This window comes from Planococcus halotolerans, assembly GCF_003289955.1.
Taxonomy (GTDB): domain Bacteria; phylum Bacillota; class Bacilli; order Bacillales_A; family Planococcaceae; genus Planococcus; species Planococcus halotolerans.
This window is the reverse complement of sequence record NZ_QLZR01000001.1, coordinates 576,714-801,567: the sequence shown is the minus strand read 5'-3', so window position 1 is coordinate 801,567 and position 224,854 is coordinate 576,714. Positions and strand designations below refer to the sequence as shown.

The following is a 224,854-nucleotide window of genomic DNA, read 5'->3' as shown; positions in this document are numbered from 1 at the left end:
TCCACGGCGGCCAGGCGAGTGCTTCATTGAAAAAGAGATAGGGGAGAAAACAATGAGTTATAAAGAGGATTGCCCATACTGCAATTTTGCAGATGATCCAGAACAGCACGTCGTCTTTGAAAACGACACATGCTACTTTTTACAGCATGACCGCCATCAAGGCGTGTTGGAAGGGTCCGGCATCATCATTCCGAAGAACCACCGCGTGAATACATTTGAACTGACGAAGGAAGAGTGGAACGATACTTACGACCTTATGCAGCAGGCGCAGGAATATCTGAAGCAAAAGCATTCACCCGATGGCTTCACGCTCGGCTGGAATGTCGGCGAAGCGTCGAACCAGTCGATTCTGCACAGCCATTTCCATATCGTCCCGCGTTACAACGATGAACCGTATGCCGGAAAAGGCTTGCGCCATTGGATCAAAAAGCCTGAAAATAAGCGGCCGCAGTACCAAGCGTGAATTGGTTCCTAGGTGTGCGGTGATTGCCGCATCAAAAAACTTTCATATAAGAACAAGATAAGACCCTTTGCGACTTCACTGTTGCAAAAGGTCTTTTTTGACGGTTTTAATAACGGCCGGATATGTGTAATCCCTCACTTACCGCTTAAGTAGTAGATGCTCTCTAAGCTTTAAGTAGTACACATCCTGTTCTTTAGGTGAATAGACGGTAATAATAATTGCTGTTTAAATTAACCTAACAAATATTTTAAAAAATCAGAAATCAAAGGAGTCTAAAACATGCCGAAGAAAAAAAGTTTAGCCTTGCTCAGCTCGGTTTTAATTGCCTCTCAAGTTTTAGGTGTATCTGCCGGGACAGCTGTCGCAGTAAACTCTCCAACGGATCAAGACTTGCACGCTCATGTGGAAGAAGCTGCAATAGACACGCGGGATTCCTTGCCGTCTATACTGCCGACCACTCAGCAGCTGGAAGCCGCTCAACAGCTTATAGTCGATGCGGGTGAAGGGCTGAAAATTGAATGGAATCACTTATTCGGCACACCAGCTAGCATTACTAAATCTGAAGGGTACATTTCAGAAGCCCGAACAGGAGATGCTGAATCGATTGCCCGGGACTGGCTGATGGAAAACAAAGCGCTGTTCAGTCTGACAGCAGAGGATATTCAGAATCTCACAGTAATTCGTAACTACAAAGTAGAAGGCACTAACTTGTCTCCAGTAACTTTCCAGCAGACTGTAAATGGAATCGAATCCGTTTTCGGAGGCCGCATTATAGTTGCAGTTAATGAAGAAGGAAAGATTCTATCGGTAGCAAGCAATGCTGGACCAACAGGAGAGTTTGCCGGTGAGTTCAGTCTGTCTCCGGAAGATGCGCTAAGTTCAGTTGTCCGGTCTTTAACTCCAGATCTTGTATATTCACCAACAGCATTAAAAGACGAAAAAGGCTGGAAAGTTTATGACGGTCTGGACGTCTTTCCGACCGAGCAGCGGGTAAAACAAGCTGCTTTCTTTTCGAATGGAGAAATCCGCCCAGCTTATCGTGTATTGTTCATTGAGGAATTAGATAAAGCTTTCGAAGTTGTTGTCGATGCGGAAAACGGAAAAACTTTGTATCAACGCTCATTAGTCGATCACCTGGATCCAGAAGGCTTAATTTTTGAAAACTACCCTGGTGCCCCTGCAGGAGGAAATCAAGTCAGTAAATCTTTCAAAGGTGACCTGGAAGCTTCTCCAAATGGCTGGCTGCTTCCAACGAACGATCTTGGTGTTACAACTTTCGGAAATAACGCGAGTGCATATGCCAACTGGAGCAATTTCCTGGTGCCGGCAGACACTTTGATCCGGCCAGTCAGCCCATTGGGCCAGTTCAATTACCCATTCCTGAATGCGTGGCAGGAAAGTAAAGGTGCCATTGTTCCGCCTTCTTATGCAGAAGACGTAAACAGTGCGACTGCAAACTTGTTTTATCATCATAACTTATTCCATGATTATTTTTATAACCTTGGCTGGACAGAGCCAGCAGGTAATCTTCAAGCCAACAATAATGGCAAAGGAGGACTTGGAGGTGACCCAATTTTAGGACTGGTCCAAGCAGGCGCTGTGACGGGAGGGGAACCGACATATACGGGTCGTGATAACGCGTATATGCTGACATTGCCTGACGGAATCGCCGCTTGGAGCGGTATGTTCCTTTGGGAACCGATAGCCGGAGCCTTTGAAGGGGCTTATGCTGATGGCGACTACGATGCTGGAATCATTTATCATGAATATTCCCATGCCTTATCAAACCGACTGGTAGCCGGTGGAGAAGCACTGGGCAGCCATCAATCTGGATCGATGGGTGAAGGCTGGGGAGATTGGTTCGGAATGCATTATCTTATCAAAAATGGATTGCAGGAGGAACCGGTCGTTGGAGCTTACGTGACTGACAACGATGAACGGGGAATCCGCAGCTGGTCATTGGCTGAAGCACCTTTAAATTACGGTGATATCGGTTACGACATTATCGGGCCTGAAGTCCATGCTGACGGTGATATCTGGGCAGCTATCCTGTGGCATGTCCGGGAAGCGCTTATCCAGAATTATGGAAAAGAAGAAGGAGAGAGAGTGGCCGAACAACTAGTGTTAGATGCTATGCCAATTTCAGTGCCAGACCCTTCTATGGAAGATATGCGCACGGCAATTATCGCCTCAGATCTTGAACGCTATGACGGGAAGTATCGTGATACATTATGGACCGCGTTTTCTCAGCGTGGCCTCGGAGATGATGCCTATTCAGCAGGCGGAGATGATACAGATCCGCAACCGGCATTTAATCATCCGGATGCTGAACATAATGGACAGCTTCTTGGCCGAGTGGTCAATGAACAGACGAATAAGCCGATCGAAGGAGTTAGGATTTTCATTGGACAATACGAAGCCCGTACATCGCCAGTAGTGCAGACTACAGAAAAAGGCGGATTTGCTCTCGATATGGTCGAAGGAACGTACGATATCACAATCCAGGCAAGAGGATATGGCTCACGGACTTTGGAAGATGTTAAGATTACAGCCGGCAGCAAAGAACGCTGGAACTTAAAACTCTCACCTAACGTAGCTTCTTCATTTAATGGAGCATCGATTGCTAGTGTTTCTGATGCTTCTGCAAGCAATCCGGTAAAATTGGCAATAGATGACACAGAAGCAAGTGTTTATGCATCTGAACAAAAAGAGGAAGGTTTCACCGGTTCTGAATTCATTGTGGATCTAGCAGGAGATAAACCGCTCTCTATATCGCAGCTTCACATCAGTGCGATGAAAGATGTAGCCAAAGCACGCTTTGCCACTTTGAAAGATTTTGCTGTCCAGGCATCTGTTGATGGAGAAAATTGGACAACGATTCTGGAAGATAATTTCACAGCAGGCAAGCCGCGCCCGGCAACACCTGATCTTGACTACCAGGAGTATGTGTTGGATACACCTGCACAAGCGACTCAATTGAAGTTTATTGCCAAGTCGGCTCAAGATGACGCACAGGGATATATCCAATTGGCAGAGTTGCAGGCATTTACAGGTGACAAGGCAAAAATAACGCCGTTGGAATTAGAGCCGGAAGAAGCATTCACCGCATCAGGAACGATTCAGGTCGGCAATGCTGGTACTGGAGTTGGTGTTCTGGCGGGAGTTGACGATGCCACTCTTGCAGTCACACAAAATGAGTTTGTGACGACTCAGAATCCTGAACCTGCTTCCCAAGGCGTTGACGGTTACGTAGTAACGCTGCCCGAGCAATATGCAGACGGTATTCACAATGTCTCTATAACTGGAACAAGCGAAAGCGGACATGATATTGATGTATTCTTCTATGATGCAGAATTCAACGTTATCGGCAATATTGCCACTTCGGCAGCCAATGAATCCGGCGTTGTGCCGGGAGGTACGAAATACATTTACGTAGGGCTATACAGCGGGGCTAATACGAGCTTTAACGTAAATGTATCCAGCCCTTACTAAACCAGCAAGGAAACTGATAATGTTATATAAAGAAGTTTTTCGCTCAGCGAAAAGCTTCTTTTTTAGTTTTTAATAAATTATACATGGTAACGTTTTAAGAGAAGTTTAAATTTAAAGGAAAAAAGCTTCTTCTTTAGTTTTATTTTTGGAAATTTCCATTTATGGGAACTTTCTTCCTGTTGAATCGTAGAAGAGAGTGGAAAGTAAAACACGGAGGTGCGCGTCATGTCGAAGCCGGCAATGCAATTGGTGAATTTAAAAAAGACAATTGGCAATAAGCCGATTATCAAAGGATTGGATTTTGAAATCAGAGCAGGTGAAGTGTTCGGATTTTTAGGGCCGAACGGAGCAGGGAAGACGACAACGATTCGGATGATGGTTGGATTGATCGATATCACAGAAGGCGATGTCCTGATTGAAGGAAAAAGCATTAAAACGGATTTCAAAGGGGCTATCCAGCATGTTGGAGCTATCGTTGAAAATCCGGAGATGTATCCATTCCTGAGCGGGTGGAAGAATCTAAAGCAATATGCGCGGATGGTCGAAGGCGTAACAGATGAACGGATCAAAGAAGTGGTGTCCCTTGTCGGACTGGAAAAAGCGATACATGAAAAAGCAGGCCGTTATTCACTTGGTATGCGCCAGCGCCTCGGAATCGCCCAGGCTTTATTGCACGGACCATCGATTTTGATATTGGATGAGCCGACAAACGGGCTGGATCCATCAGGAATCCGTGAAATCCGGAAATACATACGCAATCTTGCGGAAAAGGAAAATGTGGCGGTTATCGTATCCAGCCACTTATTGACGGAAATCGAATTGATGTGCGACCGGATCGGCGTCATCAAGAACGGTGAATTGATTGCCATCGAAGAAGTGCAGACTGTTGAGCATGAAGAAGCGCTGAAAGAAGTCTATATCGAAGTCGAGCCGATGGAAACGGCTAAAGTCTACCTCGACAGCCACTTGGAGAACGGAGTCGGCGTCGGCAGCAAGGAACTTTCCATGTCGGTCAAACGTGAAGAGATTCCGCAAATCCTGAAGAATCTGATGGAGCAAGGCATCAGCATTTATGGGGTGCGCGTCCTGCAGGCGACGCTGGAAGATAAATTCTTTGACCTGATTGGAGAGAATAGCATTGAGTAATTTCATGAAGCTGATCTGGAATGAACAGATCAAATTATATGCGAAAAAAGCGACGTGGGTCATGTTTGCAGTCATCCTCGTGATTGCCATCGGCGGCGGACTTATTACGAAATTTTTCGGAACCGAATCGGACTTCAAGGAATACGGCGACAATTGGCAGACGGAATTACAGGCTGAAAATGAACAATTGATGGCTGAAATGGCGGATGATGAATTTGCAGGATTTACAAATGAATTCATCATTGCTGAAAACAATTACCACCTCGAAAACAATATCAAGCCGCAGCCTTACGATGGCTGGGAATATGTGCTCGACAACAGTTTCCTCACTTCAGTCATCAGCCTGTTTACGATTATCGTGGCAGCGGGAATCATTTCAAACGAATTTAAATGGGGTACCATTAAATTATTGCTGATCCGCCCAATTTCGCGGACGAAGATTTTATTCTCCAAATACGTGTCCGTATTGATATTCGCTCTGACATTGCTCGTATTCCTATTGCTTTCATCCTGGCTCGTCGGCGCATTATTATTCGGGCTGAACGGCTTGAATCCGATGGTCGTGCAGGATATGATGCCGGGCTATGCGCATAATGACGTATTGGGTGAAATCGCGAAATCATACGGCTTCAGCATCGTCACTTTGGTGATGATGGCGACTTTCGCCTTCATGATTTCAGCAATATTCAGAAGCAGCGGCATGGCAATCGGCCTGGCGATCTTCCTGATGATGGCCGGCAACACGATTGTGGCATTCCTGTCGCAATATGAATGGTCGAAATTCATCCTGTTCGCCAACACGAATCTGGAACAATACACAAACGGCATGGAACCGACGATTCCTGGAATGTCGATGACCTTCTCGATCATCGTGCTGCTGGTCTACTTCGCCATCTTCATAGGCGCAGCGTGGGCAGCCTTTACGAAACGGGACGTCGCAGGGAATTAAGTATTAACTTTGAATGAAAAATTAGGGGGAATAATCAATGAAACGTACAGCAGAAATCGTATTAGGAATTATTGGAGCGTTGGGTTATGCATTTATGGCGGCAATTGGAGGTTTCATGCTCTGGATGCAGAACAATAGAGATTTGATCGAAACTGAATTGACAACTGGAACAGGCGATCCGACGACCGATTTCTCAATGGAAGAATTTGAAGCGGCGATGGATATGCTTGGTGCAGGCGGGTGGATAGTACTTATATCAGCCATAGCCGCAATCGTTCTTGGCATCGTTGCCATGGTCTTGTTGAAAGGCAATAAAAAGCCGGTCGTTGCGGGCATCATCTTCATTGCGACTGCAGTCATCATCTCGATTACAACAACGGGTCTCGGTGTCATTGCAGGTATCTTCTATCTGATTGCCGGCATCATGTGCTTAGTGCGCAAACCGCAAACAACGCTTGAAATGTAATTTTGAATTTGGAATGGGAGGCTTTTCGCTCAGCGAAAAGCTTCCTTTTTTGTTTTTGGGGGTTTTGGAGAGGGGATGTGGGTTTGGGGAGCAGATTTGTGGGGTGGAGGTGATTTGCGTGCGGTTAGAGTGAGATGCGTGCGATTAGACGAGGTTATGGGCGATTAGAAAAAAATGTGGGCGATTAATCAGATTTGTGGGCGATTAAAAATTTTTTTGGGCGATTAAACGAAAATGTGGGCGATTAATCGAAATTGCGGGCGATTAAAAAATCTTATGCGCGATTAAAAAAAATATGCGCGATTAAAAATCTTATGCGCGATTAAAAATTAATACGCGCGATTAGCTGGTACTTATGCACGTTCAACAAAACCCCCATGGAAATGCCAATATCCATCCACTCCATTTCCGGTTGTTGAATTCGAATAGCCTTTTATTGAAATAAAACAGGCAAGAACCTCAAGAAGGTCCCTGCCCTTTAGTGTACGCTTGTCATTTTTTCAGTTCAATTTTAACGTCTCCATTGATGTAGTTGGGGTAGGCGGCTAGATCAATTCTTACTGGGTTGACGTAGCCATTGTCAGTGAAACCAAAGTCGATCGACTGCACACCGTCATGTGGTGTGGATATTCCAGTGTGCTGAGTATCCATCGGTTCGCCGTTAGCGTCAGAAATTCTTCTGTCGATTCCATAATGGAGTTCCTGGTCTGTCTCCATTTTTAAATTCATTTGAAATCCGGTTCGACTCGAATCGATAAGCTCAAGTCTGCCATCTTGCGGACTATGGGACAATACATTCTTATCAGTGTCTACAAGGAAATAGGAGTCTTCAATATCCACTGCCTGCATCTTATTGATTCGCAGATAAAGCTCTTTCGGATTTTCAAAATAATTACTTTGAATGAAATAAATAATTTCTCCGTCGTCAATGTCACCTCGAGCAGAGATGCCGTTGGCGATGGAACTCCATACCTCGCCGTCTTCATTTTCCAGGCGGATATCTTCAAATTGCAGAATCTTTTTCGTGTTATCTGGATCGAATGAAATGAGAATTCCAACACGCAGCGGATGAACCTTCACTTCTTCAATGGTAAACTTCTGTCCTTCAACTATAACTTCCTTATTCATCTCATAAACGATGCTCGGTTTCACATTTTCCGGCACAGTAAACGGGACAGAGAAATCGATTTCATTGCCATCCAACTTAACTTGCAGACCTAGTGTGAAATCCAGGTTTTCAAACTTCACTGAGTCCTGGAAAGTAAAGCCAATTATATCGGAATAAATTTTCGGTGAATCCTGCTCGGCTAACGGAGAATGATAAGAGATACTGCCCGGTGGAATCTCTTGCTGATTTTCTAAAACCGGCATATTGATTTTAATATCTTCCAACGTCACTGCCGACTCAACCCTATAGAATATATTCATCCCGGACTCGTCCAAAATAACTCCTTCAATTGTTAAAGTTGTACTGCCGATTGTTTGTGATTCGCCGATTGGTTGGTAATACTCGTTTTCAAAAACAGCACTTAACCCCTTATCATTTTGTATCCGCTCTACAAACTTCTCCATTCCAGGAATCGACGCGACCGCATTAGCGAAAGCTGGCGACACACGAATTGATGTTATTAAAGTAAGTATAATCAACGCTGCCGCCGCCAAACTCCAAATCGTCCGCTTGCGCTTGGCATGCGTCTGCAGCTTTTCACGTTTTGCCCGTTCCAGTCCTTGCATGATTGCGCCATCCGCGCCTTCCAAAGGCAGAGGGACCTGTTCAAGGCGATCTTTGAAATCAGTCAATTTCTGTTCCTCTTTTTCATACATGGTCCATCTCTCCTTTGCCTTCAAAATGGCTGCGCAATGTCCGCAATGTTTTATGTAATCGTGATTTCACAGTGCCTTCGGGAATCTTCTCGAGTGCTGCAATATCTTTGATTTTGACGTCTTGGAAATACTTCATATAGATCAATTGCTGCTCGTTGGCCGACAAGGTGCTCAAGGCTTCCTGCAATTCCAGTTGGGTCAAATCGTCTGATACTGCAGAATCAGCTGACTTTCCATCTCTCACGTAACGTTTGTCTTTCTTCAATTGATCCTGGCAGTAGTTAATAGTGATGCGTATCAGCCAGGTCTTGGCATAGGCAGGTTCTTTCAAGGAACCGATTTTCCTGAATGCCCGGTAAGTGGTTTCTTGCAGGGCTTCGAGCGCGTCATGCTCATTTTTCAGGAAAGCCAAAGCCGTCCGCAACAAGGCTTCTTTATGTATTTGCATCAATGCGACAAAAGCTTCTTCATCACCTTTTATCGCTTTTCGGGCAACTTCAATATCGTCCACAGCCAACACCTCGTTTCTCTCTAGTTACACATTAGACACGGCAACGCCGGAAAAGTTCATTATGAAATGAAATATTTTATTTCCATAAAAAAATCCCGGCACCTGAACCGGGAAATTGCTAATCTTCTGCCCGGAAGCGCCGGGCTCTTTTTAAAATGAACCAATTCACGAACAGATAAATCGGATAAAGGAGAAGCACCAGTCCGTAGCTGAAAACCCAATGGATAGTCTCTTCCGCAGCATTCATGGTCATGGACTGGAACCAACCGAAAATCAGCATCAGGCTGAGCAGGCTGGCGATGAAAATGCTGATAAAACCGATCAAAAGATTCTCGGAAATTCTAGTGATAAACCAGGCAATCACCATACACAGGACAGCTGCAGCGGCAAGAAAGAAAATATATAAGTTCAAAACCGTATCTACATCCACCCGCATTCCTCCTAAAATCATTTTTAGAATCAGCAATTGGAATCAAATCTTTAATAAATCCATTTTACCTCATCTGTCAGTAAATAGGGGGGTGTAATTTCAAGCAAGTCAAAATGTTCCGAATTTCATTGTAATAGAGCAGCTTGAACGGTAATATTTACCTATACAAAGAGATTTGCTCAAGTGAGAGATTGCAACTGCGAGGCGTTTTCAATTTATGCCCAACTTTAGTCCAAATACGCCCAACTTCGAGTGGAATACGCCCAACTTTAGCCGAAATATGCCCAACTTCCACCAAAATACGCCCAACCCACAAAAATCCCAAAGAAAAGCCAACTGAAAACGAAGGAGCGAAACTTTATGAAACAAATTATCGCCATGGGCGGAGGCGGTTTCCTGATGGAACCGGAAAATCCTTTATTGGACCGTTATATCCTCAAGCAGGCAGGAAAAGAAAAGCCGAAAATCTGCTACGTTGGAACGGCAAGCGGCGACGCTGAAAGTTTGATCCAGAATTTCTATAAATTTTTCAATGAGGAATATTGCGAGCCGAGCCATCTGTCTTTATTTAAACCGCCGGTAAGAGATCTGGAAAGTTATGTTCTGGATAAGGACATCATTTATGTGGGCGGAGGCAACACGAAAAACCTGCTGGTCTTATGGAGAGAGTGGGGATTGGATGAAATTTTCCGCAAGGCGCTGGACCAGGGAATTGTATTGGCCGGCATCAGCGCGGGCTCAATCTGCTGGTTCGAGGAAGGCGTGACGGATTCCTACGGTGATAAGCTGGAGCCTTTGAAAGCGCTCGGCTTCCTAAGTGGCAGCAATTGTCCGCATTATGACGGCGAAGCCGAAAGAAGGCCGACGTATCGGAAGCTGGTGGACGATGCCATCCTGCAGCCGGGAATCGCCGCAGATGACGGAGCCGCCATTCACTATATTGATGGGAAAATAAAGAGGATTGTCAGTTCTCGGCCTGATGCAAAAGCGTATTTCGTCTCGCCAGGAAATGAAGAAGAGCTGGTGACTCATTATTTAGGCAATAAATAAGATAATTGACCAGAAAAGCTCCGGTTAACATGGAAGGAAGACAAACTATGCTTGAAGCATTTCCGGTTTACTCAGAAAAATTGAAGAATGAACGATTAATTCGAGTTTATACGCCACCAGCTTATCAGTACGAAAAGAAAAGCTACCCGGTCTTGTATATGCATGACGGCCAGAATGTTTTCAATGATGAAGATGCTATTGACGGCTCATCACTCCAGCTGGAAAAATATTTGAATGAAAATGAACTGGATATAATTGTGGTTGCTATCGATCAAAATAGTCTGGAACGGAAAGATGAATATTGTCCTTGGCCGAATAACGAATGCAGCCGTATATTATTGTCGGATGAATCGCTGTCGTTTGGCGGAATAGGGGACTTGTACAGCAGCTTTGTGGTGGAAGAGCTGAAACCATTGATTGACGGGAAGTACCGTACCCAGAAAAATTGGTCAGCGATGGCCGGTATTTCAATGGGAGGGCAGATCAGTCTCTATATCGCCTGTAAATATCCTCGCGTTTTTAAAGATCTAGTCTTGTTATCAAGCGCTTTTTATGCGAATCAGGAAGATATGGAGAATTTATTGAAATTAGCAGATTTGACCGGTATTAACACTTTTTATATGGACTGTGGAACTGATGAAGCAGGCGCCGGTACTTTCATCAGTAAAGAATTTCTGGCTTCCAACAAAACGATTTACAAGATTGTAAAGCAGAAAATACTACACGCTGCATTCGAAGCAATTGAAGGAAGTGAACATCACTATAAATTTTTTCAACAAAGGGTTCCGGCACTTTTTTCTTTCATGAACAGGGAAGAGGACACAGTGCAATTAAAAAGGAAATATGGTGATCGCAGAGGCTGGGGCAGACTTATTAAAAGAGAGTTTCGGCAAATGGAAATCCAGGATGGGAGTTTCACTGGAGATGTCACGCTGCTGACAATGAACAAAGTTTCAGCACCGGCGATATTCGACTATCCGGATAGAAAAGTATGCGTGGTGGACGATGGATATAGCTGGCTCCAGCATTTTCCGCTAAATGAACGTTTTTCGCTAACGACAGTATTTGATGAAAAGGGCGATGTTGTCCAATGGTATATCGATATTTGTTTGGCAAATGGCAATGAAAATGGCCGTCCCTGGATGGATGATTTGTTTCTGGATATAATTCTTTTGCCTAACGGAGATATTATTCAAAAAGATGCTGAAGAACTTGAAGTGGCCCTCTCAGAAGGAGTTATTACCGAAGAATTTTACCGAATTGCATGGGATGAGGCGAAACGAATAACGCTGCTTCTTGAACAGGATCGATTCGAATTGATTAAGAAAACAAAAGAGCACAGGCTGCTTATACTCGAACAGTAATCCAAAAGAAGGTGCAAACATGAAATTCACTTCAGAACCAATGACCGAAGAAGTCGCCAAGGAAATCCTGAACTGGCGTTATTCCTATCCCTACGACTTCTACAACAATACTGTAAACGACGAATCGATGAGTGAAATTCTCGATGGTACATACCGGGCAGTCCGCAACGAAGAAAGAGAGCTTTTCGGATTTTATTGCACCGGCAATTCCGCGCAGGTGCCTGCCGGCAGAATATCAGGCGTTTATCCGGCGGGCTATATCGACTTCGGGCTTGGCATGAAGCCGGCCGAGACTGGGCTTGGGCTGGGAAGCGAATTTTTCGCTTATATAAAGCGGGAAATTCTCGGACAGCAACCCGAGAAGCCGCTGCGGCTGACTGTGGCCACATTCAATAAACGCGCTATCCGCCTTTACGAAAAGTTCGGGTTCAAAAAGGAAGCTGAATTCAAGACGGACTTTGCCACGTTTTTGACGATGGTGGAAAAAGACTAAAACAAATGAGGCGGGACAGATGAGAATCACATTGCAGGAGGCAACGGAATCAGACACCGTAGCCATACACGAAATACAATTGGCGGCGTTTGCACCCCTGCTGGAAAAATACAGGGATTACGGCACAAGCCCGGCTACAGAGACGCTGGAGAAAACCGTCAACCGAATAAAAAATCCGAACAGCCATTATTATATGATACTAGCTGATGAAGAACTGGCCGGCGCCATTCATATTGTGCGCAAAGAAACGAATGGCAGCTTGTGGATCAGTCCGGTTTTTATTGGAACAGCCCATCAAGGGAAGGGCATCGCACAAACAGCCATGTTGATGGCGGAAGAGAGATTTGTCGACGACAAAGTATGGGAACTGTCGACGCTCGCTGAAGAAAAGGGGAATTGCCTTTTATATGAAAAGCTTGGATATCAGCGGACCGGCAAGGAACAAAAGATTAATGAACGGGCAACATTGGTGTATTACAAAAAGGAGCTGAATTAGATGATTGATTATGTCATTAAAGCGCCGAAAGGCTATCCGGATAAAATCGGTGAACTGGTCTCGATGCTTGAACACGCACGAGCCGTTACGCTTTGGGAAATTGGCGGATTGAATCAACAGCAACTGGATCATTTGGAGACGCGGCACAGCAACTCAATCGGTGCGCTGCTGATGCATATCGCTGCGATAGAAAAAGTGCATCAGGTGATATCGTTCGAGAAACGCGATTTTACCGAAGAGGAAATGGCGTATTGGGGTTCTGCGCTCGGCCTCGGGAACGAGGGACGGCGTGATATCAAGGACCAGCCGCTGGAATACTACCTCGAGGAATTGGCGGAAGTCCGTAAGGAGACATTGAAACAACTGAAGTCGAAGGATGAAGCTTGGCTGTTCGAAGAGAATACCTGGCCGAACGGCGTCGCCTATAATAATTATTACCTGTGGTTTCATGTGCTCGAAGACGAAATCAGCCACCGTGGACAGATTCGGATGCTGAAACGGGAAATGAAACATCGTTGAAATGGTAACAATAACGTATATGTAGTGTTGTGGAAAGAGAGATACAGGGGGAATTGGAATGAAGTTGTTCACGGCTATACTGCTAAGCACGATTCTTGGCTATTTATTATTGTTTTTCGGAGCTTTTGTCGGCGGTCTGCTGGCATTTGGGATTGTATTAGGTGTCTTAATAAGAGGGCTTATGTTGCTGAATGAAATCCATAAAATCGTAACTGGCAAGAAACCTAAAAAATCAGCGCTTGATGAGTACCTGGAAGAAAGAAACAGAAAAGAAAATGCAGCAGATTTTAAAGTGTGAAGAAACTTTTAAAAATGATTTTAGGGCCTGGCGGGATAGGGTAGAGTACCAGTAAAGAGCTGAAACTACTGAAGAGGAAGTGGACTTCAATGATTACGTTACGCTATTTCGAACAGGCTGATTTCAAGCAATTGATCGACTGGGTGGAGACGCCGGAGTTCATGCTCCAATGGGCGGGACCGAGCTTTGTCTTCCCGTTGAATGAATTTCAATTGAAAGAGTATATGAAAGACGCGAATAAGAAGGATTCTTCTTCTTATATTTATAGTGTGATCGACGACGAAACTAAAAAGCTGGTCGGTCATGTATCCTTGTCCCGCATTGACCGGAACAATCGATCGGCACGGATTGGACGTGTCATCTTAGGCGATCCGAACACAAAAGGCAAAGGGCTTTGCTGCCAAATGATCCAGCAAGTGCTGAAAATCGCTTTTGATGACCTTAAGCTGCACCGTGTCACGCTGGGAGTCTTTGATTTCAATAAAGCCGCCATCGCCTGCTATGAAAAAGCCGGTTTCCAGAAAGAAGGCTTAATGCGCGATCACCAAAAGTTTGGCGATGACTATTGGAGCCTTTGGGAAATGGGGATACTGGAAGACGAGTGGCGGAAAATTGCTGAAGACATGTGAAGAGTTATGAAAAAAGACGAAGCCGGGACTGTGGCTTCGTCTTTTTTGCGGCATTATTTAAGAGAATCCGTTACACCAGGATGAACCCAGTTCACCATTCTCCCTAATGGACGTAATTCTTTACAGCATTTTATCTACCAGGCTGATATTCATTTTCAGATAATCGGGCAGCTCCTTATGGACAAGGATTTCATCAGTGGTCATCCATAAAACTTCATCAACTTCATCAACACTTTTGGCAAAAGGCTCGCCAGTCCGGTGACGGCATATGAAGACGATGTCGATGACGTTCACCCCTGAACCCGTTACAAACGAAGAGCTGTTTACATATTTAAGGCCAGAAACTTCACAGCCGACTTCTTCGAAGATTTCCCGTTCCAAGGTTCTTTCAAGGATATCAGAAGAAAAGCCTTCGATATCACATTGGCCGCCGACCAGTGACAGGCTGCCGCCGGCATGTTCCTCTTTTTCACTTCGCCGGATCAACAACCATTTGCCATTTCGATGAATGGCGCCTTCCACATTTACTGCAAACATAAAAATAACCCCTTTTATCTCTAATTATCTAAGCTGAGTCTTCAATAACTCAAACTATTTCCCGGGAAATATTCCTCCGCCAAAAACTTATTTCATTTTTTCATACTCCTGCACCATTATATTATAATTCATAGCGCCGTAAGCGATATAGCTGATTTTCCCTTCGACATCTACCATGTATGACGTTGGGTAAGCCTTTACGTTATAAGCTGAAGAAATATCACCTTCTGTATCCATTAGAACCGGGAAAGTTAAACCCATCTCTTCAACAAAAGATGTCACACCATCTTCGCTTTTTTCCGTATCAGTCAAGTTGATGGCCAGAATTTCGATATCTTCGTTATCGTAAAGTTTTTGCATATCCGGCATTTCAGCGCGGCATGGCGGACACCAGGTAGCCCAGAAATTGACGAAGACGGTTTTGCCGCTGAAATCAGAAAGCCTTGCTTGTTCACCGTCCAGTGTTTCGAGCGTGAAATCGGGGGCAGTCTGGCCGACAGCGAGACCCACGTCAGCCGATTCGTTGGAAGTAACGGAAGAAGCAGTCTCACTTTGCTGGTTCGCGGATTCATTGCCGGACATGGTGAAATCGTAAATGGCCCATGCCAGCATGGCGCCAATTATGGTGAAGAATAAAGCTTTTTTCATGAAGATGCCTCCAAAATTTTAATGTGATTCGGATTCAGGTTGATCTGAAGGGCCATTGATAAGAAGCCCAAAACATGCGGCAAGAAACAGTGCCAGGAACCAAGGTTCCACGATATATCCGAAAATTGAAAGGTACGGCAGCATGAAGTTGATAGTAAAAAAGCCGACAGCCGCTGCCGTGAGCGCGCTGCTGAATTGATTCAGCGGATTCATCCGCCCCTGCAGAACATGGAATAATGCCAATAATAGACCAAAGACGACGAGGTAAGGCAGTGAAAAAGGATTTTCACGCCAAGTCATCTGGATGAATTCGTAAACAAATGAAGCAGCCAAAAATATCTGCAGAAATGTATGCGCCAGACGGCCACCTTCTATTTTTCCCTGTTTAGTTTTAACGTAGACAAGGATACCGGTAAAAATTGCCGCCAGATAAAAAGCTTCCGAATTGCTCGGATAAGCGAGGACTGCAAGCGGATCATGGACAAATAAAGGCAAATTCAAAAGGATTTTCGCGAGCCACAGAAACAGCATGAAGTTGATCAGCTGCGAAGTGATTTCATTGATTTGCTGTTTTCGCTGTTCTTTCGTCAGATTACTCATCAAATAGAAAGCCAGGAAAGCAAGAGCAAAACTGATTGCAATGATTAGAATGATGGTTAATTTACTGATGATAGCCATAAGAACCTCCAAAAATAGCTGCTATTATATACTATACAGGGTATAAGAAAATTTTTAAGTATATCTGCTTGTAAAGAAAAGGGGTTTCGGAAAGACTTCATTCCTACATAAAGCGGGGAATATTGTCAGACTATTGCAGCTTCTGCTATAGTGTGAATGAGGGCGGTATCCAAAGGGAACTGCACCGGCACACCAATCGCAAGTCTATAATTACATTCTGCCTTGATCAATCAATGACAGGGACGGAGGAAACCAGCTGATGAAAATCCTGTCCTTCTGTCCAATTTTGGAACAGAAGGCTTTTTATGTCCGGTTTTCTCCCTGAAAAGGAGAGAAAAATAATGAAGAACACAGCTACATTTACGAAAATGAAAAAAGAAGGCGAGAAAATAGCCATGCTGACGGCGTACGATTACCCGTCCGCTAAAATCGCAGAAGAAGCAGGTATGGATATCATCCTGGTCGGAGATTCGCTCGGGATGGTCGTTCTCGGCTACGACTCAACAGTTAAAGTGACGGTCGAAGATATGATTCATCACGGCAAAGCGGCCCGCCGCGGCGCGCAGGACACTTTTTTGGTGGTCGATATGCCATTCGCTTCATTCCACGGAGACATCGACCGCACATTGCAGACCGCCGTCCGTATTTTCCAGGAGACAGGCGCGGAGGCGCTGAAGCTCGAGGGAGCGGATGAAGTGACTGACGTCACCAGATTGCTGACGCGCACCGGCATTCCCGTTGTGGCGCATCTGGGTTTATTGCCGCAGACAGCCGGTGTGCTCGGTGGATTTAAAGTTCAGGGGAAGACTGCTGACGCGGCCAAAAAGCTGATTGAAGACGCGAAGGCCTGTGAAGCGGCGGGCGCGTTTATGCTGGTGCTGGAATGCATTCCGTATCAATTGGCCAAAGAGGTGACGGAAGCCGTATCGATTCCGGTCATCGGCATTGGTGCCGGCAGCGAAACAGACGGCCAGGTGCTCGTTTACCATGACACCGTCAAATACGGGTCGCATCATCTTCCGAAATTTGTCCGTTCTTATGCGGAAGCCGGGGACGTGATGAAAAATGGCTTGGGCGCTTATGTGGAGGATGTGAAGTCCGGCGCATTTCCGGCCGAAGAACACCGTTTCACGATGAAAGAAGAAGAACTTCAGCAATTATATGGCGGCAAATCCTGAAAAGCGACAAAATCCGGATTCCTGTAAAAGGAATCCGGATTTTTTTTATCAAGGAGGCACTACGGAAGATCAATCGATTATTAATGGTACTTCATGGCAGTATGGGCATTTCGCGTACATTTTTTCCTTTTCCAAGGTATAAATATAGGGTGCAGAATCGGTAAGCTCTCTATGGTCAGCCGGCGTTTGTTCAATGCCGCAGCGTTTTTCCTGATAAGTCAGTTCATGGATGAATTTTTTTGCGTGATCAATGATATAGGTCATAACCGGTCTTCCTTTCTTAGCTGATGGATTCAAGCGGCTCCAGCGCCTGCAGAGCAGCTGACAGGCGAGCAGCAAAATCTTTCGGGCATTCCATTGATTCGAGGTGCAAGCAGACGATATTCGGATTTGTCTCGCAGCGCTGCTTGAAATTGACTGGCAATGGTCTATAGAAACTGGACCAGGCAGCTGTGAATGCCGGCAATTCTTCAGGCAATAAAAGAATTTCCGCTATATTCATGGCATGGCCATTATCTTTCAATTTTTTGAAGGAGATATCCAACTCCAACATACAGGAAAAATTATTTTGGTCGGTATGGATATTCAATTGTCTTTTCTTTTTAACAAGGCAAGTTTCGCCAGTAACTTCCACTTCTGCGTCCAAAAGGGAAGCTACTTCGATTGCTGTTTCTTTTAATTGACTCATATTGTCCACTCCTTTACAGTTTTATCCAATTAAAGTCGCTAAAAAACGCCCAAAAGAATCCAATGATCCTTCCCGGCGTTGTCAACAGCACAAAAGTCTGTGTCATCCTGTCCGAAGTTCGCTGTTATTGAGTTCAATATATGCTAAACGTGAATAGGTAAAATAAGCAGAAACACTATTGGTTTTCTGTTCTATACTTCTATTGCCAACTTTGCTGTCCAAATAAACCTAAGTATAAGAAATAGAGTCTTAAGTCATATTAAAATTTTTACATAGTCAAACCGATTCCTTTAATTCAGGAACCGGTTTGCAGAAGGAAAAATCCTATTCATTTCCCGGCTCTTCCATTCCGGCTTCATCTTCTGTGCGGACAACGAGCACGTCGCATTTTGCATGGCGGACAATGCTCTGTGAGATGCTGCCCATGATGATGCGCTCAGCACCAGTCAGTCCGGTGGCTCCGCAGATGATTAAGTCGGCACCGGTCCGTTCAGCTATTTCCTTCGGTATGACAGATTTGACGACACCATATTCGACAATAACATTTACGGTTTCAACGCCTGCCGCTTCAGCTTCTTGCTTATGCTTTTCTAAAAGATCCCGGGCTTCAATTTTCGCGCGTTTCGCACTATTTTTGTCATACGCTTCGACCATGCCAAAAGAACGATTGTCGATAATATTGACCAAATTCAGCACAGCATTATTGCGCAAAGCGATGCCAACCGCTTTTTTATATGCCCATTCGGCTTGTCGTGAGCCATCCAAGGCTACCAGTATGTGAGAATATTTTAGAGTCATCATGATCTCCTCCTTAAATCTCTAGTCAATAACCAATTCTCTACACTGATTCAATCTTCCTTCTTTTCATGATAAATAGTTAACAAAAGATAAAGCTGATGGTTTTATTTTAATAGGAAATAAATACAAAAATTTTGCGTCAAAAAACTATTATTATGATATTCTTAATTTACGATAATTGAAGGAAAGTTGGAGCAATTTGACTAAGCGCAATACGGAAGTTGACATACATGAAGCCTTGTTGGAAGGCAGTGCCATCCGCCACACCAGCAGGAAATATACCAAAGGCAGCTACCTGTTTCGGGAAGGCGATCCGATCAGAGGGATTTACCTGGTGAAATCCGGGAAAGTCCAAATCGGGAAGGTGACACCTGAAGGCCGGGAATTGACTCTTAAAATTTGCGGAGAAAATCAGATGGTCGGAGAAATTACGGTATTTTCCGGACCCTCCAAGTACCGGCTGGATGCCAAAGCTGTTGAAGATACCGAATGCCTCAAAATCACGATTGAAGATTTGGAAGAGGCTTTGCAGCGGGATCAGCAATTGGCCATGGCATTTATGCGCTGGACGGGAATCGACCAGCAAAAGACCCAGACGAAATTCCGCGATCTTTTGCTGCACGGCAAAAAAGGTGCACTGTACTCGACCCTGATCCGACTCAGCAACAGCTATGGTGAAAGCCATCCGGACGGTGTCCTCATCAATATGGTGCTGACCAACCAGGAGCTGGCCAATTTCTGCGGCATGACGCGCGAAGTGGTGAACCGGATGCTGAGCGATTTGAAAAAAGACGGCGTGGTTTCGATGAAAGACGGCAAACTCATCATCCACCAGATTCCAAGACTGAAAGATGAGATCAATTGTGAAGAATGTCCGATTTATTTATGCAAAATCGATTAAGAAGCTGAACCGGAAACGGGGAAGCTTCTTTTTTTTTGCGGAAAAATTTGGTTGCGTGCGATAAAGAATGGTTTGCGTGCGATTAAAACAGGATGCGTGCGATAAAGGGAACCTTGCGAGCGATTAAATCAAAATGCGCGCGATAAAAAGCAATTTGCGTGCGTTCAGGTACATCGGCCGAATGCTGCGTATTCATCTCCAAGTTTTTGTCCGAAATTTGACAGCTTCATTAAAAAACTGTCCAGGTGTGATATTTATCACAATGCCTCGGCGCGGAAAAGCATAAGCTGACAATATAAAACGAATGACGTAAGAGGTGAAAGTAAATGAGCAAAAATAATGAGCACGATGGACTGGATTTACGGGGGACACTGGCCAGTGTAATGGTTGTGGGTGTCATCATCGTCGTGATGTGGGTTGTTGTTTATATGATGTATTTGGGCAGATAGAGATAGAACTAGAGGGGAGAAAATTTTAATGCATTTTCATAAGTTTGAAAAGATTTGGCTGATTTTCGGAATCATATCTTTAATTGTATTTTTAAGCATTGTTGGCGTTACCGCTTTTTCGCATGATCACCACCCGTCAGGCGGGATGGACACAATTGATCCGGAAAAAATTGAACAGACTGCGCCTTTTGATAATCCGGGTGTGACGCAGATTGATGACGATACTTACCAGGTAGCGATTGTCGCCATGGCTTTCGGTTACACGGCGCCGGAACTCCGGGTGCCGGCAGGAAAAGAAATCATTTTTAAAGTGACAAGCAAGGACGTCGTCCACAGTTTCACAATCGACGACACGAAAGTGAACATGATGGTCGTTCCGGGACAGATTACAACCCGTGCCTACACTTTCGAGAAGCCCGGCAAGTATTTAATTCTCTGCAATGAATACTGTGGAACGGGCCACCATTTTATGTTTACAGAAATTGAGGTGTACTAAACATGATCGCTCTGCAAGATCGTAAATTGGCATTATGGTATATCGCCGTTGCCTACATCGCCTTCCTGATTGGAACGCTGATGGGGCTGCTGCAAGTCTTTATCCGAAACGACAAACTTCAACTGCCTGCATGGCTTGATTATTATCAAATTCTAACGGCACACGGTGTGCTGCTCGCACTTATCTATACAACTTTTTTCATCTTCGCTTTCTTTGTGACGGGCATGAGCAAGAGCATTGGAACATTCGGTCCAAAAGTAAGACTCTTTTCATGGATCGGTTTTTGGGTAACGCTGATCGGTACCGTACTGGCGACTGCCATGATCGTTGCTGGCGAAGCATCGGTCCTCTACACTTTCTACGCGCCGCTTATGGCAAGCGGCTGGTATTACGTCGGCCTTGCGTTATTCGTAGTCGGCACATGGATTTCAAGTTTTGCATTGATCGGCCATTACCGCGTATGGCGCAAGAACAATAAAGGCGAATTGAGCCCGCTATTCGCATTCATGACAATCACGACCATCGTACTTTGGCTGATCGCTTGCCTGGGTGTTGTCGCAACTGTGCTGTTCCAATACATTCCGTGGGCTTTCGGCTGGTCAGATACGATCAATGTTGAATTAAGCCGTTCATTGTTCTGGTTTTTCGGCCATCCACTTGTGTATTTCTGGCTGTTGCCGGCATACATCGCCTGGTATGTCATCGTACCGAAAATCCTGGGTGTCAAAGTTTTCAGTGACTCATTAGCCCGTTTGGCGTTTGTACTGTTCATCCTGTTCTCGATTCCGGTCGGTTTCCACCATCAATTAACAGAACCGGGCATCTCGAACTTCTGGAAATTCCTGCAGGTCGTCTTAACGTTCATGGTCATCATTCCATCACTTATGACAGCCTTCACCATGTTCGCGAACTTTGAAATTTCAGGACGCAAAAAAGGCGCAACCGGCCTGTTCGGCTGGTTCAAGAAATTGCCTTGGAAAGATGTCCGCTTCACATCCATCTTCATCGCGATGGCCTTCTTCATTCCCGGCGGAGCGGGCGGTATCATCAACGCAAGCTTCCAATTGAACGAAGTTGTCCATAACACGCTTTGGATTGTCGGACACTTCCATATCACGGTCGGCACACCGGTCGCGATGACATTCATGGGTCTCACTTTCTGGCTCATTCCATATCTGACGGGCCGTAAATTCACTAAATCAATGCAGATATTAGCTTTTGTCCAAATTATCACCTGGTCGATCGGCATGCTGCTGATGTCGACTGCCCAGCATATTCTCGGCTTGCTCGGTGCACCGCGCCGGACTGCATACTCGAATTACAATAACCATCCGAGCGCCATGGAATGGTTCGACGGAATTCTGACAAGCCACGTAACAATGGCAGTCGGAGGAAGCATCCTGTTCCTGTCCGCCATGATATTGATCTACATTGTCGTCATGTCGATGTTCCTGTCACCGAAAGCAGTGAAAGTGGAAGACCAGGTCGAATTTCCGATGGCCGAAAGCGACAAGACGCATACGCCGAAATGGCTTGAAAACTGGTGGATTTGGATCGGCATCGCTTTTGCCCTGATCATCATCGCCTACGCGATTCCGCTTTCTTCCATGATCATGCACGCACCACCTGGTTCAGAAGGATTCAAAACTTGGTAGGAGTTGAATAATTATGTTCACAATGGTCATTTCCCTGATGCTGATCTTCATCCTCTTCACAGCAATATTGGTCGAAACAAGCGTTTCTGACGAGGAATAAAGAGAAATAGTGGAGTTAAAGAGCCAGCTGTCTGCGGACAGCTGGCTTTTTGGTGTGTGGCTTAGGTTTTGAACGGAAATTTGGGCAAAAGATACGGGTTTTTATAGAAGAATAGCCTGAGGGAAGAGGTTTCTTGCTGCATCTTGGCAGTTATGTGCGGTGAGGAACATTTGTGTGCGGAAAAGAAGTTTTATGTGCGGTGGCAGGAAAATATGTGCGCAGTGCTAATTTTACGAGATTTTCACCATATACATGTGCTCCGATATTCAGCTACTCTCAGATTCCAGATCCACCACACCCAAAACCCAAGAACAACAGCGGATGTTTTTCGCCGCGCGAAAAACTCCAATCCCTTAAAGGAAGGCTTCGCGTCCGCGAAGCCTTTTTCATCTAAAAGGGCTTATGGAGCAAAGAAAATCTCACCCTTAAGAAGTTGGGAGAGGAAGAGCAATTAGTTTTTCCTGGAATTCGACTGATCGCCATCTACTATAGAAGATAAATTCATGAGAATAGTAATGTTTAAGCTGATTTTATTCCTGCAGGCTGAAATTTGAGGTAAGTACGTCTTAAAGGAAGGATATGCGGACGCGAAGCCTCTCCCATCTATTAAATCCTTCACCCAAACAAAAAAGAGCAAACACCCAAAGGTGCTTGCTCTTCTATATTAGTTGATGTAATTCATTGGGTTGACTGCGTTTGTGCGCGAGCCATTCCATGGGCCTACGTGTACTTCAAAGTGAAGGTGAGGACCGCTTGAGCGTCCTGTGCTGCCCATTGCGCCGATACGGCCGCCTTGAGAGACATATGATCCTACTCCAACAGAAATGGAATTCAAGTGAGCATAAACAGTTGAATGTTCTTTGCCGTTGATGGAATGCGTCATCATAACGACATTACCGTAAGATCCCATTGATCCTGCATACGTCACATAACCCGAAGCTGCTGCGCTGATTGTTGTTCCAGTACCGTTGGCGATATCAATACCGTAGTGGAACTCTCTTGCTCCGAAGATTGTACGGTAGCCGTAAGGTGATGAAATACGGCCGGATGCCGGACGGATAAATCCTGAGCTTACTGCTTCTGCAGGTGCTGAAACAACTGGTGCAGGGGCGCTTACTTTTTCTTTCGCAGCTGACTCGCGTTTCGCTGCTGCTTCACGTTCGTTTGCTGCCTGACGCTCAGCTTCGCTTTTCGCTGCTGCGCGTTCTGCTGCTGCACGCTCTTCGGCTGCTTTATCAGCTGCCGCGCGTTCTGCCGCTGCTTTCTCGGCTGCCGCTTTTTCAGCCGCTGCACGTTCTGCCGCTGCTTTTTCAGCTGCCGCACGCTCAGCTGCTAATTTAGCCTGGCGCTCTTCTTCAGCTTTACGTGCCATTTCAGCAAGACGGGCTTGTTCGGCAACGATTTGGTTTTCCAATTCTGCGCTGACTTCAATAACGTCGGCGTATTCTTCAGTCATTTCGCCTTTTTCGCTTTCAAGGCGTTTTTGTTCTGCTTTCAACTCTTCAGCAAGTACTCCCTGCTGTTTTTTCTGGCTGTCAAGATCGGATTTCAAGCTTTTCAGTTCAGCATTGCGAGCTTCCTGCTGCGCAAGTTTTGATTCGACAGAAGCTTTCTGTTCTGCCAGCAATTCTTTATCCGCTGCCTGTTCGCGCATGATTTCGCGGTCAGCATCGATCAATGTGCTGACTGCAGAGAAACGGTCGATAAAATCAACAAAGCTGTTGGCGCCAAGAAGGACGTCGATGTAGTCAACAGATCCGCCGCTCAACTGGATTGCGCGCGCGCGTTCCTGAAGCAATGCAGTGCGTTCTTCAATTTTAATTTTCAATTCTTCGATTGATTTTCTCAACTCTTCGATTTCAGCTTTTGTTTTATCGATATCGGCCTGGACACTGTTGATCTTGCCTTCAGTTTCCTCGACTTTATTGTTCAATTCCTGGATTTTCCCAAGGATTGTTTCCAATGTGGATTTCGTAACTTTGATTTCTTTGTCTTTTTCCTGAATGCCTGAGTTCAATTCTTCTTTTTTCTGCTCAGCTTCCTGTTGTTGCTGTTCAAGCTTGTTTAACGTATTGGCATTAATATCGGCAGTTGGCAATAAAATTGAGATGGCTAGTAATGATGAAATCCCAGACAACATCCATTTCGACTTCAAGTTCAAGTTGTTTTTCCCCTTTCGAATTTCCGGTCTCTTTCTATCGTTTCTATATATACTGTCAAATAGTTTTGTTGGATAAAATTATGATGCTGTATAATTGCAGCAAGTTCAGTATAACAGCTCTAAACCTAATTTATATTACAGTTGTATATCATTTTCAGCGCCACTTTGGTAATTTTTATAGGCAGGAAGGCATAATTCCGTTCTTGTGTAAAATAAAATCAGAATACCCTGTGCCAAAAGTTGCTCATCCTCATTAAATTGGTGAAAAATCTGATAAATCACTTCAGTTAAGGCAGTAATAGTAAGGGTTTGCCGCTTTATTCCAAATAAATGATTTCAGCTGAGCAAATTGAAAGCGGATAGGAATCCCAGTAGAATAAATTCAACTGACTGAGCTGCTAAGGGAAAGCGGTAAAAATAGCGGGTAAATCTTCCTGCATTTAATTGAAATAAAACAGTAATAAAAAAAGAGTGGGACAGATTTAAACTCTTAAAAAATGTCGGGGTAAAACTTATCTGAGGATAATGATTCTAGGAAGTGTTGGGGAACTGACTCGAAATTTCTTGCGCAGCATGGGCTGGACGGTGTGCCAAATGGGCGTCCCCCGTGCTATAATGCAAGGTAGTAATGGAGTGATGGAAATGGCAAAAGAAAAGAAAAAAAGCGGCACCAACCAGGGAACTGGCAAAAAAGGCTGGAATCGCTGGAAAGCGGGATCCAATAAAGCCAAGAGCTTTAAGCCGTACACTAGCAAAAACAACAAGAAATCCAGTGACAATAAATCAGGTGAAAAAACGAGCGCTGATGAACCCGGCTGGATTGATGGTTAATGTTAATAGAAGAAATGCTGAAGCTGTCCTGAAAAGGGCGGCTTTTTCTATTTCTTCTTCTTTTATCTGTAAATCTCCTTCTTTTGTACCAAAAAATGTTGCTTCTATGTAAATCGAATGGAATGATATGGATATATACAGAAACGGCAGGAGGACTAAGAGATGACAAATGAAGAAAAAAATTTGCAGCGTGACAGTCAATTACCCGAAGTGAGGCGTCAGTTGTTGGACCGAATTCGGCAGGATCTCGAGCAGGATTCTGATGTACTTGCAATTTATCTGGCCGGCTCCCTCGCTAAGGGGAATGCGGACAGCTACTCGGACATAGACCTTCATACCGTCGTGAAACCCGAAAAGCTGGAAGGTTTTATTGCCGATAAGTTCGGACGTGCAGGGAAGTGGGGCAATGTGCTGTTTTTTGAAGGAATTGCGGCGTCGCCCGTGATTGTCAGCCATTACGACTGCTTTGTTAAAGTTGATTCCTGGTACCACACCGCCGACGATCTCAAACCGTCGATTTGGATGAAAGGTATGAAGATCCTCTATGATCCGCATAGCATTCTTGAGCCGATCCGTCAGCTGTCGGAAGAGGCCGTCTACAAAATCACGCCTGCGGAAGTGGAATTCTGGCGCACGAAGATGCTGGCGTTCATCCATGAAACTTACCGCGCAGCCAGAAGGGGCGAACCTTATTACGCGCTTGCCAATCTCGACAGCGTCCGCTGGCTCACAGCATACGGCTGGTATATGGAAATGGGACGGCATCTCGACAGTCCCTATCAGGTTTGGTCGAAAATCGAAGGGTCGAGGAGCCGCCTAACTGAAGACCAGCTGGAGCGCTTGGCCAGTTGGGAAGCGGGCCGTCATCCGAGCAGTATATTGACGGCGCTCGAAAGCATATCGACGGAATTCACCCGGCTCAATAAAACAATGAGCGAGCGGGTTGGAATGGATGATAACAGTGAAATAGTGAGCCGGGCACTGGCTTTGGTGCTGTAGAGGAGGAAGGAATATTGGAAATGCGCAAAATGAGTCATGAAGATTTGAAGCTGATGTCAAAATGGCTCAACACGAAGGAAGTCCTTGAATTTTTCGGGGATCCCGACGCGCCGCTGAGTACCATTCAAATACGCGAAAAATATGGTCCCCGAATTGATGGCGCGGTTGCGGTGGAACCCTATATCGCCGAAACAGAGGGTAAGCCGTTCGCGTTTATGCAATGCTACCGGCTAACGGATGAAGATTATAAAAGCTATGGCTATTCTATAGAAGAAACTATTTACGGCATCGACCAGTTTATCGGTGAACCGGCACTTTTCAGCAAAGGTTACGGCACGCAAATGCTCACTGAATTTCTAAGCTTCGTTTTTAATGAAAAAGGAGCTGACGCTGTCACGGTCGACCCCGAATTGACCAATCCGCGTGCCATCCGCTGCTACGAAAAATGCGGCTTTCAAAAGATAAAGAAAATCAACGGAGAGCGGAAATGGCTTATGGAAATTACCCGTGAACGCTAAGCTGGAACCTTTTGGGCATGGAAGTCGACTACTGCAGCAAAGGGGCTGACAAGATGCGGGAGAAGTTTAGAATTATTGTCGGGTTGTTTACCGTTGCGGTGCTGCTTTATGGCTGCGGAACGACTGACAAGCAAGCAGGCGACCAGGCCGATCAGTCGGAGCCCATCCATTCACAGTCCCGAACACCACCGGCTCTTGAACTGAAAATCGGCGACGACACCATCCGGACATTCCGGGGAGTATACAGCTGGAGTTATTACGATTCGGAAGAGGAATCGATGGTCGGGGTCGAGGCGTCATCAGATCCGCCGCACGAAATGATAAGCACGGACAACGCACGGAAAGTCGAGCCTCAGGCAGATGTCACGCTGGAATTCGGCAAACCGCCGCTGTCCTATCAACTGTTCGTCTGGGACGAAGCGGGCAACCGCACTGCATATCCCATTGCATTCGATCTGTCCGAGCATGAGGGTCCGACGCTTTTCGAGATTTTTGCGCATTGGGAGCAGGGGCAGGCGAGTTATGTAGTTGCGTTGGATGTGGAGTAAATGATGTTCCTGCCTGTAGAAGAACAAGCAGCAAAAAGGAGCCGTGGAAAATTGGATAGTATCATTTTCGACTTAGATGGAACTCTCTGGAATTCTGTAGACACTGTGCTGTTGGCTTGGAACAGCATTCTGAAAAAGCAGGAGAAACAGCAATTAAGCAGAGAAGATTTAGAAGCAACGATGGGATTGCAGATGAACGAAATAAGCCGGAAACTCTTTCCTGCATTAAGTGAGAGTGAACGTGGGCAATTAGTAAAAGAATGCAGCGAAGTGGAAAATGTATTCCTGGCAAAACAAGGGGGAAGGCTTTATGAAAATGTAGAGCAAGTTCTTGAAAAGCTATCACAAAGATATCGACTATATATTGTGAGCAATTGCCAGGAAGGTTATATAGAAGCTTTCTACAAGTATCATGACTTGGAGAAGTATTTTGGGGATTTTGAAAATCCGGGGCGAACCGGTCTCTCAAAAGGGGGAAATATCAACTTGGTCATTGAAAGAAATAATTTATCATCTCCGGTTTATGTAGGAGATACAGAAGGGGATTTGAAGGCAGCCAAGTTCGCTGGAATTCCTTTTGTATACGCAAGTTTCGGATTCGGACAAGTAAACGAGTATGATGAAGCCATCGATAGTTTCGAAGATCTTTTAAAAATCTTTCGATAAGGGTATTGTTACTGGGTTCAAACGGAATTGCCTTCAGGACAAGTCCTCGCACATTTATCAAAAACCAAAAGGGATTGCCGCGGCAATCCCTTTTATTTTTATTTCGAGTCAAAAATCCCTTTTCCGGTATCCATGTCGATAGGCAAAGATGAATGCTCATGAACGATGCTCCAGGACTCATTGACCTTTTTCATGCCGAAAGTGAACCGGTTGGTCATTTGCCGCAGTGTCTCATCCGAATCTTCATCGTGGGCAGCAAAAGTACCCGCGCAATGCACGAATGCCGCTTTTTCATCTTCTTCGATTACGACGTCATTAAAATCCACTTGGAGCAAAATGTTTTCCTTGCCCAAACCATTGAACCACTCCGCCACATTTTCTTTCCAAGCCGCAATCCCTCTACTCTCCCACTTATTCCAGCTGTCGAAAATATGGATATCCGGATTGTAGATGGCGAGAAATTTGTCAGCATCCTGTTTGTAGATGGCTGATTTGTAAGTATCCAGTACGTCCTGAACTTTGTGGAATTTCTCTGTCATATACAACTTCCTCCTCTGCCGGCTGTACTTACGTGATTACTTGCTATTGAAGTAATTCGGGATTCAGGAATTTTTCCCCTTCTTTTATATACGTTGAATGAAGAACAGCTATAAAAGTTCTTTTTATACTGATGGAAATTAATGCTAATATTATAAAAAATAAGTTTTTTGTAAAAGGGTGTATTCCGAGAAGATGTTCAGTGAGGTGGATTCAGATTGAATGAAAGACTAAAAGAATGGAAAGATCCGGCGGTATTGCTGACTTCACTTGGAATTGCCGGCATCGGCGACTTCATCTATCTAGTCGCCATCAATATCATCGTTTACCAAATGACCGGTTCCGCTGCAGCTGTGGCAGGTCTTTGGATTATAGGGCCAATCGTCAATATCTTAACGAAGTTCTGGACCGGGAGCTTTATCGATTACCGCAGCAAGAAAGGAGTGATTATTGCAACGTATCTGTTGCGGGCGGGATTCATCGCATTGCTTCCATTTGCGCCAAACATCGTCGGGATTTACACGATTTTGTTATGCCTCAGTGTTGCCAAGTCTTTTTTTGGACCTTCTTCCGTGACCTATACGACAATGCTTGTACCAAAAATGAAGAGAAAAAGATTCAATTCCATCCGTTCCGTCACTTCTTCCGGCGCTTTCATCATTGGCCCTGCCATTGGTGGTACGCTGATTTTGCTAAGCTCCATTCACATGACGCTCTGGATCAACGCAGTATTCTTTGTGATTGCCGCCACCCTGCTTATGAGGCTGCCCGAGAAGGAAGAAATAGACCGGGAGAAAATTCCTTCGCTGACCTTTTCCCAGGTAAAGAGCGACTTCACAGCAGTTAATCAATTCATCTCCAAAAACAAATACATAGCATTTATTTATCTCGGCTTTATTTTAGTCATGGTTTTCTCGTTCGCCATGGATGCCCAGGAAGTAGTTTTTACGCAGCGGGTGATCGGGCTGTCAGAAGTGGATTACAGCCTGTTGATCAGTATCACCGGAATCGGTTCGGTGAGCGGCGGCATTCTGCTTTCTGTCTTTTCCTCTAAATTTTCCCTGAGAATGATGATTGTGCTGGGAGTACTGATGACGGCGGTCGGCTATGTCATTTACGCATTTTCCTGGTCGTTCCTGTCCATCACGATAGGATTTCTGATTTTAGGTTTTTTCAATGTATTCATGAATGCCGGCATCTCCACGTTTTATCAAAACAATATTCCGATTGCGTTGATGGGAAGAGTCACCAGCATTTTTCAGTTGCTTCAAAGCGGCTTGCAGGTGATTTTCATCCTGGGAATCGGGATCTTGGCGGACGTCATTTCCCTGCGAATTACGATTATAGCGCTTGCGGTGATTATGCTGCTCTCGGCCTTTGTCTTTTCATACTTTGTTTTCAAACCGCAACGGGCTGAATTCTACCAGGAAGAAGAAGCTGACAATGAAGTGCTGGTTTAGCATCCGCTTGTACCGGTTTTCGTACATAAAAACTTAAGGAGTCGTTTAAATGAATTTTTCCAAGAAAAAATTCAACTTACGCTTTCCCTTAATACTGCTGCTGATTAATCTCGTTCTCTTTTCTTTCTTGATAGAAGAATTAGTTGATGCGGCTCCTCCCAATTATGGAGGAGGATTGCAATTATTAACTCCATTACTGGGTTTCATTTCTTTTTGGTACATCAAGAAAACAGAAGGAGAAAAGCCTTCTGGCATATGGGTTCTGCAAGCATTAAACTGGCTGTTTATACTGTTTCCGATAGCTGCAATATTGTTCGGCATGTTCACGTTTATTTAAAAGATTAAAAATAGGGATTTTTGGATTTAAGGAACCTTGAACAAAAAGGAGCGGCCCGGAAGTTAACGGAAATGTGATACGAATAGAGGGAAATTTGGAGGAATAGAGAAATGAACATTAATAATCTTCAGCAGTCTATACAAATCGTGCCTGTAACTGAGCAATATGAAGAAGCGGCGAGGCAATTGATCCTCGACGGGCTGGAAGAGCGGTTCGGATTTTTGGATCATTCCTTCAATCCGGATCTAAGGAATATCATTCAAAACTACAGTCGGGATGGCGGCGTATTCCTGATCGGTCTCCAAGACAATAATGTCGTCTGCACAGGAGCATTAACCAAAGAAGGCGCAACTGCCGGAAGAATCCAGCGGATGTCTGTGAAACAGTCTCATAGACGCAGCGGCCTGGCCGAATCGATGCTGCGAAAGCTGGAGGAAACAGCAAGGCAGCTGGGATACAAAGAGCTGGTCTTGGAGACAAACAACGAGTGGCATAGCGCGATTGAATTTTATAAGAAGATGGGCTATCAAGTGGACTGGAAAGATGAAGAGCGAAGTCATTTTTTGAAAGCGTTGGTTTGATTGTATGGAGGGGGAGTTTTATGAAACTGGGCCTTAAACAGGACGAAGTAAGGGTAGTGGACTATACGCCCGAGTGGCATGAAGAATTTATTCGCGTGCAAAAAGAGCTGATTGAAAATACTGGGCTTGAGGAAAAACGTATAGAACATATTGGCAGCACGGCGATCAAAGGTATGCTTGCAAAGCCGATTCTGGATTTAGTCGTTGGAGTTAACGACTTGGGTCAAGTGGATCAAGAGTTGCTGCAGGCGTTTCAGGAAACAGGTTTCCTCCGATTGAAAGTGGAACGACCAGGCGAAATCGTGCTGGCAAAGTTTTCGGATGATACGTATCAGGAAAAGACCCATTTCATCCATCTGGTTGAATATCGTGGAGAACTCTGGGATAACCTGATCTATTTTAGAGATTATCTGAATTTAAATGTGGAAGCCAGAACTCAATATCAGGAGATTAAATTTGCGTACTTGAAAAATGCTGCTAAAGGGATAAAAGAATACACAGATTTTAAGGAAGCATTTGTGAAAGGAATTATTGCAAAGAGAACAGAGTCACTTTAAATAAAGGAAATCGGTTACTGGCAATCAAGAAGGTATAGCGAGGGAGTGTGTTATTCATGAAAAGAACTTTGGTGATCAGTGACATTCACGGAGAGCTTGAACTTTTTGAGGAGCTGTTGCAAAAAGCGGGGTATGATGCTGCCGAAGACCAGCTGATTTTACTTGGAGATTATGTGGACCGCGGTCCGGATTCAAAAGGTGTGTTGGAGCGGGTCATCGAGTTGAAAAAGCTGGGCGCAATTGTGTTGAGCGGCAACCATGACGCGATGATGCTGGCTGCAGCGGACGGTGAACCCGCTGCCTTGGAGAGATGGGCGAGGAATGGTGCTATTCCCACTTTGCAGAGCTACGATCCGTCAATCAAAGATGCCGAGCTACCGACATCAGACTCCTTTTGGGAACATATCGCCTTTATTAAAGAGATGGACTTTTTCCATGAGACAGCCGATTACATTTTTGTGCATGCGGGTGTTCAGCCCGGCATACCGGTTCAGGAGACTGACCCTTATATCTTGATATGGATACGGGAAGAGTTTTATGAAGTCTACGAAGGCGAAAAGACGGTTGTATTCGGCCACACTCCGGCATTTTTGCTGCGGGGAGAAGGCAGTAATGATATCTATTTTGGTGACAATAATATAATCGGCATCGACGGCGGAGCGGCTTATGGCGGGCAGTTAAACTGTCTGGAGTTGCCGAGCCGAAAGAGTTATTTTGTGAAGAAAAGGTAGAATTGTTTCGATAAATCAGCTTAGTGAATAAAAAAGTAAGTGCAATTAGAAAGAGGTACATAATGGAGATTTATAAATTTGATAAGAACAACGGTAAAAAAATCTCGAAATTCGGTTCCGATTTTATTATGTCCCGCGTTATTCAAACAGATAAGGCGGCCAACATAGGCTGTATGTATTTGGAAGAGGGCGGCATCGTCGGATACCACCAGGCAGTTGTGCCGCAGCTGTTGCTGGTTTTAACTGGGGAAGGATCTGTTCGCGGGGAGAGTGAAGAATATATTAACGTTGAGTCTGGAGACGCTGTGTTCTGGGTAAAAGGCGAATGGCATGAAACCAAGTCGAAAAACGGACTGACCGCAATCGTCATTGAAAGTGAAGAATTGGACCCGTCATTGTTTATGGAGACTGAATAATCGCTGTGCCGTTACTGGAAAAGCGAAGTGGACAGAATTATTTTAAGCTGAAATCGGCTGAGTGATCATAGAATCCTAATAAGTGATCATAGAATCCTAATAAGTGATCATAGAATCCTAATAAGTGATCATAGAATGCAATGAGTGATCATAGAACCCAATGAGTGATCATAGAATGCAATGAGTGATCATAGAACCCAATGAGTGATCATAGAATACAAAATACCGCTCATAGAATTGCAGCACTTCAGAAATACACCTGTTTCTTGCCCAATTCCACGTATTTCATTGCCAGTACTGCCTCTTTTATGCGAATAAAGATTTTCTTATGCATTTATGTCTTTAAATAATTGATTACTTCCTGCAAATACGCTTCTAGAGGTTGGTCGGTATTGACGGTCAGGATTTCATATCCGACAGGCTTTTTGCTGTTGGCGATTGTGTAAGTGAAAGCTTCCGACGAAAGGACTTCTCCGATTTGGCTAACCATCCGGTTGCGGGTCTTTAATCTCCGGTTGATTTCGTCCATGTCGTCCAAGTAGCATTCCACATACTTATAAGTAGCATTATATTTTTCGCACAAGAAAATTCCTTTTTCGACAAGTTCATTGTACAAACACGGACTGTCCAATATGACATTGAATCCCTGTGAGAGATGGAATTCGACCAGCGACCAATCGATGTTGTAGGCAATCTTGCCGGCAAGCTTTGAATCGATCGGCGCGTCCTCGATCGATTCCATCAAAGAAGATTTGACGACATCGTGGTCCACAATAACTGCGCCAAACTGTTGTGCGATTTCACGTGAAAGTGCTGATTTTCCAGAGCCGGGAAATCCGGACATTTGAATAAAGAACATAGAAATTCCTCGTTTCTCATAATATTTTATGTGATGCATAATCTATATTTTAGCTTATTTCTTACTTAAATCGAATCTAGAGGTGAAACAGCAATGGACTACTCTTTTCAAACAATGACACAGCAGCAGGCAGAAGATATCGCTGCCCATTGGCGTTACAGCGGGGAGTATTCCTTTTACGATATGGACGCGGATCCGGAAGATTTAGCGGAATTCCTGAATCCCGAGGAACGGAAAAATACATATTTCAGCGTTATTCAAAACAAAGAAGTCGTCGGGTTCTACAGCTTCACTCAAGCGGCTGATGCCACAATCGACGTCGGACTGGGCATGAAACCTGATCTGACCGGCAACGGAAATGGAACTGAATTTTTGAGAGCTGGCATGAAATTTGCAAGAACCACCTACAACCCCGAAAAAATCACGTTATCCGTAGCTGCTTTTAATAAGCGCGCGATAAAAGTGTATGAAAAGATGGACTTCAAGGAAGTGGAACGGTTCCAGCAGGCCACCAATGGCAGCGTTTTTGAATTTGTAAAAATGGTTTATTACTGCAGCAATACAATTTGATTTAGAAAATGAGGTTTTATTGATGAATGAACAAACAGAAAAATTTTGGAATGATTATTGGGCAAACCAAGGGCAACTGAAGCCGGAAAAAGTGGAAGCATTTCAATTCGGGGCGGAAGCGGACTGGCTGGCGGACCTGGTCGTCGAAGGCAAGAAAACAGCGACTTGTTCTGCGCATGTTTATTATGAAATTGAAAATGAGCCTTTGCCGCATGTCGGCCAATACAACATTGTGCTTGATGCGAAAGAGGAGCCGGTTGCCATCATCCGCGTTACTGAAGTTTCGATGATGCCGATGAACGAAGTGCCGGTGGAATTCGCCTTGGCAGAAGGCGAAGGAGATTTTGAATTCTGGTGGAACGCACACAAGAATTTCTTCAAAAGCGAATTGGGGAAATTGGGGCTCGAATACTCGGAATCGATGCAGCTCGTCTGCGAGCGTTTTGAGACGCTCCATACAAAATAGGAGAGAAGAACATGGATGTATCTATTATTAAACCAACTAAAAATCACATAGAAGCTATTTCTGCGATTTGCTCGGCCGGATGGAAGCAAACCGTTGAGGGGAAATTAAGTGAAGAGTATCAGGAACAAAATATAGCTTTCTGGTATAACCACGAGCGCATCCGCAGCGATATGGAAGCCGGATACTATACGCATGTGGCCTTGATCGACTCTAACGTAACGGGAGTGATAGGTGGCGGCATGACCAATTCGGGCGTAAGCGAGGTATTCATGCTTTATGTAGATGAAACTTACCGCTATAAAGGAACCGGAAGACTGTTGCTTGAAGCGCTGACCGAATTGCAGAAGGAGCAAGGCGCGACGGAACAATGGGTTTCCGTGCAGGAAGACAATCAGCATGGCATCCCGTTTTACGAAGCGCGGGGGTTTCAGCTTCAAGGGAAGAAAACGGAAAGAACAGATACCGGTGAAGAGCAGGTTTCGCTGCGGTATTCAAGACAGATATAAGCTTATAAAACAGCAAAAAGAGGAGAAGCTTAAAATCAGCTTCTCCTCTTTTAGTGATTTATTACTTATTCACTCTTTACACCCGTACTTTTAAGGAAACGGATCATTTCTGTATTGAACCTTTCAGGCTCATCGCCGTTCATGCCATGTCCGCTGTAATCGAACGGCACTAATACAGAATTAGGGATTTCTTTTTCAAGGAGTTCACCTAATTCATATGAGCAAATCTAGTCTTTTTTGCCATGGAAAATGGCCGTAGGAACAGTGATGCCCGCAAGTTCCCCGCGTAAATCTTCATCGCGCAAGGCAATTGCTGAATTGATGGTTGAATGGGCACCTGCTTCGAGGCCCAATAACTGGAACCAATGAATGAATTCCGGTGACTTTTTCTGTTCGAAAAACATATCTGCAAAATCTGAGAGGAAAGCCGGGCGGTCTTCTTTAAGTTGTTTGATGATGTCATCGACTTCTTCGGTTTTCAAATTTATCTTGAAGTCCTCCCGTTGTGTGAACAATGGAGCAGCTGCAGCCAATAGCCATAGTTTATTGATATTCTGCTGACCATATTTTGTAATATAGCGGATTGCAATGGGTCCGCCCATCGAAAAGCCGGCAAGCACAAAGTTCTCAAGCCCTAAATGGTCAACAACTGCTTTGACGTCACTTGCTGCAGTATCATAATCATAACCGCTCCAAGGCTTGTCCGATTTTCCGTAGCCACGCAAATCGATGCCGATAAAGCGGAAGCCATTTAATGCTAGTTCACTCACCTGTGCTTCGAAGGCCTTGCTGTTCAGCGGCCAGCCATGCAAAAATACAACCGGTTGCCCTGAACCGATATCTTCAGCATAAATCTTAACATCTTTCTCAACTTGGATATAATGTCCCACTACTTATTCCTCCTCAGTGTCTATTCTTCCTTTAAATGCCCTTCGCATAAGATAAGTAAACTTTATATGGATTTCTTCCACTGCAATGAAGAAATCGAAAGTTTAAAACAAGGGCCGGCACCACAAGAAGAGACTCCGGAACATCGTCATTAAGCCCATAGAAACGGATAAGTGTGAGAGAATGTTAAAAAGTGATTTAAGCTTGGGAGTGAAATTGTGAAAACACAGCTGATGAAAATGGACGGGGAAGAATTTGATCAATACATGGAATATTTTATCCCGGATTACGCAAAAGACTTATCCGACAATTTTATGATTCCAGTGGAAAAGGCTTTGGAAGAATCGAAGAATGTAATGGAGACTTTATTTCCGGACAAGCAAAACTCAGCTGATCAGTACATCTGCAATATTTATTCGCTTGCAGACGAAAAGAATATCGGCGTGATTTGGTACAATATCCAAACTGAAAGCAATAAAGCCTACATCTACCACATCTTGATTCATGAAGCGTTCAGAAAAAGAGGATTCGCAAGCCTGGTACTGAAAGAATTAGAGGAAACTGTGAAAAGTGCCGGCGTCACTTCAATGGGATTGAATGTTTTCGGCAATAATCCTGGTGCCCAAAGAGTTTATGAGAAATTGGGTTACCAGCCATCATCTATTGCGATGGGGAAGCAGATTTAATGCGAAATTAGGTAAAGGAAAAGGACCCTTAAAAAGGTCCTTTTTTGTTTTCAAAATTACTCTGCTAAGTTTTTTACAACGGCCATTTCCTTGCCGAACCGGTCTCCATTATCCACAAAGCCAAGGCTGGCGTACAATTGATGTGCTCCAGTGTTTTCGGGATGATAACCGACCACTATCTTTTGGGCATGCAATGACTTGGTCATTTCAGCCATCATCAATTTGCTTGCTGCTTTTCCAATGCCTCGGCCTTGGAAAGCCCGATCAACCATGATTCTATAAATCCAGTAACCGCCAAGTTCTTCCGGTACAGAGTTATACATCAAAAAACCGACCACTTTGTCGTCTGAGTAAATGGCATATGGTTTCAAGCTGGACTCGAATTTTGACTGAGCAATTGAGACAGCGTTAGGTTCCATGTAATTCTTTTGTTCGTCTGATACACCGAGATTGCAGCAGTCGTACCAGTTTTCTGAGTTCAATTCGATAATTTTCACATTTTCTGTCATCATTTTTTCCCCTTTCGATTGTCGGGGAACGCGAAATAGAAAGTCAATTCGGCGCTGACCCCTTGTATCCATGGATGTTAACGATATTCTTGTTTGTCATAATGAACGCCTCCTTAACTATCTGGTGCCTGGCTGGAAAATCCATCCAATACGACTATAGCACTTACGCTAGCCTTTCCCAAGTACTGCTGAAGTGAAGAGAAGGTATAAATTTTTACTGCAGTTGAACTATACATAAAGAAGGAGGAATTTTTTATGTAAAGCACGCTTTACAAATTAAAATAAGTGAAGTATACTTTACGTAAAGCTAGCTTTACTTGGAGGGGTGAGATATGGAACATCGAATCAAAGAACTAAGAACTTCTTCTGGCTGGACCCAGGAACAGTTCGCAGAAAAACTGGGAGTTTCAAGGCAGACAATTATTTCGATTGAAAACGGGCGGTATAAACCTTCTCTGGAACTTGCTTACAAAATATCCAAACTGTTCGGGCTCACGATTGAAGATGTATTTATTTTTGAAAAGGAGAGTGAATGATGATGGATGTGAATCAACTATTGGGATTTTTAGGTTTGGTGCTAGGTGCTTTAATCGGACTTTTCGGTTTATGGTGGGGACGCAAAAAAGCGGCTGAAAACAGAGGGTTGGATGAAAGATACGAAATCATCACCACCAAATCTTTCGCAAGTGCTTGGAAAATCTCATTGGCAGCCATATATATTTTATTTGCACTGGTGATTTTCGGTTTCCAACTGGGGGCAGCTCAGCTATTGGGCATTCTACTGCTAATCCATATGTTCGGCTGGACGGGTTCAACGTTCTACTATAGCTTAAAATATTAATGAAACATAAAAGGAGAGAAGAACTGTGGCATGCAGTTCTTCTCTCCTTTTTGAAATGGAAAGTATTTGAGCCATTTTGGAAAGTATTCGGGCCCATTTGGAAAGTATTTAAGGTAGAAAAGAAAGTATTTGAGTAGTTTCGGAAAGTATATCCAAATAACTGGGAATTGGGTTTAGAATAACCCATAATATTAATCAAAATCGGCTTCTGGAGACTGCTGAATTTTCTCCTCAAAACGTAATGGACAGTATTTTCGTTCTAATGGACAGTATTTCATGTCTAACGGACAGTATTCGCCTTCCAATGGACAGTATATCCAAGTAACTGGAAATACGACTGGATTCCGCGCTCAAATATCGCTGAATATCATAGAATAACGCAAAAAACATAGAATGATCGGATGGTTTCCGCCCGGCGGAGACCATCCCAGGAACATTCGCCGTGGCGAATGTTTTTCCATTCAGAACTTAAGGTCGGCTCTCCCAGGGACTAAGCGTCCCAACAACGTATTGCGATTTCTCTTCCCGCATCGCTTCTATGACGCCAGCCGAAATCTCATCATGTGTCAGCCAGCGGGAAGTGTCGTTTTCCAGCTTAAATCCGAGCTGGATTTGATGGTAATGGACATTTGCTGGTACTGGAACTCGAGCTTTTATTTCTTCGAGGTTGGAACTGCTGCCGTTGACATGGATTAATTTCCATTCGGAGTTTCGCGGCAGAGAATCGATCAAACACGGGATCACGTCTGGCCCATCTGAGTGGACCCAGGCAAGCACCAAATGAATCGGACCATTCTTTTGCTGAATATGGGATAACTGCTCAGCTAGTTTTTCGGTGTCCTTGTAATCGACCGGCACCGGAATTATTCCTTCCGGATTCTTTTCAATCAGCTGCTGCATCTTTTCGGGATTGCGGCCAATCACCGAAACGCAGTATCCATTTTGCGACAACCAGACAGAAGCCTGGGCAAGCATGCCGGTGCCGCCGATCACTAATGCATGTTTCATAAGAATCAGTCCTTTGCTGAACAGAATAATGAGATTATTTTAAATTTATAGCCAGTAAAAGGGAATTAATGAGGTATGATTAAAGAAAAAAGGAGAATTCAAATGAAACAACTGTTTTTCAAAATCGCGGCATTCTCGATTTTTTCATTTCTGGTCATGGTTTCAGAAACGCCCTCATACCTAAAAATTATCTTTATATCCGCCATGCTGTTCTTTTTTCTGCCATTTGGCAATGATTTATTCACGAAAGAGCGGATGTGGAGAAAGTTCATAGCCGCAGTGAGTGGGACAGTTGTGTTTACAGTGTTGATTCTATTTGTGCCGGTGCTGCTGTCTGGATATTTAACGAATTTTAATGGCTTTTTGGGATCTGGAGACCCGTTTGGATATAGTATACTCGTTTTTTCCATCACACTTTTTTATTTTCTTGTTTACGGGCTGCCGGCTTCACTGTTATCGGATTGGCTCTCGGCGCGTTACCCACACCGCATGGCAGCGGCAGGATTCGTGCATTTTGGATTTGGCGTGCTGCTGATAGGTGAATTGTGGGTTCTTCCGGTTATCAGCGCAATAATTTTTTGGATGATCGATGAACTTCTGCAAAGGAGAACGGCGAAAGAATTGGTGGAAATATAGAGAATCTAGCAACACCCGCAAAAAAAGAAGAAGGAGCTAATACAATCATGACCTTATTAAACCGTTTAAAAAAGGGAGACAAAATCGGCATTTATTCGCCTTCTTCTCCTATAACCCATTCCTCTCCCGTACGTTCCGGACGTGCCAAAATTTTTTTGGAAGCGAAAGGCTTTGAGATAATAGAAGGCAGCCTGACGGGGAAACGCGATTTTTACCGCTCGGGCACGATTCAGGAACGGGCTGAAGAGTTGAACGAGCTCATCAGAAATCCGGAGATTAAATGCATCATGTCGACCATTGGCGGCACGAACTCGAATGCGCTCCTGCCATACATAGATTACGAAGCATTTGCGAGGAATCCAAAAATCATGATCGGCTACTCCGATGCGACAGCGGTATTGCTGGCCATCTACGCAAAGACTGGAGTCCCGACGTTTTACGGGCCGGCCCTGGTGCCTTCATTCGGTGAACATGAGCCGTTTGTCCACCATACATATGATTACTTCTCAAAGATATTAATCGAAGAGCAAGAAACTCCTTTCGATGTTCCGTTGCCGTCTTATTGGTCGGACGAACCGGTGAATTGGGAAGTGAAAACTCAAGAGAAGGAACAGAGGAAGAATAATTGGCTTTGTGTGAATGAAGGAGATGCGACCGGCAGATTGATGGGCGGGAACTTGAATACGATGACCGGATTTTGGGGCAGCCCTTACATGCCGGCAATCGAAACTGGCGACATCCTGTTTCTAGAAGATTCCATGAAAACGGCATCCACAGTTGAAAAGAACTTTAATTTATTGAAGCTGAATGGCGTTTTTGACCGGATAGCTGGAATTCTGTTGGGCAAGCACGAACTGTTTGATGATGAAGGAACCGGACGGAAACCATACGAAATCCTGCTGGAAGTGCTGGGTGATTCGGATATTCCGATCCTCGTCGACTTCGACTGTGCCCATACGCATCCGATGCTGACAATGCCGATCGGGCGGACTGTCAAAATGGATGCAACGAATAAAAAAGTCCAGTTGATGGAGGAGTGGATCGAGTAGAACTGGGGTTTAAAGAGGAGGAAAATCATGTACTGGATAGTCGCTTTATTCGATGAGAAAACGGAACAGCGGATTGAAGAGATTTGGAAAGGGCTGAGCGACAATAATATATCCTTTTACGGGAAAGAAATAAAAGACGGCAGACCGCATCTTACGCTGGGCAGCTACTCGGAATTGGCTGAACATGATTTTATTCGTTTGATGGATGATTTCTATCTAGGCAAACGCAGTTTCGGCATAACATTCAATGCGATTGGTACTTTCCTCAATTATAAAACCCTGTTCTTGTCACCGACATTGACAAAAGAGCTGTCGGATTTTCATACACACCATCATGAACATTTTCATGATTTCAACAGCACTGCCAATACATACTATTTACCGGGGGAATGGATTCCTCACTGTACCTTGGCAAATAAGGTAAGCAATGAAAAACTGTCCCAGGCTTTTAAGTTTTGCTTGGAGAGACAGCAAACTTTGCATGGAAAAGTTACCGAAATTGCATTAATTAAACTGCTCGAAGAAAAGGACGGCATAATAGATGCGCCGATAATTTATTCCAAGCGTTTGAACGGGTAAAATTTTTCGGGAGAAAGGTCTGATTCCAATCGAAACTAAGCTAATTATCCTACGGGGAAATTCCGGAAGCGGCAAAACCACGATAGCCAAAAGCCTGCAGGACCATTTTGGGGACGGCACGCTTTTGGTGTCGCAGGATGTGGTGCGGCGGGATATGCTGGGCGTCCGCGACAGGAAAGGAAATCTATCACTGGAGCTCATCCGGCAGATCACCGAGTACGGCAAAGGCAAATGTGAGGTTGTTATTCTGGAAGGGATTTTGGTGAAAGAACGTTATGGGGAAATGCTGATGGACTTGATCCGGTTTTATGATGGCAATGCTGATGTGTATTATTTCGATTTGCCTTTCGAAAAGACAATCGAGCGCCATCAGTCGCGTCCCCTTGCCGATGCATTTGGGGAAGAATCATTGAGAGCATGGTGGCGGCCAAAAGATTGTCTCGGCATAGCAGGTGAAAAGATGTTGACGGAAGAAATGACAGAGGAAGATATTTTGGATTTGATTTGCAGCGAGGTAAAAGTGTAACGCGCTATTTGCATAGAAGCAGCTGAATTGTAAGAACTTAAACTCAAAGGAGCCGATAACATGTTCAACCAAAAACGGATACGCGATTACGGAGTGGTGATTGGACGGCTTGAAACGGGGCCGCGAAACGCCATCACCGATGTGGAAGGTGTAACAGTCGGGCATGTGACGCTCAGCGAAGGGAACAGCCAGACAGGTGTCACAGCCATCCTGCCGCATCAAGGGAATATCTTCAAAGAGAAACTGATAGCTTCGAGCCATGTCATCAACGGTTTCGGCAAAACGATGGGGACGATTCAAATGAGGGAACTCGGTACATTGGAGACGCCGATTCTTTTGACGAATACGCTGGCTGTCGGAACAGCTGCCGATACGCTGGTCGACTACATGCTGGAGCAGAACCCTGAAATCGGCCGCACGACCGGAACGGTGAACGCGGTTATCGGCGAATGCAATGATATGTTCTTGAATGATATCCGCGCGAAATTCGTGAAACGGGAACATGTTCTCGAGGCACTCCAAAATACTTCATCTGATTTCACAGAAGGAGCAGTCGGAGCGGGGACCGGTATGCTGTGCTATTCACTGAAAGGCGGAATCGGTTCCGCATCCCGGATCATGGAAATGAGCCACGGCAAATATACAATCGGCGTACTTGTACTGTCGAATTTCGGTATTCTCACCGATCTGCTTGTTCAGGGCAAAGCGGTTGGAGAGGAATTGAAGGAAGCTCTTCTCGAATCCTACAAGGAGGAAGATAAAGGCTCCGTCATGGTTATCGTCGCAACCGATTTGCCGGTATCCGAACGCCAATTAAACCGGATACTAAAAAGGGCAGTTACTGGCTTATCCAGAACCGGTTCCATCATCACCGACGGCAGCGGAGAAATCGTCATTGGCTTCTCAAACGCTACCCGCGTACCACATGAAAAACCGGAACAGCTTCTGGCAATTCCGCAACTCCACGAAGAAGATATGGACACCGCTTTTCGCGCGATAGGTGAAGCGACGGAAGAGGCCGTATTGAATTCACTGGTAACCGCAGAGGAAATTATCGGCCGCGATGGCAATAAAAGACCGGCGTTCAAAGACTTGATTGAGAAGATTGACGTATCGTTAGTGTGAGGGAGCGTTTTTATGAAATGGAACCAAAACTTGATCACCACAACCCGCGGTGAATTTGAAGTGTTTACAAAAGGTGAAGGCCGCCCCTTATGCGTCACTCACCATTATTCCGAGTTCAATGAAACCGGCGATTCCTTTGCAGATGCTTTTACGAAGACGAACCAGGTGTTTCTGATCAATTTGAGAGAGGCGGGAAATTCCGCTAAGGCCGTTCATCCCTATCAACTCAGTTTGCTTGAATCGGTGCTTGACCTGGAAGCGATCCGTGAAGCATTGGAATTTGATAAATGGGGCTTTGCCGGGCATTCGACCGGCGGTATGCTGGGCGTTGTATATGGCATTTATTTTTCTGAAAAACTCAGCTTTAATGTAATCGTCGGCGCAGCGGCCAGGGAATACATGACATTTTCAAAGAACTGCATTTATAACGAACAACACCCTCAATTTGAAAAGATGCAGGAGCTGATGGAAAACCTGAAACAACCCGGTTTGTCGGCAGAGGAAAAGAGCAGTCTAAAGATACAGCGGACGAAACTCTCTTTGGCGAATCCGGAGAATTACGATGATTATTTTGCGAATGATATCCGAAAAGAACTGTCAGCTGTGCGGCTCAATTTCTTCAGCAGGGAACTGCATGTGTTTGATGTCACAAGAAAATTGGGGCTGATAACAGCACCGACCTTGATCATGTGCGGAAAGCATGATGTGCAATGCCCGCTCGAATATTCGGTGGAAATGAACGAATTGATACCGGGCTCCACTCTGGCAGTCTTCGATGACAGCAATCATTACCCGTTCCTAGAGGAAGCGGAGCGGTTCAGTGAGATCTATCAATCGTTTACAGCACAGTTATAAACAGAACAAGATTAATGGAATGGCCGCATATAGACGAGCGGCTTTTTTCTATTGCCATAGACTCACCCTTCGAATAGCGACTTGAACATATAAGCATATACTGATATGCTGTTTTTAGTTTCGGTAATAATAGCCATCTATATAAAAAATAACCCTGTAACGAACGAGGTGAAACAGAAGATGGAAGCAACAGTAAAAGAAGTCGAAATCGAGAAAGCCGGTATGGTCCTAAAATTATTGGGCGATAAAACACGGCTTGCCATGATGAAGCTGCTGGAAAAGAACGATTGCTGCGTTTGCGAATTCGTGGAAATCTTCCAGATCAGCCAGTCGGCCATCAGCCAGCATTTGCGGAAACTGCGGGATGTCGGGTTGGTGAAAGAGCAACGGCGCGGCCAGTGGATTTTTTATTCATTGAATAAGGACAGCGAGACGTACGAGATGGTCTTGCATATCCTGGAATTCATCCCGAGCCAGGACGAGCGGCTCAAAGACCTGGAGAAACAGGGGCTGCGCATCAGCTGTAATTAAAGAAGTGGCACGGCAAAAAATCTAAAATACTGAGGAGTTTTTAATATGACGAAAAAAACATTGTACTTTCTATGCACAGGAAATTCATGCCGCAGCCAGATGGCAGAAGGCTGGGGGAAACAGATTCTTGGAGACGAATGGCAAGTATTGAGCGCGGGAATTGAAGCGCACGGCTTGAACCCGAACGCGGTGAAGGCGATGAACGAAGTGGATATCGACATTTCAGAGCAGACTTCGGATATCATCGATACTGAAATCTTGAATAACGCAGATTTCGTCGTGACTTTATGCGGAGACGCTGCCGATAAATGCCCGATGACACCGCCGCAAGTTAAACGAGATCACTGGGGCTTTACCGATCCGGCAAAAGCGGAAGGCACGGAGGAAGAGAAATGGACGGTATTCCAGAACGTCCGTGACGAAATCGGCGCACGCATCCGTGAGTTCGCTGAAACAGGCAAGTAAGAAGTTCCGAATAGAGGAGGAAACAATATGAAGAAAGTAGAAATCTTTGATCCGGCAATGTGCTGCTCCACGGGCGTCTGCGGACCTGTCGTCGACCCGGAACTGACACGCATTGCTTCTGCCGTTTACTCACTGGAGAAAAAAGGTTTTCAAATTGAACGTTTTAACCTCAGCAATGATACGAGTGCGTTTGTGGAAAATCAAACGGTAAACCAGGCATTGGCAGATGGAGGGCCGGATGCGCTTCCGCTCGTCCTGCTTGATGGTGAGATTGTTAAAACAGCCCACTATCCGACAAATGAGGAATTGGCTGAATGGTTCGGCACTGCGCCTTCTGAATTGCAGGAAAAGCCTCGGGTTCGCGTATCAGTAGAGTTTGGCAAATAAAGGAGAGAATTTGATGCATTCATTGTTCAATCCGAAAAAAATGCAATTGACGCCGTTCCTGTTTTTCACCGGTAAAGGTGGTGTCGGCAAAACATCGACGGCCTGCGCAACTGCGGTTGCACTTGCTGACCAGGGGAAAAAAGTGCTGCTTGTCAGTACCGATCCCGCATCCAATTTGCAGGATGTGCTGGAAGTGGAGCTGACGAATGAGCCGAGAGCGATTTCCGCAGTTCCTAACTTGTACGCCTGCAATATCGATCCGGAAGAATCGGCTCGCATCTATAAGGAAAATGTGGTGGGTCCTTACCGAGGAAAATTGCCAGATGCTGTGCTGGCGACGATGGAAGAGCAATTATCTGGTGCCTGCACTGTGGAGATTGCGGCATTCGATGAGTTTTCGCATCTATTGGCTGATGAAAAAATTCTTGATCAATACGATCATGTTTTATTTGATACGGCACCGACCGGCCATACGCTTCGCCTTTTGCAACTGCCGACAGCATGGAGCGGGTTTTTGGAAGAAAGTACACATGGCGCTTCCTGTCTGGGTCCGCTCGCGGGCCTGGAAGGAAAAAAAGAAATGTACGGCAAAGCCGTTGCATCACTGGCTGATCGTGAGAAAACAACATTGTTATTGGTCGCCCGTCCCGATAATTCATCCTTGCTTGAAGCGGACCGTGCTTCTGCAGAATTGAAAGCGATCGGCATCGATAACCAATTGCTCATCATCAATGGGCTGTTGCAGACGCACCGGGCAGAAGACAGAGTGTCCACCGCGTTCTATAATCGCCAGCGAGCCGCTTTGAATAAAACACCTCAAGCTTTAAAGCAGATAATGGCGTATTCATTGCCATTCGTTTCGTACTCGCTGACAGGCATCGGGAATCTCCGCTATCTATTCAGTTCATCGGCTGTTTCAGCATCAGTCATAGAGGAACCATCGGTGAAGATGGATGAACTGCCAGGTTTGAATCAGCTTATCGATGATTTCTCAGAAAAAAATACACGCGTCATTTTTACGATGGGTAAAGGCGGCGTCGGCAAAACGTCTATTGCTTCCGCCATTGCGGTCGGCTTGTCAGAAAAAGGCAATCGCGTCCATTTGACGACGACCGATCCGGCGGCGCACCTGGCATATACATTCCAGGGAAGTGACGCACAGGACAATTTGTCGATCAGCAGCATCAACCCGGAAATTGAAGTGGAACGCTATAAAAAGGCGGTCCTTGAAACTGCAGGGAGCGGGCTGTCGGCAGAAGAGCTGGCTTATTTGCAGGAAGATCTGGAATCGCCATGTACCGAAGAAATTGCGCTGTTTCAGGCATTTGCCGCGGTCGTGGAAAAGTCAGAGAACGAAATCGTCGTAATCGATACAGCGCCGACAGGCCACACGCTCCTATTGCTGGATTCAACGGAAGCCTATCATAAAGAGATGAGCCGTTCGACAGGCGACGTGCCGGAAAATGTCAAAAAACTTCTGCCGCGTTTGCGCAATCCGGAAGAAACCGGCGTTGTCATCGTGACATTGGCTGAAGCGACACCGGTTCTTGAAGCCACGCGCCTTCAGGAAGATCTGAAACGTGCCGGCATCGACCCGAAATGGTGGGTCATCAACCAAAGCCTGGCTGCCACGGATACGACAGATCCTGTCCTCCGAGGACGCGCCAGCTCGGAGACAAAATGGATCGCTGAAGTGAACAACGAATTGGCATCAAAATGCGCAGTCATTCCATGGCTGCATGAAGAGAAAATCGGCTACGAACAATTGAAGGAATTCAGCTTATAAAATTCCAATGTATTATTGACTTTAACCAGCAAAAGGAGAGATGAGACAAATGATGATTACTAATGAAGCAAAACAATATATCGAGTCCATTCTGGAAGAACAGAATGCAGAAAGCCTGCGCATCTATGCTGTAGCAGGCTGCTGCGGACCGCAAATCGGCCTGTCATTGGATGCGCCGGAAGCAGCGGATGAAATGACCGATATCAACGGAATCCGGATGGCCATTGCACCGGAAGCGAAAGATGCGGCAGAGAGCTTGACGTTGGACTTTGAAGAACAAGGCGAACAATCCGGTCTGGTGATGATTGGGGCGCCAGCTGGCTGCTAAAAGTTACAATTTAATTTTTTCACATTAAAAAGAAGCGAAATTGCTCAATCGGAGCAATTCGCTTCTTTTTGTCTGCAGATATAAAACCTTAATTATATTGATCTATACTTCAAGAACATTCAATGCTGTCGAAAGACGGTTTGCAAAGTGTTCAGGGGATTCAGTCGTCTCCAGGCAAATGCTGATGAGATGAGGGTTTACGTTCAGCCACTGGCGGAAATGGGGTGGGAAGGGAATAGAATGATTGCTTAAAGCATAAGTGAATGCCGGGTATTCTTCAGGAAGCAGCATTATTTCCGCTTTATTGAAAGCTGTTCCCGTTGCTGAAAAATCTTCAAACGAAATGTCGTGATCAAGTGTGCAGGTAAAGCAATTGCTGTACATAGAAATTTCCAAGGTTCTGTTTTTCTTAACGATAACTTTTCCGGATTGATAATCAGTTTCTGCATGAAAAAGACTTCCTACTTTTTCGACTTCTGACTTTAGTGCTGCTTCTAAGTTTTCCATATTGCTTCTTTCCTCTCCTCGGAAATTTCCGTTATATGAATTTATTTATTTCAATTTATTTATTTCGATCAAAGATGGAGTGGTTTCAAATTGGGTAAAACGAATTCCAGCATTTCGCCATGAAGTCTTTCGTCAGGGACGAAGAACACATGGCAAGCGGTTCATGCAATTGCTGTAAATTTTCTATCATTCTGTGGCCTATGCCTTCGTTCTGATAAGAAGGGATAACAGAAGCATGGTGAACGGTAAACGTATATTCATCCAGCTCTATTCCGACCATTCCCAGGAAATCGTCCTGCTCTTTCCAAAGATACAATTGCCATTTTGGATCTTCTTCGTACGTTTGGATAATACGCCGCAGATCGTCAATTCCATATTGACTTGCCGTTAAAGACAGGAGTCCCATGGCGACAATTCTATTCGCCTTTTTGTACTTAACTAACATCTGTGAATCCTCCCGACTCTTCTGTATTCTTCCTCGTGTTATGCGACCGGAAGTCAATTTGTATCAGTTGAGAAAATAAAAAAACGCCAAAAAGAATGGAACATTCTTTTTGGCGTTATTGCCAGCTCTATTGTCTGGAATACTCGACCTGATTAATATGAGAGCAGTCAAGAAAAGTTCTGGACTGTCTTTTATAATGGATTGGGTTGATGTAAAAAATTGTTTATTACCTTACAAGTACATAATAAACAGAATGTTAGGCAAAGTAAAATAAAAAGGCTCTATTTTTGCTTGTTAAGATAATTTTATATCATTAAATTACTGTTCTTATTTTTCTAAGGTGTACCCTATATTATTTAATGCCGATTCAATATCAACCACATACTCCGTTTGAAGGTCCGTCAGGTGGTCGCGGACTTCCTGCATTTTGACAAGCCACGGCGGCAGTCCGGTCATCATGACTTTAATGCCCATGATATTCAAGCCGAGCACCAGGTTCCTCAACACATCTGGAAAACGGTTTTCCAGCAGGACAATCTGAGATAAATCAATAATGAAAGATTCGCTGCTGTTTTTTGCCGCATAACTGAGGGTATCTTCCAAAATCTTTTGTGAGCGTTCCTCATTGATATTACCTTGCAGCGAAAGTATTGCCAGCCCTTTTTTTATCGGAATGATTGGTACACTGAGCAAATCGATATCTGCAATCGTGTTGTCCAAATGAATGATATAGGACAGCACCTCGGCCATATTCTTTAAAAAATGAATGTCTTTATCAGTAAAATCTTTTTCTTCCTTGTCCATGACGCACAAAGTGCCGAAAATATTCCCGTAGTAGTCGCGTAATGTCACTCCGAGGTAGCCTTTGACTTTCAGTTGTTCGGTCACTTCCATGTCTTTCGTTAAATTGAACGAACCCAGATTATTTGTATGCATAACTCCCTCATCATTTTGGATGATCAGGCGGCAATGCGATCCATCGTAAGTGACCTGAAAGCCTTCCGGAACGATGAAATGATCTTTATTGAACGAACTGATCACTTTCATAGCCTTCGAACCTTTTTGCGCCACATAAGCGGTATTCACATCCAGCTCATCGCTGATCACTTCAAACAGTTTATAAGAGACCGCCTTCAATGAATCGTGAGTGGATACTCTTTTCGTTTCCTGCATTTATGGATTTCCTCCTCATTAACAATGGCTCTTTGGCAGAACTTTTCGATTTCTCTATCTTTAACCCTATAGGAAATATGTTTTGTCAGTCAAGACTAAGGGTGCACTTTACACTAGAGCCTTCCCGCCAACTGCTATAGACTGGAGATAGAGAAACTTTCTTTTATTGATTGCCTGCACTGAAATGGGACAGGCTTTTCATGATTATAAATAGCAGACGGATTTCGAAAGGGGATATTCCAATGGTGGATTCAAAATATCTGGATTTATTGGCGCAGAAATACGACAGCGAGGAAAAAGTGGCAACTGAAATCATCAATCTTGAAGCAATCCTGGATCTGCCGAAAGGGACAGAGCATTTTGTCAGCGATTTGCACGGCGAGTATCAGGCGTTCCAGCATGTGCTGCGCAACGGTTCCGGCAATGTGAAAGTGAAAATCCGGGATCTTTTCAAGGATGAATTGCAGGAAAAGGAATTGAACGAATTTGCCACGCTGGTTTATTATCCGGAAGAGAAATTGCAATTGATCAAAAGTAACTTCAGCAGCAAACAGGAGCTGCGGGAATGGTACATAGAAATCATCGAGCGCATGCTGAAGCTGGTGGCTTATGCTTCGTCGAAGTACACGCGGTCGAAACTGCGCCGGGCGCTGCCGAAGCAATTTGTCTATATTGTTGAAGAGCTGCTGTACAAGACAGACGAATTCACGAATAAAAAGGACTATTACGCCAAAATGGTCGATCAGGTCATCGCACTTGGACAGGCAGATAAGTTGATTATCGGTCTCGCATATACGACGCAGCGTTTGGTGGTCGACCATCTGCATGTAGTCGGTGATATTTACGACCGGGGACCGGATCCGCATAAAATTGTCGATACGTTAATTGATTACCATTCGGTCGATATTCAGTGGGGCAATCATGACGCATTATGGATCGGTGCGTTTGCCGGCTCGAAAGTATGCTTGGCGAACATCATTCGGATTTGTGCCCGTTACAATAACCTGGACATTATCGAAGACGTTTATGGCATCAATCTTCGTCCGCTGCTGAACCTTGCGGAGAAATATTACGACGACAACCCGGTTTTCCGGCCGAAGCGGATTTCAGATGAAACGCTGACGGAGCAGGAACAGCTGCAAATCACCAAGATTCATCAGGCGATTTCGATGATCCAATTCAAACTGGAAAGTCCGATCATCAAACGGCGTCAGTGCTTTGCAATGGAAGACCGGCTGCTGCTCGAGAAAGTTGATTATAAGAACAAAACTGCGACAATCCACGGCATAACCTATGCTCTTGAGAATACCTGTTTCGCGACGATTGATCCGGAACAGCCGGACCGTTTGCTGGAAGAAGAACAGCAAGTGATGGACAAATTGCTGTTTTCGATTCAGCATTCCGAGAAACTTGCGCGTCATATGAACTTCCTGATGAAAAAAGGCAGCCTTTATTTGCAGTACAACGGCAATCTGCTGATCCACGGCTGCATCCCGCTGGAGGAAAACGGCGACATGAAGAAGATGGAAATCGAAGGCAAAATCTACGCAGGCCGTGACTTGCTGGACGTCTTTGAACATTATCTCCGCCATGCTTTCGCCAACCCTGACGAAACGGATGACTTTGCGACTGACATGGTATGGTACCTGTGGACCGGCGAGAACTCGTCATTATTCGGCAAACGGGAAATGACGACGTTTGAACGTTACTTCATTAAAGAAAAAGAAACGCATAAGGAACGTAAAAATCCTTATTATTATTTGCGGGAAGATGAGGAAATGTGCGGCAAGATGCTCGCTGAATTTGATCTCGATCCCGAACATGGCCGCATCATCAATGGCCATACACCGGTGAAGGAAATCGACGGTGAGAATCCGATCAAAGCCAACGGCAAGATGATTGTCATCGATGGCGGTTTTTCCAAAGCCTATCAATCGACGACAGGCATTGCCGGCTATACGCTGCTATACAATTCCTATGGCATGCAGCTTGTCGCCCATCAAAAATTCAATTCAAAAGAAGAAGTGCTGAGCAATGAAACCGATGTCCTTTCAGTGAAGCGGCTGGTGGATAAGGAACTGGAGCGCCAAATGGTGAGGGAAACGAATATCGGTGAGAAGCTTTCACAGGAAATCTCGAATTTGAACTCGCTACGGAAACACCGGTATATGTAAAAAGAAACAGCCCCCGTACACAGTTGAAGTGTACGGGGGCTGTTTTTATCGCGCCAGGTCATTTGGCGATGACAAGCGATAATTTATAATTTACATGGGTATTCAAATTGATAAGAAATTCGTCCAATACTTCATTGGAAGGGAATTTGCATTCAAGAAGATAGCAGCTGTCTCCACTGATTTTATAGTTGTTGATGACAAAATCAGTTTGTGTTTTCAAAAACGTTAAATAGGGAGCGTGATCTTTGCTGCTGGTCAGAATGCTGATCATGGCATGAATGGGGTAGCCCAAATTCTGTTGATTGACCTTAATCGTATAGCTTTCGATGATTCCGCTGTCTTCCAGCTTTTCAACACGGGCTGAAGCTGCAGGTCCGCTTAAGTGAATTTTTTCACCCAGTTCTTTCATCGATATGCGGCTGTTTTTTGAGAGTTCGTCCAAAATCCGGAGATCTGTGTTATCCAAGATTTTTCAATTCCTTTCATAAATAAAGTGAAATGGCTAAAAGACTTTATCGAAGCTATGTAATTCAGGACCACTGCGGGTATATACTGAATCATAATAAAAAATGGAGGGATTGTTCAAATGAATATTCATCATATCCGAAATGCTACATTAACAGTCAACTATGCAGGGAAAAAGTTTTTAATCGATCCATTCCTGGCGGAAAAAGGAGTATATCCGCCTTTTCCGAATTCCGCACGGCAGGATCAAAATAATCCGCTGTACGATTTGCCGGTTTCCATTGATGATATTGTCGATGCAGATGCCGTGATTGTCACTCATTTACACTTGGATCACTGGGATGATGCTGCAAAAGAGGCTGTGCCGAAAGATGTGAAATTATTTACCCAGAATGAAGAAGATGCACAACAAATACGGAAAGCCGGTTTTTCCAAAGTCGAAGTTCTTCAGAAAGATACTGTGTTTGAAGACATCCGTCTTACGATAACCGACGGGGAACACGGCAGAGGCGAAGTTCTTAAACTTGCCGGATTGGTTTCAGGCGTAGTTTTTGAACATGCGGATGAAAAGACTTTATATGTAGCCGGAGATACAGTTTGGTATGATGCCGTGCAAAAAGTGATTGATGTCCATAATCCTGAAGTGATCGTTGTAAACGCTGGGGACAATCAATTTTTGGAAGGCGGTTCGCTGGTGATGGGGAAAGAGGATGTTTTGGCTGTACATGAAGCTGCACCAAATGCGGAAATCATTGCTGTACATATGGAAGCAGTTAATCACTGGACCTTATCCCGTAAAGAACTGAAAGATTTCGCAGAAGAAAAAGGGTTTTCTGCGAAACTTTCAGTCCCGGATGATGGGGAAAGCTACAGTTTTTAATAGAAAATAACAAGCTTCTATAAATGTAAACCTTGAAATTCAGAGCTCTGAATTTCGAGGTTTTTTATAAGCAATAATATTGACCTCCATTTATGAATCATTTATGATACGGGTATAGGGTATGTTGAATCGGGAGGTTCAAATAATGGAAAAAATAATGAAATCAACAGTACAGCCAAACAAACAGCAGCTTTTGAACCGGTTAAAACGGATTGAAGGGCAGGTTCGCGGAGTCCATCAAATGGTCGAGAACGACCGCTATTGTGTAGACATCCTTCACCAGGTCAGCGCGATCCAATCGGCTATGAACAAAGTGTCGCTGGCTTTATTGGAAGATCATACACATCACTGCGTGGCAAAAGCGATTAAAGACAATAAAGGCGAAGAAGCAATCAACGAATTGATGGATGTCATGAAGACGATGACGAAGTAAAAAAGGAAACAAAAAGGTTGATATACCCTAAGAAGGTATATTAAGCTTAAGAAAATAGCATAAGAGGAGGAATTACAATGAATGAAACATTAAAAGTAGAAGGTATGTCTTGCGCACATTGCGTAAATGCAGTTGAATCGAGTGTAGGCGAACTTCAAGGCGTTTCGACAGTGAAAGTGGATCTTGAGAACGGCCAGGTTGCCGTAAATTACGATGACAGCAAAACATCACTTGGTGAAATCAAAGAAACAATCGAAGACCAAGGATACGACGTAGTATAAGGGTGCTCTTTAGCACTCTTCTCTTTTAAGCGGAATATACCCCCATATAGTATAGGGAGGAGGAGAGAATCATGGCGACAGCAACAAAAGAAACAACCAAAGAAGCGAACTTTCAAATCACAGGGATGACCTGTGCTGCCTGTGCAACCCGCATCGAAAAAGGGCTGAACAAAATGGATGGCGTCGAACAGGCGAGCGTCAACCTTGCGCTTGAAAAGTCATCAATTCAATATGACTCCACTAAACTCAGTGAAGCGGATTTTGAAAAGAAAATCGACGCGCTTGGCTATGGCGTCGTCAAACAGAAAGCAGAATTTGATATTACCGGGATGACGTGTGCGGCTTGCTCGACCCGTGTTGAAAAAGGGTTGAACAAACTGGGTGGTGTCACAGGGGCGAATGTCAATCTGGCGCTCGAAAAAGCGACGATTGAATTTAATCCGTCCGAAGTGACTGTTGGCGACATCATCGCGAAAGTGGAAAAACTGGGTTACGGCGCTCATCAGCACCAGGAAGAAACGGAAAAAGTGGATTACCGTGAAAAAGCCATCCAGGAGCAGAAATGGAAGTTCATTGCGTCAGCCATTCTTTCTCTGCCTTTACTGTGGACGATGGTCGGCCACTTTTCCTTTACATCATTTTTATATGTTCCGGAAATCCTGATGAATCCGTGGGTTCAGATGCTTCTGGCAACGCCGGTTCAATTCATTATCGGGAAACAGTTCTATGTCGGGGCATATAAAGCGCTCCGCAACGGCAGTGCAAATATGGACGTGCTGGTCGCGATGGGTACATCGGCGGCTTATTTCTACAGCGTCTATCAGGCGATTATTCACGCCGGTTCGCCTCACGCAGCGCATCTGTATTTTGAAACCAGTGCGGTTTTGATTACCCTAATCGTATTGGGTAAATTATTCGAAGCGAAAGCGAAAGGCCGTTCATCTGAAGCGATCAAGAAACTGATGGGCCTTCAGGCGAAAACAGCTGTCGTTCTGCGGGACGGAGTCGAAACGGTAGTGCCGCTGGAAGAAGTGGCGATCGGCGACACCATCTTCGTCAAACCCGGTGAAAAAATTCCGGTGGACGGCGAAGTGCTGGAAGGAACTACGGCAGTCGATGAATCCATGCTGACTGGAGAAAGTTTGCCGGTCGACAAAGCGGCAGGCGATCTGCTCTACGGTTCAACGATCAACAGCAATGGTTCGATCCAAATGAAAGCGACGAAAGTGGGACGCGATACAGCGCTCGCGCAAATCATTAAAGTGGTGGAAGACGCGCAGGGAACAAAAGCGCCGATCCAGCGAATGGCTGATAAAATTTCTGGCATCTTCGTTCCGATTGTTGTCGGAATCGCGTTAGTTACGTTCCTCGTGTGGTATTTCCTTGTTGCCCCGGGCAATTTCACACCAGCGCTTGAAGTGCTGATTGCGGTATTGGTCATTGCCTGCCCATGTGCGCTCGGTCTTGCAACACCGACTTCCATTATGGCGGGCTCCGGCCGGTCAGCGGAAATGGGTGTCCTGTTTAAAGGCGGCGAGCATTTGGAGCAGACTCAAAGCATCGATACAGTTGTTGTCGATAAAACGGGTACGGTCACGCACGGCAAACCGGTGTTGACGGATGTTAAGCTGGCTGATGGACAAGACGAAGAACACGTTCTGTCATTGGTCGGCGCAGCTGAGAAGCAATCCGAACATCCACTCGCGCAAGCGATCGTGGAGGGGATCCAGGAAAAAGGCATCGAACTTGGCAAAGTGCAATTTTTCGAAGCGATTCCGGGTTACGGCGTTCAAGCAACAGTCTCAGGGCAAGGTGTTCTGGTTGGAACCCGTAAACTCATGCAGCAATACGGCATCGATGTATCAGCGGTTCTGCCTGAAATGGAAGCATTGGAAAGTGACGGCAAAACAGCAATGCTCGCTGCAGTCAACGGAGAGTATGCCGGATTGGTGGCTGTTGCGGATACGATTAAAGACACTTCGCGTGGAGCGATTGCGCGCCTTCAGAAAATGGGGATCCATGTAATCATGATGACAGGCGACAATGAGCGGACCGCGCAGGCGATCGGCAAAGAAGTCGGCGTCGACGCAGTGATCGCGGAAGTGCTGCCGGAAGGCAAAGCGGACGAAGTGAAGAAACTGCAGCAGCAAGGCAAGAAAGTGGCGATGGTCGGCGACGGCATCAATGACGCGCCGGCACTTGCGACAGCTGATATCGGCATGGCCATCGGTACAGGCACCGACGTGGCGATGGAAGCAGCGGACATCACCTTGATCCGCGGCGATTTAAACAGCATCGCGGATGCCATCATCATGAGCCGCAAAACAATGCGCAATATCAAACAGAATCTGTTCTGGGCATTCGCCTACAATACAGTGGGCATCCCAATTGCTGCAATCGGTTTGCTGGCACCATGGGTAGCGGGAGCCGCGATGGCTTTCAGCTCCGTGTCGGTTGTCCTGAACTCCTTGCGACTGCAAAGAGTGAAGTTTGGGAAGTAGATTATTTCGAAAGTAATAAAATATGGAAGTTTCAAGCGCTTGCCGGGTAGATACGGCGGGCGCTTTTTGTTATTTGGGGAGTGAAGGTTGTGGGGAGTGGGTGCCGGGAGGGTGGGAAAAGCGAGTTGGGCATAAATGGGGCAAAGTTGGGCGTATTTCGGTGGAAGTTGGGCATAAAACAGCCGAAGTTGGGCATATTTCGACCAAAGTTGGGCATAAAAAAATCCGGCTTAAATTCGGGCGTCCACATTACGCGTGAGATAGCATTTTTCATTCATTCTGGATAAAAATAAGAGGTGCCAAATCGCGGAAAAAGCGAGTTGGGAATAAAAGCAGCAAAGTTGGGAGTAAATCGACTGAAGTTGGGAATAAAAGAGGCAAAGTTGGGAGTAAAAATTTCCACACTAAAATCCAGCAGACCAACCCCAAGCCCAAAAGACAAATGGATGCTTTTCGCAGGCGAAAAGCGAAAAACCACTCTCGTTAATATTCCTTTATTGACTATATGGCTGTTGTCATAGGAGCAAAAGGTCGTTTAGCCACCGTTTCCACGATATGTTACAGTAAATGGAAGGGGTGTGATTATGAAAAAAGATTTAAAATCCTTAGCCGGTCTAATATTGGGAGCAATTCTGGGGTATTTTATAATCCGTTTAATATTCGGAGACGATGAATCGACAATCCAAACTACAATTGGTGTCGCATCAGGAATGGTCATTACCTACGCTGCAATTATTGGGATTAAAAAAGTTGCGGGCAAATACGAAAATCAGGAATAGAAGGCAGGAGGCGAAAGATCATTAGTCTTTTCTTGTTTATTATTATTCACATTTCTATCGGGTTGTTCCTCATATACACAAACAGAAAACTGCCGAAAATGGTCACGGTTTTTGGAACGATCTTTTTTGTGGCGAGCTTTTGGTATTGGGGAATTGTTGTAATCGATATAATTAATAAAGGAGCATTGAGTTGAGAAATACATAAATGTCTGTGCTGGGAATGTTGAGTGCGAGCATAGCTATTAGAGTAGCGGAGCTTAACGGCTGAGTAATACAAAGGTTCGTGTAAACATAAAAGAGAGCTTGCCAAGTGAAAGCTCTCTTTTTGAAATACATTCATTTTCATAACTCATAAAAAGGATATCTATTTACTCTTCACGAGTCAGCAGAAAAGATTCTGATTTTCCTTCCCACCTAATGACAGCTTCATTCTCCTGGCTTTCATGAAGTTTCAATCCTGCACCCTGGCTTGTTATTACAAGGGAATTATCTTCATTCAAACTATTATTTGTCCCGCTCGAAGATCCAACTTCATAATCAATAGTTTCAGGTGGGTTTCCTTCTCCGATATAAGTCAAAGTGGCAACATCTTTTTCCCGTTCCCCTTCTTGATACAAGACCACATACTCAATCTCCCAATTCTCTCCCGAACCGGTAAATACCAATTGGTCCTCACCGGCACCACCGCTGGAAATATTTTCGAACATCGCAGAATTAGAAGCGAAAAGTACTAGAAAGACGATGACGGCCACGGCGGCGATTCCAGATGCCAGGCTGGGAATGAAATGCGGCCGTTTGCGGTTGAGTCTTTTTTGTATTCCGGCAAGACTGTCGCGTTTTGCGGAATCGGAAAGTTCAACGCTTTTCATTTCTTCGAAAAGGGGATCGAATTCATTTTGTTGGCTCATTTACAAAACCGTCCTTTCGGTTATATTCCTGCTTCAAAGCCTCGAACGCCCGCGCGGCCTTGGCTTTTACCTTCGCTTCCGTCCAGCCTAGTATATAGGCAGTCTCTTTGATGGAGCATTCGTTTACTTTGCGGAGAATCAGTACGTCCCGGTAATCTTTTTTCAAATGGTCGAATGCCTCATACAATTTGGCAAGCTCTTCATCGCGCAGAATTGAAGATTCCGGGCTCAAAGACGACCTATCCACGTCGTTTTTACTGTCCCATTTCAAAAAACTGATCAACCCTTTTCTGCGGAAATGGTCATAAGTCACATTACGCGCAATCTTCAGCAGCCACGTCGACTCGGAAGACTGCCCTTGAAACTTATGGAGATTCCTGAATGCCTTATAGAAGGTATCCTGCGTCAGATCCTCTGCAGTCTCCTTGTTTTTAACCAGCCAGTATATATAGCGGTACACCTTTTTATTGTGTGCAAGAAACAATCTTTCCACTTCTTCATCCATGTTTTCCCCTCCTTGCCGGTCTAGACGATTGAGATGGATAAAAGTAGCGTTTTGATTTTAAGTCATTTTACGAAAGTCGATGTTATTAAGTGTATTCTATTCCATCGTTAAACGGTTGAGGTCAAGGTAATTAATGCGAATAAATAGAAAAATGTGGGAATATTGAAACTATTTCAGGCGGAAGCCGTAGAATAATCAAAGGGAGTGAACCCCATGCTGAATAAAAGAATGATCCTAATCCTATTAAGCTTTGTTACGCTGCTCGCTGGAATTTTTCTTGCAGGCTGTTCACAAACAGACGCAGGAGATTCCGATAAGGAAGTGATTGAAAAAGTGCTGGAACTGGAATTTAATGGACCGGACGAGGAACTGATGGAATTAATGTGGAACCCAGATAATAAAAAGGTAATTGACGGTGTTGAAGTAAATGAAGAACTCGATGCTTATGTACAAGAAAAATATGGTGAATATTTTACGGAAAATGCACTCGACACCTTTATAAGAACAGGCGGCACTTCTTATCAGAGTTTTGCCCATTTGAATGATTATACGTTGGACTTTAAAGATGCAACGATCGAAGAAGCTGAAAATGCATCGAATAAATATACATTCACAGCACAGGTAGGCTATCAAAAAGAAGGTGGAGAAGAGGAGGTTGCAGATGTGGAAGGGGTGGTCCTCTTTTCTACCGCAGAAAAGAAAATCGGCAAGTTCCAATACGGAAAAGACTCCGGTCTTTCAGATGAACTGAGAAAGTGATTTTACAATAAAGGATTAGTGAACAATGAAAAAGCGGAAGGAGAGAGGATGCTGCCACACGCATCCTCTCTTTTCGTTTCATTTCACACGCCGAAGGGTAACTTTTGAGTAAAGCCCCGCCTTGTGAAACAAACGGAGAGGGAGTGGACAAATATTGGATACGTTATTATTTGATGGATGGAACAGCGTTCTGCGCATTGTAATTATGTCTGCGTTAGCTTATCCCTTCCTCATTGTCCTGCTGCGGATGTCTGGAAAACGGTCCATTACAAATGTGAATATATTTGATTTCATCATAACTGTTACGTATGGTGCGACTTTGGCGAGCATCATCACAAGCGATAAAGTTTCTTTTGCCGATGGCGCAGCCGTGCTGGTAATGCTGACTTTATTGCAATACCTTGTGTCAAAAACGGCTGCAGGATCCAAAAGGTTTTCGGATTTCATAAAAGCTTCACCGGTTTTTTTATATTACGGAGGCAATTTCAATGAAAAACAGATGCAAAAGAACCGGCTCCGGAAACAGGATTTAAGAGAAAAGGTGAGGCAACAAGGCATGAGTTCTTTTGAAAATGTGGAAGCAATCGTCCTTGAAGGGGACGGCTCGGTGTCCATCATTAAAAAGGAAGAGGTAAAATCGAAGGATGCGCTTGAAGGCATAGTGGAAAAATAATAATAAGAAAAGGCAACCGGAATTTTCGATTCCGGCTGCCTTTTACTATGGAATTATTGCTGCGCCGTTCTCCATAACAGAGTCCGCCCCTGATAGGCGACCAAACTGACCAAAGCCAGCAAAATACCCGATAGCATAAAGACACTGCGGATACCGAACACATCTGCCAGAATTCCCATCAACAGCGAAGCGATTCCGAATGTACCGGTTCCAATCGCTCCAAGTGTCGTGTAGACGGTGGGCAATTGATCCGACGGGACGCTGGTCTGCACTACGGTCTGCTGCGGAATATTCTTGATCTGGCTGAACACGCCCACCAGAAATGAAAGGAGCAGCGCCAGCACCGGCAGACTATTTAGGCCAAAGAAGATGGTAACCAGACTGCTGAGAGCGGCTCCCCAGAAAATGAAAGAACTGAGCCGCTGATCAATCCATCCGGAAAACCTTAAACAAAACAGGCTTCCACCGATCAATCCGAGAAAGAACGAACCGTTGATGAATCCCCACCATTTTTCATCCTCAAGAAGTGCATCATTGACAAACACTAAAAGAATGGCGGCAATCCATACGGTGCCGGCAATCGTTTCCATAATATCCATCCATGCAATCCGTATCAGCACGGGCGTTTTCGTTACGGTCTTCCAGCCTTTGCTGATCTGATGCCATTTGCCTTTTGATTTGGAAGGAATAAAAGCGACAGCTTCCAGACGTGTTAACAGGATGCTCGATAACAAGAAGAGCCCAGCTGTAATCCACAGCAATTCAGTCGCCGTCAGCCAAATCAGCAGTGAACTGCCGACAAACCACATGGCTGTCTGGATAAATTGCGTCACAGTTTCAGTCAGGCCGTTCGCTTTCAATAATTGTTCATTCTTCACATAAAGCGGAATCAGCGATTGAGTAACCGGATTTGCACAGCCATCCAGCAGAGCGATCAGGCTGATTACAAGAAACAAGATGACAAAATTGGTTAAAGATAATTGTGGCATAAAGAAAGCCAAAGCAATCAGCAACACCGTTTTGCCCAGCTGAGAACCGGCCAGCAGCCACTTCAGATTCCACCGTTCCATAAGCAGCGGTGTCAGCGTATTCGAAATGAACATTGAACCGGTAATGGTAAAAGGCACAAATGCGGCCGCGGTCGCTGAACCTGTCAATTCAAAAATCAGATAAATAACGCTGACGATATACAGGATATCTCCAATATTGGCCAGAGACTGCCCTGTCAGCAGTAAATTGAAGTTTCTATTCAGTTTCATAATAATAATTCCCCCAAGAATTTAATCTTGGAATAAGATTTTTAAATCCGGGAGAGCGTTAAATTGGACTGATAGTCATGGTCGATGTTCCTTTCGGTTAGCCGATAAATCCTTGGGGTAATTTATCAGGAGTTTTGATTATTTTTATTATACGTTAAATTTTCTGAAAATAAATGGTGGTGGAAGAAAATATTGGATATAGTAAAAGGAGAAGCTTTAGGCTGCTTAAAATGAAATCTTTGAGCTGGAAATAGACAGTACAGAAATCATCGAGTGCTTCATGAAACTTGATAATAGAGAAATAAATCCTGTGAAAATTTTGGTGGGTGGCTGGTAAGAACAACCGGTTAGTTTATCAGTAACGGTTTCAGGAGATGAGTGTCTACTTTTGATTCAGTTAATCAGGCTTTGCAAAATGTTCCTGGACAGCTTCCATGATTTTCTGGTTTCTTTCCATCTTGGTAGTCAAGGCAGTGATTTTTACAGGGAGTAAGAATGCTTTGGGTTCACTGGCCGGAGGGTGTTCAATTAGTACAGCTTCATGAGGTGCTTTTTCGGATTTTGCCGATGAAAGGACATAAACGGAGTACAGATTGGTCTCCATGATTTTATCCCTAATTTCCCGGCTGCTGTCCAGCTCGGCTTTATTTAAAATATCTTCCAACGCATGTTCGCGGCCGTCATCTGAAGAGTGCATCAAGCTCACCTATCTTTCTGGATTAGCGTAGTTGCCATCTCACTTTATAACCAGTATGAGGGATTATTAAAAAGAAAAAAAGTGATTAATAGAAAGAAAGGGGATTGTTTATGGGAAATGAAACTATTGTTCTTACAGAGGAAATAAAAGAATTTCTAGATACCTTAATCGCTGATATCCACCCACTAATTGAATCCCCAATTATCGGCGTCTACCTGCATGGTTCACTTGCCATGGGCGGATTTAACCCGGCCAGGAGCGATATCGACCTATTGGTTGTGACGGAAACACCGATCGGGATAGAGACGAAGAAAAAATTAGCCGCTTTCTTTCTGGAACAGTCGAACAATCCCTATCCTGTTGAAGTCGGTGTTTTTAATCTTGGGCAATTGGAAGAATGGAAGTTCCCAACGCCTTACGATTTTCATTTCAGCGAATATTGGCGGGAGCGGTTTGAGCAGGATGCTGAGCGGGGTACGACTGCCTGTCTGGATACAGAAGGAAAATCTGATATCGACCTCGCTGCTCATTTTACGATTTTGAACCATAGGGGTATTTGTTTGGAGGGCCGGCCGATTCATGAAGTTTTTCCTGCTGTTCCGGAAAGTGATTATCTCGCTTCCATACTCGACGATTACGAAGATTGTCTGCAGAAAATATTTCAAGATCCAATTTACAGCATTCTCAATTTGACTCGGGTCTATTGGTATTTAAAAGAAGGGAAGATTTCTTCGAAGCAGGAAGCGGGTGAATGGGGAGCGCTGAATTTTCACGGGGATTTCGCATTGATAGCCGAGAAAGCATTGAGGGTTTACGAAGGAGAGGAGTTTGAAGACGAATTTAGTGAAAATCAATTGATGGAAATCAGGGATTATATAAATGGTCAGGCACAAATCCTGTTGAAACAGAGATGACAGAAACCCACTTCCGCTAAATTTGGATTTTTCTGTCTATTTAAAGATATAATAAAGTAAATAAAGTTTCCTTAAAAGGAAAGGTGGAACCGCATGACAGCAATCGCCGATTTTTTTATTAGGATTTGGCTCGTTATTTTTAATCGTCCCATCTATTTTGCTTTTCGGACTTGGACTGGCAAAGAACTCGCACCAAATAATTCTTTTCAGTTATTTTGTGTTTTTGCCCATATTCCTCATTCTCATTTTTATCGAGATGAGAGTTTACTTCCTGCCGCTGCTTTTTCTCCCGCCCGCTCAAATCTTTTACTATTTTAAAATCAAAAACCAGCCAGCCTGAGTTGTCGCTGGTGAAACGCAAGGAGCTGAATCTTGTTTGTTCAAAACAGAAAGATGTTCATTATCAACGTTCCAGGAGTCAGATTGCGAGGATGTTTCCAAGCTATTCACAAACCGGCAAGTAAGAAAATATCTCGGCGGCATTCGGGATGCGGATTCTCTCAAAGAAACTCTGGAAGATATGCTTGATCCTCATTCAGATTCTTATTTCTGGGTGGTGAAGGGGAAAAGCACAAAAGAATTTATTGGACTGATTTCCTTGGATCTTCATCACAATGGAATCGACTATGAAGTTTCCTATCAATTGCTGCCGAAATGCTGGGGTAAGGGCTACGCGGTTGAAACGGTATCAGTGATTATCGATTTTGCGTTGAAAAATTTAAAATTGCCGGCGGTGGTAGCGGAAACGCAAAGTGCCAATATTTCTTCGTGCCGGCTGCTGGAGAAAGTGGGAATGGAATTGGAGCGGAAAGTTTTTAGATACGAGGCGGAGCAAAGCTTATATGTGATTCGGTGCTTGAAAAGTGAAGGTATACAAGGGTTATCAAATACTTTTATTGAATAAAATAAGCACCAAGCAAAAGTCAGGATGTGCTGAAAATGCTTAAAACACCGATTCATTTGATTGAACAAGTTGTTTTTTCAAGCGACGACTCACGTTTCAAGGAATATTCGATTCGTGATGCAGACTGGCAGGATCAAAACGGACTGGTACTCTATTTATCAATAAAGGGAAGAAACTGGCTCATCATCAACAGTGAATGGATTCCTTCACCAATTACCGATCCCAATCCTTTCGTCCGTTGGATAGATCAGGACCGGATTGTTCTTGTTCAGCGCAGAAGCGGCAGGTTTGAAAGGAACATCTTCGTCCTGAACCTCGCTGGTGAAATTATTGCTTCGTTTTATGCGGGCGATGCAATCGAAGATATTGTGGTGGGACCCGAAGGATTCTGGCTCAGCTATTATTACGGCGGATTCAGGAAGGGCCTGTCGAGTGAAAAGCTGGTTTTATTCGGATGGAACGGTCTGCCGATTTTTAAATACGAAACCGATTTGCCGGATAAGCCTGATATTCTGGAAATATTGGCGCTCGTCAAAGGTGAGAATTCTGCAATCTGGCTTGTGCCGTTGCTGAAGCCGTTGGTGGAAATCGTTCCTGAATCGAAATCGATAACCATTTATAATGAACCGGACCTGCTGAACAAAGGCACCTTTTCTGTCAGCATCCGCGGCGATTTCGTCTATTTTGTACTGGAAGATACGAAATGGGCCTATGCCTGCCGGATTGGGGAAGACTTGGCGCAGCCTGTCGGCAAGATCGAAGGCGTTTCAAGAGGGCTCGCGCCGACTGAATCATATAATTTCATCAGCCGCTCAGACACATGGGGAGAAGTGAAACTTTACCGTATCGATAATAAGGAAGAGTATTTTTTGGTTTGAAACCGAAGGCTGATGAGGGCATTCGGTTTTTTTGCTTTTCGCCTGCGAAAAGCATGCGTTTTTCTGATGAATTGGGGTTTTGAGTGAGAGTCGATGAAAATGAAGGCTGCTTAGTGTCTGAAACAGGCTTTTCGAAGAGCTGATTTTGTGTAATTGCTTGTTAATCGGCGTTCAGGAAATTATATCAACGCTCAGGAAAATAAATCGGCGTTCAGGAAATTATATCAACGCTCAGGAAAATAAATCGGCGTTCAGGAGATTATATCGGCGCTCAGTGAAATAAATCGGCGTTCAGCGAATTATATCGGCGTTCAGTAAAACGAATCGCACTAAGCCGGTTTCCTAGCCGGTTTTCCGCAATTTTATATTCGCTTCTCAGGGAATACTTCTAAATATGGTAAAATATAGTTAGTAAATTTCGCGAAATTCGAAAGGAGCGGGTCATGTGAAGCAATTGAAGTGGTTAATTGCAACGGCCATTCTTGCCATAACACTTGCAGGCTGTTCGTCAGAAGAAGAGCTGATCAGGGTAGGGGCTCCTTTTCAAGAGGATGAAACGAGTGGGATAAAGTTCCATACTGACATCAAGGCTGCAGAATCGATAACGGATTTGAGAGGCATCATAAGTACAGAAAAAGAAGTGGAGAAACCCGCGGATTTAACCGGTTTAGCGGATACTTTCTTCACTTTGGAAATACCGGAGGAAGGTGTTTCAGAAATTTGGCGCTACGTTTGGTACCAGGAAGATGGCAGCACTATTCTTTCGAATGACAACCTTGCCGGTGATGAAAATGAAGACCAGGACTTTTTTATTTTGACTGCGGATCAGACAGAAGAATTAAAGCGCATACTTGCGGAATAAAAAATTAGCTTCCCTCCAGGGCTAAGAGTGCCGTCGAAAGAGGATGCTTCAAATGGTATCGTACATAAAGAGCAACAATTATCTGATGCTGTTAAGCGGCATAATTTTAGCATTAGTCGCTGCAGATCGGAAAGGGAGCGCACAGCAATGGACTCTCAAACAGTAATGCAGGAACTCGAGATGCTTGGCAAGGAACGCATGAAAAAAATGTATCTTTCAAACGGTGCCCATGAACCGCTTTTTGGCGTGGCGACAGGTACTATGAAACCGATGGCGAAAAAGATAAAAATCAATCAGGACTTGGCGGAAGAGTTATACGCGACGGGCAATTATGATGCGATGTATTTCGCAGGCATCATTGCAGATCCAAAAGCGATGACGGCAGAGGATTACGACCGCTGGCTGGATTCGGCGTATTTCTATATGATTTCTGATTACGTGGTGGCAGTGACTTTGGCAGAATCGGATATTGCGCAGGAAGTTGCAGACAAATGGATTGCGAGCGGAGATGAGCTGCGGATGTCAGCCGGATGGAGCTGCTATTGCTGGCTGCTCGGCAGCCGAAAAGACGAAGAGTTTTCGGAGAGCAAGCTGTCTGAAATGCTGGATCTTGTGAAAGACACGATTCACGATGCTCCGGAACGCACAAAGTCCGCAATGAATAATTTTGTCGGGACCGTTGGCGTATCGTATAAGCCATTGACCGAAAAAGCGCTGAAAACGGCACAGCAGATCGGTCCCGTTGAAATGAAACGTGAAGGGAAAAAAAGCAGTTTTTTGAACTCTGCCGAAACCATCGAGAAAGCGATGCAAAAAGATCGATTGGGCTTTAAGCGGAGATATGTGAGATGTTAAATGGGAAGGAGCGGCTTGGCGACGAGCTGCTTCTTTTTATTTTAATTATGAACAGTGTTGAAGCCGAATGTTCTACTTGACCGTCTAATACACGTATAGCAATAAAAAGGGAGCGAAAATGATGTGCAAAAACTTGTGAAAAAAGCACGAAAGGGCGATAAATTGGCCTTTATGGCACTTATTGAAGAATATGAAGACGCTATATACCGCACGGCTTATGTCTATGTGAAAAACGAAAATGATGCATTGGATGTTGCTCAAGAAACAGCTGCCAGAGCATTCAGTCGAATTAGTTCATTGAAAGAACCGGAGTATTTTAAGACCTGGCTCATCAAAATTACGATAAACGCCTCCATCGACTTACTGAGAAGCAAAAAGAAGATTGTCCAGTTGCAACCCGAATATCATGAATCTATTGAGAGGCAAGACGAAAACATTCCATTGTCTTTAACGCTGAGAAGCTTACTGGACGATTTAACCGAAAGAGAAAAAGGCATTATTCTTTTGAAATATTACCACGGTCATACGTTCACTGAGATTTCAACCATTATGGAGATGCCTGCAGGTTCGATCAAATCCGTCTTATATCGTGCCTTACATAAAATGAGATATCAGATGAAGGAGGAAGATATTTATGAACAATAAAGTGAAAGAAGAAGTCGATCACATAAAAGTGCCCAAAGAAAAACTTCACCAAAGAATTGAATTAGGGGTGGATCAGGCAGAGTTGAAGGACAAGAATAAAAAAAGGAAAGCTCCAAAGTGGATAATAGGATTAGTCGCTTCCGCCATGATTGCCGCGGCGGTATGGTCACTGGGTGGTTCTTCTTTGGCAGATGCAGCTGAGTCTTTATTTACCCAAGTTTTTGTTACCGAAGAAACGCTAAAAGAAGCTTATCCGGAAGAGGAAGTGACTAGCGAAGGAATGACAGCAATAGAAGGGCAGCTACAAATACTGGAACAGAATCTTTCCGAGGAAGATTTTGCGGAATTTTCACGCCTGCTGGAAGAACAGACGGAAATACTAAAAGGGATGGAAGATGAAACCAAAATAAACTTCACTGATGAGGAATCTGAAAAAGTAGAAGAAATACAAGCGAAGATGCAAAAAATTGTAGGAGACTTATTAGATTAAATTTTATATCAGTAGTTATAATCCCGATATTTAAAGTGTTTTAAAAGGTTCAGTCGATTCATGATTGAACCTAGTTTGTTTTTATTACAAATACAGAAGCAACTAACTAAATAATTTGAGATGTAAATTGCTAGTCAAACTAGTGTTTTGTAATAGGAAACGGAACTCATTAGGTGCAGAGCAATTGATATTTGCTGAAGCATATGATAAATTTAATTAAAGACAAATAGAGTCTTTAATATCTGCGAATAAATCTCACAGGAGGTTATCATGAAATATTCAAACGCGACGAACTACGCTTTGCACACGATGGTCCATATCATGCGCCAGTCTGACGGGGAACCGATAGGGGTTCAGGAATTGGCTGCGATGCAGAAGCTGTCACCGACATATCTATCGAAAATTTTGACCAAGCTGACGAAATCCGGGCTGATTGAATCGACTCCCGGTGTTAAAGGCGGTTATAAAATTTCAAGAGGCAAAAAGGAAATTTCATTCCTCGATATCATCAAATCGATTGAAGGAGACACGAATTTATTCGAGTGCTCGATCCATCATGAAGGCTGCCTTATTGAAAACGTGATGCGGCAGGCAGAAGACAATATGAAGCAGGAGCTCGAGAGCAAGCTGCTGATTGATATTGTGAAAATGGCGGAAGACAAGCAGGCCGGTGTCCAGAATTAATTTCAATAAAAAGGAGTGAGTGGAATGATACTCGATTGTGCAGTAATCGGCGGAGGGCCGGCGGGGCTGAATGCCTCGCTCGTGCTGGGGAGATCGCGGCGGAAAACCGTCCTGTTCGATGACAATAAACCACGCAATGCGGTAGTTTCGGAATCGCATGGATTCATCACACGGGATGGCGTCGATCCGCAGGAATTCAAACGGATCGGCCATGAAGAATTGGCGAAGTACCCGGACGTTGAAATTCAGAAACAGCGAGTCGTGCGTGTTAACAAGGAAGATGAGCTGTTCAATCTTGAAGCAGAAGATGGAACGTTATTCCAAGCAAAACGTATCATTCTGGCAATAGGCTTTAAAGAAATTTTGCCAGATGTGAAACGAGTGAAAGAGTTTTACGGAAAAAGCCTGTTCAGCTGCCCGTTCTGCGATGGCTGGGAAATGCGGGACAAGGCACTGGCTGTCATTTCAGATAACGAAGCGGCATCGCATATGGTGAAGGTGGCGTCGAACTGGACAGATGATTTAATTTATTGCACAAATGGGCGGCAGTTGCTTTCAGAAGAGAAAAGTCTGCTGGAAAGCAGGGGCATTCGGGTTTACGAAGAAAAGATCCGCGCGTTAAACGGTGAGAACGGCAAATTGACGGAAATTCTTTTCGAAGATGGAGGAGCGATTTCGCGGGAAGGCGGATTCATAACACCGGAATGGACGCTGGCTTCGGATGTCGCATCATCGCTGGGCTGTAAACTCAATGACCGTGGCGGAGTGGAAAGCGACGAGATGAAACGGACGAATATTGAAGGCGTTTATGCCTGCGGAGATGTTTCATTGGCCGGCGCGTCCCAGTTAATTTTTGCGGCTGCGGAAGGAAGCATGGCCGCCATCAGCATCAATGCCGCGATGATCGAAGAGAAATTCAGCTGAAAAGATCAGTAAGAGGAGGAAACGAAATGCACGAGAAACATTGCAAATCACATAGTAAGCACGGGTCTCATGGGAAAATGACTTATCTGGAGAATCCCGCACGAAAAGATGACTTGTCTCCAGAAAAATTATTGAGCCTGATTCCGATTAAGGAAACGGATACTGTATTGGATTTTGGAGCGGGAACCGGTTATTTTACCATTCCGGCGGCGAAAGCAGTGGCGGCTAACGTATATGCGCTGGATATGGATGCTGAAATGCTGGAGGTCATAAAAACGAAAGCTCTGCACGCGGAAGTTCAAAACATCATTCCTGTTCACACAGATGGTTCGGATATACCGGTGCCTGATGAATCAATCGATTTGGTGATTGCCTCATTGGTATTGCACGAAATCAAGCCATTGGACCAAACGTTAACGCAAATAAAAAATGTGTTGAAAGATGGCGGCCATTTAATCTGTATCGAGCTTGAGCCCAAAGTGGAATCATCCCATAAAGCCCCGAGAATTTCCTTGGCAGGGATGGAACAGGAAATGAAGGACGCCGGTTTCCGTATAGTCGAAAAAGTATTTCCTTCAGAATCATTGTATGTATTGATTGTGCAGAAGAAGTGAAAGAGTATGAGATTCATATTTTTTTGATTTAATTATAGATAATAGGAGTCTGTAAAGTCTTTTTTATAAATCAAATTAGTTTCACCTTTTCTTAAAACGTTCACCTGGATTTATATAAACGAAACCAATCAGTCGCTTTTCCGTAATAAGCAAAGGGTTTTATTTATAACGGGGGATGTGAGAAATTGTATTATTTACTGCTGGCGTTTGGATTGCTGTTTGCTATAGCAGCACCGGGTGGTTTTATCTATATGTACATGACCAGGAAGTTCAAGTTTCTGAGGTCGATTCAGTTGATAGGAATTTTTTTGTTAGGAATTCTTCTTTTAACAATGACTCTTCCCAGCCTTAAATATATGGTTTTGAAGCAATACGATGTGGTCGAAGGTGAATGCAGGATTGAAATTTCGACATCCGGCCGTTCTGCTGATGCGACTTTACATATGGTGGATGCAGATGAATATTTTTCTTTTCCAGACGTTCCCGGTCTAGATGCCTATGGGCTGGACATCCCTTATTATTGTGAAGTAACAGTATCGAAAGATCACGTATTTGAAATTCAATATAAGATTTTTGATGTCGAAACCGGAAATCTTTTGGTGAGCAACGAATGAAAAGAGTTTTTGCTACGAAAAATTAAATGAATCCATAAAAAATATGCCGTTGGAAAACGGCATATTTTTCTATTTTCCAATCTTCAAGGTGCCCATTGAAAACTGTCAGGGCAGTGGTTATTGACTCACAAGACTCTTCGACGAAAGCCGTATAAACTCCTCTACATCCTTCAGGCAAAGAGCCATCCCTTTTTCCCAAAAACTTTCCTGCGTAATATCTTCCCCAAGATGTTTCATTGCCAAATCTTCCACATTCATGCTTCCCGAATCACGCAGCAACGCTAAATAATTCTTCTCAAAATCTTTGCCTTGTTCCTTGGCTTTTGCATAAATACTGACGGCAAAGAGATAGCCGAATGTATAAGGGAAATTGTAGAAAGGAGAAGAAGTGATATAGAAATGAGGCGTTGAAATCCAGGAATGAACAGGTAAATGGCTCATGGAACCGGCATAGGCTTCATTAAGGGCATCTTCCATCATCCGATTCAGGCGATCTGCTGATACCATTCCTTGTTTACGCGCTTCATACAGTCTTTCTTCAAAAAGAAATCTGGAATGCAGATTCATGAAATTCATGACGCTGCGTTTTATTTTTTCATCGAGCAGCTGAAGCTTTTCATTTCGATCTTCCGCTTGCTCAATCGCCGCGTCCAAGACAATCATTTCAGCAAAAGTGGAAGCTGTTTCGGCAGTGCTCATGCCATATTTCTGGTTTAAGGGGGCGACTGATTTCAACGAATGGTTATGGAAGGCGTGGCCTAATTCGTGAGCCAAAGTCAGGAGGCTGGTCATTGAGCCGTCAAATGTCAGGAATACGCGGGATTCCTCCGACAGCGGAAAGCCTGCACAAAAAGCAAGCGCTGATTTTCCTGGTCTGTTTTCCGCTTCGACCCAGCCCTTTTTAAACGCAGTCCGAGCGAAGCCTTCCAATTCCGGTCCGAACTGACGAAATTGCTCCAGAAGAAACTCCGCACCATTCTGATAATCGATGGATGTTTTCTTTTCTGAGTAAGGTGCCCAAAAATCATAGGAAGGCATTTGGTCGTGTCCGTCCAGCTGTGCTTTATGGTCCAGGTAATCGACAAACGCTGGTTTATGGCGGGCGACAACCTGCCACATGGCTCGCAAAGTCGCTTCACTCATCCGATTATCTTTTAATGACTGCTCCAGGCTGTTCGATTTTCCTCGCTTTTGATCAACCTGCAGACGGAAGCCGGTAATATGATTCAATATCCTGGCCATCGTCTCTTGCTGGTTCGTCCAAGTGTTTTCTAAAGCAATAAAAGCGTTTTTTCGGATTGTCTGATCAGTACGTGACCGTAAATTAGTTGCCTGACCAATAGAAAATTCTTGTTCTCTGTCATCGACATCAATCGTTACCCGCAAATTATTAATGATGGATCGGTATAAATCATTCCAGGCATGGTAACCATCAACCATCAGATTGGAAATCAGCTTTTCTTCTTCGACAGATAAACCGGAATTCGCATTTTCCCGCCACTCTTCTAAAATAAAACGATAATCCTGTAAGCTTTCTGTATTTATCAGTGTGTTCCAAAGGGACGGTTCCATTTCTGCAACCTTCTTTTGAAAACGTTGAACCAAAGAACTGTGATCTGCTTTAATTGAGGAAATCTGACCTTGCAGGGAGATCGCTTTTTGATTTGCCGGTTTTTCAGCAAGCAGGCAAACGATAAACGAACTAATTTGTGATACAGCGTTTTGAATGCAGCCCATATCCCGGAGTACGATGGCGATTAATTTCTCGTTGGATTGGCCAGTAGACAAATTCAGCGCAATAATCCTCTCCGTGCATTCCTCAATGCCAAGTTTTGTCTGGGCCATCAATTCAAGCAGCTCCAATGAATCGCCAAAACCTTTGAATAGACTATCCAACTTCCACGTTTCTAAAAAAACATTTTTACTCATCCGGATTCCCCCTTTATGCGTTCAAAAAGAAAACATATGTTCTTATTAAGTGTACACAAAGATACGGTGGAAGTCGAATGGCTTATAAGATTGTAGATGGTTTTATTTTTCCACAATCTGTATATTGTAAGTATGAAGAAATTGAAACATTTGGTGAAAGGGCAGAGTTTAAATAATAGGAAAGATTTTTTCCGTGGAGAAAAACTTTAATCACAAGGAGAATCTTCATAAAAAAAATTCATATGGCCAATCACCTTAAGCGCTTTGTTCATGATAGGTGGTATTTCAGCTATTGTACTTACTACAAGTTACAAAGCAGACGCGAAGTTACTGGATTTTCCGGTTCCTCAAAGCGCCACACTCGTTGAAGAAAACGAATTCGGAAAGAATTACGAGTGGCCGAAAGCTTCCGGTGACAACGGAATTCCCTGGAGTTATCAATTGGCAATGAAGCTGGATGGCTGGGAGCAGGTAGAAGGAGAACTCACGCCAATTTACCAAAAGGACGACAAGAAGATTGATCTGATTGCGACAACAGATCATTTGAGCATCTTAAAAGTGGAGTAATACTAAGTGTAACCTATAGAAAAGCGGAGGAATCCAATGGCTGACAAACTGCAATTATTTTTGGACAAATCTTTTAATGGAATCGAACTTGCGCCAGCTCTGTTTTATGTGTGGGAACCGGGGATTCGCTTCGAGATTTCCAATCCAAAACTATCTTATACTGAACCTGGCTATTTAACGCAGGCTTTCGAGCGGGCCACAGCTTTGTTCGGCGCGGCCTTCGATGAAGACGATGAAATCCTGTTCGTGACAGACCTGATTACATGGCGAAACACTTCTTTTATTCGCAAAAAGCCTTTAAATGTTTATAAGAAATACATCAAGCAACAACAGGCCTTATATAAGTTACAGTTGAAAGGTATCGAACTATCAGAATTCGATGAAGGTGACATCACGACTCACCGCTTCAGCTATGCCTGCCGCAAAAAGGATATTCGCTACCCGCAATTATTGCAGGCTATCTGCTACCAGGATTTTGGTCACCCTTCGAAGATTACTAACTACCAGGGGAGTGACGCCCGGATTTATTTGATTAATGTATCCCAGCAACTGATTTACCATCTCTACGATGATCGGGGATGCGATATCATCGCTGCGGATAAAGAAGGTATCCGTTTTTTATACGAACAATATAACGATTGGATCCTCGATTACGACAGAGAAAAGATTGATGCCATATTCAAATAACGATTTATTCAAATAACGATTTATTCGAATAAATGAGATTGGAGAATCATAAATGAATATAGAATTAACAAGATTTCGTGTAAAAGATGGAAAGTCAGCTGTTGTAGATGAATGGCTGGCCTTTCTGAATGACAATATGAAAGATGTTTTGGTTACCTTAGAGGGCGAAAAAATGTATGTCGAGACGATTTTCCGTGAAACGCTCGACGGCAGTGAGTATCTCTATTGGTATTCAATCCAGGGCGAGGGCGGTCAGGAAGTGGAAACGTCGACTCACTGGATTGACGAAAAGCATATGGCTTACTGGCAGGAGTGCATTGACCCCGGATTTTCGCCGGTTGATCTGTCGACTGCGGTTGTGATGATTCCGGAAAATGTTAAGAAGAGCATGAAGTGATTTCACTTTCAGAATAAAATTCAATGAAAATCAAATTCGAAAATTGGCTTGTTAACAACAACTGCATTTAAAAATGTCCTTAATTTAAAATTGCGGCGGGTAAGGGAGGGGGAAGAATATGAAACCATTACAAGGGAAGATCGCTGTAGTGACTGGTGCATCCCGAGGCGCGGGAAGAGGGATAGCCTTCGAACTGGGCAGTGCAGGAGCAACGGTATATGTCACAGGGCGAAGTGTAAAAGGGTCTACAACCGATAATCGGTCAGAAACGATTGAGGAAACTGCCGAAGGTGTTACTTCAAGAGGAGGTAAAGGCATCGCTTTTCAATGTGATCATACAAGGGAGCACGATGTGAAAAGCTTGTTTGAGCAAATTGAATTGGAACACGGCCGAATCGACATCTTAGTCAATAGTGTATTCGGTGGCTCCGAAGATTCTCTGCCTGCTGGCGATGGCCGGCATTTTTGGGAAAGGCCATCAGAACATTGGGATGCGATGATAGGTGCTGGACCGCAAGCTTATTTGCTTACGACTCGATATGCTGTGCCTTTAATGGAGCAGCATCAAAAAGGGTTAATTGTAAACATCACATTCTTTGTCAAAAACAAAATATCTGGCAATTTATATTACGATTTAGCGATGAATGCCATCAATCGAATGACTCTTGGCATGGCACAGGAATTGAAGGAATTCGGTATTTCTGCAGTTGCTGTTTGTCCAGGATGGATGCGGACGGAGCGGGTTAGAGATGCTGGTTTTGGGCCAAAGGACGGAACTACGGAAACCACAGCTTATGTAGGACGTGCAGTTGTGGCATTGGCGACGGACTCTGAGGTCTCCAATTTCGCTGGCGACGCATTGATGGTGGCTGAACTGGCAAGAAAATATAACTTTATGGATATAGATGGGACGCAGCCTTTGCCGTTCGAAGGATAGTTAACTTTTTTACAGAAGATGAGGGAGTCAAAGGCAATGAAATTTAGCAGATGATAGTGCAGCATATAAGCAGAGACAAAAAAGCGGAATTCCCATCCACTCACATGGTGCAGGAATTCCGCTTTTTATTTTCATATCCTATTCAAAAATCCTTCCATCAATTTGTCTCCGTCCGGAGTCCCAATCGACTCCGGATGAAACTGGATGCCGTAAATCGGATAATTGGTATGTTTTACGGCCATGATCATTCCATCATCTTCGGAAACGGCTTGAACTTCCAGACACGAAGGAAGCGAACCCGCCTCGATCACCAGCGAATGATAGCGCATCGCAGGGAGCGGAGCTGCCATTTCCGAAAACATACCTTGATTGTCGTGCGAAATGGCAGATACTTTTCCGTGGCGGATGACCGGTGCATGCGTAATTGTTCCGCCGAAAGCAGCACCGATCAATTGGTGGCCGAGGCAGATGCCAAGCAGGGGAACCCTGTCGCCGGCAAGCTGGATCAGCCGGATCGATTCCGGGGCTGCATCGGGATGCCCCGGTCCAGGGGACAGAATGATGGCTTCGGGTTCCCGCTCAAGAATTTCCTCAGCCGTCAGCACGCCGTAGCGCACAACTTCAACTTCGCGTCCCAATAGAGAAACGGCCTGATAAATATTATAAGTAAATGAATCGAAATGATCGATCAGGAGAATCATCCGAACACCTCCGTCAGCGAACGGGCTTTGTGCAACGTCTCTTCGAATTCCGCCTGGGGAATTGAGTCGTAAACGATGCCGGCACCTGCCTGGACATGGACTTGGCCGTCTTTGACGACGAACGTTCGGATGGCGAGCGCCATGTCGAGGTTCCCGTTGTTGCCAAGGTAACCGATGGCTCCGCCGTAGACGCCTCTTCGTTCTTCTTCGAATTGCTGGATCAACTGCATGGCGCGGACTTTGGGTGCTCCGGACACCGTTCCCGCCGGCAGACAGGAAACAAGTGCATCGAGTGGATGCATATCACCACCGAGTTCGCCGGTGACTTCCGATACCAGATGCATGACATGCTGGTAACGTTCGATTTTCATATATTTCGGTATTTTCACCGAACCGATGGCAGCTACACGGCCGACGTCATTGCGGCTGAGATCGACCAGCATCTGATGTTCTGCACGTTCTTTTTCATCCTGCTCCAGATCTGCGGCCAGATGCTCGTCTTCCTCTTCGGTCCGTCCGCGTTTTCGTGTGCCGGCAATCGGATTGGTCACCATATGGCCACCCCGCAGGGTCAATAAACTCTCAGGCGACGCCCCGACCACAGCATAATCCGTGAAATCGATGTAAAACTGATATGGAGACGGGTTTTGCTTGCGCAATTTTCGGTAGAGGTTGAAAGAGTCTCCTTTGTAGTCAGCGGACAGTCGCTGCGATAATACAATTTGAAACACATCGCCGTTTTCGATATGTTTTTTGGCCAACTTCACTTTCTGTTTGAAACTGTCGGCATCCGTTGTTGACCGGAAAGCAAGTGGCGACTGCGATTCGGAGCCAGCCGGCTGTTCCGTATCATGTAGTTGTGCTGCGACTTCTTCGGTTTTGCCTTCAGTAGACACTATTGTTACGTCATGCTTTACGTGGTCGAATATTACAATGGTCTGGTAATCGTGCAAATGGATATCCGGCATTTGCAGGCTGTTCACGCGTGCTGCCTCAACAGGCTCGTATGCTGCAATGGCATCGTAGCCGATATATCCAAGCGCGCCGCCGGTAAACGGCAATCCTTCAATCGACTCACGATCGGTCGGCACCAGATTCTTCAATATTTCCAGCGGCTTTCCCTGGTGGAACGTTTCTTCGCCGGTTCTGTGGTTGATTTCCATCAACTGCTCTTTCTCGCCGATAAAAGACTTAACCGGATCGGCGCCGATAAACGAATAGCGGCCGGTAAGCGACGTTTTAAGCGAACTTTCCAGTAAAAACTTTCTCGGGCCCTTCAGCCGGTTAAATACGGCAATCGGCGTCAGTAAATCTCCTTCAATTTTTCTGATCTCCATCTCTGCTCATCTCCTCTGGTCTCGGTTCGGCAACGCCGGCCAATAAAAAAAGCCCTCTGCAAAGAACAGGACTGTTCCTTACAGAGGACGGATTGACCGCGGTGCCACCTCATGTTAAAGCTATTGCAGCTTTCACTTGGCCCCCAGTAACGCGGGGGAAACGGATGTCCCTACTCAATTTTCAGGACATCTCTCACAGGCCCATTCACGCATTAGTCCCACCGGTTTCCACCTGCCACCGGCTCTCTTTGAGAGGCTGCTGTGCGCTACTTTTCCTGTTCGACGATTTACTCTGCTATGCTCAGCTCGGCTGTACTCAGGCGACGCCGCTCCCGGCGCCTTCTCCCATGATCATACAAAAGCTTGTCCTTATTCTATGCAAGCGGTCCCGCTTTGTCAATTCATCGCCCCAGGTTTTATTGTCATCCTGTAAAAACTTGGTCATACGGATATCTGAAATGCTGTTTCTTCTTCTTAAGCAATAAAAAGAACAAGGTGAGCGGACCGACCCGGCCGATGAACATCAGGATACAAAGCATGACTTCGCCGAGATCACTCAGCTGACCCGTTACTCCCATCGATAAGCCGACTGTCCCGAAAGCCGACACCACTTCAAATGCGAGCGGCAGGAAAGGAATGGTTTCGGAAATCGTCAGCAGAAAGATGAACAGCCAGACCGTCAGCACGCTGATGGTGGTGATGGCCAGTGAACGCAATGTGATTTCAAGCCGGATCGAGCGGCCGAAAATCTCCGGTTCCCGCTCAGACCGAAGAAAGGAAACCGTTGCAAGCACGACAACGATGAACGTCGTCAGCTTGATGCCGGATGCCGTAGAAGCGCTGCCGCCTCCGATAAACATCAGAATCATGGTGAACAGGAGCGTCGGATCTTCCATTACACTGTAATCCACTACATTGAAACCGGCTGTCCGCGGAGTCACTCCGGTAAAATAAGACGCAAAAAGCTGTTCGAACAACGACATGCCGCCGATTGTCTCGGGGTTGTCATGTTCCAGGAAAAAAACGATGATTGTCGCAAATAGATTGAGCACCAGTGTCCCGATCACCATCAATTTGGTATGAAGCGACCATTGCCGGAATGTTTTCTTCTGAAACAGATCGACCACAACGGTAAAGCCGATGCCGCCAATGATGAACAATGCAGACAAGAGAAACAGCACCAGCGGATCTGTTTGGTGACTCATCAGGTTATCAGGAAACAGCGAGAAACCGGCGTTATTAAAAGCGGATATGACATGGAATATGCTTAAATGCAGGGATTCTTTTACGCCGTAATCGGGAATCCAGTAAGCCGTCAACAAGACGATGCCGATCGCTTCAACTGAAAAAACGAACAACAGGATGTACTTGACCAGGCGGATAATGCCCCCAAAGGTGTTTTGGGAAAATGCCTCCTGCAGATACAGCCGGTTTTGAATGCCGATTTTCTTTTTGAACATCATCAGGATGGCAACGGCAAACGTCATGAGGCCGATGCCACCAAACTGGATCAGCACCAGCAAAACTCCTTCTCCAAAACCGGTCAAAACGGTGCCGGGGTCGAACACGCTCAACCCTGTTACCGTCGTTGCAGAAGTCGCCACAAACAATGCGTCTGTCCAGGAAATCGGGGCAGTGGTCGCAAGGGGTAATTTCAATAAAATCGTGCCAATTACAATTAATACGAAAAAGCTCCCTGAAATCAAAAGAGGAGGTGAGATCTTAATCCTCTTTTTACTGCCACTGCTCATGCCGTGCACTTCCTCATCTGTGATTTTCACATCAGTAACTGTTATTCGTGAACCTTCTTGTTGCGTTAGGCTTTTTAAGCCAAACAAAAAAGACCATCTTAAATAGAATGGTCTTAGGGGTGAACCTACGGCCTTTCTCTTAATGGAGTCAACGCTTACGAGGTTAGCTGTCGGATTAGGGACTAAGAGTATCCCTTCTTACAAATGTAAGATTCACCCCAGGATAGCGGCTGCTATCCGAATTGGTTCCCCCGCTCATTACTGATTCAGCGAATAAAAGGTATGTGATAAGCTCAAAAATACGCCCGTTTCCATACTTTGTCAACATCTATTTTTATTGCATGTTTACGGGACGGCGAATGACCTGGATACCCCGTAGATGATAGACTTGTAAATGGATAAAAAAGGAGATTTTATTTCCGGCATGCAGCTGGATTTATTGGAATAAATGAAGAATATACAACGGGGGATGGCTTATGAAGAAAAAAGGATGGGTGGCAGCTGGCGTCATTGCATTGATCAGCACAGTGGTTTTAATGATTGCTTTCTTTTCGGACGAACCCGAAATGCAGGTTTCGGACGGCAAACCCGAGGGCACGAATGCCAATTACGATTTGGATCTTGAAATGGACGAGGAGGGGCTGTTCAAGGTTTCGTCTGTGATCGAAGTGACGAATGATTCCGATGATGCCTGGGAGGAAATTGGCTTCTATCTCGTACCGAACGCGATGAATGCAGTGGAAACCTATTCTTATCGGGATCACCAGGCAGAAGTCGAGCTTATTAATGTATTGATCAACGGGGAGCCGGCCGATTTCACATTGGACAATAATGAATTGATGCTTCAATTGGATACAGAGCTGGAAACGGGCGACGCTGTGGAAGTGGTAATCGACTACAGCCTCAAAGTACCGGAAGACGGCATGCGCCTTGCTCAGGTAGATAACAATTTCTATCTCGCGCATTGGTACCCGATGCTCGCCGTTTACGATAACGGCTGGGACATTGAAGATTACGACCCGAAAGGTGAATCCTATGACACCGGCTACGGAAATTACACCGTCAGCTACCAATTGCCTGATGAATATCTGGTGGCCAGTTCGGCGGACGACGGAGCGATCGAGGCTTCTGCATCGGGCGAACTGGAAGGCGTCAATTTTAAAGATTTTTACATCGCCTTTATGGATCCGGAAGAATGGAAAACCGGAACGGCGCAAGCGGGTGACACAGACTTGCGGGTGTTTATGCCGGCAGATGTTGACTTGCTGGAAGAAACGATTGCATTGGCGGAAGAAACATACAGCTATTTCGAAAAGGAAATCGCCGATAATCCATTCGGTGAACTGGATATCATTGCGAACGACGGTTATATGGAATACCCCAACGTCATCGAAGTGGCGACGGAACGGGAAGCGATGGAACCCATACTTGTCCATGAGATTGCGCATCAATGGTTTTATTTCCTGGTGACCAACGATCCGTTCGAAGATGCCTGGCTGGATGAGAGTGTGGCGGAATTCGTCACGGCACTGTTCATCAGCGAACGCAACGGCGATACGGACAGCGGTTTTGGGGATGCATCGTTGAGCCAGGCCAGCCATCCGCCTGAGAAATACGTCAACCTTCCGCTGGATGAATTTGAAGAGTCCGCTTATTACTCGACGGTCTACGGTAAAGGACCCTTGATGCTGAAGGAGTTTTTCGATGCCAATGGCGGTCGCGAAAAAGCATTGGAATTTTTATCGGATTATTACGCGGCATTCCAATTTAAAACGGTGGACAGCGAAGACTTCAGAACGTTCTTCGAAGATTATTTTGACGGGGACCAGAGCGAGTTTTTGGACAGCTGGATAGAGCCGGCAGATGCATAGTAATGGAAATGAAAGCCCGCCGGGAACTTTAGGTTCTTGGCGGGCTGTTTTTATGAAAAGAGTGAGTCATAACGAACTGGAAAGTATTTTAGTCTAATTAGAAAGTATTTATGCCAAACTGGAAAGTATTTCGGGTGAATTGGAAAGTATTTGAGTAAATTTGGAAAGTAAGTCCAAAATATGGAAATGCAGAATTTAAATTCACATCTTATTGACAGTGATTCAAGCTGAATCGCCTTCTACTCCAACTCTTTTAACTGGAAAAGGGCTCTTATTTACATCACAAGTCTCTTCAAAATAAAAAACTCCCACAGCAACGACCAAAACAACGGGTAAAACGCCTCAAAACCTCATCAAGCCGCCGAAACGAGAAAAAGCAAGAGCGGATGTTTTTCGCAGCCGCGAAAAACTCCAGTCTTTTAAAGGAACCTTTGCGTTCGCAAAGGTTTTATCCATCCATCATTCCATCAAGTCAGCAATGACTCGAGGAAATACTGCAGTTCTGCTGTCCAGATGTTCAAATAAAGCATTTTGTCGAAGTAAATCATGACGCCCATCACAACGATGATCGCACCGCCGAATTTCATCAGAGCAGACGAATATTTCAGGATGAAACGCGTCTTGCCGATGAAAAATGCCATGATGATAAAAGGGACGCAGAAGCCAAGCGAATAGGCAGTGACGACCGCAAGCGTGTGTGCGGGATTAACCAGACTGCCGTATGTGAGGATCGCGCCGAAAATCGGTCCGATGCACGGCGTCCAGCCGGCCGAGAAGACGAAGCCGACCACAAAGGAATTCAAATAGCTGGCCGGTTTTTTTTCATGTTTTATGCGCTTTTCCTTAAACATGAACTCAGGCTTGATGATGCCCATTAAAAATAAACCCATGAACACCAGGAAGATTCCGCCAAGCATCTGGATAAGCGTTTCATTTTTGGTGAACAAGCCGCCGATTGTGCTCAAAGAAAAGCCGAGTACGTAATAAATGACAGAAAATCCGAGAGAAAAGAAAATTGAGTGGATTAAAACCTTTTTTCTGAAGGAAGCTTGTTTATTTTCCTTTAATTCATTTACGGAAACACCGGTTATATAAGAAACAAAAGAAGGGTATAAAGGAAGGCAGCAAGGGGATATGAAGGCTAGAAATCCGCCGGCCAGCGCGACCCAAATAGTGATATTTTCCAAAGTCAACACCTCTATGCTATTCTAGCACGAGAGAGTTAACGAATATTCCCATAATTTCCATAGAATTTTACAAATAGATGAACAGAGGCGGACAGCGGATGAATAAGAAAAAGAAACGCATGATCTACAGAGTCTCGGTGTTAGGACTGCTTGCGGCGATGGTCTTTTACGCAGCTTACGAAAGTATGAAGGAAGAAGCGGAAACGGCCATGACTTCGAAGGGGGAACTAGCACCAAATTTTGCCGGTGAGACTGTGGCGGACGATATGCTCGTTTTATCCAACGAGCTGGAAGGAAAAACGCTCATCAATTTCTGGGGTTCCTGGTGTGAACCGTGCAAACGGGAGATGCCGGCACTGGAAAGCGCGCACTCAAAATATAAAGATAATGGATTCAAAGTGATTTCCATCAACTTGGGCCAGTCCGATTTCATAGCCGGCCAATTCATCGACCAATACCAGCTGACATTTCCCGTGATGATCGATCAAGACGGGTCAATCAAAGAAGCCTACAGCGTCGGCAATTTGCCAGCTTCGTTCCTGGTCGATGAAAACGGTGTGATTGAAGAAGTTCACGAAGGTGAGCTGTCGGAAGAGATGCTTGAGGGATGGATTAATTAAAGAAAAAATTAGAAGCAAACCAATTCAGCACAGCACCGGAGAGGTAATATCTTTCTCGGTGCTGTGTTTTTCTTGTCTGCATGTTTCAAAGGGTATTTATAGCAGGTTATAGAATTAATTAAATAGAGATAAAATAAATGGGTTCTTGAGCGGATAGAAATGCAAAAAAGGTAGCATTTTCTAGAACAATACCAGCAGCTGCATGCTGATGAAAAGGGGGGACAAAGAATGGAAATACGCAGAATCCAAAAAGATGAATTTCAAAATGCTGCAATTTTATTAAGGGGAATGGGGAAAGTCGAGGAAGAGGATTTTTACCGGCGTTTTGTTGATATTGTTCAGAACACTGATTACTTATTCATCGGAGCCATCCATAAAGAGCGAGTGATAGGTTATGGGCTGGCTCAAGATTATGGTGTCCACCTGCGGCTTGGTAAAAAGATTTGCCGGCTTCATGATCTCTATGTTTTACCTGAGTATAGACGAACCGGAATTGCCCGCAAGCTAATGGATGTAACTGCCGAATGGTGCAAATCAGTCGGTGCGACCTGGCTTCAATGGAACGCGAGCAAACAGTCTATTGAATTCTATGAGAAGATTGGCAGCGAGCGGTTAACTTATGATGAAGATAAGCCTGAGTTCGAGCTTGAATTTAAAATGTAATTAATTCTCGCAGCAAGATTTCAATTTTAAAAATAGCTTTTTACACTAAGTTAGATTTCATAATAAAACTGGAGGTCGATCCATTGAAAAAACAAACATACTTATTATTTTTATTGCCATTCCTGATTCTCGCTGCCTGTTCGTCAGAAGCATCCCAATCAGTTGAAAATATCGAAGAGCAGGCAGAGCAGGAGCTTGATGCGGAAATTTATATTCCTGAATTTGAAGAGTATCCGATGGTGTCAGCGGAAATCTTCTCTGTTCCGATGGCCAGCTCGAAAAGTCTCATGGTAACGTACTCGCGTGAAAAGGGTTCATTGAAGAGCGATGAACTCATTTCAAATCACGAGGAAACGGTAGGATCGGAAGTCATCTACGGTATTTACGAGGGAGATCCGATCTTATTCAAAATTACTTTCGATAAAAATGAAATAATCAGCGGTGATGGCAGCCATGAACTTAGGACGGTAAGCGGGGAATCTGTTCTTTACCACGAGACCACCAGCGGTGACAACGAGTATTTGACTGCTTTTTTTAATGGAGAACAGGGTTCGTATTCATTCGAGTTTGCGCTGACGGATGAATTGACGGAAGACGAAGCCTATTGGGTGATTTCAACTGTAATTCAAGGCCAGAAATCGAAATGAAATCAACAATTGGAGGATATGAAATGAGAGTCGAAGAGAAAGAATTTATTGTCAACGAGCTGCAGTACTGCATAAGGTCAGTGGCAGCAGCGGATGCGATGGGCTTGTCCGAAGTCAGGTTGCAGGTGGACGGGGAAACCGAAAATCTGGATAGAGAGCCGGGTGAGGCATACATAGATGAAGCGGGTTTTAAACGGATCATCGAAGAAGATGCCGCAAGCAGCAGGAACTTATTTCTGGTGGCTGAAGCGGATGGCCGGATTGTCGGGTTTTCAAGATGCGAGGGCAATTCACTCAAACGAACCGCTCATCAAGCGGAGTTCGGAGTCGGCGTATTGAAAGCCTTTTGGGGTTACGGCATAGGAAAGAATCTATTGAAGGAATCCATCGATTGGGCAGAAGCTAATCACGTTAGAAAAATGACATTGAAGGTTCTTGAAACCAATAAAAAAGCAATTCTCCTGTATGAAAAATGTGGTTTTGAGGTGGAAGGGATCCTTAAGGAAGACAAGTTTTTAAGGGATGGGAAGTATTATAATACGGTTTTGATGGGGAGGATTGGGTGAGGGAATACTTACATTTGGAAGGAGCTTACATAATATGCCAACAATAAACCACGAAATCTACATCGAAGCACCAGTTGAAGTTTGCTTCGATCTTGCAAGAAACGTTGATGTGCATACAGAAACAACCGGCAAGACAAAAGAGCGGGCTGTGGCGGGAGTGACGAGCGGCTTGATGGAAAAAGGGGATTCGGTTACATGGGAAGCTATACACCTTGGAGTAAAGCAAAAACTGACGGGCAAAATAATCGAAATGGAAAAGCCGCATTCGTTTACAGATGCCATGGTGAAAGGAGCTTTTCATTCGTTCACGCATATGCACGAATTTATTGGAAAAGGGAGCGGCACGGTAATGAAAGATCGATTTGTTTACCGGTCACCTCTAGGGGTTCTAGGGAAAATTGCGGATAAGCTGTTCCTTGAGAAGTACATGACAAGGTTTATTACGGAGCGGGCGATTGAATTGAAGAGGATAGCGGAAAGAGATTGAGATGCTCTTTACTACCGTTTTTTGGATTTTAACCAAATTATCCGGGTGAATAAAGTAAAATTACTGGTCGCCTCGCAGCTTATGCGCGGAAACGAAGATTTGTGCACAAGAAAATACTTTCTTGTCTTTTCTGCTATTTTTCCATCACCCCGAAACACACCCTTGGAAGTGAACCAGCCGTCTCCGCCTCATCCAAATTCAAAAGAGCTGAATCGGATGTTTTTCGCTCTGCGAAAAACGAAAAAACCAAATATCAACACAAAAAAAGCAGGACGAACCAAATTCCTGGTTCGCCCTGCAAGCATTCTATCTTTTATTTAAAAACCAACTTCAAAAATCCTTAAGCCAGTTCGGGATCAATGGACTCATCGCTGATCTCTCCAACGATTTCCTCCAGAATGTCTTCCATCGTCACTAATCCGGCAGTGGTTTTGCCGTCAGCTCCGGTCACAATCGCCATATGCGTCCGGTTTTGCTGCATTTTCGTCAGCACTTTCTGGATAGGCGTGGTTTCTGTGAAACTTGGCATTTTGTGTACAAAGGTCTCCGGTTCCGGCTGGCGTCCGGCCGCCATGCTTGTCAGCAATTCCTTCGTGTTGACATAGCCGTATAAACGGTCGATATTGCCGCCTTCCATGACTGGATAGCGCGTGAATTCGACTTCCTCCATGATGGAGAAGAAATCTTCACCGGAAATGCTTTTATCGACAGCCACAATTTGTTCGCGCGGAATCATAATGTTTTTCACCATACGGTCATCGAACGCGAAAATGTTTTTAAGATACGTCAATTCTGTCTGGTTGATTTCTCCACTTTGGAAACTTTCAGCCATGATCAGCTTCAACTCTTCTTCCGAATGGGCTTCCTCATGCCCGGCCGGTTCCACTTTAAACATTTTCAACAATAGGCGGGCCGATCCGTTCATCACCCAGATGAACGGGTTCATGATTTTACCGAACCAATAAAGCGGCGGTGCAAGCAGTAACGTCATGCGCTCTGCATATTGGATCGCCAATGTTTTCGGTGCCAATTCCCCGATGACAACATGAAGGAATGTCACAATTCCGAGTGCAATTGCATAGGAAAGAGCAGTGGCAACTGCTTCAGACAGTGCAAAATATTCGAATACAGGATGCAGCAGCCGTTCAACGGTCGGCTCCCCTAACGCCCCGAGGATCAAGGCGGTTACGGTGATGCCGAGCTGACAGGCTGACAGGTAATAATCGAGGTTATTAGCGACTTCTTTGGCGCGCAATGCCTTTTTATTTCCTTCTGAAATCAATTGGTCGATTCTGGACATGCGCACTTTCAAAATGGCAAATTCAGCTCCGACAAAGAATGCGGTCGCGATGATCATCAGCGCGACGAGCAATAAATTAATGGTTATCTGTACGTCCAATATGGTTCCCTCTTAAAGAGGGATTCACCTCCGAGTAATAATGAATAAGCTTTTATTCTTCTGCAGCTTCCTGATGGAACAAGACCTGTTTGATCTGCTGATGATCCATTTCCATGACTGTCCACGAAGTCTTACCTTGCGTTACAGTATCGCCGGTAAGGACTTCGCCAGCACGTTTATAATGAACCCAGCCGCCGATTGTATCGATATCTTCGCTTTCTTCAAAGCTTAAGCCGAAACGGTCTTCGAGGTCTTTCAGCAGCACACGTCCGTTGATCAGGTAATCGTTATCGTTTACGAGGCTGATATCCGGCACTTCATCATCATCAAACTCATCGCGGATTTCACCAACGATTTCTTCCAGAATATCTTCCATCGTAAGCATACCGGCAGTACCGCCGTATTCATCGGCCACCAAAGCGATATGGACGCGGGACTGCTGCATTTTCAGCAAAGCATCCTGCAAACCGGTCATTTCAAAAGTGGTGGGCATTTCCCGCACGAAGTTCTGCAGCTCCCAAGGACGTCCCGCAACAATATGCGGCAGCATCTTTTTAGCGCTGACAAAACCGATGATGCGGTCTTTGTCGCCGTCTTCCGTGACCGGGTAGCGCGTGTAATTATTTTCATCGAGAATCTCAACAATCTCTTTCAAAGGCATATCTTTATCGAGCGTCACAAGCTCCGTCCGCGGAACCATAATTTCTTTTGCAGCTCGCTCGTCGAAAGTAAAGACATTTTCCATATAGGAAAGCTCTGTTTCATTGATAGCGCCGCCTTCAAAACTTTGCGCCATGACAATTCTCAATTCATCTTCCGAATAGGCCTGCTCGTGGCCCGGCTGCACACCAAATGTACGGAGCAACAGCCGCGCGGCGCCATTCAATGTCCAGATGAAAGGTTTCATTACTTTACCGAACCAATAAAGAGGCGGGGCAAGCAATAATGACATCTTTTCGGCAAATTCAATTGCCAGTGTTTTTGGGGCCATTTCACCCACAACGACGTGAAGATACGTAACAAGAAGGAACGCGATTGCGTAGGAAGCCGTTGCCGCCACCGCATCCGATGCATCGAAGAATTCGAAAACCGGATACATCAAACGTTCGACGGTCGGTTTACCAAGTGCACCAAGACCAAGGGCCGTCACCGTGATGCCGAGCTGGCAGGCAGACAGGTAATAGTCCAGGTCGCCGGCGACTTTTTTCGCCGTAACGGCTTTCTTGTTTCCTTCGGCGATCAACTGATCAAGACGCGACATCCTGATTTTGACCACCGCAAACTCTGATCCGACAAAGAAAGCTGTCAGGCCGAGCAATAGTACCAATAATCCTAAATTCACTATCGTAATTATATCCACTTATGTCCCTGTAAAAGGGATTCACCTCCGGGGTTTATTGGAGCAAAACCAAAAGAGCCGTGATGGCAGCCATCTTTCTCTCAAGTGCTTTGCCCGTTTGTGTCTTCGCATAATACGGTGCATCCTTCAGCTGTTTTTCCAGCCGGACGATTTTTTGCTGCAGCTGATCGAACTCATTGATCACTTCATCAATCAGTTCATCCGTTTCCGGAGTATCGCCTGCACAAATAATTTCACGGATCTCCGCGATCGACATGCGCTGTTTCTTCAATACCTGAATCCGTTCGAGCGTGTGCAGAACATTGGTCGGGTAAAGCCGGTAATTGGCTTCAGAGCGTTCGAATGCCAATAAACCAGCAGTTGTATAATAATCAATGGTTCTTACAGACACACCACTCAGTTTTGCTATTTCACCGATTTTCATTAAGTCCTTCCCAATGGACGCACCTCCAATTTAAATTAAGAATATCCTATCACATCGGGAGTCAAACCATACAGTAGAACGTAATGGTTTATGGTAATAAAAAATCGGTTTATTTTAAATTTGCCACAACTCAGACAAAAATAATGTATTGTTTTTTATTGAAAGATGCTATACTGACGTTACAACTCAATAGACTTTTGACATTCGTCAAAGGGGAGTAGCTATAGGGAAACCTATTTCACAGTCGTCATTACGTGGTTAAGAGCCACCGGTTGTGATAGCAGTTAATTTTGCTTAGCAAGACCTTTGCCTTTAATTAGGCTGGGTCTTTTTTGTTGCAAAAATTAGCTGGGGGTTTGGAAGATGGAAGCAATTTTATTGGAATATGTATGGGTGCTGCTGGTTCTTGTAGCACTTGAAGGGTTACTTGCCGCAGACAATGCGGTGGTTATGGCGGTCATGGTTAAGCACTTGCCGAAAGAGCAGCAGAAAAAAGCGTTGTTCTACGGATTACTGGGGGCGTTCGTGTTCCGTTTCGCAGCGTTGTTCCTGATCACCTTATTGGTCGATGTTTGGCAGATTCAGGCACTTGGAGCGGCTTACCTGTTGTTCATCGCCTTCAAGCACATTTACGACCAGCGAAAACACAAGGAACATTCGCATGAGCCTGAAGCTACAAAAGGTTCAGGTTTCTGGATGACCGTTTTCAAAGTTGAACTGGCGGACATCGCTTTCGCTATCGACTCCATGCTTGCTGCAGTAGCATTGGCGATGACATTGCCTCACTTGGGCAAAATGGAAATCGGCGGCATCAACGGCGGCCAGTTCGGCGTAATGCTTGCCGGTGGTTTGGTCGGTCTCGTCATCATGCGTTTTGCGGCTCATAAATTCGTTAAATTGCTGGCGAACTATCCGCAGCTTGAAACAACTGCGTTCGTCATTGTCGGCTGGGTCGGCGTGAAATTGACTGTCCTGACTTTGGGACATAAAAATCTCGGCATCCTGCCATACGATTTCGTCCACTCGGCAGAATGGAAACTCATCTTCTGGGGAGTATTGCTTGCTATTGTCGCAGTCGGAGCTGTTATCAGTATTAAGAAAAAGAAAGAGTCAGAGAGTTTGGCTTAAGTTTGAAAGGTAGAGTCAGCTAAGGAACAGATTAAAAAGGATGAGGCTCATCATAACAGAGCCTCATCCTTTTTTGCTTTTTTAGGGAAGAGGAGCTTGGTTTGGAGAAAAACCGCTTTTTTGCATAAATAGAATTGCATAAAACTGAAAAGCATTATATGATGTAAATCGTAACTTTTACTATTTGCATTTTGAATTAAAAGTTTTAAACATTGTCTTATACATAACGGCTCGACTAGTCTGCGAACTGCCGCAATCTAAGGTAATGCCGGCTCGTTGCAAAAATTTTTACACTTTTATAAATCGTAATGGTTACTTTTTGCACACTGCTACTTTTAAAAATTATTTTCATCCAAGTTGAAAACAAAAAGAGAAGAGGGATTTCCATGATCAAACTGAGTAAATTAATGATATTGACTGTAATTGCTGCATTGATTTTATCGGCGTGCAACACGAATTCAGCCGGCCAGCAAGAGGAAAAGAAAGAAGTGAATCTTCTTTTTAACTTTGCCACCAGTTCACTGGATCCGAATGTAGACACGAGTTACGTTTCATTAAGAGCGGGAATAACGGAAACTTTGATCCATTTGAATGATGAAACGCTGGAAATCGAACCATGGCTGGCTGAAAGCTGGACCAGTGAAGACGGTCAAACCTGGACGATCAAGTTAAGGGAAGATGTGACTTTCCAGAACGGCAATCCGATGGACGGAGCAGCAGTCAAGGCTTCGCTGGAACGTGCAATGGAAGACAGTGCCGCTATTAAGAATGCCCTGCGCATCGAGTCAATCGAGGCAGATGGTTATACATTAACAGTCAAAACAACCATGCCTTTCCCCGAATTTCCTTCGGAATTGGTTCATCCGAACACTTCGATCATTGATGTGACTCAAACGGATTTCGTCAATAAGCCGATAGGAACCGGGCCTTTTGCAGTTTCATCATTTACACCGGGAACGGCTGTTGACTTGACGCGCTACGATGAATACTGGAATGGTGCCGCAAAATTGGAAGCGGCAAAGTTTTCATTTAATGAAGATGCAAATGCCCGGTCACTTGCACTTGAATCGGGGGGAGCAGATATCGTTTTCAGACCGGAAGTGGAAAGTTTGGAGCAATTGGAGGCGATTGAAGGTGTAACAGTGGAATCGACTTCAACTTTCCGTGTCCATCAGATGACGATGAACCTGGAAAGGGAAGTGCTGCAGGATTTGAATGTCCGAAAAGCGATTGATGCATTGATTGACCGGGAATCGATCGTTGACACAATACTTAAAGGCCATGCGGAAGTGGCTAACGGCCCTTTCCCGTCAACGTTTACATTTGCACCGGACTATCCTGAAAAAGAGACAGGGCTTGAGAGTGCCCGGAAATATCTTGAAGCGGCAGGCTATGAAGTAGTAGACGGCGTCATGGAGAAAGACGGTGAGCCCCTGGCTCTTACGATGCTGACTTACAGTGCCCGCGCCGATTTACCATTGATCGCACAAGTTTTCCAGTCGGATGCGGGTCAACTTGGGATTGAAGTGACTCTTCAGCAAATCGAGATTCCGGAAGAATATATGGCAGCAAACCGGGATTGGGATTTGACTACATACAGTAATCTGACTGCACCACGCGGAGACGCAGGCTATTATTTGAATGCTACTTATCATCCGGATGGCGCGTTAAACTTCAGTGGAGCTGACGACGATAAGGTGACGGCATTGATCGATGAACTGAACATGACCGTCGGCCAGCAGGAGCGCTCTGATATAGCAGAAGAAATTGCGCGTTATGTGGATGAGCAAGTTTACAATTCCTTTATCCTTCACCCGAATACGCTGGTTGCGTACAACTCAGACAAAGTGGAGAATTGGGTAACTTCCCGCAGCGAATACTATATGCTGACCAATGAATTGGATGTGAAGTAAGTGTTTCGGATATTAAGCCGCCGGCTGATAGAAGTGGCAGTGTTTCTGCTGATTATCACGTTCGTCAGTTTCCTGTTTGCAAGGCTGGCACCAGGAGATCCGGTTCTTTCAATCTTAAGAGTCGATGATGTCTCTGTAACCAACGAGCAGGTGGAACAGCTGCGCGAGGAAATGGGCTTTAACGAACCGCTTTTGGTGCAATATGGCCAATGGCTGACGGATTTTGTGAAAATGGATTTTGGTAATTCCTATATCACCAATCAGCCGGTTATGGAAATGCTTTGGAGCGGGTTGCCGGCGACATTGGAGTTGACGGCAGGAGCGCTTTTGGTAATGCTTTTGATCGCAGTTCCACTCGGCTCGCTTGCTGCACTTTACAGAGACAGCTGGATTGACCATGTAAGCCGTTGGGTGTCGTTATTGGGGGCAGCAGTTCCAAGCTTTTGGCTGGGCCTGATAATGATCGATCTCTTTGGCGTTAGATTCGGCATCCTGCCGACAATGGGGAGAGACGGCATTATTTCTGCCGTGCTTCCCTCTATTACATTAGGGCTTGCCATAACAAGTGTATACGTCCGCCTGCTGCGCTCCAGCCTGATCGATTCACTGGGCCATGAGTATATCCGGGCAGCGCAGGCTAGAGGGCTTTCGAAATCTCGGATTTTCTTTTCTCATGCCTTCCGTTCCAGCCTTCCCCCTGTCATTACGGTTTTCGGTGTAAGCCTGGGGAGCCTGATTGGAGGAGTTGTGGTAATCGAAGTGATTTTTGCGTATCCCGGCATCGGCAAAATGGTTGTGGATGCAATCAGGAGCCGTGATTATCCAGTCATACAAGGTTATATCCTGATTATGGCCATACTGATATTCATCGTAAACAGTGCAGTTGATTTGTCTTATCGCTATTTGAATCCTGAACTGCGCTTGAAGGAAAAGAGGGGAAGTTAATGGAAACCAGTGAATCCAACTCATACAGAATGCGCTTTAAAAAGATTTTATTGATCGGTGCATTAGTGGTGATAGCTGGCATTGCAGTTTATACATTTCTGGTTCTGAAATATGACCCCTCTTTTGTCAATTTGGAGGAGCGGCTTCTTCCGGCAAGTCTCGAGCATCCGCTTGGAACGGACCATTTAGGAAGGGATGTCCTGACGCGGATTTTGCTGGGCTCTCAATTGACCGTCGGCTATGGCTTTCTGGCATTGCTGCTGGCGGTCGCAATCGGAGTTCCATTCGGAATTTTTGCTGGTTTTAAAGGAGGCATTGTAGACCGCATCCTCATGCGTATTGCAGATGCTTTTCTTTCTTTTCCGGATACGATCGTCGCCATCGTTCTAAGCGGTCTGCTTGGGGCCGGCATTGAAAATCTGCTGATTGCCATTGTCATTGTGAAATGGGTGAACTATGCACGTTTGGTCCGCAGTACGGTTGTCGTAGAACGGCAGAAAGATTACATAACGATGGCTAAAATTAATGGATTGAGTGAACGCAGAATAATGGTGAAGCATTTATTCCCGCATTTGATTGGCCACGTCCTTGTGCTTGCAAGTCTGGATTTGGGAAAAATCATTCTGTTGATTTCTTCTTTGTCCTATATCGGACTGGGAGCACAGCCGCCGGCACCTGAATGGGGTGCGATGCTCAATGAAGCGCGGCCCTATTTCCAATCGGTTCCTGAATTGATGGTTTTTCCAGGGCTTGCGATTGTGACAGTGGTCCTCTTCTCAAATTTGCTGGGTGACTTTCTGCGGGATAAATTTGATGTGAAAAAGGAAGTGGCATAATGAGTCTTGTATCCGTCAATGGCCTCTCAATCTCGAATAAACAAAAAGATATCGTGAAGGATATTTCATTTCAAATTCTAAAAGGGGAATGGCTCGCAATCGTCGGGCAAAGCGGCAGCGGTAAAAGCCTGACTTCGTCAGCAATCGGTCAATTGCTTGGTCCGAATTTGCGGGCTGCCGGAAATGTTTCTTATGAGGGTATGAATCTGCTGGAATTGCCGCCAAAGAAAATGCGTGCATTGCGAGGAACCCGAATTTCTTATATATTTCAGGATTATCAGGGTTCCTTCACCCCTTTCCACACCATCGGCCGCCATTTCCAGGAATTTTTGAAAACCCATTTGAAGTTATCGAAAGACGTCAGAAAGAAAAAAGCGGAGGAAGCATTGAAAGATGTCGGACTTCAGCCGGAAATTTACAGCCGCTACCCATTCCAACTCAGTGGCGGCCAGCTTCAGCGTGTTTCCATCGCACTCGCGCTCCTGCTCGAGCCGGATATCCTGATTGCGGACGAACCAACCACTGCACTTGACAGCATCACCTCATTTAAAGTGCTGCAATTGCTGGAAAAGCTTCAGCAGGAAAAAGGCTGCGCCATTCTTTTTATCACGCATGACCTGCGCCATGTAAAAAATCATGCAGACCGTATCCTGGTGATGAAAGAAGGGGAGATTGTCGAGCAAGGGGAGAAACGGCAAGTTCTCGACAACCCGGTGCATCCGTACACAAAACTTCTGATCGAAGCTTCTTCTCCTCTACGCAAGCCTGCGACTGAAAAAATCCTTGAGGTGGCCAAATGACTTTACTCAAATTAAAGAATGTAATTAAAAGCTATTCGAATGGTGTTAACGTATTGAAAGACATCAATTTTTCCTTGGAGAAGAAACAATGTTTGGGTCTTGTCGGTGAAAGCGGCTGCGGCAAAAGCACTTTGGCACGCTGTGTTCTCCAATTGGATAACATTGATGGAGGAGAAATCCAATTCAATGGGGTTTCTTTGCAAGACTTGAACGAGCGTGAATTGAAGCCCCATCGGAAAAACCTGCAAGCAGTTCTCCAGAATCCGTCTTCATCTTTGAATCCCAAATTGAAAATCCGTGAATCTTTGATTGATCCTTATTTGCAATTCGGCAATCAAGCGTGCTTGAAACATTTTCATTATACTAATGAGGAAGCGTTTGTCACTCAATTGATGGAAGCGGTGGAGCTTCCTGACGCATTGGCAGACCGCTATCCCCATGAACTGAGCGGCGGCCAGAAGCAGCGGGTGACAATTGCCCGCGCCATCAGCCTCGAACCCTCGCTGATCGTCTTGGATGAACCGACTTCGAGCCTCGATGTTCTTTCACAGGCTTCCATTTTGAAACTGTTGACTGGACTCCGTGAAGAGCTCGACCTTTCCTATCTGTTCATTTCCCATGACCTGTCAGCGGTCAATACCATGAGCCAGCAGATAATGGTGATGAGAGATGGAAGCATCGTCGACCATTTCAGTCAGGAGAATATATTCTCGGAACAGCGCAATGATTATACAAAAGAATTGATTTCACTGTTTGAATGAAAGAATAGGAGCATTTCTACATGAACCATAGAACTTATCTTGCGCTTGCACTCCCACTGACACTTTCTACAGTGACTACTCCTCTATTGGGAGCCGTTGATACGGCCGTCATGGGCCAATTGCCGAACCCTGCCTACATCGGGGGAGTCGCCATCGGTACCATCATTTTCAATACGATGTATTGGCTTTTCGGATTTCTGCGTATCAGCACTTCGGGTTTTGCTGCGCAGGCCTTTGGCGCTAATGACGAATTACAAGGAAAACTGTCTTTTATCCGGCCATTCCTCATCGCGTTGGCGGTGGGCCTATTCTTTTTCCTGCTGCAAAAACCGATTGAATACAGTGCAATGGCATTGTTGAATCCTGCGGCAGACGTTCAAACCTTTGCCTCTGAATACTACGGCATCCGGATCTGGGGAGTGCCACTTACACTGTTGAACTATGTAATCCTCGGCTGGCTGATGGGCATGGCCAAGATCAAATGGGCGGTATTCATCCAAATCATGATGAACGTTCTGAATATCGTACTGGATCTGGTCTTTGTGATGGGACTTTCATGGGGAATTTCTGGAGTCGCTGCAGCCACTTTGATTGCCGAATTTACAGCATTTGCAGTCGGACTGTGGGTCGTCGTGAAAGCAGGCGCAATTTCGTTGAACTTTCTTCCTTTGAAGCAGATTTTGGATTTACCGGCAATGAAGAAAATGTTTATGGTCAATAAGGATTTATTCATCCGGACAATTTGCCTGTTGCTCGTATTCAATCTCTTTACTTATAAAAGCGCCTCATTTGGCACAGAAACTTTGGCAGCAAATGCCGTGCTGCTTCAAATCCATTACCTCATGGCTTATTTCTTTGATGGTTTCTCAAATGCCACTAGTATATTGACCGGGAAAGCGATGGGAGCGAAAGACTATAATCTGTATAAAAGGACGCTGTCGATTTCCGCTCAATGGGCAATCCTCACCTCGGCATTCTTGACACTCATGTACTGGATGTTCAGTGAAACGGTCATTCGGCTTTTTACTACGATAGAAGAAGTTGTGGAAATGGCGATGATTTACAGCGACTGGCTTCTGTTATTCCCGATAGCCACCAGTATCGGCATCATTTTCTATGGGACCTTTACAGGTGCCACTGAAACAGCTCCTGTCAGAAATTCCATGATCGTTTCCCTGCTTTTCTATTTCCTGATGTTCTACTTATCTGTCCCACACCTCGGAAACCATGGCATTTGGCTGTCCTTTATCGCCTTCAGCATCGGCCGTTCGGTATTCCTGTCCCTGTATGTTCCAAAACTGAGCCGGCAATTTCAGGCTTTGTGATGAAATTGATTATGATAGAAGAAAAATAAAAAAGGCTGAATGCGCTCGCATTCAGCCTTTTATAAATTCTTCATCCAGTCTGAGCTTCGGATATCGCAAGTTTGAATTGAACAAAAATCATCTCTTGGAACCAACCATAAGTTTCAATACCGGCTAAGTTTCCAAACCGCATCCCACCTTTTTCACCTATACTTATAAAAACGAAACTATTATCAGAAAACTTGCGTCTATTGGGTGTTCAGGAAGGGATGGAGGCGTATGCCGGTGCATGAATACACGAAACTGAGTGATGAAGAAATGAAAAAGATCATGGACAGCCACGGTGAATACCTGATCCGGCTGGCTTATTTCTACGTGAAGGACTGGGCGACGGCCGAAGACATCATGCAGGAAGTGTTCATCAGCTATTACCGCAAATCCGCCCAGTTCGAAAATCGCGCTTCCCTGAAAACCTATCTGTCGAAAATTACCGTCAATAAATGCCGTGATCATTTACGCAGCTGGAAAAATAAACGTTCGTTATTCTCGAATTCAATCAGCGGTTTGATTTCTTCAGGGAAATCTCCTGAGGAGACGTTGGAACAGCACACTAACCAGAGCAATCTCACGAATAAAATCCTTGAACTTCCGATCAAATATAGGGAAGTGATTCTGCTGTTCTATTATCAGGAATTCACATCGAAGGAAATCAGCGAGCTGCTGAACTGCTCGGAAAACACCGTCAAAACGAGACTGCGGCGGGCAAAGGATTTATTGCGTGAGAAAGCGGACTTGAAAGAATGGGAGGGGATGCAGGATGAATAAATTCAAACGCGACCTGGATGAGTTTGTCGGCGAATCGCCTCGCTTCAAAGAACCGCTGAAGCGGAAAATCCTGAGTGATATGAAAAAGGAGCAGCGCCCGGCGAACCGGTTTGCTGATTTTAAATATGCCGCTGTGCTGATGTTGCTTTTGACGGTCGCCACTACTTTTCTGGTATTGAATATGGACGGGAACAATACGAATCCATCCGGTCCAGCAGGCACGACCGATGAATTGCCGGTGCTGACGGATCCGGATACGGTGGAGGAGATTGAGATTTTTACGGAATTTACAGATTCTCAGGAAATTTTCGATTTTGGTTATGACGGGATGGACCGCGGCAACTATGAATATTATGAACACCCATTATTAATCGACTCTGAAGCTTATCAGGAAAAAGAACCAGACAGGGGAGACGTAGTCATCCATGAAGCAGAATTTTTTGATGGCGAAAGTCGAACAGTGGGCAGGATAGTCGCTTTGCCGGGGGAAACAGTAGAAATCGTGAAAGGCCAAATTTATATCAATGACCGGAAGCTGGATACATTTTATGGGCAGGCGCACCGCAGGGGTTACAGTACAATCGAGGAATACAACGAGGCTATGATAGAGATGAATCAACCACAAAATATCGATGCAATGAAAGAAATTCTGTCTCAGTCAATTGAATCCTTTAAGTTGGGTGAGGATGAAGTTTATGTGATGGGCGATGACTGGTTCAGGAGTCACCAGCTTATTATTAAAGTCGATGAAATCCAAGCGGAAGTATTGGGGTATTATGTGAAATGAATTCAAAGTACTGAGTATAAGAGGGAAATGCTTCTGGGAAGAGAAGCGTTTCTCTCTTATTTATTTTTTAAGTTATAAAGTTCCTTTATTGTTTTAAAAGGGATTTTCAGGAAAAAACAGAATTTAATATAGTGGAAAGATTAATAAGCAAGCTCTATTGAAAAACGAATAGAAGAGGAGAATTAGATTGGAAAAGACAACTATGCAGAACTGGGATCTGGAATCGTTATACGCTGGAGGAAGCCAGTCAACCAAATTGAAGAATTTAATCGCGGAGCTAAAGGCATTGCTTGAAAAAATCAGCAACGATTTGAGTGCCTTCCAAAAGAATAAAGAAGAAGTGGATACACACGCTTTCCTCAAAATCATCAATCAGTTTCAATTTGCGAGAAGCGGCTGGGATGAACTTGACGATTTTGTGATTTGCGTTTATTCACAGGACGTTACAGACAGCGACGCGGTTGTGCTGCTGGATGAAAGTGCCGTGATCAAAGCGAAGCTGGATTCGGTGCAGATCGACTTGGATGAAGCGTTGGCAAACTTTTCGGAAGCCCACTGGAATGGATTTATGGAACTAGAAGAAGTGGAGCCGTATTCTTTTTATTTGGCAGAAAGAAGGAAAACGGTAAAGGACCGGCTGCCGGTTGAAATGGAGCGGCTGATCAATGTGCTGTCGGTCAACGGCATCAAAGCCTGGGAACAGCAACAGCAGCAACTCCTGGCGAAATTGAAAATTCCGATCGGGTCCGATGGGGAGGAGCAGGGAGTATCAATTGGTCAGGCAATGAATGAAGCGATGTACGCAGAAGATCGTTCACATCGCCAAAAGGCGGCAAGAGCAATTGCCGAAACTTGTGCAGATCATGCGGAAGATTTTGCCGTCGCATTAAACCGCATTTCAGGTTTTCGCTTGGATGTCTACGAGCAGCGAGGTTGGCACAACGTCTTAAAGGAAGCTGTCGAACAGAATCGGATCCAGGAAGAATCGATTCAGGCATTGATGAAGTCAATCGATGACAATAAGAATCTGTATAGAGCCTATTTCCAGCGCAAAGTCGCATTGACGAGACTGGATGAAGTCAGCTGGTTCGATCTGGAAACGCCGACTTTTGCATCTGAGAAGAAGATAGACTACGCAGCAGCTAAAGATATTATCATCAAGCAGTTTCATCAGTTCAGTGAAAAATTGGGTCAATTTGCAGAACGTGCTTTTGAAGAAGGTTGGATTGAAACTGAAAACCGGCCCGATAAAGCAGGTGGAGGATTCTGCGCTTCGATGCCATTGAGCAACGAAAGCCGGATTTTTATGACGTACCGGGAGAACTATCAGGATGTCGTGACCTTGGCACACGAATTCGGTCATGCGTATCATAATTACATTTTGCAGGAAGAACCTGCTTTCGCTCAGCAAAAAGGCACATCTGTCGCGGAATCGGCCTCTACTTTCCTGGAGAATCTCGTATTGGATGCGGCAATCGAACATACAGAAGATGAAAAGGAGAAGCTGGCTTTATTGGAAGTTAAGATTAAAGACGGCCTTAAATATGTAGTAAGCGTGCCCAACATGTTCCGATTCGAACAGGAGTTTTATGCAAGAAGAAAGAATGGCCAGCTTACTGCGGAAGAGATCAATAACCTGATCAAAGAAGTGGAGAGTGATTTCTACGGCGGCATCATTGAAGGATCAGCCCCTTATAAATGGATGTACATCAGCCACTTTTATAGCGCTGATAAACCTTTCTTCAACATACCCTATACGATAGGGTATTTGTTTAGCAACGGCATTTACAGTTTGGCAAAAGAAGCGACAGGCGATTTTCAGGAGAAATACGACGAATTACTGCGTAATTCAGGCAGAATGACTGTCGAGCAGCTGGCACATACTTATCTGGATGCGGATGTAACAAAGCCGGAGTTTTGGAATGCTTCGCAGCAAGCGTTGAAAGATGCCATTGAGGAGTATTTGACGTTGACGGAGAGTTATGTGAATAAAGGCAATTGATTTTATTGGCTGTTCCGGTACATTAGCCTAAAGGGAGACTGGAAAATGGAAATCATCACACAGAACGACTATTTCATAGTGAAAAGAATGGCTCCTGGCGTATTTGCCGCCATTGCAAAACCAGGAACAGGCGCATGGAGCAACGCCGGTTTCGTCGATTTGGGAACGGAACTGCTGGTATTCGATGCCTTTAATACGCCAGTGGCGGCTGAAGAGTTGAGAAAGCAGGCTGAAAAACTGACTGGCAAAAAAGTGAAGTACCTGGTGAACAGCCATTATCACGGCGATCATGTATTTGGCAATCAGGTGTTTGAGGATCTGCCGATTATCTCTACCGAACTGACCAGGGAGTGGATCAAAGACAAGAATGTCATAGGTGATGTTGATGTCGAGTTCGAAGAGACTCAGAAATACCTGGATAACTTGATACTTCAAATTGAATCAGAACAGGATGAAATCATAAAGCAGAGTCTGTCTAATCAATACTTGGAGATGCAAGTGCTGTTAAAGCAGATTCCATCCATGAAACTGACCTTGCCATCGATTACTTTTGAAAACAAATTGGTCATTTCGGGGACTGAGCGGCATGTTGAACTATATTGCTTTGGCGGCGGACATTCACCAAGTGATACTTTTTTATATGTTCCAAAAGAGAAGGCTGCATTTATGGGAGACATCGTCACCGACAACCTGCATCTTCCGATTTTTCATCCCGAGGAGTTTCTGACTACCTTACAATCAACCAAGACGAAGGAGATTGATGTACTCCTGCCAGGCCATGGAGATATTGGATCGAATGAAAAAGTTAAAACCATGATTGATTATGTGACAATGCTGAAAGAGGCAGCGAGAGGAGCGATTGCAGCAGAAGTTGAGTCGGAAGACTTTGTTTCTTCCTTTGTTATTCCTGAAGAATTTAAAGAGTGGAAGGGAATGCAGGGTATCAAGCGCAACTTGAGGACAGTATATGATTTTTATGCAAAAGATGTTGAAAAGACTAGAACTCAATCGATATAAGGGTGAATTATTATGAAAGCTTGGTATACAACAAATTCCGAATATCTCTACAAAACGCCATTCGGAAACTTGAGGAAAGACAAATGTAAATTACCGAATGGCATCACCATCGAGGACTATTACGTAAACGAATATGTCGATTGGGTAAACGCAGTCGTTCTGACAAAGGACAATCAAATCGTGCTGGTAGAGCAATACAGGCATGGAGGCCAAGGATTCTATCTTGAAATTCCTGCGGGCAAAAAAGAAGAAGGAGAAACCGATGAAGAAGGTATACTCCGGGAAATCCAGGAAGAGACAGGATACACTTCTATGGAAAAGCCGATATTGCTCGGTGAATTCATGGTGAATCCTGCTACACAGAACAATAAGATAAAAACTTTTCTTCTTACGAATGCTTATAAATCTGTTGAGCAGCATCTCGATGAAACAGAAGAGATTGAAGTAAAACTAATCGGTTTTGAGAAATTTGGCCATTTGATAAGAAACCAGGAAATTCAAACTCAACTTTTCACTGCCAGCGCCTATTACATGGCGAAGGCAGTTTTGGATAAAAGGTGAATTTGAAAAAGGTTTCCGCCTCGTATAAGATCGGGATTATTTTCAAGTAATCTATGTAAAAATGGGGGTTAAAGGGGGAGTTGAAGGTTTGAGAAGAATAAACATTCTGATGGCTTTATTAAGTATCTTTTTACTTTTGGGTTGTTCATCTGAAATTTCCAGGGAAGAAGCAGAAGAAATCGCTCTTGATACAGCGGAGGCTGACAACTATAAATCACCGGTACTTTGGAGGAAATTCGATTCAAAAACGCAATTGGTGTATCAGTACTCCAAAACTTATGAGAAAGACGTGGAATCATGGAGCGTAAGCCTTGATACGGCTGACAATCCCGAGGAACTCAATGCTCCAGCGCTGACTTACTATATAAGCAAAGATACAGGAGAAGTAATCGACGTAATCGAAGGGAGAGTCTCCAATTGAACACCACCAAGAATAACGGCTTTGGGTTTCTAGATTTTATTGTCATAAAGGAAGAAGAAATAAAGGATTACGCGCCGATAGCCGGATCTTTTGCGGTAATCAGCTGTGATGGGAAGGTCCTGATGGTTTACAACGTATGGCGGGAGCAATGGGAATTGCCGGCGGGCCGGCGCGAGGGCGATGAGACTGAGCAAGAATGCGCCATCCGGGAGCTTTATGAGGAGACCGGCAAATACATAACTGAACTGGAGTTTAAGGGGTTGCTGAAGTTAGAGAACACTTCTGATGGCAGCGTCAAATACAATCCTGTTTTTGCCGGCAGCGCGGCGAAATTGCAGCCATTCTTAAAGAATGACGAAACGTCAGAGATGAAGTTGTGGGACCGGAGCGGGGAACTGGGCGTCATCGATGAAATGGATTTGAAGATTCTTGATTATGTTTGATGAATGAAAGGGGCGGAGAAATGGGAACCTTATTTTTATCAGGCGGTGGAGATAGAAAGAACACCGAAAAGTTTGATGAGGAATTTCAGCGGCAAATCGGTCAGGCAAAGCCGCTCTTATATATTCCGATTGCGATGGACGGCATAATTCCCTACGCCGACTGCCTTCAGTGGATACGCGATGTATTCAATCCGCTTGGCATTCACGAAATCGTCATGCGGACCGATTTTCATCGGAAATCGGTTGATGATCCGCAGCAATTCTCAGCCGTCTATATCGGCGGGGGAAATACGTTTCATTTATTGAATGAAATGCGGAATTCCGGTTTCGATAAGGTGTTGGAAGAATACATAAATGGTAATGGCGTCGTTTATGGAGGGAGCGCGGGCGCCATCATACTGGGCTCAAATATTATGACCAGTGCGCATTTGGATGAAAATAGAGTTGGCGTACAGGATTTCAGCGGGTTGGATGTGCTCGACGGCCTGGCAGTATGGTGCCATTATGAAAGTGGAGACGATGAAACGATTAGGAGTTATATCATAGATTTTGACACGCCGGTCATCGCTTTGCCTGAAGAAAGCGGCGCATATTTTCAGGATGGGCACATTAAAGTCACAGGCACGAAGTCTGTTTATCTGTTTATTGGAGAGGACAAAGTTGAGCTGCAGCCGGGGGCAGAATTCAACTTCAGTGGATCTGACGAACACGATGCGCAGGCCATTTTAGGAAAACAGCAGCCATTCAATGACGCGGTTGGCCATATGCTGAGCATCGAAGGTTACCCTGCCGCAGGAAATTACAAAAATCTGGAGACTATGCCGAAAGCGCTTCAGGTTGGTGGTTATCTATTCGTTGGGCTTATGGCAATCTTGTTTGTTTCAATTGTTGTAGTGGGATGGGTTTTGCAATAAATGCTGAAGGGACGGCTGTTGAGCCGTCCCTTTTTTTACGTTGAATGAAAAATGGTGATTCGTTAGATTTTGTGCAGTGTTTTTATTGTATTGATGAAAAGAATTCGTGGTAGCAAATCCGTGAAATGGCTACTTGGGAATAAAAACATTGAAGTTGGGAGTAAATCGATGAAAGTTAGGAGTAAACAGGTCGAAGTTGGGAGTAAATATAAATCGCTCGAAAAATGAAGATGAGAGAGATCGATTTCACTTGTCAGGAGACTGATAGTGATAATAAATATCGACTCGCTAGCTGCAGATTAGTTAGTTGGGCATAAGTCAGGCGAAGTTGGGCGTATTTCGCATAAAGTTGGGCATAAATCGACCGAAGTTGGGCGTATTTCATGCAAAGTTGGGCATAAATCAAAAATGACCGGAAAAAGTAGCCACCCCCAACTAGATCAAACCCAACCCCCAGTCGCACAAACCCAAAAGAAGCGCCGCCCGGCAAAGCGGACGGCGCGACTAACCATATTTTATTATCTTTCAAGCTTCAGCCAGCTGTCCAATTTCAAATATACCAAATTTTAGAAGAGTAAAGTATAATAGATTGAACTTTCAATAAAATTAAGTACGGGAATAATGCGAATGATTTAAAATTATTTATTCGCCGTTGAAAGGGAGGGGTTCAGTTGAAGAAAGTAGTATCTGCTGTATTGATTGCCATAGTACTTTTCGCTTTCTATAACTACCAAAAACCTATGCTCAGCACGGAACAAGCAATTGTCCAGGCATACGGATATCTGAAGAATCCACCTTCCGGAACTGGTGTCAGTGTTCAAGCGATTCAAGTCGAATTAGATGCGGTACCCACAGAAAATATTACATTAGCCTTGCGTCAGCAGGAGGGATTCCTCAATGAACTGTTTAATGATCAGCAATGGGAAGTGACAATAAGCTATGAAGACGTTATTCCCACTGTGGTAATGGATGCTGTTACTGGTGAGGTTTTGGATATAAGGGGTCCGTTGAACTGATAAGGGGAAAACAGGCCAAAGTTGAGCATAAATCGAAGAGGGAGGAAATAGGACTGATCTACATGAATCCAATAAACAAAAGGAGCGAATAATGAAAATAAGAAAAGCAACTTTAGCAGATGCAAAGGGAATCGCCCACGTACATGTCGACAGCTGGATCGCCACTTACCGAAACATTGTCACAGATACATATTTGGACCAATTAAGCTACGAGGCACGGGAACAATTGTGGAAAGAAAATCTTAAAGCGAATAATAACTTCTTAGCAGAAAATGACAACGGTGAAATTATCGGGTTTGCGGATGGCGGCAAAGAGAGAACGGGGAAATACGCGGCGTTGCAGGGTGAGCTGTATTCCATTTACATCTTGCCGGAATATCAAGGTAAAGGAATAGACAGATCGCTGATGAAAAGAGTAATCGAGCATTTGAAAGAAAGTGGACGATACTCTTTGCTCGTCTGGGTGCTGGAAGAAAATCCTTCGCGCGCTTTCTATGAGAAGATGGATGGCAAGGAAGTCGACCGCAAAACTTTAAGCATCTCAGGTAAAAAGTTAACTGAAATAGCTTACGGTTGGGAAGATATCAATCTAATGAAAAACTGATTTGAGGTGATTATTTGATAGGAATGTTTTTTAGTTATTTCATTGTCTTTTTTATTATTGCAAGGCTTGTAAGTTTGAGCGGTAAGATTAAGTGGATGCCGACATTAAATAATAGTGTAAAACACGATGCAATATTAGCGGCAATTTTTTCAATGGTGGTTGGTATTTCTTATGAATGGATAAATCTTGCTTTATTTTAATGGGAGTAAAGAATGCAGCAGGTAAATAACAAGTGTTGGTTAAGCAAAATGAAGTCAACGGCTGATTATCAGGGAGGGCATATGGAAAAGTTAATGGACGCAATCGTGAACTGGATCGCTTCAAAAAACGACAGGCTCATAATCGGCATATCCGGGCACGGAGCGTCGGGAAAGTCGTACTTCACGCAGGAATTGCTGGGAAGGCTTGGCAATAAAAACGTAAACTGCCTCAACACGGATCCTTATATAGTCAGTTCGGATATTCGGAAGCTTGCTGCAATCGACTATACATATGAAAACGAGGATCACCGATTTAAAATGACCGCCTGCCATCCTGCGGCGCATCATTTGGGAGCTTTAGAGCGGGATGTGCGGATGGCGCGGGAGGGATTGGATTTCTACACGATTGATGTTCATTATATGGAGCGGACATTGATTTCTTCGGAAAATCAATTGACGATTGTCGAGGGGATGAGCGCGGCTTTTATTGATCCGGAGCTGTTCGATCTGAAGATTTACTTCTATACAGATGGCGAGACGGAATTAATGAGGAGATCTTCGCGTGATGTTGCGGAAAGAGGGACGGATTTGGATTACCTGAGGTTTTCGCATAACGAACGGCGGGTCCAGTATGAGGTTTTCATGCATCCTTACAGCGAGAATTTTAATATTGTCATTAAGTCGGTTGGCGACAAGCAGTTTGTGGAGAAGATGGAGTTTGAATTTGGCGGAGAGAAAGAATGACCTTCTTTTTTTGTGAAAAATCGCTAGCCGCGGATAAATAGTCTTTAGGCGCGGATAAACATCGCCTAGGCGTGGATAAAACCCTCGCAGGCGCGGATAAATAAGCCGCAGCCGCGGGTAAACGGATTCCACCGTCTTACAGATGGAAAAAGTGATGCTAAAAGAGCGGATTTCCTTATCAATCTCCACACTCATAGCTAAATCTCACCCAAAAACCAAAGATCAACAGAAAAATGGATGCTTTTCGCAGGCGAAAAGCGAAAAACCAATCCAAAACAAAAGCCCGGGCAGATGATTTTTTATCTGCACGGGCTTTTTGGTTTATGAAGGCGTTATCTGCTCACCCCAGCTTGGCAAACGCCACCAGATTCCCCTGGTCGCAGGACTGGAAGCCATTCTTTTCATAGAAATGACGGACGTCTGAAGATTCTTCCGTGAGCAGGACTTTCTGCCGGACATCACGGTACCTGTCGAGCACGCGGCGAATTAATTCGCTGGCGATTCCCTGATTCTGCCGGCTGTTCAGCACGAGCAGGTCCTGGATATAAATGATGGTAAGGCCATCGCCGACCACACGGACCAAGCCAATCAATTCATCGTTGTCCCAAGCCGACAGAACGTATAGCGAATGAGTTAACGCTTCAGCTAATTGATCCAAGTCTTTTGTATAAGCGAACCATTCGACATCTTCGTAAAGCGACTTTAACGCATCTTTCTCAATCAGCTTCTCTTCTTTGAATACGAATCCCATCTCTTCTACCTCCTCAAATTAGTAGTTTGAAGAGTATTTACGCAATTTAACCACTGTCTTTTGCCTCCTTTACTCCAATAATCCTGAAAGTATCTTTTGAGTAACTATAGCCAAGTTACGATGATCTTACAACTTCCAGCTCCTTCATAAATCTCATGTTAAGCTAATAAATCCTGCATAGAAATCATCTGTTATATGTAAAAAATAGTAAAAAGTAAATATTATAATGTAACTTTTGTTAATTTTATCTCACTTAATTGACGAAATAGTTATACAATGAAAAAGGGCTTGAAAGCCTTTGAAACATTAAGGGAAAAGGGGATGGGAAAATGAAGAACACGTTACATCTGTCATTAATCTTTGCACTTATAATTTCTTTTATTGCGCCTGTTATTGAAACAGGACAAGAAGCACATGCAGCAACTGAAAACGCTGTAGCCATCAATGAAATAGCTTGGATGGGGACGAGCTACAGCTATAACAACGAGTGGATAGAATTGCATAACACAACGAACTCAGCAATCGATGTGAACGGATGGACTCTAAATGCGGCTGATGGCAGCCCGAGCATCAGTCTCTCCGGCACCATTGCAGCGGGTGGCTACTATCTGATGGAAAGAACCAGTGATGGTTCAGTTCCCGGTGTTGCTGCTGATTTGATCTATACAGGGTCTATGGAAAATGGCGGTGAGATCCTTGAACTGAGGGATGCTTCCGGTGCTTTGATAGACAGCGCAAATGCTTGGTATGCAGGTGACAATTCCACGAAGGCAACAATGGAGAGGGTAGATCCGCTTATGGATGGTTCTCAAGCCACCAACTGGATTGATTCTGCAAAAACATATGATGGAGGAAACGGAACTCCTCGGGCAGTCAATTCTAAAGCGAAAGGCTGTACTGATAGAACGGAACAGTTGAATAATGTTTCTGACGCAGAAGGGGCCATCAATGTTTACTTTAATAAATGCGCTGATACTTCTTATGCGAGTTCCGGGAATGAAGCAAATTACAATGTGAATCTTGAAACCAGGTTGATTAACCGTTTAAATGAAGCGACGACAAGCATCGATTTTGCAACATATGAAATTAATTTGCCGGGCATTGTGGATACCTTGATTGCCAAAGCGGCGGAAGGCATCGATGTGCGTGTAATCGCGGACGCTAAGGACGCATCTGATCCTCATTACGCGGAACGCTTCAAAACGATGAGGCTGCAGGTGGAAAAACTGGTAAGGGGACAGGATGGAGAAGTGGGGACAGCGGATGATATTTATGTATTTTCCGATTCTCCGATGTTCGCTGTGGAGGACAGTGCAGCAAGAACGGATTTCGGGTTGCCTTCCACACCGGAAGGTTTCCCGCTGGTAACTGTTGCTGTGGGGAATAGTGACGTATCGGGCTATTTGTTCGTTGACGCAGAGGAAAAGAGTGCAGATGCATATTACAGCCCTGGTACGCAAATGCATAATAAGTTTGCTGTAATTGATGACCGCTGGGTATTTACAGGAAGCTGGAACTTCACAGTAACGGGCTTATACGGTACGGAAACCAATATGGAACAAGGAATTTTAGACGGCAACCAGCAGCATGTGGTCGAAATCAACTGGCCTGCGATGGCTGATATTTTTGAAGTTGAATTCAATGAGATGTGGGGGAGCTCTGCATTATCTCCTGATACAGCCGCTGCTAATTTCAATACGCGGAAAATAGATAACACGACGCACGAAGTAAACGTCAATGGTAAAATCGTTGAAATTTACTTTTCGGCAGGTGATGATGCTGTAGGGAAAATGCGGGAAGTTGTTAGAACATCAGCTGATGTAAACACATACTTCACCATCTTTGCCTGGAGCGATCAAGGGTTGGTCGATGAGTTGAAGAAGCTTTGGGAAGGTTCTTATAATGATATGGAAGGCACGTTGACGGGCTTTGATATCAAAGGTGTATTCGATCAGAGCTTCTGGAACCAATGGTGGTCTGCAAGTGTCGATATGACTGGACGCACCGCTTCGCAGGTGAGTACGGATAATCCAAATACCCGCTGGGCGAACCCGGCACCTGTTTACCAGGATAACGAGTCACGCAAGCTTCACAGCAAAACTATGTTGATAGATGCTGATACAAACAGTGATCCGACTGTCATTGTAGGTTCCACTAACTGGAGCAATAACGGCAATAACATCAATGATGAGAATATGCTGTTTATCCATGACGCAGCCGTTACGAATCAGTTTTTACAGGAGTTCAACGTCAGATATACACAAGCTGGCGGAGTGGTAAATTAAAGAGCTGAAAAATGAGTTTCAATAAAATAAGCGGAGAAGCTGTTCACACAGCTTCTTTTTTAATTTCTTTTATTTTTTTGATGTTGAAACCGTCTAGCTTTTCCTCCGGCTGATTAGTATATTTAGAAAAAAGTCCGTTCAGTCGTATGAAAGGGTGAAAACATGAACTTATTCGGGAATTTATTTAATAAAAAAGAGCGAGAACGTATTAACAGTGAAATACTTCAGGAACTGGGATTCAAAGAGGAAGTTCAGGTGCTGATAAAAGAGGTCGCCGGTATGGAGTTTTATCCACTCGAAAATTATCATGAAGTGACAATCGGTATTTCTTTCAAATGCAGTCAAGAAGAAGCCGAACAGCTCGTGGATCAGTTGCGAGCAGAGATACAGCCTTTGGGCTATCTGCCATTCATTGCTGAGACGGATGTCGGGCGGCGAAGTAACAGCATTATTGGAATCGTTAAGACGGACAGTCCGTTTGAATTATTAAAAATTCTGGACACCAACGGAGATAATTACGATATCAGCAATGAAGATGTGATTGCAAAATTGAAAGAATGGCATCAGCGCAATCCCTTTACGGTTACCGGTGCCAATTTTGACTGGGTTGAGATAGCTTTTGAGAAACTGCCGACTAGAGCCGAACTTGCGGCTTTGGCAAAAGAAGTAACTGTGTTTTGTCCAGATGCAGTTGAATTCGATGAGGACGAGGAAAGTATAGAAGAAACGGTGAAAAGTTTGGAAGAAACAAAGAAAATCTTTTTGTGGTGGGATTAGAATCGTTGATTTGATTGCTTAAAAATCGGTAGGCCTGTCCACACTCAGCACAAATGGAAATAAATTCAGAATTTAAAAATTATTGAAACTAATTGTAGTTGCGAACGTATTAAAGGGTATAGAGTTTATAGGCGGGGATGGGAAGAGATGCCTAAAATGAAAAGGGGTGTACTCTATGCATTGGATGATGTGGGTATTTTGGGGAACTCTGGCAGCTATATTTATAATCAGTTATGTCGTGGATGTTTTGACTAAGCGTAAATACAGCATGAATAAAAAAGATAATACGTTGAACCAGAATATGGCTGAAGCAGAAGCGCGTCGAGATGCTGGACGAAGTAATCATGAAAGCGGAATGTTCTAGAAGACTGAATGGAAACGGGTATTGAGTTTCAAAATATCATTAAAAGAGCTTGGAGGTACATGTCCAAGCTCTTTTAATGTGCATTTTTCTCAGGAAGGTAATTAAAACTTTTACATAGAATTATTAGAGAACATGTTTTTGTGCTTTTACTCAAAAGGAGGCAACACCATGGAAAACAACAAATTACTGAGAATGGATAATGTCGGCATCGTAGTGGACTGGATAACGCCATCGCTTTTTTCGAGGAAATCGGCTTGCATCTCGAAGGGCGTATGACCGTTGAAGGCGAATGGGCTGGACGAGTAACCGGTTTGGGTTCTCAGCAGGTGGAGATTGCGATGATGGTTACGCCGGATGGCCACAGCCGCATTGAACTTTCACGTTTTCTCAATCCTCCTGTGCTATCGGATCACCGGAATGCCCCTGTAAATGCGCTGGGATACCTGCGTGCCATGTTTACGGTTGAAGACATTGATGAAATGGTATCCAGGCTCACGAATCACGGTGCTCAGCTCGTTGGCGAAGTGGTTCAGTACGAGGATTCGTACCGGCTCTGCTATATTCGGGGGGCTGAAGGTTTGCTGATTGGTTTGGCGGAAGAACTCGGTGACAAGTAAATGAAGAAAACTATAATTGGCTTTATAATAATTTGTTTGTATTGTTTTCCTTTCGTTTATTTTTCGATGTACCAAGATTTCGCTGATGGTTTAATGCTGGGCTATTTACTTATGATTGCAGCTACTTCACTTCTTGCTTTCTTCAGCAAACTCTTCAGTAATTCACTCCCGGTGATTATCGGCAACATGCTGTCTATAATTGTGTCGTTTTATTTTATAAACAACATGGCAGGCAGTGAGGGGTGGGGCTGGTATTTCAAGCCGCTGAGCCCTATTCAATTATTGATCACAGTCAGTTTGTTGAACTTGATTCCCCAGTTTTTCGCTATGAAATTTGCCAATAAATATAAAATAACATTCGACAAGAGACCTTTCGCTATTAAAAAAAACGTAAATTTTATTTAGTAAATTATGTACGGATGGTTTAATCTATAGCACTTGGAAAATGTTGTTGATATGAAACGGAAAAATTTACAGTTGAATCAAAGAGGAGGAATCGTCAATTCATGAAACCGCGCATAACTGTTATTACGTTGGGTGTAGATGATTTAGAAAAATCGCTGGAATTCTATAAAGAGGGACTTGGGTTTCCGACAGAAGGCATCATAGGCAAAGAATTTGAGCACGGTGCCGTTGCGTTTTTTGACTTGCAGGCAGGCTTGAAACTGGCCATCTGGAACCGCCATGATTTGGCTAAAGAAGCAAAGGTGCCTCAAACGGCCGCCAGTCCTTCCGAATTTACTTTGGGCCACAATGTAGGCAGCAAAGAAGAAGTCGACGAATTGATGGACCAGGCGAAACAAGCCGGTGCTGTTATCACTGACCCAGCCCATGATACATTTTGGGGAGGCTATTCAGGTCACTTTCAGGACCCGGACGGGCACCTGTGGGAAATAGTGTGGAATCCGCAGTGGGATATTGAAGGGTGAATTTAATGATTACTGTTAAATAGAACATCAATGTATGAAGTAACAGGGAAGGATTCCATCGATGGAATCCTTCCCTTTTGCTTTGGAAATATGTTTTTAGTGTATTTTACTGCGCTTCACGCATGATTGAGGTCACGATGTGCAGGGAATCCCATTCTCCGCCTGAAAATTTGATGATCGGGTATTTTTGAGGAAACAGCTTATTACGAATAGCTTCGGCGCTATCGCCTTCTTTTTGTAATTCCTGAACCTGCTGCTGCAGCGACAGCAGATTATCCCTTTTCCGTTCCAGTGCGCTGCGCCCGTTCCCTACAAATCCCGCGTGGCTGCAAAATACATCCTGGAAATCGTATTTCAATACCCGTTCCAGTGATTTGATGATGTCCGGAACATGTTCTTCTGCCAGCACGACTTTAGTGCGTTCGCTCACGAATAAATCACCCGTGAACAGTTGGCCGGTATCCCGATTTAAAAAAGCTTTATGGTCATATGCGTGTCCCGGCGTATCGATTACGTCCCATGTGGCAGTCCGGGATTGGAACGTTTCAGGCATGGCCTCTGCGTGAAACGGCTTCCTTTTCCCCCAAAAAAGTTTCCGGTACAGCGGGTAATCTGCAGGCTGCGCACAAGAGGCAATCGTTTTTTGATTTAAATAGATTGGAACATCTTTATTCTTTTCAATATACGCGGCACACCCCGTATGGTCTTCGTGATAATGGGTAAGCATAACCTGATCAAAATCAGCTTGATCAATAAAAGCCTCGAAAAACTTATGCAGCGACTGCGCGCCGCTATCGATCAGGACGCCATCAACCAAATAGCTGTACACATTCAAAGATACGCCCTGAAACTGCACTTTGCCGTTCAAATAGGAAACCCCATTTCGATCGCCTAATTCCGCTTGCTTCTTGAAAATCACAAACTTTCCTCCTTATATTCAAATTAATAATGAATAAGTGACTTAAGCGTAACTTACTGAATCACAAAAATACATACGATTTCAAATTAAGTGAAATTCTGAAATCTTTTTTCTGCCCTGACCAGCCGAGTGATCATAGAATCCGTTGAGTGATCATAGAATCGAATAAGTGATCATAGAATCGAATAAGTGATCATAGAATCCAATAAGTGATCATAGAACGTCAATAACCGCTCATAGAATCCCGGATGCTTATTTTCGCCCCCTGCTTCAGCCCGCATTTCAGTTATTCTTCGCCGAAAACACTATTTCATGGAAATTTATCGCTGTATTCCGTGCCGCAATCACTATTTCCACCCAATATATTCCCCACACCCGAAGTTCAAGAGCAACAGCGGATGTTTTTCGCCGTGCGAAAAACTCCAATCCCTTAAGGAAGGCTTCGCGTCCGCGAAGCCTTGTTCATATATTGCCCTTGTGAGGAAGTTAGAAAGTGGAAGAATATATCGGAGTTCATTATAGGAGTCAGGAACGCAAAATCGTTTGAATTCCATCAAAGATTGAGGCGCCGGGACATGACTGGAACAAAGAAGTCCTATCCAGCCAAAAATATCGTTATACTGAAAGTAAGTTTAAAGAAACCATTCAAGAAATGTAAATACAGCATTAAGGCGAGGGATCAAATGTCGAATTTCAAAAAGCACCAAGACACACCTAAGGGGAAATGGAGAATAATCAAGAAAATCCTGAAATATTTATTGATCCTGATTGTTGTATTGGCAGCGGGAATCATCGTGTTTATCAATCTGTCGCCGACTTTTGGCAGCAATCCGAGCAAGGAGCAAAAAGAAATATATGAGACATTCGATAATTATGCAGACGGCAAATTCTTCTTTCAGCCATCAGAAGAGGTGGATGCCGGCATTGATCGAATTTCCGGAATTCCGTATTCAGAATCAACGGATGAAGAAAGAAGACCGCCAGACGAGTTGCCTGTTGCTGCAATTGATTGGGATAGAATCAACAGTAATGAAGACAGTCTGACCTGGCTAGGCCATTCAGCATTTATTCTCAGCATAGACAATAAGAAAATTCTTGTGGATCCGATGCTCGGTCCTACGGCTTCGCCGGTTTCATTCATCGGGCCGAAACGCTACAGTGAAGATTTACTGTATCTTATAGAAGAAATGCCGCCAATCGATGCGGTTTTCATCACGCATGACCATTACGATCATCTGGATTATGAGTCCATAAAAAGGCTTAAGAGCAAAGTCGCTCACTTTATTGTGCCGTACGGTGTCGGCAATCACTTGGTCGGCTGGGGCATTCCGGAAGAGGACATTACGGAAATGAACTGGTGGGACGAAACTGAATTCGAGGGGTTGGACGTCGCATTGACGCCCGCCAAACATTTCTCCGGCAGAGGCATCCTGAACCATGGCTCGACGCTGTGGGGCGGGTGGGTCATTCTGGGGGAACAAACACGCTTCTACATCAGTGGAGACGGAGGATACGACACGCATTTCAAGGAAATCGCCGACCAATACGGCCCGTTCGACATCGCTTTGATAGAAGGCGGACAATATGACGAACGCTGGCCCGATTCCCATATGATCCCGGAAGAATCCGTACAGGCGAGCATCGATTTGCAGGCCGAGCAGATGATGCTGACGCATTGGGGAGGCTTTACGCTTGCACGTCACAGTTGGTCGGAACCGATAGAGCGGGCAATACAAGCCGCAGAGAAACAGGAAGTCGACCTCATCGCTCCGCAAATCGGTGAAACGGTTCCGATGGACGGCGAGTCGTCTGATCCGGTTTCGGAATGGTGGAAGTGAATGGAATAATTTCAATAAATATAACGGGAGAGAAGAGGCTGATAAAAAGCCTCTTCTCTTTATTTGATATAGGGCTGCTGTAAATCAAAAACAGGGGACAGAAAATGAAAGAATTTATCATGTAAGCGGTCAAAGAAAGCTAAACTTATAGAAAAGGAACTTTCAGATTTTTCAAACGTATCTATATTAAGGAGAAAAAGATATGAGACGAGCTTGCTTGCAGAAAGTAGGAGTCGATGATGAGGGAGAGCAGAGGGAGACGAGTTGCACGAAAACTGGCGGCCACATTCCTTGCCCCGTTTATATTTTCCATGGCATGGTGCAGTTGGAATATCACTATGGCTGATAAAACTGTCTACTATCAGGGAACTGAATTCTACGCCATGACATTGATATACTTTTTCTATATCGGGTTCTTTGTGCTGGTCTATGGAAATATCGTATCTTTCGTCGCCGAGATATTACAGCGAAAATGGTTTGAACGGGCAGATTGGTTATATGTATTGATACTCGGTGCTTTTGGGTCGGCAATCGGGCTGGTTTTCCCTGTTTGGAACTTTATCATCGCAGGGATTCTCGTGGCGATGCTTTTTGGAATCATCGATAAATGGCTGCTGAAAAGGTGGCAGCTTGATAAAGGAAATAAAGCACTTTTCATCACGCCGTTTGTGGCTTTCGCATTGCTCTGGGGTTATTACCACTTCGCTTCACCATCCTTGCCGGCCCATACAGCTGAGCAGGCAGTCGAATTTGCCACCAGCGACAGCGGGACTTCAATCGACCGGTTCCCGGAAGAAGTGGGCACATGGCAAGGCGAGATTGAGGGTTATCAGGTTAAAAGAATAACAGCGGTCGAAAAAATGGATGAAGAGACTTATATGGTAATTTTTACGGAAGAATGGCAAAAAGGCAGAGTGGACGATTCGTGGATGATGTCGTATGAAGTCGATCGTAATAGTTCAATCCTTCGGGAGGAAGAAGGCGATATGCCGCCTTATGATAAGTGAAGATATAAAAACATCCGAGGACAATGTCCAACAGCAGGAGGATTATGCAGCTGTAAAAAATCAGAAAGCAGGCGCTGAGTATGTGGAATGAAAAATTGCTCGAAACAGAAAGAGGGAACTTTGAAATCTTCGAAAAAGGTGAAGGGGAACCATTAGCTGTTACGCATTTGTACAGTGAATTTAATCAGAAGGGAAATTCGATGGCTGCCTCTTTTACAGATGATTATCGTGTCTATCTGATTAACCTTCGCGGAGCAGGTCGGTCTGTTAAAGCTGCCATTCCGGAAGAATACAGCATGAATGAAACAGTGAAAGATCTCGAGGCTATCAGAAAAGCGCTGAAATACGAAAAATGGGCTTTCGCGGGACATTCTACAGGGGGCATGCTGGCATTAAAATACGCAGTCAATAATCAGTCATCCTTAACGAAAATAATTGCAGGGGGAGCTGCAGCCAGCTATGAATACGGAAAAGACGAAAACAGCATCTATTGCAGGAAGAACCCCCATTTTAATCGGATCGTTGAAATAATGGATTTGTTAAATGATCCGACAACTCCTATTGAAGTGCGTAAAGAGATTGGTTATGAATGGGCATTGATGTCTTATCGATCAGAAGAGAAATTAAAAGAATCGATGAAGAAGCCGAACAGCGGTAAAACAGTCGGTCCGCGTTTGAATTATTTCATTAAAAATGAATACCCTACATACGATATCAGAGAAGAACTGAAAGAAATTCGCATTCCAAGTTACATTTACTCCGGAAAATATGATGCGCAATGCCCACTAAAGTTTGGAGAGGAAATTGCTGATTTAATTCCAGGTGCCAGATTCACGGTTTTCGAAGAAAGCAATCATAATCCTTTTTCGGAAGAAGAAAGTAAGTTCAAGGAGTTTGTGGAAGAGACGCTTTAACTTGAAACAGGTCAAGATACTGAAATTATTTTGTCTATACATAGAAAATCGGAGGTCCCACCATGCTCACGTACCCAGCTCCCACTACCAGAAAAGAAAGGTTTGAAATGATTAACACTCTAAAAGACCGGTTGCTCGCTGCCCACGGCGACGATATTCTTGCCATCGGTGTCTATGGTTCCATCGCGCTCGAGACGGACGGACCGTATTCGGACATCGAGATGCATGTCATTACGAAAGATGGCAGCAAGGTGGAGACCCTTGAATTCGTCTATGATAAATTCAAAATCGAATTAACCGCAAACGACAAGAGTACCTTCCTTAAAGAGGCAGAAGAAGTGGATGATTCCTGGGCCATTAAGGCGGGGGCTTTCATTCATGTGCTTCCGATTCACGATCCGACTGAATTGTTTGAGCAGGTCAAAAATCTTCCGCTGGAAATCTCAGACGATGCAAGGCGCCATATCATGAAAGAATTTATGATCTGGGAGCCGTACGAAACCGTCGGGAAAATACGGAATAATTACAGCGGCGGCAATTTAAATTATCTTTCCACAGGCGCGCGCGACTTGCTCTGGCAAACAGCCAAGCTGATTGGGCTCGCCAATAAAACGTATTACAGCACGAGAGCAAAGACGCTTGAAGAGTCGCTGGAAATGAAATCGATCCCTTCCGGCTACAAAGAACTTCTGGATTTCATGCAGGAAGGCGAGTTGCCGGACGCGGAAAAGCTTTACCGTTTTTGTGAAGAGCTGTGGACCGGTTTGAACGAATGGTACGCTGAGATGCAATTGGACTACCGGCTGACAGAACTGCCACTTTAGTAATCGTTTTAATTGAAATTTTTCTCTCCACTTCTCATAAACCCTATTCCAATAATGTGGTTAAATGTTAAAATTTATAAAAAGAAGAGTCGGAAAATTCTTGATATAGATTTGCCATTTCATAAGAAGGTGCTGACTGGATGCATAATTACACTTTATTGGAGCGAACACTTTTCCATTCTCCATCATTCAATTTCTCAAGGATGAAAGACGAATTAGATGGAAAGACCATTTTAATAACCGGTGCAAGTTCGGGCATCGGCAAAGAGGTCGCGTATCTATTGGCCAATACAACTGTACATATGATTTTAGTGGCGCGCCGTGAAGAAAATCTGAACCTTATAAAAGAAGAGATTGAAAAGAGTTCAGCCCAGGTCACCGTGTTTTCGGCAGACTTGCGAAGTGAAAAAGAGGTAAGTGACTTGCTGGCGTTTCTCCATGAGTTACCGGAAGGACTGGATGTCTTCATCAGCAACGCGGGAATTTCCATTAACCGTCCGATTGCCGAGTCATTGGACCGTTACCATGATTTTACGCGTACTATGGCGATCAACTATTTTGCTCCAGTTCAATTATTGCTGTCGCTCATTCCGTTGCTTGCGAAAAAGAACGGGCATATCGTCAATATTTCCACCATCAATGCCTTGCTTCTGCCTGTTCCCTATTGGGCTGCCTATCAGGCATCGAAAACGGCTTTTGATACATGGTTCCGTTCAGCAGAGCCGGAATTGAAAATCAATAACATTTCCACCACCTCGATTTATCTGCCGCTGGTGAGGACGCCCATGATCGAACCGACCGTGGCCTACCGGAAAGCTCCGGCCATGTCGCCGGTTCACGTGGCTGAAATTATAGGCGGCGCACTTTATTCGAAACGGAAAGTTTATAAGCCGTGGTGGCTGATTTTCGGACAATGGGCTTCTGTTGCCTTTAGAGCACCGCTGTCGTTTGTGATCCCGCGCTTGTTAAGGGTGAAGGAGCGTGAGAGAGGCAATGTTTAACTTACTGAAAATATTGTCCCAGCTCGATTTTCTGTCACCTTCGAAGATTGCTCGTCTGGGATCGGCCATCCGGCAAAACGGTGTCAACCTGATGCTTTTATTTACATTGACTGAAAGAGCGGGAGGCACGCAAACAGCTTTGGTGGATAGCCGGGAAAATCTCAGTTATCAGCAGCTGCAGGAACGGTGCGAAAATCTTGTCCATCATCTGGCAGAACGTTATGAAATTGGAAAAGGCCGGAAAGTGGCTTTTTTCTGTAGAAATCATGCTTCTTTAGTGCAGGGGATTTTTGCTGCTTCACGTTTGGGAGCGGATTTATACCTGCTGAACAGTTCCATGAGCCGGCTGCAATTCAACCGGCTGGTGGAAGAGCAAAATTTCGACTTCCTGATTTATGACGAGGAATTCAGCGATGTGATTGAAGGATCTCTTTACCGGAATCCAAAAATCGTCAGTTACCAGGACAATAAAGCATCAATAAGTATGTTGGCTGGAATGGTTCCGGGCGGAAATCAAAAACTGCCGCCGTCTTCCATCGGCAAAATCGTGTTGTTGACCGGCGGTACCACTGGAAAACCAAAACAAGTGGTTCACCGGCCGTCCCTGTTCAATTTTCTTCATCCGTTCGCGGCTTTACTGAACCGTCTGCATTTACCGAAATACAGCACCGCTTATATTGCGACGCCGATCTACCATGGTTACGGCATTGCAGTACTGCTGGCGTTTTTTGCACTGGGCAAGAAAGTGGTCATTCAGGACAGTTTTGATGTGAGAAGCGCATGCAATCTGATTCGGCTTCATCAAGTCGAAGTAGTCACAGTCGTTCCTCTGATGATTCATAAAATGCTGAAACACAATAGTGAAGAACTCCAGTCTCTTGCCTGCATTGCGTCAGGTGGTGCGAAACTGAATCCGGCTCTGGTAGAGGAAGTGAACCACCATCTGGGGGATGTTTTATACAATTTATATGGAACTTCGGAAGCAGGATTGAATATCATCGCTGCACCTGAAGATTTGAAACATCATTCCAACACGCTCGGAAAAGTGATTGCCGGAGGGCGATTTCAGGTAGTAGCAGAAGGAAAGAAAGTGAAGCCGGGCAATATCGGTGAGTTCTGTATTCGTAATAAGTGGTCGATGAGAAACAGTGCGAGCCGTTGGATTAAGACAGGCGATATCGGCTATCGGGATCGGAATAGCTATTATTTCCTGTGCGGGCGGACAGACGATTTAATCATTTCAGCGGGCAATAATATCTATCCACTGGAAATCGAGTGTGCCATAACCAATCATCCATGTGTAGAAGATGCGGCGGTAATTGGAGTAGAAGATATCTGCAGCGGCCAGATTCTGAAAGCATTCGTACAGCTTCATTCTGATAAAACCCTGACGAAAGGGGAGCTTTCGAGTTGGCTGCAAACACAGTTGGCGGGATTCCAGATACCGCGGGAAATCGTTTTTGTTAGGGAACTCATGTATACAGACGTTGGAAAGCTGGACAGGAAGCAGGTTCGGGCAAATGCGAGTGCAGAAGTCCAATGAATCAAAGAGGGGCATATAATGGAGGGTGAGCTATAAAATGTATAATGAAATGTATGGAAGTTTCAGTTCGGTCATTTATACGCTGCTATCTTGGTGGATTCTATTTTTTGTGCTGCAAAGGCTGGCCAATCGCTATCCCAAGAACAATAGCTGGAAGAAGGATATTATTTTAACGTTTATCCAAAGTGTACTTATCCTAATACTAATGCCTGTATTAGCGAACTTTATAAGGTGAAAGAAAGACTTTGGGAAGCAATAAACCATCAAAAGAGCCTGAAAGAAGACCGCTAAACGGCTTTCTTCCAGGCTCTTTTCATCTTGATACTGTCTTTGAAACTTTTTCATCCGCGAAACTACATACAATCCGGCTCATAAACCTTATACGTATTCCGGCCCATCTTCTTCGCTTCATACAAAGCCAGATCCGCGAACTTAATCAGCTGTCTTTCATCTGTGGAATGGTCGGGGTAGAGCGAGATGCCGATGCCGGCTCCTATCTTGATGTCGAATCCATTGAAACGTAATGGTGTTTCATACGAATCCAGTATTTTTTTTGCTATGTCTTCGGCTGCTTCCAATGAGTCGATGGCGGGCAGGACAACGCCCATTTCATCTCCGCCTAAACGGGCGGCTGTTCCCATCGGATGAACGCAGGATTGTAAACGAAGTGCCATTTCCCTAATGACAGCATCTCCAGCATCATGGCCGTATTGATCGTTTATTTGCTTGAATTTATGGCCATCGAGCATTAAGACAGCTGCTTTTTTGCCCGACGATTTTGCCCGGTTGAATGCTTTTTTCAGCTTGTCATCAAAAGTCCGGCGGTTTGGTATGCCGGTTAGATGGTCGTAAAATGCCATTCTTTCCACTTTCTCCTGAAGCCTTCTTCGCTCCGTGATATTTCTGGATATTGTAAATACCTGTTTCACTTCTCCCTTTTCCAAAACGGGAGTAGGCGAAACTTCCATCCAGATGTAATGGCCCTCCCGATGCATAAAACGAACTTCAATCGTGGCTGGCCTTCCTCCTTCAAGTAAGGAAAAAATACTCTCTGTCAAATCAGCAGCGTCTTCCGGATGGATATTTGTCATAAGGGATTTTCCAATACAATCATCGGCGGAATAACCTGAAATAGTTTCGTAGGCAGGAGATACATAATCAATCAGTCCATCAAGATTAATCATTGTAACGATATCAAACGTGCTTTCCGTTATAATTTTGTATTTTTCCTGGCTTTTCAGCAATTCTTTCTCAGCTATTTTAAGTTCTGTGACATTTTTATAAATAATGGTGGCACCGATAATTTCTTTATCCGCATTTCTTACGGGTGAATACGAAGAAATGATATTGAGCGGTTTCCCGGTTTTCGTCAGGCGGATGGTGTCATGGGAATTGACCGTTTCACCGTTCAGGATTTTTTCTACAATATTGATTTGGTCGTGCCGCATATGTGGTGGAATAATGGTGCCTTTGCCGGTGACCATTTCTTCTTCCGTGAAGCCGAATGTTTTCACAAATGCAGGATTCACTTTCAGAATATCGCCTTTTGTATCTATGTAAAAAATAGGGTCAGTCGAGTTGTCCCAGAATACTTCAAGTTCTGTTTTCGTTGCAATTAATGCCTTTTGGGCTTGATTGATCACCGTTACATCGGTGATGATGCCGTGTATGCCGACCAAGTGGCTGTCTATGATAATAGGTATGTTTATTACCTGCAGTTCAATCAAATGGCCGTTTTTATGGCGGAACGTCAATTCATATTGTACAGGCTGTCTTTCAGAGAGGGTTTTGTAAAAGTTATTGCTCACTTTTTCTGCTTCTTCATTCAGGATAATTGAAAGGTATAACTCGCCTCCCAGTTCCGTTAGATTATGGCCTGTGATGGACTCAATTCTTCTATTGATGCTCAATAAATTGCCTTCCCGGTCAAAAGTCATTATTCCATGGGGATGGTTTTCAAACAGTGATTTATAGCGCTGTTCACTTTCCTGCAGGAGGCGCTCCGTTTCTTTCTGCTCGGTAATCGCCTTGGCAATGGCATAGACTCCAATTACTTCTTCTTCAATAATAATAGGAATTGTATTCATCTGAAACGTGGCAGTCTGTCGGTCCTTTGTATAAATGCTGGTTTCAAAATCAATGGACTGTCCTGTTAACGCCTTTTCAAAGTTCAATCGCGTCTCTTCCAAACAATTATCAGCTACTAGAGATAAAATAGAGGTGCCAAGCAGTTCTTCTTCGCAGAAACCGGTAGCTTCCGAAACCATCTTGTTGAGGCTGGTGAATTTTTTCTGCTGGTCGAATTCAAATACTGGATTTACATTATTATTAACGAGTGACTTCAATCTTTTACGCTCAATTTCCATCTCTCTTTGCGTATCTATAAGGAGCTGTTTCTTGCGTTCCCTTTCCGTCACATCTCTAACGATTGCCAGGATATACAGACACCCGTGGCCTTTGGACACGATTGGGTTAAGCATCGTTTCTCCAATGAATTCACCGTTTTCAGTCTGTATTCTTTCGGTAAACTCCACGGATTCCTTGGTGGATTGCACCTTTCGGTAATGCGGCATCAATCGCTGGCAAACTTCCGGCGGCAGGACCTCTTCAATCCGGCGCCCCGTAATCTCCTGCATCTTCAATATAGTTAAGGCTGCTGGATTTACATAGACATACTTGAAAGAATCCCGGTCTTTCTTCATCAAAAAAACCGGATCTTTAATCACATCCAAAAGAGCAGTAGAGGCTAAAAAATCCTGGTCTATATTTTCAATATAGTAATCCTCCATTCTTATTCTCCTCCCGGTACATAAAGAAAACCGCTTAATACGGCTGTAAATATAGCTTTTATTAGAAAATTAAATTAAAAATCCTGTTATATGTATTGTACAATAAATAAAGTTATTATTTTCCATCTATTCAAAGTTTAATCGATTAGGGAATTGTAAGATAGTGTTTCTTTTATAAATTTAAAAAAGTACTTAGGAAGGTTTTTGAGCATTCAAATGAAAGCAGAGATATGGTTATTTTTCTGCTGGATTATTGGGAAAGGAATAAACTAATGACGTGAAAATTTTATTGGAAAAAGTAAACTCAGTCAGATATGCGTTTAGTAAAAAGGAGTGAGAAAATGAGTCGGAAGCTTGTCGAACAAATTCCTCTCATATAAAGAAAACTTATATCAATAAGCCTAACAGGGCAGGGAAGCAGGAGAGATTCAATGTTAACGCTATATATTACAAGGCACGGGGAAACTGAATGGAATTTGGAGAAAAGAATGCAGGGCTGGGGAGATTCTCCTTTAACTGAAAAAGGTAAGAAAAATGCATTGGAATTGGGTGGACGGTTAAAGGATACAGAATTTGAAGCGGTATACGCCAGTCCAAGTCTAAGGGCCCTTTCAACAGCCCAAGCAATTTGTGCAGATCGGAAATTGGAAATCAAAGTTGATGATAAGTTACGGGAGATAAACGTAGGAGAATGGGAAGGTAAGGAGCATGTCTATATAAATAAAAACTACCCGGAAGAGTATTTTTCATTCTGGAACACACCTCATCTCTATACCTCAGCAACCGGGGAAAACTTCAGAGAGTTGCAAGAACGTGCACTCGAAGCAGTACAGGTAATAAGAGGGAATCATCAAGAGGGAAATATTTTAATAGTTACTCATTCAATTATCATCAAGGCATTATTGGTGTTTTTTAAGAAACTGCCACTTGAAGATTTATGGTCCCCGCCCTTTATTCATGATACAAGTCTTACGATAGTAGAAGCAGGCGATGACAACTTCACAATTGTCTTGGAAGGCGACACTTCTCACGTGAAAAAATTGCAAACGCAGGAGGGAAATTAGGAATTTAAATACAGTGGAGACAATGAAAAGTGTTTAATGTTAAATGAGGAGATGGTGAAAAGTGAAGAATGACACATTTATTAAAGTAATTTTAAGTGGAATTTTAATATGTTTGATTATCATAGCTGTTAAATTACCAAATACTGAAGTTGCAGCTGGATCAGAACCTTATGTTTCGGTGGAAAGTCCCGGAGACCGCTTGGTGCACATTGCACCAAATAAGATTGGGATAGTGGACCAAGGTGCGAGCAGTGGCTGGGAGCAGCTGGTGTTATTTGAAATCAATGAAGAAACAGGAGAGTATGAAGTTGATACGACGATACCGTATGAAGATATTTTCATTCACCCGGAATTTAACGACATCCCTATAAGAAGCGACAGCTATGGTAATTAGTTTTGTATAGATAGCTGGTTCAAGGGATTAACAGTGAAAGGAGGAGCCTGATGAACCGTGTAAAAGGAATTGCAATGATTTTGAGCGGAGCTGCGTTATGGGGAGCGACAGGACCGCTGATGGAATGGCTTTTTGAAACTTATGGACTGTCGGTTTCGTTTCTTTTAACTCTTCGGCTGATTATTGCGGGGGTATTGCTGCTTGTTTTTTTGAAATTAAAGAAGGTCAAAATCCTTTCAGTTTTTCATGGAGGTATTTGGGTGCGCCAACTGCTGATTTTTTCCGTGCTTGGCATGCTGGGTGTCCAGTTCAGTTTTGTTTCTTCTATTGAAACGAGCAATGCAGTGGTTGCTACTTTGTTTCAATTCCTGGCGCCGGTTTATCTCATTCTCTTTATTTCACTGCGGCATAAAAAATTTCCACCAAAATACCAACTCATCGGGATGATCGGTACCATGGCGGGACTCTTTCTGTTACTGACAAATGGCCGGTTGGATGAACTGGCAATCAGTGGAATAGCGCTCTTTTGGGGAGTGATGGTCGGCTTGGCTTTCGCTTTCTATACGCTCTACCCGGGCCGGCTGATGGAGGAATGGGGCGTACTTTTGATCGTCGGTTGGTCCATGCTGTTCGGCGGCATATTCCTAGGGCTCGTCAATCCTGTTTTCAAATCGAATGATTGGCCGCTTTTGGCTAAACCGGGCGTCTCCCTGGGAATTTTGGCTGTTATCATTATCGGCACCCTTGCATTTGTCCTGTTCCTGAGCAGCATGCGTTTCATTTTACCGGTGGAAGCAAGCATCTTATCCGCTTTTGAGCCACTGACAGCGATGATTATCTCGGCCCTCTGGTTTGGCCAATTCCTGGAACCTATCCAGCTTGGCGGCGCGGCGATCATGCTCGTATTCGTCACGTGGCTGTCGCTGGCGGGTAACGGGGAATCAAAAGAGTTGGCGGAAGAATAGCAGGAGGCGGCGCCTTATCAGGAGCTGCCTCTTTTATATTTGAAATTCCGCCTGTAAATTTTCTTGGGAAAAGGTTTTTAAGGAATTAAGTTGAATAAAAAGGGAAGGGTTTATTATTCAGGTTAGAGCAAAATGATATCGACTGGATAAGGGGGCGTTTCATGTGAAAAAAATTCTATTTCTTCCTGTCTTGTTTTTATTGCTGACAGGATGTAATACATCCGCTTCTGAATTGCCGATCGAGATGGTGGCTTATAATAGTCTTTCAAAGGCAGAACAGGATTTGATTCCAGCCAGCCCCAAAGATTCTACTGTCACAAAAGAAAACGTATCACATGAAATTAAGTCTGTGATCGACAACAATTACAGCAAAGAACAGGTTTATGCAGTGGTGTTTAATAATACGGAGAGCTCCACTTTCGGAAATCTGGTTGTATATATTGATCTTGATAAAGAAGAAGCGGTAGGGAAAGGATATGAGGATAAAGAGTAGCTTTTCATCATATTTGATTTTTCTCAAAGATAATTATAGTTTGTAAGAAAGCCAGTTTTACTGATCCATAAATTTCAGAGAAGGTGATTAAACGTGGTACAAGATAAAAAAGAGAAAAACGAGCTTTGGGAGTGGGCAAAAGCGATTATTATCGCTGTGATTGTGGTTGGAGGTATTCGATTTTTCCTGTTTGAACCGGTTTTGGTTGACGGTGAATCGATGAGGCCGACCTTTGAAGACGGCGAACGGATAATTGTTAACAAAATCGGTTATACCTTGGGAGAGCCGGAGCGGTATGATATTGTCGTTTTCCATGCTTCCGAAGAGGAAGATTATATAAAACGGATAATCGGGCTGCCCGGGGATCATATAGCTTTTGAAAATGATGAGCTGCTTATAAACGGAGAAATCCAGGAAGAACCTTATTTATCAACTCTGAAAGAGCAGAAAAGTGACGGCAGTTTGACAAAAGATTTTACACTGGAAGAACTGCTGGAAATCGAAGAGATTCCAGAAGGCTATGTTTTTGTATTGGGAGATAACCGGGAAAACAGTACGGACAGCCGGATTATCGGGTTAGTGCCGACGGAAGAAATTATGGGCAGCGCCATGTTTGTTTTTTGGCCGTTGGATGAAATGAGATTTGTGGAATAATTCGTCCGTTCTCCAAAGAAATTTTATTAATAAATTGAAAAAGAAAAGACTGCAGGCAAACTCTTTTGAACAGAGTTTGCCTGCAGTCTTATATTCTTTATAAAGAAGCTTTCATCTATTTGCCGATTTTTACAATCGGCTTAATAGTAGTGCCGTCTTTAGATTCTTGGAAAGCTTCGTTGATTTGCTCGAAATCATAGACTTTTGTCAGTTTGTCGAATGGGAACATGCCGCGTTTGTAATAATCAACCAGTTGAGGAATGAATACCTGTGGGATCGAATCCCCTTCGATAACGCCCATTACAGTTTTGCCTTCTGCCATGATGTCGTTATGGACGTCGAAAGTAATTTCAGGTGTCACACCGACAATGGCACATGAACCAAGCGGGCGAAGTGCATGAATGGATTGTTTTACGACAGGGGGCACTCCCGTTGTTTCAACTGCGTAATGCGTACCGCCGTTGGTGATTTTTTTGACTTCTTCAACGACGTCGACATTTTTTCCGTTCAGCGTGTGCGTCGCTCCAAGCTCTTTTGCCAGCTCGAGTCGGCTATCGTGGATATCGACAGCGATAATATTAATGCAGCCAGCGATTTTTGCTGCCATAACAGCGCTAAGTCCGACCGCACCGCTGCCGTAAATAGCGATGGAAGAACCAAACTCCGGTTTGAACCGGTTCAATACGGTGCCCGCGCCAGTCTGTATACCGCAGCCAAGCGGACCGAGCAGTGCTAAATCCACTTCCGGGTCGACCTTGACGACGTTTCTTTCATTGGTAACCGCGAAAGTCCCGAAAGATGACTGGCCAAAAAAGGTGGAAACGGCTTGATCACCGTGATGGAGACGGTTTGTTCCATCCTGCATTTTGCCTCCAAAGTTCAAATCATTGAAGTTCAGGCAAACTGTGGGATGCCCAGTCAAACAATTTTCGCAGTGGCCGCAATAAGCAAAAGACAGTACTACATGGTCGCCTGCTTGGATTGTTGTAACTCCAGCTCCTACTTTTTCAACTATTCCCGATCCTTCATGTCCAAGAACGGCAGGAAACGGCGACAAGCCCAGATCTCTTGCTACTGCATCCGTATGGCAAACACCGGATGCCACGATTTTGACCAGCACTTCATTGGCTTTCGGTTCGTTCAGTTCCACTTCCTCGAGTTTAAATTCTTCCGCTAAACCATGGGTAACGGCTGCTTGTATTTTCATCTGCAATCCTCCTCATATAATCCTATCTTCCTTCATAATTACCCGATTTCCATAGGTGTACTCACTATATAGGGGTTAGATTTAAGTTTGTGGCTGCAATATGTGACGTGATTTTTTAGAAGCAATTTCCAGTGAAAAAGAGCCACTTTTCAGTGGCTCTTTCTGACTCATTTTAATTGCTCGAATCTATTAACTCTTCATCTTCATCTTTCGGCAGTTCAGGTATGGTGGGGTCTTTTATAATAGTATGAGAGTGATCGGTTAAATCAATCTGTACAGCATCGAACTCCAGACGCTTGGATTCAGAAGTTTGCGTTTCTTCATCGAAATTGCTCACCGTGGCAAAAGGATAGAGAGTTAAAGACGTCGCTTGAGGATCTAAACCGCTCATTGTAGCAGTCCAGTTAAAGTCTTCAGCTGTTTTTGCTGAACCGTCTGTTGAACCCCCGTTATACGGGACATTATAAACTTTCCCCAAATTATCCTGCGCAATCAGCTCTGCTTCGACGGCTGACCATTCGGTAAGGTAAGCTGGATCGACCAGTTGCTGGTATGCAATATTTACTGATATGTCGGTAAATGTGACCTCTTTCAAATGAACTGTTACGCCTTCTTCCTTAACCTTGATGTCTAGGGGCATAGGTTCTTTCAGAATTTGCGTGACTGCAAAGTTAAACTTCCAATCTCCCTCGATTTCTTTTGTTTGCATCATGATGGAACCAGGTTCCCAGGTGATATTGAGTTCTCCCAACTCCTCATTTAAATCCGGTGTTACTCTGATAATTCCTGCATAACCCACATTTTCTACAGTTTCAAATTCCATACCCGCATTGCCAGGGGGTGTTCCCTCTACCTGAGGATAAGAAGCAAAATGAAGTCCTTCGCCCAATGGCTCATCAGTCTTTAGCAGGAATGATAAAGTTACATTTGTGCCATCATATACAGCTTGATCAATAATTATTTCAATTCCGCTGTCGATTTGTGTTAATCCGACTGCTTCACTGAAATACTCATAACTTTCATAAGGTTCATTGTCTTCGTTGTCTTCAACGAAGAAACTGAATACATTCCCTATTACAGGGATTTGGACCGCCAAGTTTGCCAGTGCAGGAGAAGCGATCATGGAGGTCGTCAAAATTCCTATCGCAAGCATGGCTGCCGCAGCTGAAGTATACAGCCACTTTTTACGGGATCGTTTAGGCGCAGGCTTATCAACGAATGCATCGTAGAGTATTCTATCCAATTTTTCTGTGGGAATTTGAATGGTTTCTAATGATGATTTAATTGAAATCTCTTTTTCCTTCATCCAGGTACACTCCTTTCAACCCTTTTTTCAATAATGCCAGACCCCGGTGGATATTCGTTTTTACTGTTCCTTCCGGACAATCCAAAATCTCCATAATCTGTTTAATCGAAAAATCCTGATAGAAACGCAATAGAAGAACTGTTTTATATTTTTCAGGCAGTTTACCGAGCGCATCGACTACATCCATTTTATAATCCAGGTCTTCCGGTTGATTCTTAGCCAGTAAATGTTCTGCAATATCATCCATTACAACAAGCTTATTCTTTTTTCTCAGTGTCGTAATCGACTGGTTTATGCAGATTCTTGTCAGCCAAGTTGAGAAATACGCAGGTTCTCTGAGCGTATGTATCGATTCGATGGCAGACAGTACGGTTTGCTGAAACACTTCAACTGCGTCTTCTTCATTCCGCATATATGTGTAAGCTATCCGATAGAGCTTTTCTTTTTCAAGACCAAGTAAATATTGCAGTGCTTGTTTATTTCCTTTGATCGCTGCCGTGACTCTTTGTTCGTCATGCTGCATCCTGTTCACCCCTTTACTAATTAGAGAAACGGAAGACTAAAAACGTTTCATATTTCTGGAAATAAAAATAGAAGAGCAAGAGGATAAAAAATCCTTCAACGCTCTTCTTAAGAAAATTTTAAAAATTACTAAATGGTTTCTGATACCAGAACCAACCAGGATAGACAAGCAAGCAAAGTCAACAATAATCCCATCGATAATGAGAGAGCTTTAACAATGAAAATATAGATCGATAACGGCAGTTTGCTCTTTAACCAACGGATCAAATGCTCTAAGCTAATAGCAATTAAAGAGAATAAGCCTATATCCCATGATGTTGTGTCCGGGAATTCTTCATCGTCGTCCTCGTATTTTTTAAAAGTGAAGTCGAAGCAATATAGCGCAATAAATCCGAAGAAAACAGTCAATAACAAACCTAATATTTGCTCCATCACGTGGCTCCTCTTGTACCATTCAGTAAACTTGAATATACCAGAATCTTGAAAATCGTTAAAATGAGCTTATCACAAGATAAGTTTAATGAATACAGGTTTTTACTTAAATGATAGTGCTTAATTTTTCTCGTATAGATTTGCTGAGATATTACAAAAAGAAACCCGGCACTCCCAATTTCTCAGGAGTGCCGGGTTTCATTAATTAACTATCAATCATTCGCTTCCATCGTTTCAGGATTCAATTTCACAAAAGGTTTTTGTTCTAATTTAGGTCCCAGCTGGAACAGCAGCACGCCGCCGCTGATCATCAATACGCCAAGAAGCGACTGCCAGGTGAATGGGACCTGTTCGAGACCGAACCAGCCGAGCGTATCCCACATCAGGCCGAAGAAAATCTGGGAGACCATGACGAGCGAAATGGCGCGGCTTGGTCCGAGAATTTGGACGCCCTGTGTGACACAGGCAACCACGCCGACTCCCACGATGCCGCTGAACCAGAACCATAGTTCAGCCTGGAAGATGAATAAGCCTGTTCCTTCAAATATCAGGCCGGCCGCAAGCGAGGCGGCAAACCCCAGGAACAATACCAAGGCAGTGGTTGTCCAGACGCTGACCTGTTTTTTGACGTTTGCGTTAAACGTATTCTGGATGGAGACAAACGCTCCGCCGATAATTGCCAAAAAGATTCCGAGAGCCATTTGGATCCCTCCTATTCGTATATATTTTGTCCCGCCTGCTCCAAAAGGGCATCGCGGTCGAGCAAAGTGATTTTGCCGCGTTTTTTCACAATCCATCCAGCTTGTTCAAATTGCTGGAGGACGCGGTTCAAATGGCGGTAGCTGGTGCCGATTAAATCCGCCATATCGATGAGCGAAGTGGATCCAAGCATCGGCTGGGTCGGAGTCATCGACAGCAGGTAACTTGCCGCGCGGACATCGACTGTATAAAGCAGGTTGAAGTTCATCGCCCGCGTTTTTGTTTCAAACTTTGTCGTGATGGTCTGGAGTAGAAATTGCAGCCACGCTGCATTATCCGCCATATGTTTGCGCAGTGCATCGTATGATATGCCGATGACCACAATATCTGTTACGGCTTCCACCGTATTGATGAACGGACATTCTCGTACGTATTCAACATCGCCTACAATATCGAATTGTGACTTGAATGCCAGAATCAGCCGCTTTCCTTCTGGCGACAGTATAGAAATTTTCAATTTCCCTTTGACCAGCAGATAGAGCGTGTCCGCTTCGTCGCTTTGTGAAAACAAGCGTTCACCGCTGCTGTAGGTGGCGACAAACATCTCTTCCCGGACATATTCAGGAAATAAATCCAAAAGTTCAAACTGCTGAAGATAATCCGCAATGCGCCTGTCCATTCTTCTTCACTCCTACATTTTCAAAATAATGACGCCTGCAATCATCATCAGCACGCCGACAATTTGAGTCTTTCCAATTCTCTTTTGTGACATATCAAACCATCCTCTGCCATCGATGGCAATTGCCAGAACAAGCTGGGCAATCAGGAAAATAGCGATGGTCAGCGTTACCCCCATTATATGGACCGCAGTCATATTGCTGAACAGCACAATCGCTGCCAGCATGCCGCCGGACGCATATAAAGGTGAAACCTGTGGAAGTTGGCGATATGACCGGTCTCTGATGACTAATACAATGAAAATTGCCAGCACAAAGCCGGTCAGCTGGGTCATTGTAGCCGCTTGCCATGAGCCGATTTGATTGCTGATCGTCGCATTTGCCACGCTTTGGAATGTCAGAAAAAATCCGCCGAGCAGCGCAAATAGGATCCCTTTCATAAAATGCACGCACCTTTCTATACTCCTAATTTACAGGGGCAGAAACGGTACGAAAAGGACACATGTCCCATTAATCATTACGCAGATGAATAAGATAAGCAAGTTGGATATAGAAAACGGCGATATAAAGTGATGAACAACAGCATTTAGAGAATCGTATTAAAAGTAAGTGGAAGTATAAGAAACAGACAAATTGACATATCGAATTAATTCGATATAAGATGTCTGCATGGATAATTTAAATGTATTAGATATTTTCAAAGCTTTATCAAATGAAACCCGTCTAAATATTTTAAGGTGGCTGAGAGAACCGGAGAAGAATTTTCCAGCACAGCAAGCGCATTTGCCTAAGGAGGTAAGTATAGAAGGTGGCGTCTGTGTAGGAGATATTCAAGAAAAAGTGAATTTATCGCAATCTACCGTTTCCCATTATCTGTCGCTCATGCAAAAAGCAGGTTTGCTGGAAGCGGTGCGTTATGGACAATGGACTTATTACAGACGAAATGAAGAGACATTGGCGAAAATCACGAAATTCATCAACGAAGAAATCTGAGACATCGCTATGTCTTTTTTTAATTTGTCATATCGACATTTTTAGATATATCTATATTCAAAACATGCTTTCAATGGGAATGGAACGATTCATTCGTATTAAGTAAAAACAGCAACCAGGAGTGAATTTTTCATGACCACAAGTATAAAAAAAGAAATATTAACTGCAAAACAGAAAGTATTGGCATTTACACTGACGCTGTTGACGTTCGTCATGGGTACCAGTGAATTTGTCATTGTCGGCCTTTTAACTGAAGTTTCCTCCGATTTGAATATCAGCCTTGCAGTAGCGGGCACGCTGGTATCCGGCTTCGCCATCGCCTATGCAATCGGCACGCCGGTGATGACGGCTTACGTCAGCCGTTTTCCAAAATATCCGTTGATGCTGATACTGATTTCGTTGTTCATTATCGGAAATGTGATCAGTGCCTTATCCGGTTCTTATGAACTGTTAATCTTTTCGCGGGTCATAACTGCGGTTGTAAGCGGCGTTTTGGTGGCGCTGTCGATGAGTATTGCTGCCGACATCATGCCGGAAAGCAAAAAAGGGGCAATCATTGCGCTGATTTTTGCGGGCTTCACGATTTCTAATGTTATCGGAGTTCCTTTAGGGACACTCATCGGACAGCTCGGCAACTGGCAGCTGACTTTCTGGTTCACGACGCTGTTGGGCGTCATCAGTTTGATCATGAGCATCTTTATTTTGCCAAAAGGACTGAAAGTGGAAAAAGCATCGGCAAAAGAACAGCTAGGTTTGCTGACGAATCCGCGTATGATTCTGGCTTTCTTTATCCCGACATTTTCAATTGCAGGAACGTATACGATCTACACTTATATCACACCGATATTGGAAGAAGGTTTGTCTATTCCCACGAGTTTTGTGAGTGTGATTTTGCTGGCGTACGGAGCGTTTTCCATCTTCAGTAATGTATTGGCTGGAAAAATTGCCAGCAATAACGGTGTGAGTAAACTGCGTTATGTATTCATTGTCCAAGCTGTGATTTTAGGATCTTTGTATTTTACGATGGAGTCAACTTATGCCGGACTGATTAGTCTCATGCTGATGGCCGTGATGATCTATGCGATGAACGCAACCATTCAATTGTATTTGATGAATTTGGCCACAGTCTATTTTCCGGCAGCTAAAGATTTCGCCTCATCGTTAACGCCTGTAGCAGTTAATGTCGGCATTGCGCTGGGAGCAACGCTTGGGGGATACGTCGTGGCGAACGCCAGCCTCGTCCAGCTTTCCTGGGTCGGCGCATTATGTGCGCTAATTGCTTCGGGACTGGCATTTGCCAGCTACCGTTTGGACCGGAAGGAAAGCTTTGCTGCAGAGGAAGCTTATGAAGGATAGTGATTATAAAGAAAGTGAAACACCTTGCAGCCTGCAGGGTGTTTTTGCTTACTAAAAAAATAAAGCGCGTAAGCATCAAGCACTGCTATATAAGGAACTCTCTTTTAAAAGGTTATTTCTTCAGGAATTGACTGAAATTTCGGTTATAATACATATAAATCAAAAGCACGGAAGAAGTTTATTCAAGTTCAAAATCAATAAGGTACGTTCTTCACAATCTTTCCATCTGGAAGGGAGAGGACAGTATGCAAAATACTCAGAGCAGGAAGTTCGATAAACAAGCGAATAAGTACGATAAACTCCGGACACATGACAAGACGTTCAAATATCGGCAAAAAATTTTCACGGATATACAAGGCGAAGTATTGGAGGTTGGAATTGGAGTGGGGCTCAATTTCCCTCTATACAACAGGGATGTCGAATTGACCGGAGTGGACTTCAGCGAAGAAATGCTGAAAAGAGCTCGTCAGGCTGCAAAAGAATATCCGTTTAAAACCACACTTATTCAAGAAGATGTGGAGATGATCGATTTCCCTGAAAACAGTTTCGATGTAATCGTTTCTTCCGGAACTTTATGCGGTTATCAAAACCCGCTCGCCGTTTTGGACAACTTTCAAAAATGGTGCAGGCCAGAAGGGAAAATACTGCTGCTTGAGCACGGCATCAGTTCCAATAAACCTCTGTCATGGCTGCAGAAATCCCTGGATCCGCTGGCAGTGAAAATGGTGGGGTGCCACGCAAATCGCGACATCAGTGGGCTGGTTAAAAGTTCCAAGCTGAACTTTGCCAGAGAAGAGCGCTATCTGGCGGGGAATGTCTATTTGATATGGGCGAAGCCTTAAAGATCAGTGAATGAAGGATTATTGCTAATTCTATATGAAATACTGCTTCGCATAGATTAAGGAGGTATACGTCAATGGTGAAAAGCTAATCTGAGAAAATCATAAAATAAGAAAGTGGATTTTCTCTTTCAATGAATGGATATCAGATATAAAGGAGAGAGAAAATGTTAAATAAAATCAGTGATAAAACTTATTATTTATCCGATCAGGAAGATAAGGGACGGCCAGCATTAGGGTTGGTAAGTGGCGACCATTCCAGTCTTATAATTGATGCAGGCAATTCCCCCCGGCACGCTGAAGAATTCTTACAGGAAATCGAAAAGCTGAACCTGCCCCGGGTCGAATACGCAGTCATCACACATGCGCATTGGGATCATTTTATGGGCATGAATGAGTTTGATGCAACGATTATCGTCAACCATCAAACAAACGATCTGTTACAGAGATGGCTGAATTTCTCGTACGATGACCTTTCACTTCAAAAGCGTGTGTCGGATAAACAGATGAGTCCCCAATGTATGGAGATTCTGCAAGAAGATATGCCTGATAGGGACAATTTTAAGTTGAGAACTCCAGACTTAATATTTGATAAATCATTAGTTATCGATTTAGGGAATAAAAAATGTGTCATTGAAACAGTTGAAAGCACACATACAACCGACTCAACAATTGTCTATATTCCTGACGAAAAAGTACTCTTTTTGGGTGATTGCGCATATGGCACAACGACAAATGGTTTATTTTACTTCAAGCAATCCTTGTTGATGCCGATGATTCGGGACATTCAAAAATTCGATGCTGAATGGTTCGTTCTTGGCCATGAATCCATTTGCGATTTAGAGGAAATGGACCTTTATTGGAAAGAGCTGATTGCAGCAAGTGCGGCAGTGAAATCTGCATCACTTCAAAAGGCTGAGGAAAGTTTCAAGGCACAAAACAAAAGAGAACCGAATGAAAATGAATTATTTTTTATAAAAGCATTTGTGAATGACCGGATTATAAAGTCTCAAAGTTGATTTTATAGTTGAAAAGAAAGCTTATTGACTTATTCTGTTATTTCGATTAATCTGGATAAAATCTAAATACCGAATTATTGGAAATTTTAAGGACCAGTAAATAAACAGGACTTTTCCAGAGAAGATATCGAAAGCTGGGAGATATCCAAAGGCCGTTTATCGAACCTGCCTTTCATAACCTGTATTCAAAAATACAGCGGGTTATCCCGTTATCGATTCAGAGAGTAAAGCTTTGCTTTAAATAAGGGTGGTACCACCTCCAGGGGTCCCTTTGTTTGAAGCAGGGCTTTTTTATTTTTAAGGAAAACACTTGAGCAGTGGAATGGAGTGGAAAAGATGAAAAGAATCAAGTTAGTGAACCATCGGGAAGAATACTGTCATGAAATTTATCGGCTTTCTTCTGTTCCTCAAGTGAAAGATGCGCTGGGTTTACCGGATGGTACCGTGGAAGATACTAAATACTTCATCCAGAGGGTGCTTTCTGAAGAACAAATAGGCAGGACTGTTCCCCGGATTATTCTTGATGAAAATGACAGGCTGGTCGGTCTTACTGATTTAATGTTTATTGATCGTCAAAAGAAGTCTTGTCACATCGGTACATGGATTGGTTATGAATACTGGGGTCAAGGCTTTAACGAAGCTTCCAAGCTGGCTATGCTGCAGATTGCATTTGAAGAAATGGATCTGGATTATGTTTTTGCTGGGGCAAGAGCAGTGAATATCCGTTCTCAAAAAGCGCAGGAAAAGTTGCCGTTCATTCGCCTCCATGTAGAATCGGAATTCCCGGAAGAGCACAAGGCGTTGGAGAAAAAGGAGAAGCAGCCTTGCGTTTTAAATGTTTTTAGCAAAGAGAAATTTCTATCATATACAAAAGAAAAAGAATGGAAGCAGATTTCCCATCAATTTGTGAAGGAGAATGAACATGTCTAAACAAATGGTTGAAAAGATTACGAATATGGATGCAGATTTTGCCCAGTGGTATACGGATGTGGTAACAAAGGCGGAACTGATCGATTACTCAAGCGTAAGGGGATCCATGATCATTCGTCCCTACGGTTATGCGATTTGGGAGAATATCAAGGCCGCACTTGATGAAGAAATCAAACGAACGGGTCACGAGAATGTTTATATGCCCCTACTGATTCCTGAAAGCCTGCTCCAAAAGGAAAAAGACCATATCGAAGGATTTGCTCCTGAAGTGGCTTGGGTAACACACGGAGGGGACGAAAAACTGGCCGAACGATTATGTATTCGGCCGACTTCAGAAGTATTATTCGCCGAACACTATAAAAATATAATTCATTCATATCGGGACTTACCAAAGCTATATAATCAATGGGCAAATGTTGTCCGTTGGGAAAAAACCACAAGACCATTTTTACGGACTTTAGAGTTTTTGTGGCAGGAAGGGCATACATGCCATGAAACAGAAGAAGAGGCAGACGCTGAAACAACACAAATGCTGGGAATTTATGCCGATATTTGTGAAAGGGTGTTGGCGATTCCAGTGGTAAAAGGGCGTAAAACTGAAAAAGAGAAGTTCGCAGGAGCCAAGTACACATACACAATTGAAAGTTTAATGCACGATGGAAAAGCGCTTCAATCCGGAACCTCTCACAATCTGGGGACCGGATTCGCGGAAACGTTCGGTATTGAATTCCTGAACCGGACAGGGAAGCTGCAGCCGGTCCACCAAACCTCTTGGGGGTTCACGACAAGAATCATCGGGGCGATGATTATGGTGCACGGCGATGATAAAGGCTTGGTGCTGCCTCCGGCGATAGCACCGATTCAAGTGCTGATTGTGCCGATTGCCCAGCATAAGGAAGGTGTTCTTGATGCCGCCTATGCACTTCGAAACTCATTAAAAACGTCTGTAAGAATTAACATTGATGCAAGTGATAAAAAGCCGGGCTGGAAATTCAATGAGTCCGAAATGAAGGGTATTCCGATTCGCCTGGAAATCGGACCAAAAGATATTGAAAATCAGCAAGTTGTTCTGGTCAGAAGAGATACCGGTGAAAAGATCTGTGTTCAAAATCATGAGATTGATAAAAGAATACAAAGCTTGTTGCAAGAGATTCAACAGTCTATTTTTGCAAAAGCGTTGGAACATCGGGTGAATAATACAAACGTAGCATTCAATATGGGAGATTTTAAAGAGCAGCTCCTGGATGGCGGCGGATTTATCAAGGCAATGTGGTGCGGTGCCCAGACCTGTGAAGATTTGATAAAAGAGCAGACACAAGCCACAGCACGATGTATCCCGTTTGAGGAAGAAGCGGTTTCGGATGCTTGTGTTTATTGCGGAAAAGCTGCTGAGGAATTGGTGTATTGGGCGAAAGCTTATTAGAGAAGATTAATGGCCAATTCATTTGAAAGAATCGGTGTACTTTGAATAAATAAGAGACGGGTGAATTATGCATATTGATCAGAAGAAAGACTTGTTATTTGCCCCGGTAATCAATCACGTCAAAAATACAGCAGAGGCGGTAGACTGCTCAGGTTCTGCGCTTTTGATTATGCAGAATGGGGAAGTTGCAGTGGAAGAATACTGGGGCATGCATTCGAAGGAAGTGGATGCGAAAAGAGTGCAAGAAACGACGCAATTTCACATTGCTTCAGTAAGAAAATGCTATATCGGTTTTGCCGCCGCATATGCTGTCCATGAAGGATTTATCAGGTCGATCGATGATTTGGTGACGGAATATGTTCTGACTGACGAAGCTAAACTCTTCAAGGGAGTGACGATTCGGCATCTTTTGACTCATACGCATGGCTTAAAAAAGAGTGGCAGCGAAATTCAAAGGGAATTCCTGTCTGGCGAAAGTTGGGCATACCGGGGAATCGGCATCGATACTTTAACTGAAGTCATTGAAAATGCGACTGGCAGGAGCATTGCAGAAATTCTGACGGAACAAGTCTTCAGCAAATTAGATTTTACTGAAACAGGCTGGCATGCTGAAATGAACGGAAATCTAGTGGATGTGATAAGAGATCCGGACGATATAAGCTGGTACAACGGCACGAGTGTGTCCGGCAATGAACGGAATATGTACGTTTCTGTGAGGGAACTGGCCAAATGGGGAGAGCTTCACCTGAATAAGGGGCGCGCAGCCGGCGAACAACTTGTCCCGAGTGACATCATCGAGCTGGCTACTGCGGTTCAAAGTCCGAAAATGTTGGAGGCGGATTTACCACAGAACGGATTTTTATGGTTTGTGAAAGACATGCCTGCCAAACAGACCGAAATAGGGGATTCAGTTCCGGAAGGTTCCTTTCAAATACTGGGTTATACAGGGGTCACGCTTCTTGTGATTCCGAAATATAATCTGGTGGCTGTCAGAGCTTTCAACAGTTTTGGCTCTCCGGCGGGGTATGATTATCTGGAAGACGTAAGGGCGTTTGGGGATGTTCTGGTTGGTTGTATATAATAAATACGCTTAAGAAAGTAAGAATTGTTTTTTGGACAGAAAAAGGGAGATAAGCGAAATGGAATCAGTACCGGAAATAGTATTAGTAGGGACATATCATTTTGTTCAACATGAGGAAACGTTGACGAATAAGGAAATGGAAATATTGAACCTGGTTGATTTACTGGCGGAATTAAAACCCTCAAAGGTTGCGGTGGAATGGGAGAAAAGTGTACAAAAGGATTTAAATGTAGATTACACCAAGAACCCTGAAGAATATTCAATGAATGAAATTGAACAGATAGGATTCAGGTTAGCCAGCCAATTAAATCATAAGGAAATTTTTGCAATCAACTGGAGTGGTCACTTAACTCAGGAAGAGATGATTTTACTTAATCAATCGATTCAAACGGATCATCCTGCTGTTTTACGGGTAATCGAAAATTACAGCACCCCTTCTATTAGTTCCGGCGTTTCATTAATAGAAGCTTATCGGAAACTGAATAATAAAGAAAAAAATGCTGAGTTGGAAAAAATGTATCTATCATTTCTTTCAGTAGTACATAATGGGCAGAATATCGGCCATACTTTTTTAAGTAAGTGGGTTGAAAGAGAATTAATGATTGTGAAAAACGTTTTTGACATCGTTGAAAAACCAGAAGAACGAGTTCTTTTGCTGGTTGGTGGCGATCATTTATGGATGCTTACCAAATTATTTGAAGGAAAGGGATGGAAGGTAATAAACCCTTTTGAGAGTTGATTTAACAATATACTAAAATTGAAGATAAAGAAGAGATTTTCACGAGGAGCTGATTTTTATGCCAATGGAACAAGAAATGCACGGGTTGCTGATCGGCGGTTTTTCTTTGGTCGTTGGCTTAATGATTCTGGTGACCTTATTTTTATGGATTCGAAGCAAAAATAATAATTTAGCTTACGCTTCTGTCCTTGCTCATTTTCTTCTTTTGTCTGTCGCTCTGTATTTCTTGTTTAGAGCCATTACTTTTAATGTGGATCACCCCATGGCTTCCGAAGAAATATCGCTTCGAGTTGGTGTCTCAGGAAGCATCTGGGCGGTAAGTATGATTTGTCTGTTGATTGGGTTAATCAAATTTTCCAAGGTGAATAGAGTTTACTGACTTTCATATTTTAATGGCGGCTATTCATATATCTTTAAACACCAAGGAAGAAACTTTATGTTTCTTCTTTATTATTTTATGAAGAATTGTAATTGTAAGAAGATGTAGAAAAAATAATTGATTCTTTTAACCTTCTTTACCTCGGAAATTATACTGTAAAAGAAGAGGACTTAATTTATTTGATCGGTTTATAGTTGCTGGCGTTTAAGTTTCCGTATGAAGGAAATGGTAGGGAAAAAGAACGGTTAAGTTTGGAAAGAAAAGAAAGTGGGCACTTATAGCTGGAGACATAGCTCATTGTAAGTGGGACATTAAATCCTTATTATTGATTGTTCTGATGCTGTCGCTTTCGGTAAATGATTTTTTATGAAAAAACAATATCCAACAAGAAGGGGAGTGCTCGTATGGCGGGCGTTAACTGGTTGAGTTTGTTATTCATAATTGGATTTATTGTTGTGCATTTCAGCGCAAAATATTTGAAACTCTCTACAGAAAATCCTAGAAGTCCTTGGCTGTCTGCTTTTGGTGGAGCGACCATTGCTTATGTCTTCCTGTACCTGATGCCTGAACTGCATAAGTATCTTGAAGTGATAAAGAAGGCAGTAGGTGACAGCTGGTTAAGTTTCTTCGGTGATTACACGTATTTACTGGCATTACTGGGATTGCTTGCTTACTTCGGTCTGGATTCCTGGGCAAAATCAAAGGGAAAATCAGAAAACACAGGATCACGTTCGACCTCTGTGTTTCTTGTCCACATTTCTTCTTTCTTTTTATACAACCTGATTATTGGCTACTTGTTAATTAGGGAGGACTTCTCCAGCCAGTGGAGCATGGCTCTTTACTTTTTGGCATTGGCAGCCCATTTTGCAGCTACCGACCATACATTGAAAGAAATCCATAAAAAAGATTATGACAAATATGGAAGATGGTTTTTAGTAGCTGCTATATTTACCGGCTGGTTGATTGGTGTCATTTTTAAAGTTCACGAAGTGATTGTCGGCATCGCTGTCTCTGTTTTGGCAGGGGGGATTCTCTTGAATGTCTTCAAAGATGAATTGAAGGAAGGCAACTTGAAAACCTATCTGGCATTTCTAGGCGGGGCAGTTGTAATTGCTTTTCTTTATATGTTGGTAAATAGTTTATAGAGGTAAGAACAGAACTTCCAAAAATATATAACTAAAAAGGAAGAAACTTGCAAATGTTTCTTCCTTTTTTTGACCTGGTAATTATGCTGAAAGGTATTTATAAATTCAGGAGTATAATGGTAGAGCGGGAATTAATTTTAAATCTTAAATCCTCTGTTTGCTAAAGTAACTTAATCAAATCAATCTGCAAGTATTTCATAGCAGACAGTTAATTGACTATTTATCATCACATTGGCGTGTCGATTAGATTTAAATCAAAGAAAATGGCGGTGGCAAAAATTTGGCTAATTACATACAGAAAATGCGGAAACTGATCGGCACTCAAGCTCTTATGGTAGTTGGGGCAATGGTTGCTGTCTTTAACGAAAAGGGAGAGATTCTACTTCAGCAGCGTGTTGATATAAAAAAATGGGGCTTTCCTGGCGGCGTGATGGAGTATGGTGAAAGTTTGGAAGAAACGGCCCTGCGTGAGCTATATGAAGAGACGGGATTAAAAGCTAAAGACTTGAAATTATTAGAAGTTCTTTCCGGAGAAAAAGAATGTCATCAATACCCAAATGGCGATGAGATATATGGTGTGACTGCAGTTTTCACCACTTCTACTGCAAGCGGTGAGTTATGCATCAATGATGGAGAAAGCATAAATATAGAATTTTTTTCTCTAGAAAATCTTCCTTCTAATTTGGTTGGAAAATCGGAGTATATAATCAGTAAATATTTTTTGTGAATGTGTTTACTTATACAAATGGAAATCTCAAGTGGGAGGGAAGAAGATGAAAGTTGTGCTGCAATCATTGATGGGAGTAACAGCTCTTTACGGAGTTTATACCGTAGCTGCACTTACCGCAGGATACATACAGACCAGGAATTACAAACCGGATTTTGAAGCTGCTTGGGTAAATGCAGAGAATCTGCCTAAAGAGGTATCTTTTGGCCAAGCACCTTCACCGTTTTTGCACGGAGGTATATTTATAGGGGCGCTATGGTATATAGAAATGCATTAATTACTAAGAACCGTAGGTAGATATCATATTTTTATTTATTTTACAAAAAAAGGTTATAGTTGTGTAAAAAGGGTATACTAACAAGTACGAATAATTTTAAATACCAAAGGGGACATTTTATGACATATATACTGACTCTTTTTGAAGTCATGGAGATACGTGAATTGCTTTCCCTTAAAATAGCTTCGCTTAAGAAAAGTAAGTTATTTCTCACTACTGTTCATGATTCCACGGGTTCATTAAAGGCTGATATTAACCTATCCATCCAAGAAATCACGGATTTAGAGAATGTATTGATTAACGCTGCTGTTTAATTTAACATAAAAAATCCAAGCGATTTTGAATATATACATTCCCACGCCCGCTGCATCCACTTTGCAAGCGTGTTTTTTTTGTTCTTTTTCGTGACTGATCAGTGTCCATAGAAAAAGCTTCACTGTAACTTTTCATCCGATAAATCGGTCTCATTGTCATAAAGGGGTTGATGAAATGAAACGGTTGGCAGCAATGGTCTTAGTTGGTGGTTTGATCCTTTCTGGATGCCAAGATATACAGGTAAATGAGGATTCTTCGCAAACCACTAAGCAGGAGCCGAGCGAAAATGGCTTTTCCGCGTTGCCGACAGAGGATGTGATTGAGAGTACAACTTCCGGTGAAATAAAGAATATGAGCCGGTTCCAGACATTTTTAGAACATGCCAATGAAAAAGAACCGGATCATATCCAGATTGTCCAGTTCACGACCGAAGGGGATCCGATTTCCCGGGATCTTCAATTTGATGGTACTGAATTCAAATCCGTCTTGAACAGTTCAAGGGATAGATATGGTTCAGGTGGTATAAGCGAGGCGGTTTGTTCTGACATAACGACGACAGAAACAACTGAAAGAACCGATTATCTGCTTGAAGGCTGTGAAAATACAGAAGAGATTGATTTACTGATCGTCTGGAAATAGCTGTCCGAGGCGGAGAGGTAATACCTTTCTTTGTTGTATTTACTTTATGGTTCTGTAGCTAATAGTTTTTTCACTGATATAAAAAAAATACCCCGAACAAGTGACACGATTAAATGTGTCCCTCATTCGGGGTATTTTAAATCTTAAATTTATAAGCCGTTATTTGCACCATTTTACTCAGCTTTTAGCAGCTAATGACTGGGCGTGCGACTGTTTTACTTCCTCGAGCAGCGCGGCTTCGGTCAAAAGGCGGTAGCCAGTATTCGCCAATGCTTTTGCTCCGCGGATCAAAGCTTCATCGCCTTGCGGAGATTTGGCTGCTTCACGAAACTCAACCGTGTGGCCGATTAAATCATCCGGACCGATTTTGATATAAGGGTGAGCGGTCGGAATGACGTGGCTGATATTGCCGGCGTCTGTCGAACCGATTCCGGTGTTGCGGGATGTCGCTACTGTTTCGCCGACAGCTTCCAATTCTTCGCGGACTACTGCATCCAAAGTGGAAGTTATGACAAGATCTTTCACTTCGTTCTGGAAACGGACAATTTTGACGGTAGTGCCTGTAGCCAGTGCAGCGCCTTCAGCTATAGCACGTATTTTCGTCGCTGTTTCCGAAGCTTTTTTCCAGGAATCTCCGCGGATGTAGAAGCGGGCTGCGGCATATTCCGGAATGATGTTAGGCGCATCGCCGCCGTGGGTGATAATGCCGTGTACGCGGGCATCAGATGGCAATTGCTGGCGAAGCGCGTTGATGCTGTTGAATAGCTGGAGCACTGCATCGAGTGCATTGATGCCTTCTTCCGGCGACCCTGCCGCATGAGCAGGCTTTCCGTAGAAATGGAATTCAAGCGGATCAACAGCAAGTGAAGGCGTGGTTGTCGAAGACCTGCCCGATGGATGGATCATCAATGCAGCATCAATCCCTTCAAGCAAACCGTGCTTTACAAAACTACCTTTTGCGCTGCCGTTCGGACCGCCTTCTTCTGCTGGAGTTCCCAGCACGACAACGCGTCCGCCGGTAGTGGAAAAAGTTTCAGACAGCGCAATCGCAGCCGCGACACTTGTCGTGCCGATAATATTGTGGCCGCAGGCGTGTCCGATGCCGGGAAGAGCATCATATTCAGCAAGATAGGCAATTGTCGGACCAGGTAATGAACTTTCCTTGCTGGCATAAAAAGCAGTGTCATGACCGGCAACGCTTGCTTCTACCGAAAAGCCCGCTTCTTTCAGCAATGTAATGAGAGTGGCGCTGGCAAAAGCTTCCTGGTTTCCGATTTCAGGCTTGGCGTGAATTGCCTGGCTGGTTGCGATATACTTCTCGCGTCTTGAATCGATGGACTGGGAAATGGTTTGATTTGCCTCTTTAATAGCTGTCATCTGAATTCCTCCTCAAATTTTATTTGTAATCGACCAATTCTTCTACAGTTACGAAAGTTGGAATTTGTGCGCCTTTCGTATGCTCGACGATAAAGTCAGCTGTGTCTTCCTGCTGGTAAAGTTCAACGATTTTCAGAAAATCTTCGTCTTCCGCATTTTCTTCGCTTGCAGCAATCAAGTTGATATAAGGCGTAGCCGTATCGCTTTCACGGGCAATTGGATCATCAGTCGGATTCAAGCCAGCGTCAACTGCAATCCCGTTGTTGACGATTGATGCCGCAACGTCTGCCATTGCACGCGGTGTCTGTGCTGCCACCATAGGAACGATTTCAAGATTTTTCGGATTTTCAATAATATGGTCGGCTGTTCCGGTCAAACCGGCATCGTCCGATAGTTTGATCAATCCGGCTTCCTGAAGCAGCAAGAGTGCACGGCCCATATTGGTGGCTTCGTTTGGCACGGCAATCTGCGAACCTTCCGGAAGTTCATCGATGGAATCGTACTTTTCAGAGTAGAGGCCCATTGGAGCAATTACTGTAGAGCCGATTGGGACAATATCGATATTATGCTCTTCGACAAATTCGTCAAAATAAGAAATCGTCTGGAATGCGTTCAAATCGAGTTCACCTTCTGCCAAGGCGATGTTCGGTGCCACGTAATCAGAGAACGTAACGATTTCAAGGTCGATGCCTTCTTTTTCCGCTTTATCGGCGATGTAGTCCCAGATTGTCGTATCCGAGCCGCTGATGCCAAGTGTGACTTTCCGGTTGCCGTCTCCAGCACCTTCAGTTTCGTTGCCGCATGCTGCGAGTGTTAAAGCCAAAACGGCCAGTAAGAATAGCGTTGTAATTTTTTTCATGTATGATTCCTCCAATGTTTTATTAATATGAATTATTAACGACGGCGAACGCGCCGTGATAAAAGATTGCCGCCGGATTGGACGCCTTGTACAAGGACGACCAGGATAGCTACGGTAACGAACATGACGAGTGTGTCAAAACGTTGGTAGCCGTAGGTGATGGCCAAGTCGCCGAGGCCGCCTCCGCCAATAGCTCCGGCCATGGCGGATGCGCCGATCAAGCCGACGATTGCGATTGTCAAAGCCAGAACAAGCGAACTTAAGGCTTCTGGTATCAGGAAGCGGAAAACAATCTGGAATGGCGATGCGCCCATTGCCTGAGCGGCTTCGATAACTCCTTTATCGACTTCAAGGAGCGAGTTTTCAATCAGCCGTGCGATATAAGGCCCGGCGTAAAAAACGAGTGGAACGATCGCCGCTGCCGTTCCGATGGATGTGCCAACAATAATGCGGGTCAACGGAATGATGGCGACCATCAGGATGATGAAAGGGACGGACCGGAAAATATTGATGATGACATTAAGAACTTTTGAAACAGGTTCATTTTCCAGTAGATGGCCTTTTCGTGTAACGACCAATAAGAGTCCCAGTACAAAACCGATTATTAGGGAGAACAGAAAGGCAACCCCTGTCATGTAGATTGTTTCCCATAAGGCTTCCAAAATCTGTTCGTTATCAACTAGCATAGTTCAGGACCTCCTCGACATTGACATTGCCTTCCTGGATATCTGCCAGCGCTTTTTTTATCTCTTCGGCAGGCCCGGTGAATTCAACGATGAGATTGCCGTACGGCGCGCCCTGCAATTCGGTGATGTTGCCGAACAGGACGTTCAGATCCAATTGATATTTTCGTGAGATACGGGACATCAGCGGCTGGCCGACCGATGTGCCTGTAAATTGAATCCGGTAAATGGAATTTTTACGGCTTGGATTTTGTAACTGTTTCAGCAGCGATTCCGGCAGTTCATCATTCATGACGGAGCGGACAAACCGCTGCGTGGTCGGCTGCTGCGGATTCGTAAACACTTCGAACACCGTTCCTTGCTCAATGACTTTTCCAGCTTCGAGCACGGCCACTTTGTCGCAGATTTCGCGGATAACACCCATCTCGTGGGTGATCAGCAGAATGGTGATGTTGTATTCCCGGTTGATGCGGCGCAGCAATTCCAGAATCGATTGGGTTGTCTGCGGGTCAAGCGCGGAAGTGGCTTCGTCACAAAGCAGGACCGATGGATTTGTGGCCAAAGCGCGTGCAATGCCGATGCGCTGTTTCTGGCCGCCCGACAGCTGGTCGGGATATTTGGTTGCCTGGTCGGAAAGGCCGACAAAGTCGAGCAGCTCTTTTACCTGCTCCTTGATTTTGTTTTTCGGCGTGTTTGCCAGAATAAGCGGCATCGCGACATTGTGGAAAACCGTTTTCGAATTCAGCAAGTTGAAATGCTGGAATATCATGCCGATGTCTTTCCGTGTTTTCCGGATTTCCTTTGCCGATAAAGTGGAAATGTCTTTACCGTTTATCAGTACATGCCCGCTGCTTGGGCGTTCCAGCAGATTGACTGTGCGGATGAGGGAGCTTTTGCCGGCCCCGCTAAAGCCGATCACTCCGAAGATCTCTCCAGTTTCGACAGTGAGATCGATGCCATTCAATGCATGGATTTCCTGTTTCCCTGACTGATAGGTTTTTGTAACTCCCTCGAATTGAATCATTTGTACGCCTCCTCCAGCTGTAAATAATTTTGCAAATCTTGTGCGTACAGATCTAACTTTCCAAAAATGAACGAAAAAAGCCCTCTTTTTTTCTTAATCCATAAGAAAAAAAGAGGGCTTCGGAATGAAACCATCTCGTTCTCATCTTCCAAATGCAAAATCGCATTTGCAGGAGTTAGCACAGTTTTCGCATGAAGCGAATCCGCTGCCGAAACGTCATAGGGCCTGTCCCTCGGTTTCTCTGGATAAGAAAGTGATGTACGTATTTGATTTGTAATGACTACTTTAGATTCGTTTGAATTAAAAGTCAACACTTTTAATTTAATTTTTTCAATTCTTTATTAATGATTGCCGGATAATTCTTTGGAAGCCCAACGAAATCAAGCTATCTTCTGACAATGACAGCCTGGCTTCCCATTGCTTCATAACTATCGAAAAACGTTTTTTCAGGATAGCTTACACGCCCTTTAAGAGGGTCCATCACGTAGACTTTGCCGTCTTCCCAGCCGTCCAGCACCACGCTATGAAGATTGCTGAAAGAAGGGTGGAAGTCGTTTGTCCCTTCGATGTACCAGCCGCCGGAAGTGACTGGAGGAGACAAGTCCAGAGTGACCCAGACAATGACCGGGATATTTCGATCGGTGTAGGATAGAATTTCTTCTCTGGTACTGCCGCTGACATTTTCTGTGATCAATCGGCTGCTCTTGGAAGCGACGATCCCTTTGGACGCTTCCACGATAGGTTCGGCAAAAACATACCAGCCGCCGTTTGCCTTTCTTGGGTTTCCGGCATATGCCTGATGCGGATCTGGTCCAAATCGTTTGCCGTTTTTGGAAGTAAAGGGAGACTTCGGCAAGTAATCGTCTGCCATGGTCGTTTTGGAAACTTTGAGGCGGTAATGGTTCAGGACAGAAGTTAATGTCGTAATTTCACAGCCGTTAGGAAGTTCCGGATCCTGCATCAGAACCGGTACATCTATATGAATCGCTTCGCGTTCAACATAGGTATCAATTGAGGTCGGCAACGCATCCGGTTGATGAGTATAGAAGCTTTCTTCGGCCAGTTTCACGGCACTGGAATCTGTATCTGCAAGGACGATTCTGAGCCGATATTCTTTTCCATCCACCAAGGCTTCTGCTTTCATTTCACCGGCTTCATCTGATTTTAAAACATCGACCAAAGTACTTGTGCTGGTATCGACGATATACATCAAATAATTTTCAAGGGGCTGTCCGTTTCTGGAATTCGTCAGAAGAAAAGCCTTTGGAGAAATGCTTTGTTCGGATGATTCCAGCACAAAGCCATCCGCCATGATTTTTTTGAGCGAAGTTCCCAGTGATGAGGGACTGAAGCCGATAATGAAAAAGGAAAGCGCAAAAAGCAATCCGAATCTTATAAGTTTATGGGATGTCTTCAAGGTAACAGCTCCATTATTAGGTAAATTGAAATTTTACATCTGGATCTTTCTTTTGCTTTTAGTCCAGATCACCAGCACTATGACAAGAGTCATGATGGCTAAGCTGTACTGGTAACTGACGGGAATGGTATGGATCAAACCATACACGACTGCCACTTCAATAAAGACGGCAGGAATTTTACCAATCGTGCTGGCAACAATGAATAAGGGACCGGAAATCGATGTCAAAGAAGCGCCTGCAGTCACCAATCCAGACGGAACGAAAGGAATCAGGCGAAGCAAAATGATCGTCCAAAACACCTGGCTGGTTGAAGACGTCTGAATCCGTGTCCAGAACCGATGCTTCAGCCATCCCGGATCCATCTTTTTGAATCCAAAACGGTAAAGGTAAAATCCGGCAATCGCCCCGAAAATTTCGCCGGACAGCGAAAGCACTGTACCGAGCGTGATGCCGAAAGAACTGACATTAAGGCCAGTCACCAGGAAGCTGGGAAAAAAGCCTATCGCACCAACTCCCAAATTCAAAAGCAGCAAGAGCAGAAATTCAATGATGGGAAATTGAGTAAGAATAGGATTCGCCTCCTTTGGTGAAAAGATCGGAACGGTTGATTGACCTAATTATACATTGGAATAAACGGCACGGCTTTATATTTGAGAAATACTTTTTACGCTTTTTTCATACAATCGAACCATTCCACCAAAGCGACCATAAGCGCAAAATCGAGGACGAAAATTTCTGGCGATGATTGATAGAATGAAAGCAGAAGTATTGCCGGTAATTGGTTACAATGGAGATAAGATTAAGAGCGGGAAATTGACAAGAAGGGAGTGATTGGGATGGCTGCGGAAACAGCTTTCACGTTTGAAGAAATGTGGGAGAAAATCATGGCGTGCGACCGGAAATACGACGGAGCATTTTACACAGCGGTGAAAACAACGAAGATTTACTGCAGGCCGTCGTGCCGTTCCAGAAAACCGAAGAAGGTGAATGTGGAATTTTACACAACGATTCAGGAAGCGGTGAGCCGGGGATACCGGGCGTGCAAAAGGTGTCAGCCGGAAACGGAACACTCTCCTAACGTAGAAGTTGTGCAAGGAGTGATTGCCTTACTCTTGGCCAATCACAGACGCAAACTAAATCTGGAGGAAATAGCTGCACATGCGGGTTTGAGCCCTTCCTATCTGGATCGCGTGTTCAAGAAGGAAACGGGAGAAACACCCCGATCGTTCCTGGAGAAAATCCGCGTAGACAAAGCGTCACATTTGCTGAAGCATACCGAAAGCACGAACCTGGAAATTTGCTACGAGGCAGGCTTTCAAAGCACATCACATTTTTATAAAGCGTTCCGGCGTTCCAAAAACCTTTCGCCAAGCGACTACCGAAAAATGACGAAGGAGCTGGAAAATGATTCCGAACACAAACAGCAGTTACGTGAGAGTTCCTACGCCCGTTGAGTTTAGTTTTGAGGAAAGTCTAGTATTCCTCAACCGGTCGCTCCAGGAAAATCTTCACCGAATACAAAATGATCGAATCATAAAGCTGCTCGACCACCAGGGAGAACTGATATTAATTGGCGTTACGCATGCGGAGCAGCATTTGCGAGTCGAATTTTTAAACGGCAAACCTTCTGAAGCAGGGCAGCGGACAGCCGCTGATTACGTATGGGAATGGTTTGATTTGAAGACGGATTTAGCCCCTTTTTACGAGATGGCAGCGGGAGATCCGGTTTTACAGCCGATCGTTAAGCGTCATTTTGGTTTAAGAGTTTTGGGTTTTCCCGATTTATTTGAAGCAATGGCTTGGGCAATCACGGGCCAGCAGATTAATCTGACATTTGCCTATACCTTGAAAAAACGTTTTGTCGAAGCTTACGGGAAATCAATCGTTTATGAAAACGAAATTTACTGGACGTTCCCTTCCTGTGACGAAATTGCGGCGCTTGCGGTGAGTGATTTGACGCCAATGCAGTATTCGGCGCGGAAAGCGGAATACATCATCGGCATCGCAACTGAAATGGCGAAAGGAAATCTGGTGAAGGAAAATTTCATAAATGGAAAAGATGCGCAGACTGTGGAAAAAGAACTGGTCGCGATCAGAGGAATCGGCCCCTGGTCCGCTAATTATGTCATGATGAAATGTCTCGGCTTCACCTCGGCTTTTCCGATTGCCGACGTCGGTTTGCATAACGCATTGAAATATCAGTTGGAGATGGAGAAGAAACCATCGATAGCGGAAATCGAAAGCTATGCAGAAAACTGGAAAGGGTGGGAGGCATACGCCACTTTCTATCTTTGGAGGAGTTTGTATGAGTAAATTATATCAAGTGGATTATCAATCACCGATTGGCATTATGGAAGTAGTTGGTACAGAAGAAGGGATCCTGTCGGTTTTATTCACGGAACGAGACGAGATACTTTATCAGCCGCAGCCGGACATGCCTAAGGTATTAAACGATTGCCTGCAGGAGTTGGACGAATACTTCAAGGGTGAGCGCATGGATTTTACCGTTCCCTATATTTCCGAAGGAACGGAATTCCAGGGCAAAGTCTGGTCAGCTTTAACGACTGTCGGCTACGCAGAAACCGCTTCCTACCGGGACATTGCCGTGAAAGTCGGAAGTGAAAAAGCGGTGCGGGCAGTGGGCAACGCCAACAGCAAAAATAAGCTGACCATCATTGTGCCATGCCACCGTGTCATCGGGACGAATGGAAAACTGACGGGCTATGCGGGAACATTGACGAGAAAAGAATGGCTGTTGAAGCATGAGCAGGCGATTAAAAATAAAAGCGTTATGTAAGTGATGGGAAATAGATAGCTTATCAACAGGAAGGGACTTGCATAAAGTTCCTTCTTTTTTGCTGTGGAAAACTTTTATTTCCGTAATTTAATTAAAGTTATCAACAGCTTAAGCACCTCTTTTTAAATTTTCAGTAAGGTGCGCAGATATTCAGAAAAGAATGGTAAAGTAAATTTAATAGGATGAGAAAGGTGTGGCGGAAATGGCTCAATGTTCATGGCCGAATAACAGTGAAACGATGCAGGCATATCACGATGAGGAATGGTGCAGGCCGACCCGGGATGACCGATATATCTTTGAATTGCTGAACTTGGAAGGGGCGCAAGCGGGGCTATCGTGGAGCATTGTCTTGTCTAAAAGAGAAGCTTATCAGGCAGCTTTTAAAAATTTCGATATCACGTATTGCGCCGGGTTGAGTGACGAGGATTTGGAAGCAATAAAAGAGAATTATAATGTCATCAAGCATTTTGCGAAGCTGCAATCGGTTCGCAGCAATGCCCAGGCGACCTCGAGAGTGCAAGAAGAATTCGGGAGTTTGGCCGATTTTCTGTGGAGCTTCGTAGATTCTGAACCAATCATCAATCAGTGGGAAGATAGTGCGCAAATGCCCGCTGAATCTCCCTTGTCCGTGCAGATCAGCAAGGAACTGAAGAAACGCGGCTTCAAATTCGTCGGACCGGTTACCACTTATTCATTTCTGCAGGCAATCGGAATGGTGGACGATCATATCAAGACGTGTGATTTTCATACTTCGAACCGAAAAAGGATTCTGTAAATGATGGAGATTTCATTGAGCTTGCTGCAGGAAAATGATGCAGAGGAATTGTTGGAATTTGAAACTGAAAATCGGCGTTTTTTTGAAAAGATGGTGCCAGGCCGGGGCGACGACTATTACCAGTGGGCGATTTTTTTGGAAAGACACCGGGAACTTTTAGAGGAGCAAGAGAGAGGCATTTGCCGGTTTTATTTGGCTAAGGATCCTGACAGTAATATTGTCGGACGGATTAACTTGGTCGATATTGACGAAGCAACGGGCACGGCAGAAATCGGTTTCCGACTGGGCGAAAATTACGGCGGAAAAGGACTCGGAAGCATTGCCTTACACCTCCTTTTATCCACCGAATCCAATTTAAAACAGATTCATGCAAAAACGACGACTGTGAATAAGTCGTCCCAAAAAGTTTTGGAGAAGAATGGATTTATCCACATGGGGATAAGTGATGATGAATTTGAAATGAATGGTGAGAAGATGAGATTTGTGCGTTACCTGTGGGTAAGTAATTAAAATTTAATGGGGACGGAGGAATCGAATGGAAGATGGTAATAGTGAAGAAAAGCTGGCAGGCGGAAATGTCTCTGACGTATACCGGCTAGGAAAGACGGTAAGGCGGGAATTGAAGCCGGAGAGTCATAAAATTCATCAGCTGCTGAACCATCTGGAAAATAAAGGCTATAAATACGCGCCAAAATTCCTGGGGATAGATGAAAAAGATAGAGAAATTTTGACGTTTATCGAAGGAGAAGCGGGAAATTATCCGTTGAAAAAATATATGTTGTCAGATGATAGCTTGAAAAAAATCGGCAAAATGCTGCGGCTTTATCACAAGGCTGTGATAGATTTTCCTTTTGATGATAGTTGGCAGCCGCTCGATCTTACGCCCCAGCCGTTCGAAGTGCTGTGCCACAATGATTTCGCTGTTTACAATATTATCTTTAACGAGGGGAAGCCAGCAGGCATCATCGATTTTGATGTGGCTGGGCCAGGGCCGAGGCTCTGGGATGTAGCCTATACACTATACACCTGCGCTCCATTAAGCAGATACAAGCCTGGAGAGGAAAAAGTTTATTACGACCCTTTAAAGGATGCCGAGCTGACAAAGCATAAAATAAAAATATTTTTTGAAGCATACGGTGAGAAAGTAGCGGAAAATTTATTAGAAATGGTCATTCTTCGCTTAGAAGGCTTATGTAAAACAATCGAAAGAAAAGCCGGCGAGGGTGATTCTGCTTTTCAGGTGATGCTGGCTGAAGGGCATGTTGAACATTATCAGGAGGAAATTCACTTTATTCGTGAGAATGGGTGGGACTGGATCTGATTTTATCTATAAAATGAAAGCATCTCTTTGTGGAAATGATGATTATCCCTCATATGAAATGCTTTCTTGCTTCAGAAGGAGCCGAGAAGAAACCCAAAGTCTGGGTTTTTTCTTTTTATTGTGGGCGGAAGATTTCTATGAGCGGTTTTCGGGGTTCTATGATCACTTATCGGATTCTATGAGCGGTTTTCGGGGTTCTATGATCACTTATTTGATTCTATGATCACTTTTCACTGTTCTATGATCACTCGGCCTTTATTCGACCGTTATTTTTGTGGAATCTGGCCGCTCATGAACAAATGGTGCCCGGTATATAATTCTTTAGAAAATCTCTACTTGCTAAATCTATTTAAATATATTTCCCTTATAAAACATAAACTAGAATTGTCATTAAATCGTACAATCAATATAAAAAAAGCCTTAAAAAATATTTTTATTACTTAAGCGGAGGGGATTTTTTGGAATTGTGGATCTCTTGGCTCGGCACGGTCTTGTTCGGCTACTTCGCATTCACCAGTTTGTATGCAGGTCTAAAACATTATGAAAAAGGCGAGGAAAAAGAGTTTGATGATGTTTTCTCGTATGATTATGGAATTCTTGCCTTCATGGGATTATTTTTTGAATTCATTTTATGGGTAAGTGAAAAAATATTTCCTCAAAGATTTCAACTGATTGTATTTAGAATAGTAGCAATTTCGATCTCTTTCCTTATGCTGGGAGTAGTTTATTTATTTTGGTACCTTTACTTTAATTTCAATTAATCTGCGAGTACTCTCAATCACTACGAACATTCTTCGAAGTATAACCGATGAACAAAAATATAAATCCTATGACGCAGGTGACAATAGCGTACCCAAAACCCGCTACCCCTCCGGCAATGCCGTCACCCGTCAGAGCTCCAACTATTCTAATTGTGAGAAAAAGAACTATGACAGGGAGTAAGAAAGTCGTGACATAACCAGCATTAATCCATCTGTGCCGTTTATTGCCGGCAAACTTACTGACGCCGTAACATAGCAGGATTATATAAGAAATGAAAATCAGCATATCCACGAAAGTTCCTCCTTTTTTGCTGGAAAAAGATTAACTATAAAGCAGGTGTTAAAACAGTTGATACTCATATAAAAACTTATTGATTTTTAGTGCAATTGTTATTAAATGGTATAATCAGTATAAAACAAAGTGACGGAAATTTCTGCGTTTTATTAAAAAGGTGGATGTAGGGTGAAGGAGAAAAAAAGGGGTTCGCGTTTTCTGCTGATAATTTCTGTTTTCATCATTTTTTATATTATTTTAAGTTCGTCTTTCTATTTCGGTTTCATAAACGCATACATAGTAGCAGGGGTATTGTTTCTAACATTAATGATTTCATGGGGTTTCCTTTTCCGTTACCGCCACATAAAGGGGAAGTTCGGGAAAGTAAGTTTGATAGTTTTATTGGTGGGGATCCTTTTCATCTTTGATTTCTTCCTTTTACAATTTGAACAGATGAAATACCGGACATTGATACACGAAGAGCCCGTTCAAGCCGCTGGAAATTCAGGCATACACTTGATGAGCGTTGGAACGGCTTATTTCAGTCATGCAGAAAGTAAAGAATGGCTGATCAAGAACTTTGAAAGAGGGGGTCAGGACTTTTTTCAAATGGAAGAAGTGGACAATAAAACCCGCTATCACAGCAGAAACGATATCTTCCTGCAGTTAGTTGGTATCCGAAATGACGAGGTTTCTGTCATGGCGAAAAATGTAAGGAGTTATCTGGGTGAGGAAACAGCCGGTGTCGAGCAGTTTCTTGAAAGCGAAGATATTTCTGGAGACAGCGCAGGTTTGGGTTTGGCGCTGACTGGTTTGATTGAGCAAAATAAACTCATGAATAATTTGGACTTTGGGGTAACAGGAGCATTAAGTGAACAAGGGGAAGTCAGTGGCATCGGGATGATTAAAGAAAAACTGACGATTGCTGAGAAACAAGGATATCCGTTCATGATCATTCCCAGTGAAAATGCTCAAGAAGCTCGTCGGGTTAAAGAGGTGGAAAGTCTAGAGATTCAGCTAGTTGCTGTAAGCCATATTGATGAGGCGGTTCGATTGATAAATAGATTGAATGCGGAGGCAGAGGAATGAAAAAGTGGGCAGCAATTTTCACAGTACTTCTTGTAGCAGGAATTTATTTGGTGTGGCCAAAAGCTTCAGTGAAAGCGCCGGTTGTAATGTCTGTACAAGTGGATGAAGCAAAAGGAACGATGGAAATATCGTATATTACTTCGAAACGGGACGATACATATTTGCTGGAAGTCGCTGTAGAAGGGGAAGAACGCTACTCCATTGAAGTAGCTGGGGCAGAAGAGGAAGGAACAAGAAAGAGCGATAAGCTTCTTGACCAAAATGGCTATCAGTTAAGGGAAGACACTATTGTACTGACTGACGAAGAACTAGAGTATTTTCAGGATTTCCCGGGCCATGCCCCTCTCGTTACCCTTTCGTATAAAGATTATGAGCCGATTAAAACTATCCTCATATTACTGAAAGACGGTGAAACTGCGGAAGGCGTAGTGGATGAGTACCAACTCAATTACACTTTCACAGCGCCGGAAGAAATGTCCATTTCATCGATCGGCCATTACGATTCTGTGGCTACCATAAGCTATTCGCAAAATGGTAAAGAATTAAAGTTGCCTGTCGAATTGGAGCAGGGAGAGAAAATTGATCTGAGTTTTTGGGATCCTTATAATCTTGGGTCTAATGACAATTTGTTACTTGAAATTGAAACAACAGATGGCAAGTATTACAGAAAACACATAGCGACTCCTATGGAAATTCCGGAGGGATATTTGAAGCAACTTGCTGCGGTTAACCGTTAAGGGAGAATCGTTTGGTTGTTTATCTACCGAATGAAAGCAATAAATTTAGATTAAAACCTCAGTCATCAATTGATAACGTACATGATTTTTAGTGACATATAATACCTGAAGAAAGAAGGTCCGCAGATGAAAGAAACGATCCGCAGCCATGAAGACTTACTGGATATGCTTGATTCATTATTACGGGAGCCTACTAGGTTTTGGAATGAATTTTATGCCAATCGCGCGAAAGGTATTCCCTTTTTTGTGAATAAACCGGATGAAAACCTGGTGGATTATTTCAATAAAGGCGTTTTCCAGCCTGGGAATGTATTGGAACTGGGGAGCGGTCCCGGGAGGAACGCTATTTATTTCGCCGAACAGGGGTGTAAGGTAAATGCCGTTGACCTTTCACAAAAATCGATTGACTGGGCGAAAGAAAGAGCAGAAGAGCGAAATTTGAAGATTAACTTCATCCAGAATAATATCTTCGATGTCCAGATTGACGAAGGGACCTACGATATTGTTTATGATTCCGGTTGTTTTCACCATATCGCGCCTCACCGGAGGAACAACTATATCGAACTGGTGGAAAAAGCTTTGAAACCAGGAGGCCATTTTGCCGTCACTTGTTTTATAGAAGGTGGAGAATTGGGCGGTTCGGATATTACCGACTGGGAAGTATACCGGCAAAGAAGTTTGAATGGCGGTTTAGGTTTTACAGAAGAAAAGTTGCGGGATATTTTTGGAAGTTTTGAGCCAGTTGAAATTAGAAAGATGAGAAGAGCTGAAGAGGCAGAAAAAGTTTTCGGTGTCTCGGGCTTATGGACGGCTTTGTTCAGAAAAAAATAGATACAGTAACGCAGAGAAGAGACTCGAAGGCCGCGTTTCTTCTTTTTTATTTGGCTTGAAAAATTCTATGAGCGGTTTTTGGGGTTCTACGATCACTTTTTACCATTCTATGATCACTCGGGTTTTATTCAGCCAAAATTACCGCAAAATCTCTCTGCTAATGAACAAACTGGACCAATGGATGAATTCAAAATGGGATATTTAGGATATACTGGTAACTGACAAGTTAACTGATTAAAAATTAAAAATTTTCATATACATAGAGAACGAAAAGAAGAAAGGGTGAAGGAAATGGAAAATTTTATTTGTACGACATGTGGGGTGCAAGCGGAGAAGTCAGTGGCGGAGCCGGATACTTGCACGATTTGCAACGAAGAGCGGCAATATGTCAGTCCGAATGGACAAGCTTGGACCACATTGGAAGAGATGATCCAGGCAGAAACATATAAAAATGAGATTGTGCAGGAAGAAGCGGGGCTCTATAATCTTTCCACTTCGCCGAATTTTGCCATTGGACAGACAGCTTATCTGGTGCAGGGGAGGAATTTTAATTTATTGTGGGACTGCATCACCTATATCGATCCGAAGACAATCGGAGAAATAAAGAAGCTCGGGGGAATCGACGCCATTGCGCTGTCGCATCCGCATTATTATTCGACGCAGGTGGAATGGGCGGAAGCATTCGATGCGTCGATTTATATCCATGAAGACGATAAGGAATGGGTGACAAGACCGAGTGACAGGATCATTTTTTGGTCAGGCGAATCGCTCGAATTGGCGGAGGACATCGTTTTGCACCGTGTAGGCGGCCATTTCAAAGGTGCAGCTGCAGCAGAATGGAAAACTGGGAGTGATGGAAAAGGTGTATTGCTGACAGGGGATATCATCCGGGTAGTGGCAGACCGCCAGTGGGTGACTTTTATGTACAGCTATCCGAACTTCATTCCGCTGCCTGCATCGATTGTTGAGAGGATGGCCGGGCAGCTGGCAGGAATTTCGTTTAACCGAATGTATGACGCTTTTCACCGAATTGTGCAGGAAGATGCAGGCGCGGCGGTGCAGCGGTCGGCGAAGAGGTATGTGGATGCATTGAATGGTGAGCTTTTTGATACTTGAACGTTGAAAGAGCATAGACGACTTAAGAGGAGGTATAGATGACCGATGAAATTCTACAAATCATTTCTTATTAGTCTATTGCTCATGTCATTAGTTTTAGGCAGTTGCAACAGTGGCGCAAATACTACTGAAAGTGTCATAGCAAGTGAAAAGACATTGCCTTCTAATACTGATGAGATTGCATTTCAGAGAGAAACGACGCCCCGTTTTGATTTTATGGCTAGAAGAGCTGTGGATCAGTCTCAGTTTGAGCAAACTTGGGATACGTATGGATTTAAGGGAGAGAAGCCGGATGTGGATTTTGAAGGAAAAGATGTCCTTTTCATCGGAGTTCATGAGTCCGGTACATGTGCTTTGGAGGTAGGAAATATTGAATGGTTCAATGATATTGTAATGCAGGTACCACTAATAGAACCGGATCGGCCCTGTACTACAGATGCCACCCCAAGAACGTTCGTTATTGAAATTGACAAAGAGAAGTCCAGCGAGCTGGAGAATTTAGTGATTGTCCAAAGCGGCATAGCAACAACCGTGCCATTTGAAAACTAGCAGGGATTGAAGAAACTCTGGAATCTTCAGGCTGTTGGAATCGGCGTTCAGTGTCTAATGAAAAGTTTCCAGGCTGGAATAAGTATATATGGGATATTTGAAGTCAATAAAACATAGAAATAATTCAAACGGGGGAAATGCCATGATATCTAAAGAACATAGCACTCAAACACTCTACACAACACCGAAGCATATCGTCTCAGCTGCTACGATTGTATTAAATGACGCAGGTGAAATTTTATTGATCAAAGGTCCGCGCAGAGGCTGGGAAATGCCGGGCGGCCAAGTGGAAGAAGGGGAATCGCTGAAGGATGCGGCGATCCGGGAAACGAAGGAAGAGTCGGGCATCGATGTGGAAATTGTGAAGTTCTGCGGTGTATTCCAGAATGTCGAAGCGTCCATCTGCAACACGCTATTTTTGGCGAAGCCAATTGCAGGAACACCGACAACATCATCTGAAAGTCTGGAAGTGGGATTCTTTCCGCTAAGTGAAGGACTGGAAATGGTGACGTGGAAAAATTTCCGGGAAAGAATCGAGTTTTGTTTGAATGAAGAAGACCATCCCTTTTACGTGGAGTTTTGAGTTTTGGCAGGGGAAATTGCTGAACGCGCATATCTTTTTTTAATCGCGCATAAAAAATTTTAATCGCGCGCAAAATTGTCTTACCGCGCATAAAAACTTCTAATCGCACGCAAACGAAAATAATCGCACGCAAGCAGACCTGGAGCGCCCATAAACAGGAGCTAATCGCCCACAAATGGATTTAATCGCCCACAAATGAAAATAATCGCCCACAAATCGTCCTGGCATCCAATTTCCGCCTTTTCCAAAGCCCCAAAACCCCAAAGGAAGCTTTTCGCCCAGCGAAAAGCTTTTATTTAAGCAAAAATTATGGCTTGAAATGGGAATGTGCATCTTTTAACCAAATTTTGATGAGAATCCAGGAAAAATTACGTTGTTTTGAAACCAGAGCTTCCTCACTTACGTTACAGGGATACACAAATGGAACAAAAACAAAAAAGGGGGGAGACAGGTGTCGGTGAATGTAGAAACGCGGACGTATGAAACGGCGGATGCCGAACAGTGGCTGGTAGAGATCATGGATACATACGGTGACCGGCTGACGAAATTAGCCTACAGTTACGTCAGGGATTGGGGGACCGCGCAGGAAGTGGTCCAGGATGTCTTTTTGGTTTGCTATAAAAAGCGTGAAAGCTACGAGGAGACCGGCTATTTCAAGGCTTGGATTTATCAGATTACGATAAACCGGTGCAAGGATGTGCTGCGTACCGCTTGGGTGAAACGGGTCGTCGTCAATAATTCTTTATTCCATTTTATCAATGCACAGGACCGGACGCCGGAGCAGGAATCCGTCCGCCAGCAAACCAATAACGAACTCGTCGAGAACATCCTGTCCCTCCCGCTGAAATACCGGGAAACGATTCTTCTTTATTATTATGAAGAGCTGAGCGTCCAGGAAATCAGTGACTTATTGAAAATGAAAGCCAACACCGTCAAGACCCGCTTGAAGCGGGGACGGGAAATGCTGGGCGATACATTGGAAAGAGGTGATTTTGATGAAATCTAAACTGACCGATGTCCGCAGATTGATGGATGACAGCGTGTTCGAGGGTGAAAAGTTCACGGACAAGCATAAACGGCAGGTGCTCAACCGGATTACGAAGGAAGAACAAAAAGTGAATTGGGTGCCGCGGTCATTAAGTGTGGTATTTTCACTGATTCTGATTGTTCCGGTGGCTTATCTATTGAACAGTGTATTGAACGAAGCTCCTGTGCAGCAGGGCAATCCGGATGGAGCGGAACAGCCGCAAACGCCGCAGCAGGAACCGATTGAATCGCTGGTGCCGCCAGTACTGGAGAATCCAGAAGCGGATGAAGAAACCGAGGTTACACCAAATGAAGAAGAAAACGACACAGCTGCAGACGGGGTATTCGAATTGACTCCGGAGGAATTGGCGGCCTATGAAAATTTCAGTGCGGATTTCGATACTGCACATTTGAAAGATCTCGATCCAATCAGTGTGGCGAAGTTATATGTATGGGCAGGATACAATCAAAATTATGAAGTGGAATATGAATTGTTGACAGACCGCGAAGAATCCATCATGTGGAGCAAAGAAGAGCATTTGGATATGTCTCAGGACTTTAAATCTACACCTCAAGAAGTTTTGGCTTTGTTCAATAATATAGAAAATGGCGAGTTTATCCAACCTAATGAATCTGAAGGTTATATCCGCTATTATCCTACAGAAGACAAAGGCCCGGAAGCTAAAAAAGGCTTTGGAATGCTGCAGAACGAAGACGGCGCCTGGCAGGTTCGCTTCATGCCGTTGCAATAACTAAACCAATAATCTCAGTAAGATTCGATGAGTAACTCCAAGCCATCTGATTCCAGGTGGCTTTTTTAATGAAGAAAATTAAGTTATTTTATTGTGCTGAAACTTTTCGGTGCGCAGAATGCTCTAACGGTTGAAAGGAGGGTGAAATGTGGAAGATCTGGCCTTGGTGAAGAAAGCGATTAAAGGAAATGAAGCAGCTTTTGAGAAGCTGGTGAAAAGTGAAAGTGAAAAATTATATAAAACGGCTTTTTTATATGTCCGCAATAAAGAAGATGCGCTGGACGTGCTGCAGGAAACGATTTGCAAGGCGTTCACGACAATCAATCAGTTGAAGCAGCCGGAATATTTCAGCACCTGGCTGACGCGAATATTGATCAATACTGCTTATGATCTTTTGAGAAAGCGAAAACGGCTGGTGCTGGATGAAGATTTTATTCATGAAATGCCCGATACTAGCGGAAAAGATATCGAGAATAAGATGGATCTCGTGAACGCGATACATAAATTGGATGAACGGTACCAGACGGTCATCATCCTGTTTTACTACCAAAGTCTGTCGATACGTGAGATTTCAGAAGTGATGAAAAAGCCGGAGAATACGGTAAAAACGTATCTGCGGCGAGCGAAAATGGAACTGAAAATGATCATCGGAGGAGTGAAGATCAATGGACGAAAAACAGTTTGAAAAGGAAATCAGTAGAATCGAAGTGCCGCAATTCGAAGTGTTCCAAGCGATCGATAAAGGAATAAAAAACGGAAGAAAAGCGAAGAGGGCAAGCAAAAGGTTCAATGTGAAGACAATCGGAGCGGTAACCTCCGTTGCTGCGTCTGCATTTCTGGTATCCGGCTTAATATTCGCTCCTGTTTCAAATGTGCTGGCCGCAGTTCCGGTCATCGGCTCCTTTTATGAAAAATTCGGTTTGCAGATTGGAGCAGAGCTGGAAGAAAGCGGCTTGATCACACAACTCAATCAGGCAGCATCCAGCAACGGCGTCGATGTCACTGTAACCAGCGCTTATTACGACGGCAATGTGATGGGAATCACTTTTGTGGCGGAAGGAGACGGCATGGCGATGGATCCATCTAAAGATGTCGGACCGGAATCGGGCTATAGTTTCCATCTGTTCGATGGAGACGAACAAAATCAATGGGCTGCAGGGATGACGCAACTGGAAGAAACAGAAGAAGGTTACGCAGCGGCGATGGAATTCTATAACCCAGAAGCCGATTTGCCGGCAGATTTCAATTTGCCTCTGACTTTCAATTCTATCGGAGGCGTGGAAGGCAAATGGAAATTTGATATTCCGCTCCAGCAGATATCTGCGGAAACAATCCTGACAAATGCGGAAAGCCAGCTTGAAGGCACAGCTTACTCGCTTCATATGGAATCCATAGTGAAAGGGAAAGCGACGACCATGCTGAATTATGAGACGAACTTACCGTTAGACGGAGCAGGTGACGAAATAAGGCTCACTGTTTTTGACGATCTTGGAAACCGTCTGTCGAAAAGCCATGCAAATGTGCTTTCAGAAAGTCAAAGTGGAGACGGAATCCAGCAGGATGTCCGGGAACTGTTCAGCAGCAAAATTGACGACGAAGCGAAATATTTGCTGGTCCAGCCGGAAGTGGTCAGGCACGAAGATGAGACAATTCACACACTAGATGGACTGTCTGCACCGTTTACAGTGGAAAGTGAACGATTTGATCACAGTCTTTTAGTCAATAGCGTTGAGCAAGAGGGCAATCAGGTAATCATCGATTATACGATTCAAGATCTTGAAGAAGACGCGCTGCGGGAAGAATTGATCCAGAACTTTGCAGACTTTGTTGTGCTTGTGAAAAGCGATGATGTTGTGTTGGATGAGGCCGGAGAAAGAGATTTTGGCAAATTGATGGAAAACAGAACTCAAGGGGTGGCGTCGAAACAAGCGAGTGATGAACCGCATCACTATCAATCCGCTTTCACGGTCGATAAAGACTTCAACTTGGATGATTACTCGTTGATGGCTCCATTCGGCACATTGAGTTCGAACCAGCCGATTGAGATGGCTCCGATTAAAGTTGATTTGACTGGGAAATAAAAATTGTGGCCAATAAATAACACCTGACTCCGAGAGGTTCTGGAAATCCTCGAAGTCGGATGTTTTGATTTTAAATGCTGGTGTAACTTTAGACCCGAATTCCCGTCTACTGGAAGTAATAAGGGATAATGGAGGCGGAATAAATGAAAAGAGTTATAATCTTACTTTTATTCACGTTGATGGCAACTGTTCTCTTTGGATGCCAGCCTGAAAAAGCAGCGGTCGAGGTTGAAGAAGCGAAGAATGGACTTGAAGCAGAAGAGTTATTAGCAGAAGGCGAAATCGCAAAAGTCGAGCTGTCTGAAGTAAAAGGGGTAAATCCCCTTGTTTATGACGATACGGATGAGCTGGAAATTTTTCGCGATCTATTCTCAAGTGCAGACAAAGAGCCGGGTATCGTGAATATGGGTGATCCGGAATTTTATTTGAAAGTGATCATGGAAGATGGAGAGAAGCGTTATTTGAATCTATGGCTTGGCGGCGAAGGGGAAACGGCTTCGCTGATGAATATTGAGGATACGCATACGGTTTATACGGTGGAGGCGGATATACAGGGAAGTTTGGCTGGGTTAATCAACAAATAGAATAAGAAAACTTTATAAGCTCGTTTGAATTAAAATGTCTTTTCATTTTTCCCGAAGCTGCGCCTGCTTTTCCAATAAGGAGATAAATCTTTTTTGAGCTTTCTCATCTTTTATCAAGTTATTTACTTTGAACGAACTTTGCAGATAGGCTCGGATTTTTTTATTGGCAAAGAAAGAACGGCGATATCTTTCATCTTCATATAAGTTCATGAACCAGGCAAACGGTTTTAACTTTTCGATGTTGCTGTCGATCTTTTTGGTGTTGAGGCTTGTACTGCCTGTAAAAGGTGAAACAGAGCTGCTGATGCCGATTAATATTCCTAAGATGTAAGTGATGAATATTGCAGGCTTTTTAAAAGATATTTTCTTCATTTTATCCATCCGTTCATTAATAGTAATAGGATTACAATGTGATTATACGATTGTTTTTACTCTATTACACCTCCTGTTAAGAAAGTTCTGTAAGAGTATCATCAAAGAATGCGGAAACTATATGTCGCAGAACAATAAAAAAGAAGGCCGCCAGACGCAACATACACGTCCGGTGGCCTCCTTTCATTAAATTGAAAACTATTACTCCTCACTTTCCAGATCTTCGATCAACTGCTTCATCTTCGCAATTTCTTCACGCTGCGTCATGATGATCTGATCGGCCAGTTCGCGTACGCGCGGGTCTGAAATATCCGCTCGTTCACTTGTCAGGATAGCGATGGAATGGTGGGGAATCATCGCCTTCATCCAGCCGGTGTCTTCAATGAGCACCTGGCTGCGGACAAGCCAGAGTGATAATGCGAATACCAACGCACTTCCGGCCAAAATCGCTGAATTGGCTTTTTTATTCTTATACATCGGCCACATGAAAAGCATCATCACAATGGCCATGACGGACCCCATGATCAGCGCCATATAAATTCTAGTTTCACTGTAGGTGACGTGTTCGAATTGGAAGACATTCAAAAACATCAGCCAGTACATCAGAAAGGTTGAAGTGGCGATCATGATACCGAATTTCAGGTATTTATTCATGCTGAATCCTCCTTACAAAGTATTGGTAGGGAATAAACCGTTATATTTTGTATACCATTCAGAAATAAGGATAAACGTCTGGATTTCCGGGCGAGGTCCATAAGCCGGATGGAATGGTATATAGTTAGTCCAGGAACATCCATAAATTTCGAAACTTAGCGACTGCAGAACCGTAATAAAGATGAGGTGAAAAAGAATGGAATATATATTAAAGGAGCCGGAAAGGCAGATCTCAACGAAGATCATTCAAATCTGGCGGACTACAAATACAATCGGACATGGATCTTTCCTGCTCGGCTTTGGTGCGTTGCTTGCAGCAAGCCATTTTTGGGATTGGTATAACTGGGTCCATATTACACTCTATGTATTGATTGGCATCACTGTCTTATCGGCAATTTTCAGTATCTGGATCGAACCGGTTTTCATCCAGCGCACCTGGCGCTATGAGGTGGATGAAAAATTCATCCAATTGAAGCACGGCCGTTGGAATGTCGAACATAAAATCATTCCGATGGCGAAGATTGAGTACGTCACGACTGACCAGGGTCCATTTCTCCGGAAAGCGGGCTTGTATTCTCTGAACATCGGGACGACTGCTTCCAGCCATAAGATTCCGGCTATTCCGGAGGAAGAAGCATTGAAGCTGCGTTCGCTGATTGCTTCGTATGCCAATGTGAAGGAAGATGATTCTTTTGAGTAATTCTCAAGAAGCTAAACGCTATCATCCAGCCTACCTGCTTGTGGAGCTGTTCGAATTTCTGCGCAATAGCTTTTTCTTTATCTTATTTCTGTTCATATTCAATTTCGACGTAACGTCAGGGTGGATTTTCTGGGCAAAACTTGTGTTCCTGTCAGCTGCCGCATTTACAATCGGAAAAATCTTTTTGTCCTGGTGGCTCCATACTTATGAAGTTGACCACGCATCTATAACCTTGCGTGAGGGTATTTTCGTCAAGAAAGTGCGGACTATTGCGTTCGACCGGGTCCAGAACAAGAAAACGTCGACTTCATTCATACATAATTGGTTCAAGTTAACGTCTCTGACACTTGAAACGGGAACATCCAATGAGGAGGCATCGGTGCGCTTTCCAGTTTTGAAAAGACAGGAAGCTGAGGCGATAATTGAAATCATTGAAAAAGGGACGGCTGCAGAAACGCCGGTATCTGAATCAGAAGAAGGGGAATCGGACGGTTCATTGCCGGTACGGCCAGAGAAATCAGCACGCGTGGAATATTTCCGTTCAACGAACAAAGATACATTGCGCGCCGCGTTCACATCGCTAAGCTTTCTAGCCATCTTTCCGATTTTGCTGACTGTGTATTTCCAGGTTGATGAATTTTTCACGCTGGAAGACGATGCGGAAAACGCCGTCCTCTATTTTGCGGATCATTTATGGCTGCTCACTCCGCTGTTCATTGTAGCCATCCTCATTTCCTCGGTCATCGGTTATGTGATCACCACGATCCGTTACGGCAATTATCGGATTGAAGCGGACCGTGACCGCATTTACATTACGCGAGGTGTCGGGCAGGTTCATACGTTTTCCATCCAGCGCAATAAAGTACAGGCGATTCAAATCGAACAGCCATTGATGAAGCGCATCTGGGGAATAGTTGAAGTCAAGTTGATCAGCGCGGAAGCCGTCAGTATAGGTGATGAGCTCGCTACCAATTCGCTGTATCCATTTATGAAGACAAAAGAGGCTTATGCTTTGCTTGGGGAGTTGCTGCCGCAGTATACGGTGCAGGACAATCTGACACGGCTGCCGCGCAATACAATTTGGCTGAAGCTTCTGCGTCCGTATTACGTGACAGTTATCGTCGCTGTCGCTTTATGGTTCTTTAGGCCTTCGATCTTGTGGGTAGCAGGTGTTCTTTTCGCGATAAGCCTCATCAGCCGGCTGTTCGACTACCTGTTCACTCGTTATGCGCTGGAAGGTGATTCGATTCAGATCCGGACAGGCGGATTCACGACGACGACCTTTATCACACGCCGCGAGCGGATACAGGAAATTGAAGTGAGCCAGTCCAAGCTGCAGCGCGCTTTCGGCGTTCGGAGCCTAAGGTTCACCAATCGTGCGAAGCCGATACACGTCAGTTCGATCCAGGACGTACCGGACGGTCTGGGCAATAAGTTTAAACATTGGTTCGTTCAGCGTAAAGTTAAGTTCGAATAAAAATAAAATATTTTTGTATCTGGAACCACGTTTACAAATTTTCTTTTTGACTTTAATCCATCTTTTTTCCAATACAAGAAAGTAAATACTTGGGGAGTCTAAAAGATTTTACTTTTTTCAGAAAAGTGATAATATAGCCGTACAATACAGAAGGAGGGATGCCGATTGTCGCTGCCCTATTTAAAAGAAGCCATAGAAAATGACGATAAAGAAAAACTGATTCGCTATGTGCGGCTGCATTTTGGCGATGGAAATGAGGAAGCTGGGAAAAAGGAGATAGATAAATCCTGGATAGAAGCGTTAAAATTATTGCTGGATTCGTCTGAAACAGATCGCGAGTTCATTTTTGAGACATTGGAGAATAAAGATGCTGAGACTTTGGCTCATTTGTACTTTAGCCTCCATTTCTACTTCGTAAAAAGATCGGGGGAATGGATTCATGACGGAAATCTATAAACAGAAGCAATTGCGCACAGAAGTATGGAACACGGTGAATGAACGGTATCCTGGCTCCATGATCTCAAAAGATGATTATGTGCCACTGTCGTTTCTAAAAAAGCCGCTCTCAGAGTCCAAGCTTACATTTATAAGCACATCGGGTGTGCAGCCGGTGGGGACGCTGCCTTTTGATACGGTCCATCCTATTGGAGACTATACATACCGGAAAGTTCCATCCAGTCTGAAGCCTGATGAATTGGAAATTCATCAGCTGAAGTACCCGACAGTGGGAGCAAATCAGGACATTAATGTGATTTTTCCGATTGAGCGGTTGCAGGAACTAGCTCAAGAAGGCGTGATTGGTGGCCTGACTGAGAATTTCTTTTCTTTTATCGGCTATAATATGGATCCCGAACAGCTCGAACAGAAGCTGGCGGAGGATATTGCAGATGCTGCGGTAAGAGACCATGCGGATATCGCTTTGCTTAGCCCTGCATGACCGATTTGCCATCAGTCTGTCGCGCTCGTGCAGCGCGCTTTAGAGCGAAGAGGAATTCCTACTGTTTCGCTGACAGTAGCCCTTGATATAACCGAAAAGATTAAGCCGCCACGCTCCATGTTCTTGCCTTTCATGATGGGCCATCATTTTGGAGTACCGTATCATAAAGAGCTCCAGCGTGAAATCATCCTCGAAGCGCTTGAACATCTGGTCGAGGCCAAAGAAAGCGGAGAAGTTAAGTTTCCCGATTTCAGCTGGACAAAAGCAAGAAAAGAAGGGATTGCGATTAAGCGATCACTTGGGTTAAAGTAATTTTTGCTGAAACGGATAGATAGAATAACTCAAGAAATGATTGATATAGTGTAAAAACCCAGTTCACAGTGAACTGGGTTTTCTTGTGGCAGGGAGGTATGTGCGCCAGTCTCCTTGCGGCTGATTAAGTAACCAAAAGGTCTGTCAGAATCTAATGGCGTTGCAATTAACGGCCGATTTTACATAAAACGTTTGTATAGAAATGGGACAAGGGTATTGTTGTTATAAGAATTCTAACTTAGGTTACATCCAAGTTCCGCTGTTCTGACTGTATAAGAACTGAAGGGAGGTCAATGTTATCTTTAAATTGATCAAACAAGTGATAAGGATCAATACTGCTAAAGTTGTGGTGTTTGCCAGCCTTTTTTATATCGCCAGCGCTTATATCATTTACTATATCGAACCCGAAACATTCGGAAATCCCTTTAATGGCTTGTGGTGGGTCTTAACTACGGTGACTACTGTCGGTTTTGGTGATTATTCTCCTGTCACAGTGCCTGGCAGGATTTACGGGATGTTCCTGTTTTTATTCGGCATCGGCCTGATTGGTATTATACTAGGGAAAATCGTGGATTCGTTCACTTATTATGGGAGGCTTAAAATGGAAGGAAAGCTGAATTATACTGGAAAAAAACATTTTTTGATCATCGGATGGTCAAAAAGTGTCGAAAAGACCATTATAGAACTTCTGCTGAATAGAGGCCTTAAAACAGATGTGGTGCTGATTGACAGTCTGAAAGAATCTCCTTTTAAGCATGACCGGTTCCATTATATTCAGGGAAACCCGACAGATCCGAAGATTTTACGGCAAGCGAACATCGACCATGCTGATGCTGTGGCAGTTTTTGCTTCTGACTATGATTATGAAGTACAAGCTGATGGCAAGACGCTCCTCATTGCGTCCGCAGTGGAAAGGTATGCGACAGAAAGAGGAATCGAAATCTATACCATAGCTGAAATTACACATAAAGATCATATCGGGATGTTCAGGCATGCTGACGTGGATGAATTTGTGCTCTCCAGTGAATCGTTCCCTCAGTTAATGACGAAGTCGCTGATGCACCATGGAGCCAGCCGATTATATATGCAATTGCTCAACCATGCATACGGGGAAAATATTTGGGAAATTGAGTCGAAATCATCCTGGAAAACATATGGTGACGCATTTGAATCATTATTGCAACAGGGTGCTAATTTGATAGCAGAAGGGCATGATCTAAGCATAGTCCGGCGGCTGGAAGATCCGATTCCGGAAGGGGCCCGCCTCTATGTGATTTGTGACCAGGCGACTTATGAGAAGTTAACGTTAATGGGACAATAAAACCAGGAATTTTGAAAGTATGATAACAGAGAAAGTGCCTGCGGATTATGGGGCACTTTCTCTATTTTTAATCTCTGAAATTTATGCTGGAACCGTAAAAAAGAATGACCTTAAACGACAAGACTAAAAATCTTTCCTGATCTATGTTATAAATGAACAGGAAACCGGCAGGTGAAACAAAGCAGATTCAGTTTGCTGGATTGCCTGAAGGAATGAAAGGATTGATTTTTTGTTTGATTATAAGAGTATAAACTGGGAAGGGCTGCTTGTTGATGCAGGATTGATTGCAGCTCAGATAATTGGAATCGTGATTGCATTCTTTATCGTAAGAGCAATCGGCAATAAAGTGATTAGCCGCTTTTTCGGTAAGTTACTGAAAAAAGGCGACGTTACAAAAGGCCGCGCTTTGACGCTTCAAAGCTTATCGGAAAATGTTTTTGGCTATGTGCTCATTTTTATTCTCGTAGCTACGATTTTCAGCATATTCGGATTGTCCGTCGCGAGTTTGATTGCCGGAGCCGGGATTGTCGGGTTGGCAATCGGGTTTGGGGCTCAAGGTCTTGTCAGTGATGTGGTTACCGGCTTCTTTTTATTGCTGGAGAAACAGATTGACGTCAATGATTACGTAACGGTGGGAAGCATCGACGGCATTGTCGAAGCAGTTGGGTTGCGTACAACGCAGATCCGTAGCTTTGACGGAACGCTGAATTACATTCCGAACCGCGACATCACCACTGTTAGCAACCATTCGCGCGGCAATATGCGCGCACTTGTGGATATCGGGGTGTCTTACGACGCAGACATCGACAAGGCGATTGCGGTCATCCAGGCGGCATGCGAAAATGTTACGCTCGAAAACGAAACGATTGTGGAAGGCCCGGATGTCATTGGCGTCCAAGGTTTTGGCGCATCCGATGTCACTTTACGCATCATCGCTAAAGCGAAGAACGGGGAGCAATGGGCGGTCGAACGTCAATTGCGCAAAGCCATCAAGGAAGCGCTGGATGCAAACGGCATCGAAATTCCATTCCCGCATCAGGTGACTATCCATAAGAATTTGGAGATGGCGGAACAGAGGTAAGGAAATACAGAAGTAGGCTGTACAGGAAGTTGAAAGAGGCTTCTTGTGCAGCTTTTTAGTTTGAAAGATTTTATTTCATTTGGAATAAAAAATTTTACATAATATTGTTCACCTTTCCTTAAGAAGAACGTTTATAAGAGGGGAGGCCGGTGAATGAGCGATTCGATGATGGACCAAAAATTATATGATTACTTAAAGATAGTGAAGTCCTATTTGATGAAGATGGGTGCTTCAAAAGAAGATGCAGAAGATATCGTTCAGGATACCGCGTATAAATTCATCCTCTACATAGATTCCATCAACCATAAAAATGTGGAAAGATGGCTGTTCCGCGTTGCAGTTAATGGTTACTACGATTTATACCGCAAGCGATCGCGGAGGCAGGCGATCGATCTGAAATTCAATTATCAGCAATTGTTTGAAGAATTTACGCCGGAACAAGCGGTGCTGCAGAACGAAACCCGGGAAGATGTAGATGGCGTATTGAAAAAGTTAAAGCCGAAGCATCAGCAGGTACTGCTATTGAAATACAGCCTGGATCTTGCAATCCGCGAAATTGCCGAGCTTTATCAAATGAAGGAAGACTCGGTCAAAACGACTTTGTACCGGGCGCGCAAAGAATTTGTGAAAGAGTACAGGAGGCAAGGGTATGAAGGATAAAAATGATCTATTTCCCGGAGACGGCGATTTTTCGAAACTGGTGAAAAAAGCGCAGAGAAAGTCATTGATCCGCACTATATTAGTTTCGGTAATCGTGAGTGCTCTATTGTTTGCTGGTTTGATGTGGCTGGGGACGTTTTTGATGTATAAACATATGGAGGACGAAAACAATTACGATTACGCCACTGGCTTTATCCGGGGAGCGAATGTGGAAATGGGCGGGTCTCTGTTTAATTACACTCCTTTTTCAGCACATGCCATAACTTCTTCTACGAAATATGTGGCAGGTGTGCCGGTTCCTTGGGAAACTCGGGAAAAGGTCTTTACCATTTTCGGTTCTTCCCGACCGGTGCAGGCTCCTTCTTATTCTGGAAGTGGGAATATTGAAGATGACCGAATGGTGATGTATTTTCAGGGAGAGCGACTGGTGGAATTTTACTCACCTGAACTCGATTATGAATTTGTACCGGATGAACGTGAGCTGCTGGATGAAGCAGGGGAGAATCAAGTCTTGGAAATGGCGTTTTCGTTTGATGCGGCTTATGGAGTAGAAGAAGTGGAAGAGATTTTTTCGGACCAGCTGAATTGGTATTGGGTGGATGTCAGCGGGTCTGCAGTCCAGGGAGAAGAACAGCAGCCGGTATATGGATATGAAGCTTACGGCTTTTTCCAAAATCGGGATGCTTTGGAGTCTGCAGAAGGCTTTATCCAGCAAATGGAGTGGCTGCGAGATGAAAAAGGCCATTTCCAAGAGGAGGCTGGACGAATTTACGATGTTGTCGGGGGTGACAGTTCTTCCGAGGAAGTTCAGGCTGAGGAATTAGAAGTTTCAGGAGTCGTGGTTACCGGTTCTCCGGAAGAATTGATGGCTTTTTCTGAACTTCCGATGATTCGGGCGGCCGTTATAGGTGCAACTACTGATAAATATTGAGATTTTTGATTAAAAGGAGGCTTTTCGCTCAGCGAAAAGCTTCTTTTTTGGTTTTTGGAGCTTTAAGAAAGGGCTAAGAAGGTGGCTTAGAAGACTACTGGAAGTTCAAAACCAGTTTATGGGCGATTAGAAAAAAATACGGGCGGTTAAATAAATTTGTGGGCGATTAAAAAAAAATACGGGCGATTAAAATGATTTGCGGGCGATTAAAATTTTTTATGGGCGTTCAGCAATACTTAACGAATTCTATACCTCCAATCTGTTCACCTTTCCCTCAGAGAAACGTTTTAAAGGTGAAAGGGGCTAAGACATGGGGAGAATATCTGGAGGAGTTCAATCGAAAAATGAACAATTTAGCTTGTTGGTCAAGCGTGCGAGAAAGCGAGCCGTGTTGAAAACTATTCTAATTTCAGCAGGCACCAGTTTCGTGTTTCATTGCTTGATTCGCAGAGAGTTTCCTGGACATAGAGAGAAAGGGTGGAAGAGATGTTGAAATCGAAAATCACGATGGCTGTGGGAAGTGTAATAGGGATATTCGTAGTTGTGTATGGAACGGCCCTGTTATTAGGACTGCTTTTTGATGCGTATCTGTTTGAAGGTGGATTAACGAATTTAAACTATGGATTATTGGCGTTATTGTGTGCCTTGCCATTTGCAGTGATCGCTATGGTTGGAAGAAACGGTGATGAAAATAAAAGAGCTTTAATCATCAGTACTTTATTGTTTTCAATATTATTCGTATTGGTTCATCTGGTGCTGGTCTTGTCTGCGGAAGTAATGGATGCGGGCAGGATACTGGTGATTTTCCCGGTGAGCGCGTTGCTGCTGGCAGTGGTTTCGTATTTTACGACAGGAAAAGAAAAGGCTGTGTAATAGTTACAGGAAGGGCTAAGCAATTGAGCCTTTCCTTTTTATTTTAAGTAAATATTTTTGAAGAGCGTAATTGAAAAAGTTATAAGAAAATCTGGATATCATTGTTATAATATAGGGAGATCAGATGGAAGTTATTAACTGCTTTGACAGATACACAAGTTTATTCGAAAAAAGGTGGTGGAAGAGGCTAAGTGAAAAATGAAAAGAAAAAAACAGCAATGGACAATATTGCTTTCTCTCTTTTGATGGCGATAACTCTTGGCGGTATAATTTATTATGTTTATTTTTTGACACCTAAAAATTCGCTTGAAATGTATCAGGAGTTGCGTTTTGCTGACGATTTCAAAGAAGCACAAAAACAGGTATTGGAAGGCTAAGAAAATAATTTTACACGAGAAGAATTTGAATTTATTCAAGAAAATAATCCGGATACGATAAAACAAGTGACACTCTTTCAATATAACCAGCAAACTAATGTAATCATGACGTCGCCCGGAACCGAGAAATTGAAAGTTCTCGATGTGGAGGAAATGCCTGAAGAGGCAAGGGAATTCTTCTTGGAGTTAGGACAATAAAAACTAAAGGGGAAAATAAAATGAATGATGCACTTTACATAAATCTCGGGGATATTGTTGCGACGATTTTTTTACTGGGCGTGCCTGCGATCTTATTCTTTGTTTTCTACAGAGCATTCAAGCTCGATAAGAAAAAAGCGAGCGAGCGGCTGGAAAAAGAGAAGGAAAATACGATTCTTCTGCAAAAGCACTTAGACGAATTGAATGAACGGGTAAAAATCCTTGAAACGAAACTGAAAGATCTGAATCGATGAAATGAAAAAGCCTTAGCGGCCGCTAAGGCTTCCTTTAAACCATGGAGTTTTTCGCGCAGCGAAAAACATCCGCTGTTGCTCTTTGAAATAGGCGAGAGGGTGATCAATATAAAGTCTGGTTGCTTGTTTTCAAGGAACGCTTCGTGTGTTTTTTCCAGAAAAATGGATTTACTGTCCGGAACAGCTCAAATACTGTCCGGAAGCCGGAATCACCATAAAAATGCCAGTCCCGCTTGAGTGCGGGACTGGCATTTCGAGTTGATTTATGTCCAGACTCCAGCGTCCAACTCCTCGAGTCGTAAGGCGCTCTGACTAGGCGGCTGAAATTTCGCTCTGCCAGTTTTCGGGGATTTATAGTGCTCCTGCATCGCTACGCTAGCTTCGTCGCAAAGAGTTGGCCGAATTTCCTTCGTCCAACTCTTAGCTGAACGGCCGTTTCCGCTTTTCGTCGTGTCCAGACTCCAGCGGCCCAGCTCTTCGGGTCATAAGCCAGCCCAGCTTTGGCTGCTCCTGCATCGCTGCGCTGCTTCGTCGCAAGAGATAGGCCCAAACAAGTTTGGGCTATCTCTCGCCGTCGCTTTTCTAATTAAAAAGCAGACGTCCAACCAGCATCAGCTGTTACAACTGTGCCGTTTACGAAGCTTGCTTCGTCTGAAGCCAGGAACAATGCTACTTGAGCAATTTCTTCTGGTTTACCGATGCGCGGAATGACACCCTGCACGGCTTGCAGACGGCCAGCGCCGAATTGACTGACATTCTTCATTGTAGAAGAGATGTTGGTTTCTACTGCACCCGGTGCGATTGCGTTGCAGCGGATGCCTGAGTTTGCGTACATGTAACCAGTGTTTTTGGTCAATCCAACAACAGCGTGTTTCGAAGCGCCGTATGCAGCACCTGCGTGAGCACCGTTCAATCCGCCTGTTGAAGCTGTGTTGACGATGACGCCTTTGCCTTTTTCAAGGAAAATCGGAATCGCTTTACGAGTAGCGCGCATGACGCCTTTCGTGTTTACATCAAAGATCATGTCCCATTTTTCATCTGTGATCTCGCCGACTGGCTCGAAGCCGTCCATGATACCCGCGTTGTTGACAAGGATGTCCAATGTGCCAAATTCATTTACTGCTGTATCAATCATGTTGTCGATGTCTTCCTGGCTCATGACGTTCACTTTCACCGCTTTGGCTGTTCCGCCATTCGATGAAATGCCTTGCACCACCGCTTCAGCGCCGTCCAGATTCATATCCGCAACAATCACTTTCGCGCCTTCAGCCGCATACAATTCCGCAATCGCCTTACCCATTCCGGATGCAGCTCCAGTAACTACCGCAACTTTACCTTCTAATCTCATCAATAAAACCTCCTCATATTTAATGAACAAGTGTACAATAAAATTATAATCCCTTAAAGTAAGAACATTCAATAAACAAAAAAGAAGTAAATGTTCATTAACGTACAAAACAATAAAATCTGTTCATTAAGAGGTGGGGAAATGAAAACAGACTTGCGGGTATTCAAGACAAAAGACGCTTTGCGGAACGCACTCATGCATTTATTGGAACAAAAGAGCTTGAACTCGATTTCAGTCACGGAATTGTGCCAGCTGGCAAAGGTCAACCGGGGGACGTTTTATGCGCATTATGGCCAGGTTGAAAATCTGTTTGAGGAATACTTCAAAACCATCATGAAAGACTTGGCCGATTCCTATCAGGAACCGTATAAATACGTGAAAAACCTGCTGTCGAAAGACGTCAATCCGGCCACTATCCGCATTTTCCACCATATCGAAAAGTACGAAACCTTTTATCGAATCGTTTTTTCGAGAACCGTGCCGCTGTCCTATTATTACCTGCTCTTTGATCATGTTCAGTCACTAATCAGGGATGATGTCAGCGAGCATTATCTCAACGGAATCGACATCGACATCTCTATGGTGAGCGCCTATCAGGCTAACGCGATTCTGGGTCTCGCAATCGAGTGGCATCGCCAGGATTTCAAACAGAGCGCCGAGGAGATGAACCGGCTGCTGGTCAGGATTTTAAGTATATAAATGTATGAGGAAAAGAGGTTTTATATGAATAAAACAGAACACCCTGCTTTATTGACAGCACCAGAACTTAAAGAAATACTGAAACAGATTCAACTCGGAGAAAAAGAATGGGACGGAGAAGATGGAGATGTGCTCATCGCATCGATGCTCGAGCATATCGGTTCAACAGACAGCACGCTGCGCGACGCATATATCTACGGGACATTCTGCAAGTTGGAGATGGAAAAGAAACTGGACGACAGCTTGCTGAAGGAACTGCTTGATACTTGCTTAACAACCGATATGCTGTTCAAAGGCATCAGGGAAACAGGGAGGGATTCGGTATTTACAAGGTCTTTTACAACCCTGTTAGTCGCCGTTGTACTTTACAGTGATAATGAATCAGAATTTCTGTCTGAAGAAAAAATAAACGAAGTCAAAAATAAAATGATTGTTTATATGAACGCCGAAAAAGATTTGAGAGGGTTTGTTGCTGGAAAAGGCTGGGCACACAGCATTGCTCACGCAGCGGATGTTTTTGATGAGTTGGCTAAAAGTCGTTTCACAGACCCGGAAATGTTTGCAGAACTTTTGAGTCCACTTTGGAAAAAGGCTTTGGTTTCTGACACAGTCTATATCCATGATGAAGAAGAGCGTATACTCAATCCGATTGTGGAAATGCTGAAAAGGGGATTGGACTTTCAAGTTGTTGAGAGCTTGCTGCAGGAATTGCCTGCAGATATGGAAAAACGAAAAGCGCAGCTGGAAGAAGAGAATTACTGGTTTTTAATTGCCAACTCCAAGAAGTTCCTAAAAAGTTTCTACATTCAAATTGAAGATTCATCGGAGTTGTCAGAACTCCAAGAGAGTATCCGAAGCTGTTTATCTCAACTTTGAGTACATTTAAATCGATGCATAAGGGGTGACTTTAATGGAAACACTGGAAACTGACCGTCTTTATTTGCGTGAATTCAGAGGAGACGATTGGAGCGCAGTCCACAAATACGCATCGCTGGAACAAGTCAGCAGGAATCAGCCATGGGGGCCAAATACGATAGAAGAAACGAAGGCATTTGTGGAGGAAGCTTTGGCGGATTCAAAGAAGACGCCTAGAACCCGCTACATCTTTGCAATCGTTTTAAAAGAACAGAACGAATTGATAGGTGCTATGGAACTCAATATCAGAAGTGCCGCGAATAAATCAGGGGAAATCGGCTATATCGTCAACCCGGATCATTGGGGCAAAGGGGTAGCCACAGAAGCTGCTTCCCTGATAATCGGCTTCGGTTTCAATGGATTGATGCTTCACCGAATATATGCGACCTGTGCTCCAGGAAATGAAGGCTCACAAAAAGTGCTGGAAAAGCTGGGCATGCATTTTGAAGGCAGGATGCGGGAGACTGTGCTGCTGAAAGACGGTTGGCGCGACTCGAATTTGTTCAGTGTATTGGCGGGGGAATGGCTGGGGAAAAGAAGCGCTTCAAAGAGTAAGGATGATAGGGAAGATGGCTATTAAAAAGATAATCATAGAATTTATTGAAAAAAATATAATACCGGCAGAACCAGCAGAATTTAAAAAACTGAGCGGCGGAACTGTCAGTGAGCTGTATTTTTTGAAAGTAAATGACTTAGAGTATGTGCTGAAGTTGAACGATCCGGCCGTTACTGAACCTGAAGCATTATTCCTGGATACATATGAAGAGGTTGGATTGCTGCCAAAGATCCTTTATGCTGCACCATCCAAAACTTATATTGTTTATTCATTCATAAGTGGATCGACTGACTATAATGGAAGCAGCAAAAAAGAAGTTTTGAAAGAGCTGGCGGAAGGGCTCCTCAATAAGTATGCAGCCGTTTCTTCTGAATCGGGCTGGGGCTGGGTGGATTCGCCGTCAGCTTCCTGGCAGGATTTTTTAAGAAATGAAGTAAGCTATGCGCAGAAATCGATCGGCTCTTTGCTTGGGCCAGTTGATCATCAATTTGTTGCTGACCTTGTCGGAAAAATTGAACCGAGTACTGAATCTTATTTATTGCACGGAGACTGCGGTTTCCATAACTTCATTTTTGACGAACAAAATTTAGTTGGCGTTATTGACCCTGCTCCAGTTATCGGAGCTCCGGGTTATGATTTGGTCTATGCATTTTGTTCAACACCCGATGATTTAACAAAAGAGACTTTCGACTATGCAATTCACTGGTTAAAAGAAAGACCCACCGAAATATACAAACTCGTGCTCATCGGCCTATATCTCAGAATTGCGCTGTGCTGCAAACACCATGCTAATGATTTAACTCTCTATTTAAAAGTGTGGCCTGAATGGTTGGAGATAACAGGATATGCAACGAGGCCATAGAAAAAACTGCACCTCCGTTGTTAGTTATATCTAACAACGGGGGTGCAGTTTAGTATGGGGGGGCCTTTTTGAGTTCGGCGTTAAGGATTCAATTCAAAGTTGTTTCACAGCTGCTTTTTATTAATCCATTATCGCCCAGTAAGCCGGTTTCACTTCGTAATCCAGTCCGAAAACAAATGGCGCGTCCACACCGACGCCGTCATTGTAGTCTTCGGCACGATCATTCAACCAGGTGTGATTATCGGCGATGCCCCAGAATGTGACACTGCTGATTTTGTCATCCAGTTTTTCATATAGTTCAAACAAGGCGTCATAGCGGTCTGCCTGCGCTTGGAAACGTTCTTCAGGAATGTCATCGTAAGTCGCATATGCCGGTCTTGGCGGCCAGCCGTAAAGACTGATATCCAATTCCGTAATTTGATTGTCCAATCCAAGACTCGCGAACATATTGATGGAATCCTCGGTTTCCTGGAGTGAAGGCCAGCCGATTTGGATATGCCCTTGATGGCCTACGCCGTCAATCGGCACGCCATCTGCCAATAAATCTTTGACGAGATTATACAAATCCGTCCGTTTAGGTTCTACTTCGGTATTGTAATCGTTGATATAAAGTTTTGCGTCTTTGTCAGCAAATCTTCTGGCAGTCTCAAAAGCGACTTTGATATAGTCAGTCCCTGTAAGTTGATACCACTGGGATTCACGAAGGCCACCGCCATCATCAATGGTTTCATTGACTACATCCCACGAATCGACATCATGTTTATAGCGTTTAACAATTTCCTTCACGTGCTTTTCCACACGTTTTAGTACAATCTTTTTGTTTTTCTCACGCTGTTTTGCATCAGTTTCATCCACCATCGGTTTTCCGTTTTCATCCAGGAAGAACCATTCTGGTACTTGGCTGTGCCAAATTAGTGTATGAAAGCGAACTTCCATGTTATTTTCTTTCGCGAACTCAACGATCTTATCTGCTTCCTCAAAATTAAATTTACCTTCTTCAGGCTGGATTGAAATCGGCTTCATGACATTTTCAGCCACAATGCTATTGTAATGGTGCTTCAATACTTCGCCACTTTCGCCTTCAAGTTGAAATGGCTCGACGGCAGCGCCGATATCAAAGGAATCCGCATAACGTTCTGCAATGGAATCAACATCCAACGCCTTAAGGGAGTCTTCAGCGCTAGCGGAACTATTTAGTCCTGCAGGTAACAAGAGGGCTAATGTTAAGCCGGTAATCATGGGTTTACGTAGAACTTTCAACATTTCTTTCTCTCCTTTTAAAATCAATTTTTTAAAAAAGGTTTTCTGAAATCTCCAATCCTACCTCCATTCTCCAGTTTTAAGCTCACACCGCAAAATATAGAAAGCGCTTTCAAAATATAAAAAATATCGCTATGTAAACTCAAACTGATTATAGCAATGATAATTTAGTTTGTATATCGAATAAACTAAGTTTTTGCAATTATTCGTAAAAAGGGTAATAAAGTAATGGGAAATTTTAGATCGTACTTAACAAATAAATTTTAGAATAGTACGAAAATAACTGTTATAGGGAAATAAACCCACAAAGCAAAAACCAATTGGATTCCTGCTTAAAACTACCAATACCTAATCCCGGAAAAGTATTATCCTTAATTTCCAAATAAACTGAAACGTTTTGCAATTCTCCCCGTATTAATATAGTAGGCAGTTTGAATAAAAATCTATTTAAGGGGGAGATGGACGAATGTTAGAATCAATCGGATACGCCACACTGGGGATTGCGGTGCTGATCATCGCTGTTCTGGCTGGTATCGGGTATTTTTTCTGGGTTAGATTCCGTTACCGCACCGCCAAATCAAACGAAGCATTGATCATTACAGGGCCGAAACTGGGGGATCCTGAAAAAGATACGAATATATTTACGGACGAAGAAGGAAGGTCCATGAAGATTATCCGGGGCGGCGGTTACCGTCTGCGCCGTTTCCAGACTTCCACACCTGTCAATCTGACTTCATTCCAATTGAAGCTTTCGACACCGCGCGTTTACACAATTGCCGGAGTGCCGATTGTGGCGGATGCAGTAGCCATGGTGAAAGTAGCGGATACGTTAAACGGCATCGCGAATTACGCTGAGCAGTTCCTCGGCAAAGAACAGAATGAAATCGAAACGGAAATCATCGAAGTGCTTGGAAGTAACCTGCGTGCGATCCTGTCCAAAATGACAGTTGAAGACATTAATGGAGACCGAGAGAAATTCAATCTCGACGTCCAGGAAGTTGCCCAAAAACAATTGGATTTAATGGGCTTTAAAATCACGTCCCTTGGTCTGACGGATCTGCGGGATGCGGACGAGACGAACGGCTACCTGGAAAACCTTGGCCGGCCGCGAATCGCTGAAGTCCGCAAGCGGGCTGAAATAGCGGAAGCGGAAACAGACCGCGAAACCCGGATCCAGCGGGCGCGTACTGACCAGGAAGCAAAAGAAGAAGAATACAAGCGCCAAATTTCAATTGCTGAATCGCGTAAAGAGAAAGACATCAAAGATGCCGCGTTCAAAGAAGAAACTGAACGGGCCCGGGCGAAATCCGAGCAATCCTATGAACTGGAAAAAGTGAAACTTGCGAAAGAAATACAGGACGAAGAGTTGAACCTGAAATTCATGGAGCGGGAACGCGCCGTTACATTGGAAGAAGAGGAAAGCAAAGTCCGTAAGACAAAAGCGGATGCCACTTATTATGAAACAACCCGTTCGGCTGAGGCGGAAGCCCGCAAGTCGGTCATCAGCGGCGAGGCGAAAGCGAAAATCCGCCGCGACGAAGGTGCCGCAGAAGCTGAAGTTATCCGTGAACGAGGAAAAGCGGAAGCCGAATCACGCAAATTGCTTGCTGAAGCGATGGAACAGCACGGCGATATCATCATCACCGAGAAGTTGATCGATATGCTGCCGGTATTCGCAGAAAAAGTCGCTCAGCCATTGAACAATATCGATTCAGTGAAAATCATCGATTCCGGCAACGGTCAGGGAATCCCTTCATTCGGCCGCAGTGTCACCAAAACGATGGTCGATATGCAGGAGCCATTGAAGGAAATGACAGGAATCGATGTCGGAGAGCTATTGAAATCCTATGTCGGCAAAACGCCGGGCGGCATCATTCAATCTGCCCCGGAGCCTGAGCCGACAGAAGAGAAGCAGGAAGATTTGACGGACCAGCCTCAGAAAGAAGAGGAATAACCCACAAATTTTTCGGCTGAAAAGTTATCAACAATTATTTTTCTGTAGATAAAGATTTAAATTTTATTTAGCCAGATACCCACTGTGTATAATTATTGGAGAAAAAGCTGCCTCGAGCAGCTTTTTTCTTTTTTGCAGGTAAAAGATTTCTTATCAATCTGAAAAGCTGATCAGAAACTTCTTGCAGAACCTAGTATTTCATTATATGATGTAAAACGTAATAATTACTATTTATGAATTGATAATTTTTAAGGAGGAATAAATATGAGAGTCAACATTACATTGGCGTGCACCGAGACGGGGGACCGCAATTATTCAACGGTAAAAAATAAGCGCAATAATCCGGAACGGATCGAATTGAAGAAATACTGTCCGCGTCTTCGCAAAGTAACGTTGCACCGAGAAACAAAATAAAAAAATTTGCGATTTTACAAATCGTAATGATTACCAATAAGGAGGGAGCACGGATGGCTAAAAAATCTAAAGTGGCAAAAGCACGGAAGCAGGTGTTGGCGGTTGAGCGCTATATCGATTACCGGAGAGAGCTGAAAGCAAACGGTGAATATGAAGAATTGAATAAGCTGCCCAAGGATTCGTCGCCCGTCCGGTTGAAAAATCGCTGCATGGTGACCGGCAGGCCGAGAGGCTATATGCGTAAATTCGGCATGTCCCGAATCGCCTTCCGTGAACTGGCTCATAAAGGGCAGATTCCAGGAGTCAAAAAAGCAAGCTGGTAATATACAAAAAAACTTAAAAAATGAATTGAGGAAATCCAGATGAGAAAATTATTGATACCAATGCTGTTATTGATTTTGATAGTAAGCGGCTGCGGAAACGCTGAAGAAAGTACAACTACTGCAGAAACAGACGATGCAGCAACTGAAGAAAAAATGGATATCTACACGACCGTTTATCCCCTTACATACTTCACGGAACGTATTGGCGGCGAACGCGTGAATGTACAGTCGATCTATCCAGCGGGTGCGAACGAGCATACATTTGAACCGACACAAAAAGACATGATTGCGCTTGCTGATGCAGACGCCGTTTTCTACATCGGATTGGGCCTGGAAGGTTTTATTGACAGTGCTAAACAGACTTTAAGCAATGAAAATGTAGAATTCGTGGCCACTGCAGAATCAATTCCGGAGGCGGAGCTTGGTGAAGGGGATTCGCATAATGAGGAAACAGTAGAAGAAGAGCATGATTACGCGCATGAAGAAGAAACAGAAGAAACGCACGACCACGCACATGAAGAAGGACCGGAAGAAGAGCATGACGATCACGCACATGAAGAAGGAACGGAAGAAGAGCATGACGATCACGCGCATGAAGAAGGAACAGAAGAAGAGCACGAACATGCGCATGAAGTGGATCCGCATGTCTGGATTTCTCCGGTACTCAGTCAACAGCTCGCGGAATCCATCAAGGATGAATTGATCGAGCGTGACAGCGAAAATGCAGAAGAATATGAAGCAAATTACGAGCAATTGATTGAAGAGTTGCAAGAGCTGGACCAGTCATTCGAAGAAATGGCAGCTGCCGCTGAACAGAAAACTTTCTTCGTATCCCACTCGGCGTTTGGCTACTGGGCAAATGCATATGATTTGGAGCAAGTGGCGATAGCAGGGTTGAACAGCCAGGACGAGCCATCTCAACAGGCGCTCGTGAATATTGTGAAGCAAGCGGAAGAGCTGAATATCGACTATATCGCTTTCGAGCAAAATGTTTCTTCCCGATTGACTGAAGTGATTCAAAAAGAAGTAGGTGCTGAAGCAGTGCAATTGCATAACTTGAGTGTTTTAACACAAGAAGAAATCGATGCAGGCGAAACGTATTTTTCATTGATGGAAAAGAACCTCGAAGTGATGGAGAAAATCATGCAGTAATTAACTAAAGAGTTCTGCTTTATAACCTTTGACCAGACATTAGAAGGAAAACAGCAAAACAACTCGAATTCTATACAGGAAGAAAGTAAACCACCGAAAAGGGGTGCCTGTATGAATTTTCGCTTTGAAGAAGCCATTCAATTGCTGGCGCGAACACCAGCCAGTCTGGAGGCGTTTCTTTCCGGCTTGCCGGAGGGATGGATCCACTGCAATGAAGGCGAAGGGACGTGGAATGCAGAAGAAGTGATTGCTCACTTGATTGAAGCGGAGATAAGCAATTGGATTCCACGGATTGAAACACTTCTTCAGTATGGTGAAGACCAAACTTTTCCGCCATTCGACCGGTTTGCCCATCTGGAAACTACAGCTGACACGACTATTGAACGGAAGCTGGCGGCATTCAGAAAGATACGGATGGCCAATCTGGAGAAGCTGAAAGAACTGGTGAATCCAGAAAAAGACCTGGATTTGCGGGGCATCCATCCCGAATTCGGCTCAGTCACTTTAAGCGAACTGCTCTCTACCTGGGTCGTCCATGATTTGACGCATATTTCGCAAATCACACGTGTTATGGCTGAAAGATACCGTGAAGACGTTGGTCCTTGGGAGCAATACTTGAGTGTTTTGAAAGCGAGAAAGTGATGGGGAAAGAAGCTCAGCTAAATAAGGAGAATGCAAAAAAAGCGCCCCACTGCAATGGATGCAGTGAGGCGCTTTTAGCGTAGGAATGGGAGAATCGCTGATAAACCGTTAAAAATCGCCGATAAACTTCAAAAAATCGCTGATAAACGATCAAAAATCGCTGATAAACGATCAAAAATCGCTGATAAACCTCGATAAATCGCTGATAAACCCAAGAAAATCGCCGATAAATCCAATGACGCTCTTTCTTTATTCCTTCGAAACCAAATCAGCAATCAATATAAAGCGTTCGGGAGCATCAGAGCCGATGAAGTCGAACGGATAGCAAGTTGAAACCGTCAGTGTAGCCTTCGGTTTCGGCACAATCACCGTGCGGTCATCCGCATCCACAATCCGGGTTTTTCTCACTTTATAAGTAAACTTTCCAGCCGACGTCTCGACAATCAGCAGATCGCCTTTACCTACTGCACCTAATTCGCGGAACACCGTATCCATATGGCCGGAAAGAACCGTATTGTCGTTTTCTCCCGGCAATACGCTGTCAGCAAAATGGCCGACGCCTTTCAGGAGCTCATCTTCATCGGTGCCGTGAAAAATAGGTAAAGTCGCGCCGATTGCTGGAATCATAAGGTCACCGATGTTGTCGCCTTTCTTAGGGCGCACCGGATAAAGAACCTCATCTTCATCATCTTCCGGCAGTTCAACTGTTTCGGTGGAAGGTGCCGTCTTGGCACTGACTTCTACTTCGCTGACCTGTCCGGTTTTAAAAAGCAGATAGCCCTTCAGGAAAGAAGCGGCGTTAGTGCCGCTGAACCAAAGACCGAATAGAATCATTGATAAAGCCAAGGCCGACAAAATGAATTTTTTACGGCCGGCCCCTTTAGTGCTTTTAGTTCTCATCAATCAGTTGCTCACAGTTTTCATGCGACGGAATAATAGAAGGCCGATCAATACGAACGCCAATCCGACCAATGCATTGCTCACATAATCAGTGGCAGTTTTCGGAAGTTTTCCGCCTTTAGTAGTTTGTACAGCTTTTGTATCTTTTTTCACGGACTTCACTTCTTTTTTAGGAGCTGCAATCACTTCTTCAACTACTACAAGGTCCTTGCCTGTTTCTTTAATGATTTCAGAACCGAACATTTCCGCTGTCAAAACGATGTCAGCAAGGAATGTACCTTCACGATCAAAGATTTCAATCAGCAGATCTTTGCCGTTAGTTGTTTCCAAAGCCAATAGTGAAGTCAATGTAAGTGCAGTTTTTTCTTTTCCATCAGTCAGGTAATACTTTGTTTCAACTTCAAACAAATTCATCATGTCGTTGAAAATATCCAACAGTACCGCGATTTGTTCTGCATCTAGGTCATCCATGCTTTCAAAATATGCAACTGCATCCAAGCGCTGCAATAGAGCATCCAATTCATCCAAAAATGCTTCATCTTCAAAGTTCAATGTCATAAAGTGTTCTAACAGACGGTCCAATTCTTCTTCAGTAAGACCGACTTCTGTAAAGATATCCATATCATTAAGGTCGATATAGTTCTCTTCATCCAAGTACCATTCAACATAGAAATAAAGATCTTCATTGAAAATGATATACATATGGCTGTCCAATACATCCTGGCCTTTTTCAATGTCACCGAATTCAACAAGCAATGCATTCAACTCTTCACGCGTCAAATCGAAGTCTTTCAATACTTTCTGTACGCCTTCTTCAGATAATGGCGTTCCTAATTCCGAAACGTCTGAGAAATATTCAAGGCCCCAATCTTTGCTTTCAAGGTAAGCCAGGTAATCTTCCTTAGTCCAGTTGATGCCTTTAAGGAATTCTGTAAATTCCTCGCCGTCTTCATCAATCATGCCGAAGTCTTCAGTCAAATAATATTCTGTGTAAAAGTAAAGCTCTTCATTGAAGATGAGGTAAGTTCCATCCAGAACGTCTTCGCCTTCTTCGATATCACCGAAATTCACCAGTAATTCGTTCAATTCTTCACGCGTCAGTTCGAAGTCTTCCAGTACAGTCTGAATGCCTTCTTCAGACAATGGTGTTCCTAGTTCAGATACATCACCGAAATCATCCAGGGACCAATTTTTCTCCATCAGGTAATTTATATAACTTTTTTTGGACCAGTTGATTTCCGCAAGGAATTTCTCAAATTCAGGATCGTCTTTCGCAATCGCAAAAGTTGAAGCAGGTAAAGCGGAAACCACCAATAATACTGCCATCAATAAAACCAATAATTTTTTCATCTCTTTCCCCCATCTAACAAAATTGTGATATCCAGAAAATTATAATAGGAAAATCCTGAAGGTAATATAGGTACAAAGACCTTAATTTCAAAAAAGTACCAAAATACTGTATTATTTATACCAGTTCAACTTAACTTATGAAGAAAAGGGGGGGATAGACATGATAAAAGCAGTCATTTTCGATCTGGACGGAACGTTGCTGGACCGCGATAAATCAGTGAAAAAATTCATTTATAGCCAGCATAAACGTTTGGAAAGCGCTCTGGGTCATATTGATCAGTCGCATTATACTCAGCGATTCCTCGAACTGGATAACCATGGATACGTGTGGAAAGATAAGGTCTATCAGCAATTAATCGAGGAATTCGATATCACCGGTATGGCCAAGGAAAAATTACTGGAAGACTACTTGACTCATTTCGCTGCACAATGCATTCCTTTCCCTCATCTTGTCCCAATGCTTAAGGAGCTGAAAGCCCATAATATCCTGCTCGGCATGATTACCAATGGCTATACGGATTTTCAGTCAGGCAATATCGAGGCTCTTGGCATAGAGCAATATTTTGATGCCATTTTGATCTCTGAAAAGGAAGGCTTGCGGAAACCGGATAAACGGATATTTGAAAAAGCGCTTGAACGTCTCGGTGTACAAGCGGATCAGGCTATCTTTGTCGGGGACCATCCTGCGAACGATGTGGAAGCATCAGCTAACGCGGGGATGACGAGTGTCTGGAAGCGGAATCTGCAATGGGAAACTGCTGACGCTCATTTTATCATCGACGGCCTGGATGAAATTCCAGGACTGGTTCAGAAATTGGAGAAGCAAGCGGAACTTGGAATAAAGCGCAGCAACTAAACAAGAATATTTCTATATGTGTTAAAATGCATGCAATGCAACGGACTAGGGAAATGAAAAAGGAGCGGGAGCTAATGCAAAGAAGATTTTATAGAAGAGTTTTCGTAAGCCGATTGTCTGACGCGGTTTCCCGCTGCCATTTTTTCGCCAATAAAAAATCGAACACTGGCTGGACGGAATTTGCCCAGACGAAAGTGGTGCCCGAGTACGTTGCTATTGATAAAACCGGCAAACAAGTTACAGCGATTGTGAAATATGAAGGCAAAGTGTATTTAACAGTAATAGTTGATCTTGCCCGCAACACTGTAAAGGCTGAAGGCAGTTTGAAAAAGATTAAAAAAGTGATCCAACCTTTCACTAAGCAACGTTATATAGACATAATCGAAGAGGAAGCCCGATTTCTTGTAAGCGATTCCGAAGCTTGATACTCAAACTCACTTGAAGTATTTTAGGGAAAAGAAAGGGATAAAGATGAGAAAACTTACCGTTTTTATGGTTTTCAATCGCTTTTCGCCTGCGAAAAGCATCCATTCAACGTTATTTAGAGCAGGAAGGAGCGTTTTTTTCTATTGAAGAGGGACGTTCGGGATTATATCTACGTTCAAGAAAATATATCTACGTTCAGCAATTGAGGAGGCACTTTATGAGAGCAATTAGAATCATCTTCTTGATCCTTATATTAGTTGCCGTCATTTACTGGCTATGGACGGGTGATACTCAGTTTTTGCCTTATGTTATGCTTACTGTCTCTACTTCGATGCTGTTCACACCGTTCCCATCTTAGCAGCACCGCCCAAAGTTTTATTCACACAAATTTAACATGATTGCTTTATGCGACGTATCAAAATCACATACTATTAGAAGGTCAGAAATATTTAAAAGTCTAACCGGATAGAAGGAGTACACAATGAAAAAATTAGCAGCAATCGCATTTCTACTATTATTTTTACCAGTTACAGCACACGCACACTCAGGTTTATCCTCTTCAATGCCAGCGGAAGGTGCAACTCTCGAAGGATCACCGGAAGAAATCCAATTCCTGTTCGAGTCGCCAATCCAGCAGGGGGATATGACGATCAAGGATGAATCGGGCAACACCGTAGAAGTATCCGACATCGTATTTTCTGAAATGGAATTGACAGGGCAATTGGCGGAAGAACTTCCAAACGGTGCCTACACGGTGGACTGGAGCGCTATCAGCCAGGACAGTCATGAGGTAACCGGCACTTTAACGTTCAATATCGCAGCGGAAGAAACTGAAGAACCTGCGGCAGAAGAAGAAACAACTGAAGAAGCCGCAGAAGAATCGGCTTCAGAAGATGCCACTGAAACAACAGAGCAATCAGAGGAAGCGGATGTGTCCTCAAGCGAGCAGTCAGAAGAAGCCGCGGCTCCGGCAACTGAGCCTGCAACGGCGGAGACTCCTTGGATTACCATTATCATCATCGCCATCTTTGCAATCGCAGCAGTTACATTCTTCGTGATGGCCAGAAGAAAATGATTCTGTTCACCACCATTTCGGATTTTCTGCTTTACGCAGTAATGTCTTTTTTGGCCGGGGTACTGGTTCTGCAATTTGTGCCGGAGCATCGTAAGCCGGTAATCACGGTTAAGAAGTCAGCGATCCTGCTGGCGATTGCCTCCATCCCGCTTCTGTCAGCAGCACCGGCAATCCAGTTGATCAGCCTGTTGATGAATAACGCTGACTTCATCTCCGCGGTCTGGACGTCGATTACCGAGTTCCAGGTCGGCCAGAGTTTCGCATTCAGTATTTTCCTGTCATTTTTCTGGTTCGGCGCGACGGCGGTCAACAGTTCAAGGTACATCCTGGCTTTCTGGTTCCTGCTGTCCATCCTTAACGTCGGATTCGGCAGCCATGCGGCATCACTGGATTTCATCCCGGGATTATTGAGCCATACATTGCATTTTTTGTCGCTGACCCTTTGGGCTGGTGTATTAATCCTGGTCACCTGGTTTGCTCCGGCACTATCCAATTGGCGCAATTTCCTCAAATGGTTTACGCCTTTCGCGTTCACTATGGTGACGATTCTCTTGGTAAGCGGCTTCGCTGTCTGGTTAATGTTTTCCAAACCCGCCGACTACGTTGCTTCCTGGGTGCTGCCATACGGACAGATGCTGCTCTTAAAGCACTTGAGCATTTTGCCTCTACTCACGGCAGCATTCCTTAATGGCTTTGGCAATAAAGCGAAAGAACCTTCCCGCAATTTATTGAAGCTTGAAACTTATATGCTTGGCTTGGTCTTATTGTTTACAGCGGTTATGAGCAAGCTGGCGCCGCCGCATAACATCAGCAATACGTTTTGGACGGAAAGAATGGCGCCGCTTCTCGAATTAATTATCGGAGAACAATACTTGCCGATCACACCGCAATTTGTCTTTTCACTTAACGGCATCCTGCTGTTGTTGATCGGGGCGCTCGCCATCGGGCTCATGATCATGAGTTTTTACAGAAAAATTCCATTATGGCTGTCCTTTGTCTTCGGAATCGGCTTTGTCGTCAGTGTTTATACGGGCTTAATGATGAATTTGACCTTTTAATATGGAACAGTAGACTTAAAATCAATTAGCAAGAACTCCATATTCCAATTAAATGCTCATCAAATAGCAGGTTGATTTAAGCAAAACTGCCATAAACGCCATTTTACAATAGTAAATAGAACCGTAATAAAGCCGTCCCGAAGTTTAACTTCCGGGATTGGCTTTTTTTATTTAATCCCGCCGTGGCAGAGCTGGGCCCCGGTAAGTTCCAGCAAATATTCGAATCACTTCGCATTACAAATATTATATTCTGATTAATATAATAAAAATATGATTAATAGCTCGTGTGCAGGGTAAATATGTAAGAAGAAATATTTATATGTAAGTTTATAGGAGGTGCATATTGTGGTTGGTAAATCAGCAGTATATGGAAACTTAAGGGTGGAAGAAAAAGATCTATTGAAGAAATCACGGCAATGCTTCGCAGGTGAGGATGACAAGAACACGAGGAACGGTGAAGTATTCATAATTTATTTCCTGAATAACTGCTCATCGGAAGGCGTTTTGTTCAAAACGATTAAAGAAATCACAGCCGACTTGAATATGTCTCATGCAGCTTTGACAAGAGTATTAAAAACATTGGAAGATAAACAGTTTATCTATCGCCGCAATGGCATTATCGGATTACATCAAAAATAATCGGCCACAATAGGGGAAAGTATAAAAATATGATGAAAAGAGGTAATGGAGGATGATGAATGCGCTCAGTGGACTGCAGGAGTTGAGAAAAGCCAAGGGATTATCCTCAAAAGAACTGGCCAGGCAAATTGGTGTTGCCACCAGTGCAATCTGGGCTTATGAAAACGGCACGAAAAAAATATCAGAAGACCACGCAAATCGTCTGGCGGAATTTTTTGATGTGCCAGCTGAAACGCTGATGTGAGACTAAACAGATTCTGCTTTTTATAGAGGGCAGAGCCGAAGGGAAGTGGACTCCATGAAAAACACAGAAGCTGCAACAAATCATTTTTACAGGGAACGTGCGTTTACGGAACTTGCTGAAGGTTTGGAAGGCCATCAGCAGGAAGTAGCCAAAAATGCTTTATGGGAAATTCAAGTGCTGAAGCGGGAGGTCCAGTTATTGCGCCGGGACAAAGAAACGCTCCTGCACGATAAAAAAGAGCTTAGAGAGTCCTTGAAAAGCGAGAAATACCGCTCCAAGGAAATGGTCCGATATTTTAGCCGCTGGACAGAGGAATACGCAAAAATCATTAAGATACCAATTAATATGGAGAATGAAACGCATATTCGCCAGCATTATTTTTCATTGCGTGAATCCGCCAAAAATTTGGTGCACAGCTGCAGAAGGAAACTGAAGGAAATTGATTTCGCAATGGAAGAAGAGGAGCGTTCATCTTTCAAGAGGCATTGACCGGCCCAAGGCTTTAAAAAACTGCAGCACGATTGGACAAACTTGCATGGAAAGGACGAAACCGTATGTTTAACTTTGGAATAAGAGAGGTGGGAATCGATCTAGGTACCGCCAATACATTACTGGTATTGCAGAATAAAGGAATTATTATGCGCGAACCATCAATGGTGGCGGTCGATGGCGGAAACGATGAAGTGATTGCGGTCGGCAAGGATGCTTTTGCAATGAATGGGCGCACTTCCGGCGGCATCAAAGTCAGCTACCCAATGCGCTGGGGAGTGATTGCGGACCATGAAAAAGCCATCACGATGATCAGCCGCTTCTTAAAAGAAGTGACAAAAACGGTTGGGAACCTGAAACGGAAGATTTTTGTCATCAGCGTCCCGGTCGGAATTACGTCTGTCGAGAAACGGGCAATCCTTGAAGCGGCGAAAAGGGTCGGTGCAAGGGAAACTTTGACGATAGAGGAGCCTTTAGCAGCGGCAATTGGAGCCAATCTGCCGGTCTCTGAACCTGAAGGATTGATGGTAGTGGATATTGGTGGCGGAACAACCGAAATGGCTGTCATTTCATCGAACGGCATTGCTGTCAGCAAGTCCTTGAAGACCGCAGGGCAAGCAATGGACCGCATGGTGGCAGAATACATCCTGAAAAAATTCGAATTGAAAATTGGGATGCGGACAGCGGAACAATTGAAAATCCGTCTGGGCACAGCTGTAGAAGGCGAAGGCCAAAAACCTCAGGAGACATTTGAAATCGGCGGCAGCGATCTTTTAACCGGACGGCCGAAAATAATTGAAGTTACATCTGCTGACATAGAAAAAGCCTTAGCCGATTCAGTGATGGGCATTGTCGACGGAGTCAAGCGCACGCTTGAAATCACTCCACCGGAACTGGCCGCAGATCTTCATGACCGGGGAATCGTACTTACCGGCGGCGGTGCGCTCTTGCACGGCCTGGACAAAAAACTGGCTGAAGAAATCCAGGTGCCAGTCACTCTTGCAGAAAATCCGATGGACTGTGTGGCACTGGGAACTGAAAAAGCCATGCGTGACCTCAATAGCCTGCGGCTTCCGTCTTACTGAGTTTATAGTAATTACAAGTTGAAAAGTCACTCTCCGCCACTATAGGAATTGCCGCCTCCGCCTGCGCTGTAATTAGAGCTTTCACCCGGTTTTGCATGGGAATTTATCGATTGCTGTGCCGTGTTATTGTTCTTTTTTCTTCTCCAGTCAATAAAACCTGCAAACCCAATCATGCCGAATACCATCACAAAAAACCATATCATTTAAATCACCTCCATTTTTCGATAATTCTATCTATTAGTATACCAGAAAAATGGAAATAAAAAAGGAGAGTTCTCAAAAGAGAATTCTCCTGCTTTTTATTAGGTGGCTTTGCAGTTCGATCTACAGTTTATTCGTTTAAAAGTGGTGCTTTTCCCGCATGGCGCGGTTCAGGAAAAACAGCTGTTTTTTCTTTTTTAACTTCTTTGACCGGCGGATTCGCCATTAAGGCTGCAGCCATCCCAATTACCGGAAACAGCATCATGGCCCAAAGAATCTGCTGGTAGCCACCGAAAACGTCGAAGGCGATACCGAGCGGCAGTGGACCAAGCGCCGATCCGATCACGATCACGGCCATTGAAATGCCGCTGATGCTGCCGATATGTTTGCGGCCGAAATAATTGGGCCAAACCACAGTCATGACAATGCGTTCCATCCCCATGCTGACTCCCCAGACTAATCCGAAAACGACGGCAGCCGCAATAAAACTCGCATTTTGTAAAAGGACCAGCGTCAACAATTCGCTTGCAAAAACCACAACGAGCATATATTGCACCTTCACTTTTTCAAGGAGAAAACCTGTCACGAATGTTACCGGCAGCCCAATCAGTGCTGTCAAACTCAAAATTCCAGCAGCAGCTTCAAGCGACAGGGAGTTTTCTTTGAAGATGGAAACAAGGTGGAAGATTAACCCGGTATTAACGATGCCGGGAATCGCGGCACACACGATCAACAGCCAGAAAGCACGCGTTTTAGAGGCTTCGCTGACAGACCAGCTTGCTTCTTCCTTGCGCTTTTTTTGTTTGTCCACCTGTTCAGCTGAGCCGTTATCCGGCAGCAAGCCGACATCCTCCGGCGAGTTCCGGATCAGGAACAGAGCGAGCGGCGTGAACACCAAGATGATGATGGCGCCAAGCACCATCCACGACATGCGCCAGCCGAATGTCTCAATCAGCCAGACATTCAGCAGCGGAAATGCCGCCGAACTGACCAATCCGCCAATCGCGGCAATGCTCAGCGCACGCCCTCTCTTCTTAACAAACCATTGGGGGATCAGAGAATTCGAAATCAATGCCATCGAACCTTGTCCCAGTAAACGGATAAAGAAAAAGCCGATGAACAGCATAAGCAAACTGGTCACAAAACTATTGAACAGACAGGCAGCCGCCAGCAGCGCTGATACAATCACCGCCATCTTCCGTGAACCGTTGCGGTCAATCAGACGGCCGACAAAAAACAGCAAAAAGCCCGCTGTCAATGTGGCGCCAGAGTATATGCCGGACACCGTTGAACGGCTCCAGCCAAAATCTTCTATATAAGAATCGATGAAAATCGCATTGGAAAAAGTCTGTCCAGGGCCTGCGAAGAACTGGGACAAAGCCGCAATCGCGACAATCACCCAGCCGTAGTGGAAGTTGTTATTGGTGAAATGTTTCATACTTGTATTTGCATCTCCATTTATAGTGTAGTTCCAAAATACTGAGTGAAGCGGGGTGGCTATTACGGTGCCAGTGACCTACCAATTTAAGTGCAATTCAAAAAGCAAATTTTTATCATATTTGAATATCAGATTCTTATCATAGCATAATTAAAGTTTAAATAAAGTATATGGGACTACAGTAACAGAAATGAAATCTATCTGATAATTGCTATTTTCAGATAATCATTAAATGCTTTAATATTTCTCTGGTTTGCTGTAGTTTAACTGTATGGACTTACGTATTTTTAAATGGGCAAAAACTTAATATGAATCGAACTTGCCAAAAAACATTCACTGTTATATAGTTTAGAAATACAATATTTAGTGTATAGTACATAAGAAAACACAATATATAGTAAAAACCGATAACAAAGGTGCCTGAAAAGGCTTAATAGGGAAGCCGGTGAAAATCCGGAGCTGTACCCGCAACTGTAAGTGCTGACGAGCTATGGAAACCACTGTCGAAAGATGGGAAGGCCATAGCAGAGGAGGACGCACAAGCCAGGAGACCTGCCTTCGTTATATGTTAATTGCCTTCTCCGGGAGCTGGGGGGTGTAACGATGGTCTTAACAGGAAGCGGTGTTTTTTGCCACCGTGACTTTCCTTTAATGCTGCGTTTACTCAACCCATCTTCTCCAGAGAGAAGATGGGTTTTTCTATGTTTGTTTTTTATTCGAAAGGATGGAATGGAATATGGAACAGCAAATTTCAGCAGGCATATCAAGGACAATTCAAACGAGGTTGGTGCTGCCGCCGGATACGAATCACATGGGCACGATTTTCGGTGGAACGGTGCTTGCCTATATTGATGAAATTGCAGCAATCACGGCGATGAAGCACAGCGGGAAAGTCGTGGTGACAGCATCGATTGATACGGTCAATTTCCTTTCATCGGCACGGATTGGAAATGTGCTGATATTGGAAGGCGTAGTCATTTCAACAGGCCGGACTTCGATGGAAGTGTATGTAAAAGCGGAATGCCAGGATATTGAAACGCGCGGACGGACGCTGACGACAACCGCCATTTTGACGATGGTAGCTGTGGATGGAAACGGCAAGCCGACTCCTGTTCCAGGTGTCATTCCTGAAACAGACAAAGAGAAGCATTTATTCAAGAACGCACAGGCGAGAAAAGAACGCCGCATGAAACTGAACGAATTTGCGAAGGAGCTGATCTAACATGAAAATGGGAATCTCAACAGAAATGGATGCAGTCGAAAAAGCGTTGGAGCGTGCCGAGCAGTTGCATGGACTCGATACCACGGCATTGCGCAATAAAATCGGAGAGCTGGATGGCAAGATCGACACGGAACAATCCATGCTTTATGCCTTGAACCGCATTTCGATGGATGAACCGAAATGGACATTCCTCGCAGCAGAACTTTATTGCAGCGAGCTTTATCGGCAGGCGGCCGCAAGCCGCGGTTATGAATCACAGGAGAAATACGGTGATTTTTATCGCCTTGTTGAAAAACTCTCCCGTATCGGCATTTATTCGAATGACTTATTGACAGCTTATTCGGAAGCGGAAATCCGGGAACTCGGTGCAGTGATTGAGCCGGAACGCGACCAATTATTCAATTACATCGGACTGTTCCTTTTGGCGGACCGCTATTTGGCAAAAGATTACGAAGGAAATCTTCACGAATTGCCGCAGGAGAGATTTTTGATCATCGCCATGGCGCTGATGCAGAATGAGCCGGCTGACAAGCGGACGGAACTTGTTCGTGAAGCATATTGGGCAATGAGTAATCTGTATATGACGGTGGCGACGCCGACCCTATCAAATGCCGGCAAAAGTTTCGGCCAATTGTCTTCCTGCTTTATCGACACGGTGGATGATTCGCTGGACGGCATCTACCTGAACAACTGGGACATCGCACGTCTCAGCAAAGACGGCGGCGGACTCGGAATCTATTACGGAAAAGTGCGCGCGCTTGGATCGGACATCAAGAAATTCAAAGGCAATTCCTCCGGTGTCATCCCGTGGATCCGCCTGGTCAATGACACGGCGGTCAGCGTCGATCAGCTTGGACAGCGTCAGGGAGCGGTAGCAGTTTACCTGGACGTTTTCCATAAAGACATCATGAACGGCTTCCTGGACCTGAAAACGAATAATGGCGATGAGCGCCGCAAAGCGCACGACATTTTCACTGGTGTTTCGATTCCCGATTTGTTTATGGAGAAATTGAAGGAAACTGATGAAAATGGCCGCAGTGTCGGCGAATGGAATACATTCTGCCCGCATCAGGTAAAACAAGTGATGGGCTGGAAAGATGCGAACGGCAACGCACTTGGTCTGGAGGATTTCTATGATGATACCGACCGTGCCTACTTCACCGAAAAATATGAAGAAGCGGTTTCTAATCCGTTATTGCCGAGAAAGACGTACCGGGCAATGGACATCATGGCACGCATTATGGTGTCGCAGCTTGAAACAGGTACGCCGTATATGTTCTACCGCGACGAAGTCAACCGCCAGAATCCGAACAAGCATCTGCGCGGCCGCGGGTTGACGTCGATTTACTGCAGTAATTTGTGCAGCGAAATAACGCAAAACATGTCAGCGACAACAATTGTCAAAGAATTCACGGACGAAGACGGAAATCTCGTAATGGTGCGCAAACCGGGTGACTTTGTGGTCTGTAATCTGTCATCGATCAATTTGCCACGCGCCGTAAAAGCGGATGTGCTGGAGCGATTGGTCCCGATTCAAATGCGTATGCTTGATAATGTCATCGATTTGAACACTATTTCTGTAGGACAGGCAGAAGCCACAAATAAAAAATATCGCGCAGTTGGCTTGGGAACTTTCGGCTGGCATCACCTTCTGGCACTTGAAGGCATTCACTGGGAGACAGATCAAGCCGTTGAATTTGCGGACAAATTATATGAAGAAATTGCTTATCACTCAATCCGTTCGTCGATGGAACTGGCGAAAGAAAAAGGCAGCTATCGGGAATTCGAAGGTTCAGAATGGCAGACGGGCGAGTATTTCACCCGTAAAGGCTATGAAGGCGAGAAATGGCAGGAGCTGCAACAAGAAATTGCAGAGAACGGCGTGCGGAACGGCTGGATGATGGCCGTGGCTCCGAACTCGTCGACAGCGAAAATCGGTGGCTCCACAGATGGCATTGATCCGCTCTATGCCGTGGAATATGCGGAAGAGAAGAAGAACTTCAAATTTAAAGTGACGGCACCGGATCTTGATCACCGGACGTACGATTATTACCGCCGCGCCCGCCATGTACTGGACCAGAAATGGAGCATCCGCCAGAACGCTGCAAGGCAGCGCCATATCGACCAGGCAATCAGCTTCAATCTGTATGTGCCGCACACTGTAAAGGCGAAGGAATTGCTGGAGCTTCACCTGGAAGCATGGCAGCAGGGATTGAAAACGACTTATTATGTACGCAGCACTTCGCAGGCAGAAATCGAAGAATGCGAAGCGTGCCAAAGCTGAGGGAGGACTTATGATGGCAATCGATACACCTTTAACAAAGATCAAACTGCTCAACCCTGAGCATCCAAATAAATCGACAGGCATCCTGAACGGCAAATCGTCGGGTTTATTGAACTGGAACGATATCGCCTATCCACAAATGTACGATCTGTATCAAACGCTGCTGTCGAATTTCTGGAAAGCGCAGGAAATCAATATGCAGGACGATATCAAGCAATGGGACCACTTGAGTGACACAGAGCGGGACGTTTTCCTCCGGATCAATACACAGCTGGCATCGCTCGACAGTCTGCAGACGCCGACGATGACGATGGCGATGGACTATGTGACCGACTCAAGTTTCAAAGCAATCTTCGCGGTCATTTCCCAGCAGGAAGCGGTCCATAACGAATCGTATTCCTATATTCTGAGTTCGCTTGTGTCAGTGGCGGAGCAAAACGCACGCTTCGACCAGGCAAAGAGCGATCCGGTCGTGCGGAAACGCAATGATTTGATCCTCGACGCTTACGAGGAGTTCCGCCAGAACCCGACGCCGCAGAGCTTATTCAAGCTGGGCATCAATTCCATCAATCTCGAGGGCATTTATTTCTATGCCGGCTTCGCATTTTTCTATCACCTGGCGCGCCAGCAGAAGATGCTGAAGACGAGCACGATGATCAGCTATATTCAGCGCGACGAGATGCAGCATGCTTATTTCATCGGACAATTCGTCCGGATCCTATTGACGGAGAATCCTGAGTTAAACAATGAAGAGAATATCGACTATATTTACCGGACAGTCGATCAGGCGGTGCAGCTTGAAAAGGAATGGGCCGAGTACATTCTGGCTGATATTGAAGGACTCGATCTGGATGAATTCGGTGATTACGTCGAATACCTTGCGAATAAACGATTGCGTCAGCTGGGCATGAAAAATCTCTACGAAGAGCGCAGCAATCCGATGCCATGGATCCAGGTATTCGGCGATGACATGATGAACGGCACAAAATCGGATTTCTTCGAACAGAAGTCGCGTACGTATTCGAAAGTGTCCCAGTCCAATGGGTTTGATGAATTGTGATTATAGAATCGCCATCGTGTATGCATCTGTAACAGGGAATACACAGGCAGTGGCTGAAGTTTTAGCGGAATGCTTTCAGGCTAAGGGTTTCTTGCCGGACGTCTGCGAGATCAATCAATTTGATGTAAATAAACTCAGACGTTACGATATAGTTGTCATCGGCACGTATACATGGGGAAGCGGCGAAATTCCGGCAGAAATACAGGAACTGTTTGAAGCCTTTGAAGAATTGCAGCGTCCCGAACTGGTAACGGCTGTGTTCGGGACAGGTGACAGCTTCTTTTCGGAATTCTGCGGAGCGGTCAACCGCTTTCGGGACATGCTGTATGTCCATACCAATCTAGCTGCGACTTTGAAGATTGAACTGATGCCGCAGGAAACAGATTTGGCGCGGTGTGAAAAGTTTGTCGAAGCGGTGAGCAGGCGACTGATGGATACTGATAAAATGAGAAAACGCAAAGCGACTTGAAAGTAGAGTTGCTTTGCGTTTTTTTTGACGGTTTTATGGTGAATCGCCGATAAACCGGAAAAAATCGCTGATAAACGTCTAAAAATCGCCGATAAACCCAAAAAAATCGGCGATAAACCGTCAAAAATCCGCGATAAATGATAACTCCTCAAAATCATGCATTTATAAAAAAAGATTCCCACACTATGTCACGACGTGATATAGTCAAGGTATGACATAGTAAAGAAGAGGGCTGTCCGTGGAAATCCAAAAAATGCTGAAGAAATATGTGCCGATGACAGAAACGGCTTTCTATATTTTATTATCTCTTACCGAGCCCCGGCACGGCTACGGCATCGTCAAGCATGTGGAAGAAATCACAACCGGCCGCCTGGTACTTGGATCCGGAACGGTGTATGGCACGTTGACCAAAATGCAGAAAGACGGCGTGATCACGGTATTCGCCGATGAACAGCGGAAGACGGTCTACGAAATTACCGACGCCGGCAAGGAATTGATGAAGGCGGAAATAACGAGGGTCAAAGAAGTACATCGCAACGCTATTGCTTACGAGGGGGGATTCGAATGAAGAAAGTGTACAGGACTTTTTGGAGTTACGATGTGCAAAAGACAGAAACGTGGCTTTCGGACATGGCCGCAAAAGGATTAGTATTTGAGCGATTAAACCGCTGGACGCGCTGCTTTTATTTTCAGGAGCGGGAACCGGCAAAACGGGTGTATCGCATAGCCTATGACAAGCTGAGTTCGTCAGTATTACCGAAAACGCTCCAGGATGAAGGCTGGAAAAAGGCTGCGAGTGCCGGTAACTGGGAGTTCACTTTTAATGAGCAACCCGAAAGCGTTATTAAAACATCCCCGATTCGTCATGGAATCATTAAGCATAACCGGATGATTACATACATTTTTTACGGAACTTCGTTTTATGTCGCCGGTATACTGATGGCGAATATTTCAATGCTCGCTTCTTCCTGGAGACAGGATGGAGGCAGTAATATCGTAGAAAGCCCTCTGTGGATCCTAACATTTATATTCTTCGCTATCCTTTTTGGAAGCATGGTTCTCGGAATCTATTCGATTGCCAAAATCACCGGAACTAATAAGGGACTCGATGGAACGACAGCTGGCTTCTGGCCTGTCGATGAAATAGACCAGCAGAGTGAAAAGGAATTGAAGAAGGCAAGGCGCTGGGTGACGAAGGTGAAATTCAGCTGGATGTATTCGCCTGACAAAATGGAACATTGGCTGGAGTCGATGGAACAGCGCGGTTTGAACCTTCATCGGGTCAATAAAATCGGAACCATCTTTCACTTCACCAAAGGCGAACCCCGTCGAATCGCTTACCGTGTAGATTACCAAAGAGGACCGACTCAAAGTTATTTTGCTATCCACCGGGAAGCGGGATGGAATGAAGAATTCACGTCATTCTCGAATATGGAGAAGTGGACGATCTGGAGCAAAGCTTATGATGAAGGTGAAGAACGGCCACAACTGTACAGTGATCAAAGCAGTCGCCTAAAACACGCGAAGAGAATCGCGATTACGTATACGGTGATGTTCTCGCCGCTTGTGGCTTTTTATATTTATTTCATCATAGGGAATATAAACAGAGCAGATACAATCCAGGACTGGCTGTCCTGGAGCAGCAGCGGCTTATTCATCATCGCCATTCTAATTTTCGGCACATTCATCGTGCGGATATGGGCGTATTATGGCCGTTTGAGAAAACGGAATACTGCTTGGGGTAATTGAAGAGCAGGTATTATACAAAAAACAGCATCTGATAATTGGATATTAATTACAAATAATAAAAAGTTTTAACCAGTATTCTCCGGGTATAGTTATTTTATAAGGATAAAGTACGAGAAACCGAGGAGGAACTGATTATGGCACAAGCAAAATGGTTGAAACTAGGAGCGGCAGCTTTCCTTTCTGTAGGTATGCTGACAGCTTGCGGAGATGACGATCCAGATGTAGAGCAGGATATAAATGTTGAAGATGACGAAGACAGCGGTACTGTCGTACCATCGGATGATGGCGGTGAAGGAGACAGTGGAGATACAGATGTCAATGTCGATACCGACAGCGAATCTGAAACAGACAGTGAATCGAATAGTGAATCTGATTCGGGCAGCGAATCAGAGAGCGATTCGGATTCCGATTCTGACTCCAGCAGTGACAGCGAAAGCGATGCTTCCAGTGATACAGAAGATACAGAAGAAGATGCAGAAAACTAATCAGCAATAAATAAAGCAGCGGACTGGAAAATTCCAGTCCGCTGTTTTCCAAATTACTCGTTCGAGCAGAGTGGCTGAAAGTGAAGAATGACTGTAATAGTTGCCGTTAGCTCCTATCTATATGTGTTTAACCCAAGCATAAGGGGTAAAGGAACACCATAGAGAAACTGACTTGAAAAAGGAGGAGTTCAAATGGCTCAAGCCAAATGGATGAAACTCGGAGCTGCTGCATTCCTGTCTGTCGGTATGCTGGCTGCATGTGGCGATGCTGAAGATGAACAGCCTACTGATGAAGATATCGATGTAACACCAGAAGAAGGCGAACAGGAAATAATTCCGGAAGAAGAGCCGAAAGAAGGCGAAGAAGACGGGGAAGAGGAAGACTGAGTGAGCCAATCGCGGCAATGCGGTTGGTTTTTTCTTTATAAAAAATTCTTCAAAACACCTTTAAAACAAAGACTGTCGGGGTATGGAATGAATATAAAAAGGGAAGATGGCCGGAATGTGAGGAGGGATTAAGATTTCATTTGAATGGTGGAGCGCTTTAAGTAATCTGTTTATCATTTTGAATGTAGTACTGGCGTTTTTTATATTATTTTATGAGCGGAAATCGGCTTCATCAGCATGGGCATGGATCTTGATTCTTTTTTTCATACCGGTTGCCGGTTTTATTCTATACCTATTATTCGGAAAGCGGTTTAACCAAAAGAGGCTTCAACGGCCCGCTGCCTATGAAAATTCCGATTTCACGGAGATGGTTGATCATCAGCTGACACAGCTTAAAACGGATAATTTGCGAAATCTTTCACCCGTTGCTAAAGAAATGAAGGATATTATTCAAATGAATATGGTAAGGACAGGTGCACCTTTGTCGACGGCCTCGGACGTTGTTATCTATAACGATGGTGCCAGGAAATTCGAAGCGTTATTTGAAGACATACGACAGGCACAAGACCATATCCACCTGCAGTATTTTATTGTGAAAAACGATGATCTGGGAAATCGGCTGCTGGCGTTATTGACGGAAAAAGCCCGTCAAGGCGTGAAAGTTTTATTTCTTTATGATGACTTGGGATCAAGAAACTTGCCGAAGAAATTTTTTGATGAGTTGAATGAAGCTGGAGGAAGGGCTACAGCGTTCCTTCCGGCAATTCTGGCAGGAATAAACCCGAGGCTGAATCATCGCAATCACCGTAAACTGGTTGTGGTTGATGGCGTAATCGGCTATATTGGCGGCTTTAATATTGGCGACGAGTATGTTGGGAAGAAAATAGAGTTCGGTTACTGGCGGGATACACATCTTCGTGTCGAAGGGGAAATTGTTCATTCACTCCAAAATCGATTTTTTATCGATTGGAATCAGGCAGATGATAAGTATCCGATGAAGTACGGAGAAAATTATTTCCCGAAGATGGAAAGTAAAGAAGGACCAGCTATGCAGATTGTCGAAAGCGGACCTTTGGTATCCCACGAAGATATAAAAAACGGCTTCTTGAAGATGATTTATCATGCGCGTAAGTCGGTTTATCTGCAGACGCCTTATTTTATTCCGGATAAATCCATTATGGATGCTTTAAAGACAGCGGCCCTTAGTGGAGTCGATGTACAGATCATGGTTCCACATGAAGCTGACCATATATTTGTCCATTCCGCCACGCTCTCCTTTGTTCGCGAGTTGGTGCAGGACGGAGTCAGAGTCTTTAAATATAAAAATGGATTTCTGCATGCCAAAACACTGATTGTGGATGAAAAAGCCTATACGGTGGGGTCGGCCAATATGGATATTCGCAGTTTTGCTTTGAACTTCGAGTTGAATGCTTTTGTATATGATGTGGACGCAACGCTGGAAATGACCAATGTTTTTTTCCAGGATAAAAAGCTGTCTGTTGAGATGACCAAAGAGACATTCAAGAATCAATCATTACTGGAGAGGGCAAAACAGGACATTGCGAAGCTGGTTTCGCCGATATTGTGATGATTTTAGAGTCTGCTTGTCGGCTATGCGAGAGAGAGGCCGGTTTATGCTCAAGTCAACAGTAAAAAGGCTTTTATGATGATTTTTGACTATACAAAGTATATGGAAAAATCCCCGCCGCTCTTCAACTGAGCTGCGGGGATTTTATTAGTTAACGCCGGTCAGGCTTTTCTCGACAAAGCCATCGGTTAATGGCTGGATACCGGTCTGGCGGTAGGTATCGAGCATATCACAAGGACGTCCGACAAATTCGATGCGGCCGTCTTTTAGTTTGACGATCCGGTCTGCCAGAATGTGGGCATCTTTTTCGTCATGGGTAACAAAAATTGAAGTGATATTTGCCTTTTTCAGAATGTCGCGCAACTCTTCACGGATTTTCCCTTGTAGTTCGGCGTCCAGATTACTGAACGGCTCATCGAGCAGAATCAGATGCGGATTAGGAGCGACAGCACGCGCAATGGCGACACGCTGCTGCTGTCCGCCGCTCAGTTGATGCGGGTAGCGTTTTCCGAAATCCTGCAGCTCCACGAGTTCCAAAACCTCCTGGAGGCGCTTTTTCTTAGCGGCTTTTTTCATTCGGAACAATCCGAACAGGATGTTCTCGGCAACGGTTAGATGAGGGAAGAGTGCGTAATCCTGGAATACCATGCCGATGCCGCGTTTTTCGGGTTGCAGGAAGGTTTTATCGTCAAACAGCACTTCATCCTGTATAACGAGGCGTCCTTTTTCAGGTTTTTCAAGACCTGCCAACAGGCGCAGCACTGTACTTTTACCGCTGCCGCTGCGTCCAAGAATGGAGATGACTTCGCCTTTTTCAATCTTCAGTGTGAAATTGTCCAATGCTCTTGTCTTCGCATCGGTGTATGAAAAGCAAACGTCTTCGATTGCCACAAACATGCTAGTCCAACTCCCTTTCAAGGAATTTATAAAAGAAAACAATGGCCAGGGCACTAATACCGATGATTAATAATGAAGCCTGCGAAGCCTCCATAATCTTTTCGTCACTCGCATATTGAAAAGCTTTAGTGGAAAGTGTATCAAAATTGAACGGGCGCAAGATCAGCGTTAAAGGGATCTCCTTTAATACGTCGATAAACACCAGAATAAAACCGCTGATAATGGCACCTTTCATCATGGGCATATCCACTTTAAAGAACGTTTTTGTAACTCCAAGTCCCAGGGTTCTTGAAGCATCCCGGAAATCGGTACCGATTTTATCATACCCCGTTTCAATGGAATTATAGCCGATTGCAAAGAAACGAATAATATAAGCGGTAACAAGCAATACAATGCTGACGCTCAGGACAAGCGTTGTACTGAAACCGGCCCAGACATAAAAGGGTGTCAGGAAGCGGTCCAGACCGATAAAGGCGGTGACAACTGCCACTGCGATGACTGCGCCGGGTATCGAATAGCCAAGAACGGTCAACCGTGGCAACAGTTTACCAAGCCGGCCACGCACCATGCGGGCGAAGTTGCCTACGATAAGTGCGAAAACGATGATTAATGTCGCGCTGAGTCCGGCGACGAATACGGAATTTTTCACGTAATTCATAAATTCACCCATTGGAATGGTGCCGTAGGTAAGGACGGTCCAGTCGATTAATTGTGCGACCGGTATGACGAAGGCCAGTGACAGGATGACGAAGCCATAGCCTGTCGCTGCTGCCGCTTTCCATCCTGATAAAGGGATCAGGGGAAGTGGACGCACTTTGGTGCTTGAATAACTGTATTGCCGTCTGCCCCGAAGAATTTTTTCAATCATCAGGATCAAAATAACAAAGCCCATAAGCGAAGCAGCAAGTTTGATCGCCGACTCGATATCACCAAGTCCGAACCAAGACTGAAAAATGGCAGTTGTAAATGTCTGTACGCCATAATACTTTACAACTCCATAATCATTCAATACTTCAAGGACGACCAGGCTTGCTCCGGCTATTATGGAAATCCGTGAAATTGGCAGAACGACCTGAAAAAAAGTTTTCCAGGGACCCTTGCCGAGGATACGTGTACTTTCAATCAATGAAGCGGATTGCCGGGACAGATAAACTTGCGCAATCGAATAGACATAAGGGAATAAAAACATCGTATAGATGAAAACGGCGCCGGGCAAGTTCATGATATCAAAATAAGCGGGGTTAATTGCCATGCCGAAGTTTTCCCGTAAAGTGGTTTGGATGACACCCGTATAGCTCAGCATACCGTGATACGTATAGGCACCGATAAATGGCGGAATCGAGAGCGGGAGGATTAAAGCCCATTTCAGGAAATGACGCATCGGGAAATCATATTGGGCAATGAGCCAAGCCAAACTCAAGCCGATCAGAATCGTGAAGAAGGCTGAAGCCGCCGTCAAAATCAGGGAGTTTTTCATGAATCCCCAAAGAACAAATTCCTTCATGTGCTCCCAATTTTCATTGGAAGGAGTGAACAGCCCGGTTACAATCGTCAGGTTCGGGAGAAACAGCAAGAAGATGATGATTACCGCACTGACTGTCCAGGCATTTATATTTGTGAATCTATGCTGCACGTTTCTGTTGCCTCCTTCCAATCACAAGAAATCCCCTGCTGCTAAAGAGATTGCAGCAAGGGTTTTTGTATTTTATTATTTCCAGCCGACTTCATTGAAAATCAAAATAGACTTAGCGTTGTGTTCGCCTAGAGTGGACAAAGGAATATCCTGTTCTTTGAACTCACCCCAAGATTGCAGTAATTCACTTGGTTCAACATTTTCGTTGACCGGATACTCATAGTTGGCAGAAGCGAAGGTTTCCTGAGCTTCTGGAGCAGAAAGGAATTCCAGCAATTTAATGGCATTGTCTTTATTCTTCGAAGCTTTTACAACTCCTGCACCACTGACATTGACATGGGTACCGGTTGTGTCCTGGTTCGGGAAGAATATCCCTAAGCCTTCAGCAACTTTCACTTCTTCTGGATCTTCGGAATTCAGCATTTGGCCGAAATAATACGTGTTCATGATAGCGACATCGCCAATGCCGGCTGCAATAGCCTTCGCCTGGTCGCGGTCGCCGCCTTCAGGATCGCGGGCAAAGTTATTAACCATGCCGGCTGCCCATTCTTTAGCTTGTTCTTCGCCATCGATTTCGATGAATGAAGCCAATAAGGACTGGTTATAGACATTTTCAGAACTGCGGATCAGCACACGGCCATTCCATTTCTCTTCTGTCAAAGCTTCATAAGTAGAAAGCTCATCCGGCTGAACTGTTTCTTTATCATAAAGAATTACACGAGCACGTTTAGTCAGGCCATACCACATCTGGTCTGTGTCCTGGAAGTTGGCAGGAACTTGCTCGTCCAATAAGTCGCTTGAAACCGGTTGAAGCAAATCATCCGCTTTGGCACGATAAAGGCGCCCTGCATCTGCAGTTAAAAACAGATCCGCCTCTGTAGCATCGCCTTCGCGTTTGATCCGCTCAAGCAGCTCATCGGCTTCGCCTTTGATTACGTTTACTTTAATGCCTGTTTCTTCTTCAAACTTCGCATACAACTCATCATCTACATCGTAATGGCGTGCCGTATAAAGGTTCACTTCTTTGCTTTCGTTTGTTTCAGTAGCAGTTTCGCTCTCTGTTTTTTCTTCTTTCGCCTGACCGCCACAAGCGGCAAGGATTAACGCGGTTAAAGCAATAACTAGAAATAAATACTTTTTCATAGATAACTTCTCTCCTTTGATTTTTAATTGAAAATGATTCTCAATCTCAATTGTAGTCATGTAAAATTAAAAGTCAATACCTAAATCACAAATTTTTAATATTATATAGAGAATAGTAAATTCCTTAAATTTGATGACTTATGTAATGGAAAAAAATAGATGATATACTTTCTGTAGCTGAAAGAAAATCATCTATAGAAGGAGAGTCACAATGAACTTACAGGAATACATCCAATTGGATGCGGTCGGAATGACCGCTTTATTGAAGAATAGAGAAATAAGTGCTGGGGAATTGTTGGAGCTAAGCTTCAAACGGCTCGAACAGGTGAATCCGAAACTGAATGCTTTTACCGAAACGCGCAAGGAATTGGCTGAAAAGTCATTGGATTCGATCCCTGACGGAGGCTTTTCCGGCGTCCCGATGGCACTAAAAAATATCTCGCAGGCGCTGAAAGGTGAAAAGCTGACTGCCGGCTCAAAATTATTGAAGGAAATGAAAGCCGCACAGGACTCACATTTAACCGCGAAACTTAGAGGCGCCGGTTTCACGTTTGTCGGACACACAAACACGCCTGAATTCGGTTTGAAGAATATCAGTGAACCGGAACTGTACGGCGCGAGCCGCAACCCATGGAATCCGGATTATTCCCCAGGAGGATCGAGCGGCGGCTCGGCCGCTGCAGTCGCTTCAGGCATTGTGCCGATTGCCGGCGCGAGTGACGGGGGCGGATCGATCCGCATTCCGGCTTCTTTTACCGGTTTGTTCGGATTGAAGCCGACACGGGGCCGCATGCCTGTTGGACCTGGTGCAGGACGGCAATGGCAGGGGGCTTCGATTGATTTTGTCTTGACGAAAACGATCCGCGACAGCGCGGCGATGCTGGATTTATTGCAGACGGTACAGCCAGCCGCCGCTTTTCATACACCATTATTTCCCGGGAAATACAGGGAAGAGATGGATAAAGGATTTTCGCGTCCGCTCAGAATCGCTTTTTCAGTCGAATCGCCTGTAGGTACGCCAGTTTCGGAAGACGCCCGCCAAGCGGTAATGAAAACGGCGAAGTGGCTCGAACGGCAGGGGCATCACGTCGAAGAAAAAGACAATGGTATCGATGGTATCGGATTGATGCAGGATTATTATTTGATGAACAGCGGAGAAATGGCGCTGCTCGTGCGCAATCTTGAAAAAGGTACAGGCCGCAAACTGACAGCTGATGATATGGAAATCGAATCGTGGCTCTTGAGTCAGGCCGGATTAAAAGTATCGGCTGCTGATTATTCAGCGAGCCTCGCTTCATGGGATGCGGCTGCCGCAAAAATGGCTGCATTACACGAAAGCTATGATTTCTATCTGACGCCAGCAACTGCTTATCCGGCACCAAAAGTCGGCGAACTGACACATAGTCGGGAATCCCGTGCAGAGCTTCTTGGCGAGTGGGAGCGCACTTCGACCATGGCCACCCAGCAACAGCTTATCTACGATATGTTTTTGCCAAGCCTTACCTATACGCCGCACACTCAACTAGCCAACTTAACCGGTCAACCGGCAATATCGCTTCCGGTTCATGTTATGGAAAGCGGCTTGCCTCTCGGTGTACAATTAATGGCCGGCAAAGGACAGGAGCATCTGCTGCTGCAATTGGCGCGCCAAATCGAGCAAACAGATTTATGGCAGGGAATGAAGGGGAATCCAGGTTTGGAAATTTAATGGGGCTTGTGTGTGGCGGAGTATAGCTTGCGGATTTTAAGGAATCGACGATAAATGATGAAAAACCGACGATAAAGCTTCCGAAACCGACGATAAACAGAAAAAAATCGCTGATAAACGGAAGGAAATCGCTGATAAACTCAAAAAAATCGACGATAAACCGTCGGAAATCGCTGATAAAAAATGTTTGCCGATACCACCGCCTGCAAGTCCGAAGTTGAAATAATCACTTTCCGAATTCCCGTTTTTTATTGTGACCACGGGGTATAAAGAAATAAGAGAATGTTCCCCCAGGAATCCGGTCAAATAAAGGAGGAATTCTGATGATCAAAGATAAATTGCTGAAAGTCGGAGCCGCTTCATTATTGTCGGTTACGGTACTGGCAGGCTGCGGCAATTCAGATGATGAGCCGCAGATGGAACAGGAAAACCAGGCGCCGGGCGAAGAACAGGAAGATAATGTAGACCGAGATCCATTGCCGCCGGATGATGATGATCCCGATGAAAGTAATGAAGAGTCGGATCAGGATGCCGAGACGGATAGCTTGGATGATGATGAAACGGAAGTGGATGAAGATTAGGATGAAAATAATTACCGCACGGAGTTCTTCCTTTTTCGGAGGAACTTTTTTTATTTTTCAGCTCAGAAAACCTTCTGCTAACCATACAATTTACCGTCCGGAACAAGTATAATAGAACAGCCTGCCATCCTTATTTAAAGAGGTGTGTTCCATGATCCTTATTATTGATAATTATGATTCATTCACATATAATCTCGTGCATTATTTCGAACAGCTGGATCCAGAAGTGCTCGTATTTCAAAACACGGAAATTACGGCGGAAGAAATCGACAGGATGGCACCGGATTTGATCGTCCTGTCACCAGGTCCCGGCCGACCGGCAAAAGAAGGGGCCAGCCGTGATGTGCTTGAAAAGCTGAGCAGCAAAATGCCGATTCTCGGTGTCTGCCTCGGGCATCAGGCGATTGTCGAATACTTCGGCGGCACGGTTATTAAAGGCTGCCAGCCCGTACACGGCAAGGTTTTCGGAATGACTCACGATAGGAGAGGGTTGTTCGCCGGTATCAATTCACCGACACAAGTCACCCGCTATCATTCACTCGAAGCCCAAGCAGCTTCCATGCCGGAATGCCTGGAAATCACAGCTCGGACGAACGATGATGCCGTGATGGCCGTGCGCCATCGCGAATTGCCGATTACCGGCATTCAGTTTCATCCGGAATCCATCCTGACGCTCGACGGATTTCAGATGCTGAAAAATGCCTGCGAACAGGCGAAAACGTGGAAAGCAGCAACGAGAGGAGATGCGGCAGATGAAGAAACCTTATCTTCTTTTTGAATTTCAAAATGAGCAAGGCGATATCGAACCGCTCGAATTCAGGGAGCCGCTCCGAATTTTACAAAGCCGGGACCTTTCTGAAATCTCTTCTATTATGGAAGAAATTGATAAAGCGACGGAGCAGGGCTTTTATGCTGCCGGCTTCGTGTCATACGAAGCGGCACCGGCTTTTCACACCGAAATGGAGACCCGTGAAATTGGTTCTCTTCCATTAATATGGTTCGGAATCTATAAAAACCCTGACGTAAGGGAAGAAGAAATAGCCGCATCCGAAGCATATTCAGTGGGTGACTGGAAGTTATATGGCTCACCAACGCATTACCAAAACGGAATTGCCAGCATCAAAAACGCAATCGCGGAAGGCCATACTTATCAGGTCAATTACACCGAACGGCTGCATGCGGATTTCAGCGGCAGTGATTTCGCGTTTTACCGCCAGCTGGCGCGCAATCAGCAGGCCGGCTATGGCGCATATTTAAATATCGGTGACCACAGCATCCTCTCTGCGTCGCCGGAACTTTTCTTTAAAGTAGAGAACGGCATGCTGACAACCAAGCCGATGAAAGGTACTGCGCCGAGAGGGCGTACGCTGGAAGAAGATAAAACACGCATTGCCGAGCTGCTGGCTTCTGAAAAGGAACGGGCAGAAAACCTGATGATCGTTGACCTGCTGCGAAATGATATGAGCCGTCTCGCAACGAGAGGTTCAGTTAAAGTCGGCAAGCTGTTCGAAGTGGAAACCTATCCGACAGTCCACCAGATGACGTCGACAATCACTGCGGAACTCCATCCGGATTTAACAATAATGGACTGGTTCAAGGCTTTATTTCCTTGCGGCTCCATCACCGGCGCTCCGAAAATCAGCACGATGCAGACGATTGCTGAACTGGAGTCGGCACCGCGCGAAGTTTATTGCGGAGCTATCGGATATATAACGCCTGCTAAAGATGCGGTGTTCAGTGTGCCAATCCGTACAGTGGTTGTTGATAAGGAAACAAGCCGTGCGCGTTACGGCGTTGGCGGCGGAGTTACGTGGGATTCGACATCTGAAGGAGAATTCAAGGAACTGCAGACGAAAGCTGAAGTGCTGACTGCGCGCAGGCCGGAGTTCGAGCTGCTTGAATCGCTGAAGCTCGGGAACGGAACGTACCCTTTGCAGTCCTATCATATGAAGCGTTTGCTCGATTCTGCTGACTATTTCAATTTCCCGGTGGACGAAAAAGCAGTCGCCGCCAGGTTTGCAGAACTTGCAAAAGAATTGCCACATGGAACCTTTAAAGTGCGATTATTGCTCAGCCGCGCCGGCGAGTTCAGTATAGAGGCACAAGAAACGACGCAAATCACTGAGCCGGTGCATTGTGGGGTTGCTGCTTCGGCAATCGACAGCGGAAATCCGTTTCTCTACCATAAGACCACTTACCGCCAGGTTTATGCAAAAGCTGCGGAAACAATACCGGCGAAAGCATTTTCCGTATTATTATGGAATGAAAGACAGGAACTCACGGAGTTTGCGATCGGCAGTCTGGTAGTCGAAAAAGATGGTGAATTTTTCACGCCGCCAGCGAGCTGCGGCTTATTGCCAGGCACATTCCGCCAGCAGCTGTTGGATGCAGGAGAAATTAAAGAGAAAATCATCTCGAAAGATGAACTGGGCGATTACGATGCTATTTGGTTCATCAATAGCGTCCGCGGCTGGCTGCGGGTGGAAATGGTCTGAAGAGAAGTTGGTAAAAATGAAGCGGCAGGCTTTTCGTCTACGAAAAGCCTGCCGCTTTTTGTTTTGGCTAATAAGAAGTGAGGATTTAATTAGTAATCGGTCAGAAAACTTCTATAATCATAATTTGGCGTTCTATGATCACTCAAACGATTCTATGATCATTCAAACAGTTCTATGATCACTCAAACGATTCTATGATCACAAATCGGCCTTCTATGATCACTCAAACGATTCTATGATCACAAATCGGCCTTCTATGATCACTCAAACAATTCTATGATCACTCAAATGATTCTATGATCATTCAACATATTTCCCCCCCAGTTTTAACTCCAGCCAATCCGCTAGGCAGTTTTCCTATCCCCGATAACACGGTAACTTCCCTTAACCTCTGCAGACCTTCCTACCAGTGACCCAGTCTTATGGAACTAAATTCCGCAACCTGTTACTAATAAAGATAAAACATTTTTCGATAATTTAAAATAATAGTTGAAATAATTTCCGCACCGTTTATAATGAAGTTTATGGAAGGGTTTACATTCTTCTCTTTCGGACGAAATTTACCATATATTTCGCGAGATGAAAGCTTTATCAACTGAATAGCATCACGGAATTTATTTCCGTAACATATCTTGGCAATAAGCAATTTAAAGCAAGTGGACAAGCCGACGGCAGAAAGCGGGGGTTCGATTATCAATCATTCACTTTTTGATCTGACAGGAAAAACCGCTGTGATCACCGGCGGCAATCGGGGACTGGGGAAAGAGATTGCACTGGGGCTTGCAAGAGCGGGCGCCGATATCGTCGTCGTCGCCAGAGCGATTGATGAGGCGGTGCTGGATGAAATTCGCAAACTCGGCGTGAAAGCGGCGAAAGTCGAATTCGATTTACTGAACTTTGAGCAGTACGGTGAATTGCTGGAGCGCTGCAAGGAATTGACGGGCAGCATCGACATCCTCATCAATAATGCCGGTGTTCAAAAGCGGCATGATTCGACCGACTTTCCGAAGCAGGACTGGGATTTCGTGATGGACGTCAATGCCAATGCGGCATTCTTCATGTGCCAAACATTTGGTGCCCATATGCTGGAAAACGGCAGAGGCAAAATCATCAATCTGGCTTCGCTGCTGTCCTACCAAGGCGGCCTCCGGGTTCCCGCTTATGCGGCGAGCAAAGGAGCTGTGATTCAATTTACGAAATCGCTGGCCAACGAATGGGCGCATCGCGGCGTCAACGTCAATGCCATCGCTCCGGGTTATATGGACACGGAGATGAATACGGCATTGCTGGCGGACGAAACGCGCAACCGCCAAATCCTTGAACGCATTCCGGCAGGACGCTGGGGCAAACCCGAGGATATGCAAGGGGCGGCAGTGTTTCTGGCTTCCGCTGCATCGGATTACCTTCACGGCATCACCATTCCGGTGGATGGCGGCTGGCTCGGCAGATAATTTGCTAAAAAATCAAAAAAACAGTAAAAAACTTCTTGAAATCGGCAGCGGCATACGATAGAGTTTGACGGGCGCCGAATGTTTTCTGGAGTGGAAAGAAAGGGGTTACAAACATGAAGCTAGCAATGATAGGCGTCGGCAAGATGGGTTATAACCTGGCGTTGAATATGATGGACAATGGCCATCAAGTAGTGGCGCATGATGCAAATAGCGAGCAGGTTGATAAAATCGCAGCTGATGGCGCGATTGGTGCATATACATTGGAAGAAGTCGTCCAGCAACTGGAGAAACCCCGCGTTCTGATGATGCTGGTGCCGCACGGCGAGATTACGGAAAATGTCATTGCGACATTAAAGCCGCTTCTTGACGAAGGCGATATCATCATCGATGGAGGCAACTCCAATTACAAAGAATCGGTGAGACTGGGTGAAAGCCTGAAAGAAAAAGGCATCCACTTCATGGATTGCGGAACAAGCGGCGGAGTTTCCGGTGCGCGTGAAGGAATCTGTACGATGATCGGCGGCGACCCGGAAGCATTTAAAATCATCGAACCGGTCATCAAAAGCGTTTCTGTCGAAAACGGTTATTTCTATACCGGTGAACTCGGCAGCGGACATTTCCTTAAGATGATCCATAACGGCATCGAGTATGGCATGATGCAGGCAATGGCTGAAGGCTTCGATATCCTCGAAAAGAGTGATTACGATTATGACCTAGAAGGCGTGGCGAAAGTCTGGAACAACGGTTCCGTCATCCGCTCATGGCTGATGGAATTGGTCGAAAGCGCATTTTCGAAAGATCCGAAACTGGAAGAGATCCGCGGCGTCATGAACTCTTCGGGCGAAGGAAAATGGACGGTTGAAACCGCACTTGACCTTCAGGTACCGGCTCCGGTCATCACGATGTCACTATTGATGCGCTACCGTTCACAGGAAGACGATACCTTTACCGGTAAAGTCGTAGCAGCGCTCCGCAATGAATTCGGCGGCCACGCAGTCGTCAAAAAATAATTCGGTTACACAAGCTTCACCACATAAAATCGTTTACAAATTTACACCAAATAAAACATGAAAAAGGGGAGACTGACATGAAAAAGATTTTTTCTTTATTCGTATTGGCAATGATGGTATTGGTTCTTGCAGCATGCGGAGGCGGAAACGACGGAGCATCTGAAGGTTCAGCAACTGAAGGCGGAGATTCAGGCGAAACAAAAACGATCCGCGCAGGTATCGGCCTTAACGATTCACACCCGCAGTACTTGGCATTATTGGAATGGAAAAAGATTGTGGAAGAGAAAACTGACGGCGCGATCAAAGTTGAAACTTACCACAGCAGCCAATTGGGCGATGACCGCGCAATGACTGAAGCTTTGCAGCTTGGTTCACAGGAAGTAACAATTCCTTCAACAGCACCAATCGCTAACTTTGTACCAGAATACAGCGTATTTGATTTCCCGTTCCTATTCCCGAACGAGCAAGTTGCGGATAAAGTATTGGACGGCGAAGTTGGACAGAAATTCCTTGATAAATTGGAAGACCAGAACCTTGTCGGCCTTGCTTACTGGGAAAACGGATTCCGTGATGTAACAAACAGCGAACGCGCAATTGAAACTGCAAGCGATTTCGAAGGCTTGAAGCTTCGTACAATGGAAAATGATTTGCACCTTGACGCTTTTAAAGCACTTGGAGCTAACCCGACGCCAATGGCATTCGGTGAATTGTTTACAGCAATGCAGCAAGGTACTGTCGATGGACAGGAAAACCCGATCCCGACTATCTACCTGCAAGGTTTCTATGAAGTACAGGATTACGTTTCTACAACACACCATATCTACAGCCCATTCGTATTCTTGATGAGCAAAGAGTTCTTTGATGGATTGACTGAAGAGCAGCAAACAATCGTAACAGAAGCAGCTGTTGAAGCGGGCGCACTTAACCGTGAGCTTAACCGTGAAGCTGTTGCAGAATATGCTGAAGAATTGAAAGCTGAAGGCATGAACTATAACGATGTAACTCCTGAAGCACGTGCTGAAATGGTTAAAATCGTACAGCCTGTCCTTGACGAGTACGCAGAAAAAATCGGTAAAGAAACTGTTCAGGAAGTCTACGACGCTGTCGCAGAAGCTGAAGCAGAATTGGCAGAATAATAAATAGGCAACGGCTTTGAGGAGGAATATTTCCTCAAAGCCGTTTTCTTGCTTTTCAGGTTATGGATTTACGCAGACCAACTCCCCTTGCAAACACATAAAAACTTATTGATAAAGGAGACCGACATGAAAATCATACATTGGTTAGACCGGCATATCGAAGAAGTACTATTGGTGCTTTTTTCCACGATCATGGTTGCGGTCATTTTCCTGCAAGTAGTCATGAGACAACTCGACAGTTCTCTGTCCTGGACTGAAGAATTGGCGCGCTACAGCTTTATCTGGCTTGTCTATATCGGCATTAGCTATGGCGTCAAAAAAGACCGGCACATCAAAGTGGATGTCCTGCTATTGGTGCTTAAAAACAAAGGCAAAATCATTTTGACGATCATCGCAAACCTGCTGTTCATCGCTTTCGCCATTTTCGTTATCCGTTACGGCTATGACATTGCGAGCCAGTTGCTGGCATTCGGCCAGAAATCTCCGGCCAACCAAATTCCGATGGGGCTTATCTACCTGGCAACACCGGTCGGCATGGGCTTGACGCTGATCCGCCTGGTACAGAACCTGGTGAAACACATCAAAGCGTTAAAGCATGAAATGAATCTAGACAAGAAAGTCGAAAAACTAGGGTAAGCCCGGAATGAAACATCTAGGAGGTTTATAGAATGACTATTGCAGTGTTATTTGGCAGCTTTGCGCTTTTGCTGATCCTGACGGTGCCAATCGGTATCGCAATCGGCTTATCAACACTTATTACTATTATGTATACAGGCAGTCTGCCGGTCGAATTCCTTGCGAAGGAATTGATCACATCTGTCGATTCTTTCCCGTTGATGGCGGTTCCGTTCTTCATCCTTGCCGGTGAAATCATGGGCAAGGGCGGTATTTCCGAACGCCTCTTTAATGTAGCGAACGCGCTAGTCGGCAACAGAACCGGCGGCTTCGCCATTGCTACAATTATCACGTGTATGTTTTTCGCAGCCATTTCCGGTTCCGGCCCCGCAACAGTTGCGGCAATCGGCGGAATCATGATTCCAGCAATGGTGCGCCAGGGTTATGACATCAAATTCGCAACGGCTACCGTAGCGGCAGCCGGATCGATCGGTGTTATCATCCCACCGAGTATCCCGATGGTCATCTACGGAGTAACAGGCAGCGTATCAATCGGTGATCTTTTCATCGCCGGTATCGTTCCCGGGATCCTTGTAGGTCTGTCTATGATTGCATGGGCATACTTCTATTCGAAGAGCAAAGGCTATAAAGGTCTTGAAGAAAAGACTTCATTCAAGAAAATCGGAATCGCTTTCTGGGAAGCGAAATGGGCATTGCTCATTCCCATCATCATCCTTGGCGGTATTTACGGCGGTTATTTCACACCGACAGAAGCCGCTGTTATTGCAGTAGTCTATGGTTTATTCGCAGCGATGGTCCTTTACCGCGCATTGAAAGTCCGTGATCTTCCGAAAGTCATCATCGATTCCGCATTGACGACAGCGACTGTACTGATCATCGTCGGAACAGCGAACGCTTTCGGACGTCTTTTGACAATCGAACAGGTGCCAAACCAGATTGCTGAGGCGATGCTGTCAATTTCCACAAACCAGTACGTCATCATTCTGTTGATCATGCTGTTATTGCTGGTCGTCGGTATGTTCATGGATACACTTGCTGCCATCATCATTTTGACGCCGATTTTGCTCCCGATTGCGGTTCAAATCGGTTATGACCCGGTGCATTTCGGTATCTTGATGGTCGTCAACCTGGCAATCGGTTTCTTCACACCACCGGTCGGAGTCAACTTATTCGTCGCATCCGGGATTTCCGGCGTATCGATCGAATCGCTGTCTCGCGCCGTCTTGCCATTCGTTCTTTCAATGATCATCACATTATTATTCCTGACATTCGTTCCGGCTATCACGATGTTCTTCATTCCGGAGTAATGAAACCGGGAATTACGTTAGAGAAGGTTGTGTCTTAAATGGAGAAATCAGAAGTGTTTACATTTGGCGAAACGATGGTGCTGTTCCAGCCTGAGCAGATGCTGCCGCTCGAATACATTCATCAGTTTCCAAAGAAAATCGGGGGAGCGGAATCGAATGTCGCGATCGGCCTTACGAGACTTGGTCATTCCGTCACTTGGTTCAGCAAACTCGGCAACGACCCATTCGGACGTTTTGTATTGAAAAGCATCCGCGGAGAAGGCGTCGACGTATCAACCTGTCTGCTGACGGATGAAGCGCCGACTGGCCTCCTGTTTAAAGAACAATTATCGCCGGAAGACATGAACGTCTATTATTACCGGAAAGGATCTGCCGCGAGCCTGATGCAGCCGGAAGAATTGGATGCCGGCGCAATTGCTGCAGCGCGCATCCTGCATATCAGCGGCATCACGCCAGCGCTTAGCGAGTCGGCACTTGCCACTGTCATGGAAGCAATCGACATCGCGAAACGCAACGGCACGACAATCGTTTTTGACCCGAATCTGCGCCTGAAATTGTGGAGCGCTGAACAAGCCAAAAAGACATTCAATGAAATTGCCGCAAGCGCCGATGTCATCCTGCCTGGACTTGATGAAGGCCAGCTGATGACCGGCGAAACGGATGTCGAAGCAGTGGCTCAGGCACTTGCTGACGGGGACAATGAAAAAATCATCGTCATCAAATTGGGCGATAAAGGGGCTTACCTGCATGCCGGCGAGCAGAAAACTTACATTGAAGGCTTTCCGGTAGACCGCATCGTCGACCCTGTCGGTGCCGGAGACGGCTTTGCCGCAGGTGTCATCAGCGGCCTGCTGCGCGAAGAGCCGCTGGAACAGGCGGTACGCCGCGCCAATGCAATCGGCGCAATGGTCGTCGGTGTCAGCGGTGACATCGAAGGCTTGCCGACATTCGAGGCAGTCGAACGCTTCATGAAACCAGCCGGCGCAAACCGCGACGTGAAACGTTAAACCGAGGAGGAAACAACCATGAAAAAATGGGAAAACCTTATTCGCCTAAAAGAATCGGGACTTATCGCAGTCATCCGTAAACCCAAACAATCACAGATCCACCAAATCGCAGAAGCGCTTGTCGAAGGGGGCACCGGTGCCCTTGAAATCACCTTGGACACTCCCGGTGCGCTCGACATGATCCGTGAGCTGAAAGAGAAATTCGGCGACCGCGTCCTTGTCGGCGCAGGTACCGTTCTCGACGCGCCGTCCGCAAAAATGGCCATCGATGCCGGGTCGGATTTCATCTTCTGCCCAAGCTTCGATATTGAAACCATCCAGATGGCGAACCGCTACGGCCGCATCTCCATTCCGGGCGTCATGACGCCGACTGAAATTGTGAATGCTTATTCCGCAGGCGCCGACCTGTTGAAAATCTTCCCGGGTGCCGCACTTGGTGAAGCCTATATCAAAGATCTGCAAGGACCACTTGGCCATATTCCGATGATGCCGACGGGCGGCGTTTCTTTGGACAACGTCGAAACCTTCATCCGGAATGGTGCCGTGGCAGTCGGAGCTGGCGGCTCCCTCGTCGACAGCAAAGCGATCGCTGAAGAACGCTACGAAGTGCTGACGGACCTGTCCCGCCAATTTATCGAAAAAATTAAAAACGCTCGGAGTTAAATCCGGCGTTTTTTGGCGTTGGACGAGGTTAAGGATGACGTTTCGTTATTGTTGTCGTTATCTTGGTTATTTAGCGTACGCTGAGATTAGCTGTTGAATCAGCGAACGCCGATATATCTCGCTGAACGCCGGAATAATTCTCTGAGCGCCGGATTATCCGGCTGAACGCCGGAATAATTTTTTGAACGCCTGATTAAATCTCTGAACGCCGAATTATAATATCACTTAACATCAGCAAGAAGGAAAAGTAGCTGATATTAGCGAAATTCGACTCTATTTTTATCAGTATCATTTCAAAAGATAAAATCAAAAGACAAACGGATGCTTTTCGCACGCGAAAAGCGAAAAACCGACAGTTTACATCATAAAAAAAGAAACGAGGGTTTTATTGTGAAAATCACGAAGCTGGAAACATTTATCGTTCCGCCGAGATGGCTGTTCCTGAAAATCGAAACCGACGAAGGCATTGTCGGCTGGGGAGAGCCGGTCGTTGAAGGCCGCGCCGCTACAGTCGAAGCTGCAGTACACGAACTGGGCGATTACCTGATCGGAAAAGATCCGCGTCGTATCGAAGATTTGTGGCAGACAATGTACCGCTCAGGTTTTTACCGCGGAGGCCCGATTTTGATGAGCGCTATCGCTGGCATTGACCAGGCGCTTTGGGATATCAAAGGGAAGTACCATAATGCACCGATCTCGGAATTGATGGGCGGCGCTGTCCGCGATTCAGTCCGTGTCTACTCATGGATCGGCGGAGACCGTCCGAATGAAGTCGGAACTGCGGCAAAAGCGGCTGTTGAAGCCGGATTCACTGCCGTCAAGATGAACGGTACGGAAGAACTTCAATACATCGATTCCTACGAAAAAGTTGACCAGGCGGTTGCACGCATCGCGGCAGTCCGTGAAGCGGTTGGCGAATATATCGGCATCGGCATCGATTTCCACGGCCGCGTACATAAACCGATGGCGAAAATTCTTGTCAAAGAGCTTGAGCAATTCCGTCCAATGTTCATCGAAGAGCCAGTCTTGCCGGAAAACAATGAAGCCCTGCGTGAAATCGCGCACATCACCAATATTCCGATTGCGACAGGTGAGCGCATGTTCTCGAAATGGGATTTCAAGAAAATCCTGTCTGACGGCTACGTCGATATCATCCAGCCGGATCTGTCGCACGCAGGCGGAATCACCGAATGCAAAAAAATCTTCGCGATGGCGGAAGCTTACGATGTTGCTGTTGCGCCGCATTGCCCGCTTGGCCCGATCGCATTGGCATCCTGCCTGCAAGTCGACGCCACGTCGCATAACGTCTTCATCCAGGAACAGAGCCTTGGCATCCATTACAACCAGGGCAGCGATCTGCTCGATTACCTGAACGACAAAACAGTTTTCGAATACAAAGACGGCTATGTCGATATGCTACAAAACGCAGGTCTGGGCATTTCCATCAATGAAGACTTCGTCCGCGAACAGGCGAAAATCGGCCACAACTGGAAAAACCCGGTATGGCGCCATAAAGACGGTTCCATTGCTGAGTGGTAGAAACTAATTAAAATTAATGAGTTAACTATTGCAAACGGCTTCGGCGCTTTGGACAGTGCGAAGATTATGCTCCTGCGCACTGCTCGTCGCAAAGGTAGCGCCATCTTCGTATGGCATACCTTGACTCCCGCAATAAGCCGAGAAGACCACTCGTCTTCTGCTCCGTCGGCATTTGCCTTCTCCATAGGCGCGCCGGCGCTGAGAGCAGTCTCTAAAGATATGTAGCAAAATAACGAAGACTCCTGGGGGACCAAGCGAAGTGGCGAGATCCACTCGGGCGAAGAGAATCGAGCACGAGTTAGCTTGGCGCGAGCCGCCCGGAAAAAACACTGTGCTCCTGCATCGCTTCGCTGCTTCGTCTCAAAGACTTAGCCTCGCAAGCGTCGGCTAATGTCTTCGTAGTTATTTTGCGGAATATCGATTACTTAAGTTTCTTATTTATTCATCTAAAAGGAGAGAAACCCCATGAGCCAATTCAAAGTGGTCGTCACCGACTATGAATACAGCACATTCGCACCGGAAGAAGCCGTTCTGGATAAACTCGGCATCCAACTGACTTTCGAACAATGCAAAACGGAAGACGACGTCATCGCAGCCTGCAAAGACGCGGATGCGCTGATCAACCAGTACGCACCGATTACACGCAGAGTCATTGAACAGCTCGATAACTGCAAAGTCATCTCACGTTACGGCGTCGGCTTTAACACAATTGACGTCGATGCAGCGACGGAAAAAGGCATCATCGTCGGCAACGTCACTGACTATTGCCTGGATGAAGTTTCGAACCATGCGATGGCGTTGCTGCTGTCGCTGGCGCGTAAAGTGACGCTCCTCAATAACTCGGTGAAAAACGGCGTCTGGGATTTTAAAGTCGCTGTGCCGATTTACCGACTGCAAGGGAAGACGCTCGGCCTTGTCGGTTTCGGCAATATCCCGCAGACTGTTGCGAGAAAAGCAAAGGCATTTGATTTGAACGTCATTGCCTACGATCCATTCGTGGCACCTGAAGTCGCTGCCGCCCAAAACGTGGAACTTGTGACGCTCGAAGAACTTTGCGAGCGCTCGGATTACCTTTCTGTCCATGTGCCACTCAATGCGCAGACGGAAAAGATGATAAGCACGAAAGAATTCGCTATGATGAAAAAAGAAGCATTTATCATCAACACGGCCCGCGGCCCGATCATTGATGAACAGGCATTGATTGAAGCGCTACAGGCAGGAACAATTGCCGGCGCCGGCCTTGATGTGCTTGAAACAGAACCGATTGCCGCAGACAACCCGCTTCTTGCAATGGACAACGTAATTCTGAACCCGCATTCCGCATTTTATTCTGTTGAAGCGGAAACAGAGCTTAAGCGCAAGACGGCGGAAAACGTGGCCGACGTGCTGTCGGGCTATTATCCGACCTATCTGGTCAATAAAGCCGTTAAAGAGAAAGTGAAATTGGAAGACAAGCTGTAAACACTAAAGGAGGAATTTTCATGGAGAAGAGCGTATCGAAAGACATTACCGTCAATATTTCGGACAAGACGACCATCGTCGAAGTCAGTAAAGCCACACAGAAATACCAGTCGGAGATTTACTTGAAGAAATCAGTCAACGGCACGCCTTATGAAATCAACCTGAAAAGTTTCCTCGGCCTGATTACGCTGCAATTGCGCAATGGCGACGAACTCAATATCCGTACAGTCGGTGAAGATGCAGAAGAAGCGATGGCAGACGTCGTTTCCTATTTAAGCCAGGCTTAAGGGGGCTTTTCGGATGGCAGAGAATCAGGACCTTTACAAAAAAGCCGCAGCGGAAAAGGCAGTGGAATATGTGGAAGATGGCATGGTGCTCGGACTCGGTTCCGGCACGACCGTTTACTGGCTGCTGAAGCGTCTCGGTGAACTGGTCGACCAGGGACTCAACATCAAAGGCATTCCTTCATCACTCCGGACAGCAGGCTGGGCGAAGGAATTCGGCATTACGCTGACGGATTTCTCGGAAGTCGAAACACTCGATCTGGCGATTGACGGAGCGGATGAAATCGGTCCGGATTTCCAGCTCACCAAAGGCGGCGGCGGTTCACTCGTCCGCGAGAAGCTCGTCAACGCACACGCCAAGCAAGTCATCATCATCGCTGACCAGTCAAAAATGGTCGACCGCCTTGGCAACTTCCCATTGCCGGTCGAAGTCCTGCAGTTTGCGTGGCAGCGCACGGCTGACAAAATCGCAACGCTCGGTGCCAAGCCGGTGCTGCGGGAGCGGGACGGCGAAGTGTTCGTGTCGAACAACGGCAATTATATCCTCGACTGCGCTTTCGGGTCGATCGAAAATCCGCACGCGCTCCATAACGAACTCAAGCTTCTGCTCGGTGTCGTCGAAACCGGCCTGTTTATCGATATGACCGATAAAGTCATTTTGGCGGGACCGGACGGAGCTCAGGTAATCAATAAAAATTAATACCTTTGGACAATGAAAGAACGCCTGCAAAAGTCTTCAGACATTTGCGGGCGTTCTTTTTGTAATGCATCAATCATGATTTACTGCTGAAAATCTTAACTTTAGAGAAGACAAAAAGAACACCAATGATTGAAAATACGATAAAAGCGAAAGGATAAGAAGTCCCTTCAATCAATAGCCCCGCAATAATGGAGCCAATCGATTGCCCGATTCCTAAAGAGAAGAAGGCGATGCTGACGCCGATGAAAGGCGAGTCCGGAAACTGGCGGGTGCCCCATACGATTATTAAACCGGTCATGAAAATGAATGAGATGCCAAAAAGTACAGCTGAAAAGTAGCTGGTCGGCTGATAAGGGAGGATCAGGACAAACAGAGATGAGGATAACACGAAAATCCCTAACCGGTAAGAGCTTGCCAGTCCCAGTTTATTGATAATTGCACCTGCAATCTCTCCAAGTATGCCGGCGCCTCCCATGATGATCCAGAACACTACACTCTCGGTTATTGGGAAGTCATGTATCAAGGTCACATAGCTTCTTGAAAAGGTCCAGTAGATGGAGGAAGCGAATCCGATTCCTATAGAAGCAAAAATGAGAAACCGGGCGTTCAGCAATAGCTTCGTCCCCAATTCCAGACGAGCGGGTACGGAAGAACCTTGTGTTTTATTCCTTAACGCAGCCGCATTCCACCAGACAGAACCGAAAGCAAGGACAGCGAAAAGAACATAGGCCCATCTCCATTGTTCGGAGAACAGCAAAGCTGCAGGTCCAGTAAGGATGATGCCGACACTGGTGCCGGTATTGATCCATGTATTGCCTTTGTCCTGCAACACGGGAGTTAAGGACTGAACGACGATTTGGCTAAAGGCTGGCGAAATCCATCCGCTGCCAAGACCAGCTATGAATGCGCTGAGGAGCAAAGTGATGAAATTTGGTGAAGCAGCCATCCCGACCATGCCAAGAATCGCAGTTACACCGGATAACAGCACTATATGCCGAGCCCCGGATTTGGATATGAATATGGAGGCGGTGATTAAAGCTGCGGTATAGGCTATATAAGCCGCCGAGCCCACATAACCCGCCTGGCTTTCTGATAAATCCAGGTCGGAGCTGATATCAGGCAGAAATAAACCGAAGCTGTATCTCGCAAAAGCATATGTAACGCCGATCATGGATATACCGGGTAAAACGATTTTCCACATAATAATCAACTCCAATTTTTATATAGAACGGTCACTATACTTTACAGGTAAAAAAAGTAAGCTATTAACTTACTTCAATACAATCAACGAGAGACATTAGTACTTCTTCCACTTCCTTGATATCTGTGGTTTCGGCCATCGAAGTGGAGCCTTCAAAAAAAAGGGAAAGTTTTAAAGCTTCGATTCTCGCCAATCCGTACGTTTGAATAAAGTGAATCAAATTTTCTTTATGGGAATTTACTCTTGTGACAATCGAGTGATTCGGCTCACTGCTGAATTCCTCTTTTGCTCGCAAGAACATACAGCCGTTCGAAGCACTGTTTTTCAGCCACAGAAGATGTGCGTAAGTCAATTTTTCCTGCACAGTGCCAGTTTCCTCGTCGATGACTTTCTTCAGCAAATCAAAATAAGCCTGCTCTCTTCTATTGAGGATTTCTAAAATCAATTCCTCTTTAGAGGCAAAATGATTATAAAGCGTCATAAGCGCAACCCCGGCTTCCTGCACAATCGCTTTTAAACCAATTGCATGAAACCCATGGGCATAAAATAGCCGTTCTGCGGTGATCAGTAAATCTTCTCTTTTAGTACTCATAGAATCGGCCTCCTCTTACATTAGATATAACGGTCACTCTAAAATTAGCATGCAATAGTCCAGAATTCAATTAAAAACGGCTGGCGCATGAAGCCAGGAAATTTAAATTTAGACTTTTCGTTGGTTGTATCAATATTTAAAAGATGGTAATTAATTTACATTTTACGGTATTTTTCATGTAGACTTGTAATAGACAGTTAATTCACGAAGAGGATAGCGTTTCCGGAAAGGGGCTGTAAAAATGCGGATTATTAAATGGTCGCCTATTCTGATGCTGCTTTTTTGCTCGGCCTGCTCGTCGGTCGTCATTGAAGAAGCAGAAAACGTGCGGCTGGATTATTGGGAAAAAGAAGATGCGGAAGAGCTGATTGAACAAGAATACCTGGATGAAAGCAACGGGCTCAATGTTTTTGCAGACGCAGTCAATTCTGCCGAGGAAATGGAAGAGGGCAAGATCATTACAACCAGGCCAGTGCTCTCGATGGAATTCATGATGGAAAATGAAGAAAACCGGTCTTATCATTTATGGGTGACAGAAGATGGAGAAGGCTACCTCCAGAGTTTGCATCCGCATAAAAACGCCACTCTCCGGATGGACGAAGAATCCGTTCAGGAAGTAAAGGATTTTATTGCAGCGAAAGACGATGTGGAAGTCGTGCAGGGAGAAATCGAGTTTGAACAATAATATTTGAAATGACAGAACCAGGAGGGATGTAATGGATTTTTTTATGGGTATTATACTTATTGGCATTGTATTAATTTCTTCAAGCATGATTGAAAAGAAATTGGACTCGCTGGGAGAACAGAATAACCGCGTCATTGAGCTATTGGAAGAAATACGGGATAAAAAGTGATGGACAGATACATAGTTGAATAAACAAAAGCCTTATCGCTTTACGCAAATCTCCAATTCTTTTAGTATGGAAAATAACTAAAAAATATCACTGACACACAAGTTGAAATTGCATCGATAAAATGCGGGGGACTATCATGCTGTCCGCAAAGCCGCAGAGAATCTTTGGTTCTTTGCGGCTTTTTTATTCAAATAAATTTGGACAGGGGAAGATCAATGCAGAAGCAGACAGAGCCTCCAAAGCCTCCAAAGCCTCCAAAGCCTACCGGTTACTACCTTTCACGTGTAAAAGACACCCATACTGAAGCAGGCAAAACTTATATCACCTTGTTTGCCCGGTTATCCATCAAAACGCCCCAGCATACCAAATCTGTCTGGGTGGAGATAGAGGAAGTTGCATGGGACCAGGCGAGCCGGCATCTGCAAAAGCTGCCTAATGCCGCTTACGATTATCAATTATCGGAGGCTGTATTCCGTGAGATGGAGAGGGTATCCAAAGATCAACTTGAAACGCTGTATTATTTCACTCCGCTGTATCAATCGGTTACTTTTAGGAAATTAAAGTAAGTGGCCGATTGAATTTCAATGGCTTTAGAGACTCACTAATTATTGTTATACGATTGGTTACATTAACTCCTGTTGATTTTTAACTTTTTCGGTGATGTTTTTACTTATCCCGGTGTAACAAATTCCCGGTAACGGGCCATTCATCTGTTTTCATTTCGTACGACCAAAAGATGATTTGGACATCATCTCCAAAACAATCTAAATTTATTTGTTGTGTTTTATTAAAAAATGAGAGCAGATTATTTTTTCAGTTATCTTAATTTGGTTTGATAAATTCAAATGATAAACTCTTTGTTCTTTAAAAATTATAACTTACCATTTTTTATGGATTACAATTGAGAAAATCAATTCAGAAGAACTATAGGTCACCAAATGCATTTATATACTTTAGAAGAGTGAGCATCTATTTCAAACGTATTCAACAATTCGCTTAATGCATAAAAAACTTGTTGATTCTGTTTTGATAATT

263 protein-coding genes, 3 pseudogenes, 3 riboswitches and 2 other annotated features (2 of these 271 only partly in view) are annotated in these 224,854 nt (G+C 44.5%); of the genes and pseudogenes, 202 read left to right on the top strand and 64 right to left on the bottom strand.

Going from position 1 to position 224,854, the window contains the following annotated elements; translation table 11 throughout:
* From DP120_RS03980 to DP120_RS03955, 6 genes are all read left to right on the top strand, one after another.
* Window positions 1–41: the 3' portion of a metallophosphoesterase family protein gene (locus DP120_RS03980; RefSeq protein WP_112222013.1), read on the top strand. 721 nt of this gene lie to the left of the window's left edge; only the last 41 of its 762 coding nucleotides appear in the window; the start codon falls outside the window, past its left edge; its stop codon occupies window positions 39–41.
* Between the two features lie 11 nt (window positions 42–52).
* Window positions 53–463, top strand: coding sequence for an HIT family protein (locus DP120_RS03975; protein WP_112222011.1), 411 nt, complete (start codon window positions 53–55; stop codon window positions 461–463).
* 279 nt (window positions 464–742) lie between these two features.
* Complete coding sequence (locus DP120_RS03970) at window positions 743–3,955, top strand: M36 family metallopeptidase (protein WP_112222009.1); 3,213 nt, start codon at window positions 743–745, stop codon at window positions 3,953–3,955.
* Window positions 3,956–4,180: 225 nt separating this feature from the next.
* Window positions 4,181–5,101 (top strand): ABC transporter ATP-binding protein, encoded by a 921-nt coding sequence (locus tag DP120_RS03965; RefSeq protein ID WP_112222007.1) that lies wholly within the window; start codon window positions 4,181–4,183, stop codon window positions 5,099–5,101.
* Complete coding sequence (locus tag DP120_RS03960) at window positions 5,094–6,050, top strand: ABC transporter permease (RefSeq protein ID WP_112222005.1); 957 nt, start codon at window positions 5,094–5,096, stop codon at window positions 6,048–6,050. The genes DP120_RS03965 and DP120_RS03960 overlap by 8 nt, the downstream gene beginning before the upstream one ends.
* Before the next feature lie 37 nt (window positions 6,051–6,087).
* Complete coding sequence (locus DP120_RS03955) at window positions 6,088–6,516, top strand: DUF4064 domain-containing protein (protein WP_112222003.1); 429 nt, start codon at window positions 6,088–6,090, stop codon at window positions 6,514–6,516.
* 492 nt (window positions 6,517–7,008) lie between these two features.
* Here DP120_RS03955 and DP120_RS03950 read toward each other — a convergent pair whose 3' ends face one another.
* The 3 genes from DP120_RS03950 to DP120_RS03940 all read right to left on the bottom strand — a co-directional run bounded on the left by DP120_RS03950 (window position 7,009) and on the right by DP120_RS03940 (window position 9,281).
* On the bottom strand, window positions 7,009–8,340 hold the full coding sequence (locus DP120_RS03950; RefSeq protein WP_112222001.1) for a DUF4179 domain-containing protein: 1,332 nt from the start codon (window positions 8,338–8,340) through the stop codon (window positions 7,009–7,011).
* Entirely contained in the window at window positions 8,333–8,851 is a 519-nt protein-coding gene (locus DP120_RS03945) for a sigma-70 family RNA polymerase sigma factor (protein WP_112222340.1), read from the bottom strand. Before DP120_RS03945 ends, DP120_RS03950 begins: the two co-directional genes overlap by 8 nt.
* A 118-nt stretch (window positions 8,852–8,969) precedes the next feature.
* Window positions 8,970–9,281 carry a hypothetical protein gene (locus tag DP120_RS03940; protein ID WP_112221999.1) on the bottom strand — a complete coding sequence of 104 codons (312 nt, stop codon included), beginning with the start codon at window positions 9,279–9,281 and terminating at the stop codon, window positions 8,970–8,972.
* 360 nt (window positions 9,282–9,641) lie between these two features.
* On the opposite strand from DP120_RS03940, the gene DP120_RS03935 reads away from it, so the two are divergent.
* From DP120_RS03935 to DP120_RS03905, 7 genes are all read left to right on the top strand, one after another.
* Entirely contained in the window at window positions 9,642–10,331 is a 690-nt protein-coding gene (locus DP120_RS03935; protein WP_112221997.1) for a Type 1 glutamine amidotransferase-like domain-containing protein, read from the top strand.
* Between the two features lie 47 nt (window positions 10,332–10,378).
* A complete protein-coding gene (locus DP120_RS18650; RefSeq protein ID WP_240611961.1) occupies window positions 10,379–11,695 on the top strand; it encodes an alpha/beta hydrolase-fold protein in 1,317 nt (438 codons plus the stop codon).
* Window positions 11,696–11,714: 19 nt separating this feature from the next.
* Entirely contained in the window at window positions 11,715–12,188 is a 474-nt protein-coding gene (locus tag DP120_RS03920; RefSeq protein WP_112221995.1) for a GNAT family N-acetyltransferase, read from the top strand.
* 19 nt (window positions 12,189–12,207) lie between these two features.
* Complete coding sequence (locus tag DP120_RS18580) at window positions 12,208–12,684, top strand: GNAT family N-acetyltransferase (RefSeq protein ID WP_205854498.1); 477 nt, start codon at window positions 12,208–12,210, stop codon at window positions 12,682–12,684.
* Entirely contained in the window at window positions 12,685–13,203 is a 519-nt protein-coding gene (locus tag DP120_RS18575) for a DinB family protein (protein WP_205854497.1), read from the top strand. It begins immediately after the preceding gene.
* 58 nt (window positions 13,204–13,261) lie between these two features.
* On the top strand, window positions 13,262–13,501 hold the full coding sequence (locus tag DP120_RS03910; protein ID WP_112221993.1) for a hypothetical protein: 240 nt from the start codon (window positions 13,262–13,264) through the stop codon (window positions 13,499–13,501).
* A gap of 89 nt (window positions 13,502–13,590) precedes the next feature.
* Window positions 13,591–14,130 (top strand): GNAT family N-acetyltransferase, encoded by a 540-nt coding sequence (locus DP120_RS03905; RefSeq protein WP_112221991.1) that lies wholly within the window; start codon window positions 13,591–13,593, stop codon window positions 14,128–14,130.
* A 120-nt stretch (window positions 14,131–14,250) separates the two neighbouring features.
* On the opposite strand, the gene DP120_RS03900 is transcribed toward DP120_RS03905, so the two are convergent.
* The 3 genes from DP120_RS03900 to DP120_RS18570 all read right to left on the bottom strand — a co-directional run bounded on the left by DP120_RS03900 (window position 14,251) and on the right by DP120_RS18570 (window position 15,993).
* On the bottom strand, window positions 14,251–14,667 hold the full coding sequence (locus DP120_RS03900) for an NUDIX hydrolase (RefSeq protein ID WP_112221989.1): 417 nt from the start codon (window positions 14,665–14,667) through the stop codon (window positions 14,251–14,253).
* 87 nt (window positions 14,668–14,754) lie between these two features.
* Window positions 14,755–15,315, bottom strand: a complete 561-nt coding sequence (locus DP120_RS03895) for a TlpA family protein disulfide reductase (RefSeq protein ID WP_112221987.1) — start codon at window positions 15,313–15,315, stop codon at window positions 14,755–14,757.
* Between the two features lie 18 nt (window positions 15,316–15,333).
* Entirely contained in the window at window positions 15,334–15,993 is a 660-nt protein-coding gene (locus tag DP120_RS18570) for a hypothetical protein (RefSeq protein WP_205854496.1), read from the bottom strand.
* Between the two features lie 341 nt (window positions 15,994–16,334).
* Here DP120_RS18570 and panB point away from each other — a divergent pair, with 341 nt between their 5' ends.
* Window positions 16,335–17,171 (top strand): 3-methyl-2-oxobutanoate hydroxymethyltransferase, encoded by an 837-nt coding sequence (panB, locus tag DP120_RS03885; RefSeq protein ID WP_112221985.1) that lies wholly within the window; start codon window positions 16,335–16,337, stop codon window positions 17,169–17,171.
* Between the two features lie 69 nt (window positions 17,172–17,240).
* On the opposite strand, the gene DP120_RS03880 is transcribed toward panB, so the two are convergent.
* The 3 genes from DP120_RS03880 to DP120_RS03870 all read right to left on the bottom strand — a co-directional run bounded on the left by DP120_RS03880 (window position 17,241) and on the right by DP120_RS03870 (window position 18,657).
* Window positions 17,241–17,435: a hypothetical protein gene (locus DP120_RS03880; protein WP_112221983.1), complete on the bottom strand. Its 195-nt coding sequence runs from the start codon at window positions 17,433–17,435 to the stop codon at window positions 17,241–17,243.
* Between the two features lie 16 nt (window positions 17,436–17,451).
* Complete coding sequence (locus DP120_RS03875; RefSeq protein ID WP_112221981.1) at window positions 17,452–17,859, bottom strand: DUF1259 domain-containing protein; 408 nt, start codon at window positions 17,857–17,859, stop codon at window positions 17,452–17,454.
* A gap of 324 nt (window positions 17,860–18,183) precedes the next feature.
* On the bottom strand, window positions 18,184–18,657 hold the full coding sequence (locus DP120_RS03870) for a universal stress protein (protein WP_112221979.1): 474 nt from the start codon (window positions 18,655–18,657) through the stop codon (window positions 18,184–18,186).
* A 199-nt stretch (window positions 18,658–18,856) separates the two neighbouring features.
* Here DP120_RS03870 and DP120_RS03865 point away from each other — a divergent pair, with 199 nt between their 5' ends.
* From DP120_RS03865 to DP120_RS03850, 4 genes are all read left to right on the top strand, one after another.
* Window positions 18,857–19,558 carry a Crp/Fnr family transcriptional regulator gene (locus tag DP120_RS03865; protein WP_112221977.1) on the top strand — a complete coding sequence of 234 codons (702 nt, stop codon included), beginning with the start codon at window positions 18,857–18,859 and terminating at the stop codon, window positions 19,556–19,558.
* A gap of 326 nt (window positions 19,559–19,884) precedes the next feature.
* Window positions 19,885–20,007 (top strand): cytochrome C oxidase subunit II, encoded by a 123-nt coding sequence (locus tag DP120_RS03860; RefSeq protein WP_112221975.1) that lies wholly within the window; start codon window positions 19,885–19,887, stop codon window positions 20,005–20,007.
* A 28-nt stretch (window positions 20,008–20,035) separates the two neighbouring features.
* Complete coding sequence (locus DP120_RS03855) at window positions 20,036–20,503, top strand: cytochrome c oxidase subunit II (protein ID WP_112221973.1); 468 nt, start codon at window positions 20,036–20,038, stop codon at window positions 20,501–20,503.
* Between the two features lie 2 nt (window positions 20,504–20,505).
* Window positions 20,506–22,158, top strand: coding sequence for a b(o/a)3-type cytochrome-c oxidase subunit 1 (locus DP120_RS03850; RefSeq protein WP_112221971.1), 1,653 nt, complete (start codon window positions 20,506–20,508; stop codon window positions 22,156–22,158).
* 764 nt (window positions 22,159–22,922) lie between these two features.
* Here DP120_RS03850 and DP120_RS03840 read toward each other — a convergent pair.
* Complete coding sequence (locus tag DP120_RS03840) at window positions 22,923–24,419, bottom strand: murein hydrolase activator EnvC family protein (RefSeq protein WP_112221967.1); 1,497 nt, start codon at window positions 24,417–24,419, stop codon at window positions 22,923–22,925.
* A 642-nt stretch (window positions 24,420–25,061) separates the two neighbouring features.
* Between DP120_RS03840 and DP120_RS03835 the strand changes: the two genes are divergently transcribed.
* From DP120_RS03835 to DP120_RS03815, 5 genes are all read left to right on the top strand, one after another.
* On the top strand, window positions 25,062–25,250 hold the full coding sequence (locus DP120_RS03835) for a DUF3934 domain-containing protein (RefSeq protein ID WP_233786042.1): 189 nt from the start codon (window positions 25,062–25,064) through the stop codon (window positions 25,248–25,250).
* 225 nt (window positions 25,251–25,475) lie between these two features.
* A complete protein-coding gene (locus tag DP120_RS03830) occupies window positions 25,476–26,249 on the top strand; it encodes a nucleotidyltransferase domain-containing protein (RefSeq protein ID WP_240611960.1) in 774 nt (257 codons plus the stop codon).
* A gap of 20 nt (window positions 26,250–26,269) precedes the next feature.
* On the top strand, window positions 26,270–26,767 hold the full coding sequence (locus DP120_RS03825; protein ID WP_112222337.1) for a GNAT family N-acetyltransferase: 498 nt from the start codon (window positions 26,270–26,272) through the stop codon (window positions 26,765–26,767).
* Between the two features lie 53 nt (window positions 26,768–26,820).
* Entirely contained in the window at window positions 26,821–27,315 is a 495-nt protein-coding gene (locus DP120_RS03820) for a hypothetical protein (RefSeq protein WP_112221961.1), read from the top strand.
* Entirely contained in the window at window positions 27,316–27,981 is a 666-nt protein-coding gene (locus tag DP120_RS03815) for an HAD family hydrolase (RefSeq protein WP_338066461.1), read from the top strand.
* Between the two features lie 98 nt (window positions 27,982–28,079).
* On the opposite strand, the gene DP120_RS03810 is transcribed toward DP120_RS03815, so the two are convergent.
* Window positions 28,080–28,520: a YybH family protein gene (locus DP120_RS03810; protein WP_112221959.1), complete on the bottom strand. Its 441-nt coding sequence runs from the start codon at window positions 28,518–28,520 to the stop codon at window positions 28,080–28,082.
* Window positions 28,521–28,736: 216 nt separating this feature from the next.
* Between DP120_RS03810 and DP120_RS03805 the strand changes: the two genes are divergently transcribed.
* The 6 genes from DP120_RS03805 to DP120_RS03780 all read left to right on the top strand — a co-directional run bounded on the left by DP120_RS03805 (window position 28,737) and on the right by DP120_RS03780 (window position 32,600).
* Window positions 28,737–29,978, top strand: coding sequence for an MFS transporter (locus tag DP120_RS03805; protein ID WP_112221957.1), 1,242 nt, complete (start codon window positions 28,737–28,739; stop codon window positions 29,976–29,978).
* Between the two features lie 49 nt (window positions 29,979–30,027).
* The gene (locus DP120_RS03800) at window positions 30,028–30,315 is read left to right on the top strand and encodes a hypothetical protein (protein WP_112221955.1); all 288 of its coding nucleotides are present in this window, start codon (window positions 30,028–30,030) and stop codon (window positions 30,313–30,315) included.
* Between the two features lie 110 nt (window positions 30,316–30,425).
* Entirely contained in the window at window positions 30,426–30,896 is a 471-nt protein-coding gene (locus tag DP120_RS03795) for a GNAT family N-acetyltransferase (RefSeq protein ID WP_112221953.1), read from the top strand.
* A gap of 20 nt (window positions 30,897–30,916) precedes the next feature.
* On the top strand, window positions 30,917–31,453 hold the full coding sequence (locus DP120_RS03790; RefSeq protein ID WP_112221951.1) for a GrpB family protein: 537 nt from the start codon (window positions 30,917–30,919) through the stop codon (window positions 31,451–31,453).
* 56 nt (window positions 31,454–31,509) lie between these two features.
* Window positions 31,510–32,184, top strand: a complete 675-nt coding sequence (locus DP120_RS03785; RefSeq protein WP_112221949.1) for a metallophosphoesterase family protein — start codon at window positions 31,510–31,512, stop codon at window positions 32,182–32,184.
* A gap of 62 nt (window positions 32,185–32,246) precedes the next feature.
* Window positions 32,247–32,600, top strand: a complete 354-nt coding sequence (locus DP120_RS03780; RefSeq protein ID WP_112221947.1) for a cupin domain-containing protein — start codon at window positions 32,247–32,249, stop codon at window positions 32,598–32,600.
* Window positions 32,601–32,934: 334 nt separating this feature from the next.
* On the opposite strand, the gene DP120_RS03775 is transcribed toward DP120_RS03780, so the two are convergent.
* A complete protein-coding gene (locus DP120_RS03775) occupies window positions 32,935–33,459 on the bottom strand; it encodes a P-loop nucleotide/nucleoside kinase family protein (RefSeq protein WP_112221945.1) in 525 nt (174 codons plus the stop codon).
* Between the two features lie 93 nt (window positions 33,460–33,552).
* Here DP120_RS03775 and DP120_RS03770 point away from each other — a divergent pair, with 93 nt between their 5' ends.
* The 3 genes from DP120_RS03770 to DP120_RS03760 are packed head-to-tail and all read left to right on the top strand — an operon-like array spanning window position 33,553 to window position 35,001.
* Window positions 33,553–34,029: a GNAT family N-acetyltransferase gene (locus tag DP120_RS03770; protein ID WP_112221943.1), complete on the top strand. Its 477-nt coding sequence runs from the start codon at window positions 33,553–33,555 to the stop codon at window positions 34,027–34,029.
* A gap of 22 nt (window positions 34,030–34,051) precedes the next feature.
* Window positions 34,052–34,495, top strand: a complete 444-nt coding sequence (locus tag DP120_RS03765) for an ASCH domain-containing protein (protein WP_112221941.1) — start codon at window positions 34,052–34,054, stop codon at window positions 34,493–34,495.
* A gap of 11 nt (window positions 34,496–34,506) precedes the next feature.
* Entirely contained in the window at window positions 34,507–35,001 is a 495-nt protein-coding gene (locus DP120_RS03760; RefSeq protein ID WP_112221940.1) for a GNAT family N-acetyltransferase, read from the top strand.
* Between the two features lie 65 nt (window positions 35,002–35,066).
* On the opposite strand, the pseudogene DP120_RS03755 reads toward DP120_RS03760, so the two are convergent.
* A pseudogene (locus DP120_RS03755) lies at window positions 35,067–35,891 on the bottom strand (alpha/beta fold hydrolase).
* Window positions 35,892–36,107: 216 nt separating this feature from the next.
* Here DP120_RS03755 and DP120_RS03750 point away from each other — a divergent pair.
* On the top strand, window positions 36,108–36,575 hold the full coding sequence (locus DP120_RS03750; protein WP_112221938.1) for a GNAT family N-acetyltransferase: 468 nt from the start codon (window positions 36,108–36,110) through the stop codon (window positions 36,573–36,575).
* 56 nt (window positions 36,576–36,631) lie between these two features.
* Here the strand turns inward: DP120_RS03750 and DP120_RS03745 are convergent, their stop codons facing one another.
* Window positions 36,632–37,087, bottom strand: a complete 456-nt coding sequence (locus DP120_RS03745) for a GNAT family N-acetyltransferase (RefSeq protein WP_112221937.1) — start codon at window positions 37,085–37,087, stop codon at window positions 36,632–36,634.
* A 329-nt stretch (window positions 37,088–37,416) separates the two neighbouring features.
* Here DP120_RS03745 and DP120_RS03740 point away from each other — a divergent pair, with 329 nt between their 5' ends.
* The gene (locus DP120_RS03740) at window positions 37,417–37,620 is read left to right on the top strand and encodes a helix-turn-helix transcriptional regulator (protein WP_112221935.1); all 204 of its coding nucleotides are present in this window, start codon (window positions 37,417–37,419) and stop codon (window positions 37,618–37,620) included.
* Complete coding sequence (locus tag DP120_RS03735) at window positions 37,620–37,925, top strand: hypothetical protein (RefSeq protein WP_240611959.1); 306 nt, start codon at window positions 37,620–37,622, stop codon at window positions 37,923–37,925. The genes DP120_RS03740 and DP120_RS03735 overlap by 1 nt, the downstream gene beginning before the upstream one ends.
* A 468-nt stretch (window positions 37,926–38,393) precedes the next feature.
* Here DP120_RS03735 and DP120_RS03730 read toward each other — a convergent pair whose 3' ends face one another.
* Window positions 38,394–38,933, bottom strand: coding sequence for a short-chain dehydrogenase (locus tag DP120_RS03730; protein WP_112221933.1), 540 nt, complete (start codon window positions 38,931–38,933; stop codon window positions 38,394–38,396).
* 102 nt (window positions 38,934–39,035) lie between these two features.
* Here DP120_RS03730 and DP120_RS03725 point away from each other — a divergent pair, with 102 nt between their 5' ends.
* The 11 genes from DP120_RS03725 to DP120_RS03675 all read left to right on the top strand — a co-directional run bounded on the left by DP120_RS03725 (window position 39,036) and on the right by DP120_RS03675 (window position 47,200).
* Entirely contained in the window at window positions 39,036–39,569 is a 534-nt protein-coding gene (locus DP120_RS03725) for a hypothetical protein (RefSeq protein WP_112221931.1), read from the top strand.
* A gap of 47 nt (window positions 39,570–39,616) precedes the next feature.
* Window positions 39,617–40,618 carry a S66 family peptidase gene (locus DP120_RS03720; RefSeq protein ID WP_112221930.1) on the top strand — a complete coding sequence of 334 codons (1,002 nt, stop codon included), beginning with the start codon at window positions 39,617–39,619 and terminating at the stop codon, window positions 40,616–40,618.
* 27 nt (window positions 40,619–40,645) lie between these two features.
* Window positions 40,646–41,197, top strand: a complete 552-nt coding sequence (locus DP120_RS03715) for a 2'-5' RNA ligase family protein (RefSeq protein WP_112221929.1) — start codon at window positions 40,646–40,648, stop codon at window positions 41,195–41,197.
* Between the two features lie 19 nt (window positions 41,198–41,216).
* The gene (locus tag DP120_RS03710) at window positions 41,217–41,723 is read left to right on the top strand and encodes a kinase (RefSeq protein WP_112221928.1); all 507 of its coding nucleotides are present in this window, start codon (window positions 41,217–41,219) and stop codon (window positions 41,721–41,723) included.
* Between the two features lie 60 nt (window positions 41,724–41,783).
* Window positions 41,784–42,848 carry a DmpA family aminopeptidase gene (locus tag DP120_RS03705; protein WP_112221927.1) on the top strand — a complete coding sequence of 355 codons (1,065 nt, stop codon included), beginning with the start codon at window positions 41,784–41,786 and terminating at the stop codon, window positions 42,846–42,848.
* Between the two features lie 12 nt (window positions 42,849–42,860).
* Window positions 42,861–43,703: an alpha/beta fold hydrolase gene (locus tag DP120_RS03700; protein WP_112221926.1), complete on the top strand. Its 843-nt coding sequence runs from the start codon at window positions 42,861–42,863 to the stop codon at window positions 43,701–43,703.
* A gap of 180 nt (window positions 43,704–43,883) precedes the next feature.
* Window positions 43,884–44,234, top strand: coding sequence for an ArsR/SmtB family transcription factor (locus DP120_RS03695; RefSeq protein WP_112221924.1), 351 nt, complete (start codon window positions 43,884–43,886; stop codon window positions 44,232–44,234).
* 45 nt (window positions 44,235–44,279) lie between these two features.
* The gene (gene arsC, locus DP120_RS03690) at window positions 44,280–44,699 is read left to right on the top strand and encodes an arsenate reductase (thioredoxin) (protein ID WP_112221922.1); all 420 of its coding nucleotides are present in this window, start codon (window positions 44,280–44,282) and stop codon (window positions 44,697–44,699) included.
* Between the two features lie 27 nt (window positions 44,700–44,726).
* A complete protein-coding gene (gene arsD, locus DP120_RS03685) occupies window positions 44,727–45,086 on the top strand; it encodes an arsenite efflux transporter metallochaperone ArsD (protein WP_112221920.1) in 360 nt (119 codons plus the stop codon).
* Between the two features lie 13 nt (window positions 45,087–45,099).
* On the top strand, window positions 45,100–46,872 hold the full coding sequence (gene arsA, locus DP120_RS03680; RefSeq protein ID WP_112221918.1) for an arsenical pump-driving ATPase: 1,773 nt from the start codon (window positions 45,100–45,102) through the stop codon (window positions 46,870–46,872).
* 49 nt (window positions 46,873–46,921) lie between these two features.
* Window positions 46,922–47,200: an adhesin gene (locus DP120_RS03675; protein ID WP_112221916.1), complete on the top strand. Its 279-nt coding sequence runs from the start codon at window positions 46,922–46,924 to the stop codon at window positions 47,198–47,200.
* A 102-nt stretch (window positions 47,201–47,302) separates the two neighbouring features.
* Here the strand turns inward: DP120_RS03675 and DP120_RS03670 are convergent, their stop codons facing one another.
* The 3 genes from DP120_RS03670 to DP120_RS03660 all read right to left on the bottom strand — a co-directional run bounded on the left by DP120_RS03670 (window position 47,303) and on the right by DP120_RS03660 (window position 49,325).
* Window positions 47,303–47,707, bottom strand: a complete 405-nt coding sequence (locus tag DP120_RS03670; RefSeq protein WP_112221914.1) for a hypothetical protein — start codon at window positions 47,705–47,707, stop codon at window positions 47,303–47,305.
* A gap of 85 nt (window positions 47,708–47,792) precedes the next feature.
* The gene (locus DP120_RS03665; RefSeq protein ID WP_112221912.1) at window positions 47,793–48,152 is read right to left on the bottom strand and encodes a GNAT family N-acetyltransferase; all 360 of its coding nucleotides are present in this window, start codon (window positions 48,150–48,152) and stop codon (window positions 47,793–47,795) included.
* A 327-nt stretch (window positions 48,153–48,479) separates the two neighbouring features.
* A complete protein-coding gene (locus tag DP120_RS03660; protein WP_112221910.1) occupies window positions 48,480–49,325 on the bottom strand; it encodes an STAS domain-containing protein in 846 nt (281 codons plus the stop codon).
* Between the two features lie 245 nt (window positions 49,326–49,570).
* Between DP120_RS03660 and DP120_RS03655 the strand changes: the two genes are divergently transcribed.
* Window positions 49,571–51,499: a fructose-1,6-bisphosphatase gene (locus tag DP120_RS03655; RefSeq protein WP_112222331.1), complete on the top strand. Its 1,929-nt coding sequence runs from the start codon at window positions 49,571–49,573 to the stop codon at window positions 51,497–51,499.
* 58 nt (window positions 51,500–51,557) lie between these two features.
* On the opposite strand, the gene DP120_RS03650 is transcribed toward DP120_RS03655, so the two are convergent.
* Complete coding sequence (locus tag DP120_RS03650; RefSeq protein WP_112221908.1) at window positions 51,558–51,968, bottom strand: Lrp/AsnC family transcriptional regulator; 411 nt, start codon at window positions 51,966–51,968, stop codon at window positions 51,558–51,560.
* Window positions 51,969–52,085: 117 nt separating this feature from the next.
* Here DP120_RS03650 and DP120_RS03645 point away from each other — a divergent pair, with 117 nt between their 5' ends.
* The 5 genes from DP120_RS03645 (at window position 52,086) to DP120_RS03615 (ending at window position 56,838) form a co-directional block, all read left to right on the top strand.
* Entirely contained in the window at window positions 52,086–52,844 is a 759-nt protein-coding gene (locus DP120_RS03645) for an MBL fold metallo-hydrolase (RefSeq protein ID WP_112221906.1), read from the top strand.
* Between the two features lie 145 nt (window positions 52,845–52,989).
* Entirely contained in the window at window positions 52,990–53,277 is a 288-nt protein-coding gene (locus DP120_RS03640; RefSeq protein ID WP_112221904.1) for a metal-sensitive transcriptional regulator, read from the top strand.
* Window positions 53,278–53,354: 77 nt separating this feature from the next.
* Complete coding sequence (gene copZ / locus DP120_RS03635) at window positions 53,355–53,558, top strand: copper chaperone CopZ (RefSeq protein ID WP_112221903.1); 204 nt, start codon at window positions 53,355–53,357, stop codon at window positions 53,556–53,558.
* A gap of 71 nt (window positions 53,559–53,629) precedes the next feature.
* Window positions 53,630–56,059 carry a heavy metal translocating P-type ATPase gene (locus DP120_RS03630; RefSeq protein ID WP_112221901.1) on the top strand — a complete coding sequence of 810 codons (2,430 nt, stop codon included), beginning with the start codon at window positions 53,630–53,632 and terminating at the stop codon, window positions 56,057–56,059.
* A 584-nt stretch (window positions 56,060–56,643) separates the two neighbouring features.
* Window positions 56,644–56,838: a hypothetical protein gene (locus DP120_RS03615; protein ID WP_112221895.1), complete on the top strand. Its 195-nt coding sequence runs from the start codon at window positions 56,644–56,646 to the stop codon at window positions 56,836–56,838.
* A gap of 368 nt (window positions 56,839–57,206) precedes the next feature.
* Here the strand turns inward: DP120_RS03615 and DP120_RS03610 are convergent, their stop codons facing one another.
* Both DP120_RS03610 and DP120_RS03605 read right to left on the bottom strand, forming a co-directional pair.
* Window positions 57,207–57,746 (bottom strand): hypothetical protein, encoded by a 540-nt coding sequence (locus DP120_RS03610; RefSeq protein ID WP_112221893.1) that lies wholly within the window; start codon window positions 57,744–57,746, stop codon window positions 57,207–57,209.
* Window positions 57,730–58,251: an RNA polymerase sigma factor gene (locus tag DP120_RS03605; RefSeq protein ID WP_112221891.1), complete on the bottom strand. Its 522-nt coding sequence runs from the start codon at window positions 58,249–58,251 to the stop codon at window positions 57,730–57,732. Before DP120_RS03605 ends, DP120_RS03610 begins: the two co-directional genes overlap by 17 nt.
* 213 nt (window positions 58,252–58,464) lie before the next feature.
* Between DP120_RS03605 and DP120_RS03600 the strand changes: the two genes are divergently transcribed.
* Entirely contained in the window at window positions 58,465–59,010 is a 546-nt protein-coding gene (locus DP120_RS03600; protein WP_112221889.1) for a hypothetical protein, read from the top strand.
* Window positions 59,011–59,164: 154 nt separating this feature from the next.
* Window positions 59,165–59,683, top strand: a complete 519-nt coding sequence (locus tag DP120_RS03595; protein WP_112221887.1) for a DUF421 domain-containing protein — start codon at window positions 59,165–59,167, stop codon at window positions 59,681–59,683.
* A gap of 53 nt (window positions 59,684–59,736) precedes the next feature.
* Here DP120_RS03595 and DP120_RS03590 read toward each other — a convergent pair whose 3' ends face one another.
* On the bottom strand, window positions 59,737–60,942 hold the full coding sequence (locus DP120_RS03590; RefSeq protein WP_112221885.1) for an MFS transporter: 1,206 nt from the start codon (window positions 60,940–60,942) through the stop codon (window positions 59,737–59,739).
* A gap of 397 nt (window positions 60,943–61,339) precedes the next feature.
* Entirely contained in the window at window positions 61,340–61,648 is a 309-nt protein-coding gene (locus tag DP120_RS03585; RefSeq protein ID WP_133257370.1) for a hypothetical protein, read from the bottom strand.
* A 101-nt stretch (window positions 61,649–61,749) separates the two neighbouring features.
* Here DP120_RS03585 and DP120_RS03580 point away from each other — a divergent pair, with 101 nt between their 5' ends.
* The 12 genes from DP120_RS03580 (at window position 61,750) to DP120_RS03525 (ending at window position 70,023) form a co-directional block, all read left to right on the top strand.
* Window positions 61,750–62,553, top strand: a complete 804-nt coding sequence (locus tag DP120_RS03580; protein WP_112221881.1) for an aminoglycoside adenylyltransferase domain-containing protein — start codon at window positions 61,750–61,752, stop codon at window positions 62,551–62,553.
* A 93-nt stretch (window positions 62,554–62,646) separates the two neighbouring features.
* Window positions 62,647–62,871, top strand: a complete 225-nt coding sequence (locus DP120_RS18250; protein WP_133257369.1) for a hypothetical protein — start codon at window positions 62,647–62,649, stop codon at window positions 62,869–62,871.
* 58 nt (window positions 62,872–62,929) lie between these two features.
* Window positions 62,930–63,457: a GNAT family N-acetyltransferase gene (locus DP120_RS03570; protein WP_112221877.1), complete on the top strand. Its 528-nt coding sequence runs from the start codon at window positions 62,930–62,932 to the stop codon at window positions 63,455–63,457.
* A 35-nt stretch (window positions 63,458–63,492) separates the two neighbouring features.
* Entirely contained in the window at window positions 63,493–64,335 is an 843-nt protein-coding gene (locus DP120_RS03565) for a hypothetical protein (RefSeq protein WP_112221875.1), read from the top strand.
* 445 nt (window positions 64,336–64,780) lie between these two features.
* Window positions 64,781–65,197 carry an outer membrane protein assembly factor BamD gene (locus DP120_RS03560; protein WP_112221873.1) on the top strand — a complete coding sequence of 139 codons (417 nt, stop codon included), beginning with the start codon at window positions 64,781–64,783 and terminating at the stop codon, window positions 65,195–65,197.
* 147 nt (window positions 65,198–65,344) lie between these two features.
* Window positions 65,345–66,052 (top strand): DNA alkylation repair protein, encoded by a 708-nt coding sequence (locus DP120_RS03555; protein ID WP_112221871.1) that lies wholly within the window; start codon window positions 65,345–65,347, stop codon window positions 66,050–66,052.
* A gap of 135 nt (window positions 66,053–66,187) precedes the next feature.
* The gene (locus DP120_RS03550; protein WP_240611958.1) at window positions 66,188–66,697 is read left to right on the top strand and encodes a sigma-70 family RNA polymerase sigma factor; all 510 of its coding nucleotides are present in this window, start codon (window positions 66,188–66,190) and stop codon (window positions 66,695–66,697) included.
* Entirely contained in the window at window positions 66,687–67,187 is a 501-nt protein-coding gene (locus tag DP120_RS03545; protein WP_112221869.1) for a hypothetical protein, read from the top strand. The genes DP120_RS03550 and DP120_RS03545 overlap by 11 nt, the downstream gene beginning before the upstream one ends.
* 270 nt (window positions 67,188–67,457) lie before the next feature.
* Window positions 67,458–67,871, top strand: a complete 414-nt coding sequence (locus tag DP120_RS03540) for an Rrf2 family transcriptional regulator (protein WP_135814928.1) — start codon at window positions 67,458–67,460, stop codon at window positions 67,869–67,871.
* 24 nt (window positions 67,872–67,895) lie between these two features.
* Window positions 67,896–68,795 (top strand): NAD(P)/FAD-dependent oxidoreductase, encoded by a 900-nt coding sequence (locus DP120_RS03535; protein WP_112221866.1) that lies wholly within the window; start codon window positions 67,896–67,898, stop codon window positions 68,793–68,795.
* 26 nt (window positions 68,796–68,821) lie between these two features.
* Complete coding sequence (locus tag DP120_RS03530) at window positions 68,822–69,409, top strand: class I SAM-dependent methyltransferase (RefSeq protein ID WP_112221864.1); 588 nt, start codon at window positions 68,822–68,824, stop codon at window positions 69,407–69,409.
* Between the two features lie 185 nt (window positions 69,410–69,594).
* Window positions 69,595–70,023: a hypothetical protein gene (locus tag DP120_RS03525; protein ID WP_112221862.1), complete on the top strand. Its 429-nt coding sequence runs from the start codon at window positions 69,595–69,597 to the stop codon at window positions 70,021–70,023.
* A gap of 117 nt (window positions 70,024–70,140) precedes the next feature.
* On the opposite strand, the gene DP120_RS03520 is transcribed toward DP120_RS03525, so the two are convergent.
* Window positions 70,141–71,952 carry a M3 family oligoendopeptidase gene (locus DP120_RS03520; protein WP_112221860.1) on the bottom strand — a complete coding sequence of 604 codons (1,812 nt, stop codon included), beginning with the start codon at window positions 71,950–71,952 and terminating at the stop codon, window positions 70,141–70,143.
* 270 nt (window positions 71,953–72,222) lie between these two features.
* On the opposite strand from DP120_RS03520, the gene DP120_RS03515 reads away from it, so the two are divergent.
* From DP120_RS03515 to DP120_RS03500, 4 genes are all read left to right on the top strand, one after another.
* Window positions 72,223–72,519 carry a hypothetical protein gene (locus tag DP120_RS03515; RefSeq protein ID WP_112221858.1) on the top strand — a complete coding sequence of 99 codons (297 nt, stop codon included), beginning with the start codon at window positions 72,223–72,225 and terminating at the stop codon, window positions 72,517–72,519.
* Between the two features lie 36 nt (window positions 72,520–72,555).
* Window positions 72,556–73,206 carry a DUF3885 domain-containing protein gene (locus DP120_RS03510; protein ID WP_112221856.1) on the top strand — a complete coding sequence of 217 codons (651 nt, stop codon included), beginning with the start codon at window positions 72,556–72,558 and terminating at the stop codon, window positions 73,204–73,206.
* Window positions 73,207–73,258: 52 nt separating this feature from the next.
* Complete coding sequence (locus DP120_RS03505; RefSeq protein ID WP_112221854.1) at window positions 73,259–73,603, top strand: DUF6176 family protein; 345 nt, start codon at window positions 73,259–73,261, stop codon at window positions 73,601–73,603.
* A 118-nt stretch (window positions 73,604–73,721) separates the two neighbouring features.
* Window positions 73,722–74,540 (top strand): SDR family NAD(P)-dependent oxidoreductase, encoded by an 819-nt coding sequence (locus DP120_RS03500; RefSeq protein WP_112221852.1) that lies wholly within the window; start codon window positions 73,722–73,724, stop codon window positions 74,538–74,540.
* A 131-nt stretch (window positions 74,541–74,671) separates the two neighbouring features.
* On the opposite strand, the gene DP120_RS03495 is transcribed toward DP120_RS03500, so the two are convergent.
* The 4 genes from DP120_RS03495 to DP120_RS03485 all read right to left on the bottom strand — a co-directional run bounded on the left by DP120_RS03495 (window position 74,672) and on the right by DP120_RS03485 (window position 78,329).
* Window positions 74,672–75,241, bottom strand: a complete 570-nt coding sequence (locus DP120_RS03495; protein WP_112221850.1) for an anthranilate synthase component II — start codon at window positions 75,239–75,241, stop codon at window positions 74,672–74,674.
* Complete coding sequence (gene trpE, locus DP120_RS03490) at window positions 75,238–76,578, bottom strand: anthranilate synthase component I (RefSeq protein WP_112221848.1); 1,341 nt, start codon at window positions 76,576–76,578, stop codon at window positions 75,238–75,240. The genes DP120_RS03495 and trpE overlap by 4 nt, the downstream gene beginning before the upstream one ends.
* 80 nt (window positions 76,579–76,658) lie before the next feature.
* Window positions 76,659–76,870: a binding site (T-box leader), on the bottom strand.
* A gap of 24 nt (window positions 76,871–76,894) precedes the next feature.
* Window positions 76,895–77,023 carry a hypothetical protein gene (locus DP120_RS18750; RefSeq protein WP_276310390.1) on the bottom strand — a complete coding sequence of 43 codons (129 nt, stop codon included), beginning with the start codon at window positions 77,021–77,023 and terminating at the stop codon, window positions 76,895–76,897.
* Window positions 77,001–78,329 carry a TrkH family potassium uptake protein gene (locus tag DP120_RS03485; RefSeq protein WP_112222328.1) on the bottom strand — a complete coding sequence of 443 codons (1,329 nt, stop codon included), beginning with the start codon at window positions 78,327–78,329 and terminating at the stop codon, window positions 77,001–77,003. The genes DP120_RS18750 and DP120_RS03485 overlap by 23 nt, the downstream gene beginning before the upstream one ends.
* 137 nt (window positions 78,330–78,466) lie before the next feature.
* Window positions 78,467–78,611: riboswitch (cyclic di-AMP (ydaO/yuaA leader) on the bottom strand.
* A 194-nt stretch (window positions 78,612–78,805) separates the two neighbouring features.
* Here DP120_RS03485 and DP120_RS03480 point away from each other — a divergent pair.
* Window positions 78,806–80,200, top strand: a complete 1,395-nt coding sequence (locus DP120_RS03480; RefSeq protein WP_112221846.1) for a M1 family metallopeptidase — start codon at window positions 78,806–78,808, stop codon at window positions 80,198–80,200.
* 467 nt (window positions 80,201–80,667) lie between these two features.
* On the opposite strand, the gene DP120_RS03475 is transcribed toward DP120_RS03480, so the two are convergent.
* Window positions 80,668–81,387, bottom strand: a complete 720-nt coding sequence (locus DP120_RS03475) for a cytochrome c biogenesis CcdA family protein (RefSeq protein ID WP_112221844.1) — start codon at window positions 81,385–81,387, stop codon at window positions 80,668–80,670.
* 98 nt (window positions 81,388–81,485) lie between these two features.
* Between DP120_RS03475 and DP120_RS03470 the strand changes: the two genes are divergently transcribed.
* The 5 genes from DP120_RS03470 to DP120_RS03450 all read left to right on the top strand — a co-directional run bounded on the left by DP120_RS03470 (window position 81,486) and on the right by DP120_RS03450 (window position 84,370).
* Complete coding sequence (locus DP120_RS03470) at window positions 81,486–82,007, top strand: redoxin family protein (RefSeq protein WP_165843711.1); 522 nt, start codon at window positions 81,486–81,488, stop codon at window positions 82,005–82,007.
* A 228-nt stretch (window positions 82,008–82,235) separates the two neighbouring features.
* A complete protein-coding gene (locus tag DP120_RS03465; RefSeq protein WP_112221840.1) occupies window positions 82,236–82,670 on the top strand; it encodes a GNAT family N-acetyltransferase in 435 nt (144 codons plus the stop codon).
* Between the two features lie 83 nt (window positions 82,671–82,753).
* Window positions 82,754–83,317, top strand: coding sequence for a hypothetical protein (locus DP120_RS03460; protein ID WP_112221838.1), 564 nt, complete (start codon window positions 82,754–82,756; stop codon window positions 83,315–83,317).
* 23 nt (window positions 83,318–83,340) lie between these two features.
* A complete protein-coding gene (locus tag DP120_RS03455; RefSeq protein WP_112221836.1) occupies window positions 83,341–83,883 on the top strand; it encodes a GNAT family N-acetyltransferase in 543 nt (180 codons plus the stop codon).
* Between the two features lie 34 nt (window positions 83,884–83,917).
* Window positions 83,918–84,370, top strand: coding sequence for an SRPBCC family protein (locus tag DP120_RS03450; RefSeq protein ID WP_112221834.1), 453 nt, complete (start codon window positions 83,918–83,920; stop codon window positions 84,368–84,370).
* A 340-nt stretch (window positions 84,371–84,710) separates the two neighbouring features.
* Here the strand turns inward: DP120_RS03450 and DP120_RS03440 are convergent, their stop codons facing one another.
* From DP120_RS03440 to DP120_RS03430, 3 genes are read right to left on the bottom strand one after another with little or no spacing between them, the layout of a single operon-like run.
* Window positions 84,711–85,769: a hemolysin family protein gene (locus tag DP120_RS03440; RefSeq protein ID WP_112221830.1), complete on the bottom strand. Its 1,059-nt coding sequence runs from the start codon at window positions 85,767–85,769 to the stop codon at window positions 84,711–84,713.
* A 52-nt stretch (window positions 85,770–85,821) separates the two neighbouring features.
* Window positions 85,822–87,129 (bottom strand): hemolysin family protein, encoded by a 1,308-nt coding sequence (locus DP120_RS03435; protein ID WP_112221828.1) that lies wholly within the window; start codon window positions 87,127–87,129, stop codon window positions 85,822–85,824.
* A gap of 34 nt (window positions 87,130–87,163) precedes the next feature.
* Window positions 87,164–87,553 (bottom strand): MerR family transcriptional regulator, encoded by a 390-nt coding sequence (locus DP120_RS03430; RefSeq protein WP_112221826.1) that lies wholly within the window; start codon window positions 87,551–87,553, stop codon window positions 87,164–87,166.
* 363 nt (window positions 87,554–87,916) lie between these two features.
* Here DP120_RS03430 and DP120_RS03425 point away from each other — a divergent pair, with 363 nt between their 5' ends.
* From DP120_RS03425 to DP120_RS18355, 20 genes are all read left to right on the top strand, one after another.
* Window positions 87,917–88,681 (top strand): TerC family protein, encoded by a 765-nt coding sequence (locus DP120_RS03425; RefSeq protein ID WP_112221824.1) that lies wholly within the window; start codon window positions 87,917–87,919, stop codon window positions 88,679–88,681.
* Window positions 88,682–89,067: 386 nt separating this feature from the next.
* Window positions 89,068–90,594, top strand: coding sequence for a nickel ABC transporter substrate-binding protein (nikA, locus tag DP120_RS03420; RefSeq protein WP_112221823.1), 1,527 nt, complete (start codon window positions 89,068–89,070; stop codon window positions 90,592–90,594).
* Window positions 90,595–91,539, top strand: a complete 945-nt coding sequence (nikB, locus tag DP120_RS03415) for a nickel ABC transporter permease (RefSeq protein WP_112221821.1) — start codon at window positions 90,595–90,597, stop codon at window positions 91,537–91,539.
* A gap of 29 nt (window positions 91,540–91,568) precedes the next feature.
* The gene (gene nikC / locus DP120_RS03410) at window positions 91,569–92,375 is read left to right on the top strand and encodes a nickel transporter permease (RefSeq protein ID WP_112222326.1); all 807 of its coding nucleotides are present in this window, start codon (window positions 91,569–91,571) and stop codon (window positions 92,373–92,375) included.
* Window positions 92,375–93,175 carry an ABC transporter ATP-binding protein gene (locus tag DP120_RS03405; RefSeq protein WP_112221819.1) on the top strand — a complete coding sequence of 267 codons (801 nt, stop codon included), beginning with the start codon at window positions 92,375–92,377 and terminating at the stop codon, window positions 93,173–93,175. Before nikC ends, DP120_RS03405 begins: the two co-directional genes overlap by 1 nt.
* Window positions 93,172–93,936, top strand: coding sequence for an ABC transporter ATP-binding protein (locus DP120_RS03400; RefSeq protein ID WP_112221817.1), 765 nt, complete (start codon window positions 93,172–93,174; stop codon window positions 93,934–93,936). The genes DP120_RS03405 and DP120_RS03400 overlap by 4 nt, the downstream gene beginning before the upstream one ends.
* A 20-nt stretch (window positions 93,937–93,956) precedes the next feature.
* Window positions 93,957–95,261 carry an MATE family efflux transporter gene (locus DP120_RS03395; protein ID WP_112221815.1) on the top strand — a complete coding sequence of 435 codons (1,305 nt, stop codon included), beginning with the start codon at window positions 93,957–93,959 and terminating at the stop codon, window positions 95,259–95,261.
* A 258-nt stretch (window positions 95,262–95,519) separates the two neighbouring features.
* Complete coding sequence (locus tag DP120_RS03390; RefSeq protein WP_240611957.1) at window positions 95,520–96,065, top strand: sigma-70 family RNA polymerase sigma factor; 546 nt, start codon at window positions 95,520–95,522, stop codon at window positions 96,063–96,065.
* A complete protein-coding gene (locus DP120_RS03385; protein WP_112221813.1) occupies window positions 96,058–96,852 on the top strand; it encodes a S26 family signal peptidase in 795 nt (264 codons plus the stop codon). Before DP120_RS03390 ends, DP120_RS03385 begins: the two co-directional genes overlap by 8 nt.
* 187 nt (window positions 96,853–97,039) lie before the next feature.
* On the top strand, window positions 97,040–98,854 hold the full coding sequence (locus DP120_RS03380) for a M3 family oligoendopeptidase (protein WP_165843710.1): 1,815 nt from the start codon (window positions 97,040–97,042) through the stop codon (window positions 98,852–98,854).
* A 45-nt stretch (window positions 98,855–98,899) separates the two neighbouring features.
* Window positions 98,900–99,871, top strand: a complete 972-nt coding sequence (locus DP120_RS03375; RefSeq protein WP_112221810.1) for an MBL fold metallo-hydrolase — start codon at window positions 98,900–98,902, stop codon at window positions 99,869–99,871.
* Window positions 99,872–99,883: 12 nt separating this feature from the next.
* Window positions 99,884–100,432 carry an NUDIX hydrolase gene (locus tag DP120_RS03370; RefSeq protein ID WP_112221808.1) on the top strand — a complete coding sequence of 183 codons (549 nt, stop codon included), beginning with the start codon at window positions 99,884–99,886 and terminating at the stop codon, window positions 100,430–100,432.
* Window positions 100,433–100,541: 109 nt separating this feature from the next.
* On the top strand, window positions 100,542–100,853 hold the full coding sequence (locus DP120_RS03365) for a hypothetical protein (protein WP_112221806.1): 312 nt from the start codon (window positions 100,542–100,544) through the stop codon (window positions 100,851–100,853).
* The gene (locus DP120_RS03360; RefSeq protein ID WP_112221804.1) at window positions 100,850–101,296 is read left to right on the top strand and encodes an NUDIX domain-containing protein; all 447 of its coding nucleotides are present in this window, start codon (window positions 100,850–100,852) and stop codon (window positions 101,294–101,296) included. Before DP120_RS03365 ends, DP120_RS03360 begins: the two co-directional genes overlap by 4 nt.
* A 20-nt stretch (window positions 101,297–101,316) precedes the next feature.
* On the top strand, window positions 101,317–102,210 hold the full coding sequence (locus DP120_RS03355; RefSeq protein WP_112221802.1) for a Type 1 glutamine amidotransferase-like domain-containing protein: 894 nt from the start codon (window positions 101,317–101,319) through the stop codon (window positions 102,208–102,210).
* A 671-nt stretch (window positions 102,211–102,881) separates the two neighbouring features.
* Window positions 102,882–103,226 (top strand): hypothetical protein, encoded by a 345-nt coding sequence (locus tag DP120_RS03350; RefSeq protein WP_112221800.1) that lies wholly within the window; start codon window positions 102,882–102,884, stop codon window positions 103,224–103,226.
* A 91-nt stretch (window positions 103,227–103,317) separates the two neighbouring features.
* Window positions 103,318–103,830, top strand: coding sequence for a GNAT family N-acetyltransferase (locus tag DP120_RS03345; protein WP_112221798.1), 513 nt, complete (start codon window positions 103,318–103,320; stop codon window positions 103,828–103,830).
* A gap of 23 nt (window positions 103,831–103,853) precedes the next feature.
* Entirely contained in the window at window positions 103,854–104,030 is a 177-nt protein-coding gene (locus tag DP120_RS18360) for a hypothetical protein (protein WP_165843709.1), read from the top strand.
* 81 nt (window positions 104,031–104,111) lie between these two features.
* Entirely contained in the window at window positions 104,112–104,774 is a 663-nt protein-coding gene (locus DP120_RS03335; RefSeq protein WP_112221794.1) for a uridine kinase family protein, read from the top strand.
* A gap of 142 nt (window positions 104,775–104,916) precedes the next feature.
* Complete coding sequence (locus DP120_RS18355; RefSeq protein WP_165843708.1) at window positions 104,917–105,069, top strand: hypothetical protein; 153 nt, start codon at window positions 104,917–104,919, stop codon at window positions 105,067–105,069.
* 45 nt (window positions 105,070–105,114) lie between these two features.
* On the opposite strand, the gene DP120_RS03330 is transcribed toward DP120_RS18355, so the two are convergent.
* Window positions 105,115–105,525 (bottom strand): GNAT family N-acetyltransferase, encoded by a 411-nt coding sequence (locus tag DP120_RS03330; protein ID WP_112221792.1) that lies wholly within the window; start codon window positions 105,523–105,525, stop codon window positions 105,115–105,117.
* Window positions 105,526–105,854: 329 nt separating this feature from the next.
* Here DP120_RS03330 and DP120_RS03325 point away from each other — a divergent pair, with 329 nt between their 5' ends.
* The 6 genes and pseudogenes from DP120_RS03325 (at window position 105,855) to DP120_RS03300 (ending at window position 110,497) form a co-directional block, all read left to right on the top strand.
* The gene (locus DP120_RS03325) at window positions 105,855–107,810 is read left to right on the top strand and encodes a phospholipase D-like domain-containing protein (RefSeq protein ID WP_112221790.1); all 1,956 of its coding nucleotides are present in this window, start codon (window positions 105,855–105,857) and stop codon (window positions 107,808–107,810) included.
* 162 nt (window positions 107,811–107,972) lie between these two features.
* Entirely contained in the window at window positions 107,973–108,587 is a 615-nt protein-coding gene (locus DP120_RS03320; RefSeq protein WP_112221788.1) for a DUF4253 domain-containing protein, read from the top strand.
* Window positions 108,588–108,762: 175 nt separating this feature from the next.
* Window positions 108,763–108,951, top strand: coding sequence for a hypothetical protein (locus DP120_RS03315; RefSeq protein WP_112221786.1), 189 nt, complete (start codon window positions 108,763–108,765; stop codon window positions 108,949–108,951).
* A 168-nt stretch (window positions 108,952–109,119) separates the two neighbouring features.
* Window positions 109,120–109,568: pseudogene (locus DP120_RS03310) on the top strand (VOC family protein).
* Window positions 109,569–109,634: 66 nt separating this feature from the next.
* On the top strand, window positions 109,635–109,973 hold the full coding sequence (locus DP120_RS03305) for a hypothetical protein (protein ID WP_240611956.1): 339 nt from the start codon (window positions 109,635–109,637) through the stop codon (window positions 109,971–109,973).
* 101 nt (window positions 109,974–110,074) lie between these two features.
* Entirely contained in the window at window positions 110,075–110,497 is a 423-nt protein-coding gene (locus DP120_RS03300; protein ID WP_112221782.1) for a VOC family protein, read from the top strand.
* A gap of 106 nt (window positions 110,498–110,603) precedes the next feature.
* Here the strand turns inward: DP120_RS03300 and DP120_RS03295 are convergent, their stop codons facing one another.
* Window positions 110,604–111,416 carry an MBL fold metallo-hydrolase gene (locus DP120_RS03295; RefSeq protein ID WP_112221780.1) on the bottom strand — a complete coding sequence of 271 codons (813 nt, stop codon included), beginning with the start codon at window positions 111,414–111,416 and terminating at the stop codon, window positions 110,604–110,606.
* 746 nt (window positions 111,417–112,162) lie between these two features.
* On the opposite strand from DP120_RS03295, the gene DP120_RS03290 reads away from it, so the two are divergent.
* The 6 genes from DP120_RS03290 (at window position 112,163) to DP120_RS03265 (ending at window position 118,543) form a co-directional block, all read left to right on the top strand.
* Complete coding sequence (locus DP120_RS03290; protein WP_205854508.1) at window positions 112,163–113,254, top strand: MBL fold metallo-hydrolase; 1,092 nt, start codon at window positions 112,163–112,165, stop codon at window positions 113,252–113,254.
* Window positions 113,255–113,565: 311 nt separating this feature from the next.
* Window positions 113,566–114,261, top strand: a complete 696-nt coding sequence (locus DP120_RS03285) for a hypothetical protein (RefSeq protein ID WP_165843707.1) — start codon at window positions 113,566–113,568, stop codon at window positions 114,259–114,261.
* 80 nt (window positions 114,262–114,341) lie between these two features.
* Window positions 114,342–115,175 (top strand): alpha/beta hydrolase, encoded by an 834-nt coding sequence (locus DP120_RS03280; RefSeq protein ID WP_112221774.1) that lies wholly within the window; start codon window positions 114,342–114,344, stop codon window positions 115,173–115,175.
* A gap of 107 nt (window positions 115,176–115,282) precedes the next feature.
* Window positions 115,283–115,999 (top strand): kanamycin nucleotidyltransferase C-terminal domain-containing protein, encoded by a 717-nt coding sequence (locus DP120_RS03275; RefSeq protein ID WP_240611955.1) that lies wholly within the window; start codon window positions 115,283–115,285, stop codon window positions 115,997–115,999.
* A gap of 203 nt (window positions 116,000–116,202) precedes the next feature.
* Window positions 116,203–117,000, top strand: a complete 798-nt coding sequence (locus tag DP120_RS03270) for an SDR family NAD(P)-dependent oxidoreductase (RefSeq protein WP_240611954.1) — start codon at window positions 116,203–116,205, stop codon at window positions 116,998–117,000.
* The gene (locus DP120_RS03265; RefSeq protein ID WP_112221768.1) at window positions 116,993–118,543 is read left to right on the top strand and encodes an AMP-binding protein; all 1,551 of its coding nucleotides are present in this window, start codon (window positions 116,993–116,995) and stop codon (window positions 118,541–118,543) included. The genes DP120_RS03270 and DP120_RS03265 overlap by 8 nt, the downstream gene beginning before the upstream one ends.
* A 353-nt stretch (window positions 118,544–118,896) precedes the next feature.
* On the opposite strand, the gene DP120_RS03255 is transcribed toward DP120_RS03265, so the two are convergent.
* Window positions 118,897–121,332, bottom strand: coding sequence for a PAS domain S-box protein (locus DP120_RS03255; RefSeq protein ID WP_112221766.1), 2,436 nt, complete (start codon window positions 121,330–121,332; stop codon window positions 118,897–118,899).
* 431 nt (window positions 121,333–121,763) lie between these two features.
* On the opposite strand from DP120_RS03255, the gene DP120_RS03250 reads away from it, so the two are divergent.
* The 5 genes from DP120_RS03250 to lepB all read left to right on the top strand — a co-directional run bounded on the left by DP120_RS03250 (window position 121,764) and on the right by lepB (window position 124,902).
* Window positions 121,764–122,396, top strand: a complete 633-nt coding sequence (locus DP120_RS03250; protein WP_112221764.1) for a histidine phosphatase family protein — start codon at window positions 121,764–121,766, stop codon at window positions 122,394–122,396.
* A gap of 61 nt (window positions 122,397–122,457) precedes the next feature.
* On the top strand, window positions 122,458–122,790 hold the full coding sequence (locus DP120_RS03245; protein ID WP_112221762.1) for a hypothetical protein: 333 nt from the start codon (window positions 122,458–122,460) through the stop codon (window positions 122,788–122,790).
* Between the two features lie 50 nt (window positions 122,791–122,840).
* Window positions 122,841–123,755: a DMT family transporter gene (locus tag DP120_RS03240; RefSeq protein ID WP_112221760.1), complete on the top strand. Its 915-nt coding sequence runs from the start codon at window positions 122,841–122,843 to the stop codon at window positions 123,753–123,755.
* A gap of 163 nt (window positions 123,756–123,918) precedes the next feature.
* Window positions 123,919–124,248: a lipoprotein gene (locus DP120_RS03235; RefSeq protein ID WP_112221758.1), complete on the top strand. Its 330-nt coding sequence runs from the start codon at window positions 123,919–123,921 to the stop codon at window positions 124,246–124,248.
* A gap of 93 nt (window positions 124,249–124,341) precedes the next feature.
* On the top strand, window positions 124,342–124,902 hold the full coding sequence (lepB, locus tag DP120_RS03230) for a signal peptidase I (RefSeq protein ID WP_112221756.1): 561 nt from the start codon (window positions 124,342–124,344) through the stop codon (window positions 124,900–124,902).
* Window positions 124,903–125,017: 115 nt separating this feature from the next.
* Here the strand turns inward: lepB and DP120_RS03225 are convergent, their stop codons facing one another.
* The 7 genes from DP120_RS03225 to DP120_RS03195 all read right to left on the bottom strand — a co-directional run bounded on the left by DP120_RS03225 (window position 125,018) and on the right by DP120_RS03195 (window position 130,185).
* Window positions 125,018–126,109 (bottom strand): NAD(P)-dependent alcohol dehydrogenase, encoded by a 1,092-nt coding sequence (locus DP120_RS03225; RefSeq protein ID WP_112221754.1) that lies wholly within the window; start codon window positions 126,107–126,109, stop codon window positions 125,018–125,020.
* Between the two features lie 172 nt (window positions 126,110–126,281).
* Window positions 126,282–127,415 (bottom strand): DUF4179 domain-containing protein, encoded by a 1,134-nt coding sequence (locus tag DP120_RS03220; protein WP_112221752.1) that lies wholly within the window; start codon window positions 127,413–127,415, stop codon window positions 126,282–126,284.
* Window positions 127,390–127,938 carry a sigma-70 family RNA polymerase sigma factor gene (locus DP120_RS03215; protein ID WP_112221750.1) on the bottom strand — a complete coding sequence of 183 codons (549 nt, stop codon included), beginning with the start codon at window positions 127,936–127,938 and terminating at the stop codon, window positions 127,390–127,392. The genes DP120_RS03220 and DP120_RS03215 overlap by 26 nt, the downstream gene beginning before the upstream one ends.
* A 128-nt stretch (window positions 127,939–128,066) precedes the next feature.
* Complete coding sequence (locus DP120_RS03210; RefSeq protein ID WP_112221748.1) at window positions 128,067–128,369, bottom strand: hypothetical protein; 303 nt, start codon at window positions 128,367–128,369, stop codon at window positions 128,067–128,069.
* A gap of 212 nt (window positions 128,370–128,581) precedes the next feature.
* Window positions 128,582–129,070 (bottom strand): DMT family transporter, encoded by a 489-nt coding sequence (locus DP120_RS03205; protein ID WP_112221746.1) that lies wholly within the window; start codon window positions 129,068–129,070, stop codon window positions 128,582–128,584.
* Between the two features lie 11 nt (window positions 129,071–129,081).
* The gene (locus tag DP120_RS03200) at window positions 129,082–129,747 is read right to left on the bottom strand and encodes a Crp/Fnr family transcriptional regulator (RefSeq protein ID WP_112221744.1); all 666 of its coding nucleotides are present in this window, start codon (window positions 129,745–129,747) and stop codon (window positions 129,082–129,084) included.
* Between the two features lie 12 nt (window positions 129,748–129,759).
* Window positions 129,760–130,185: a DMT family transporter gene (locus DP120_RS03195; protein ID WP_112221742.1), complete on the bottom strand. Its 426-nt coding sequence runs from the start codon at window positions 130,183–130,185 to the stop codon at window positions 129,760–129,762.
* 229 nt (window positions 130,186–130,414) lie between these two features.
* On the opposite strand from DP120_RS03195, the gene DP120_RS03190 reads away from it, so the two are divergent.
* The 14 genes from DP120_RS03190 to DP120_RS03125 all read left to right on the top strand — a co-directional run bounded on the left by DP120_RS03190 (window position 130,415) and on the right by DP120_RS03125 (window position 141,607).
* Window positions 130,415–130,738, top strand: coding sequence for an ArsR/SmtB family transcription factor (locus tag DP120_RS03190; protein ID WP_112221740.1), 324 nt, complete (start codon window positions 130,415–130,417; stop codon window positions 130,736–130,738).
* A gap of 132 nt (window positions 130,739–130,870) precedes the next feature.
* Complete coding sequence (locus tag DP120_RS03185; RefSeq protein ID WP_112221738.1) at window positions 130,871–132,094, top strand: MFS transporter; 1,224 nt, start codon at window positions 130,871–130,873, stop codon at window positions 132,092–132,094.
* A 245-nt stretch (window positions 132,095–132,339) separates the two neighbouring features.
* Window positions 132,340–132,936, top strand: coding sequence for a class I SAM-dependent methyltransferase (locus DP120_RS03180; protein ID WP_112221737.1), 597 nt, complete (start codon window positions 132,340–132,342; stop codon window positions 132,934–132,936).
* Between the two features lie 164 nt (window positions 132,937–133,100).
* The gene (locus DP120_RS03175) at window positions 133,101–133,952 is read left to right on the top strand and encodes an MBL fold metallo-hydrolase (protein WP_112221736.1); all 852 of its coding nucleotides are present in this window, start codon (window positions 133,101–133,103) and stop codon (window positions 133,950–133,952) included.
* A gap of 74 nt (window positions 133,953–134,026) precedes the next feature.
* Window positions 134,027–134,226 (top strand) — a binding site (T-box leader).
* A gap of 62 nt (window positions 134,227–134,288) precedes the next feature.
* On the top strand, window positions 134,289–134,882 hold the full coding sequence (locus tag DP120_RS03170; protein ID WP_112221734.1) for a GNAT family N-acetyltransferase: 594 nt from the start codon (window positions 134,289–134,291) through the stop codon (window positions 134,880–134,882).
* A complete protein-coding gene (proS, locus tag DP120_RS03165) occupies window positions 134,875–136,305 on the top strand; it encodes a proline--tRNA ligase (protein ID WP_112221732.1) in 1,431 nt (476 codons plus the stop codon). The genes DP120_RS03170 and proS overlap by 8 nt, the downstream gene beginning before the upstream one ends.
* 67 nt (window positions 136,306–136,372) lie before the next feature.
* On the top strand, window positions 136,373–137,386 hold the full coding sequence (locus DP120_RS03160) for a serine hydrolase domain-containing protein (protein WP_112221730.1): 1,014 nt from the start codon (window positions 136,373–136,375) through the stop codon (window positions 137,384–137,386).
* 58 nt (window positions 137,387–137,444) lie between these two features.
* A complete protein-coding gene (locus DP120_RS03155; RefSeq protein WP_112221728.1) occupies window positions 137,445–138,125 on the top strand; it encodes a DUF5694 domain-containing protein in 681 nt (226 codons plus the stop codon).
* 58 nt (window positions 138,126–138,183) lie between these two features.
* Complete coding sequence (locus DP120_RS03150; protein WP_165843706.1) at window positions 138,184–138,504, top strand: hypothetical protein; 321 nt, start codon at window positions 138,184–138,186, stop codon at window positions 138,502–138,504.
* 404 nt (window positions 138,505–138,908) lie between these two features.
* A complete protein-coding gene (locus DP120_RS03145) occupies window positions 138,909–139,649 on the top strand; it encodes a hypothetical protein (protein WP_112221726.1) in 741 nt (246 codons plus the stop codon).
* 280 nt (window positions 139,650–139,929) lie between these two features.
* Window positions 139,930–140,376: an NUDIX hydrolase gene (locus DP120_RS03140; RefSeq protein WP_240611953.1), complete on the top strand. Its 447-nt coding sequence runs from the start codon at window positions 139,930–139,932 to the stop codon at window positions 140,374–140,376.
* A 46-nt stretch (window positions 140,377–140,422) separates the two neighbouring features.
* Window positions 140,423–140,653 carry a hypothetical protein gene (locus DP120_RS03135; protein WP_112221724.1) on the top strand — a complete coding sequence of 77 codons (231 nt, stop codon included), beginning with the start codon at window positions 140,423–140,425 and terminating at the stop codon, window positions 140,651–140,653.
* 119 nt (window positions 140,654–140,772) lie between these two features.
* Window positions 140,773–140,967, top strand: a complete 195-nt coding sequence (locus DP120_RS03130) for a hypothetical protein (RefSeq protein ID WP_112221723.1) — start codon at window positions 140,773–140,775, stop codon at window positions 140,965–140,967.
* Window positions 140,968–141,142: 175 nt separating this feature from the next.
* Window positions 141,143–141,607: a DUF4362 domain-containing protein gene (locus DP120_RS03125; protein ID WP_112221721.1), complete on the top strand. Its 465-nt coding sequence runs from the start codon at window positions 141,143–141,145 to the stop codon at window positions 141,605–141,607.
* Between the two features lie 177 nt (window positions 141,608–141,784).
* On the opposite strand, the gene DP120_RS03120 is transcribed toward DP120_RS03125, so the two are convergent.
* The 6 genes from DP120_RS03120 to DP120_RS03095 form a co-directional block, all read right to left on the bottom strand.
* Window positions 141,785–142,984, bottom strand: coding sequence for a M20 family metallopeptidase (locus DP120_RS03120; RefSeq protein ID WP_112221719.1), 1,200 nt, complete (start codon window positions 142,982–142,984; stop codon window positions 141,785–141,787).
* A gap of 19 nt (window positions 142,985–143,003) precedes the next feature.
* Entirely contained in the window at window positions 143,004–143,843 is an 840-nt protein-coding gene (locus tag DP120_RS03115) for a MetQ/NlpA family ABC transporter substrate-binding protein (RefSeq protein ID WP_112221718.1), read from the bottom strand.
* A gap of 35 nt (window positions 143,844–143,878) precedes the next feature.
* The gene (locus tag DP120_RS03110) at window positions 143,879–144,529 is read right to left on the bottom strand and encodes a methionine ABC transporter permease (RefSeq protein WP_112221716.1); all 651 of its coding nucleotides are present in this window, start codon (window positions 144,527–144,529) and stop codon (window positions 143,879–143,881) included.
* The gene (locus tag DP120_RS03105) at window positions 144,519–145,550 is read right to left on the bottom strand and encodes a methionine ABC transporter ATP-binding protein (protein ID WP_112221714.1); all 1,032 of its coding nucleotides are present in this window, start codon (window positions 145,548–145,550) and stop codon (window positions 144,519–144,521) included. Before DP120_RS03105 ends, DP120_RS03110 begins: the two co-directional genes overlap by 11 nt.
* 138 nt (window positions 145,551–145,688) lie before the next feature.
* Window positions 145,689–145,802: riboswitch (SAM riboswitch) on the bottom strand.
* A gap of 133 nt (window positions 145,803–145,935) precedes the next feature.
* Window positions 145,936–146,967: a C39 family peptidase gene (locus DP120_RS03100; RefSeq protein ID WP_112221712.1), complete on the bottom strand. Its 1,032-nt coding sequence runs from the start codon at window positions 146,965–146,967 to the stop codon at window positions 145,936–145,938.
* A 33-nt stretch (window positions 146,968–147,000) separates the two neighbouring features.
* The gene (locus tag DP120_RS03095) at window positions 147,001–147,486 is read right to left on the bottom strand and encodes a TVP38/TMEM64 family protein (protein ID WP_338066464.1); all 486 of its coding nucleotides are present in this window, start codon (window positions 147,484–147,486) and stop codon (window positions 147,001–147,003) included.
* Between the two features lie 318 nt (window positions 147,487–147,804).
* Between DP120_RS03095 and DP120_RS03090 the strand changes: the two genes are divergently transcribed.
* The 7 genes from DP120_RS03090 (at window position 147,805) to DP120_RS03055 (ending at window position 152,622) form a co-directional block, all read left to right on the top strand.
* Complete coding sequence (locus DP120_RS03090) at window positions 147,805–148,422, top strand: bifunctional transcriptional activator/DNA repair enzyme AdaA (RefSeq protein WP_240611951.1); 618 nt, start codon at window positions 147,805–147,807, stop codon at window positions 148,420–148,422.
* Window positions 148,373–149,281 carry a DNA-3-methyladenine glycosylase family protein gene (locus DP120_RS03085; protein ID WP_112221710.1) on the top strand — a complete coding sequence of 303 codons (909 nt, stop codon included), beginning with the start codon at window positions 148,373–148,375 and terminating at the stop codon, window positions 149,279–149,281. The genes DP120_RS03090 and DP120_RS03085 overlap by 50 nt, the downstream gene beginning before the upstream one ends.
* Window positions 149,274–149,765: a methylated-DNA--[protein]-cysteine S-methyltransferase gene (locus tag DP120_RS03080; protein WP_112221708.1), complete on the top strand. Its 492-nt coding sequence runs from the start codon at window positions 149,274–149,276 to the stop codon at window positions 149,763–149,765. Before DP120_RS03085 ends, DP120_RS03080 begins: the two co-directional genes overlap by 8 nt.
* A 202-nt stretch (window positions 149,766–149,967) precedes the next feature.
* The gene (locus tag DP120_RS03075; RefSeq protein ID WP_112222311.1) at window positions 149,968–150,540 is read left to right on the top strand and encodes a DNA-3-methyladenine glycosylase I; all 573 of its coding nucleotides are present in this window, start codon (window positions 149,968–149,970) and stop codon (window positions 150,538–150,540) included.
* Entirely contained in the window at window positions 150,541–151,050 is a 510-nt protein-coding gene (locus tag DP120_RS03070; RefSeq protein WP_112221706.1) for a GNAT family N-acetyltransferase, read from the top strand. It abuts the gene before it with no gap.
* 25 nt (window positions 151,051–151,075) lie between these two features.
* Window positions 151,076–151,861, top strand: a complete 786-nt coding sequence (locus DP120_RS03065) for an aminoglycoside phosphotransferase family protein (protein WP_112221704.1) — start codon at window positions 151,076–151,078, stop codon at window positions 151,859–151,861.
* A gap of 458 nt (window positions 151,862–152,319) precedes the next feature.
* Complete coding sequence (locus DP120_RS03055) at window positions 152,320–152,622, top strand: hypothetical protein (protein ID WP_112221702.1); 303 nt, start codon at window positions 152,320–152,322, stop codon at window positions 152,620–152,622.
* Window positions 152,623–152,635: 13 nt separating this feature from the next.
* Here DP120_RS03055 and DP120_RS03050 read toward each other — a convergent pair whose 3' ends face one another.
* Window positions 152,636–152,908 (bottom strand): hypothetical protein, encoded by a 273-nt coding sequence (locus DP120_RS03050; RefSeq protein WP_240611970.1) that lies wholly within the window; start codon window positions 152,906–152,908, stop codon window positions 152,636–152,638.
* 177 nt (window positions 152,909–153,085) lie between these two features.
* Here DP120_RS03050 and DP120_RS03045 point away from each other — a divergent pair, with 177 nt between their 5' ends.
* The 11 genes and pseudogenes from DP120_RS03045 to DP120_RS02995 all read left to right on the top strand — a co-directional run bounded on the left by DP120_RS03045 (window position 153,086) and on the right by DP120_RS02995 (window position 162,244).
* Window positions 153,086–153,985 (top strand): S16 family serine protease, encoded by a 900-nt coding sequence (locus DP120_RS03045; RefSeq protein ID WP_112221700.1) that lies wholly within the window; start codon window positions 153,086–153,088, stop codon window positions 153,983–153,985.
* Window positions 153,982–154,722 (top strand): hypothetical protein, encoded by a 741-nt coding sequence (locus DP120_RS03040; protein ID WP_112221699.1) that lies wholly within the window; start codon window positions 153,982–153,984, stop codon window positions 154,720–154,722. The genes DP120_RS03045 and DP120_RS03040 overlap by 4 nt, the downstream gene beginning before the upstream one ends.
* A gap of 126 nt (window positions 154,723–154,848) precedes the next feature.
* Window positions 154,849–155,553 carry a class I SAM-dependent methyltransferase gene (locus DP120_RS03035; protein ID WP_112221698.1) on the top strand — a complete coding sequence of 235 codons (705 nt, stop codon included), beginning with the start codon at window positions 154,849–154,851 and terminating at the stop codon, window positions 155,551–155,553.
* Window positions 155,554–155,844: 291 nt separating this feature from the next.
* Window positions 155,845–156,669 (top strand): MBL fold metallo-hydrolase, encoded by an 825-nt coding sequence (locus DP120_RS03030; RefSeq protein WP_112221697.1) that lies wholly within the window; start codon window positions 155,845–155,847, stop codon window positions 156,667–156,669.
* Between the two features lie 45 nt (window positions 156,670–156,714).
* Complete coding sequence (locus DP120_RS03025) at window positions 156,715–157,218, top strand: hypothetical protein (RefSeq protein WP_112221696.1); 504 nt, start codon at window positions 156,715–156,717, stop codon at window positions 157,216–157,218.
* Between the two features lie 142 nt (window positions 157,219–157,360).
* A complete protein-coding gene (locus DP120_RS03020; RefSeq protein ID WP_112221695.1) occupies window positions 157,361–157,801 on the top strand; it encodes an NUDIX hydrolase in 441 nt (146 codons plus the stop codon).
* A 451-nt stretch (window positions 157,802–158,252) separates the two neighbouring features.
* Window positions 158,253–158,807 (top strand): sigma-70 family RNA polymerase sigma factor, encoded by a 555-nt coding sequence (locus tag DP120_RS03015; protein WP_240611950.1) that lies wholly within the window; start codon window positions 158,253–158,255, stop codon window positions 158,805–158,807.
* A complete protein-coding gene (locus DP120_RS03010) occupies window positions 158,797–159,579 on the top strand; it encodes a hypothetical protein (protein ID WP_112221694.1) in 783 nt (260 codons plus the stop codon). Before DP120_RS03015 ends, DP120_RS03010 begins: the two co-directional genes overlap by 11 nt.
* Before the next feature lie 148 nt (window positions 159,580–159,727).
* Window positions 159,728–160,329 (top strand): annotated as a pseudogene (locus DP120_RS03005) (sigma-70 family RNA polymerase sigma factor).
* Complete coding sequence (locus DP120_RS03000; RefSeq protein WP_112221692.1) at window positions 160,245–161,660, top strand: DUF4179 domain-containing protein; 1,416 nt, start codon at window positions 160,245–160,247, stop codon at window positions 161,658–161,660. The pseudogene DP120_RS03005 and the gene DP120_RS03000 overlap by 85 nt, the downstream one beginning before the upstream one ends.
* A 143-nt stretch (window positions 161,661–161,803) precedes the next feature.
* Entirely contained in the window at window positions 161,804–162,244 is a 441-nt protein-coding gene (locus DP120_RS02995; protein WP_112221691.1) for a YhfM domain-containing protein, read from the top strand.
* A 42-nt stretch (window positions 162,245–162,286) separates the two neighbouring features.
* On the opposite strand, the gene DP120_RS02990 is transcribed toward DP120_RS02995, so the two are convergent.
* Both DP120_RS02990 and DP120_RS02985 read right to left on the bottom strand, forming a co-directional pair.
* Window positions 162,287–162,616 (bottom strand): nitrite reductase, encoded by a 330-nt coding sequence (locus DP120_RS02990; RefSeq protein WP_205854494.1) that lies wholly within the window; start codon window positions 162,614–162,616, stop codon window positions 162,287–162,289.
* Window positions 162,617–162,817: 201 nt separating this feature from the next.
* The gene (locus tag DP120_RS02985; protein ID WP_112221690.1) at window positions 162,818–163,270 is read right to left on the bottom strand and encodes a DUF305 domain-containing protein; all 453 of its coding nucleotides are present in this window, start codon (window positions 163,268–163,270) and stop codon (window positions 162,818–162,820) included.
* A 196-nt stretch (window positions 163,271–163,466) separates the two neighbouring features.
* Between DP120_RS02985 and DP120_RS02980 the strand changes: the two genes are divergently transcribed.
* From DP120_RS02980 to DP120_RS02920, 12 genes are all read left to right on the top strand, one after another.
* Window positions 163,467–163,970 carry a PH domain-containing protein gene (locus DP120_RS02980; RefSeq protein WP_112221689.1) on the top strand — a complete coding sequence of 168 codons (504 nt, stop codon included), beginning with the start codon at window positions 163,467–163,469 and terminating at the stop codon, window positions 163,968–163,970.
* A complete protein-coding gene (locus DP120_RS02975) occupies window positions 163,963–165,447 on the top strand; it encodes a PH domain-containing protein (protein ID WP_165843705.1) in 1,485 nt (494 codons plus the stop codon). The genes DP120_RS02980 and DP120_RS02975 overlap by 8 nt, the downstream gene beginning before the upstream one ends.
* Window positions 165,448–165,612: 165 nt before the next feature.
* On the top strand, window positions 165,613–165,903 hold the full coding sequence (locus tag DP120_RS02970; protein ID WP_112221687.1) for a hypothetical protein: 291 nt from the start codon (window positions 165,613–165,615) through the stop codon (window positions 165,901–165,903).
* Window positions 165,887–166,384, top strand: a complete 498-nt coding sequence (locus DP120_RS02965) for a glycine/sarcosine/betaine reductase selenoprotein B family protein (RefSeq protein ID WP_112221686.1) — start codon at window positions 165,887–165,889, stop codon at window positions 166,382–166,384. Before DP120_RS02970 ends, DP120_RS02965 begins: the two co-directional genes overlap by 17 nt.
* A 27-nt stretch (window positions 166,385–166,411) precedes the next feature.
* Entirely contained in the window at window positions 166,412–166,696 is a 285-nt protein-coding gene (locus tag DP120_RS02960) for a hypothetical protein (RefSeq protein ID WP_133257366.1), read from the top strand.
* A 307-nt stretch (window positions 166,697–167,003) separates the two neighbouring features.
* On the top strand, window positions 167,004–168,017 hold the full coding sequence (locus DP120_RS02955; protein ID WP_112221684.1) for a potassium channel family protein: 1,014 nt from the start codon (window positions 167,004–167,006) through the stop codon (window positions 168,015–168,017).
* A 229-nt stretch (window positions 168,018–168,246) separates the two neighbouring features.
* Window positions 168,247–169,098: a mechanosensitive ion channel family protein gene (locus DP120_RS02950; protein WP_112221683.1), complete on the top strand. Its 852-nt coding sequence runs from the start codon at window positions 168,247–168,249 to the stop codon at window positions 169,096–169,098.
* Window positions 169,099–169,251: 153 nt separating this feature from the next.
* On the top strand, window positions 169,252–169,758 hold the full coding sequence (locus DP120_RS02945; protein ID WP_112221682.1) for an RNA polymerase sigma factor: 507 nt from the start codon (window positions 169,252–169,254) through the stop codon (window positions 169,756–169,758).
* Window positions 169,748–170,689: an anti sigma factor C-terminal domain-containing protein gene (locus DP120_RS02940; protein WP_112221681.1), complete on the top strand. Its 942-nt coding sequence runs from the start codon at window positions 169,748–169,750 to the stop codon at window positions 170,687–170,689. The genes DP120_RS02945 and DP120_RS02940 overlap by 11 nt, the downstream gene beginning before the upstream one ends.
* A gap of 486 nt (window positions 170,690–171,175) precedes the next feature.
* Complete coding sequence (locus DP120_RS02930; RefSeq protein WP_112221679.1) at window positions 171,176–171,562, top strand: hypothetical protein; 387 nt, start codon at window positions 171,176–171,178, stop codon at window positions 171,560–171,562.
* Window positions 171,563–171,753: 191 nt separating this feature from the next.
* Window positions 171,754–171,939, top strand: a complete 186-nt coding sequence (locus tag DP120_RS02925) for a hypothetical protein (RefSeq protein WP_112221678.1) — start codon at window positions 171,754–171,756, stop codon at window positions 171,937–171,939.
* A 218-nt stretch (window positions 171,940–172,157) separates the two neighbouring features.
* Window positions 172,158–172,391 carry a hypothetical protein gene (locus DP120_RS02920; RefSeq protein WP_112221677.1) on the top strand — a complete coding sequence of 78 codons (234 nt, stop codon included), beginning with the start codon at window positions 172,158–172,160 and terminating at the stop codon, window positions 172,389–172,391.
* 586 nt (window positions 172,392–172,977) lie between these two features.
* Here the strand turns inward: DP120_RS02920 and DP120_RS02915 are convergent.
* Window positions 172,978–173,739, bottom strand: coding sequence for an SDR family oxidoreductase (locus DP120_RS02915; protein WP_112221676.1), 762 nt, complete (start codon window positions 173,737–173,739; stop codon window positions 172,978–172,980).
* A gap of 141 nt (window positions 173,740–173,880) precedes the next feature.
* On the opposite strand from DP120_RS02915, the gene DP120_RS02910 reads away from it, so the two are divergent.
* From DP120_RS02910 to DP120_RS02895, 4 genes are read left to right on the top strand one after another with little or no spacing between them, the layout of a single operon-like run.
* Window positions 173,881–174,438: a TetR/AcrR family transcriptional regulator gene (locus DP120_RS02910; protein ID WP_112221675.1), complete on the top strand. Its 558-nt coding sequence runs from the start codon at window positions 173,881–173,883 to the stop codon at window positions 174,436–174,438.
* Window positions 174,439–174,462: 24 nt separating this feature from the next.
* Entirely contained in the window at window positions 174,463–175,314 is an 852-nt protein-coding gene (locus tag DP120_RS02905; RefSeq protein WP_165843704.1) for a DUF2785 domain-containing protein, read from the top strand.
* Window positions 175,315–175,348: 34 nt separating this feature from the next.
* Window positions 175,349–175,933, top strand: a complete 585-nt coding sequence (locus DP120_RS02900) for a GNAT family N-acetyltransferase (protein WP_112221673.1) — start codon at window positions 175,349–175,351, stop codon at window positions 175,931–175,933.
* The gene (locus DP120_RS02895) at window positions 175,923–176,771 is read left to right on the top strand and encodes an aminoglycoside phosphotransferase family protein (protein WP_165843703.1); all 849 of its coding nucleotides are present in this window, start codon (window positions 175,923–175,925) and stop codon (window positions 176,769–176,771) included. The genes DP120_RS02900 and DP120_RS02895 overlap by 11 nt, the downstream gene beginning before the upstream one ends.
* Window positions 176,772–176,891: 120 nt before the next feature.
* Here DP120_RS02895 and DP120_RS02890 read toward each other — a convergent pair whose 3' ends face one another.
* On the bottom strand, window positions 176,892–178,034 hold the full coding sequence (locus tag DP120_RS02890) for an endo-1,4-beta-xylanase (RefSeq protein WP_112221671.1): 1,143 nt from the start codon (window positions 178,032–178,034) through the stop codon (window positions 176,892–176,894).
* Between the two features lie 463 nt (window positions 178,035–178,497).
* Between DP120_RS02890 and DP120_RS02885 the strand changes: the two genes are divergently transcribed.
* The 5 genes from DP120_RS02885 to DP120_RS02865 all read left to right on the top strand — a co-directional run bounded on the left by DP120_RS02885 (window position 178,498) and on the right by DP120_RS02865 (window position 182,516).
* Window positions 178,498–179,985: a flotillin family protein gene (locus DP120_RS02885; RefSeq protein ID WP_112221670.1), complete on the top strand. Its 1,488-nt coding sequence runs from the start codon at window positions 178,498–178,500 to the stop codon at window positions 179,983–179,985.
* A 264-nt stretch (window positions 179,986–180,249) separates the two neighbouring features.
* The gene (gene rpmG / locus DP120_RS02880; RefSeq protein ID WP_112221669.1) at window positions 180,250–180,399 is read left to right on the top strand and encodes a 50S ribosomal protein L33; all 150 of its coding nucleotides are present in this window, start codon (window positions 180,250–180,252) and stop codon (window positions 180,397–180,399) included.
* 53 nt (window positions 180,400–180,452) lie between these two features.
* A complete protein-coding gene (gene rpsN, locus DP120_RS02875) occupies window positions 180,453–180,722 on the top strand; it encodes a 30S ribosomal protein S14 (protein WP_112221668.1) in 270 nt (89 codons plus the stop codon).
* 39 nt (window positions 180,723–180,761) lie between these two features.
* On the top strand, window positions 180,762–181,874 hold the full coding sequence (locus DP120_RS02870; protein WP_112221667.1) for a metal ABC transporter solute-binding protein, Zn/Mn family: 1,113 nt from the start codon (window positions 180,762–180,764) through the stop codon (window positions 181,872–181,874).
* 111 nt (window positions 181,875–181,985) lie between these two features.
* The gene (locus DP120_RS02865; protein ID WP_112221666.1) at window positions 181,986–182,516 is read left to right on the top strand and encodes a DinB family protein; all 531 of its coding nucleotides are present in this window, start codon (window positions 181,986–181,988) and stop codon (window positions 182,514–182,516) included.
* Window positions 182,517–182,765: 249 nt separating this feature from the next.
* Here DP120_RS02865 and DP120_RS02860 read toward each other — a convergent pair whose 3' ends face one another.
* Window positions 182,766–183,416 carry a class D sortase gene (locus DP120_RS02860; RefSeq protein ID WP_112221665.1) on the bottom strand — a complete coding sequence of 217 codons (651 nt, stop codon included), beginning with the start codon at window positions 183,414–183,416 and terminating at the stop codon, window positions 182,766–182,768.
* A gap of 3 nt (window positions 183,417–183,419) precedes the next feature.
* Window positions 183,420–184,766 (bottom strand): processed acidic surface protein, encoded by a 1,347-nt coding sequence (locus DP120_RS02855; protein WP_112221664.1) that lies wholly within the window; start codon window positions 184,764–184,766, stop codon window positions 183,420–183,422.
* Between the two features lie 160 nt (window positions 184,767–184,926).
* Between DP120_RS02855 and DP120_RS02850 the strand changes: the two genes are divergently transcribed.
* From DP120_RS02850 to mreB, 9 genes are all read left to right on the top strand, one after another.
* Window positions 184,927–185,622, top strand: coding sequence for an HAD family hydrolase (locus tag DP120_RS02850; protein WP_112221663.1), 696 nt, complete (start codon window positions 184,927–184,929; stop codon window positions 185,620–185,622).
* 74 nt (window positions 185,623–185,696) lie between these two features.
* Window positions 185,697–186,047: a hypothetical protein gene (locus DP120_RS02845; protein WP_240611949.1), complete on the top strand. Its 351-nt coding sequence runs from the start codon at window positions 185,697–185,699 to the stop codon at window positions 186,045–186,047.
* A 218-nt stretch (window positions 186,048–186,265) separates the two neighbouring features.
* Entirely contained in the window at window positions 186,266–186,406 is a 141-nt protein-coding gene (locus tag DP120_RS18350) for a hypothetical protein (RefSeq protein WP_165843702.1), read from the top strand.
* Between the two features lie 123 nt (window positions 186,407–186,529).
* Window positions 186,530–187,123 (top strand): copper resistance CopC family protein, encoded by a 594-nt coding sequence (locus DP120_RS02840; RefSeq protein WP_112221662.1) that lies wholly within the window; start codon window positions 186,530–186,532, stop codon window positions 187,121–187,123.
* Window positions 187,048–188,181 (top strand): copper resistance D family protein, encoded by a 1,134-nt coding sequence (locus DP120_RS02835; RefSeq protein ID WP_133257364.1) that lies wholly within the window; start codon window positions 187,048–187,050, stop codon window positions 188,179–188,181. Before DP120_RS02840 ends, DP120_RS02835 begins: the two co-directional genes overlap by 76 nt.
* 345 nt (window positions 188,182–188,526) lie before the next feature.
* Window positions 188,527–188,820: a MarR family transcriptional regulator gene (locus tag DP120_RS02830; protein WP_240611948.1), complete on the top strand. Its 294-nt coding sequence runs from the start codon at window positions 188,527–188,529 to the stop codon at window positions 188,818–188,820.
* Window positions 188,821–188,872: 52 nt separating this feature from the next.
* Window positions 188,873–189,064 carry a helix-turn-helix domain-containing protein gene (locus DP120_RS02825; protein ID WP_112221660.1) on the top strand — a complete coding sequence of 64 codons (192 nt, stop codon included), beginning with the start codon at window positions 188,873–188,875 and terminating at the stop codon, window positions 189,062–189,064.
* A gap of 54 nt (window positions 189,065–189,118) precedes the next feature.
* Window positions 189,119–189,553, top strand: coding sequence for a hypothetical protein (locus DP120_RS02820; RefSeq protein WP_112221659.1), 435 nt, complete (start codon window positions 189,119–189,121; stop codon window positions 189,551–189,553).
* A gap of 65 nt (window positions 189,554–189,618) precedes the next feature.
* A complete protein-coding gene (gene mreB, locus DP120_RS02815) occupies window positions 189,619–190,638 on the top strand; it encodes a rod shape-determining protein (RefSeq protein ID WP_112221658.1) in 1,020 nt (339 codons plus the stop codon).
* Window positions 190,639–190,664: 26 nt separating this feature from the next.
* Here the strand turns inward: mreB and DP120_RS18345 are convergent, their stop codons facing one another.
* Window positions 190,665–190,841 carry a hypothetical protein gene (locus DP120_RS18345; protein WP_165843701.1) on the bottom strand — a complete coding sequence of 59 codons (177 nt, stop codon included), beginning with the start codon at window positions 190,839–190,841 and terminating at the stop codon, window positions 190,665–190,667.
* A gap of 128 nt (window positions 190,842–190,969) precedes the next feature.
* Complete coding sequence (locus DP120_RS02810) at window positions 190,970–192,277, bottom strand: MFS transporter (RefSeq protein WP_112221657.1); 1,308 nt, start codon at window positions 192,275–192,277, stop codon at window positions 190,970–190,972.
* A gap of 397 nt (window positions 192,278–192,674) precedes the next feature.
* Window positions 192,675–192,851, top strand: a riboswitch (cobalamin riboswitch).
* 162 nt (window positions 192,852–193,013) lie between these two features.
* Here DP120_RS02810 and DP120_RS02805 point away from each other — a divergent pair.
* The 9 genes from DP120_RS02805 (at window position 193,014) to cls (ending at window position 201,521) form a co-directional block, all read left to right on the top strand.
* The gene (locus tag DP120_RS02805) at window positions 193,014–193,499 is read left to right on the top strand and encodes an acyl-CoA thioesterase (protein WP_112221656.1); all 486 of its coding nucleotides are present in this window, start codon (window positions 193,014–193,016) and stop codon (window positions 193,497–193,499) included.
* Between the two features lies 1 nt (window position 193,500).
* Entirely contained in the window at window positions 193,501–195,783 is a 2,283-nt protein-coding gene (locus DP120_RS02800) for a ribonucleoside-diphosphate reductase subunit alpha (protein WP_112221655.1), read from the top strand.
* A 13-nt stretch (window positions 195,784–195,796) separates the two neighbouring features.
* Complete coding sequence (locus DP120_RS02795) at window positions 195,797–196,843, top strand: ribonucleotide-diphosphate reductase subunit beta (RefSeq protein WP_112221654.1); 1,047 nt, start codon at window positions 195,797–195,799, stop codon at window positions 196,841–196,843.
* Window positions 196,833–197,312, top strand: a complete 480-nt coding sequence (locus DP120_RS02790; RefSeq protein WP_338066460.1) for a flavodoxin domain-containing protein — start codon at window positions 196,833–196,835, stop codon at window positions 197,310–197,312. Before DP120_RS02795 ends, DP120_RS02790 begins: the two co-directional genes overlap by 11 nt.
* 238 nt (window positions 197,313–197,550) lie before the next feature.
* On the top strand, window positions 197,551–197,880 hold the full coding sequence (locus DP120_RS02785; RefSeq protein ID WP_205854493.1) for a PadR family transcriptional regulator: 330 nt from the start codon (window positions 197,551–197,553) through the stop codon (window positions 197,878–197,880).
* A complete protein-coding gene (locus DP120_RS02780) occupies window positions 197,877–199,061 on the top strand; it encodes a DUF2812 domain-containing protein (protein WP_112221651.1) in 1,185 nt (394 codons plus the stop codon). The genes DP120_RS02785 and DP120_RS02780 overlap by 4 nt, the downstream gene beginning before the upstream one ends.
* A 134-nt stretch (window positions 199,062–199,195) precedes the next feature.
* The gene (locus tag DP120_RS02775; RefSeq protein ID WP_112221650.1) at window positions 199,196–199,546 is read left to right on the top strand and encodes a hypothetical protein; all 351 of its coding nucleotides are present in this window, start codon (window positions 199,196–199,198) and stop codon (window positions 199,544–199,546) included.
* A gap of 192 nt (window positions 199,547–199,738) precedes the next feature.
* Window positions 199,739–199,933 (top strand): hypothetical protein, encoded by a 195-nt coding sequence (locus tag DP120_RS02770; protein WP_112221649.1) that lies wholly within the window; start codon window positions 199,739–199,741, stop codon window positions 199,931–199,933.
* A gap of 178 nt (window positions 199,934–200,111) precedes the next feature.
* Window positions 200,112–201,521, top strand: a complete 1,410-nt coding sequence (gene cls / locus DP120_RS02765) for a cardiolipin synthase (protein ID WP_240611947.1) — start codon at window positions 200,112–200,114, stop codon at window positions 201,519–201,521.
* Between the two features lie 147 nt (window positions 201,522–201,668).
* On the opposite strand, the gene DP120_RS02760 is transcribed toward cls, so the two are convergent.
* The 3 genes from DP120_RS02760 to DP120_RS02750 form a co-directional block, all read right to left on the bottom strand.
* Complete coding sequence (locus tag DP120_RS02760; protein ID WP_112221647.1) at window positions 201,669–202,418, bottom strand: ABC transporter ATP-binding protein; 750 nt, start codon at window positions 202,416–202,418, stop codon at window positions 201,669–201,671.
* Window position 202,419: 1 nt separating this feature from the next.
* Window positions 202,420–204,051 carry an ABC transporter permease gene (locus DP120_RS02755; protein ID WP_112221646.1) on the bottom strand — a complete coding sequence of 544 codons (1,632 nt, stop codon included), beginning with the start codon at window positions 204,049–204,051 and terminating at the stop codon, window positions 202,420–202,422.
* Between the two features lie 75 nt (window positions 204,052–204,126).
* A complete protein-coding gene (locus DP120_RS02750) occupies window positions 204,127–205,194 on the bottom strand; it encodes a Fe(3+) ABC transporter substrate-binding protein (protein WP_112221645.1) in 1,068 nt (355 codons plus the stop codon).
* Window positions 205,195–205,405: 211 nt separating this feature from the next.
* On the opposite strand from DP120_RS02750, the gene DP120_RS02745 reads away from it, so the two are divergent.
* Window positions 205,406–206,902 carry an amidase family protein gene (locus DP120_RS02745; protein ID WP_112221644.1) on the top strand — a complete coding sequence of 499 codons (1,497 nt, stop codon included), beginning with the start codon at window positions 205,406–205,408 and terminating at the stop codon, window positions 206,900–206,902.
* A gap of 36 nt (window positions 206,903–206,938) precedes the next feature.
* Here the strand turns inward: DP120_RS02745 and DP120_RS02740 are convergent, their stop codons facing one another.
* Window positions 206,939–207,163, bottom strand: a complete 225-nt coding sequence (locus DP120_RS02740; protein ID WP_112221643.1) for a hypothetical protein — start codon at window positions 207,161–207,163, stop codon at window positions 206,939–206,941.
* A 62-nt stretch (window positions 207,164–207,225) separates the two neighbouring features.
* Between DP120_RS02740 and DP120_RS02735 the strand changes: the two genes are divergently transcribed.
* The 14 genes from DP120_RS02735 to rpiA all read left to right on the top strand — a co-directional run bounded on the left by DP120_RS02735 (window position 207,226) and on the right by rpiA (window position 221,172).
* On the top strand, window positions 207,226–207,483 hold the full coding sequence (locus DP120_RS02735; protein ID WP_112221642.1) for a hypothetical protein: 258 nt from the start codon (window positions 207,226–207,228) through the stop codon (window positions 207,481–207,483).
* Window positions 207,484–207,634: 151 nt separating this feature from the next.
* Window positions 207,635–208,261, top strand: a complete 627-nt coding sequence (locus tag DP120_RS02730; RefSeq protein ID WP_112221641.1) for an anthranilate synthase component II — start codon at window positions 207,635–207,637, stop codon at window positions 208,259–208,261.
* Window positions 208,236–209,978 carry an aminodeoxychorismate synthase component I gene (gene pabB / locus DP120_RS02725; RefSeq protein ID WP_112221640.1) on the top strand — a complete coding sequence of 581 codons (1,743 nt, stop codon included), beginning with the start codon at window positions 208,236–208,238 and terminating at the stop codon, window positions 209,976–209,978. The genes DP120_RS02730 and pabB overlap by 26 nt, the downstream gene beginning before the upstream one ends.
* Window positions 209,979–210,670: 692 nt before the next feature.
* Window positions 210,671–211,429 carry a 2-dehydro-3-deoxy-D-gluconate 5-dehydrogenase KduD gene (gene kduD, locus DP120_RS02720; RefSeq protein WP_112222303.1) on the top strand — a complete coding sequence of 253 codons (759 nt, stop codon included), beginning with the start codon at window positions 210,671–210,673 and terminating at the stop codon, window positions 211,427–211,429.
* A 113-nt stretch (window positions 211,430–211,542) separates the two neighbouring features.
* A complete protein-coding gene (gene gnd / locus DP120_RS02715) occupies window positions 211,543–212,439 on the top strand; it encodes a phosphogluconate dehydrogenase (NAD(+)-dependent, decarboxylating) (protein ID WP_112221639.1) in 897 nt (298 codons plus the stop codon).
* A 77-nt stretch (window positions 212,440–212,516) separates the two neighbouring features.
* Window positions 212,517–213,575, top strand: coding sequence for a TRAP transporter substrate-binding protein (locus DP120_RS02710; protein WP_112221638.1), 1,059 nt, complete (start codon window positions 212,517–212,519; stop codon window positions 213,573–213,575).
* Between the two features lie 126 nt (window positions 213,576–213,701).
* Window positions 213,702–214,211 carry a TRAP transporter small permease gene (locus tag DP120_RS02705; RefSeq protein WP_112221637.1) on the top strand — a complete coding sequence of 170 codons (510 nt, stop codon included), beginning with the start codon at window positions 213,702–213,704 and terminating at the stop codon, window positions 214,209–214,211.
* 32 nt (window positions 214,212–214,243) lie between these two features.
* Window positions 214,244–215,518 carry a TRAP transporter large permease gene (locus tag DP120_RS02700; protein ID WP_112221636.1) on the top strand — a complete coding sequence of 425 codons (1,275 nt, stop codon included), beginning with the start codon at window positions 214,244–214,246 and terminating at the stop codon, window positions 215,516–215,518.
* Between the two features lie 38 nt (window positions 215,519–215,556).
* Window positions 215,557–216,525 carry a sugar kinase gene (locus tag DP120_RS02695; RefSeq protein ID WP_112221635.1) on the top strand — a complete coding sequence of 323 codons (969 nt, stop codon included), beginning with the start codon at window positions 215,557–215,559 and terminating at the stop codon, window positions 216,523–216,525.
* Between the two features lie 18 nt (window positions 216,526–216,543).
* On the top strand, window positions 216,544–217,188 hold the full coding sequence (locus DP120_RS02690; RefSeq protein ID WP_112221634.1) for a bifunctional 4-hydroxy-2-oxoglutarate aldolase/2-dehydro-3-deoxy-phosphogluconate aldolase: 645 nt from the start codon (window positions 216,544–216,546) through the stop codon (window positions 217,186–217,188).
* A 390-nt stretch (window positions 217,189–217,578) separates the two neighbouring features.
* Window positions 217,579–218,727: a galactonate dehydratase gene (gene dgoD / locus DP120_RS02685; protein ID WP_112222301.1), complete on the top strand. Its 1,149-nt coding sequence runs from the start codon at window positions 217,579–217,581 to the stop codon at window positions 218,725–218,727.
* 465 nt (window positions 218,728–219,192) lie between these two features.
* A complete protein-coding gene (locus DP120_RS02680) occupies window positions 219,193–220,188 on the top strand; it encodes a C-terminal binding protein (protein ID WP_112221633.1) in 996 nt (331 codons plus the stop codon).
* 20 nt (window positions 220,189–220,208) lie between these two features.
* Window positions 220,209–220,475 (top strand): HPr family phosphocarrier protein, encoded by a 267-nt coding sequence (locus tag DP120_RS02675; protein ID WP_112221632.1) that lies wholly within the window; start codon window positions 220,209–220,211, stop codon window positions 220,473–220,475.
* Between the two features lie 13 nt (window positions 220,476–220,488).
* Complete coding sequence (gene rpiA / locus DP120_RS02670; RefSeq protein ID WP_112221631.1) at window positions 220,489–221,172, top strand: ribose-5-phosphate isomerase RpiA; 684 nt, start codon at window positions 220,489–220,491, stop codon at window positions 221,170–221,172.
* A gap of 73 nt (window positions 221,173–221,245) precedes the next feature.
* On the opposite strand, the gene DP120_RS02665 is transcribed toward rpiA, so the two are convergent.
* Window positions 221,246–222,373, bottom strand: a complete 1,128-nt coding sequence (locus DP120_RS02665) for an MFS transporter (protein WP_112221630.1) — start codon at window positions 222,371–222,373, stop codon at window positions 221,246–221,248.
* 64 nt (window positions 222,374–222,437) lie between these two features.
* Entirely contained in the window at window positions 222,438–222,965 is a 528-nt protein-coding gene (locus DP120_RS02660; RefSeq protein ID WP_112221629.1) for a TetR/AcrR family transcriptional regulator, read from the bottom strand.
* Between the two features lie 241 nt (window positions 222,966–223,206).
* On the opposite strand from DP120_RS02660, the gene DP120_RS02655 reads away from it, so the two are divergent.
* From DP120_RS02655 to DP120_RS02650, 3 genes are all read left to right on the top strand, one after another.
* Complete coding sequence (locus tag DP120_RS02655) at window positions 223,207–223,650, top strand: YhfM domain-containing protein (RefSeq protein ID WP_112221628.1); 444 nt, start codon at window positions 223,207–223,209, stop codon at window positions 223,648–223,650.
* 31 nt (window positions 223,651–223,681) lie between these two features.
* Window positions 223,682–223,819, top strand: a complete 138-nt coding sequence (locus DP120_RS18340; protein WP_165843700.1) for a hypothetical protein — start codon at window positions 223,682–223,684, stop codon at window positions 223,817–223,819.
* Between the two features lie 215 nt (window positions 223,820–224,034).
* Window positions 224,035–224,385, top strand: a complete 351-nt coding sequence (locus DP120_RS02650) for a hypothetical protein (RefSeq protein ID WP_112221627.1) — start codon at window positions 224,035–224,037, stop codon at window positions 224,383–224,385.
* A gap of 365 nt (window positions 224,386–224,750) precedes the next feature.
* Here the strand turns inward: DP120_RS02650 and DP120_RS02645 are convergent, their stop codons facing one another.
* Window positions 224,751–224,854: the end of a hypothetical protein gene (locus DP120_RS02645; RefSeq protein WP_112221626.1), read on the bottom strand. It continues 313 nt past the right edge of the window; only the last 104 of its 417 coding nucleotides appear in the window; the start codon falls outside the window, past its right edge; it ends in the stop codon at window positions 224,751–224,753.

Bases quoted from the DNA above. Each gene is read 5' to 3' on its own strand.
- DP120_RS03975 (WP_112222011.1), top strand. From the start codon at position 53: ATGAGTTATAAAGAGGATTGCCCATACTGCAATTTTGCAGATGATCCA.
- DP120_RS03970 (WP_112222009.1), top strand. From the start codon at position 743: ATGCCGAAGAAAAAAAGTTTAGCCTTGCTCAGCTCGGTTTTAATTGCC.
- DP120_RS03965 (WP_112222007.1), top strand. From the start codon at position 4,181: ATGTCGAAGCCGGCAATGCAATTGGTGAATTTAAAAAAGACAATTGGC.
- DP120_RS03955 (WP_112222003.1), top strand. From the start codon at position 6,088: ATGAAACGTACAGCAGAAATCGTATTAGGAATTATTGGAGCGTTGGGT.
- DP120_RS03950 (WP_112222001.1), bottom strand. From the start codon at position 8,340: ATGTATGAAAAAGAGGAACAGAAATTGACTGATTTCAAAGATCGCCTT.
- DP120_RS03935 (WP_112221997.1), top strand. From the start codon at position 9,642: ATGAAACAAATTATCGCCATGGGCGGAGGCGGTTTCCTGATGGAACCG.
- DP120_RS18650 (WP_240611961.1), top strand. From the start codon at position 10,379: ATGCTTGAAGCATTTCCGGTTTACTCAGAAAAATTGAAGAATGAACGA.
- DP120_RS03920 (WP_112221995.1), top strand. From the start codon at position 11,715: ATGAAATTCACTTCAGAACCAATGACCGAAGAAGTCGCCAAGGAAATC.
- DP120_RS18580 (WP_205854498.1), top strand. From the start codon at position 12,208: ATGAGAATCACATTGCAGGAGGCAACGGAATCAGACACCGTAGCCATA.
- DP120_RS18575 (WP_205854497.1), top strand. From the start codon at position 12,685: ATGATTGATTATGTCATTAAAGCGCCGAAAGGCTATCCGGATAAAATC.
- DP120_RS03910 (WP_112221993.1), top strand. From the start codon at position 13,262: ATGAAGTTGTTCACGGCTATACTGCTAAGCACGATTCTTGGCTATTTA.
- DP120_RS03905 (WP_112221991.1), top strand. From the start codon at position 13,591: ATGATTACGTTACGCTATTTCGAACAGGCTGATTTCAAGCAATTGATC.
- DP120_RS03900 (WP_112221989.1), bottom strand. From the start codon at position 14,667: ATGTTTGCAGTAAATGTGGAAGGCGCCATTCATCGAAATGGCAAATGG.
- DP120_RS03895 (WP_112221987.1), bottom strand. From the start codon at position 15,315: ATGAAAAAAGCTTTATTCTTCACCATAATTGGCGCCATGCTGGCATGG.
- DP120_RS18570 (WP_205854496.1), bottom strand. From the start codon at position 15,993: ATGGCTATCATCAGTAAATTAACCATCATTCTAATCATTGCAATCAGT.
- panB (WP_112221985.1), top strand. From the start codon at position 16,335: ATGAAGAACACAGCTACATTTACGAAAATGAAAAAAGAAGGCGAGAAA.
- DP120_RS03880 (WP_112221983.1), bottom strand. From the start codon at position 17,435: ATGACCTATATCATTGATCACGCAAAAAAATTCATCCATGAACTGACT.
- DP120_RS03875 (WP_112221981.1), bottom strand. From the start codon at position 17,859: ATGAGTCAATTAAAAGAAACAGCAATCGAAGTAGCTTCCCTTTTGGAC.
- DP120_RS03870 (WP_112221979.1), bottom strand. From the start codon at position 18,657: ATGACTCTAAAATATTCTCACATACTGGTAGCCTTGGATGGCTCACGA.
- DP120_RS03860 (WP_112221975.1), top strand. From the start codon at position 19,885: ATGAGCAAAAATAATGAGCACGATGGACTGGATTTACGGGGGACACTG.
- DP120_RS03855 (WP_112221973.1), top strand. From the start codon at position 20,036: ATGCATTTTCATAAGTTTGAAAAGATTTGGCTGATTTTCGGAATCATA.
- DP120_RS03850 (WP_112221971.1), top strand. From the start codon at position 20,506: ATGATCGCTCTGCAAGATCGTAAATTGGCATTATGGTATATCGCCGTT.
- DP120_RS03835 (WP_233786042.1), top strand. From the start codon at position 25,062: ATGGCAAAAGAAAAGAAAAAAAGCGGCACCAACCAGGGAACTGGCAAA.
- DP120_RS03825 (WP_112222337.1), top strand. From the start codon at position 26,270: ATGCGCAAAATGAGTCATGAAGATTTGAAGCTGATGTCAAAATGGCTC.
- DP120_RS03820 (WP_112221961.1), top strand. From the start codon at position 26,821: ATGCGGGAGAAGTTTAGAATTATTGTCGGGTTGTTTACCGTTGCGGTG.
- DP120_RS03815 (WP_338066461.1), top strand. From the start codon at position 27,316: ATGATGTTCCTGCCTGTAGAAGAACAAGCAGCAAAAAGGAGCCGTGGA.
- DP120_RS03810 (WP_112221959.1), bottom strand. From the start codon at position 28,520: ATGACAGAGAAATTCCACAAAGTTCAGGACGTACTGGATACTTACAAA.
- DP120_RS03800 (WP_112221955.1), top strand. From the start codon at position 30,028: ATGAATTTTTCCAAGAAAAAATTCAACTTACGCTTTCCCTTAATACTG.
- DP120_RS03795 (WP_112221953.1), top strand. From the start codon at position 30,426: ATGAACATTAATAATCTTCAGCAGTCTATACAAATCGTGCCTGTAACT.
- DP120_RS03790 (WP_112221951.1), top strand. From the start codon at position 30,917: ATGAAACTGGGCCTTAAACAGGACGAAGTAAGGGTAGTGGACTATACG.
- DP120_RS03785 (WP_112221949.1), top strand. From the start codon at position 31,510: ATGAAAAGAACTTTGGTGATCAGTGACATTCACGGAGAGCTTGAACTT.
- DP120_RS03780 (WP_112221947.1), top strand. From the start codon at position 32,247: ATGGAGATTTATAAATTTGATAAGAACAACGGTAAAAAAATCTCGAAA.
- DP120_RS03775 (WP_112221945.1), bottom strand. From the start codon at position 33,459: ATGTTCTTTATTCAAATGTCCGGATTTCCCGGCTCTGGAAAATCAGCA.
- DP120_RS03770 (WP_112221943.1), top strand. From the start codon at position 33,553: ATGGACTACTCTTTTCAAACAATGACACAGCAGCAGGCAGAAGATATC.
- DP120_RS03765 (WP_112221941.1), top strand. From the start codon at position 34,052: ATGAATGAACAAACAGAAAAATTTTGGAATGATTATTGGGCAAACCAA.
- DP120_RS03760 (WP_112221940.1), top strand. From the start codon at position 34,507: ATGGATGTATCTATTATTAAACCAACTAAAAATCACATAGAAGCTATT.
- DP120_RS03745 (WP_112221937.1), bottom strand. From the start codon at position 37,087: ATGATGACAGAAAATGTGAAAATTATCGAATTGAACTCAGAAAACTGG.
- DP120_RS03740 (WP_112221935.1), top strand. From the start codon at position 37,417: ATGGAACATCGAATCAAAGAACTAAGAACTTCTTCTGGCTGGACCCAG.
- DP120_RS03735 (WP_240611959.1), top strand. From the start codon at position 37,620: ATGATGGATGTGAATCAACTATTGGGATTTTTAGGTTTGGTGCTAGGT.
- DP120_RS03730 (WP_112221933.1), bottom strand. From the start codon at position 38,933: ATGAAACATGCATTAGTGATCGGCGGCACCGGCATGCTTGCCCAGGCT.
- DP120_RS03725 (WP_112221931.1), top strand. From the start codon at position 39,036: ATGAAACAACTGTTTTTCAAAATCGCGGCATTCTCGATTTTTTCATTT.
- DP120_RS03720 (WP_112221930.1), top strand. From the start codon at position 39,617: ATGACCTTATTAAACCGTTTAAAAAAGGGAGACAAAATCGGCATTTAT.
- DP120_RS03715 (WP_112221929.1), top strand. From the start codon at position 40,646: ATGTACTGGATAGTCGCTTTATTCGATGAGAAAACGGAACAGCGGATT.
- DP120_RS03705 (WP_112221927.1), top strand. From the start codon at position 41,784: ATGTTCAACCAAAAACGGATACGCGATTACGGAGTGGTGATTGGACGG.
- DP120_RS03700 (WP_112221926.1), top strand. From the start codon at position 42,861: ATGAAATGGAACCAAAACTTGATCACCACAACCCGCGGTGAATTTGAA.
- DP120_RS03695 (WP_112221924.1), top strand. From the start codon at position 43,884: ATGGAAGCAACAGTAAAAGAAGTCGAAATCGAGAAAGCCGGTATGGTC.
- arsC (WP_112221922.1), top strand. From the start codon at position 44,280: ATGACGAAAAAAACATTGTACTTTCTATGCACAGGAAATTCATGCCGC.
- arsD (WP_112221920.1), top strand. From the start codon at position 44,727: ATGAAGAAAGTAGAAATCTTTGATCCGGCAATGTGCTGCTCCACGGGC.
- arsA (WP_112221918.1), top strand. From the start codon at position 45,100: ATGCATTCATTGTTCAATCCGAAAAAAATGCAATTGACGCCGTTCCTG.
- DP120_RS03675 (WP_112221916.1), top strand. From the start codon at position 46,922: ATGATGATTACTAATGAAGCAAAACAATATATCGAGTCCATTCTGGAA.
- DP120_RS03670 (WP_112221914.1), bottom strand. From the start codon at position 47,707: ATGGAAAACTTAGAAGCAGCACTAAAGTCAGAAGTCGAAAAAGTAGGA.
- DP120_RS03665 (WP_112221912.1), bottom strand. From the start codon at position 48,152: ATGTTAGTTAAGTACAAAAAGGCGAATAGAATTGTCGCCATGGGACTC.
- DP120_RS03660 (WP_112221910.1), bottom strand. From the start codon at position 49,325: ATGCAGGAAACGAAAAGAGTATCCACTCACGATTCATTGAAGGCGGTC.
- DP120_RS03645 (WP_112221906.1), top strand. From the start codon at position 52,086: ATGAATATTCATCATATCCGAAATGCTACATTAACAGTCAACTATGCA.
- DP120_RS03640 (WP_112221904.1), top strand. From the start codon at position 52,990: ATGGAAAAAATAATGAAATCAACAGTACAGCCAAACAAACAGCAGCTT.
- copZ (WP_112221903.1), top strand. From the start codon at position 53,355: ATGAATGAAACATTAAAAGTAGAAGGTATGTCTTGCGCACATTGCGTA.
- DP120_RS03630 (WP_112221901.1), top strand. From the start codon at position 53,630: ATGGCGACAGCAACAAAAGAAACAACCAAAGAAGCGAACTTTCAAATC.
- DP120_RS03615 (WP_112221895.1), top strand. From the start codon at position 56,644: ATGAAAAAAGATTTAAAATCCTTAGCCGGTCTAATATTGGGAGCAATT.
- DP120_RS03610 (WP_112221893.1), bottom strand. From the start codon at position 57,746: ATGAGCCAACAAAATGAATTCGATCCCCTTTTCGAAGAAATGAAAAGC.
- DP120_RS03605 (WP_112221891.1), bottom strand. From the start codon at position 58,251: ATGGATGAAGAAGTGGAAAGATTGTTTCTTGCACACAATAAAAAGGTG.
- DP120_RS03600 (WP_112221889.1), top strand. From the start codon at position 58,465: ATGCTGAATAAAAGAATGATCCTAATCCTATTAAGCTTTGTTACGCTG.
- DP120_RS03590 (WP_112221885.1), bottom strand. From the start codon at position 60,942: ATGAAACTGAATAGAAACTTCAATTTACTGCTGACAGGGCAGTCTCTG.
- DP120_RS03580 (WP_112221881.1), top strand. From the start codon at position 61,750: ATGGGAAATGAAACTATTGTTCTTACAGAGGAAATAAAAGAATTTCTA.
- DP120_RS18250 (WP_133257369.1), top strand. From the start codon at position 62,647: ATGACAGCAATCGCCGATTTTTTTATTAGGATTTGGCTCGTTATTTTT.
- DP120_RS03565 (WP_112221875.1), top strand. From the start codon at position 63,493: ATGCTTAAAACACCGATTCATTTGATTGAACAAGTTGTTTTTTCAAGC.
- DP120_RS03555 (WP_112221871.1), top strand. From the start codon at position 65,345: ATGGACTCTCAAACAGTAATGCAGGAACTCGAGATGCTTGGCAAGGAA.
- DP120_RS03545 (WP_112221869.1), top strand. From the start codon at position 66,687: ATGAACAATAAAGTGAAAGAAGAAGTCGATCACATAAAAGTGCCCAAA.
- DP120_RS03540 (WP_135814928.1), top strand. From the start codon at position 67,458: ATGAAATATTCAAACGCGACGAACTACGCTTTGCACACGATGGTCCAT.
- DP120_RS03535 (WP_112221866.1), top strand. From the start codon at position 67,896: ATGATACTCGATTGTGCAGTAATCGGCGGAGGGCCGGCGGGGCTGAAT.
- DP120_RS03530 (WP_112221864.1), top strand. From the start codon at position 68,822: ATGCACGAGAAACATTGCAAATCACATAGTAAGCACGGGTCTCATGGG.
- DP120_RS03520 (WP_112221860.1), bottom strand. From the start codon at position 71,952: ATGAGTAAAAATGTTTTTTTAGAAACGTGGAAGTTGGATAGTCTATTC.
- DP120_RS03515 (WP_112221858.1), top strand. From the start codon at position 72,223: ATGATAGGTGGTATTTCAGCTATTGTACTTACTACAAGTTACAAAGCA.
- DP120_RS03510 (WP_112221856.1), top strand. From the start codon at position 72,556: ATGGCTGACAAACTGCAATTATTTTTGGACAAATCTTTTAATGGAATC.
- DP120_RS03505 (WP_112221854.1), top strand. From the start codon at position 73,259: ATGAATATAGAATTAACAAGATTTCGTGTAAAAGATGGAAAGTCAGCT.
- DP120_RS03500 (WP_112221852.1), top strand. From the start codon at position 73,722: ATGAAACCATTACAAGGGAAGATCGCTGTAGTGACTGGTGCATCCCGA.
- DP120_RS03495 (WP_112221850.1), bottom strand. From the start codon at position 75,241: ATGATTCTCCTGATCGATCATTTCGATTCATTTACTTATAATATTTAT.
- trpE (WP_112221848.1), bottom strand. From the start codon at position 76,578: ATGGAGATCAGAAAAATTGAAGGAGATTTACTGACGCCGATTGCCGTA.
- DP120_RS18750 (WP_276310390.1), bottom strand. From the start codon at position 77,023: ATGACCAAGTTTTTACAGGATGACAATAAAACCTGGGGCGATGAATTG.
- DP120_RS03485 (WP_112222328.1), bottom strand. From the start codon at position 78,329: ATGAGCAGTGGCAGTAAAAAGAGGATTAAGATCTCACCTCCTCTTTTG.
- DP120_RS03480 (WP_112221846.1), top strand. From the start codon at position 78,806: ATGAAGAAAAAAGGATGGGTGGCAGCTGGCGTCATTGCATTGATCAGC.
- DP120_RS03470 (WP_165843711.1), top strand. From the start codon at position 81,486: ATGAATAAGAAAAAGAAACGCATGATCTACAGAGTCTCGGTGTTAGGA.
- DP120_RS03465 (WP_112221840.1), top strand. From the start codon at position 82,236: ATGGAAATACGCAGAATCCAAAAAGATGAATTTCAAAATGCTGCAATT.
- DP120_RS03455 (WP_112221836.1), top strand. From the start codon at position 83,341: ATGAGAGTCGAAGAGAAAGAATTTATTGTCAACGAGCTGCAGTACTGC.
- DP120_RS03450 (WP_112221834.1), top strand. From the start codon at position 83,918: ATGCCAACAATAAACCACGAAATCTACATCGAAGCACCAGTTGAAGTT.
- DP120_RS03430 (WP_112221826.1), bottom strand. From the start codon at position 87,553: ATGAAAATCGGTGAAATAGCAAAACTGAGTGGTGTGTCTGTAAGAACC.
- DP120_RS03425 (WP_112221824.1), top strand. From the start codon at position 87,917: ATGGAAGCAATTTTATTGGAATATGTATGGGTGCTGCTGGTTCTTGTA.
- nikA (WP_112221823.1), top strand. From the start codon at position 89,068: ATGATCAAACTGAGTAAATTAATGATATTGACTGTAATTGCTGCATTG.
- nikC (WP_112222326.1), top strand. From the start codon at position 91,569: ATGCGCTTTAAAAAGATTTTATTGATCGGTGCATTAGTGGTGATAGCT.
- DP120_RS03405 (WP_112221819.1), top strand. From the start codon at position 92,375: ATGAGTCTTGTATCCGTCAATGGCCTCTCAATCTCGAATAAACAAAAA.
- DP120_RS03400 (WP_112221817.1), top strand. From the start codon at position 93,172: ATGACTTTACTCAAATTAAAGAATGTAATTAAAAGCTATTCGAATGGT.
- DP120_RS03395 (WP_112221815.1), top strand. From the start codon at position 93,957: ATGAACCATAGAACTTATCTTGCGCTTGCACTCCCACTGACACTTTCT.
- DP120_RS03390 (WP_240611957.1), top strand. From the start codon at position 95,520: ATGCCGGTGCATGAATACACGAAACTGAGTGATGAAGAAATGAAAAAG.
- DP120_RS03385 (WP_112221813.1), top strand. From the start codon at position 96,058: ATGAATAAATTCAAACGCGACCTGGATGAGTTTGTCGGCGAATCGCCT.
- DP120_RS03375 (WP_112221810.1), top strand. From the start codon at position 98,900: ATGGAAATCATCACACAGAACGACTATTTCATAGTGAAAAGAATGGCT.
- DP120_RS03370 (WP_112221808.1), top strand. From the start codon at position 99,884: ATGAAAGCTTGGTATACAACAAATTCCGAATATCTCTACAAAACGCCA.
- DP120_RS03365 (WP_112221806.1), top strand. From the start codon at position 100,542: ATGGCTTTATTAAGTATCTTTTTACTTTTGGGTTGTTCATCTGAAATT.
- DP120_RS03355 (WP_112221802.1), top strand. From the start codon at position 101,317: ATGGGAACCTTATTTTTATCAGGCGGTGGAGATAGAAAGAACACCGAA.
- DP120_RS03345 (WP_112221798.1), top strand. From the start codon at position 103,318: ATGAAAATAAGAAAAGCAACTTTAGCAGATGCAAAGGGAATCGCCCAC.
- DP120_RS18360 (WP_165843709.1), top strand. From the start codon at position 103,854: ATGTTTTTTAGTTATTTCATTGTCTTTTTTATTATTGCAAGGCTTGTA.
- DP120_RS03335 (WP_112221794.1), top strand. From the start codon at position 104,112: ATGGAAAAGTTAATGGACGCAATCGTGAACTGGATCGCTTCAAAAAAC.
- DP120_RS18355 (WP_165843708.1), top strand. From the start codon at position 104,917: ATGGAAAAAGTGATGCTAAAAGAGCGGATTTCCTTATCAATCTCCACA.
- DP120_RS03330 (WP_112221792.1), bottom strand. From the start codon at position 105,525: ATGGGATTCGTATTCAAAGAAGAGAAGCTGATTGAGAAAGATGCGTTA.
- DP120_RS03325 (WP_112221790.1), top strand. From the start codon at position 105,855: ATGAAGAACACGTTACATCTGTCATTAATCTTTGCACTTATAATTTCT.
- DP120_RS03320 (WP_112221788.1), top strand. From the start codon at position 107,973: ATGAACTTATTCGGGAATTTATTTAATAAAAAAGAGCGAGAACGTATT.
- DP120_RS03315 (WP_112221786.1), top strand. From the start codon at position 108,763: ATGCATTGGATGATGTGGGTATTTTGGGGAACTCTGGCAGCTATATTT.
- DP120_RS03305 (WP_240611956.1), top strand. From the start codon at position 109,635: ATGTACCAAGATTTCGCTGATGGTTTAATGCTGGGCTATTTACTTATG.
- DP120_RS03300 (WP_112221782.1), top strand. From the start codon at position 110,075: ATGAAACCGCGCATAACTGTTATTACGTTGGGTGTAGATGATTTAGAA.
- DP120_RS03285 (WP_165843707.1), top strand. From the start codon at position 113,566: ATGGCATGGTGCAGTTGGAATATCACTATGGCTGATAAAACTGTCTAC.
- DP120_RS03280 (WP_112221774.1), top strand. From the start codon at position 114,342: ATGTGGAATGAAAAATTGCTCGAAACAGAAAGAGGGAACTTTGAAATC.
- DP120_RS03275 (WP_240611955.1), top strand. From the start codon at position 115,283: ATGATTAACACTCTAAAAGACCGGTTGCTCGCTGCCCACGGCGACGAT.
- DP120_RS03270 (WP_240611954.1), top strand. From the start codon at position 116,203: ATGAAAGACGAATTAGATGGAAAGACCATTTTAATAACCGGTGCAAGT.
- DP120_RS03265 (WP_112221768.1), top strand. From the start codon at position 116,993: ATGTTTAACTTACTGAAAATATTGTCCCAGCTCGATTTTCTGTCACCT.
- DP120_RS03255 (WP_112221766.1), bottom strand. From the start codon at position 121,332: ATGGAGGATTACTATATTGAAAATATAGACCAGGATTTTTTAGCCTCT.
- DP120_RS03250 (WP_112221764.1), top strand. From the start codon at position 121,764: ATGTTAACGCTATATATTACAAGGCACGGGGAAACTGAATGGAATTTG.
- DP120_RS03240 (WP_112221760.1), top strand. From the start codon at position 122,841: ATGAACCGTGTAAAAGGAATTGCAATGATTTTGAGCGGAGCTGCGTTA.
- DP120_RS03225 (WP_112221754.1), bottom strand. From the start codon at position 126,109: ATGAAAATACAAGCAGCCGTTACCCATGGTTTAGCGGAAGAATTTAAA.
- DP120_RS03220 (WP_112221752.1), bottom strand. From the start codon at position 127,415: ATGAAGGAAAAAGAGATTTCAATTAAATCATCATTAGAAACCATTCAA.
- DP120_RS03215 (WP_112221750.1), bottom strand. From the start codon at position 127,938: ATGCAGCATGACGAACAAAGAGTCACGGCAGCGATCAAAGGAAATAAA.
- DP120_RS03210 (WP_112221748.1), bottom strand. From the start codon at position 128,369: ATGGAGCAAATATTAGGTTTGTTATTGACTGTTTTCTTCGGATTTATT.
- DP120_RS03205 (WP_112221746.1), bottom strand. From the start codon at position 129,070: ATGGCTCTCGGAATCTTTTTGGCAATTATCGGCGGAGCGTTTGTCTCC.
- DP120_RS03200 (WP_112221744.1), bottom strand. From the start codon at position 129,747: ATGGACAGGCGCATTGCGGATTATCTTCAGCAGTTTGAACTTTTGGAT.
- DP120_RS03195 (WP_112221742.1), bottom strand. From the start codon at position 130,185: ATGAAAGGGATCCTATTTGCGCTGCTCGGCGGATTTTTTCTGACATTC.
- DP120_RS03190 (WP_112221740.1), top strand. From the start codon at position 130,415: ATGGATAATTTAAATGTATTAGATATTTTCAAAGCTTTATCAAATGAA.
- DP120_RS03185 (WP_112221738.1), top strand. From the start codon at position 130,871: ATGACCACAAGTATAAAAAAAGAAATATTAACTGCAAAACAGAAAGTA.
- DP120_RS03180 (WP_112221737.1), top strand. From the start codon at position 132,340: ATGCAAAATACTCAGAGCAGGAAGTTCGATAAACAAGCGAATAAGTAC.
- DP120_RS03175 (WP_112221736.1), top strand. From the start codon at position 133,101: ATGTTAAATAAAATCAGTGATAAAACTTATTATTTATCCGATCAGGAA.
- DP120_RS03170 (WP_112221734.1), top strand. From the start codon at position 134,289: ATGAAAAGAATCAAGTTAGTGAACCATCGGGAAGAATACTGTCATGAA.
- proS (WP_112221732.1), top strand. From the start codon at position 134,875: ATGTCTAAACAAATGGTTGAAAAGATTACGAATATGGATGCAGATTTT.
- DP120_RS03160 (WP_112221730.1), top strand. From the start codon at position 136,373: ATGCATATTGATCAGAAGAAAGACTTGTTATTTGCCCCGGTAATCAAT.
- DP120_RS03155 (WP_112221728.1), top strand. From the start codon at position 137,445: ATGGAATCAGTACCGGAAATAGTATTAGTAGGGACATATCATTTTGTT.
- DP120_RS03150 (WP_165843706.1), top strand. From the start codon at position 138,184: ATGCCAATGGAACAAGAAATGCACGGGTTGCTGATCGGCGGTTTTTCT.
- DP120_RS03145 (WP_112221726.1), top strand. From the start codon at position 138,909: ATGGCGGGCGTTAACTGGTTGAGTTTGTTATTCATAATTGGATTTATT.
- DP120_RS03135 (WP_112221724.1), top strand. From the start codon at position 140,423: ATGAAAGTTGTGCTGCAATCATTGATGGGAGTAACAGCTCTTTACGGA.
- DP120_RS03130 (WP_112221723.1), top strand. From the start codon at position 140,773: ATGACATATATACTGACTCTTTTTGAAGTCATGGAGATACGTGAATTG.
- DP120_RS03125 (WP_112221721.1), top strand. From the start codon at position 141,143: ATGAAACGGTTGGCAGCAATGGTCTTAGTTGGTGGTTTGATCCTTTCT.
- DP120_RS03120 (WP_112221719.1), bottom strand. From the start codon at position 142,984: ATGACAGCTATTAAAGAGGCAAATCAAACCATTTCCCAGTCCATCGAT.
- DP120_RS03115 (WP_112221718.1), bottom strand. From the start codon at position 143,843: ATGAAAAAAATTACAACGCTATTCTTACTGGCCGTTTTGGCTTTAACA.
- DP120_RS03110 (WP_112221716.1), bottom strand. From the start codon at position 144,529: ATGCTAGTTGATAACGAACAGATTTTGGAAGCCTTATGGGAAACAATC.
- DP120_RS03105 (WP_112221714.1), bottom strand. From the start codon at position 145,550: ATGATTCAATTCGAGGGAGTTACAAAAACCTATCAGTCAGGGAAACAG.
- DP120_RS03090 (WP_240611951.1), top strand. From the start codon at position 147,805: ATGGCTGCGGAAACAGCTTTCACGTTTGAAGAAATGTGGGAGAAAATC.
- DP120_RS03085 (WP_112221710.1), top strand. From the start codon at position 148,373: ATGATTCCGAACACAAACAGCAGTTACGTGAGAGTTCCTACGCCCGTT.
- DP120_RS03080 (WP_112221708.1), top strand. From the start codon at position 149,274: ATGAGTAAATTATATCAAGTGGATTATCAATCACCGATTGGCATTATG.
- DP120_RS03075 (WP_112222311.1), top strand. From the start codon at position 149,968: ATGGCTCAATGTTCATGGCCGAATAACAGTGAAACGATGCAGGCATAT.
- DP120_RS03070 (WP_112221706.1), top strand. From the start codon at position 150,541: ATGATGGAGATTTCATTGAGCTTGCTGCAGGAAAATGATGCAGAGGAA.
- DP120_RS03065 (WP_112221704.1), top strand. From the start codon at position 151,076: ATGGAAGATGGTAATAGTGAAGAAAAGCTGGCAGGCGGAAATGTCTCT.
- DP120_RS03050 (WP_240611970.1), bottom strand. From the start codon at position 152,908: ATGCTGATTTTCATTTCTTATATAATCCTGCTATGTTACGGCGTCAGT.
- DP120_RS03040 (WP_112221699.1), top strand. From the start codon at position 153,982: ATGAAAAAGTGGGCAGCAATTTTCACAGTACTTCTTGTAGCAGGAATT.
- DP120_RS03035 (WP_112221698.1), top strand. From the start codon at position 154,849: ATGAAAGAAACGATCCGCAGCCATGAAGACTTACTGGATATGCTTGAT.
- DP120_RS03030 (WP_112221697.1), top strand. From the start codon at position 155,845: ATGGAAAATTTTATTTGTACGACATGTGGGGTGCAAGCGGAGAAGTCA.
- DP120_RS03025 (WP_112221696.1), top strand. From the start codon at position 156,715: ATGAAATTCTACAAATCATTTCTTATTAGTCTATTGCTCATGTCATTA.
- DP120_RS03020 (WP_112221695.1), top strand. From the start codon at position 157,361: ATGATATCTAAAGAACATAGCACTCAAACACTCTACACAACACCGAAG.
- DP120_RS03010 (WP_112221694.1), top strand. From the start codon at position 158,797: ATGAAATCTAAACTGACCGATGTCCGCAGATTGATGGATGACAGCGTG.
- DP120_RS03000 (WP_112221692.1), top strand. From the start codon at position 160,245: ATGGACGAAAAACAGTTTGAAAAGGAAATCAGTAGAATCGAAGTGCCG.
- DP120_RS02995 (WP_112221691.1), top strand. From the start codon at position 161,804: ATGAAAAGAGTTATAATCTTACTTTTATTCACGTTGATGGCAACTGTT.
- DP120_RS02990 (WP_205854494.1), bottom strand. From the start codon at position 162,616: ATGAAGAAAATATCTTTTAAAAAGCCTGCAATATTCATCACTTACATC.
- DP120_RS02985 (WP_112221690.1), bottom strand. From the start codon at position 163,270: ATGAATAAATACCTGAAATTCGGTATCATGATCGCCACTTCAACCTTT.
- DP120_RS02980 (WP_112221689.1), top strand. From the start codon at position 163,467: ATGGAATATATATTAAAGGAGCCGGAAAGGCAGATCTCAACGAAGATC.
- DP120_RS02965 (WP_112221686.1), top strand. From the start codon at position 165,887: ATGACGGAAATCTATAAACAGAAGCAATTGCGCACAGAAGTATGGAAC.
- DP120_RS02945 (WP_112221682.1), top strand. From the start codon at position 169,252: ATGAGCGATTCGATGATGGACCAAAAATTATATGATTACTTAAAGATA.
- DP120_RS02940 (WP_112221681.1), top strand. From the start codon at position 169,748: ATGAAGGATAAAAATGATCTATTTCCCGGAGACGGCGATTTTTCGAAA.
- DP120_RS02930 (WP_112221679.1), top strand. From the start codon at position 171,176: ATGTTGAAATCGAAAATCACGATGGCTGTGGGAAGTGTAATAGGGATA.
- DP120_RS02920 (WP_112221677.1), top strand. From the start codon at position 172,158: ATGAATGATGCACTTTACATAAATCTCGGGGATATTGTTGCGACGATT.
- DP120_RS02915 (WP_112221676.1), bottom strand. From the start codon at position 173,739: ATGAGATTAGAAGGTAAAGTTGCGGTAGTTACTGGAGCTGCATCCGGA.
- DP120_RS02910 (WP_112221675.1), top strand. From the start codon at position 173,881: ATGAAAACAGACTTGCGGGTATTCAAGACAAAAGACGCTTTGCGGAAC.
- DP120_RS02905 (WP_165843704.1), top strand. From the start codon at position 174,463: ATGAATAAAACAGAACACCCTGCTTTATTGACAGCACCAGAACTTAAA.
- DP120_RS02900 (WP_112221673.1), top strand. From the start codon at position 175,349: ATGGAAACACTGGAAACTGACCGTCTTTATTTGCGTGAATTCAGAGGA.
- DP120_RS02895 (WP_165843703.1), top strand. From the start codon at position 175,923: ATGGCTATTAAAAAGATAATCATAGAATTTATTGAAAAAAATATAATA.
- DP120_RS02890 (WP_112221671.1), bottom strand. From the start codon at position 178,034: ATGTTGAAAGTTCTACGTAAACCCATGATTACCGGCTTAACATTAGCC.
- DP120_RS02885 (WP_112221670.1), top strand. From the start codon at position 178,498: ATGTTAGAATCAATCGGATACGCCACACTGGGGATTGCGGTGCTGATC.
- rpmG (WP_112221669.1), top strand. From the start codon at position 180,250: ATGAGAGTCAACATTACATTGGCGTGCACCGAGACGGGGGACCGCAAT.
- rpsN (WP_112221668.1), top strand. From the start codon at position 180,453: ATGGCTAAAAAATCTAAAGTGGCAAAAGCACGGAAGCAGGTGTTGGCG.
- DP120_RS02870 (WP_112221667.1), top strand. From the start codon at position 180,762: ATGAGAAAATTATTGATACCAATGCTGTTATTGATTTTGATAGTAAGC.
- DP120_RS02865 (WP_112221666.1), top strand. From the start codon at position 181,986: ATGAATTTTCGCTTTGAAGAAGCCATTCAATTGCTGGCGCGAACACCA.
- DP120_RS02860 (WP_112221665.1), bottom strand. From the start codon at position 183,416: ATGAGAACTAAAAGCACTAAAGGGGCCGGCCGTAAAAAATTCATTTTG.
- DP120_RS02855 (WP_112221664.1), bottom strand. From the start codon at position 184,766: ATGAAAAAATTATTGGTTTTATTGATGGCAGTATTATTGGTGGTTTCC.
- DP120_RS02850 (WP_112221663.1), top strand. From the start codon at position 184,927: ATGATAAAAGCAGTCATTTTCGATCTGGACGGAACGTTGCTGGACCGC.
- DP120_RS02845 (WP_240611949.1), top strand. From the start codon at position 185,697: ATGCAAAGAAGATTTTATAGAAGAGTTTTCGTAAGCCGATTGTCTGAC.
- DP120_RS18350 (WP_165843702.1), top strand. From the start codon at position 186,266: ATGAGAGCAATTAGAATCATCTTCTTGATCCTTATATTAGTTGCCGTC.
- DP120_RS02840 (WP_112221662.1), top strand. From the start codon at position 186,530: ATGAAAAAATTAGCAGCAATCGCATTTCTACTATTATTTTTACCAGTT.
- DP120_RS02825 (WP_112221660.1), top strand. From the start codon at position 188,873: ATGATGAATGCGCTCAGTGGACTGCAGGAGTTGAGAAAAGCCAAGGGA.
- DP120_RS02820 (WP_112221659.1), top strand. From the start codon at position 189,119: ATGAAAAACACAGAAGCTGCAACAAATCATTTTTACAGGGAACGTGCG.
- mreB (WP_112221658.1), top strand. From the start codon at position 189,619: ATGTTTAACTTTGGAATAAGAGAGGTGGGAATCGATCTAGGTACCGCC.
- DP120_RS18345 (WP_165843701.1), bottom strand. From the start codon at position 190,841: ATGATATGGTTTTTTGTGATGGTATTCGGCATGATTGGGTTTGCAGGT.
- DP120_RS02810 (WP_112221657.1), bottom strand. From the start codon at position 192,277: ATGAAACATTTCACCAATAACAACTTCCACTACGGCTGGGTGATTGTC.
- DP120_RS02805 (WP_112221656.1), top strand. From the start codon at position 193,014: ATGGAACAGCAAATTTCAGCAGGCATATCAAGGACAATTCAAACGAGG.
- DP120_RS02800 (WP_112221655.1), top strand. From the start codon at position 193,501: ATGAAAATGGGAATCTCAACAGAAATGGATGCAGTCGAAAAAGCGTTG.
- DP120_RS02795 (WP_112221654.1), top strand. From the start codon at position 195,797: ATGGCAATCGATACACCTTTAACAAAGATCAAACTGCTCAACCCTGAG.
- DP120_RS02790 (WP_338066460.1), top strand. From the start codon at position 196,833: ATGAATTGTGATTATAGAATCGCCATCGTGTATGCATCTGTAACAGGG.
- DP120_RS02780 (WP_112221651.1), top strand. From the start codon at position 197,877: ATGAAGAAAGTGTACAGGACTTTTTGGAGTTACGATGTGCAAAAGACA.
- DP120_RS02775 (WP_112221650.1), top strand. From the start codon at position 199,196: ATGGCACAAGCAAAATGGTTGAAACTAGGAGCGGCAGCTTTCCTTTCT.
- DP120_RS02770 (WP_112221649.1), top strand. From the start codon at position 199,739: ATGGCTCAAGCCAAATGGATGAAACTCGGAGCTGCTGCATTCCTGTCT.
- DP120_RS02760 (WP_112221647.1), bottom strand. From the start codon at position 202,418: ATGTTTGTGGCAATCGAAGACGTTTGCTTTTCATACACCGATGCGAAG.
- DP120_RS02750 (WP_112221645.1), bottom strand. From the start codon at position 205,194: ATGAAAAAGTATTTATTTCTAGTTATTGCTTTAACCGCGTTAATCCTT.
- DP120_RS02745 (WP_112221644.1), top strand. From the start codon at position 205,406: ATGAACTTACAGGAATACATCCAATTGGATGCGGTCGGAATGACCGCT.
- DP120_RS02735 (WP_112221642.1), top strand. From the start codon at position 207,226: ATGATCAAAGATAAATTGCTGAAAGTCGGAGCCGCTTCATTATTGTCG.
- DP120_RS02730 (WP_112221641.1), top strand. From the start codon at position 207,635: ATGATCCTTATTATTGATAATTATGATTCATTCACATATAATCTCGTG.
- pabB (WP_112221640.1), top strand. From the start codon at position 208,236: ATGAAGAAACCTTATCTTCTTTTTGAATTTCAAAATGAGCAAGGCGAT.
- gnd (WP_112221639.1), top strand. From the start codon at position 211,543: ATGAAGCTAGCAATGATAGGCGTCGGCAAGATGGGTTATAACCTGGCG.
- DP120_RS02710 (WP_112221638.1), top strand. From the start codon at position 212,517: ATGAAAAAGATTTTTTCTTTATTCGTATTGGCAATGATGGTATTGGTT.
- DP120_RS02705 (WP_112221637.1), top strand. From the start codon at position 213,702: ATGAAAATCATACATTGGTTAGACCGGCATATCGAAGAAGTACTATTG.
- DP120_RS02700 (WP_112221636.1), top strand. From the start codon at position 214,244: ATGACTATTGCAGTGTTATTTGGCAGCTTTGCGCTTTTGCTGATCCTG.
- DP120_RS02695 (WP_112221635.1), top strand. From the start codon at position 215,557: ATGGAGAAATCAGAAGTGTTTACATTTGGCGAAACGATGGTGCTGTTC.
- DP120_RS02690 (WP_112221634.1), top strand. From the start codon at position 216,544: ATGAAAAAATGGGAAAACCTTATTCGCCTAAAAGAATCGGGACTTATC.
- DP120_RS02680 (WP_112221633.1), top strand. From the start codon at position 219,193: ATGAGCCAATTCAAAGTGGTCGTCACCGACTATGAATACAGCACATTC.
- DP120_RS02675 (WP_112221632.1), top strand. From the start codon at position 220,209: ATGGAGAAGAGCGTATCGAAAGACATTACCGTCAATATTTCGGACAAG.
- rpiA (WP_112221631.1), top strand. From the start codon at position 220,489: ATGGCAGAGAATCAGGACCTTTACAAAAAAGCCGCAGCGGAAAAGGCA.
- DP120_RS02665 (WP_112221630.1), bottom strand. From the start codon at position 222,373: ATGTGGAAAATCGTTTTACCCGGTATATCCATGATCGGCGTTACATAT.
- DP120_RS02660 (WP_112221629.1), bottom strand. From the start codon at position 222,965: ATGAGTACTAAAAGAGAAGATTTACTGATCACCGCAGAACGGCTATTT.
- DP120_RS02655 (WP_112221628.1), top strand. From the start codon at position 223,207: ATGCGGATTATTAAATGGTCGCCTATTCTGATGCTGCTTTTTTGCTCG.
- DP120_RS18340 (WP_165843700.1), top strand. From the start codon at position 223,682: ATGGATTTTTTTATGGGTATTATACTTATTGGCATTGTATTAATTTCT.
- DP120_RS02650 (WP_112221627.1), top strand. From the start codon at position 224,035: ATGCAGAAGCAGACAGAGCCTCCAAAGCCTCCAAAGCCTCCAAAGCCT.